This is a genomic window from Pseudomonas sp. Pseusp9, from assembly GCF_059491265.1.
In genome coordinates this window covers 5,711,708-5,937,087 of the sequence record NZ_CP168500.1, presented here as the reverse complement: position 1 = coordinate 5,937,087, position 225,380 = coordinate 5,711,708, and the positions used below count along the sequence as shown (strand labels likewise).

214 protein-coding genes, 7 tRNA genes, 3 rRNA genes and 1 pseudogene (2 of these 225 running past the window's edge) are annotated in these 225,380 nt (G+C 59.0%); 133 read left to right on the top strand and 92 right to left on the bottom strand.

Features of this window, described 5'->3' with window-relative positions:
- Together ACEN8E_RS27135 and ACEN8E_RS27130 are read left to right on the top strand one after the other, a co-directional pair.
- Positions 1–632, top strand: partial view of an acyl-CoA dehydrogenase C-terminal domain-containing protein gene (locus ACEN8E_RS27135; protein WP_495590519.1) — the end only. Its footprint begins 1,165 nt before the window's first position; 632 of the gene's 1,797 nt are visible here — the last part of the coding sequence; the start codon falls outside the window, past its left edge; it ends in the stop codon at positions 630–632.
- Positions 633–878: 246 nt separating this feature from the next.
- Positions 879–2,657, top strand: a complete 1,779-nt coding sequence (locus ACEN8E_RS27130; protein WP_495590518.1) for an acyl-CoA dehydrogenase C-terminal domain-containing protein — start codon at positions 879–881, stop codon at positions 2,655–2,657.
- Between the two features lie 227 nt (positions 2,658–2,884).
- Here ACEN8E_RS27130 and ACEN8E_RS27125 read toward each other — a convergent pair whose 3' ends face one another.
- On the bottom strand, positions 2,885–3,814 hold the full coding sequence (locus ACEN8E_RS27125) for a LysR family transcriptional regulator (RefSeq protein ID WP_495590517.1): 930 nt from the start codon (positions 3,812–3,814) through the stop codon (positions 2,885–2,887).
- Positions 3,815–3,983: 169 nt separating this feature from the next.
- Here ACEN8E_RS27125 and ACEN8E_RS27120 point away from each other — a divergent pair, with 169 nt between their 5' ends.
- Positions 3,984–5,267: an aspartate aminotransferase family protein gene (locus ACEN8E_RS27120; protein ID WP_495590516.1), complete on the top strand. Its 1,284-nt coding sequence runs from the start codon at positions 3,984–3,986 to the stop codon at positions 5,265–5,267.
- A 156-nt stretch (positions 5,268–5,423) separates the two neighbouring features.
- Here ACEN8E_RS27120 and ACEN8E_RS27115 read toward each other — a convergent pair whose 3' ends face one another.
- From ACEN8E_RS27115 to ACEN8E_RS27070, 10 genes are all read right to left on the bottom strand, one after another.
- Complete coding sequence (locus ACEN8E_RS27115) at positions 5,424–7,250, bottom strand: S9 family peptidase (protein ID WP_495590515.1); 1,827 nt, start codon at positions 7,248–7,250, stop codon at positions 5,424–5,426.
- Positions 7,216–8,388 carry a pyrroloquinoline quinone biosynthesis protein PqqE gene (pqqE, locus tag ACEN8E_RS27110; RefSeq protein ID WP_495590514.1) on the bottom strand — a complete coding sequence of 391 codons (1,173 nt, stop codon included), beginning with the start codon at positions 8,386–8,388 and terminating at the stop codon, positions 7,216–7,218. Before pqqE ends, ACEN8E_RS27115 begins: the two co-directional genes overlap by 35 nt.
- The gene (gene pqqD / locus ACEN8E_RS27105) at positions 8,360–8,635 is read right to left on the bottom strand and encodes a pyrroloquinoline quinone biosynthesis peptide chaperone PqqD (protein ID WP_495590513.1); all 276 of its coding nucleotides are present in this window, start codon (positions 8,633–8,635) and stop codon (positions 8,360–8,362) included. The genes pqqE and pqqD overlap by 29 nt, the downstream gene beginning before the upstream one ends.
- Positions 8,632–9,384, bottom strand: coding sequence for a pyrroloquinoline-quinone synthase PqqC (pqqC, locus tag ACEN8E_RS27100; protein WP_495589223.1), 753 nt, complete (start codon positions 9,382–9,384; stop codon positions 8,632–8,634). The genes pqqD and pqqC overlap by 4 nt, the downstream gene beginning before the upstream one ends.
- A gap of 126 nt (positions 9,385–9,510) precedes the next feature.
- The gene (pqqB, locus tag ACEN8E_RS27095; RefSeq protein ID WP_495590512.1) at positions 9,511–10,422 is read right to left on the bottom strand and encodes a pyrroloquinoline quinone biosynthesis protein PqqB; all 912 of its coding nucleotides are present in this window, start codon (positions 10,420–10,422) and stop codon (positions 9,511–9,513) included.
- 81 nt (positions 10,423–10,503) lie between these two features.
- Positions 10,504–10,578, bottom strand: coding sequence for a pyrroloquinoline quinone precursor peptide PqqA (pqqA, locus tag ACEN8E_RS27090; RefSeq protein ID WP_003444522.1), 75 nt, complete (start codon positions 10,576–10,578; stop codon positions 10,504–10,506).
- A 157-nt stretch (positions 10,579–10,735) separates the two neighbouring features.
- A complete protein-coding gene (gene pqqF, locus ACEN8E_RS27085) occupies positions 10,736–13,165 on the bottom strand; it encodes a pyrroloquinoline quinone biosynthesis protein PqqF (protein ID WP_495590511.1) in 2,430 nt (809 codons plus the stop codon).
- 48 nt (positions 13,166–13,213) lie between these two features.
- Positions 13,214–14,008 (bottom strand): carbon-nitrogen hydrolase family protein, encoded by a 795-nt coding sequence (locus ACEN8E_RS27080; protein ID WP_495590510.1) that lies wholly within the window; start codon positions 14,006–14,008, stop codon positions 13,214–13,216.
- Between the two features lie 12 nt (positions 14,009–14,020).
- Positions 14,021–15,703: a flavin monoamine oxidase family protein gene (locus tag ACEN8E_RS27075; protein ID WP_495590509.1), complete on the bottom strand. Its 1,683-nt coding sequence runs from the start codon at positions 15,701–15,703 to the stop codon at positions 14,021–14,023.
- A 221-nt stretch (positions 15,704–15,924) separates the two neighbouring features.
- Positions 15,925–16,386 carry an Lrp/AsnC family transcriptional regulator gene (locus ACEN8E_RS27070; protein WP_495590508.1) on the bottom strand — a complete coding sequence of 154 codons (462 nt, stop codon included), beginning with the start codon at positions 16,384–16,386 and terminating at the stop codon, positions 15,925–15,927.
- 186 nt (positions 16,387–16,572) lie between these two features.
- Between ACEN8E_RS27070 and ACEN8E_RS27065 the strand changes: the two genes are divergently transcribed.
- Positions 16,573–18,927: a glucose/quinate/shikimate family membrane-bound PQQ-dependent dehydrogenase gene (locus ACEN8E_RS27065; protein WP_495590507.1), complete on the top strand. Its 2,355-nt coding sequence runs from the start codon at positions 16,573–16,575 to the stop codon at positions 18,925–18,927.
- Positions 18,928–19,137: 210 nt separating this feature from the next.
- On the top strand, positions 19,138–19,755 hold the full coding sequence (locus tag ACEN8E_RS27060; protein WP_495590506.1) for a zinc metalloprotease: 618 nt from the start codon (positions 19,138–19,140) through the stop codon (positions 19,753–19,755).
- 149 nt (positions 19,756–19,904) lie between these two features.
- Here the strand turns inward: ACEN8E_RS27060 and ACEN8E_RS27055 are convergent, their stop codons facing one another.
- Entirely contained in the window at positions 19,905–20,195 is a 291-nt protein-coding gene (locus ACEN8E_RS27055) for a DUF3077 domain-containing protein (RefSeq protein WP_495590505.1), read from the bottom strand.
- A 632-nt stretch (positions 20,196–20,827) separates the two neighbouring features.
- On the opposite strand from ACEN8E_RS27055, the gene ACEN8E_RS27050 reads away from it, so the two are divergent.
- Together ACEN8E_RS27050 and ACEN8E_RS27045 are read left to right on the top strand one after the other, a co-directional pair.
- Positions 20,828–21,142 carry a type II toxin-antitoxin system RelE/ParE family toxin gene (locus ACEN8E_RS27050; RefSeq protein WP_495593401.1) on the top strand — a complete coding sequence of 105 codons (315 nt, stop codon included), beginning with the start codon at positions 20,828–20,830 and terminating at the stop codon, positions 21,140–21,142.
- Positions 21,135–21,440, top strand: a complete 306-nt coding sequence (locus ACEN8E_RS27045; protein WP_495590504.1) for an XRE family transcriptional regulator — start codon at positions 21,135–21,137, stop codon at positions 21,438–21,440. The genes ACEN8E_RS27050 and ACEN8E_RS27045 overlap by 8 nt, the downstream gene beginning before the upstream one ends.
- 404 nt (positions 21,441–21,844) lie before the next feature.
- On the opposite strand, the gene ACEN8E_RS27040 is transcribed toward ACEN8E_RS27045, so the two are convergent.
- The 4 genes from ACEN8E_RS27040 to ACEN8E_RS27025 all read right to left on the bottom strand — a co-directional run bounded on the left by ACEN8E_RS27040 (position 21,845) and on the right by ACEN8E_RS27025 (position 24,958).
- Positions 21,845–22,690 carry an SIR2 family protein gene (locus tag ACEN8E_RS27040; RefSeq protein ID WP_495590503.1) on the bottom strand — a complete coding sequence of 282 codons (846 nt, stop codon included), beginning with the start codon at positions 22,688–22,690 and terminating at the stop codon, positions 21,845–21,847.
- Positions 22,687–23,712 (bottom strand): ParA family protein, encoded by a 1,026-nt coding sequence (locus ACEN8E_RS27035; protein WP_495590502.1) that lies wholly within the window; start codon positions 23,710–23,712, stop codon positions 22,687–22,689. Before ACEN8E_RS27035 ends, ACEN8E_RS27040 begins: the two co-directional genes overlap by 4 nt.
- Before the next feature lie 87 nt (positions 23,713–23,799).
- Positions 23,800–24,717 carry a PDDEXK family nuclease gene (locus ACEN8E_RS27030; protein WP_495590501.1) on the bottom strand — a complete coding sequence of 306 codons (918 nt, stop codon included), beginning with the start codon at positions 24,715–24,717 and terminating at the stop codon, positions 23,800–23,802.
- Entirely contained in the window at positions 24,707–24,958 is a 252-nt protein-coding gene (locus ACEN8E_RS27025) for a helix-turn-helix domain-containing protein (protein ID WP_158683893.1), read from the bottom strand. Before ACEN8E_RS27025 ends, ACEN8E_RS27030 begins: the two co-directional genes overlap by 11 nt.
- A 155-nt stretch (positions 24,959–25,113) precedes the next feature.
- Here ACEN8E_RS27025 and ACEN8E_RS27020 point away from each other — a divergent pair, with 155 nt between their 5' ends.
- The gene (locus ACEN8E_RS27020) at positions 25,114–26,307 is read left to right on the top strand and encodes a DNA-methyltransferase (RefSeq protein ID WP_495590500.1); all 1,194 of its coding nucleotides are present in this window, start codon (positions 25,114–25,116) and stop codon (positions 26,305–26,307) included.
- Positions 26,308–27,569: 1,262 nt separating this feature from the next.
- On the opposite strand, the gene traJ is transcribed toward ACEN8E_RS27020, so the two are convergent.
- From traJ to rpsU, 10 genes are all read right to left on the bottom strand, one after another.
- On the bottom strand, positions 27,570–27,944 hold the full coding sequence (gene traJ / locus ACEN8E_RS27015; protein ID WP_495590499.1) for a conjugal transfer transcriptional regulator TraJ: 375 nt from the start codon (positions 27,942–27,944) through the stop codon (positions 27,570–27,572).
- Positions 27,945–28,288: 344 nt separating this feature from the next.
- Complete coding sequence (locus ACEN8E_RS27010) at positions 28,289–28,516, bottom strand: TraK family protein (RefSeq protein ID WP_495590498.1); 228 nt, start codon at positions 28,514–28,516, stop codon at positions 28,289–28,291.
- A gap of 18 nt (positions 28,517–28,534) precedes the next feature.
- Positions 28,535–29,431 (bottom strand): helix-turn-helix domain-containing protein, encoded by an 897-nt coding sequence (locus ACEN8E_RS27005; protein WP_495590497.1) that lies wholly within the window; start codon positions 29,429–29,431, stop codon positions 28,535–28,537.
- A gap of 4 nt (positions 29,432–29,435) precedes the next feature.
- On the bottom strand, positions 29,436–29,654 hold the full coding sequence (locus ACEN8E_RS27000; protein ID WP_495590496.1) for a DNA-binding protein: 219 nt from the start codon (positions 29,652–29,654) through the stop codon (positions 29,436–29,438).
- A gap of 237 nt (positions 29,655–29,891) precedes the next feature.
- Positions 29,892–30,968 (bottom strand): site-specific integrase, encoded by a 1,077-nt coding sequence (locus ACEN8E_RS26995; protein WP_495590495.1) that lies wholly within the window; start codon positions 30,966–30,968, stop codon positions 29,892–29,894.
- Between the two features lie 126 nt (positions 30,969–31,094).
- Positions 31,095–31,171 (bottom strand) — tRNA-Ile (locus ACEN8E_RS26990).
- Between the two features lie 15 nt (positions 31,172–31,186).
- Positions 31,187–34,933 carry a bifunctional diguanylate cyclase/phosphodiesterase gene (locus tag ACEN8E_RS26985; RefSeq protein WP_495590494.1) on the bottom strand — a complete coding sequence of 1,249 codons (3,747 nt, stop codon included), beginning with the start codon at positions 34,931–34,933 and terminating at the stop codon, positions 31,187–31,189.
- Between the two features lie 127 nt (positions 34,934–35,060).
- Positions 35,061–36,908 carry an RNA polymerase sigma factor RpoD gene (rpoD, locus tag ACEN8E_RS26980; RefSeq protein ID WP_495590493.1) on the bottom strand — a complete coding sequence of 616 codons (1,848 nt, stop codon included), beginning with the start codon at positions 36,906–36,908 and terminating at the stop codon, positions 35,061–35,063.
- A gap of 67 nt (positions 36,909–36,975) precedes the next feature.
- The gene (gene dnaG / locus ACEN8E_RS26975) at positions 36,976–38,943 is read right to left on the bottom strand and encodes a DNA primase (protein ID WP_160388409.1); all 1,968 of its coding nucleotides are present in this window, start codon (positions 38,941–38,943) and stop codon (positions 36,976–36,978) included.
- Positions 38,944–39,424: 481 nt separating this feature from the next.
- Positions 39,425–39,640: a 30S ribosomal protein S21 gene (gene rpsU, locus ACEN8E_RS26970; protein ID WP_002551877.1), complete on the bottom strand. Its 216-nt coding sequence runs from the start codon at positions 39,638–39,640 to the stop codon at positions 39,425–39,427.
- A 199-nt stretch (positions 39,641–39,839) separates the two neighbouring features.
- Here rpsU and tsaD point away from each other — a divergent pair, with 199 nt between their 5' ends.
- Complete coding sequence (gene tsaD / locus ACEN8E_RS26965; RefSeq protein WP_495590492.1) at positions 39,840–40,865, top strand: tRNA (adenosine(37)-N6)-threonylcarbamoyltransferase complex transferase subunit TsaD; 1,026 nt, start codon at positions 39,840–39,842, stop codon at positions 40,863–40,865.
- A 23-nt stretch (positions 40,866–40,888) separates the two neighbouring features.
- Here the strand turns inward: tsaD and plsY are convergent, their stop codons facing one another.
- Positions 40,889–41,458, bottom strand: a complete 570-nt coding sequence (gene plsY, locus ACEN8E_RS26960) for a glycerol-3-phosphate 1-O-acyltransferase PlsY (protein ID WP_007993197.1) — start codon at positions 41,456–41,458, stop codon at positions 40,889–40,891.
- A 74-nt stretch (positions 41,459–41,532) separates the two neighbouring features.
- Here plsY and folB point away from each other — a divergent pair, with 74 nt between their 5' ends.
- Together folB and folK are read left to right on the top strand one after the other, a co-directional pair.
- Positions 41,533–41,889 (top strand): dihydroneopterin aldolase, encoded by a 357-nt coding sequence (folB, locus tag ACEN8E_RS26955; protein WP_495590491.1) that lies wholly within the window; start codon positions 41,533–41,535, stop codon positions 41,887–41,889.
- The gene (gene folK, locus ACEN8E_RS26950) at positions 41,880–42,404 is read left to right on the top strand and encodes a 2-amino-4-hydroxy-6-hydroxymethyldihydropteridine diphosphokinase (protein WP_495590490.1); all 525 of its coding nucleotides are present in this window, start codon (positions 41,880–41,882) and stop codon (positions 42,402–42,404) included. Before folB ends, folK begins: the two co-directional genes overlap by 10 nt.
- Before the next feature lie 77 nt (positions 42,405–42,481).
- On the opposite strand, the gene ACEN8E_RS26945 is transcribed toward folK, so the two are convergent.
- The 11 genes from ACEN8E_RS26945 to ACEN8E_RS26895 form a co-directional block, all read right to left on the bottom strand.
- Positions 42,482–43,711, bottom strand: coding sequence for a multifunctional CCA addition/repair protein (locus ACEN8E_RS26945; protein ID WP_495590489.1), 1,230 nt, complete (start codon positions 43,709–43,711; stop codon positions 42,482–42,484).
- 63 nt (positions 43,712–43,774) lie between these two features.
- The gene (locus ACEN8E_RS26940; protein ID WP_495590488.1) at positions 43,775–45,337 is read right to left on the bottom strand and encodes a SpoVR family protein; all 1,563 of its coding nucleotides are present in this window, start codon (positions 45,335–45,337) and stop codon (positions 43,775–43,777) included.
- Entirely contained in the window at positions 45,334–46,605 is a 1,272-nt protein-coding gene (locus ACEN8E_RS26935) for a YeaH/YhbH family protein (protein ID WP_413424160.1), read from the bottom strand. The genes ACEN8E_RS26940 and ACEN8E_RS26935 overlap by 4 nt, the downstream gene beginning before the upstream one ends.
- Before the next feature lie 205 nt (positions 46,606–46,810).
- Entirely contained in the window at positions 46,811–48,733 is a 1,923-nt protein-coding gene (locus tag ACEN8E_RS26930) for a PrkA family serine protein kinase (protein ID WP_008051612.1), read from the bottom strand.
- A 297-nt stretch (positions 48,734–49,030) separates the two neighbouring features.
- Positions 49,031–49,360, bottom strand: a complete 330-nt coding sequence (gene glpE / locus ACEN8E_RS26925) for a thiosulfate sulfurtransferase GlpE (RefSeq protein WP_495590487.1) — start codon at positions 49,358–49,360, stop codon at positions 49,031–49,033.
- 33 nt (positions 49,361–49,393) lie between these two features.
- Positions 49,394–50,275, bottom strand: a complete 882-nt coding sequence (locus ACEN8E_RS26920; protein WP_495590486.1) for a symmetrical bis(5'-nucleosyl)-tetraphosphatase — start codon at positions 50,273–50,275, stop codon at positions 49,394–49,396.
- Positions 50,275–50,655, bottom strand: coding sequence for a Co2+/Mg2+ efflux facilitator ApaG/CorD (gene apaG, locus ACEN8E_RS26915; protein ID WP_322615073.1), 381 nt, complete (start codon positions 50,653–50,655; stop codon positions 50,275–50,277). The genes ACEN8E_RS26920 and apaG overlap by 1 nt, the downstream gene beginning before the upstream one ends.
- A 115-nt stretch (positions 50,656–50,770) precedes the next feature.
- Positions 50,771–51,589 carry a 16S rRNA (adenine(1518)-N(6)/adenine(1519)-N(6))-dimethyltransferase RsmA gene (gene rsmA, locus ACEN8E_RS26910; protein WP_310056440.1) on the bottom strand — a complete coding sequence of 273 codons (819 nt, stop codon included), beginning with the start codon at positions 51,587–51,589 and terminating at the stop codon, positions 50,771–50,773.
- Complete coding sequence (gene pdxA, locus ACEN8E_RS26905; protein WP_495590485.1) at positions 51,586–52,575, bottom strand: 4-hydroxythreonine-4-phosphate dehydrogenase PdxA; 990 nt, start codon at positions 52,573–52,575, stop codon at positions 51,586–51,588. The genes rsmA and pdxA overlap by 4 nt, the downstream gene beginning before the upstream one ends.
- On the bottom strand, positions 52,572–53,888 hold the full coding sequence (surA, locus tag ACEN8E_RS26900) for a peptidylprolyl isomerase SurA (RefSeq protein ID WP_495590484.1): 1,317 nt from the start codon (positions 53,886–53,888) through the stop codon (positions 52,572–52,574). The genes pdxA and surA overlap by 4 nt, the downstream gene beginning before the upstream one ends.
- Positions 53,869–56,667, bottom strand: a complete 2,799-nt coding sequence (locus ACEN8E_RS26895; protein WP_495590483.1) for an LPS-assembly protein LptD — start codon at positions 56,665–56,667, stop codon at positions 53,869–53,871. The genes surA and ACEN8E_RS26895 overlap by 20 nt, the downstream gene beginning before the upstream one ends.
- 130 nt (positions 56,668–56,797) lie before the next feature.
- Here ACEN8E_RS26895 and ACEN8E_RS26890 point away from each other — a divergent pair, with 130 nt between their 5' ends.
- Genes ACEN8E_RS26890 through ACEN8E_RS26880 form a run of 3 tightly spaced genes read left to right on the top strand, consistent with a single transcriptional unit; the run spans position 56,798 to position 59,254 of the window.
- Complete coding sequence (locus ACEN8E_RS26890; protein WP_495590482.1) at positions 56,798–57,817, top strand: aminoglycoside phosphotransferase family protein; 1,020 nt, start codon at positions 56,798–56,800, stop codon at positions 57,815–57,817.
- Positions 57,814–58,485: an N-acetylmuramate alpha-1-phosphate uridylyltransferase MurU gene (gene murU / locus ACEN8E_RS26885; protein WP_495590481.1), complete on the top strand. Its 672-nt coding sequence runs from the start codon at positions 57,814–57,816 to the stop codon at positions 58,483–58,485. The genes ACEN8E_RS26890 and murU overlap by 4 nt, the downstream gene beginning before the upstream one ends.
- A 1-nt stretch (position 58,486) precedes the next feature.
- On the top strand, positions 58,487–59,254 hold the full coding sequence (locus ACEN8E_RS26880) for a TerB family tellurite resistance protein (protein ID WP_495590480.1): 768 nt from the start codon (positions 58,487–58,489) through the stop codon (positions 59,252–59,254).
- Positions 59,255–59,378: 124 nt separating this feature from the next.
- Here the strand turns inward: ACEN8E_RS26880 and ACEN8E_RS26875 are convergent, their stop codons facing one another.
- The gene (locus ACEN8E_RS26875) at positions 59,379–60,368 is read right to left on the bottom strand and encodes an alpha/beta hydrolase family protein (RefSeq protein ID WP_495590479.1); all 990 of its coding nucleotides are present in this window, start codon (positions 60,366–60,368) and stop codon (positions 59,379–59,381) included.
- A 73-nt stretch (positions 60,369–60,441) separates the two neighbouring features.
- Here ACEN8E_RS26875 and ACEN8E_RS26870 point away from each other — a divergent pair, with 73 nt between their 5' ends.
- The 10 genes from ACEN8E_RS26870 to trpE all read left to right on the top strand — a co-directional run bounded on the left by ACEN8E_RS26870 (position 60,442) and on the right by trpE (position 72,932).
- A complete protein-coding gene (locus ACEN8E_RS26870) occupies positions 60,442–62,838 on the top strand; it encodes a PAS domain-containing sensor histidine kinase (protein ID WP_495590478.1) in 2,397 nt (798 codons plus the stop codon).
- 111 nt (positions 62,839–62,949) lie between these two features.
- The gene (locus ACEN8E_RS26865; RefSeq protein ID WP_495590477.1) at positions 62,950–63,579 is read left to right on the top strand and encodes a response regulator; all 630 of its coding nucleotides are present in this window, start codon (positions 62,950–62,952) and stop codon (positions 63,577–63,579) included.
- Positions 63,580–63,923: 344 nt separating this feature from the next.
- Positions 63,924–65,048, top strand: a complete 1,125-nt coding sequence (locus ACEN8E_RS26860) for an ABC transporter ATP-binding protein (protein ID WP_429366730.1) — start codon at positions 63,924–63,926, stop codon at positions 65,046–65,048.
- 47 nt (positions 65,049–65,095) lie between these two features.
- Entirely contained in the window at positions 65,096–66,139 is a 1,044-nt protein-coding gene (locus ACEN8E_RS26855; RefSeq protein WP_495590476.1) for an ABC transporter substrate-binding protein, read from the top strand.
- Between the two features lie 184 nt (positions 66,140–66,323).
- The gene (locus tag ACEN8E_RS26850) at positions 66,324–67,571 is read left to right on the top strand and encodes an ABC transporter permease (RefSeq protein WP_429366728.1); all 1,248 of its coding nucleotides are present in this window, start codon (positions 66,324–66,326) and stop codon (positions 67,569–67,571) included.
- A 12-nt stretch (positions 67,572–67,583) separates the two neighbouring features.
- Positions 67,584–68,408: an ABC transporter permease gene (locus tag ACEN8E_RS26845; RefSeq protein WP_322615063.1), complete on the top strand. Its 825-nt coding sequence runs from the start codon at positions 67,584–67,586 to the stop codon at positions 68,406–68,408.
- A 219-nt stretch (positions 68,409–68,627) separates the two neighbouring features.
- A complete protein-coding gene (locus ACEN8E_RS26840) occupies positions 68,628–69,776 on the top strand; it encodes an iron-containing alcohol dehydrogenase (RefSeq protein ID WP_495590475.1) in 1,149 nt (382 codons plus the stop codon).
- 115 nt (positions 69,777–69,891) lie between these two features.
- Entirely contained in the window at positions 69,892–70,566 is a 675-nt protein-coding gene (gene rpe / locus ACEN8E_RS26835) for a ribulose-phosphate 3-epimerase (RefSeq protein WP_008061583.1), read from the top strand.
- Positions 70,563–71,381, top strand: coding sequence for a phosphoglycolate phosphatase (locus ACEN8E_RS26830; RefSeq protein ID WP_495590474.1), 819 nt, complete (start codon positions 70,563–70,565; stop codon positions 71,379–71,381). The genes rpe and ACEN8E_RS26830 overlap by 4 nt, the downstream gene beginning before the upstream one ends.
- Positions 71,382–71,450: 69 nt before the next feature.
- Positions 71,451–72,932 (top strand): anthranilate synthase component I, encoded by a 1,482-nt coding sequence (gene trpE / locus ACEN8E_RS26825; protein WP_495590473.1) that lies wholly within the window; start codon positions 71,451–71,453, stop codon positions 72,930–72,932.
- Positions 72,933–73,015: 83 nt separating this feature from the next.
- On the opposite strand, the gene estP is transcribed toward trpE, so the two are convergent.
- A complete protein-coding gene (gene estP / locus ACEN8E_RS26820; RefSeq protein ID WP_495590472.1) occupies positions 73,016–74,926 on the bottom strand; it encodes an esterase EstP in 1,911 nt (636 codons plus the stop codon).
- Positions 74,927–75,334: 408 nt separating this feature from the next.
- On the opposite strand from estP, the gene ACEN8E_RS26815 reads away from it, so the two are divergent.
- The 4 genes from ACEN8E_RS26815 (at position 75,335) to ACEN8E_RS26800 (ending at position 78,656) form a co-directional block, all read left to right on the top strand.
- Positions 75,335–75,928 carry an aminodeoxychorismate/anthranilate synthase component II gene (locus tag ACEN8E_RS26815; protein WP_007980194.1) on the top strand — a complete coding sequence of 198 codons (594 nt, stop codon included), beginning with the start codon at positions 75,335–75,337 and terminating at the stop codon, positions 75,926–75,928.
- 9 nt (positions 75,929–75,937) lie between these two features.
- On the top strand, positions 75,938–76,987 hold the full coding sequence (gene trpD / locus ACEN8E_RS26810) for an anthranilate phosphoribosyltransferase (RefSeq protein ID WP_495590471.1): 1,050 nt from the start codon (positions 75,938–75,940) through the stop codon (positions 76,985–76,987).
- The gene (gene trpC / locus ACEN8E_RS26805; protein WP_495590470.1) at positions 76,984–77,820 is read left to right on the top strand and encodes an indole-3-glycerol phosphate synthase TrpC; all 837 of its coding nucleotides are present in this window, start codon (positions 76,984–76,986) and stop codon (positions 77,818–77,820) included. The genes trpD and trpC overlap by 4 nt, the downstream gene beginning before the upstream one ends.
- 134 nt (positions 77,821–77,954) lie before the next feature.
- Entirely contained in the window at positions 77,955–78,656 is a 702-nt protein-coding gene (locus ACEN8E_RS26800; protein WP_495590469.1) for a lipoate--protein ligase family protein, read from the top strand.
- A gap of 10 nt (positions 78,657–78,666) precedes the next feature.
- On the opposite strand, the gene crp is transcribed toward ACEN8E_RS26800, so the two are convergent.
- Entirely contained in the window at positions 78,667–79,311 is a 645-nt protein-coding gene (gene crp, locus ACEN8E_RS26795) for a cAMP-activated global transcriptional regulator CRP (RefSeq protein ID WP_495590468.1), read from the bottom strand.
- Between the two features lie 229 nt (positions 79,312–79,540).
- On the opposite strand from crp, the gene ACEN8E_RS26790 reads away from it, so the two are divergent.
- Together ACEN8E_RS26790 and speD are read left to right on the top strand one after the other, a co-directional pair.
- Entirely contained in the window at positions 79,541–79,963 is a 423-nt protein-coding gene (locus tag ACEN8E_RS26790) for an OsmC family protein (RefSeq protein ID WP_007941657.1), read from the top strand.
- A gap of 239 nt (positions 79,964–80,202) precedes the next feature.
- Positions 80,203–80,994, top strand: coding sequence for an adenosylmethionine decarboxylase (speD, locus tag ACEN8E_RS26785; RefSeq protein ID WP_007986012.1), 792 nt, complete (start codon positions 80,203–80,205; stop codon positions 80,992–80,994).
- A gap of 178 nt (positions 80,995–81,172) precedes the next feature.
- Here speD and coq7 read toward each other — a convergent pair whose 3' ends face one another.
- From coq7 to hemJ, 6 genes are all read right to left on the bottom strand, one after another.
- On the bottom strand, positions 81,173–81,820 hold the full coding sequence (coq7, locus tag ACEN8E_RS26780; protein ID WP_495590467.1) for a 2-polyprenyl-3-methyl-6-methoxy-1,4-benzoquinone monooxygenase: 648 nt from the start codon (positions 81,818–81,820) through the stop codon (positions 81,173–81,175).
- 148 nt (positions 81,821–81,968) lie between these two features.
- On the bottom strand, positions 81,969–82,307 hold the full coding sequence (locus ACEN8E_RS26775; RefSeq protein ID WP_007906873.1) for a histidine triad nucleotide-binding protein: 339 nt from the start codon (positions 82,305–82,307) through the stop codon (positions 81,969–81,971).
- Positions 82,308–82,387: 80 nt separating this feature from the next.
- A complete protein-coding gene (locus ACEN8E_RS26770; RefSeq protein ID WP_495590466.1) occupies positions 82,388–83,176 on the bottom strand; it encodes an SDR family NAD(P)-dependent oxidoreductase in 789 nt (262 codons plus the stop codon).
- 61 nt (positions 83,177–83,237) lie between these two features.
- Complete coding sequence (locus tag ACEN8E_RS26765; RefSeq protein ID WP_495590465.1) at positions 83,238–84,203, bottom strand: DUF805 domain-containing protein; 966 nt, start codon at positions 84,201–84,203, stop codon at positions 83,238–83,240.
- A 93-nt stretch (positions 84,204–84,296) separates the two neighbouring features.
- Positions 84,297–85,265: an NAD(P)H-dependent flavin oxidoreductase gene (locus ACEN8E_RS26760; RefSeq protein ID WP_495590464.1), complete on the bottom strand. Its 969-nt coding sequence runs from the start codon at positions 85,263–85,265 to the stop codon at positions 84,297–84,299.
- Between the two features lie 33 nt (positions 85,266–85,298).
- Positions 85,299–85,730: a protoporphyrinogen oxidase HemJ gene (gene hemJ, locus ACEN8E_RS26755; protein WP_429366715.1), complete on the bottom strand. Its 432-nt coding sequence runs from the start codon at positions 85,728–85,730 to the stop codon at positions 85,299–85,301.
- Positions 85,731–85,865: 135 nt separating this feature from the next.
- Here hemJ and argC point away from each other — a divergent pair, with 135 nt between their 5' ends.
- Both argC and erpA read left to right on the top strand, forming a co-directional pair.
- On the top strand, positions 85,866–86,900 hold the full coding sequence (gene argC / locus ACEN8E_RS26750; RefSeq protein WP_085716545.1) for an N-acetyl-gamma-glutamyl-phosphate reductase: 1,035 nt from the start codon (positions 85,866–85,868) through the stop codon (positions 86,898–86,900).
- Between the two features lie 166 nt (positions 86,901–87,066).
- Positions 87,067–87,417: an iron-sulfur cluster insertion protein ErpA gene (erpA, locus tag ACEN8E_RS26745; protein ID WP_007906865.1), complete on the top strand. Its 351-nt coding sequence runs from the start codon at positions 87,067–87,069 to the stop codon at positions 87,415–87,417.
- Positions 87,418–87,485: 68 nt separating this feature from the next.
- Here erpA and ACEN8E_RS26740 read toward each other — a convergent pair whose 3' ends face one another.
- The gene (locus tag ACEN8E_RS26740) at positions 87,486–88,577 is read right to left on the bottom strand and encodes an anhydro-N-acetylmuramic acid kinase (RefSeq protein ID WP_495590463.1); all 1,092 of its coding nucleotides are present in this window, start codon (positions 88,575–88,577) and stop codon (positions 87,486–87,488) included.
- Positions 88,578–88,580: 3 nt separating this feature from the next.
- Positions 88,581–89,999 (bottom strand): peptidoglycan DD-metalloendopeptidase family protein, encoded by a 1,419-nt coding sequence (locus ACEN8E_RS26735; protein ID WP_495590462.1) that lies wholly within the window; start codon positions 89,997–89,999, stop codon positions 88,581–88,583.
- A 211-nt stretch (positions 90,000–90,210) separates the two neighbouring features.
- Here ACEN8E_RS26735 and tyrS point away from each other — a divergent pair, with 211 nt between their 5' ends.
- From tyrS to bfr, 55 genes are all read left to right on the top strand, one after another.
- Complete coding sequence (gene tyrS / locus ACEN8E_RS26730; RefSeq protein ID WP_495593400.1) at positions 90,211–91,410, top strand: tyrosine--tRNA ligase; 1,200 nt, start codon at positions 90,211–90,213, stop codon at positions 91,408–91,410.
- Between the two features lie 494 nt (positions 91,411–91,904).
- Positions 91,905–93,441, top strand: a 16S ribosomal RNA gene (locus tag ACEN8E_RS26725).
- 81 nt (positions 93,442–93,522) lie between these two features.
- Positions 93,523–93,599: transfer RNA gene (locus ACEN8E_RS26720), tRNA-Ile, on the top strand.
- Positions 93,600–93,629: 30 nt separating this feature from the next.
- Positions 93,630–93,705, top strand: a tRNA-Ala gene (locus ACEN8E_RS26715).
- A 245-nt stretch (positions 93,706–93,950) separates the two neighbouring features.
- Positions 93,951–96,842, top strand: a 23S ribosomal RNA gene (locus ACEN8E_RS26710).
- Positions 96,843–97,000: 158 nt separating this feature from the next.
- Positions 97,001–97,116, top strand: a 5S ribosomal RNA gene (gene rrf, locus ACEN8E_RS26705).
- The 16S, 23S and 5S rRNA genes sit together here with 2 tRNA genes alongside, the layout of an rRNA operon.
- A 137-nt stretch (positions 97,117–97,253) precedes the next feature.
- Positions 97,254–98,213, top strand: a complete 960-nt coding sequence (birA, locus tag ACEN8E_RS26700) for a bifunctional biotin--[acetyl-CoA-carboxylase] ligase/biotin operon repressor BirA (RefSeq protein WP_495590461.1) — start codon at positions 97,254–97,256, stop codon at positions 98,211–98,213.
- Complete coding sequence (locus tag ACEN8E_RS26695) at positions 98,203–98,952, top strand: pantothenate kinase (protein WP_495590460.1); 750 nt, start codon at positions 98,203–98,205, stop codon at positions 98,950–98,952. Before birA ends, ACEN8E_RS26695 begins: the two co-directional genes overlap by 11 nt.
- Positions 98,953–98,959: 7 nt before the next feature.
- Positions 98,960–99,400: a hypothetical protein gene (locus ACEN8E_RS26690; RefSeq protein WP_495590459.1), complete on the top strand. Its 441-nt coding sequence runs from the start codon at positions 98,960–98,962 to the stop codon at positions 99,398–99,400.
- Positions 99,401–99,543: 143 nt separating this feature from the next.
- Positions 99,544–99,628 (top strand) — tRNA-Tyr (locus ACEN8E_RS26685).
- Between the two features lie 24 nt (positions 99,629–99,652).
- A tRNA-Gly gene (locus tag ACEN8E_RS26680) sits at positions 99,653–99,726 on the top strand.
- A 26-nt stretch (positions 99,727–99,752) separates the two neighbouring features.
- Positions 99,753–99,828: transfer RNA gene (locus ACEN8E_RS26675), tRNA-Thr, on the top strand.
- A gap of 175 nt (positions 99,829–100,003) precedes the next feature.
- Positions 100,004–100,079, top strand: a tRNA-Trp gene (locus ACEN8E_RS26670).
- Between the two features lie 45 nt (positions 100,080–100,124).
- Positions 100,125–100,493 carry a preprotein translocase subunit SecE gene (gene secE, locus ACEN8E_RS26665; protein ID WP_008018201.1) on the top strand — a complete coding sequence of 123 codons (369 nt, stop codon included), beginning with the start codon at positions 100,125–100,127 and terminating at the stop codon, positions 100,491–100,493.
- Between the two features lie 9 nt (positions 100,494–100,502).
- Positions 100,503–101,036, top strand: a complete 534-nt coding sequence (gene nusG / locus ACEN8E_RS26660) for a transcription termination/antitermination protein NusG (protein WP_007984405.1) — start codon at positions 100,503–100,505, stop codon at positions 101,034–101,036.
- 117 nt (positions 101,037–101,153) lie between these two features.
- A complete protein-coding gene (gene rplK / locus ACEN8E_RS26655) occupies positions 101,154–101,585 on the top strand; it encodes a 50S ribosomal protein L11 (protein ID WP_007933726.1) in 432 nt (143 codons plus the stop codon).
- Entirely contained in the window at positions 101,585–102,280 is a 696-nt protein-coding gene (rplA, locus tag ACEN8E_RS26650) for a 50S ribosomal protein L1 (RefSeq protein ID WP_003186095.1), read from the top strand. Before rplK ends, rplA begins: the two co-directional genes overlap by 1 nt.
- Before the next feature lie 198 nt (positions 102,281–102,478).
- Positions 102,479–102,979 carry a 50S ribosomal protein L10 gene (rplJ, locus tag ACEN8E_RS26645; RefSeq protein ID WP_007970413.1) on the top strand — a complete coding sequence of 167 codons (501 nt, stop codon included), beginning with the start codon at positions 102,479–102,481 and terminating at the stop codon, positions 102,977–102,979.
- Between the two features lie 75 nt (positions 102,980–103,054).
- The gene (gene rplL / locus ACEN8E_RS26640) at positions 103,055–103,420 is read left to right on the top strand and encodes a 50S ribosomal protein L7/L12 (protein ID WP_007970414.1); all 366 of its coding nucleotides are present in this window, start codon (positions 103,055–103,057) and stop codon (positions 103,418–103,420) included.
- A 220-nt stretch (positions 103,421–103,640) separates the two neighbouring features.
- Positions 103,641–107,714: a DNA-directed RNA polymerase subunit beta gene (gene rpoB, locus ACEN8E_RS26635; RefSeq protein ID WP_007984407.1), complete on the top strand. Its 4,074-nt coding sequence runs from the start codon at positions 103,641–103,643 to the stop codon at positions 107,712–107,714.
- A gap of 64 nt (positions 107,715–107,778) precedes the next feature.
- Entirely contained in the window at positions 107,779–111,978 is a 4,200-nt protein-coding gene (gene rpoC, locus ACEN8E_RS26630) for a DNA-directed RNA polymerase subunit beta' (RefSeq protein WP_007984408.1), read from the top strand.
- A gap of 216 nt (positions 111,979–112,194) precedes the next feature.
- On the top strand, positions 112,195–112,566 hold the full coding sequence (gene rpsL, locus ACEN8E_RS26625; RefSeq protein WP_003186084.1) for a 30S ribosomal protein S12: 372 nt from the start codon (positions 112,195–112,197) through the stop codon (positions 112,564–112,566).
- 108 nt (positions 112,567–112,674) lie between these two features.
- Entirely contained in the window at positions 112,675–113,148 is a 474-nt protein-coding gene (gene rpsG / locus ACEN8E_RS26620) for a 30S ribosomal protein S7 (protein ID WP_007970418.1), read from the top strand.
- A 30-nt stretch (positions 113,149–113,178) separates the two neighbouring features.
- Positions 113,179–115,284 carry an elongation factor G gene (fusA, locus tag ACEN8E_RS26615; protein WP_057400627.1) on the top strand — a complete coding sequence of 702 codons (2,106 nt, stop codon included), beginning with the start codon at positions 113,179–113,181 and terminating at the stop codon, positions 115,282–115,284.
- A 30-nt stretch (positions 115,285–115,314) separates the two neighbouring features.
- Positions 115,315–116,508 (top strand): elongation factor Tu, encoded by a 1,194-nt coding sequence (gene tuf, locus ACEN8E_RS26610; protein ID WP_008053875.1) that lies wholly within the window; start codon positions 115,315–115,317, stop codon positions 116,506–116,508.
- 157 nt (positions 116,509–116,665) lie between these two features.
- Positions 116,666–116,977: a 30S ribosomal protein S10 gene (rpsJ, locus tag ACEN8E_RS26605; protein ID WP_003186070.1), complete on the top strand. Its 312-nt coding sequence runs from the start codon at positions 116,666–116,668 to the stop codon at positions 116,975–116,977.
- 80 nt (positions 116,978–117,057) lie between these two features.
- Positions 117,058–117,693 (top strand): 50S ribosomal protein L3, encoded by a 636-nt coding sequence (gene rplC, locus ACEN8E_RS26600; RefSeq protein ID WP_007955641.1) that lies wholly within the window; start codon positions 117,058–117,060, stop codon positions 117,691–117,693.
- A gap of 12 nt (positions 117,694–117,705) precedes the next feature.
- Positions 117,706–118,308: a 50S ribosomal protein L4 gene (rplD, locus tag ACEN8E_RS26595; RefSeq protein ID WP_003228735.1), complete on the top strand. Its 603-nt coding sequence runs from the start codon at positions 117,706–117,708 to the stop codon at positions 118,306–118,308.
- On the top strand, positions 118,305–118,604 hold the full coding sequence (gene rplW / locus ACEN8E_RS26590) for a 50S ribosomal protein L23 (protein WP_002555488.1): 300 nt from the start codon (positions 118,305–118,307) through the stop codon (positions 118,602–118,604). Before rplD ends, rplW begins: the two co-directional genes overlap by 4 nt.
- Positions 118,605–118,618: 14 nt before the next feature.
- Positions 118,619–119,443 carry a 50S ribosomal protein L2 gene (gene rplB, locus ACEN8E_RS26585; RefSeq protein WP_008018194.1) on the top strand — a complete coding sequence of 275 codons (825 nt, stop codon included), beginning with the start codon at positions 118,619–118,621 and terminating at the stop codon, positions 119,441–119,443.
- 16 nt (positions 119,444–119,459) lie between these two features.
- Positions 119,460–119,735 carry a 30S ribosomal protein S19 gene (rpsS, locus tag ACEN8E_RS26580; protein ID WP_002555486.1) on the top strand — a complete coding sequence of 92 codons (276 nt, stop codon included), beginning with the start codon at positions 119,460–119,462 and terminating at the stop codon, positions 119,733–119,735.
- An 11-nt stretch (positions 119,736–119,746) separates the two neighbouring features.
- Positions 119,747–120,079, top strand: a complete 333-nt coding sequence (rplV, locus tag ACEN8E_RS26575; protein ID WP_003103908.1) for a 50S ribosomal protein L22 — start codon at positions 119,747–119,749, stop codon at positions 120,077–120,079.
- Positions 120,080–120,092: 13 nt separating this feature from the next.
- Positions 120,093–120,779 carry a 30S ribosomal protein S3 gene (gene rpsC, locus ACEN8E_RS26570; protein WP_007970424.1) on the top strand — a complete coding sequence of 229 codons (687 nt, stop codon included), beginning with the start codon at positions 120,093–120,095 and terminating at the stop codon, positions 120,777–120,779.
- 12 nt (positions 120,780–120,791) lie between these two features.
- On the top strand, positions 120,792–121,205 hold the full coding sequence (gene rplP, locus ACEN8E_RS26565) for a 50S ribosomal protein L16 (RefSeq protein ID WP_003228729.1): 414 nt from the start codon (positions 120,792–120,794) through the stop codon (positions 121,203–121,205).
- Positions 121,205–121,396, top strand: coding sequence for a 50S ribosomal protein L29 (gene rpmC, locus ACEN8E_RS26560; protein WP_002555481.1), 192 nt, complete (start codon positions 121,205–121,207; stop codon positions 121,394–121,396). Before rplP ends, rpmC begins: the two co-directional genes overlap by 1 nt.
- A gap of 2 nt (positions 121,397–121,398) precedes the next feature.
- A complete protein-coding gene (gene rpsQ / locus ACEN8E_RS26555) occupies positions 121,399–121,665 on the top strand; it encodes a 30S ribosomal protein S17 (protein ID WP_003444370.1) in 267 nt (88 codons plus the stop codon).
- Between the two features lie 23 nt (positions 121,666–121,688).
- A complete protein-coding gene (rplN, locus tag ACEN8E_RS26550) occupies positions 121,689–122,057 on the top strand; it encodes a 50S ribosomal protein L14 (RefSeq protein ID WP_002555479.1) in 369 nt (122 codons plus the stop codon).
- An 11-nt stretch (positions 122,058–122,068) separates the two neighbouring features.
- Entirely contained in the window at positions 122,069–122,383 is a 315-nt protein-coding gene (gene rplX, locus ACEN8E_RS26545) for a 50S ribosomal protein L24 (RefSeq protein WP_003176416.1), read from the top strand.
- Positions 122,384–122,405: 22 nt separating this feature from the next.
- Entirely contained in the window at positions 122,406–122,945 is a 540-nt protein-coding gene (gene rplE / locus ACEN8E_RS26540; RefSeq protein ID WP_003210069.1) for a 50S ribosomal protein L5, read from the top strand.
- 13 nt (positions 122,946–122,958) lie between these two features.
- Positions 122,959–123,264, top strand: coding sequence for a 30S ribosomal protein S14 (gene rpsN, locus ACEN8E_RS26535; RefSeq protein WP_003176414.1), 306 nt, complete (start codon positions 122,959–122,961; stop codon positions 123,262–123,264).
- A gap of 209 nt (positions 123,265–123,473) precedes the next feature.
- The gene (gene rpsH, locus ACEN8E_RS26530) at positions 123,474–123,866 is read left to right on the top strand and encodes a 30S ribosomal protein S8 (RefSeq protein ID WP_003186040.1); all 393 of its coding nucleotides are present in this window, start codon (positions 123,474–123,476) and stop codon (positions 123,864–123,866) included.
- A 12-nt stretch (positions 123,867–123,878) separates the two neighbouring features.
- Positions 123,879–124,412 carry a 50S ribosomal protein L6 gene (rplF, locus tag ACEN8E_RS26525; protein ID WP_003176412.1) on the top strand — a complete coding sequence of 178 codons (534 nt, stop codon included), beginning with the start codon at positions 123,879–123,881 and terminating at the stop codon, positions 124,410–124,412.
- Between the two features lie 10 nt (positions 124,413–124,422).
- The gene (gene rplR / locus ACEN8E_RS26520) at positions 124,423–124,773 is read left to right on the top strand and encodes a 50S ribosomal protein L18 (RefSeq protein ID WP_003186037.1); all 351 of its coding nucleotides are present in this window, start codon (positions 124,423–124,425) and stop codon (positions 124,771–124,773) included.
- A gap of 3 nt (positions 124,774–124,776) precedes the next feature.
- Positions 124,777–125,277, top strand: a complete 501-nt coding sequence (gene rpsE / locus ACEN8E_RS26515) for a 30S ribosomal protein S5 (protein WP_003186035.1) — start codon at positions 124,777–124,779, stop codon at positions 125,275–125,277.
- Positions 125,278–125,279: 2 nt separating this feature from the next.
- Positions 125,280–125,456, top strand: coding sequence for a 50S ribosomal protein L30 (rpmD, locus tag ACEN8E_RS26510; protein ID WP_003176408.1), 177 nt, complete (start codon positions 125,280–125,282; stop codon positions 125,454–125,456).
- 3 nt (positions 125,457–125,459) lie between these two features.
- A complete protein-coding gene (gene rplO / locus ACEN8E_RS26505) occupies positions 125,460–125,897 on the top strand; it encodes a 50S ribosomal protein L15 (RefSeq protein WP_003228720.1) in 438 nt (145 codons plus the stop codon).
- Positions 125,898–127,226: a preprotein translocase subunit SecY gene (secY, locus tag ACEN8E_RS26500; RefSeq protein ID WP_003228718.1), complete on the top strand. Its 1,329-nt coding sequence runs from the start codon at positions 125,898–125,900 to the stop codon at positions 127,224–127,226.
- A gap of 24 nt (positions 127,227–127,250) precedes the next feature.
- Positions 127,251–127,367 carry a 50S ribosomal protein L36 gene (gene rpmJ / locus ACEN8E_RS26495; protein WP_002555468.1) on the top strand — a complete coding sequence of 39 codons (117 nt, stop codon included), beginning with the start codon at positions 127,251–127,253 and terminating at the stop codon, positions 127,365–127,367.
- Between the two features lie 130 nt (positions 127,368–127,497).
- The gene (gene rpsM / locus ACEN8E_RS26490) at positions 127,498–127,854 is read left to right on the top strand and encodes a 30S ribosomal protein S13 (protein WP_009045849.1); all 357 of its coding nucleotides are present in this window, start codon (positions 127,498–127,500) and stop codon (positions 127,852–127,854) included.
- A 30-nt stretch (positions 127,855–127,884) separates the two neighbouring features.
- On the top strand, positions 127,885–128,274 hold the full coding sequence (gene rpsK, locus ACEN8E_RS26485; RefSeq protein WP_002555466.1) for a 30S ribosomal protein S11: 390 nt from the start codon (positions 127,885–127,887) through the stop codon (positions 128,272–128,274).
- 18 nt (positions 128,275–128,292) lie between these two features.
- Positions 128,293–128,913 carry a 30S ribosomal protein S4 gene (gene rpsD / locus ACEN8E_RS26480; RefSeq protein WP_003176404.1) on the top strand — a complete coding sequence of 207 codons (621 nt, stop codon included), beginning with the start codon at positions 128,293–128,295 and terminating at the stop codon, positions 128,911–128,913.
- Positions 128,914–128,935: 22 nt separating this feature from the next.
- Complete coding sequence (locus ACEN8E_RS26475) at positions 128,936–129,937, top strand: DNA-directed RNA polymerase subunit alpha (protein WP_007970428.1); 1,002 nt, start codon at positions 128,936–128,938, stop codon at positions 129,935–129,937.
- Between the two features lie 42 nt (positions 129,938–129,979).
- Positions 129,980–130,366 carry a 50S ribosomal protein L17 gene (rplQ, locus tag ACEN8E_RS26470; RefSeq protein ID WP_007970429.1) on the top strand — a complete coding sequence of 129 codons (387 nt, stop codon included), beginning with the start codon at positions 129,980–129,982 and terminating at the stop codon, positions 130,364–130,366.
- Positions 130,367–130,604: 238 nt separating this feature from the next.
- Positions 130,605–132,059: a catalase gene (locus tag ACEN8E_RS26465; protein WP_495590458.1), complete on the top strand. Its 1,455-nt coding sequence runs from the start codon at positions 130,605–130,607 to the stop codon at positions 132,057–132,059.
- Between the two features lie 148 nt (positions 132,060–132,207).
- A complete protein-coding gene (bfr, locus tag ACEN8E_RS26460) occupies positions 132,208–132,672 on the top strand; it encodes a bacterioferritin (RefSeq protein ID WP_085727994.1) in 465 nt (154 codons plus the stop codon).
- A gap of 64 nt (positions 132,673–132,736) precedes the next feature.
- Here the strand turns inward: bfr and uvrA are convergent, their stop codons facing one another.
- A complete protein-coding gene (uvrA, locus tag ACEN8E_RS26455) occupies positions 132,737–135,571 on the bottom strand; it encodes an excinuclease ABC subunit UvrA (protein WP_495590457.1) in 2,835 nt (944 codons plus the stop codon).
- A gap of 191 nt (positions 135,572–135,762) precedes the next feature.
- On the opposite strand from uvrA, the gene ACEN8E_RS26450 reads away from it, so the two are divergent.
- Positions 135,763–137,160, top strand: coding sequence for an MFS transporter (locus ACEN8E_RS26450; protein ID WP_495590456.1), 1,398 nt, complete (start codon positions 135,763–135,765; stop codon positions 137,158–137,160).
- Positions 137,161–137,169: 9 nt separating this feature from the next.
- The gene (locus ACEN8E_RS26445; RefSeq protein ID WP_413426437.1) at positions 137,170–137,688 is read left to right on the top strand and encodes a single-stranded DNA-binding protein; all 519 of its coding nucleotides are present in this window, start codon (positions 137,170–137,172) and stop codon (positions 137,686–137,688) included.
- Between the two features lie 98 nt (positions 137,689–137,786).
- On the opposite strand, the gene ACEN8E_RS26440 is transcribed toward ACEN8E_RS26445, so the two are convergent.
- Complete coding sequence (locus tag ACEN8E_RS26440; RefSeq protein WP_495590455.1) at positions 137,787–138,335, bottom strand: cysteine hydrolase family protein; 549 nt, start codon at positions 138,333–138,335, stop codon at positions 137,787–137,789.
- A gap of 102 nt (positions 138,336–138,437) precedes the next feature.
- Between ACEN8E_RS26440 and ACEN8E_RS26435 the strand changes: the two genes are divergently transcribed.
- The 3 genes from ACEN8E_RS26435 to ACEN8E_RS26425 all read left to right on the top strand — a co-directional run bounded on the left by ACEN8E_RS26435 (position 138,438) and on the right by ACEN8E_RS26425 (position 141,502).
- A complete protein-coding gene (locus ACEN8E_RS26435) occupies positions 138,438–139,430 on the top strand; it encodes a GlxA family transcriptional regulator (protein WP_495590454.1) in 993 nt (330 codons plus the stop codon).
- A 214-nt stretch (positions 139,431–139,644) separates the two neighbouring features.
- Positions 139,645–140,754 carry a DUF3182 family protein gene (locus ACEN8E_RS26430; RefSeq protein WP_495590453.1) on the top strand — a complete coding sequence of 370 codons (1,110 nt, stop codon included), beginning with the start codon at positions 139,645–139,647 and terminating at the stop codon, positions 140,752–140,754.
- On the top strand, positions 140,744–141,502 hold the full coding sequence (locus ACEN8E_RS26425; RefSeq protein WP_495590452.1) for an alpha/beta hydrolase family protein: 759 nt from the start codon (positions 140,744–140,746) through the stop codon (positions 141,500–141,502). Before ACEN8E_RS26430 ends, ACEN8E_RS26425 begins: the two co-directional genes overlap by 11 nt.
- A 139-nt stretch (positions 141,503–141,641) precedes the next feature.
- Here the strand turns inward: ACEN8E_RS26425 and ACEN8E_RS26420 are convergent, their stop codons facing one another.
- The 4 genes from ACEN8E_RS26420 to ACEN8E_RS26405 all read right to left on the bottom strand — a co-directional run bounded on the left by ACEN8E_RS26420 (position 141,642) and on the right by ACEN8E_RS26405 (position 146,131).
- A complete protein-coding gene (locus ACEN8E_RS26420; RefSeq protein ID WP_495590451.1) occupies positions 141,642–142,628 on the bottom strand; it encodes a lysylphosphatidylglycerol synthase domain-containing protein in 987 nt (328 codons plus the stop codon).
- Positions 142,615–143,907 (bottom strand): cardiolipin synthase ClsB, encoded by a 1,293-nt coding sequence (clsB, locus tag ACEN8E_RS26415; protein ID WP_495590450.1) that lies wholly within the window; start codon positions 143,905–143,907, stop codon positions 142,615–142,617. Before clsB ends, ACEN8E_RS26420 begins: the two co-directional genes overlap by 14 nt.
- The gene (locus tag ACEN8E_RS26410; RefSeq protein WP_495593399.1) at positions 143,904–144,668 is read right to left on the bottom strand and encodes an endonuclease/exonuclease/phosphatase family protein; all 765 of its coding nucleotides are present in this window, start codon (positions 144,666–144,668) and stop codon (positions 143,904–143,906) included. The genes clsB and ACEN8E_RS26410 overlap by 4 nt, the downstream gene beginning before the upstream one ends.
- A 251-nt stretch (positions 144,669–144,919) precedes the next feature.
- Complete coding sequence (locus ACEN8E_RS26405; RefSeq protein ID WP_495590449.1) at positions 144,920–146,131, bottom strand: MFS transporter; 1,212 nt, start codon at positions 146,129–146,131, stop codon at positions 144,920–144,922.
- A gap of 230 nt (positions 146,132–146,361) precedes the next feature.
- Between ACEN8E_RS26405 and ACEN8E_RS26400 the strand changes: the two genes are divergently transcribed.
- Entirely contained in the window at positions 146,362–148,491 is a 2,130-nt protein-coding gene (locus tag ACEN8E_RS26400; protein WP_495590448.1) for a mechanosensitive ion channel family protein, read from the top strand.
- Between the two features lie 136 nt (positions 148,492–148,627).
- On the opposite strand, the gene ACEN8E_RS26395 is transcribed toward ACEN8E_RS26400, so the two are convergent.
- Positions 148,628–152,944, bottom strand: a complete 4,317-nt coding sequence (locus ACEN8E_RS26395; protein ID WP_495590447.1) for a DNA glycosylase AlkZ-like family protein — start codon at positions 152,942–152,944, stop codon at positions 148,628–148,630.
- Between the two features lie 305 nt (positions 152,945–153,249).
- Between ACEN8E_RS26395 and ACEN8E_RS26390 the strand changes: the two genes are divergently transcribed.
- Both ACEN8E_RS26390 and ACEN8E_RS26385 read left to right on the top strand, forming a co-directional pair.
- Complete coding sequence (locus ACEN8E_RS26390) at positions 153,250–154,134, top strand: sugar nucleotide-binding protein (RefSeq protein WP_495590446.1); 885 nt, start codon at positions 153,250–153,252, stop codon at positions 154,132–154,134.
- Positions 154,127–155,056 (top strand): NAD-dependent epimerase/dehydratase family protein, encoded by a 930-nt coding sequence (locus ACEN8E_RS26385; RefSeq protein WP_495590445.1) that lies wholly within the window; start codon positions 154,127–154,129, stop codon positions 155,054–155,056. Before ACEN8E_RS26390 ends, ACEN8E_RS26385 begins: the two co-directional genes overlap by 8 nt.
- Positions 155,057–155,241: 185 nt before the next feature.
- On the opposite strand, the gene ACEN8E_RS26380 is transcribed toward ACEN8E_RS26385, so the two are convergent.
- A complete protein-coding gene (locus tag ACEN8E_RS26380) occupies positions 155,242–155,940 on the bottom strand; it encodes an OmpW/AlkL family protein (RefSeq protein WP_495590444.1) in 699 nt (232 codons plus the stop codon).
- 342 nt (positions 155,941–156,282) lie between these two features.
- On the opposite strand from ACEN8E_RS26380, the gene ACEN8E_RS26375 reads away from it, so the two are divergent.
- Positions 156,283–157,245 carry an IS110 family transposase gene (locus ACEN8E_RS26375; protein ID WP_495589505.1) on the top strand — a complete coding sequence of 321 codons (963 nt, stop codon included), beginning with the start codon at positions 156,283–156,285 and terminating at the stop codon, positions 157,243–157,245.
- 87 nt (positions 157,246–157,332) lie between these two features.
- Here ACEN8E_RS26375 and ACEN8E_RS26370 read toward each other — a convergent pair whose 3' ends face one another.
- The 4 genes from ACEN8E_RS26370 to ACEN8E_RS26355 all read right to left on the bottom strand — a co-directional run bounded on the left by ACEN8E_RS26370 (position 157,333) and on the right by ACEN8E_RS26355 (position 160,577).
- On the bottom strand, positions 157,333–157,851 hold the full coding sequence (locus ACEN8E_RS26370) for a DUF3299 domain-containing protein (protein WP_493726692.1): 519 nt from the start codon (positions 157,849–157,851) through the stop codon (positions 157,333–157,335).
- An 11-nt stretch (positions 157,852–157,862) separates the two neighbouring features.
- Entirely contained in the window at positions 157,863–159,128 is a 1,266-nt protein-coding gene (locus ACEN8E_RS26365) for an ABC transporter permease (RefSeq protein ID WP_495590443.1), read from the bottom strand.
- 1 nt (position 159,129) lies between these two features.
- Positions 159,130–159,840: an ABC transporter ATP-binding protein gene (locus ACEN8E_RS26360; protein WP_008018167.1), complete on the bottom strand. Its 711-nt coding sequence runs from the start codon at positions 159,838–159,840 to the stop codon at positions 159,130–159,132.
- 146 nt (positions 159,841–159,986) lie between these two features.
- The gene (locus ACEN8E_RS26355; protein WP_495590442.1) at positions 159,987–160,577 is read right to left on the bottom strand and encodes a DUF2796 domain-containing protein; all 591 of its coding nucleotides are present in this window, start codon (positions 160,575–160,577) and stop codon (positions 159,987–159,989) included.
- A gap of 135 nt (positions 160,578–160,712) precedes the next feature.
- Between ACEN8E_RS26355 and ACEN8E_RS26350 the strand changes: the two genes are divergently transcribed.
- Positions 160,713–161,054, top strand: coding sequence for a hypothetical protein (locus tag ACEN8E_RS26350; protein ID WP_495590441.1), 342 nt, complete (start codon positions 160,713–160,715; stop codon positions 161,052–161,054).
- Between the two features lie 103 nt (positions 161,055–161,157).
- Here the strand turns inward: ACEN8E_RS26350 and trxA are convergent, their stop codons facing one another.
- The 3 genes from trxA to ACEN8E_RS26335 are packed head-to-tail and all read right to left on the bottom strand — an operon-like array spanning position 161,158 to position 163,187.
- Complete coding sequence (gene trxA / locus ACEN8E_RS26345; protein WP_495590440.1) at positions 161,158–162,030, bottom strand: thioredoxin; 873 nt, start codon at positions 162,028–162,030, stop codon at positions 161,158–161,160.
- A 39-nt stretch (positions 162,031–162,069) separates the two neighbouring features.
- Positions 162,070–162,726 (bottom strand): class I SAM-dependent methyltransferase, encoded by a 657-nt coding sequence (locus ACEN8E_RS26340; protein ID WP_495590439.1) that lies wholly within the window; start codon positions 162,724–162,726, stop codon positions 162,070–162,072.
- Complete coding sequence (locus ACEN8E_RS26335) at positions 162,723–163,187, bottom strand: hypothetical protein (RefSeq protein ID WP_495590438.1); 465 nt, start codon at positions 163,185–163,187, stop codon at positions 162,723–162,725. Before ACEN8E_RS26335 ends, ACEN8E_RS26340 begins: the two co-directional genes overlap by 4 nt.
- A gap of 127 nt (positions 163,188–163,314) precedes the next feature.
- Here ACEN8E_RS26335 and nrdR point away from each other — a divergent pair, with 127 nt between their 5' ends.
- The 12 genes from nrdR to ACEN8E_RS26275 all read left to right on the top strand — a co-directional run bounded on the left by nrdR (position 163,315) and on the right by ACEN8E_RS26275 (position 172,156).
- Positions 163,315–163,779 carry a transcriptional regulator NrdR gene (gene nrdR, locus ACEN8E_RS26330; RefSeq protein WP_003228656.1) on the top strand — a complete coding sequence of 155 codons (465 nt, stop codon included), beginning with the start codon at positions 163,315–163,317 and terminating at the stop codon, positions 163,777–163,779.
- Positions 163,776–164,909 carry a bifunctional diaminohydroxyphosphoribosylaminopyrimidine deaminase/5-amino-6-(5-phosphoribosylamino)uracil reductase RibD gene (ribD, locus tag ACEN8E_RS26325; RefSeq protein ID WP_495590437.1) on the top strand — a complete coding sequence of 378 codons (1,134 nt, stop codon included), beginning with the start codon at positions 163,776–163,778 and terminating at the stop codon, positions 164,907–164,909. Before nrdR ends, ribD begins: the two co-directional genes overlap by 4 nt.
- A gap of 47 nt (positions 164,910–164,956) precedes the next feature.
- A complete protein-coding gene (locus tag ACEN8E_RS26320) occupies positions 164,957–165,622 on the top strand; it encodes a riboflavin synthase (RefSeq protein WP_046815884.1) in 666 nt (221 codons plus the stop codon).
- Between the two features lie 16 nt (positions 165,623–165,638).
- On the top strand, positions 165,639–166,730 hold the full coding sequence (gene ribBA, locus ACEN8E_RS26315; protein WP_085718199.1) for a bifunctional 3,4-dihydroxy-2-butanone-4-phosphate synthase/GTP cyclohydrolase II: 1,092 nt from the start codon (positions 165,639–165,641) through the stop codon (positions 166,728–166,730).
- 91 nt (positions 166,731–166,821) lie between these two features.
- Positions 166,822–167,298, top strand: a complete 477-nt coding sequence (gene ribH, locus ACEN8E_RS26310) for a 6,7-dimethyl-8-ribityllumazine synthase (RefSeq protein ID WP_003228649.1) — start codon at positions 166,822–166,824, stop codon at positions 167,296–167,298.
- Positions 167,295–167,795, top strand: coding sequence for a transcription antitermination factor NusB (gene nusB, locus ACEN8E_RS26305; RefSeq protein WP_007970164.1), 501 nt, complete (start codon positions 167,295–167,297; stop codon positions 167,793–167,795). The genes ribH and nusB overlap by 4 nt, the downstream gene beginning before the upstream one ends.
- A 28-nt stretch (positions 167,796–167,823) precedes the next feature.
- Positions 167,824–168,789, top strand: a complete 966-nt coding sequence (gene thiL / locus ACEN8E_RS26300) for a thiamine-phosphate kinase (RefSeq protein WP_495590436.1) — start codon at positions 167,824–167,826, stop codon at positions 168,787–168,789.
- Positions 168,786–169,289, top strand: coding sequence for a phosphatidylglycerophosphatase A family protein (locus ACEN8E_RS26295; protein ID WP_495590435.1), 504 nt, complete (start codon positions 168,786–168,788; stop codon positions 169,287–169,289). Before thiL ends, ACEN8E_RS26295 begins: the two co-directional genes overlap by 4 nt.
- Before the next feature lie 52 nt (positions 169,290–169,341).
- Positions 169,342–170,082 (top strand): substrate-binding periplasmic protein, encoded by a 741-nt coding sequence (locus ACEN8E_RS26290; protein WP_495590434.1) that lies wholly within the window; start codon positions 169,342–169,344, stop codon positions 170,080–170,082.
- Between the two features lie 240 nt (positions 170,083–170,322).
- Positions 170,323–170,940, top strand: coding sequence for a GTP cyclohydrolase II (gene ribA, locus ACEN8E_RS26285; RefSeq protein WP_008018152.1), 618 nt, complete (start codon positions 170,323–170,325; stop codon positions 170,938–170,940).
- Positions 170,937–171,356: an MFS transporter gene (locus tag ACEN8E_RS26280; protein ID WP_495590433.1), complete on the top strand. Its 420-nt coding sequence runs from the start codon at positions 170,937–170,939 to the stop codon at positions 171,354–171,356. The genes ribA and ACEN8E_RS26280 overlap by 4 nt, the downstream gene beginning before the upstream one ends.
- Positions 171,356–172,156, top strand: a complete 801-nt coding sequence (locus ACEN8E_RS26275; RefSeq protein ID WP_495590432.1) for a cobalamin-binding protein — start codon at positions 171,356–171,358, stop codon at positions 172,154–172,156. Before ACEN8E_RS26280 ends, ACEN8E_RS26275 begins: the two co-directional genes overlap by 1 nt.
- A 109-nt stretch (positions 172,157–172,265) precedes the next feature.
- Here the strand turns inward: ACEN8E_RS26275 and ACEN8E_RS26270 are convergent, their stop codons facing one another.
- The 4 genes from ACEN8E_RS26270 to ACEN8E_RS26255 all read right to left on the bottom strand — a co-directional run bounded on the left by ACEN8E_RS26270 (position 172,266) and on the right by ACEN8E_RS26255 (position 177,399).
- Positions 172,266–174,125, bottom strand: a complete 1,860-nt coding sequence (locus ACEN8E_RS26270; protein WP_495590431.1) for a TonB-dependent receptor domain-containing protein — start codon at positions 174,123–174,125, stop codon at positions 172,266–172,268.
- A 157-nt stretch (positions 174,126–174,282) separates the two neighbouring features.
- A complete protein-coding gene (gene dxs / locus ACEN8E_RS26265; protein ID WP_495590430.1) occupies positions 174,283–176,181 on the bottom strand; it encodes a 1-deoxy-D-xylulose-5-phosphate synthase in 1,899 nt (632 codons plus the stop codon).
- A gap of 91 nt (positions 176,182–176,272) precedes the next feature.
- Positions 176,273–177,160 carry a polyprenyl synthetase family protein gene (locus tag ACEN8E_RS26260; RefSeq protein ID WP_495590429.1) on the bottom strand — a complete coding sequence of 296 codons (888 nt, stop codon included), beginning with the start codon at positions 177,158–177,160 and terminating at the stop codon, positions 176,273–176,275.
- Positions 177,157–177,399, bottom strand: a complete 243-nt coding sequence (locus tag ACEN8E_RS26255) for an exodeoxyribonuclease VII small subunit (RefSeq protein WP_007970180.1) — start codon at positions 177,397–177,399, stop codon at positions 177,157–177,159. Before ACEN8E_RS26255 ends, ACEN8E_RS26260 begins: the two co-directional genes overlap by 4 nt.
- Positions 177,400–177,592: 193 nt before the next feature.
- Between ACEN8E_RS26255 and ACEN8E_RS26250 the strand changes: the two are divergent.
- Positions 177,593–178,016: pseudogene (locus tag ACEN8E_RS26250) on the top strand (DUF2135 domain-containing protein); the annotation flags it as partial.
- A gap of 271 nt (positions 178,017–178,287) precedes the next feature.
- On the opposite strand, the gene ACEN8E_RS26245 reads toward ACEN8E_RS26250, so the two are convergent.
- The 9 genes from ACEN8E_RS26245 to exaC all read right to left on the bottom strand — a co-directional run bounded on the left by ACEN8E_RS26245 (position 178,288) and on the right by exaC (position 187,762).
- Positions 178,288–179,034 (bottom strand): LexA family transcriptional regulator, encoded by a 747-nt coding sequence (locus ACEN8E_RS26245; RefSeq protein WP_495590428.1) that lies wholly within the window; start codon positions 179,032–179,034, stop codon positions 178,288–178,290.
- Positions 179,035–179,263: 229 nt separating this feature from the next.
- A complete protein-coding gene (gene ppa / locus ACEN8E_RS26240) occupies positions 179,264–179,791 on the bottom strand; it encodes an inorganic diphosphatase (protein WP_007933577.1) in 528 nt (175 codons plus the stop codon).
- Between the two features lie 113 nt (positions 179,792–179,904).
- Positions 179,905–180,717: a M90 family metallopeptidase gene (locus ACEN8E_RS26235; RefSeq protein WP_495590427.1), complete on the bottom strand. Its 813-nt coding sequence runs from the start codon at positions 180,715–180,717 to the stop codon at positions 179,905–179,907.
- A 4-nt stretch (positions 180,718–180,721) separates the two neighbouring features.
- The gene (locus ACEN8E_RS26230) at positions 180,722–181,378 is read right to left on the bottom strand and encodes a DedA family protein (RefSeq protein WP_429371508.1); all 657 of its coding nucleotides are present in this window, start codon (positions 181,376–181,378) and stop codon (positions 180,722–180,724) included.
- Positions 181,379–181,604: 226 nt separating this feature from the next.
- On the bottom strand, positions 181,605–182,066 hold the full coding sequence (locus ACEN8E_RS26225) for a GNAT family N-acetyltransferase (protein WP_495590426.1): 462 nt from the start codon (positions 182,064–182,066) through the stop codon (positions 181,605–181,607).
- A 113-nt stretch (positions 182,067–182,179) separates the two neighbouring features.
- Positions 182,180–183,004, bottom strand: a complete 825-nt coding sequence (eutC, locus tag ACEN8E_RS26220; protein WP_495590425.1) for an ethanolamine ammonia-lyase subunit EutC — start codon at positions 183,002–183,004, stop codon at positions 182,180–182,182.
- Positions 183,005–183,012: 8 nt separating this feature from the next.
- On the bottom strand, positions 183,013–184,407 hold the full coding sequence (locus tag ACEN8E_RS26215) for an ethanolamine ammonia-lyase subunit EutB (protein WP_495590424.1): 1,395 nt from the start codon (positions 184,405–184,407) through the stop codon (positions 183,013–183,015).
- 188 nt (positions 184,408–184,595) lie between these two features.
- Positions 184,596–185,969, bottom strand: coding sequence for an ethanolamine permease (gene eat / locus ACEN8E_RS26210; RefSeq protein ID WP_429371516.1), 1,374 nt, complete (start codon positions 185,967–185,969; stop codon positions 184,596–184,598).
- Between the two features lie 272 nt (positions 185,970–186,241).
- On the bottom strand, positions 186,242–187,762 hold the full coding sequence (gene exaC / locus ACEN8E_RS26205; RefSeq protein ID WP_007994183.1) for an acetaldehyde dehydrogenase ExaC: 1,521 nt from the start codon (positions 187,760–187,762) through the stop codon (positions 186,242–186,244).
- A gap of 301 nt (positions 187,763–188,063) precedes the next feature.
- Between exaC and ACEN8E_RS26200 the strand changes: the two genes are divergently transcribed.
- From ACEN8E_RS26200 to ACEN8E_RS26185, 4 genes are all read left to right on the top strand, one after another.
- Complete coding sequence (locus ACEN8E_RS26200; protein WP_495590423.1) at positions 188,064–189,980, top strand: sigma-54-dependent Fis family transcriptional regulator; 1,917 nt, start codon at positions 188,064–188,066, stop codon at positions 189,978–189,980.
- A gap of 158 nt (positions 189,981–190,138) precedes the next feature.
- Positions 190,139–191,488 carry a UDP-N-acetylmuramate:L-alanyl-gamma-D-glutamyl-meso-diaminopimelate ligase gene (gene mpl, locus ACEN8E_RS26195; RefSeq protein ID WP_413423603.1) on the top strand — a complete coding sequence of 450 codons (1,350 nt, stop codon included), beginning with the start codon at positions 190,139–190,141 and terminating at the stop codon, positions 191,486–191,488.
- Positions 191,485–192,117: a flavin prenyltransferase UbiX gene (ubiX, locus tag ACEN8E_RS26190; protein ID WP_495590422.1), complete on the top strand. Its 633-nt coding sequence runs from the start codon at positions 191,485–191,487 to the stop codon at positions 192,115–192,117. The genes mpl and ubiX overlap by 4 nt, the downstream gene beginning before the upstream one ends.
- Complete coding sequence (locus ACEN8E_RS26185; RefSeq protein ID WP_495590421.1) at positions 192,110–192,394, top strand: YceK/YidQ family lipoprotein; 285 nt, start codon at positions 192,110–192,112, stop codon at positions 192,392–192,394. The genes ubiX and ACEN8E_RS26185 overlap by 8 nt, the downstream gene beginning before the upstream one ends.
- Before the next feature lie 122 nt (positions 192,395–192,516).
- Here the strand turns inward: ACEN8E_RS26185 and ACEN8E_RS26180 are convergent, their stop codons facing one another.
- The 3 genes from ACEN8E_RS26180 to ACEN8E_RS26170 all read right to left on the bottom strand — a co-directional run bounded on the left by ACEN8E_RS26180 (position 192,517) and on the right by ACEN8E_RS26170 (position 195,474).
- On the bottom strand, positions 192,517–193,158 hold the full coding sequence (locus tag ACEN8E_RS26180; protein ID WP_495590420.1) for an oxidoreductase: 642 nt from the start codon (positions 193,156–193,158) through the stop codon (positions 192,517–192,519).
- Positions 193,159–193,185: 27 nt separating this feature from the next.
- Complete coding sequence (locus tag ACEN8E_RS26175; protein WP_495590419.1) at positions 193,186–194,904, bottom strand: C13 family peptidase; 1,719 nt, start codon at positions 194,902–194,904, stop codon at positions 193,186–193,188.
- Positions 194,905–195,018: 114 nt separating this feature from the next.
- Complete coding sequence (locus tag ACEN8E_RS26170) at positions 195,019–195,474, bottom strand: MaoC family dehydratase (protein WP_008022907.1); 456 nt, start codon at positions 195,472–195,474, stop codon at positions 195,019–195,021.
- Between the two features lie 193 nt (positions 195,475–195,667).
- Here ACEN8E_RS26170 and ACEN8E_RS26165 point away from each other — a divergent pair, with 193 nt between their 5' ends.
- From ACEN8E_RS26165 to ACEN8E_RS26150, 4 genes are all read left to right on the top strand, one after another.
- Positions 195,668–196,030 (top strand): CidA/LrgA family protein, encoded by a 363-nt coding sequence (locus tag ACEN8E_RS26165; protein WP_495590418.1) that lies wholly within the window; start codon positions 195,668–195,670, stop codon positions 196,028–196,030.
- Complete coding sequence (locus ACEN8E_RS26160; RefSeq protein ID WP_413423613.1) at positions 196,027–196,743, top strand: LrgB family protein; 717 nt, start codon at positions 196,027–196,029, stop codon at positions 196,741–196,743. The genes ACEN8E_RS26165 and ACEN8E_RS26160 overlap by 4 nt, the downstream gene beginning before the upstream one ends.
- Before the next feature lie 10 nt (positions 196,744–196,753).
- On the top strand, positions 196,754–197,344 hold the full coding sequence (locus tag ACEN8E_RS26155) for an LON peptidase substrate-binding domain-containing protein (RefSeq protein WP_008022910.1): 591 nt from the start codon (positions 196,754–196,756) through the stop codon (positions 197,342–197,344).
- Positions 197,345–197,460: 116 nt separating this feature from the next.
- Positions 197,461–197,628, top strand: coding sequence for a hypothetical protein (locus ACEN8E_RS26150; protein WP_495590417.1), 168 nt, complete (start codon positions 197,461–197,463; stop codon positions 197,626–197,628).
- Positions 197,629–197,684: 56 nt separating this feature from the next.
- Here the strand turns inward: ACEN8E_RS26150 and ACEN8E_RS26145 are convergent, their stop codons facing one another.
- Together ACEN8E_RS26145 and ACEN8E_RS26140 are read right to left on the bottom strand one after the other, a co-directional pair.
- A complete protein-coding gene (locus tag ACEN8E_RS26145) occupies positions 197,685–199,001 on the bottom strand; it encodes a bifunctional DedA family/phosphatase PAP2 family protein (protein WP_495590416.1) in 1,317 nt (438 codons plus the stop codon).
- Positions 199,002–199,179: 178 nt separating this feature from the next.
- Complete coding sequence (locus ACEN8E_RS26140) at positions 199,180–199,878, bottom strand: DNA-3-methyladenine glycosylase (RefSeq protein WP_495590415.1); 699 nt, start codon at positions 199,876–199,878, stop codon at positions 199,180–199,182.
- Positions 199,879–200,067: 189 nt separating this feature from the next.
- Here ACEN8E_RS26140 and ACEN8E_RS26135 point away from each other — a divergent pair, with 189 nt between their 5' ends.
- The 13 genes from ACEN8E_RS26135 to ACEN8E_RS26075 all read left to right on the top strand — a co-directional run bounded on the left by ACEN8E_RS26135 (position 200,068) and on the right by ACEN8E_RS26075 (position 212,653).
- Complete coding sequence (locus ACEN8E_RS26135) at positions 200,068–201,339, top strand: glutamate-5-semialdehyde dehydrogenase (protein ID WP_495590414.1); 1,272 nt, start codon at positions 200,068–200,070, stop codon at positions 201,337–201,339.
- 1 nt (position 201,340) lies between these two features.
- Positions 201,341–202,030, top strand: a complete 690-nt coding sequence (gene nadD, locus ACEN8E_RS26130; RefSeq protein ID WP_008052375.1) for a nicotinate-nucleotide adenylyltransferase — start codon at positions 201,341–201,343, stop codon at positions 202,028–202,030.
- Positions 202,031–202,104: 74 nt separating this feature from the next.
- Complete coding sequence (rsfS, locus tag ACEN8E_RS26125; protein ID WP_008022922.1) at positions 202,105–202,599, top strand: ribosome silencing factor; 495 nt, start codon at positions 202,105–202,107, stop codon at positions 202,597–202,599.
- A 9-nt stretch (positions 202,600–202,608) separates the two neighbouring features.
- Entirely contained in the window at positions 202,609–203,076 is a 468-nt protein-coding gene (gene rlmH, locus ACEN8E_RS26120) for a 23S rRNA (pseudouridine(1915)-N(3))-methyltransferase RlmH (RefSeq protein WP_003185785.1), read from the top strand.
- A gap of 10 nt (positions 203,077–203,086) precedes the next feature.
- Positions 203,087–204,982: a penicillin-binding protein 2 gene (mrdA, locus tag ACEN8E_RS26115; protein WP_495590413.1), complete on the top strand. Its 1,896-nt coding sequence runs from the start codon at positions 203,087–203,089 to the stop codon at positions 204,980–204,982.
- A gap of 31 nt (positions 204,983–205,013) precedes the next feature.
- Positions 205,014–206,117 (top strand): rod shape-determining protein RodA, encoded by a 1,104-nt coding sequence (rodA, locus tag ACEN8E_RS26110; protein ID WP_429371688.1) that lies wholly within the window; start codon positions 205,014–205,016, stop codon positions 206,115–206,117.
- 17 nt (positions 206,118–206,134) lie between these two features.
- Positions 206,135–207,145, top strand: coding sequence for a lytic murein transglycosylase B (gene mltB / locus ACEN8E_RS26105; protein WP_495590412.1), 1,011 nt, complete (start codon positions 206,135–206,137; stop codon positions 207,143–207,145).
- Positions 207,145–208,152 carry a septal ring lytic transglycosylase RlpA family protein gene (locus ACEN8E_RS26100; protein WP_495590411.1) on the top strand — a complete coding sequence of 336 codons (1,008 nt, stop codon included), beginning with the start codon at positions 207,145–207,147 and terminating at the stop codon, positions 208,150–208,152. Before mltB ends, ACEN8E_RS26100 begins: the two co-directional genes overlap by 1 nt.
- Before the next feature lie 187 nt (positions 208,153–208,339).
- Positions 208,340–209,497: a D-alanyl-D-alanine carboxypeptidase family protein gene (locus tag ACEN8E_RS26095; RefSeq protein ID WP_085718162.1), complete on the top strand. Its 1,158-nt coding sequence runs from the start codon at positions 208,340–208,342 to the stop codon at positions 209,495–209,497.
- A gap of 84 nt (positions 209,498–209,581) precedes the next feature.
- Positions 209,582–209,857: a DUF493 domain-containing protein gene (locus ACEN8E_RS26090; protein ID WP_429371657.1), complete on the top strand. Its 276-nt coding sequence runs from the start codon at positions 209,582–209,584 to the stop codon at positions 209,855–209,857.
- Positions 209,857–210,504, top strand: coding sequence for a lipoyl(octanoyl) transferase LipB (gene lipB / locus ACEN8E_RS26085; RefSeq protein WP_008022935.1), 648 nt, complete (start codon positions 209,857–209,859; stop codon positions 210,502–210,504). The genes ACEN8E_RS26090 and lipB overlap by 1 nt, the downstream gene beginning before the upstream one ends.
- Positions 210,505–210,529: 25 nt before the next feature.
- Positions 210,530–211,528, top strand: a complete 999-nt coding sequence (lipA, locus tag ACEN8E_RS26080) for a lipoyl synthase (RefSeq protein ID WP_162130451.1) — start codon at positions 210,530–210,532, stop codon at positions 211,526–211,528.
- A gap of 174 nt (positions 211,529–211,702) precedes the next feature.
- On the top strand, positions 211,703–212,653 hold the full coding sequence (locus ACEN8E_RS26075; RefSeq protein ID WP_495590410.1) for a S66 peptidase family protein: 951 nt from the start codon (positions 211,703–211,705) through the stop codon (positions 212,651–212,653).
- Positions 212,654–212,785: 132 nt separating this feature from the next.
- Here the strand turns inward: ACEN8E_RS26075 and ACEN8E_RS26070 are convergent, their stop codons facing one another.
- The 5 genes from ACEN8E_RS26070 to leuS form a co-directional block, all read right to left on the bottom strand.
- Positions 212,786–214,108 (bottom strand): lytic murein transglycosylase, encoded by a 1,323-nt coding sequence (locus tag ACEN8E_RS26070; protein ID WP_495590409.1) that lies wholly within the window; start codon positions 214,106–214,108, stop codon positions 212,786–212,788.
- 62 nt (positions 214,109–214,170) lie between these two features.
- A complete protein-coding gene (gene arfA, locus ACEN8E_RS26065; protein ID WP_007990624.1) occupies positions 214,171–214,335 on the bottom strand; it encodes an alternative ribosome rescue factor ArfA in 165 nt (54 codons plus the stop codon).
- 89 nt (positions 214,336–214,424) lie between these two features.
- Complete coding sequence (gene holA, locus ACEN8E_RS26060) at positions 214,425–215,462, bottom strand: DNA polymerase III subunit delta (RefSeq protein ID WP_495590408.1); 1,038 nt, start codon at positions 215,460–215,462, stop codon at positions 214,425–214,427.
- Positions 215,463–215,501: 39 nt separating this feature from the next.
- A complete protein-coding gene (locus ACEN8E_RS26055; RefSeq protein WP_495590407.1) occupies positions 215,502–216,107 on the bottom strand; it encodes an LPS-assembly lipoprotein LptE in 606 nt (201 codons plus the stop codon).
- Positions 216,108–216,194: 87 nt separating this feature from the next.
- Positions 216,195–218,801, bottom strand: a complete 2,607-nt coding sequence (leuS, locus tag ACEN8E_RS26050) for a leucine--tRNA ligase (RefSeq protein ID WP_495590406.1) — start codon at positions 218,799–218,801, stop codon at positions 216,195–216,197.
- Between the two features lie 281 nt (positions 218,802–219,082).
- Here leuS and ACEN8E_RS26045 point away from each other — a divergent pair, with 281 nt between their 5' ends.
- Both ACEN8E_RS26045 and ACEN8E_RS26040 read left to right on the top strand, forming a co-directional pair.
- A complete protein-coding gene (locus tag ACEN8E_RS26045) occupies positions 219,083–219,403 on the top strand; it encodes a hypothetical protein (RefSeq protein WP_008022948.1) in 321 nt (106 codons plus the stop codon).
- A gap of 104 nt (positions 219,404–219,507) precedes the next feature.
- Entirely contained in the window at positions 219,508–220,269 is a 762-nt protein-coding gene (locus tag ACEN8E_RS26040) for a YdcF family protein (RefSeq protein ID WP_495590405.1), read from the top strand.
- Positions 220,270–220,317: 48 nt separating this feature from the next.
- Here the strand turns inward: ACEN8E_RS26040 and lnt are convergent, their stop codons facing one another.
- From lnt to miaB, 5 genes are all read right to left on the bottom strand, one after another.
- Positions 220,318–221,841: an apolipoprotein N-acyltransferase gene (lnt, locus tag ACEN8E_RS26035; RefSeq protein ID WP_495590404.1), complete on the bottom strand. Its 1,524-nt coding sequence runs from the start codon at positions 221,839–221,841 to the stop codon at positions 220,318–220,320.
- An 8-nt stretch (positions 221,842–221,849) separates the two neighbouring features.
- Complete coding sequence (locus ACEN8E_RS26030) at positions 221,850–222,689, bottom strand: CorC family transporter (protein ID WP_150715958.1); 840 nt, start codon at positions 222,687–222,689, stop codon at positions 221,850–221,852.
- 5 nt (positions 222,690–222,694) lie between these two features.
- A complete protein-coding gene (gene ybeY / locus ACEN8E_RS26025; RefSeq protein ID WP_495590403.1) occupies positions 222,695–223,189 on the bottom strand; it encodes an rRNA maturation RNase YbeY in 495 nt (164 codons plus the stop codon).
- Positions 223,182–224,189, bottom strand: coding sequence for a PhoH family protein (locus tag ACEN8E_RS26020; protein WP_495590402.1), 1,008 nt, complete (start codon positions 224,187–224,189; stop codon positions 223,182–223,184). The genes ybeY and ACEN8E_RS26020 overlap by 8 nt, the downstream gene beginning before the upstream one ends.
- A 207-nt stretch (positions 224,190–224,396) precedes the next feature.
- On the bottom strand, positions 224,397–225,380 hold the 3' portion of the coding sequence (miaB, locus tag ACEN8E_RS26015; protein WP_249483848.1) for a tRNA (N6-isopentenyl adenosine(37)-C2)-methylthiotransferase MiaB. 345 nt of this gene lie beyond the right edge of the window; 984 of the gene's 1,329 nt are visible here — the last part of the coding sequence; its start codon lies beyond the right edge, outside the window; the stop codon is at positions 224,397–224,399.

Below are 225,380 nucleotides of genomic sequence, written 5' to 3'. Positions count from 1 at the left end.
TGGCGTTCCTTACGCCGATCTGCAAAGCGTTCATGACCGACACCGGGCTGGAGGTGACCAACCACGGTATGCAGGTGTTTGGCGGCCACGGCTTCATTCGCGAATGGGGTATGGAGCAGTTGGTCCGCGACTGCCGGATCGCGCCGATCTATGAGGGTACCAACGGCATTCAGGCGTTGGACTTGCTCGGGCGCAAGGTACTCGGCAGCCAGGGCAAGCTGCTGCGCGGCTTCACCAAAATCGTCCATAAGTTCTGTGTGGCGAATGCCGGGCATCCACAACTGGCCGGGTATGTGGCGCAGCTTGATCAACTGAACCAGCAGTGGGGCGAGTTGACGACCAGGGTCGGCATGGCGGCGATGAAAAACCCTGACGAAGTCGGTGCCGCGTCGGTGGATTACCTGATGTACAGCGGTTACATCATCCTCGGCTACCTGTGGTTGCGCATGGCGCTGGTGGCTCAGGCGCAGCTCGATGCTGGCAGCGGCGACGGCGACTTCTGCCGGGGCAAACTGGCGACCAGCGAGTTTTACTTCAAGCGTCTGTTGCCACGCACAGCCGCTCATCGGGCGGCCATCGAAGCGGGTAGCGATTGCCTGATGCAACTGCCAGCGGAGCTGTTTGCGCTCTGACATCCCCCCTGTAGGAGCGAGCTCTGCTCGCGATGGTCGCCAACGAAAACGCGTAAAACCAGATGCCCGCGGCGTCTTCGGGTTTTTCGCGAGCAAGCTCGCTCCTACACTGCAAAATCCGATGACTAAAAATAACAAATCGGTCATGTGCTGACCCTATGTGTCGCAAAAGTTGATGAGTTACACTCGGACACATCCAAAGCACCATTCCTGTGAATCACCTGTATAGATCTTGCGAGGTTTGCCATGGCTGACTACAAAGCGCCCCTGCGCGATATGCGCTTCGTCCTCAATGAAGTTTTCGAGGTCGCCAAACTCTGGGCCGAGCTGCCTGCACTGGCCGAGACCGTCGATGCAGAAACGGTCGAAGCCATCCTGGAAGAAGCCGGCAAAGTCACCAGCAAAAGCATCGCACCGCTGAGCCGTGCCGCTGACGAAGAAGGTTGCCATTGGGCGGACGGTGCCGTCACCACGCCGGCAGGTTTCCCGCAGGCCTATCAGACCTACGCCGAAGGCGGCTGGGTCGGCGTCGGTGGCGATCCGGCCTACGGCGGCATGGGCATGCCCAAGGCCGTTTCGGCCCAGGTCGAAGAAATGGTCAACTCCGCCAGCCTGTCGTTCGGTCTGTACCCGATGCTGACCGCCGGCGCGTGCCTGTCGATCAACGCCCACGCCAGCGAAGAGCTGAAAGCCGCGTACCTGCCGAACATGTATGCCGGCATCTGGGCCGGATCCATGTGCCTGACCGAGCCACACGCCGGTACAGACCTGGGGATCATTCGCACCAAGGCCGAACCTCAGGCCGACGGTTCCTACAAAGTCAGCGGCACCAAGATCTTCATCACCGGTGGCGAGCACGACCTGACCGAAAACATTATCCACCTGGTGCTGGCCAAACTGCCGGATGCACCGGCGGGTCCGAAAGGCATTTCGCTGTTCCTGGTGCCCAAGTTCATGGTCAATGCCGATGGCAGCCTGGGCGCGCGCAACCCGGCGAACTGCGGTTCAATCGAACACAAGATGGGCATCCAGGCGTCCGCCACCTGCGTGATGAACTTCGATGAGGCCGTGGGTTACCTGGTTGGCGAGCCGAACAAAGGCCTGGCCGCGATGTTCACCATGATGAACTACGAGCGACTGGGCGTGGGTATCCAGGGCCTGGCCACTGGCGAGCGCTCGTACCAGAACGCCGTGGAATACGCGCGTGATCGCCTGCAAAGTCGTGCACCAACCGGCGCACAGAACAAGGACAAAGTGGCTGACCCGATCATCGTCCACCCGGACGTGCGTCGCATGCTACTGACCATGAAAGCCTCGAACGAAGGTGGTCGTGCGTTCTCCACCTACGTGGCGATGCAACTGGACACCGCCAAGTTCAGCGAAGATGCCGCCACCCGCAAGCGTGCGGAAGACCTGGTGGCGTTGCTGACCCCGGTAGCCAAGGCGTTCCTGACCGACCTCGGCCTGGAAACCACGGTACACGGCCAACAGATCTTCGGCGGCCACGGTTACATCCGTGAATGGGGCCAGGAGCAACTGGTGCGCGACGTGCGCATCACCCAGATCTACGAAGGCACCAACGGCATCCAGGCACTGGACCTGGTCGGGCGCAAGATCGTTGGCAGCGGCGGGGCGTTCTACAACCTGTTCGCCGACGAGATTCGCCACTTCACGGCGACCGCCAGCGCAGACCTCGTCGAATTTACCAAGCCGCTGAACGACGCTGTGACCACTCTCGATGAACTGACCGCCTGGTTGCTGGATCGGGCCAAAACCAACCCGAACGAAATCGGCGCGGCGTCGGTCGAGTATCTGCAGGTGTTCGGTTACGTGGCCTACGCCTACATGTGGGCCCTGATGGCCAAGGCAGCTCTCGGCAAGGAGGCGCAAGACGATTTCTACGCCAGCAAACTGGGCACCGCGCGGTTCTATTTTGCCCGCCTGTTGCCGCGCATTCATTCGTTGAGCGCGTCGGTGAAGGCCGGTAGCGAATCGTTGTTCCTGCTGGATGCAGGACAATTCTGATGAAGTAACGTTATGTAAGCATTCTCTTACATGACGTGCTGCTGTTCTCCCATAGAAGCAAATTGGATCCACAGCTAATCTACTTCACATGGACGTAGCGCAGGAAGCGCAAAGCAACAACAGGGACACGTAGGATTCTGCCAGGATGGCGGAGTGAAATGGATGTCAGGGAAACAGTCTGCAAAGCCCCGCTTCGGCGGGGTTTTCTTTTGCCCAGAGAAAAGTTTCTAGCTCAGCCCATCCAGGGCCTGCGCGCTGTTCATGCGCACATCCGGGCCATTTATCACCTCTTCCAGCAATGTCCTCAGCAATGCCAGCGAGGTCTGCTGCCGCTGCACATCCCGACACACCAAACCGACTTTCAGTGGCACTCGCGGTTCGCTCAGGGGTTTCCACAGCAGTTCGTGGTTGCCATGGGTCTTTTGCGAGCGCCCGGGCAGTACCGTCGCCAGGCGCGTGTGCGGCAGGCTGTCGAGGATGCCGGCCATGTTGTTCAGTTCGGCTTGCACCTGAGGGCGACGTCCGAGGCTTGCCAGTTGTGCCTGCCAGATCTGCCTTATCTGAAACTCCTCACCCAGCAGCAACATCGGCAGTTCGGCGGCCTGACTCATGGACACTTTCTTGAATTCACGCAGCGGATGCTCTGCCGGGATGACCAGGGTCAGTTCATCTTCGTACAGCATTACGCCATGCAAACCCGGTTGGCGGGGCGGCAGGTAGCTGATGCCGATGTCCAGGGAACCGTTGAGCAGCCGCCGCTCGATCTCCAGGCCGGTGAGTTCATAGATCTGCACCACCAGATGCGGCTGCGCCTTGCGCACTCGTTCGAGCATCTGCGGAACGAGGCTGGTGTGCACGGTCTGCAATACACCGATGGCCAAGGTGCGCAGCGCCTGACCCTTGAAGTTACCGAGCGCTTCCCGCGCCCGTTGCAGGCCATCGAGCAAAGGCAGGGCGTGGTTGTATAGCGTGTGGGCCGCGAGCGTCGGCAACAGGCGTTTGCTGCTGCGCTCGAACAGGCTCACATCGAGGTTTTGTTCCAGCTGGCGGATTTGCTGGGACAGTGCCGGCTGGGAGATCGACAGGCGCTCGGCGGCCCGGCCTACGTGGCCTTCTTCATAGACCGCGACGAAATAACGCAGTTGTTTGAAATCCATAAGTATTACTTATTGAAAATGCTGAGAAATCGAAATGGCTGAACACCTCGTCTGAGCCTAGTCTAACCGCATTTACGGGGCTTACAGGGCCACAGAACACGATGAATACCGTTTGCTTCGATGGTGTTTACATAGGTAAGGCAAAAAACCTCAAAAGAGGTTTTTTCAGATGAATCTGTTCAGTCTGCGTCGCAGTCCTCCCAGTCTTGATGATCTGGTCCTGGACGCCTCCCTGCCATCCCAAGGCGATAACCTTTCCAGCGAGTACTTGATGCCCAGTGTCGAGCGGCCGAAACAGGTGTTTGTGCGTGGTCAGGGTTCATGGTTGTGGGACAGCGATGACCGTGCGTATCTGGATTTTTCCCAAGGTGGCGGGGCCAACAGCCTTGGCCACAGCCCTTCGGTACTGGTCAACGCAATCACTGCCCAGGCTCAATCGCTGATCAATCCGGGCTTCGGCCTGCATAACCGCGGCATGCTCAGCCTCGCCGAACATCTGTGTGCCAGCACCGGCAGTGATCAGGCTTATCTGCTCAATACCGGTAGCGAGGCCTGTGAGGCGGCGATCAAACTGGCGCGTAAATGGGGCCAACTGCATCGCGGCGGTGCTTCGCGAATCATTGTGGCCAACAATGGTTGCCATGGCCGGAGCCTGGCGACGATTTCGGCGTCGGACAGTTCGACATTGATCAACCGATTCGAGCCGCAACTGCCGGGTTTCAGCCATGTCCCGTTCAATGACCTTCCAGCATTGCATGCAGCCGTGGATGAGCGGACCGTAGCGATCATGCTCGAGCCGATCCAGAGCGAAGCCGGCGTGATCCCGGCCAGCGCGCATTACCTCAAGGGTGTCGAACGCCTGTGCCGTGAACTTGGCATTCTGCTGATATTCGACGAGGTGCAAACCGGCATCGGCCGTTGCGGCACCTTGCTCGCTGAGCAGTCCTGCGGCGTAACGGCGGATATCGTCGTGCTCGGCAAAGGGTTGGGCGGCGGCGTGCCCTTGGCCGCGTTGCTGGCGCGGGGCAAGGCTTGCTGTTTCGACATTGGCGAAGTGACGGGTACTCATCACGGTAATGCATTGATGACCGCCGCGGGGCTTTCGGTACTCGCTACGGTGCAGGACAAGGCTTTTCTCAAGCACGTCACGCAAACCGGTCAATATCTGCGTGAAGGTTTGGGGCGTCTGGCCCACCGTTATGGTCATGGCGAGTTGCGCGGACAGGGGCTGCTTTGGGGGCTGACGCTGTCGGACGATTGCGCCGGAGCGGTGGTCAAGGCCGCGCTATACGAAGGCTTGCTGCTCAATGCCCCGCAACCCGACTGCCTGCGCTTTACCCCGGCGTTGAATGTCAGCAACGCCAACATCGATGAAATGCTCCTGCGCCTGGCGCGCGCCTTCTCTCGCGTGCGCACTGCGCAATTGCAGTGCCGCAAAGGGATTGCCGTCTGATCAGGCGCACCCAATCAATTTCCAGAACCGTCTCGCGGTAAAACGCACGCCTCACGCCTGACTCTTTTGGCGTGGGGCGTTTTTTTGTCTGCGAAATTCAATGAAGTGAGCCTGCTCGCGAAGGGCGCGCCACAACTCCTGTATGTGGCGCCAATGTCAGTTCGTCAACTCCATCACCCTTCGATAAAACAGCCACTCCTGTTCCAGCGCATGGGCCTGGTTCCCGGCCTTGCGAAAGCCATGGCGTTCGTCCGCGTAGTAATGCGCTTCGACCAGGACGCCGTTGTCCTGCAGCGCCGTGACCATGTCGCGGGTCTGTTGCGGGACGACCACGGCATCCAGTTCTCCCTGAAAGAAGATCATTGGCACGCGGATGTTGCTCGCATGCAGCAGCGGTGTGCGGGCCGCGTAGCGTTCGGCATCCAGCTGCGGATCGCCGATCAGCCAGTCCAGGTAGTCACTTTCGAATTTGTGGGTCGCGCGCCCCAGCGCCACCGGATCGCTGACCCCATACAGACTGGCGCCGGCGCGGAACACGTTGTGAAAGGCCAAGGCGCAAAGGGTGGTGTAGCCACCGGCGCTGCCGCCGCGGATGAAAGACTTGTCGGCGTCGATCAGGCCGTGTTGGTTGAGGTAACCGACCACGGCGCAGGCGTCCTGCACATCCACATCGCCCCAACTCAAGTGCAGCGCCTGGCGATAGGCTCGGCCGTAACCGCTACTGCCGCGATAGTTGAGGTCAGCCACGGCGAAGCCCCGCTGGGCCCAGTACTGGATGCGCGGATCGAGCATCGGGTAGCACGCCGACGTCGGGCCGCCATGGATGAACACCACCAGTGGCGGTTTCGCCTCGCCGGTCATCGCCGGGTAGAAGAAGCCGTGCGCTTCGCCTGAGCCACTTGGGTAGCGCAAGGTTTGCGGGCGGCTGATCTGTTCGGGAGGAAGTGGTGCGATGCCGCCGGCCAATACATTCACTTGCCGGTTCCGGCGGTCGATGGCGATGACAGCGGTTGAACTGATGGGGGACGCCGCGATGCAATAGATGAACTGCTCATCCACGGCGAGATGGCGAAAGCGGCTGTAGTCGCCGGTGAAGTCGGCGCTGGAGTCGCCGCCTATGCCCAATCGACCAAACCCACCTTCGGTCCAGCTGGCCAGATAGCTTTCTTCGCGCAGCGGCAACCAGGTGCAGCCGCCGAGTTGCCAGGGCGCGGGGCCATGATCGGCGGCGGTACTTGGCAATGGGCTCAGGCCTTTTTCGGACTCCCTCCATGGCTGCCAGTAACCCGCGCGGTCCGTCAGGCAATACAGGCGACCGCCGGCATCAAACCGTGGTTGTTGCACAGATTCTTGGGCGCCGTCGCCCGCCACGCAACGCGCCTCGGCAAACCCGCCATTGGCGTGGCGCTCGGCAACCATCAAGCGGGTCGCAGTCCACGGCTGATCCGGGCGGTTCCATTCGATCCAGGCCAGACGCCGGGCATTCGGGCTCAACGTCGGCGCGGCGTAGAAGTCAGCACCTTCGGCCAGCAGGTGACGTGCGCCATCGTGCAGATCGATTGCCACCAGCCGGTGTTGATCGCGTCGCTCTTCGACCGCCAGCACCTGCCCTTGCGCAAATTGCAGATCGCCGTAACGGCACACGCCAGACGTCAGCCTTTCGGGCGCTTCGCCTTGCAGTGTTTGCCGATACAACTGCTGGTCGGCCTCGTTGACGAAAACGATACCGTCGTCCGTCAGACAAAACGCTCCACCGCCATATTCGTACACACGACTGCGCACGCTGAAGCCCGATGGCGTCAGGCATTTCGCTGTGCCGTCATGCCAATGCCAGATCCGGCACGCCGCGTCTTCGGGGCGGTACTCGTTCCAGAACAGGCCCTGTCGACCGACCTGCAATTCGGCAAAGTCGATACCGGCCGCGACGGCTTTGGCAGCGCTGAGAGGTTCAGCTTTTGGCGATGAGGCGTGAATTTCGTTCATTGCGAAAGGCCAGTTGGTCGATGGTCTGGGTCGCGTGTTCGGCTTCTTCGCGAGCCTTGAGGATCACGCCGTGTTGGGGCGACTTGCTGCACACCGGGTCGGCGTTGCTGGCATCGCCGGTGAGCATGAACGCCTGGCAGCGGCAGCCGCCGAAGTCTTGTTCTTTCTCGTCACAGGAGCGGCACGGTTCGGGCATCCAGGCATAACCGCGGAAGCGGTTGAAGCCGAACGAGTCGTACCAGATGTGTTGCATGCTGTGGTCACGCACGTTGGGAAACTGCACCGGCAGCTGTCGGGCCCCGTGACAGGGCAGGGCGGTGCCGTCGGGCGTGACCGTCAGAAAAATACTGCCCCAGCCATTCATGCAGGCTTTCGGGCGTTCTTCGTAATAGTCCGGGGTGACGAAAATCAGCTTGCACGGATGCCCTTCGGCTTGCAGTCTGGCGCGGTATTCATTGGTGATGCGCTCGGCGCGCACCAGCTGTGCCTGGGTCGGCAACAGCCCGACGCGATTGAGCTGCGCCCAGCCGTAGAACTGGCAGGTGGCGAGCTCGACAAAGTCCGCTTCCAGGGCAAGGCACAGCTCGATGATGCGGTCGATCTGGTCGATGTTGTGCCGATGGGTGACAAAGTTCAGCACCATCGGATAACCGTGGGCCTTCACCGCCCGGGCCATTGCCAGTTTCTGCGCAAAGGCCTTTTTCGATCCGGCCAGCAGGTTGTTCACCTGCTCGTCGCTGGCCTGGAAACTGATCTGGATGTGATCGAGACCGGCCTGCTTGAAGTCGCTGATTTTCTGCTCGGTCAGGCCGATGCCGGAGGTGATCAGGTTGGTGTAGAAACCCAGCTGGCGGGCTTCGGCAATCAGTTCGGCGAGGTCCTGGCGCACCAGCGGTTCGCCACCGGAAAAGCCCAGTTGCGCCGCGCCCATTTCCCGCGCTTCGCGGAACACCTTGATCCATTGTGCGGTGCTCAGCTCCTGGCCTTGCTCGGCGAAGTCCAGCGGATTGGAACAATAGGGGCATTGCAGCGGACAACGATAGGTCAGCTCGGCCAGCAGCCACAGCGGCAGGCCGACTTCCGGTGTGGGCGGCACCTGCACCGATGCCTCAGGCAAGTTCGATCCAGTGCTGCGCACGGGCCACCTCCATGAATTGCTCGATGTCGTCACCCAGTTCGGGCACGCCAGGGAACTGCTGGTCGAGTTCGGCGATGATCGCCGCGACATCCCGTTGTCCGTCAATCAAGCCACCGATCAGCGCGGCACTTGCGTTGAGCTTGATCATGCCTTCCGGGTACAGCAGCACGTGGCCTTGTTGCGCCGGCTCGTACTGGAAGCGGTAGCCGGGGCGCCAGGTCGGGGTCTTGCTGCGATCGAAACTCATACGGTGATTCCTTTGTGCCAGACCCGTTCCCCGGTCACGCTGTGATACGGCGGGCGTTTCAGTTCGTAGGCCATGCTCATGGCATCGAGCATGCTCCAAAGAATGTCCAGTTTGAACTGGAGAATGTCCAGCATGCGCTCCTGGCCTTCGCGGGTCGTGTAGTGCTGCAGGGTGATCGCCAGACCGTGCTCGACATCCCGCCGTGCCTGGCCCAGGCGCGTGCGGAAATATTCGTAGCCGGCCGGATCGATCCACGGGTAATGCTGTGGCCAACTGTCCAGGCGCGACTGGTGGATCTGCGGGGCGAACAGTTCGGTCAGCGAGCTGCTGGCGGCCTCCTGCCAACGGGCGCGGCGCGCGAAGTTGACGTAGGCGTCCACGGCGAAGCGCACGCCAGGCAGCACCAGCTCCTGGGAGCGCAACTGGTCCGGGTCGAGGCCCACGGCCTGGCCCAGGTGCAGCCAGGCTTCGATGCCGCCGTCTTCACCGGGCGCACCGTCGTGGTCGAGCAGGCGCTGAATCCACTCGCGGCGAATCTCGCGGTCCGGGCAATTGGCCAGAATGGCCGCGTCCTTCAGGGGGATGTTCACCTGGTAGTAGAAACGGTTGGCGACCCAGCCCTGAATCTGTTCACGGCTCGCCCGGCCTTGGTACATCGCCACGTGATAGGGGTGATGGATGTGGTAATAGGCGCCCTTGGCGCGCAGGGCCGCTTCGAATTCGGCGGGGGACAGCGGGGTGTCGGTCATTGCTTTTCTCCGGGTGCAACCGGTGGAATCCTGGGTGTCTGGGTGGACGCCTTCGCGAGCAGGCTCGCTCCCACAGAGTTACGCGGTCAACTGTGGGAGCGAGCCTGCTCGCGAAGGGGGTATCCGCTACAGCACAATACTCATGCCGTCATACGCCACTTCAACCTGGCGCCGCTCCAGCTCCGCGCGCTGCGGCGAATCCTCATCGAGAATCGGGTTGGTGTTGTTGATGTGGATAAGCACCTTGCGCTGTTCCGGCAGTTGCTCGAGCACTTCGAGCATGCCGCCGGGGCCGTTTTGCGCCAGATGGCCCATCTCCCGGCCGGTGCGGGTGCCGACGCCACGCCGCTGCATTTCATCGTCATCCCACAAGGTGCCGTCGACCAACAGGCAATCGCTGCCGGCCATGATCTCCAGCAGCGGTGCATCGACCTTGCCCAGCCCCGGCGCATAGAACAGCTTGCCGCCGGTGCCCCGGTCTTCGACGATCAGGCCGATGTTGTCGCCCGGATGCGGGTCGAAGCGGTGCGGCGAGTACGGTGGCGCGGCGCTGCGCAGAGGCAGCGGGGTGAAGCGCAGGTTCGGGCAGACGGGGACGGTGAAGCTTTGATCGAGTTCGATGCGGTTCCAGTTCAGCCCGCCGTTCCAGTGCGTCAGCATGGTGAACAGTGGAAAACCGCTGCTCAGGTCTTCGTGGACCATGTCGGTGCACCAGACCTGGTGCGGGCACCCCTCACGCAGCATGAGCAGGCCGGTGGTGTGGTCGATCTGGCTGTCCATCAGGATGATCGCGCCGATCCCGGTATCGCGCAGGGCCCGGCCCGGCTGCATCGGGGCGAAGCCCTGGAGTTGGGCGCGGATGTCCGGGGAGGTGTTGCACAGCACCCAGTTCACGCCGTCATCGGAAATCGCGATGGACGATTGCGTCCGCGCCTGGGCCCGCAGGCTGCCGTCGCGAAAGCCTGCGCAGTTCACGCAGTTGCAGTTCCACTGGGGGAAACCGCCGCCGGCGGCGGAACCTAGAATCTGGACAAACATGGGTGCTCCATCATTTCAACGCTGAAAATAAAACGCCTCGGATAACCGAGGCGTTGTGCTGCATCTCTGCCAAAGCTGAGATTAGCGGCTTGCGAAGTACATGGTGACTTCAAAGCCGATACGCAGGTCGGTGTAAGCAGGTTTGGTCCAGGCCATAAATCGAACTCCTTCAGGTAGGTGGGGCAGCGCTATCTATAGGTTTAGTCCACCTCAGTTCAGAGATGTTCCAGATAGTTAGGTTGCTATGTTACTCAAAATTTCAAAGAAATTGCCCGTGAAACTTTGAGAAAGCTCCTTGCAGCCCCGGTAATGATCATTTTGCCGCTTGCCATGGATCACCCGGGCTGGTCGCGCTGGCCAGGCAGTGCCAGCCGCCCTCGGCCTGATTCAGGCGTCGAATTGCAGCCAGAAGAGCGGCCCGGTCAACTTGCACAATGGCCTGGCGTAATTGCGTCAGATATTCCGACGGGCGGCCGGCCAGCTTGCCCTGCCAGAGCAATTCGCTCGCTTGAGCGGTGGTCAGTGCGGCGCTGGAAAATTGATCCGCCAGCGCCTGGCGTTGAGCGCTCAAGGTGCTGTCGTCGAGCGCCTGGGTCAGGTCCGGCAATCGATTCAGGAATTGCTCGATGTGTTGCAGCAACTCCATCGGCGCAACGCCTGGCGATTGCACACCGAACAGCAGCCCGGTTTGCCCGTGAATCTGCCGCAGGGCGCTGAACACTGCATAACCCAGTTGCAACTCCACCCGCAGGCGCTGGTAGAACGGCGTCTGGAACAGGTGAGCGAGCAATCGCCACGCGGCTTCGTCGGCTATCGCCTGGGTGGCTGTCGGACAAAACAGCAGCAGCGCGTGCTCGCTGGAGGCGGTATCGATATGACTCCACAGACGTTGTGAATGGATCGAAGAGGGTGGCGTCAGTTGATTGTCCGGCGTGCCGGGTACGCGGCTCAAGGCCAGGCCCATGGCCGCTTGAGTCTGAGCCGATAAGCCGATGGCCAGCCCATCCCATCGTGCACTCGACCAGAGCTGTTGCAGGTCATCCGAGTTTGCGGTGTGCTCAATGCAGAGATCGGGCAATACCTTGAGCAGTTGCCGAATCGGTATGAGCGCCGCGCTCGTCGATTCGGCCTGTGGGACAGCGGCATCTGGCTGTGTCAGTACTTTCAGCGCATGCTCCAGGACGCTGGGCATTGGCTCTTGAAGCCCGTTCAGTTGCAGCAGCCATTCGTTGCCCGACGCGCTGAAGGCAAAATCCACACCGGCCTGACGCGCATCTTCGCGCAACGGTTGCAGGTGGTTTTCCAGCCGTGATTGAAGCTGGCTGCCGGGAGTCGAGTCCAGACGCCAGCGCAAATAAATCGCACCTTCAACAGTGTTGTCCGGAAGTGCCTGGCTGAATTGCATCGGCGAACGTTCACGGCGGCTGCGCGAACGGTCCTGGGCAAAGGTGCGCAGGCCGCGGTGGGCGCTGGTCTGGCCGCGAATCAAGCCGGCGTTGGGTGCCGGTGCTTCGCAGCGCAAGAAAGGGTTGGGAGTCGGCAATTGCCATGGGCCGCTGAAGTTATCCACAGCGCCAATCTGCTTGAGGATCCGCTGGAGAGCTGTAACACCCTGTTCGGATAACCCGACTTCACGTTGTTCGCTGTCCAGCCGGGCCAGTTGCAACGCGCTGCTGACTTGCTGCTGGCGCTGAAGCAGGGTGGGGTACTCTTCGCGCAATGGGCGCCAGTCTTGTTCGGCAAAGAAGCCTAGCCAGTCCATCAGGCGTTCGCGGATGCCTGTTGCCGGGGACGCGGCGGGCAAGGTGAATTCGATATGCAGCAAGGCCTGACCGGCGAACTGGTACAGCGGCTGGGCCTTCAGTTGATCGGCCAGCCCGTGTTCGCGCAGATCTGCCAGCAAGCCGCCGGGTTTTGCCATGTTCAGCCAGTGGCACAGGAACGCCAGCGCTTCGGCAGAAAATTCGGGCAGGGCTTCAAGGGCAAACAGCAGATCCAGGCGCCGCTCGCCAGCCTGTTGATAACTGTTGGCCGAGGTATCCATCAGTGGCGCCGGGGACTGTTGAGTGATTGTTTCGCCTTTGGCAATGACGCTACCAAAGGCTTCAGCCATCGCCTTCAACTCATCGAAGCTCTGTGGCCCGACCAGGCTCAAGGTCATTTGCCCGGTCTGGTAAAACCGCTGATAAACGTCCTGCAATGCCTGCTGAAACTCAGGTTGCTGCAGCGGCAGGCTGTCACGATTGCCGGCATGAAAACCCCGCAATGGATGAGCCTGGTCGAGTCCGCTGAACAAAGCAGACTGTTGCTGCGCTGCGGCATCCTGCGACCAGGCGACAAATTCCGCCTGCAACACTTCCCGTTCCCGCATCTGATCGTCCGGATTCATACGCGGATGGGCGAGCATGTCTGACAGGCGCTCCAGCCCACCGGCAAACGCTTGGGGCGGCAGTTCGAAAAAGTAGTCCGTGGTGCGTTCGCTGGTGCGCGCATTCACTTGCCCGCCATGACGCTGGACGTAAGCCATCAACCCTTGCCCTGCGGGAAAACGCTCAGTCCCCAGGAACAGCAGGTGCTCAAGAAAATGCGCAAGGCCAGGCCACGCCAGTGGCACATCATGGCTGCCCGCAGCGACGCGCAATGCTGCTGCGCAGCGCTTCAGGTTCGGGGCATGACGCAGCGTCACCCGCAGGCCGTTGGCCAGGGTTTCAGTGTGGGGGCGAAGGGGGGTCAGCGCGGGCATGGGCACTTCCAGAACAGTGAAGTGCCAATGCTAGCGGATTAGAGTGGCTCAGCGCTTGCTCAAGTCGCCGTAAAGCTCGGGGCGGCGATCGAGGAGGTAACGATTGGCGGCACGGGAGTCGAGCATCAACTGCCGATCCAGCTCACCGACAATCAATGCTTCATCAAGGCCTGCCTGAGCGATGCGGCTGCCATCCGGTGCGGCGATGCTGCTTTGACCGCAATAGTGGATGTCGCCTTCATGGCCGCAGTAGTTGGCGTAAGCCACATAGCATTGGTTTTCGAAGGCGCGGGAGCGCACGGTGACATCGGCGACGAAATCGAACGGAATCATGTTCGCGGTCGGCACCAGGATCAGCTCGGCACCGGCCAGGGCCAGGCGTCGGGCGTTTTCCGGAAATTCCAGGTCGTAGCAGATCAGGAAACCGAGCTTCCAGCCGTTGAGTTCAACGATAGGAAACTCGTCCAAGCCGGCGCTGAACATCGAGTGATCGAGATCGCCGTACAAGTGCGTCTTGCGGTAGTTGCAAACGCGCTCGCCATTGGCGTCGATCAACTGCACGGCGTTGTAGATCTGCCCGTCGGCGGTGCGCTCCGGGTAGCCATACAAGATGGCGATCCCGGCCGCCTTGGCAATGCGCGCGATCTGCTGCGCCGACTCACCGTTGTACACCTCCGCGAGCACGCTGACGGCATCGACGCCGATGTTGTAGCCGCTCAGGAACATCTCCGGCAGCACCAACAGGTCCGCACCTTTGGCTTCCAGCGCAAGCTGCTGCAAGCGTTGCAGGTTGCCGGCGACGTCCAGGGGCAGCGGCGGACATTGGTAAAGGGCTACGCGCATTTCGGATTCCTCTTACTCGGGCAGGGCGATCGGACCGATCTCGTTGAATACATCTCCAGGACCCGGATTCTCGGCGTGAGTTGCCCCGCCGAAGTGCTTCATGATGCCCCACACTGCGTTGAGCGAGGTCTGCACTGCGCCCTCAACCCAGGCCGGCGTCCACGAAACGTCGTCGCCGGCAATGAAGATCCCGCGCTGCTCGGGCGGCATGTCGTCCTGCATGAAGTGCGCGTACATGCGCTGGTTGTAGCGGTAGTGGCCGGGCAGGGCGCCTTTGAACGCGCCGAGGAAATGTGGGTCGGCTTCCCAGGACACGGTAATCGGATCGCCGATGATCCGCGCGGCGATGTCGACTTTCGGGTAGATCTTTTTCAGTGCGTCCAGCGCCAGTTTCACGCGTTTTTCCACAGGGTGCGGGAGCATTTTCAGCGCGTCGCTCATCCACGAGTACGACAGGCAGATCACCCCCGGCTTGTCGTCGCCGTTGTCGAACAGGTAGGTGCCGCGGGTCAGGCGATCGGTGAGGGTCATGCTCATCAGGTCGCGGCCGGTTTCCGGGTCCTTGTCCTTCCAGAACGGGCGGTCGACCATCACGAAGGTTTTCGACGACTGCATGTAGCGGGTGCGGTCCAGGGCCATCCACATCTTTTGCGAGAACAGGGTTTCGTCGCATTCGATCTGGGTGGTCAGCAGCCAGCTTTGGCAGGTGGTCAGCACTGCGGCGTATTCGCGGGTGTCACCGTTGTTGTCGGTGACTGCAAAGCGGCCATCCGGTGCGTGGGCGATTTTCTTCACCCCGGAGCGTGGAGCGCCATTGTGCAACGACTTGAGACTGGTGCCTTGCGGCCAATGCACGCAGCGTTCCGGTACATGGCGCCAGATGCCTTGCGGGACTTGTTCCACGCCACCGACCACCAAATGCTGGTGATCGTCACAGTTGGTCATCACCACGCGGAAGATTTCTAGCATCGAGTTCGGGAAATCGGAGTCCCAGCCGCCTGTGCCGAAGCCGACCTGACCGAACACTTCGCGGTGATGGAACGACAACTTCGCGAAGGCTTTGGAGGTGGCGACGAAATCGTAGAAGGTGCGGTCGTCCCACAGCGGAACGAGGGTGTTCCACAACTCCTTGAGGCGCGGCACGTCGCGGTCGCGGATTGCTTGCTGGATATCAGAGAATTGTGAACCGGCCTCCAGGGCGTCGGCCCAGGCATCAGCCACTTCCTGAAAGAGTGCAGGAAGATCCGCCAGTTTCTGTGCGTAATGGGTTTTGCCTTCCAGATCGATGACGGTGCTGCCGGAAGCAGGTGTCAGCGGGTTGGGGAAGGGTTTGGTCTCGAGACCCAGCTTGTCGACGTAGTGATAGAACGCGGTGGACGACACCGGAAAACGCATGCCACCCAACTCCGCGACAATGCCATCGGTGCCGTTGAACGCCTGGGAACGTAGGCGGCCGCCCAGCTTCGAGGCCTCATAGACCACCGGTTTCAGGCCAAGCTTCATCAGTTCGTATGCGGCCACCAGCCCTGCGATACCGGCGCCGACAATCGCCACCTCGGCGCCGTGATTGTGCTCGGGAATGCTACCCAGGCCCGCCGGGTGCTCGATCCAGTCGTCGAAGGCGAAGGGAAAGTCCGGGCCGAAAATGGTGACTGGTTTTTTACCGTCTGCAGGATGGCGATTGTTCTTGTTCATGGCTGACCTTGCTGGCGACCCGACGCGGAATGCGCATCTGAGTATAGGAAAAGATGCCAGCCATTCTAGAGAGCACAGAACACGTTAATAAGACGCAAAGTGTCGTCGTTTTGCCATTTTATTGGTCAATATGACGATATATCGATGCATACTGTCCACTGTGGGAGCGGGCTTGCCCGCGATGAGGCCAGCCCAGCCACCGAAGAACTACCGGCAGAAACTCAAACCGGCTGCCCCCGATCAATCTTGCTGCTCAAGATGATCGACGTCGTGGTCTTCTCCACCCCATCCACACTGCCAATCTGATCCAGCAACTGATCCAGCTGCTCCGGCGAGTCGGTGCGCAACCACGCCACATAATCAAATTCGCCACTTACCGCACACAACTGCTGCACCTGCGCCATTGCACTCAGACGTCGCAACACCTCCTTGCCGGAACGCGGTTGCACAGTGATCCCGACATACGCCTGCAGCCCTCCATCCACCACCCGCTGCCCGAGACGCACGCCGTAACCGGTAATCACTTTGGCCTTTTCCAGCCGGGTCAGGCGCGAGGTGACCGTGGTGCGAGCGATACCCAGTTGCCGGGCAAGCATGGCCACACTCTCGCGGGCGTTGATCTGCAGGGCGGCAATCAACTGGCGGTCGATTTCGTCGAGAACGGGGGGGCGAATGTCAGGCAAAGGGGCTGTCTCCAACGGTACGGATCAATGGCCAAGCATGTTACAGGCACATCCGGCGCAGCGCTCGCGGCGGATATTTGATCCAGCCTCAGTACCGTTCATGCCATTTCTGCCTGCGACAAATTGCCATAAGTAACTGGTTAGTACATTATTCGCGCCTTGTCACAAATGGGGAAAATTTCCGACATGAACAATTCTGGGGCTGCCGCCGGCAGCAAATGGCTGCTGGCGGGGCTGGGTGTGCTGATTGCACTGATCGGGCTCGGCCTGGCCGGTGGCGGTGGTTATCTGATCACGCTCGGCGGCAGCTGGTATTTCCTGCTGATGGGCCTGGCGATGCTGGTGTCCGGGTTGATGATTGCCCGGCGCAAGCCGCTCGGCGCATGGCTGTATGCTGTGGCGCTGGTCCTCACGGCGATTTGGGCGGTATGGGATGCCGGTCTCGAATACTGGCCGCTGGTCTCGCGGGTACTGACCTTCGCCGTGATCGGCCTGGTGGTGGCGCTGATCTATCCGACCCTGGTTCGCGCTTCGGGCGCGACCGGCGGGCGCGGTGCTTACGGCCTGGCCGGCATTCTGGGCGTGGGCGTCGTTGCGACGATGGCCTACATGTTCGTCCCGACCCACGTGGTCAAGGCCGCCGTTGAGCCTGCGGTAACCCCGGTCGCGCCGGGCACCGGGCAGAAAGACTGGGCCCATTGGGGCAACACCACCGCCGGCAATCGCTTTGCCGCGCTGGACCAGATCAACAAAGGCAACATCGACAAGTTGCAGGTCGCCTGGACCTTCCGCACCGGCGACATCCCGCAAAGCACCGGCGCCGGTGCCGAAGACCAGAACACCCCGCTGCAAATCGGTGACACGGTCTACACCTGCACCGCCTATGGCAAAGTCTTCGCCCTGGATGCCGACACCGGCGCCCAGCGCTGGAAGTTCGACCCGCAAGGCACCGCGCCCAACTGGCAGCGTTGCCGTGGCCTGGGCTACTCCGAAACCCCGGCTTCTTCGGACAACCAGCCAACAGCTTGTGCGAAACGTCTGTTTCTGCCGACCGGCGATGCGCGCCTGATCGCCATCAATGCCGAAACCGGCAAGCCCTGTGAAGAGTTCGGCAACCACGGTACTGTCGACCTGACCACCGACATGGGCGAAGTGAAGCCCGGTTACTACCAGCAGACCTCGACCCCGTTGGTCGCAGGGGACGTAGTAATCGTCGGTGGCCGCGTGGCCGACAACTACTCCACTGGCGAGCCGCCGGGCGTGGTTCGCGCCTACGACGTGCGCAGCGGTGAGCTGGTATGGGCGTGGGATCCGGGCAATCCGAACACCACCAAACGTCCACCTGCTGGTGAGACCTACACCCGTGGTACGCCAAACGTCTGGTCGGCCATGTCCTACGACGCCAGGCTCGGTCTGGTGTACCTGCCGACCGGCAACGCGACGCCGGACTTCTTCGGCGGCCAACGTACCGAATTCGACGACAAGTGGAACTCGTCCATCGTCGCCATCGACGTAAAAACCGGCCAGGTACGCTGGCACTTCCAGACTACCCACCACGATCTGTGGGACTTCGACTTGCCGGCGCAACCGCTGCTGTACGACGTGCCGGACGACAAGGGCGGCACCCAGCCAGCTCTGGCGCAAGTCACCAAGCAGGGCGAGATCTTCCTGCTCAACCGCGAGACCGGCGTGCCGATTGCCCGCGTCGAGGAGCGCCCGGTGCCGCAAGGCAAGGTTCCCGGCGAACGCTATTCGCCCACCCAGCCGTTCTCGGTCGACATGCCGTCCATCGGTAACAAGACCCTGACCGAATCCGACATGTGGGGCGCCACGCCGTTCGACCAGTTGATGTGCCGCATCCAGTTCAAGGGCATGCGCCACGAAGGCGTCTACACCCCGCCGGGCATGGACCGTGCGCTGCAATTCCCGGGCTCGCTGGGCGGAATGAACTGGGGCAGCGTCTCGGTCGATCCGAACACGAACTACATGTTCGTCAACGACATGCGCCTGGGCCTGGCCAACTACATGATCCCGCGCGACAAGATCGGCGCCGGGGCCAGCGGCATCGAGATGGGCGTGGTACCGCAGGAAGGCACACCGTTCGGTGCCATGCGCGAACGGTTCCTCTCGGCAGTCGGCATTCCGTGCCAGAAACCACCGTTCGGCACCATGTCCGCCATCGACCTCAAGACCCACAAACTGATGTGGCAAGTGCCAGTCGGCACCGTGCAGGACACCGGCCCGCTGGGTATCCGCATGCACCTGCCGATCCCGATCGGCATGCCGACCCTCGGCGCATCGCTCGCCACCCAGTCTGGCCTGCTGTTCTTCGCCGGCACCCAGGACTTCTACCTGCGAGCCTTCGACACCGGCAACGGCAACGAAATCTGGAAGTCGCGCTTGCCGGTGGGCAGCCAGTCCGGGCCGATGACTTACGTTTCGCCGAAAACCGGCAAGCAGTACATCCTGCTGACGGTAGGCGGTGCACGTCAGTCGACTGATCGTGGGGATTATGTGATTGCTTACGCTTTGCCTGATTAAGACTCTGCGACTGCTGTAGGAGCGAGCTTGCTCGCGATGGACGTTAACGATAATGCGTACTTGCTGAATAAACGCGTCGTACTTGAGTTCATCGCGAGCGAGCTCCTACAGAGGCTGCCTGATACCTTGACTGATCAGCCTTACGCCGGTGCGCGGCTTTTTGTAAGGCATCGGCTAGGATTGAGGCAGTCGAGGTGCGAGGTGAAAGACATGGTCACAAAACTACCTGCCGCTGTACGGGACCGCGCCCTGCAGATCGCCCATCACGAAATGGGCCACTACGTCGTGGCCCGCGCCCTGGGTTTTGCCACGGGCGGGGTGACCCTGACGGTGACCATGGATTTGCGGCACCAGGGTGGAGCCTGCATTACGCTGGTGCGCCCGATTTTATCGATAGAAGCCATGAAAGAGCATCTGGAAGCCCGGATGATGGTGCTCCTGGCTGGCGCAATGGCGCAGACGCTGCCTTCGAAGCCCTCAGCCGGAAAACGCGTCGACAAGCCGAAAGCCACAGGCATCCTCAAAGGCGAGCAGGGGGCGGAACAGGACTACGCAAAAATCAGGGAGCTTCAGCATCTGCTGCGCAACATCGCCTACCCGGATACGGATCCCGCGTCGTCGGGCAGCATCACGGCCGAGATGAAAGCGGTCAATGATCGCCTGTGGATGCGGACGCAGGAAATCGTCGAGGCGCTATCCGAGACTATTACTGAACTGGGAGAGACGCTGGTAGACCGCATGGTCCTCGTGGAGCAGTGGGGCCGACCGGCGGACACCTATGAGGTCGTATTGACGCGTGAAATGCTTGAACGGTTGACCCCCTTGTAGGAGCGAGCTCGCGAAGGTCGTGAACGATCACGCGTAAAGCCAGATGCGCAGCGGCGTCCTTGGGTTTTTCGCGAGCAAGCTCGCTCCTTCAGGTTCCTTCATTGGCAATGCTGCTGTGATTACGCGTTGATCGGCTGGGTTGCTTCCTATTACGTTCCAGCTGACCGTCGCGTCAGCACCTTCACCACATCATCAATCACCGCTTTGCTCATCGTCGTCAGGTAATGCGCGGCCCAGGCGTGGCGGTCTGAGTTTTGAGCGTAGGAGGCATCGACGGTCAGGGACTTGGCGAGGAACAGCAGGTCGGAGGCTTGGGACAGGGCGTCGGCGATGGGGACGTCGCGGCAAACGTGGAACAGCGGTTGATTCGAGAGATACAGGAAGGGGGTGAAACCGATGGTTTTGAGTTCTGATGGTGAGGGCGAGTCTGTTTTACTCATGGGATTACTCCTGGTTATTCAAGGAGCCGCCACTTTCGTTTCCAAGCGAATGGGTGGCAGCTGAGCGCAGGTTGGAAAACCGGGAACCAGAGAAACCGGCACGCCCGAAGGCGTCCCACGCACAGCTGCCATGACACAGGATTGCAGTCGTAACAACGTCAGCAGTATTGATTGGGCGCTATTGCGTAGCGGTTCGACGGGTTTCCAAGCCCGATCACTGAATGCTCAGCGATGTCCGGAGACTATCCCGTCAAAGAAAAGCGCAACAAGGTGGCAAAGTGCCCAAAAGCAAGATTCGGAGTTTGCCTACAAGGTTTACGGACGTCATCCGATATTACGACACCCTCAGTAAACGAAGGCTGGCGCGACGAGCGATTTTCCGGGCCGGTGCATCCTCTAAGTAGTCGAGCTAAATGCCTGGCTCCTGAGTAGTCATGAGGGCACTGAAGTAATTGGCGAAACGGCAAATCCTCTGTCAGTAACCAGCGTTAACAATTGACAGAGGAATCAGGGTGGCCAGGCACTTCTGAAGCTCATACATTTATTCCTTTGAGGTTATATTCCTTTGGTGGCATATTTGTATGAAGTAGGACGTCGAATACACGGATGAGTTTGAGGCCTGGTGGGATCACCTGAACGACGCAGAACAGGACTCGGTCCAGGCCACGGTGATGTTGCTGGGCGAGGATGGTCCACACTTGGGTTTTCCACATACCAGCGATATCAAGGGTTCACGGCATGGCAACCTTCGTGAGTTAAGGGTGCAGCACGCTGGCAGGCCGTACCGTGTGCTGTATGCGTTTGATCCACGGCGCAGCGCGATTCTGCTGATTGGCGGTGATAAAACCGGTCAGGAGCGTTGGTATACGGAGCACGTTCCACTGGCCGAACGTCTCTACGACGAGCACTTGGAAACATTGAAGAAAGAGGGCTATGACAATGGCTAAAAAATTTGCTGATCTGGTGGCACGTCGTTCTCCAGAGTCTCAAGCGCGTGTCGAGGTCTTGCATCAGAAGCTACGAGCACAAATGCCGTTGCACGAGTTGCGCCAGGCGCAAGCGTTGAGTCAGGACACACTGGCCAGGACACTGCATGTCAACCAGGCTGCGATCTCCAAGATGGAGCGGCGAACGGACATGTACATCAGTACTTTACGCAACTACATCCGCGCCATGGGTGGCGAGTTGGAAATCATCGCCACTTTCCCCGAGGGCCAGGTAAAGATCGAAAACTTTGCCAACTGAACGATTAAAAAATGGCTCTACTGTTTCGGCCTATTCAGACACGCGAAAGCCGCGCATTGCGCGGCTTTCTTGTTTGGTGGGCCCACACGGACTTGAACCGTGGACCAAAGGATTATGAGTTGTTGGGCGACATGCTATGCCTAGATAAATCGTTCGTAGGTGAACGTAGGTTGGCATAGCTGGAGGCCTCGTAGCATATGGTGTTGAGCGTAACAGTCAGTAATTTGGTAAAGCTAGGTATTGTACCGTGGTTGTACCTTGTCACCACCGCGACGCCTAATTCAGTTTGTATTTCTTGGCTCCGTTCGGCTGGTTGCAGTCACAAGGATCCAGAGGCCTGAAAATGCGCCAGGGTAGACTCTCTCGTTGACAGAATCGCCACCGCTGATCCGAAGCTCTGTGGATCAACTAATCGCGCGCTTACTCTCAACTAGCTCGAGTAGTGCTTCAAGATCACCGATCAGATCGCTATGGTCGGGCCCGTACTCTAATGCTTTTATATTGTAAGCAGATGCAAGATCGCTTTTAACAAAGCCTGAGTGTGAACCCTCTTTTAATAGTGCGTAGTGAGGGCGTTGTGGATTTGCTGTTATTCGAACCTCTTCTAATAGAAGAAGCACATCAGGGTCGTCCATTCCACATCCAATAAAAATGCAAGTGTTGGTCAATAACAGAGCTTTTAATATTGAATAAAATGACGAATAATGCTCCTTGGCAGCGTGATACTCTGCTTTCGTGAATACCATTTGTTTAATATCATCAATGGTGCCATGCGCCTTTATGATCAAGCGCGTGTCAGATCTTATCTCATCTCCTAGTGAGGAGCTGTAGTAAGGAATTACCTTGAATCCTTCTGTAGAAGCCGTTAGGCAGTGCTTTTCATAAATTTTATCGAAGTTTGTGGTTATGACTAGTCTGGAGTCAAGGTTGAATATCGTTTTGTGGAGATCGCTTGGGATAAATGCTGCATTGTTGAAACATTTATCTAAGAGCGCTCGGTAATCCCCAGCGTCTGCCTGATCACGTATTGCCTGAAGAGCCAGTAATAGCTTATTGTTATTTATAAGAGCTTCGATTTCCGGTCTATGTACTATTGGCGCAAGGTTAGCAGCTTCCGTCAAGAATGCTTTCCAAGCAAGAGGACTTGCACCTTCTTCGGTTTTAGCTGACGAAGCTACTCCAGCGCCAAGAAACAAAATGCAGCGTCTCTGAGCTACTTCAGTCACCAGCGTATTGGGCCAAGTTATCATGCTTGCTCCAAATTTTTAAGCAGTTTATCGCTGATGTTAGACATGAGTAAGTTAAAATCTTTGACCTGGCCATACTGGTTGCCTACTACACCGTCTCCATACTCTAGCGAATGCATAGGCGCCTTAGCCGCCTGAGCCATGGGCACTAGGCTGTAAAGGTAAGGGATATGACCTAACTCCATGTCTTCCCCTTTTAGCCCCTCGGCAGTTAGATCTGCCATGGCATCTTTAACGGTGTCAGGAATTTTGCGCATTATTTCATCGTAAGACTTTACTGGGCGTGGCCCCGTCTTAAACTGTCGACTTACATATTGTTGAACTGAATATCCTAAGAAGCGATGTTTTTTTGAGGTGTCTTTAATTAACGTGTATTGTTCGAACGCAGCGGGACTTTCTAACATTCCATCCCTTACCGAACTCATGTATTGAGCATCCCATTTTTTTATCCAGTCCGAAATATTTTTGATTCCGAGAAGGCTGAATATATCGCATCCAAACGGTGTTACTATGTAATCACAGGACAGGATAATTGATCTGTTTAAAGCACCTAGGGAAGGGCCGACGTCAAAGACGATAATGTCATATTTGTCACTTAAGCTTTCCAGGAGCTGGTGGCACCAGTTTGTAATACGATACCCGCCGATCTCACGCCCTCGTACAGATGACCATGCGTCACTTAGCTTGTCTTCAATTATGGACATGCTTGGATGTCCAGGAATTAGATCAGTGCCATACCTATTTTTCGTGCCCAGTATGGGCTCCGCAGGCAGTTCAATCTGTGGTTCACCCATTTCAAAGGGTGAGAGATACGAGTAAAGAGTTTTCGTGGAAGAGCTACCTGTGAGGTAGATCTCTTCACATTGCGCGTCTGAAAGTAGAGCCTGAGTTGCGTTACATTGTGGGTCTGCATCCACAAGCAATACACGCTTTCCTTTGTGGATATTGATGTAGGAAACTAGGTTACATGCTAGAGTGGTTTTCCCCACCCCGCCTTTGTTGTTAAAAAAAGCTATTGATTTCACTTGATATCCCTTCTGTGATGAGTTTTGCCGTAAGGGCAAGCCTATGAATTTTTGGCCGTCGCCCGTCGGATTTTAATATGGATTTTTTTAGGGCGTTAATGAAACACTATTGGGAAGCGTAACCCCTGTCGGTCGCAATATTTCTTCACCGTCCTCACCAACATAAATGTCAAAAGGGGGGGACTGTCTTCCAGTGTTCTGTATGTTATATAACGAACCCGTTCTACCCAAAAAGGGTGCGTTGCTATCAAACCCGTCAGGAGCAAATCCTATGCAAATGAGGGGCAAGGATATTTGCTTCATAAAGTTTCTCTGGCGTAGTTCCTGAAATGATCCATTTCGGTTTGAAACTGGCCAAATTCGCGTGGCTGAGCTGGCCTTATCGGTGCTGGTGACAAATATTCCAGCGTCGATGTGGCCGGCTTGAAACAGAATAAAAAGCTTGTTTATAGCGCGGAAAGAGCTAGCAACGTTCCCGGTCTCGAATTCGACGCCGAGCCTGAAAGTTTTATCTACCGCAATTTTATCAAATAGTTTTTGATCTTCCAGCGAGAGATGGGCGATGTCATAAATGTCACTCTGCACATACATGCCGTAAAACATGGGAAATAGAGTAAAAACTGAGTCGGGTGGTAGATCTCTTGACTTTATGTAATTGTGTAAAACTTCTAGAAGTTTGTTTTTGTCACGAATTTTATAACCTGCCCCTGAATACCGGCATGTTATAATTCCGTCGATGTCTTGCTCAATTATTTTGGTCTCGCCGCGACAACCTTCAATTTTCCCTAGGTTTGACTGAAAACGCCTGGAAATAAAATTTGCCGAGTTCATTACGCACGGCGTGACCTTATTATTTCTTTGTCTTCTAAAATGTATGGTATCATTTACGATGAAGCCGCTGTCGCATGTAACTATCTCCTGAAGGCAACTTGAGATGATCTCCATGGACGTCTGCAATACCACCGGTGGGATGAACTCACCGTCGTGCTCCAACTTAATTTTCATAGTTATACGCCTCAGAGAGTCGCGTAACCACTTGCCCAGGATCTATGCCAAAGACTTGGCAGACCTCGATAAGTCGCAGCACTGAAATTTTGCTTTGACCGCTTTCGATTCTGCCGTAATGCCGACGATCAACATTGAGTGATGCGGCAACATCATCTTGGGTTAACCCAGCGCTATTTCTAGCCTGCCGTAGAAGCGCTCCGAGAATGTCATACACTTTCTTTGCTTTCTTCGTGTCCATCGGTAGCCCCTGGTGGCAAAACAATGGATGGAAAGCTATCATTCATGGGTCAAACCTCGAGGGACCCCTGGGTCCCATAATGCTCGACCATAGAAAAGTTCGATTCAGGCATGGTAAAATGATGAAGAGTTTTCATAATTATTAATGGAGTTTTAATGACGTACTCCAATCAATTCTTTAAGGCGTTGGGTGTTGACCATCGCGTGAAGTCTGAGATTAAAGCTGTAGCCGCAAAGACTGGAATTCCACTGTCAAGGCTGAATTTTTACAATCATAAAAATGTGGTTCCGTCTGGATTTGACTTGACGAAAATCACGCAAATTTTTGGTGTTTCTGAAGTCCAACTTCGTTTGAATATGGGTCGGCTGGATCGTGCTTTAATTGAGCTGATCCAGAACAGTTCTGACCAGGTTCTTCGAGCGATCAGTCCATCTGCTACTGAGGAAAAACCAACCTCGAATGTCAAAGAGGTATTCGCAACTGAGCTAGGAAAGCTTTATGAGGCGGACTGTCTAGAAGTTCTACGATCTATAGAAAGCGATTCTGTCGATCTAGTTTTTGCTGATCCGCCTTTTAATCTTGACAAGCTCTATCCTTCCAATATGGATGACAATATAAGGGAGGAGGAATATCTCAAGTGGATGGAAGAGTGGCTTAAGGAATGCGTTAGGGTGCTAAAGCACGGCGGGGCTTTGTTCACTTGGAATCTTCCAGTGTGGAATAGCAATATTGCTGCCTTCCTACATGGGTCTTTAACGTTCAAGCATTGGGTTGGCGTGGATATAAAGTACAGTTTACCTATCCAAGGTAGATTGTATCCTTCTCATTACTCTCTTTTGTACTTTGTGAAAGGTGAAAAAGCTAATAAGTTGGTGGCGGACCGCCTTCCTACGCCTACATGTCCTAGTTGCTTTGGGGATATTAAAGATTATGGCGGATATAAGCATAAAATGAATCCGCTAGGTATTAGTCTGACTGATATGTGGACTGATATTCCGCCTGTACGCCATGCGAAATACAAGAAGAGGGTTGGATCAAATGAGCTCTCCATTAAACTGCTTGATAGAATTATTGAAATGTCAACCAATGAGGGTGATTTGGTGTTTGACCCATTCGGTGGGTCGGGAACAACATTTGTTGTGTCCGAATTAAAAGGAAGACGTTGGATAGGCTGTGAAGTAGGTCCTTGTGAAGATATAATTCAGCGATTTGATAATATAAGTGAAGATCGGGAGCACCTAGAACGCATCCGCGCGAAGCTGAATCATCTCTTTGTTCCAGCAATTGCACTGGAACGAGAGCGACGGGGCTTGTGGACCGCCCAATCTGTTAGCAAGAAACGTGAATGAGCTAGTCGGTATCTAGATCTGGTCCGGCAATCATGCCGTCGATTTGTCCGGGGGGTTATGGCGGTCTAGCACGCTGGCTGAGAGACGTCCTCGCGCCTCCGCTGCGCTAAGCGGCACAACGAGTTGACCTTCACCATTCACGCCGTAGATTCCCAGGCGGCAGACGCTCAGCGTGTATCGCGAACAGTGAAATGGCAGTCCGGGCATATGCGGGTGATAGCTACTCAGTCTTTGATATCTCAGACGAGATCAAAGGACTGTGAGATGAGCTAACAGAGCGGGCTTCTAGTTCCGAGAGTGTGTTTACCCCTTTACCCTGCAGAATAGACCGAAGCGTCGTTCGCGTGACGAAGGTTGGCGGTGCGTCAATGACGCTGATCTGCTCATCAATGAATTGCGGTTCTGTTGGAGTGATGGGCTGCTTCATACTGCTGCTCCTGGGCGGTGGTAAGAAAGTCTGGCACAGTTCACTGCGACGGTATCGGTCGAGCGCCGCCTTGGCTTGGATTATTGATTACGAAGTCCGAATTTTCATCGGCGCGCCTGCTCAAATTATTGCCCTAGAACACAGGTTTGTTGCCAGCATGCGATCTCTTGCTGCTCTCATCAATCGCTGTCGCTTACCATGCTCCTACCGTGCTTGCTATCGCGGTACTGGTTTGGTTGCTCATTCTCTAACTCACATGATCCGTTATAAGCGACCTTACGTTAGCGGCTAGCCTCCCTGCAGTCGCCACTTGCATAGCCTGAACCCTGTCCGCTGCCTTGGCCTATAGCTTGCGCTAAAGCCAAGTTACCTTGGCCGCCGGAAATTTGCTGGTATGAATCGCCGCTTAAGTTATCGGTGTTGTTCGAGATGCCTTCCATATTGGCCTGAGCTGCTTTGAATAGAGCACTGACTGCCGAAGGCTGCCATTGTGGCTGCTCCTATCGCGGCTCCTGCGCCGAGGCTCCCGATCATCGAAGATTTCCCTCCTGGGTTGGCAATTTCGGCCTGCATGCGCGGTAGCTTGTTTACCGGAGTGAGCTATATCACGGACGCTACGAGCGGCACGCAGGGGCTGTTCAAATCGTGCGTCCTTCCACGACGTTTTGAAGAGCGCTGCTCGTCGCTTGATTGGAATTGGCGTCGTCGATCCTGGAACGCCGCAAGTGCGACATGGAAGGGCAGGGCGATGATCAGCCAGCTCCGTCCATCGTATGGTTCGTGGCATGCTCACGTGGACTCCAAAAGGAAAAATGAGGTATGGAGTTTTTGGTCGCTAAAATTTCAGTGCCTGGACCAACCGTAGCATCTCGTCTTGGTTGGCCTCGATTCGCTTCAACAGAGCCCGCACGACACTGGGTGTCCAAGTACTGCCGCAGGTCGCCAGTTTGGGGTCATCGGTTAGCCACAGCTTCAGCAATCCACCAAGTCTGCCCTGGTCTGCGTTAACCTTTACGAGTTGCAAAACATATGCGGAGTCGAGCGTACTTTTGATTACGTAACCTAGGCTCAGCCGCCGTAGGTATTCCGCAACTGTCAAATTCACGTTTGCTGCATTCTTTTTAATTATCTGCTCCTCGCTAGGTAAGACCGGCACTCGAAGATGCTTTCCGTGTTTTCGGGTTTGTTCCTGCCGTTTGTTGGAACTCATTAGTGAACCTCCTTCTGGTGTCCATAACGTCGCGGTAGCGACCTGCCTCGCAGAGCAAGAGAGCATTGAGTGCCGCAGGCACGAATTCGCGATAGTGAAATTGGCTAACCGACTTGTCGGTTGGCTAACTTCACCTGTCTTGCCCTGCAACTAACCGTTGTTTTAGCGAACAGTGTTGATAGTCTGGGCCGAGGCAAGGCGTTGTTTTACCGATCAATAACAGGTTGATCGCGAGAACAACGCAATTGTTCGGCAAAAGAATGCCGATAGCTGTATTGATCGCTATAACAACGCTTAAAGTTCGGGTGGTGATTCCCTGATTGATCTGCTTAGAAATCGGCGCTTTATGTGGCAATGAGGGTGTGAGCATATCGGCGAAACGCTTGATAACCGAAATTGACTACACCTTCTTCATTCAGAGTTTTCCAAATGCTCAGCAGTGAGCATCCTCGTTGAACTGCATCTTGTATTTCTGATCGATGGATGACCATGACCGCGCGGTGAGCCAATGGACTTGTTGGGTCGGCGCGTTGAATCACATGCTCTGCAATTCTGAGGCTCAGTGGTTTCATAGCGTGCTCCTTATCGACCTATTCGTCATGACCTAAGGATGGCCCCTCATTTGTTAAGTCGTAGCGTGACGACGATTTTGAGCCTCGCTTAGTTTTCTTTAACTTACTTAGATATTCAAACCCTACGTTGGATCGCTCGGTAGACTTAACACTTGGGGGGCAATTACGTGCTTGCACTTGCGGCGTCCCGGGCAGAGTCTGTGGGCCCCCCTCCAGACACGGTCGTGGCGGTGCAGGCCTGAAGTTGAAGGTGCCCTCCCGGTATCGCTTGAGCACACCATGGAACCAGCGGATCGGTGTCGTCTTGATCGTTCCTGATTTGATCGCCGCAGATAGCTCGTCGAGCATGCGTTGTCGATCAGCAGGAGCTACTTGCTCGAGTGCTTTGAAAACTTGGTCGCTGGTTTCCGCTAGCATCGGAGCCGTTAGCCGCAGCTCCTGCGCGCCTAGCCCCGGGGCGGGTTGCTGGGATGTAGTAGTATTTTGATTTTTTAGTTTTTTTGTTTTGTAAGTATTTATAGGTTTCTGATTCTCCGAAGGTGGGCGATCCGAATGCGGGTTTTCCGTATACGGGGATTCGTGAATGATTTCCGGTGCCTCGGTACGTTTTGGATGATCGCTTAGCCGCCATTCGTATCCTGCATAATGACCGCGTGCGTCGTATTTTTGCGCTATCTCCAAGTACCCGGCTTCCTGTAACTCTTTTATCCCAGACCTAATCGCAGTAGTACCTGTCTTGTGTTTGTCGGCCAGCCGCTCGACGTTGAGGTATTCATAGTCGGGTGGCAAGGACAGTAATGCCGAGATTAGCCCCTTTGCCTTCAGGCTTAGGTTTTCGTCATTGATTATATGATTGGGTATCATTGTGAAGCCTCTTGATTGGCTCTGTCTTTCCACAATAAAAGTTATATACATACCGCTAGTCCTGATCTATAGCTTTGGCGACATCGGCAGTGCGGAAGTAAATCCTTCTTCCAATCTTTACCTTGCAGGGTGAAAATTTTCGAGAAACTTCATTGTCACCACTCAAGCTGATCCGTAGACCATCCTTACTTCTGTGAAGTAGCTCAGCTAGCTGGTCAATAGACAAGAGCGGAGCCCCAGAAAAAAGCGCGCGTATTGATTCTTCGGTTGTCATAGTTCGGTCTCATCCGGTTAATTTCGGATATCCTATGACACACTTAAGTAACTTTGGAAGCTCTTTGTGGAAAATTATATTGACATTTATAACTTTAGCTAAACTTCGCTTGAAAGTTGTAGCTAAAGCATGTGGCAGTGGACACGATTTTAGCCGCTAAAATTCTAGGTTTTTTATAGTTGAGAGTTTTGGCTTGTTATTTGTTAATGCGCTTTAGCTAAATTTTCTTTTTTTTGTTTAGCTAAAGTATTTTGTTTTTTTGTTGGAGATACTGTCCAACTTTGCCACCAGGTCTTCTGACCGTAGGTGCGTGTATCGCTTCAGCATCTGCATTGATTTGTGGCCGCTGATGCTGGATACCTCTTGGTCAGAAAGGCCGCCTTCCACGAGGCGGCTCACCGCCTCGTGTCTTAGGTCGTGGAATCTGAAATCCGGCAACTCTAGCTTTTTAACGAGCAATCCCCACACTTTGGTAAAGGAATAAGGTCGACGCTTTGCATCCTTGCCAGGCTCACCGAAGAACACCAGGCTGCAGTCACTCGGCCGAGCTGGATTTTCCATAGCCGACTGGAAAAGCGCTGTTGCCCGTTTGCTCAAAGGCACAGTACGTTGTGCATCGTTCTTGGTATCCACAAGCTTCACGATGCGACGCTCTAGATCGACCTGGCGCCGGTGTAGTGAGCTGATCTCTGTCGACCGCATACCCGTCTCCAGAGCGATACCAACGATCCAGCCAAGCATGGGGTTGCTGTGCTTGTTCACGGCGGCCAGTAAACGGCGCTCCTCGTCAGGTGATAACCGACGATTGCGGCCTTCCCCTGGGCTAGGTTTGCGGATGTTTAGGACTGGGTTGAATGTGAGGCCCAGCCCCCATTCTTGAATTGCGACCGTGAATAGGTGGCTCAGCAGAGCGAGCTCTAGGCGTACGGTGTTATTGCTGGTAGTGCCGGCACGCCCTTTTTCGTTTAGGCGTTTGTCGCGGTAGCTCGCGATAGTTTCAGCGGAAAGGGCCGCGAGTGAATATTTGCCCAGGTGTTCTGTGAGCTTCTTCGCTTTCGACGTTTCGCCGCGCTGGGTGGTGGGCTTCTTGGTGGGGGTAATGTCGCTCAAGTAGCGCTTGAGGGCTGCTTCCAGCGTCATGCGCTCGGACCCGCTGCGCTGGATGTAAACACCCCTGACCATTTCGTCTTCTGTACGTCGTGACCAGTCCTCGGCATCACGCTTGGTGCGGAAGGTTTTCGCTACTGTTGGCCATCCGGTTTTACGGATTAACGCCTTCCAGGTGCCAGAAGGGGTTTTAACGAGTGTTGCCATCTGAAGGACTCCAAAGGTGTACTGGCGCACCAGCACTGTACCGATTTTGTACCTTTGGACCATAGGACTGCATTTGATGTGGTCCCGCCAGAAACGCGAAAGCCGCGCAATGCGCGGCTTTGAGTATGGTGGGCCCACACGGACTTGAACCGTGGACCAAAGGATTATGAGTCCTCTGCTCTAACCAACTGAGCTATAGGCCCTCAGTAGGCCGCGGATTATAACGACGGTTTCGCGACTGTGCCATCCGAAAAAGTCATTACGGTTGTACGAAGAAACGTCGCGGCATATTCGTCCGGGGGGAGTGGCGGGCTGACGATATAGCCCTGGATTTGCTCGCAACCCTCGGCGGCGAGGAATTGCTGTTGCGCCTGGGTCTCGACGCCTTCGGCAATCACGGTGAACTGCATGTTGCGTCCGAGCGCGATGATGGCGCTTACGATCGCCGCATCGTGGGGATCGTCCGGCAGGCCGCGGACGAAGGATTGGTCGATCTTGAGGATGTCCAGAGGCAGTCGCTTGAGGTAACTCAGGGAGGAGTAACCGGTGCCGAAGTCATCGATGGCCAGTTGCACTCCCAGATGTTTGAGTTGATGCAGCACCGCCAGCGCTTCTTCGGCCTGGCTCATGATGAAGTTTTCGGTGATTTCCAGTTGCAGGAAACCCGGGTTGAGCTGGTTGTCCTTGAGCAACTGTTCGATACGACCCAGCAGGTTGGGTTGGCGCAATTGGGCGCCGGCAAGGTTGACCGAGAGTGGGCCGGGATTTTCGTACAATCGGTGCCATTCGGCCATCTGCCGGCAGGCGGTTTCCAAGACCCAGTCGCCGATTTGCAGGATCATGCCGTTCTCTTCAGCCAGCGGGATGAAGTGTTCCGGCGGTACATCGCCAAAGGTCGGGTGGCGCCAGCGGATCAGGGCTTCGGCGCCGACCAGGCTGTAGTCATTGAGGCTGATTTTCGGCTGGTAGCACAGGTGCAACTCGTTGCGCTCGATGGCGCGGCGCAGTTCGTGTTCCAGCGCCACGCGTTCGCTGGCCTGGGCGGTGAGGTCGCGGGTGTAGCTTTCGACACGGTTGCGGCCCTTGGCCTTGGAGCTGTACATCGCGGCGTCGGCGTTCTTGATCAATGTGGCAACGTCGCAGCCATCCTTCGGATAGAGACTGGTGCCGATGCTGGCGCTGATGAAAAACTCGTGTTCGCCGGCCTGGAACGGCGCGGCGAAACAATTGAGCAATTTGGTGGCGATGTTGTCGGCATCACTGGGTTGTTGCAGGCCCGGCAGCAGGATAATGAACTCGTCACCGCCCAGGCGCGCCACGGTGTCGATGTCACGCAGCTGCTCCTTGAGACGTACGGCAATGCCCTTGAGCAACAGGTCGCCGACCGGGTGGCCCAGACTGTCATTGATGTGCTTGAAGCGGTCGAGGTCAAGGAACAACACGGCACCCTGGCCACCATTTTCCTTTTGGCTATTGAGCGCGGTGAGCAAGCGGCTTTCAAACAAAGTGCGGTTGGGCAGGCCGGTCAGCGGATCGTGATGCGCTTGATAGTCGAGTTTGGCCTGGGCGTGTTTGAGGCTGGAAATATCGGCGAACACCGCAACAAAGTGGGTGATGAATTTTTCGCGGTTGCGGACGGCGCTGATGGTCAGCCAGCTCGGGTAAAGCTCGCCGTTCTTGCGTCGGTTGGATATCTCGCCTTGCCAGTGACCCTCGGCAGTCAATTGATGCCACATGGCCGCGTAAAACGCGCTGTCGTGCAGGCCGGAGGCGAGCAGGCGTGGCGTATGGCCCAGGGCTTCGCTCTCGCTGTAGCCGGTGATTTCAGTGAACGCACGGTTGACCGCACTGATGTGTTGCTGGGTATCGGTGATCAATACGCCTTCGGCGGTGCTCTCGAACACGGTGGCAGCCTGTTGCAGTTTTTCCTGCATCAGGTGTCGTTCGGTGATGTCTCGGGCGATGGTCAGCATGCAGTCGTCATCGCCAATCGGCAGGGGGCGGCTGGACACTTCGCAGAGGCGGATCTGCCCGTCACTGCGGCGGATATGGCAGCTGAAGTCGCGAACGAAACCGTCCCGGTGCAGCAGATCGAGCATCTGTTTGCGTTCGTTCAGGTTGACCCAGATACCGAGTTCCAGCGCCGAGCGATCCACCGACATCGCGCTGTTGAACCCGGTAATGCGGCTGAAGCCTTCGTTGACCTCCAGCAGCAAGCCATCGCTTTGCCGCGACAGCAGCAAGCCGTCGGGGGAGGCGTGGAAGGCTTTGGCGAATTTTTCTTCGGAGGTTTGCAGTTGCTGCTGGGTTTCCTTGAGCTGGGTGATGTCCCGCACCACGACCACCAGCGCCGATGTCATGTCGAGGTTGAACGGTTCAGCTGAGATCAGGCCGGTAAACACGTGGCCATTGCTGCGACGAAAGGGCATTTCCAGGTTGCGGATGCTGCCGGCCTGCAAGCGTTGCAACAGGCCCGGCCCAACGCCGGGTATGCCCCAGATGTTCAGGTCGGTGGCGGTGCGGCCAATGACGTCATCGGCCTTGAGGCCGATCTGTTCTTCGAACGCTTCGTTGACTTCCAGCAGGCAACCGTCGCTCAGGCGCGCGATCACCAGAATGTCCGGGCATTGCTGGAACACCGAAGCGAATTTCTGTTCTGACAGGCGCAGCGCTTCTTCGGTGCGCTTGGCGTCGGTGATGTCGATCATCAGCCCGCGCAACACCGGCTCATGTCCGTGCTCGATCAGGCTGACGATATCGCGCACCCAAAGACAGCGACCGTCGGCGGTGATCACCCGGTAATCGAGGCGGTGATCGCGACCGGCCAGTATTTCGTGGTCGCAGAAGTTCTGGGCGCGGGTGAGGTCGGCGGGGTGAATGATGTTGCGCCAGAAGCCCGGAATGAGCCATTGGGACAGGGGATAGCCAAGAAGGTCTTCGGCGTGGGGCGATACATAGCTGTAGGTGTAGTCGGTGACCTTTGCTTCCCAGGCGATGGCCGACAGGCTCTCCACCAGGCCTCGGTAGTGGTATTCGCTGCTGCGCAGTTCCTGTTCAAGATCGACCCGGCGGGCGATTTCCGAACTCAGGCGGCGGTTGATGCGGATAACCGACGCCAGCACGATGGTCAGCAGCAGCAATCCAGGCAGGCCATACACCAACAGGTCATTCCAGATGGTTCGATGATCGAGGACGTTGCCGACCCAATGCTCCTGAATGGCACTGATTTCGGCGGGGCTCATGTCCGCCAGGACTTTGTCAAGAATACTGACAAGCATCGTGTTGTTGCGAGGCACCGCCATAGCCAGTTGATAGCGATAGGGTGTTTCACCGCTGACATACAACCCATCGAGCCTGAGCTGGCGCAAGCTCCAGACGCTGGACGCCAGATCGCCCACCACGGCGTCCACTGCGTCGGTGGCCAGTGCCTGCAACGCTGAGCTGACGTTGGGCATCGCCACCAGGTTCAGGTCGGGGTGGTGGGTGCGCAGCAGCTCATGGGGGGCGTAGTTTTCCACCACGGCGATTTTCAGGCCGTACAGGTCTTGCAGGTTGTGTGGCTGGGGCCCCCCGACATGGGCCAGGATAACAATCGGAAAGTCCAGATAGGGGCGAGTGAACGACAGGTATTTCTGGCGTTCAGGGGTCGACATGATGCCCGGCAGCAGGTCAAGTTTGCCCTTTTTGGCTTGTTCCAGGACCGCAGTCCAGCTCACTGGCTCGATGGGCGTGAGCCGGGTTGCCAGCCTTTTGCGAATGGCCTCGATGTAATCCGCGGCAAGACCCTGGTAGCGGCCCTCATCGTCGCGAAACTCGAACGGTGGCCACGACGCATCGACACCCAGACGCAAGTCCGGGTGAGCCGCCAGCCAGCTACGTTCATCGTCGGTTAGAGTCAGCGCGCCAGCCGTTGCGGTCCAGGTCATCAGCGACAGCAAAAAAAGCACGGTCGGCAATCTGGGCATAACGGTCTCGTTATGGCTCTGGGGAATGTTTCGAGTGTAGACGGGCTACGGGGTAGAGGGAGTGGAGGTGCTGAGATATTAATCTGCCATAAAACAAAACCCCCGGCCTGGGCCGGGGGTTCTGGTATCACTCGTCGAGGAAGGAGCGCAGATGCTCGCTTCTCGTCGGGTGGCGCAGCTTGCGCAGCGCCTTGGCTTCGATCTGACGAATCCGCTCACGGGTTACGTCGAACTGCTTACCAACCTCCTCGAGGGTGTGGTCGGTATTCATGTCGATACCGAAACGCATGCGCAGTACCTTGGCTTCACGGGCAGTGAGGCCGGACAACACTTCGCGAGTCGCTTCTTTAAGGCTCTCAACGGTTGCAACATCGATTGGCGACTGCATGGTCGAGTCTTCGATGAAGTCACCCAGATGGGAGTCTTCGTCATCACCGATCGGGGTTTCCATGGAGATCGGCTCTTTAGCGATCTTCAATACCTTGCGGATCTTGTCCTCAGGCATTTCCATGCGTTCGCCCAGCTCTTCCGGGGTCGGTTCGCGACCCATTTCCTGCAGCATCTGGCGGGAAATGCGGTTGAGCTTGTTGATCGTCTCGATCATGTGCACCGGGATACGGATGGTGCGGGCCTGGTCGGCGATCGAGCGAGTGATCGCCTGACGGATCCACCAGGTGGCATAAGTCGAGAATTTGTAGCCGCGACGGTATTCGAACTTGTCTACCGCTTTCATCAAGCCAATGTTGCCTTCCTGGATCAGATCGAGGAATTGCAGGCCACGGTTGGTGTACTTCTTGGCGATCGAAATCACCAGACGCAAGTTGGCTTCAACCATTTCTTTCTTCGCGCGGCGGGCCTTGGCCTCACCGATCGACATGCGACGGTTGATGTCCTTGATTTCGGCGATGGTCAAACCGGTTTCGGTTTCCAGCGCGGTCAGCTTCTGCTGGCAACGGATGATATCCGGCTGCAGGCGGCCAATGGCTTCGGCGTATTTGCCTTTGCCTTTGGCCAGGGCATCGCTCCAGCTTTCGTCGACTTCGTTGCCCGGGAACTGGCGCAGGAAGTCTGCACGCGGCATGCGCGCATCACGAACGCAGAGCTGCATGATTGCGCGCTCTTGCTGACGCAGGCGATCCAGGGCGCTGCGAACACGCTCGACCAGGGCTTCGAATTGCTTCGGCACCAGTTTGATCGGCATGAACAGATCGGCCAGGGCCAGCAACTCGGCAACCGCTGCCTTGTTGTGACGACCGTGCTTTTTCAGCGCCTTGCGGGTGATTTCCATCTGATCGGCCACAGCGCCAAAACGCTGGGCGGCGATGATCGGATCCGGACCGCTTTCGGCTTCTTCCTCGTCATCCGAGGCTTCACCGTCTTCGTCGTCGGAATCGTCATCCGCCTTGACGGCTTTCGCGTCAATCGGCGGTGGCACTTCTGCCGCAGGCGGCGCAATGCCATCGTCCGGGTCGATATAACCGCTCAGGACGTCGGACAGGCGACCACCTTCGGTGGTGACGCGGGTGTACTCGGAGAGAATATGATCAACCGTGCCAGGGAAGTGCGCGATTGCGCTCATCACTTCACGGATGCCCTCTTCAATACGCTTGGCGATTTCGATTTCGCCTTCACGCGTGAGGAGTTCCACCGTACCCATTTCGCGCATGTACATGCGCACCGGGTCGGTAGTGCGACCAATGTCGGTCTCGACCGCAGCCAACGCTGCAGCGGCCTCTTCGGCTGCGGCTTCGTCGGTATCGGCGTCGGCCAGCATAAGGGAATCCTTATCTGGCGCAACCTCGAATACGTTGATCCCCATGTCATTGATCATGCGGATGATGTCTTCCACCTGTTCCGGATCTGAAATATCCTCCGGCAGGTGGTCGTTGACCTCCGCGTAAGTCAGGTAGCCCTGCTCACGACCAAGTGTGATCAACTCTTTGATACGAGACTGCTGTTGCGCTTTTCCGGACATAACACCCTATCCACTGAAGGTCTTGGCGGGCAAAAAACAAGCCGAGGATTATACCTGAGCTATGACCTCACGCGCCAGTTGAGGTCGGGTTTGATGCGGAAACATTGCGACTCAAGAGGTCGCGCAGTTGGTTTTTCTCTTCGCTGGTCAATTCGCTTTGACGTGCTTTTCTAAGAAGTTGTTCCAGGTTTCGCTCGCGTTGGCGGGCTGACAAGCTAGTAATGGTGTCGAAAAACTGTTGTTCAAGGTTGTCTCCATCAATCAGCCACTCCTTTTCCGCCAGGGCCTTGAGCAAACGGCCTTGTTCTGTGCCGTGCCAGCGCGCAATCAGCTGAATTGAGTTTAGCTTGGGATTCTTCTGCACGGCTTCGAGTAGCGCCACCAGCAATTGTGTGTTGGTGTGATCCTCGGCGGCGAAGTGCCCGGCATCCTCGACTTTTTCGGCCAGTTGCGGGTGATGCAGCAGGGTGCGCAAGGCGGCGAGGGTCGGCGGTTCTACGGCGGCGGGCACGCGTGGCGCGCGGGGTTGATCGCGATCACCGCCCCGTTTGCCGTTCTTGTCCCACGGTTTCTTGTCCCATTTCTTGCCTCCTGCACCGGGTTTCTTCGGCGTCCATTCCTGCTGCGGCACATACATTTCCTGCGCCTGCGGCTGATGATAGTCGCTGTAATCGGGCATTGCGTCGTAATCGATGCCCGGGTCGTAGGCCGGCGGTGCTTCTTGCGGGGCGCTTTGTGCCAGCTGGCTTACCGCTTCGCCGCTCAGGCCGGTGATTTCACTCAGACGCTGACGCATCAAGGTGCGCAGGTTGGCGCCCGGGACTTTGTCGATCAACGGCGCGGCGAGGGTAGCCATGTGGGCCTTGCCTTCAAGCGAGCGCGGGTCGGCTTCTTCTGTCAGTTGCTGGAAGAAGTAATCGGCCAGAGGCTGTGCGTGCTGGTTGATGCGTGCGCGGAAGGCGTCGGTGCCTTCGGAGCGGACCAGGGTGTCCGGGTCTTCGCCTTCGGGCAGGAACAGGAAGCGTGCGCGACGACCGTCCTGCAAGCTCGAAAGTGTCGCCTCCAGTGCCCGCCATGCGGCATTGCGACCGGCCTGATCGCCGTCGAAGCAGAACAGCACGTTAGGCACGACGCGAAACAGCCGCTTGAGGTGCTCCTCGCTGGTGGCGGTGCCCAGGGTCGCGACGGCATTGCGCAGGCCTTGCTGGGCCAAGGCAATGACGTCCATGTAACCTTCGACGACGATGATCTCGTCGAGGTTGCGGTTGGTCTTGCGCGCTTCGTACAGGCCGTAGAGCTCCTGGCCTTTGTGGAAGACCGGGGTCTCCGGGGAGTTCAGGTACTTCGGCTTGTCGTCGCCCAATACCCGGCCGCCAAAGGCGATGACACGCCCGCGACTGTCGCGGATCGGAAACATTACACGGTCGCGGAAACGGTCGTAGCGTTTACCGCTTTCGGCGTTTTCGATCAGCAGGCCGGCATCGATCATGGCTTTTTGTTGCAGGGTATCGCTGCTCAAGTGCTTGAACAGGTTATCCCAGCCTGGCGGAGCAAAGCCGAGACCGAAGTCCCGGGCGATTTCGCCGGTCAGCCCGCGACCTTTCAGGTAGTCCACGGCGGCCTTGCGCGATGGGTGGCTTTTCAGGGCCTGGCGATAAAAGTCGGCGGCGGCACTGAGTAGCGGATACAGGGGCGAATCGGTCGGCTGTCGCGGCTTGTGCGGTCGGCCGCTTTCTTCGCGGGGGATTTCCATGCCGGCGGCCTTGGCCAGTTCTTCGACGGCCTGGACGAAATCCAGGTTGTCGTGGTCCATGATAAAGCCGAGGGCGTTGCCGCCAGCGCCGCAGCCGAAGCAGTAATAGAACTGCTTGTCGGGGCTGACGCTGAACGACGGAGTCTTCTCTTTGTGGAACGGACAGCAGGCGGTGTGGTTCTTGCCGGCTTTTTTCAGTTGCAGGCGCGAGCTGACCACGTCGACGATGTCGGTGCGGTTCAGAAGGTCGTCAATGAAGCTCTGGGGAATTAGCCCGGCCATGGCGTTCTCGTCATCTGCGCTGAAAAGGAACCCGATACGTACGGCGACCGAACGCGGTCATTGTTTGAGGCACGCAAAGTGTGCGGCTCGACCAGTGTCGTCTGCGTAATCGCTGTCGGGAAGTGTATCTGCCGAAAATCCACTGACGTTAATGCCAATCAGTATTCGACGGTTTGAATGTGTTGCGCTGAATCCGCTGCGGCCAATCATCGGCCTCGGATAGCTCATCATCTGGCACGCAAGCAGGTGCCTTGGGCTGATCGTCGTGAGAGGAATCAGTGGGTGTGCTCGTCAGTAGCCTTGAAAGGCTCGTCAGAAAAGACGTGCACCGCTGGCAAAAGAGCCAGGTCTGACGCGGTGAAGCAGGTTTGTCTCGGTCGCGTCTGCGGCTTTGACAGTGAAGCATCAAGCGTTTTCCGCAAATGCCATAAGCCCGGCTGAGGGCCGGGCTTGGCAGAAGCTTGCTACGATCGTCTGTGTATTAGTACAGACGAACGGCGCGGCGCTGTTCGCGCTGAACTTTCTTGGCGTGACGCTTGACAGCGGCTGCTGCCTTGCGCTTACGCTCAGAAGTTGGCTTCTCGTAAAATTCGCGGCTACGAACTTCAGCCAGTACACCGGCTTTTTCGCAGGAGCGCTTGAAACGACGCAGAGCTACGTCGAAGGGTTCGTTCTCTTTTACTTTGACGGCTGGCATCCAGAGCTACCTTCATTCATTACCGGGGTCAACATCCTCGCGGCAAAAGAGCACTTGAAGACGTCGGTTTTTAAGGGTTGCGGATGTTAACCCCTCAACGCTCGGAATGCAAAGCCTCTGATCGAAAACCGCTGGTCGGGGCATCACGCGACGACTATTATGCGCGCCTTCGAATTCAGCCTAAACAAGGCGCAAACCCATGCTAGTACTGGGATTAGAAACCTCCTGCGACGAAACTGGTGTCGCATTATATGACAGTGAGCGCGGCCTGCTGGCCGACGCGTTGTTCAGTCAGATCGACCTGCACCGCGCCTATGGCGGTGTGGTGCCGGAGCTGGCTTCACGCGATCACGTCAAACGCATGCTGCCCTTGATCCGTCAGGTGTTGGCCGAGGCCGACTGCGTGCCGACGGAGATCGATGCGATCGCCTACACCGCGGGTCCTGGCCTGGTTGGCGCGTTGCTGGTAGGGGCTTCCTGTGCCCAGGCGCTGGCCTTTGCCTGGGGCATTCCGGCCCTTGGCGTGCATCACATGGAAGGCCACTTGCTGGCCCCGATGCTGGAGTCGCAACCGCCGGAATTTCCGTTCGTCGCTTTGTTGGTGTCGGGTGGCCATACGCAACTGGTTCAGGTCGACGGAATCGGTCGGTACACACTCTTGGGCGAGACCCTGGACGACGCTGCCGGCGAAGCCTTCGACAAGACGGCCAAGATGATGGGCCTCAATTATCCGGGCGGACCGGAGATTGCTCGCCTTGCGGAGCAGGGCGTTGCAGGACGATTCGTCTTCCCGCGTCCGATGTGCGACCGCCCGGGCCTGGATTTCAGCTTCAGTGGCCTGAAAACCTTTGCGTTGAACACCTGGCAGCAGTGCGTCAGCGCCGGGGACGACGGCGAGCAAGCCCGTTGCGACATCGCGCTGGCGTTCCAGCAGGCCGTGGTGGAGACTTTGACCATCAAGTGCAAGCGTGCCCTGAAAGCCGCCGGCATGAAGCGCCTGGTGATCGCAGGAGGCGTCAGTGCCAACAAGGCGTTGCGCACTTCTCTGGAGAAAATGCTCGGCGACATGAAGGGCGATGTGTTCTATGCCCGTCCGCAGTTCTGCACCGATAATGGCGCGATGATCGCCTTTGCCGGCTGCCAGCGCTTGCAGGTCGGTCAGCAGGAAAGCCTGGCGATCAGCGTGCAGGCACGTTGGCCGATGGAGCAATTGTCGGCGTTGTGATGAGCGGCGCTCATTCCCGGCAACTAAAAATGCCGTTCGCGCCCGGCAAACAGGTCGCGTAGATTGCCGCGATGACGCCAGACGATCAGCCCGGTGAGTGTGCTCATGGGCAGCAGGGCGGCCGGTTCTTGCCAGGCCAGCAAAGGCAGGGTCAGTGGCGTGGCGATCAGGGCGGCCAGGGAGCTGGTGCGGGTCAGGTAGAACGTCAAGAGCCAGGCGCAGACCGCCAGAAGGGCTGCGGGCGGATACAGTCCCAGCAGCATGCCGGCAGCGGTGGCGACACCCTTGCCGCCGCGAAAGCGAAAATACAGCGGAAACAGATGGCCGATGACGGCATAAACGCCGATCCAGGCTTGTTCCTGCTGCGAAAGACCTGCAAGACGCGCAATCAGTACCGGCAGCAAGCCTTTGCAAAGGTCGCCGAGCAGGGTCAGGATGGCGAGTTTCTTGCCGGCCAGGCGCAACATGTTGGTGGCGCCGGCATTGCCCGAGCCACTCATTCGCGGATCGGGGTTACCGGTCAGGCGGCTGAGCAAAATGGCGAAGGACAGAGAGCCGAGCAGGTAGGCGAGGATCGCCAATAACCAAAACATGCTAACTATTCCGGGCGAGGAAGCCCTGATTCTAACGGCGCATTGCGCCCTTGTCGTGTAGCGGAGAGAAGTGCTTGGACAGAGTGTTTATCGAGGGCCTGGAAGTCGATACGGTGATTGGTGCCTACGACTGGGAGCGAGGCATCCGACAGTGCTTGCGTCTTGATCTGAGCTTCGCCTGGGATAATCGCCCGGCTGCGGCCGGTGATGACCTGACCCTGGCGCTCGACTATGCCAGTGTTTCCTCGCGCATCCAGGCATTTTCCGAGCAGGCGCAATTCCAGCTGGTCGAGACCTTTGCCGAGCGGCTTGTTGAAGCGTTGATGAGCGAATTCAAGATCACCTGGATGCGCCTGAAACTGACCAAGCCCGGCGCCATCCCGGCTGCCACCGGCGGTGTGGGCGTGGAGATCGAGCGCGGATGTCGCTGACTCAGGTATATCTCGGGCTCGGTAGCAATATCGAGCGTGAAACCCATTTGCGGGCGGGGCTCGATGCATTGGCGGCGTTCCTGGTCGATATCCGCTGTTCGGCGGTGTTCGAAAGCCAGCCGGTGGGTATCAAGAGCGGGCCGTTCTTCAATTTCGTGGTGTCGGCGTACACCGATCTGCCGCTCATGGAACTGGATCGCCGGTTGAAGTTCATTGAGGCCGATAACGGCCGATATGCACCGGATCGCCGAGGTTTGCCGCTGGATATCGACGTATTGTTGTTCGGTGATCTGGCGGGGAGCTTCGATGGCTTGATCCTGCCGCGGGCAGAAATTCTGAAAAATGCTTTTGTTCTGTGGCCGTTGTCGTTGATTGCTCCGGATCGCGTGCACCCGGGCGTAGGCAAAAGTTTTGCCACGTTGTGGGCAGAATCGCAGATCGATCAGGTGCTGGCACCGGTGGCTTTCGAGTGGCGCGGTGAGCAACTGACGCCTTCAAATTTGTTAAGACAGTGACGACGCCTTCGCGAGCAGGCTCGCTCCCACAAGTGTTGTGTTGAACCCTGTGGGAGCGAGCCTGCTCGCGAAGCTTTTCAGGGCAGCGCCGCTTCCTTGTAGGCCTTCAGCGCCTTCAGTCGCTCGCGCTTGATCGCCTCTCCCAGCTCCGGCCCCTTGAAGCCTTTCTCCAGCAGCGGCTGAGCCGCTACGCTGCGAGCGGCGGTTGCCGCGCCGCGCAAATAATCCGCCTGTGGATAACTTCTTTCTTCCAGCCCTTTGCGTCCACGCGCATCCATCTCGCATGCCGCGATGAACTCCTCGAACCGTTGTGGCCGACGGTAAACGTCGAAACTTTGCAGCAATTCCAGCAATGTCGATGGCTTCAGCTCAAGGGCGCGATGCCCGTGGGTGTGGTACTCGCCCACCAGCAGGGCCAGTTCCTGACAGTCTCTGGGTGCCTTGAAGCGTTCATTGACCGCTTTGATCAGTTTTAGGCCCTTGTACTCGTGTGCAATGTGTTGCGGCCATTCTTCCTCCGGCGTCAGGCCCTTGCCCAAGTCGTGCAGCAGGCAGGCCCAGCGCACGGTCAGTGGCTGCTTATGTATGGCGGCCTGCTGCAAAACGCTCAGGGTGTGTGTGCCTGTATCGATTTCCGGGTGGTGGGCTGGTGGTTGCGGTACGCCGAACAGCGCGTCGACCTCCGGCATCAGTACCTTGAGGGCGTCGCATGCACGCAAAACCTCAACAAACACCTGTGGCTGATCTTCCATCAGGGCGCGGGAAACTTCCTTCCAGCTGCGCTCCGGGGTCAGCGCCTCAAGCTCGCCTGACGCGCTGAGTTGACGCATCAGTTCCAGGGTTTCCGGGGCGACGGTAAAGCCCAGCGCGGCATACCGCGCCGCAAAGCGGGCAACGCGCAGGACCCTGAGCGGATCTTCGGCAAATGCCGGGGAAACATGGCGAAGCAGGCGCGCTTCGAGATCGCGCTGGCCGTGGTACGGGTCAGTCAGGTTCTGCTGATCGTCTTCGGCCATGGCGTTAATGGTCAGGTCGCGACGGATCAGGTCTTCTTCGAGGGTGACTTCAGGGCTGGCGTGAAAAGTGAACCCGCCGTAGCCGCGTCCGCTTTTGCGCTCGGTGCGGGCGAGGGCGTATTCCTCGCCGCTTTTGGGATGAAGAAACACCGGGAAATCCGCACCTACCGGGCGAAATCCCTTGGCGAGCATTTCTTCGGTAGTGGCGCCGACCACGACCCAGTCGGTATCGGTGACCGGTTTGCCCAGCAAGCGATCACGTACCGCGCCGCCGACTTTATAGATCCGCATAAAAAACCTCCGTTAGCTCGACAGGATAACCGTTGCGTCGGGCTTTCGGAGGCCGAAACAGTATCAAAGATGAATGACAGCCAGGTCCAGGCGGCCGTAATCGCCTTCGCTGTGCTCGCTTCTGGGTGGGACGTGATGGGTTTTCATCACCTGGTCTCCTTGCAGGGTCTCCAGATGAATGTCGAAGCCCCACAGACGGTGCAGATGCTTGAGCACTTCCTCGGTGGACTCCCCCAGCGGTTTGCGGTCGTGCTGCTGGTGACGAAGGGTCAGGGAGCGGTCACCACGCCGGTCGATGCTGTAGATCTGCACGTTGGGTTCGCGATTGCCCAGGTTGTACTGCGCCGCAAGGGTTTCCCGGATGATGCGGTAGCCACCTTCATCGTGAATGGCGGGCACCAGCAGGTCGTCCTTCTGGTCGTCATCGAGAATGCTGAACAGCTTCAGGTCGCGGATTACCTTGGGTGACAGGTACTGCAGGATGAAGCTCTCATCCTTGAAGCTGCTCATGGCGAACTTGATGGTCGACAGCCAGTCGGAGCCGGCTATTTCAGGGAACCAGCGGCGATCCTCTTCCGTAGGGTTCTCGCACATGCGACGGATGTCGCGGTACATGGCAAAACCCAGGGCGTAGGGATTGATGCCGCTGTAGTAGGGGCTATCGAATCCTGGCTGGAACACCACGCTGGTGTGGGACGTCAGGAACTCCATCATGAAGCCGTCGGTGACCAGGCCCTCGTCGTAAAGATCGTTCATCAGGGTGTAGTGCCAGAACGTGGCCCAGCCCTCGTTCATCACCTGGGTTTGACGCTGTGGATAAAAATACTGGGCGATCTTGCGCACGATACGGACGATTTCCCGCTGCCATGGCTCCAGCAGCGGCGCATGTTTTTCGATGAAGTACAGGATGTTTTCCTGGGGTTCGGCGGGGAAGCGTGCGCTGTCCTTGTCGCTGAACTTGTCCGCGCCCTTTGGAATGGTCCGCCACAGATCGTTGATCTGTTTCTGCAAATGCTCTTCCCGGTCCTTTTGCCGGCGGCGCTCTTCTTCCGCGGAGATCGGATAGGGCCGTTTGTAGCGGTCGACACCATAGTTCATCAGTGCATGGCAGGAGTCGAGCAAGTCCTCGACCGCGTCGATACCGTGGCGCTCTTCGCATTGCATGATGTACTGCTTGGCAAACACCAGGTAATCGATGATAGAGCTGGCGTCGGTCCAGGTGCGGAACAGGTAATTGCCTTTGAAAAAACTGTTGTGCCCGTAGCAGGCATGGGCCACCACCAACGCCTGCATGCAGATGGTGTTTTCTTCCATCAGGTAGGCGATGCATGGGTCGGAGTTGATCACGATCTCGTACGCCAGGCCCATCTGGCCGCGGGTGTATGATTTTTCCGTACTGAGGAAATGTTTGCCATAGGACCAATGGTGATAACCCAGTGGCATCCCGACGGAGGCGTAGGCGTCCATCATCTGTTCGGCGGTGATCACTTCAATCTGGTTAGGGTATGTATCGAGGGCGTAACCGGCCGCAATACGACTGATTTCGCGGTCATACGCCTGGATCAGCTCGAACGTCCATTCGGAGCCGGTGGAAATGGGTTGGCGCTTCTGCTCTTTGGCGGTCATGTCACTAACCTGCGCTGGAAGAGTTCACGGAAGACCGGATAGATATCACCGGCCGAGACCAGTTGCTGCTGGGCAAACGTATCGGAAAAGGCTTCGGCGATGCGCTCGTATTCGAACCACAGGGCCTGGTGTTCGCGAGGGGTGATCTCAACGTAAGTGTAGTACTGCACGAATGGCATGATCTGGTTGATCAGGATGTCGCGGCAGATCGGAGAGTCGTCGTTCCAGTTGTCGCCGTCGGAGGCCTGGGCGGCGTAGATGTTCCACTCGTTGCTCGGATAACGCTCGGCCATGATCTCCTGCATCAGTTTCAAGGCGCTGGAGACGATGGTGCCGCCGGTTTCCCGGGAGTAGAAAAACTCTTCTTCATCCACTTCACGGGCGCTGGTGTGATGGCGGATGAACACGACGTCGATCTTTTCGTAGTTACGCTTGAGGAACAGGTACAGCAGGATAAAGAAGCGCTTGGCGATGTCCTTGGTCGCCTGGGTCATCGAGCCGGACACGTCCATCAGGCAGAACATCACGGCCTTGGAGCTGGGGTTCGGTTGCTTGATGAGCAAGTTGTACTTGAGGTCGAATGTGTCAAGAAACGGTACGCGGTGAATGCGTGCGCTGAGCTTTTCGATTTCAGCTTCTATTTCCTGAATATCGCCGAAGTTGTCGGGTTCTTCCTGCTTGAGTCGCAGAAGTTCTTCCTTGGCTTCGCGCAGTTTTGCCCGGCTGCTGCCGGACAGGGCGATACGCCGGGCGTGGGCTGAACGCAGGGTGCGAATGATGTTGATCCGCGACGGGTTGCCCTCGTTGCTGATCCCGGCACGTACGGTCTTGAAGGTATCGGTGCCGGTCAGGTTGCGCTTGACCAGGTTTGGCAGTTCGAGGTCCTCGAACATGAACTCGAGGAACTCTTCCTGGGTGATCTGGAAGACAAATTCGTCCATCCCTTCACCGGAATTGCCCGCCTTGCCAGGGCCTCGACCGCCACCGCCTCCCGGTGGGCGCGCGATATGTTCGCCGCTGGTGAATTCCTTGTTGCCCGGGTGCACGATGGTCTGCTTGCCACCGCGACCATGGTGAAGGACCGGTTCGTCGATGTCGCGGCCGGGAATACTGATTTGTTCGCCGTGTTCCATATCGGTAATGGAGCGCCGGCTGACCGCCTCTTCGACAGCCTTTTTAATGTGATCACGGTAGCGCCGCAGAAACCGCTGGCGGTTCACCGTGCTCTTGTTCTTGCCATTGAGACGTCGGTCGATCACATAGCTCATGACTGCTCCTTAGAAGCTGTCCTGAAAGGGGCGAGCGGTGATACAGCATCGAATCGAGAACCGAGGGATAACTGAACGCTCCCCCAAGCGCCTTGGATGCTGCCTGAACTCGCTACCGACTTTCGAACACCTTCCAGAGGCCTGTGTAACAGAAAATGCGTACACAGGTCTCTGGCTGACGACAACCGGTCTGACCGGCAGCGGGTTATTGTGATTTTCTGACCCGCAGGTACCACTCGGACAGCAGTCGTACCTGTTTGTCGGTGTAGCCCCGCTCGACCATTCGTGTGACGAAGTCGTTGTGTTTTTGTTGATCCTCCTTGCTGGCCTTGGCATTGAAGCTGATGACCGGTAGCAGGTCCTCGGTGTTGGAGAACATTTTCTTCTCGATGACCACCCGCAGTTTTTCGTAGCTGAGCCAGGTCGGGTTCTTGCCATTGTTGTTGGCCCGGGCACGCAGGACGAAGTTGACGATTTCGTTGCGGAAATCCTTCGGATTGCTGATGCCGGCCGGTTTTTCGATTTTCTCCAGCTCTTCGTTCAGGGCTACGCGGTTGAGGATTTCGCCGGTTTCCGGGTCACGGTATTCCTGGTCCTGGATCCAGAAGTCGGCGTACAGCACATAACGATCGAAGATGTTTTGGCCGTACTCGCTGTAGGACTCGAGGTAGGCGGTCTGGATCTCCTTGCCGATGAATTCGATATAACGCGGTGCCAGGTACTCCTTGAGGAAGCGCAGGTAGCGTTCGCGGGTTTCCGCCTGGAACTGTTCCTGTTCGATCTGTTGTTCCAGTACGTAGAGCAGATGCACCGGGTTGGCGGCGATTTCGTGCGGATCGAAGTTGAAGACCTTCGACAGGATCTTGAACGCGAAACGGGTCGATAGACCGTTCATGCCTTCGTCGACTCCGGCATTGTCGCGGTATTCCTGGATCGACTTGGCTTTCGGATCGGTGTCCTTGAGGTTCTCGCCGTCATACACGCGCATCTTCGAGTAGATGTTGGAGTTTTCCGGCTCCTTGAGACGCGAGAGCACGGTGAACTGGGCCAGCATCTTCAGGGTGTCGGGCGCGCAATGGGCCTTGGCCAGCGAGCTGTTGAACAAGAGCTTGTCGTAGATTTTCACTTCGTCGCTGACCCGCAGGCAGTAAGGCACTTTGACGATGTAGATCCGGTCGATGAAGGCTTCGTTGTTCTTGTTGTTGCGGAAGGTATGCCATTCCGATTCGTTGGAGTGGGCCAGCAGGATCCCGGTAAACGGAATCGCCCCCAAGCCTTCGGTACTGTTGTAGTTGCCCTCCTGAGTGGCCGTCAGCAATGGGTGCAGCACCTTGATCGGCGCCTTGAACATTTCGACGAATTCCATCAGGCCCTGGTTGGACCGGCACAGTGCGCCCGAATAGCTGTAGGCGTCGGCGTCGTTTTGCGGGAACTCTTCCAGTTTGCGGATATCGACCTTGCCCACCAGCGCCGAGATGTCCTGGTTGTTTTCGTCGCCAGGTTCGGTCTTGGCCACGGCGATCTGGTTGAGGATCGACGGGTAGAGCTTCACCACGCGGAACTGACTGATGTCGCCACCGAACTCGGCCAGGCGCTTGGTCGCCCATGGCGACATGATGGTGTTGAGGTAGCGCCGTGGAATGCCGAAGTCTTCCTCGAGGATCGCTCCATCTTCAGTGGAGTTGAACAGACCCAGGGGCGACTCGAAAACCGGCGAACCCTTGATTGCATAGAAGGGCACTTTTTCCATCAGTTGCTTGAGCTTTTCGGCCAGGGACGACTTACCGCCACCGACAGGGCCGAGCAGGTACAGGATCTGTTTCTTCTCTTCCAGGCCCTGAGCGGCATGGCGGAAATACGACACGATCTGGTCGATGCATTCTTCCATCCCGTGGAAGTCTTCAAAGGCCGGATAACGGCGGATCACCTTGTTGGAGAAGATGCGTGACAGTCTCGAGTTGGTCGAGGTGTCGAGCAGTTCCGGCTCGCCGATGGCCAGCAGAAGACGCTCGGCGGCGGAAACGTAGGCGCTGCGGTCTTTTTTGCACAGCTCAAGATACTCCTGCAGAGAGAGTTCTTCCTGGCGTGTGGACTCGAAGCGTTGTTGGAAGTGGCTAAAGATACTCATGACGTCACCTCGCTCGATACGTGGAGCCGACGCCGGATCACTCAGTCGATGCTGGCAGCAACCGAACAGGCGATTGCTGTTTACCCCCCAGAACTCTCCCGGAGCAGACTACTCCGAAAGCTACTCCCGATGACCCGTGCGCCGGTGTACCGGCTCTCCCCTGTTTTGGATGGCCTGGGCTTAAGGATAGTTGGGAATTCGGGAGGTAAAGGTGAGATACGTAATTAGTTGTGGCAGACCGTTCGTCTGCCACCGCGCTAGCCCGCGGCAGCCGGGGCCTGCAAGGTTACAAAAAAATTATTCGGAGGAACCTTGCGCCGTTTCCGCAGGGTAGGTCGTACGCCACAACTCGAATCCGCCATCCATGCTGTAGACGTCGGAGAAGCCCTGGCTGATCAGGTAGGCGGCCGCACCCTGGCTGGAGTTGCCGTGGTAGCAGACCACTACGGTCGGTGCATCGAGGTCGGCACCCTGGATGAAAGCGTGCAGGGAATGATTGTCCAGATGCTTCGAGCCTGCGATGTGCAGGGCGGCAAATGTGGCCGGGTCGCGGACGTCGACCACCACTGCGCCTTGTTCGCGCAGGGCCTGGGCCTGTTCCGGGGGGATACGTTTGAATTCGCTCATGGCGGGCTCCTGTGGCACGGCAGAATGGGCAGTCTAGCGCGGAGCGCTGGCTGGCGATGTTTGGGGAATGGATGAGGCGACTGGCGGCATGGCATGGCCGTGTTCGTCGCATTTGCAGGACAGGCGCTCAAGGCTGTCGACGTTCATCAGGGTCAGGGCGCCGCCCCAGACGCAACCGGTGTCGAGGGCCGAGATACCCGGTTCGTCGCACTTGCCTTCCAGTGCTGCCCAGTGACCGAAGAGGATTTTCACATCCTTGGTCTTGCGTTCCTTGTGCTGGAACCAGGGCTTGTAGCCTGGTGGTGCGGTATCGAGGCCTTCCTTGCTCTTGAGGTCAAGCTTGCCTTCGGCGGTGCAAAAACGCATGCGGGTGAAATAGTTGGTGATCACCCGCAGGCGCGTGACGCCTTTGAGGTCGTTGTCCCATTTCGCCGGATCGTTGCCGTACATGCCATCGAGGTAGGGCGGCAACAGGTTGTCGTCGCGCAAGGCCGTCTCGACTTCGGCGGCGCACTTCAAGGCCTTGCGCAGCGACCACTGGGGTGGAATGCCGGCATGGACCAGTGCAACGTTGCGTTGTTCGTCGTAGTGCATGAGCTTTTGCTGGCGCAGCCATTCAAGCAGTTCGGCGCTATCCGGCGCTTCGATGATCTCGCGCAGGGTATCGGCCTTCTTCAGGCGTTCGATGTTGCGTCCGGCCGCCAGCAGGTGCAAGTCGTGGTTACCAAGCACGCAAACCAGCGATTCGCGGATGCTATAGAGAAAGCGCAGGGTTTCCAGAGACTGCGGGCCGCGGTTGACCAGGTCGCCCACCAGCCACAGACGGTCCCGTTGTGGATCGAACGCCACTTGTTTGAGCAGGCATTGCAGGGCTTCAAGACAGCCTTGCAGGTCACCGACCGCGTACGTTGCCATCAGTGCAGGGCTCCGGGCACCGCCAGGCGGAAGGGCGCGATGATGGCATCGAAATGTTTGCCGTCGTCGGAAAGCATCTGATAGGTGCCTTGCATGGTGCCGACCTTGGTGGTCATGACCGTGCCGCTGCTGTAGGTGTGGCTCTTGCCGGGGTCGATCAGCGGCTGCTGGCCTACCACGCCTGCGCCGCGCACTTCTTCGACATGCCCGTCACCATCGGTGATGACCCAGTGCCGTGAAAGCAGTTTGGCCGGTATCAGGCCATTGTTCTGCACGGTGATGGTGTAGGCGAAGGCAAAGCGGTCGTGCTCGGGTTGCGATTGTTCTGCCAGATAGCGGGTGACGACGCTGACGTCGACCTGATAACGAGGATCGGACATGCAAAGGGCCTTAAAAACGAAGCGGAACGCGGGGCGTAGCTGATGGAGTTCAGTCTAGGCCAAGTATCGGGTAGTAGACCAGAGTGGCGTCCTACCCGATAGCGCTCATCGCTTGTCAGTCAGCGGCGGGCTTTTGTGCTGCCTGCTCGCTGAGCTTGTCGGCCAGGCGCACGAAGGCGGCCAGGTCGAGTTGCTCGGGACGTAGGCTGCCATCAACGCCGGCGGCTTCGATTTCGGCGTTGCTCAGCAGCAGCTTGAGGGTGTTGCGCAGGGTTTTGCGGCGCTGGTTGAACGCTTCGCGCACGACGCGCTCCAGCAGGCGGTGATCCTTGGCCGGGTGCGGCAGTACCGCGTGAGGCACCAGGCGCACGATGGCCGAGTCGACTTTCGGCGGCGGGTTGAACGCGCCCGGGCCGACGTTGAACAGGTGCTCGACCCGGCAGTGGTACTGAACCATGATCGACAGGCGGCCCCAGTCACCACCACCCGGACCGGCAGCCAGGCGCTCGACCACTTCCTTTTGCAGCATGAAATGCATGTCGCGGATCAGGTGCGAGTTGTGCAAGAGGTGAAAAATCAGTGGCGTGGAGATGTTGTATGGCAGGTTGCCGACCACTCGCAGGCTGCCTGGCGCTGCATTCAGGCTGTTGAAGTCGAACTTCAGTGCATCGCCCTGATGCAGGTTGAAGTTGCTCTTGCCGGCAAACTGCTGGTTGAGGATCGGGATCAGGTCCTTGTCCAGTTCCACAACGTCGAGTTGTGCACCGCTGCTGAGCAGGCCTTGGGTCAGTGCGCCCTGGCCCGGGCCGATTTCCAGCAGGCGGTCTTCTGCCTTGGCATGAATGGAGCGCAGGATGCGGTCGATAACGCCGGCATCGTGCAGGAAGTTCTGGCCAAAGCGTTTGCGCGCCTTGTGCTGGTATTGCTCGGTCATAAACGGGTCTCGGCCATCTGGTAGGCGGTTTCCAGGGCGACTTGCAGGCTGCCGGTGTCGATCTTGCCACTGCCGGCCAGGTCCAGGGCAGTGCCGTGGTCGACCGAAGTGCGGATGATCGGCAAGCCGAGGGTCACGTTGACTGCCGCGCCGAAGCCTTTGTACTTCAGCACGGGCAGGCCCTGGTCGTGGTACATCGCCAGCACCGCATCGCAGTGCTCCAGATATTTGGGGGTAAACAGAGTGTCGGCGGGCAGGGGGCCTCGAAGGTCCATGCCCTCGCCGCGCAAGCGCTCTAATGTAGGTTCGATGATATCGATTTCTTCATGGCCCAGGTGTCCGCCTTCGCCGGCGTGGGGGTTGAGCCCACAGACCAGGATGCGTGGCCGGGCGATGCCGAATTTGTTTTGCAGGTCGGCGTGCAGGATTCGCGTGACGCGCTCCAGGCGCTCCGGAGTGATTGCATCGGCAATCTCGCGAAGGGGCAGGTGGGTGGTCACCAGTGCTACGCGCAAACCGCGCGTGGCCAGCATCATCACCACTTGGGCGGTGTGGGTCAGGTCGGCGAGGAATTCCGTGTGCCCGGAGAAGGCGATACCCGATTCGTTGATCACGCCTTTGTGCACCGGCGCGGTGATCATGCCGGCAAAGTCCCCGCTCAGGCAGCCCTGGCCAGCCCGGGTCAGGGTTTCCAGAACGAAGGCAGCGTTGGCCTTGTCCAGTTGTCCGGCGACGACCTTGGCATTGAGTGGTGTATCCCAGACATACAGGCTGTTGGCTGGCGCGGGTGCATCCGGCCAGTTGTCCGGCGTGACCGGCAGCAAGTCGACAGCCACGCCCAGTTGCACGGCCCGCTCAATGAGCAGGTCGCGGCTGGTAATGGCAATCAGGGGGTGGGGCTGGGCTTGCGAGGCGAGCAGCAGGCACAGGTCGGGACCTATGCCGGCTGGTTCACCGGGTGTCAGCGCAAAACGTTGCGGTTTCACTGCGCTGCCTGGTCGGCGCCAGGGAGTTTGATTTCCACGTACGCTTCGTCACGGATCTGACGCAGCCAGGTTTGCAGCTCTTCGTCGTATTTGCGGTTACGCAAAACGGTCATTGCTTGCTGCTCGCGAGCCTGTGTGGTGCTGTCAGTGGCGCGACGACCCAGGACTTCCAGGACGTGCCAGCCGTATTGAGTCTGGAACGGCCTGGACAGTTGACCTTGCGGGGTCTTGGCCATCACTGCGCGGAACTCGGGCACCAGCGCGTTCGGGTCGATCCAGTTCAGGTCGCCGCCGTTGAGGGCAGAACCCGGGTCTTCCGAGTAGCTTTTCGCCAGCTCGCCGAAGTCTTCGCCAGCCTCGATACGGCTGTAGAGCGACTGGGCCAGAGCCTTGGTTTTCGCTTCGTCGCGGATCGGGCTTGGTTTGACCAGGATGTGGCGCACATGCACTTCATCGCGCATCTGGGTTTCGCCGCCACGCTTGTCGAGGATCTTCAGGATGATGAAGCCACCCGGTGTGCGCATTGGCTGGGTGACATCACCCACCGGCATGGTGCTCAGCAGGCGATCGAACGGAGGCGGCAATTGAGCGGCTTTACGCCAGCCCATGTCACCACCTTCCAGAGCGGTTTCGCTGGCGGACTTGGCGATTGCCAGCTGACCGAAGTCAGCACCTTGCTTGAGCTGCTGGTAAACCGCATCGGCCTGTTTGGCTGCATTCTGAATCGCGTCGGAGTTGGCGCTTTCCGGCGTAGGAATCAGGATGTTGGCCAGGTGGAATTCTTCGGACAGCTGCATTTTGCCCAGGTCGGAGGCCAGGAAGTTCTTCACTTCCTGCTCGGAGACCTGAATGCGCTCGGCAACCCGACGCTGGCGTACACGGCTGATGACCATTTCGCGGCGAATCTGCTCACGTGCGTCGTCATAAGACAGGCCGTCGCGAGTCAGGGCGGCACGGAACTGCTCGACCGACATGTTGTTGCGCTGGGCAATGGTGCCAACCGCCTGGTTCAACTCTTCGTCGGTAATGCGGATGCCGGAACGATCGCCGATCTGCAATTGCAGGTTTTCGACGATCAGGCGCTCAAGTACCTGCTGCTCCAGCACGCTGGCCGGCGGTACGGCAGAACCACGTTTGGCAATGGTTTGCTGAACTTCACGAACGCGATGGTCCAGTTGGCTCTGCATGACCACGTCGTTGTCGACAATGGCCACCACTTTATCGATGGACTGCACGGCGGCACCGGCCGCCGTACTCAGGAACAGCGCGCCCAGCATCAGCGGGCGCAGATAATCAGAAAGCTTGGTCTTCACGTTCACGATAACCTTGAATGCCTTTGTCGAGGAAGCTCTCTGCCTTGGAGCCGGTGAGGCCGCCGAGTCCCTTCAGAACAATTTGGAGGAAGACGCCATGGTCGCCTTTTTCGTTTTGCGCAACGTCTTGACTGAATTCGTCATAGTTAACCCAGTAACGGTTGATCAGGCGCAGTTTCCAGCAGCAACTGTCGTACTCGAAGCCACCGAAGGCTTCCAGGGTGCGGCTGCGGTTGTAGTCATACTGCCAGCGGCTGATGGCGCTCCATTGCGGCACGATCGGCCAGATCACCGAGAAGTCGTGCTGTTTGATCTTGTAGTAGTCCTTCACGAAGCCAGGCTGGCCTTCAACACCCAAGTCTCCGCCACCCACGGTCCATTGACCAGTGTTCTGGTCGTAACGAACCTGGTCATTACGATAGCGATAGCCGGCGTTGATGACCTTGTTCGGATTGTCTTCAGGTTGGTAGTGGAACATCGCGCTGCCCGAGCGAGGGCTGCGGCTGTCCGGGTCCCAGTTATAGTCGGCCGTGGTGCGCCAATCGCGGTTCCAGCGATATTCGTACTCCAGCGCGTAGGGCGAAACGTTGGCCTGGGCATCTTTGCGGGTCTTGGCATCGATACCCGGCAGTTGAACTTCGCGGTCCTTGAAGTACAAGGCCTGGCCGACACTGATGCGTTGACGCTCGAAACCGCTGTCTTCGATCCAGCGGCTGGTCACGCCCAGCGACAGTTTGTTCTCGTCGCCGACACGGTCGGAGCCGGAGAAACGGTTGTCACGGAACAGCGACGCATAGTTGAAGGTGTATTCGCTGGTATCGAATACCGGGATATCTTCCTGGTCGACTTCAGGCACGTACAGGTAGAACAGGCGCGGCTCGAGGGTCTGGCGGTAGTTCTTGCCGAAATACTGGGTATTGCGATCGAAATACAGGCCGCTGTCGATGCTGGCGATCGGTACGCCGCGGTTCTGGTTGCTGTCGAACGTTCCGAGGAGTCTGTCCTGTTCGGCAGTCTGATTGTTGACAAAGGTCTTGCCGGTGCTATCCAGGTCCAGTTGGTACTGGGTGTACTGGTACTTGAGCGTTGGTGTCAGGTAACCGTAGGACGTGCTCATTGGCAGGCTCATGGCCGGCGCAAGGTTCAGACGGTCGCCAGTGGCGCGCGCCAGACCGACAACGTTGTTATCAAGACGTGGAGATATATTGCCGTCTTCGTCAGAGTAGTTGCCGTTTTTCAGGTCCCGGTCAAATCGAACGAGCTCTGTGCTGTACGTGAAATTCAAACCTTCCGGATGATAAGGCAGCATACCATCTAGGGTGAGCTGCGGCAGGCGATCGTACGGCGTGATGCTCGAGACGGTCGCCAGCTGGAAGGCCTGGGCATTGATGCGTGCGCTGTAGCTGTCGCCACGATAGGTGACGGAGCCTTGCTGGTTCACGAAGTCGTTGCTTTTCACGCCAATCTGGTCGGTCTGCAGATCCTGGAAGTAATAGGGATCGCTGATCTTGGTGTAGTCGACTTGCGTGAGTACACGTGAGTCGAGACCACCCTTGTGTTGCCAGTTGTACATGTAGCGGGTTTTTTCGGCGTCGGACTGCTTGTCGCGATCGTTGCTCTCGTCGTTGAGGTACGCCCCACCGAACTGGCCTTCGCTGGACTTGGTCAGGTAGCGGAATTCGCCTTCCATCAACAAGCCATGCTTTTCCATGTAGCGTGGGTACAACGTGGCGTCGTAGTTCGGCGCCAGGTTGAAGTAGTACGGGGTGACCAGCATGAAGCCGGTATCGCTGCCGGTGCCGATGCTCGGCGGCAGGAAGCCGGACTGGCGACGGTCATCGATCGGGAAATAGATGTACGGCGTGTACAGGACCGGAATGTCCCTGACCCGCAGCGTCACGTTGGTCGCCGTACCGAAGCCGGTGGCCGGGTTCAGGGTGATGTTGTTGCCCTTGAGCTGCCAGGCGTTGCTGTTCGGTTCGCACGTGGTGTACGTGCCATCCTTGAGGCGGATGATCGCGTTCTCGGCACGCTTGGCGTACAGCGCATTACCGCGGATGCGCGATTTGTGCATCACGTATTCGGCGTTGTCGACCTTGGCCTCGCCAGTGTCGAGCTGCACGTCGGCGTGGTCGCCGACGATCAGGGCGCCGTTGTCGCGGATGCGCACGTTGCCATTCAGGTCGCCACGGCTCTCGGCCTGGTACAGGTTGGCTTCGTCGGCTTCGACCTGCATGCTGCCCTGGCGCATGACAACGTCGCCGGCCAGGGTCGCAACCTGCTCATCCTGCTTATAGCGGGAGGCTTTTGCGCCGATAAAGGTAGGAGCGTCACTTTTATTCGTCTTGTCATTCATGCCAGGACGAATCGGTTCGACATAGGAACCAGAGCAATAAGGACCGGTTTCGGCCAATTGTGCGGCGGTGAGCTGATCGCGGGGAACCCAGTCGAGGTGGCTGTAGTCTGCGCTACGCGACTTCAGACCACGGCCTTCGGATTCGGTAACCAGCACCGGCTTGGCGCCGGTGTCTTCGCTGGAACCGTTCTCGGCCGGGGCTTCGCCAGTGGCGGAGACTGCGTTGCCCTCATGGACGGGACGCGGTGGCAATGCAGCCGCCGGCGTCTTTGGCGCGCAGTCCCAGGAACCCGAAGCAGAGACTGAGCAGTCAAACTGTTCCGCAGCGACCACGTAGGAAGTGGCAAGGGGTTGCAGTGCCAGCAAACTGCCGGTAACCAACAACGGAAATTTTTTACGAAACGCGGGGGATTTCAATGCCATCTTATTAGTCCGGGCTTCCTGCGTGCCATCTGCCCGCGGTGTGGGCCGCACGCCTCTCGATGGTCTGAAAAAGATGCTGGATAATAAAGCATGACCCGCTTGACGGCTAGCGCCGTCGGAGACCCTTGCAATGCCTGATCAAGATGTACGCTTGCAACACCTGAAAGTTTGGCTCGATGAACAATTGACGACGCTTTTTGCTGAGCAGGGTTGGGGCAACGTCCCCCCGGCCACGTTGACTGCGGCCAGTAGCGACGCGAGTTTCCGTCGGTATTTTCGCTGGGAAGGCGATGGCAAAAGTTTCATCGTGATGGACGCGCCGCCCCCCCAGGAAAACTGCAAACCCTTCGTGGATATTGCCTTTTTGCTGGCGAAATCCGGAATAAACGTGCCGAAAATTTATGCTGAAGACCTCGAGCGTGGTTTTCTTTTGCTCAATGACCTGGGCAACAAGACCTATCTGGACGTCATCGACAGCGAAAACGCCGACGATTTGTTCGAAGATGCCCTGCAAGCGTTGCTGGCTTTCCAGCAGTTGCCGATGGTTGCGCCGCTGCCGAGCTATGACGTGGCGTTGCTGCGTCGCGAACTGGAACTGTTCCCCGAGTGGTATGTGAAGCGCGAATTGGGCATCGAGTTCGACGCGGCCCAGCAAGTACTCTGGCAACAGGTCAGCGAACTGTTGATCGACAGCGCCCTGGCACAACCCAAAGTCCTGGTGCATCGCGACTACATGCCGCGCAACCTGATGCTCAGCGAGCCCAATCCCGGCGTGCTGGACTTCCAGGATGCGGTGTATGGCCCAGTGACCTACGACGTGACCTGCCTGTTCAAGGACGCCTTCCTCAGCTGGCCCGAGGAGCGTGTGCATGGCTGGCTTGAAGGCTACTGGCAGCGGGCGGGCGCCCTCGGTATTGCGGTTCAGCCAGAGTTCGAGGACTTCCTGCGTGCCAGCGACTTGATGGGTGTGCAGCGTCACCTGAAAGTCATCGGTATTTTCGCGCGCATCTGCCATCGCGACGGCAAGCCGCGTTATCTGGGCGATGTGCCGCGTTTCTTTGCCTATATAGATGCCGTGATCGCTCGCCGTCCCGAGCTGGCCGAGCTGGATGTGCTGCTGGCCAGTCTGCGCGCCGGAGTGACAGCATGAAGGCAATGATTCTGGCCGCGGGCAAAGGCGAGCGCATGCGCCCGCTGACCCTGACTACGCCCAAACCGCTGGTTCGTGCCGGCGGGGTACCGCTGATCGAGTATCACCTGCGAGCGCTGGCTGCCGCCGGGTTCACCGACATTGTGATCAATCACGCCTGGCTCGGTCAGCAGATCGAAGACTATCTGGGCGATGGTTCGCGCTATGGCGTGAGCATCCGGTACTCGGCGGAAGGTGAGCCCCTGGAAACCGGTGGTGGGATCTTCCGTGCGTTGCCATTGTTGGGGGATGAAGCATTTCTCGTGGTCAACGGCGATATCTGGACCGATTACGACTTCAGCGTGCTGCATCAACCCATCAACGGCCTGGCGCACCTGGTGCTGGCCAGCAACCCGCCACATCACCCGGCCGGGGACTTCTGCCTGGTCGAAACCCTGGTGCGCGACGGTCAACCGGAGGCCTCCACCCTGACCTATAGCGGCATCGCCGTGTTGCATCCGCAGCTTTTCGACGGTTGCACCGCGGGTGCCTTCAAGCTCGCGCCGCTGTTGCGCAAAGCCATGGCTGACGGTCAAGTGACCGGCGAGCGACTGAAAGGGCACTGGGTTGATGTCGGCACCCACGAGCGTCTGGCCGAAGTTGAATCATTGATAGAAGCGAGCCGCTGACATGCTGTGGCCAGGGACTCTGATTGGAGCCGGAGCAGGCTATGCCATAGCCAGCATTCCGGGGGCCTTGCTCGGCGCGTTGTTGGGGCAGGCGCTGGACCGGCGCTTGCACCTGCAAAGCTGGGGGCACTTGCGGGAAAAGCTGGGCGGTCGCCCGGTATTGCGTAACGATGAACTGCTGTTTGTCCTGTTGGGGCGGCTGGCCAAATGCGATGGCCAGGTGACGGCCGGGCACATCGATCAGGCACGAGCGGAAATGCGCGCGCTGGACATGTCCGAGCCGGCCCAACGTCGTGCGATTGCCGCGTTCAATCGCGGCAAGTCGGGCCGCGACCGGCTACGCGGTTATCTGCGTCGCCTGAGTGCCCAGCCCCATGCGGCGGAAGGTGTGTTGCGCGCCTGCTGGCGAATGGTGTGGGCCGATGGTCGTGCCGGCAGCAGTGAGCGTGAATTGATCGGCCAATGGGGCAAGTGGCTGGGCTGGATGCCTCATCAGGTGCAAGCGCTGGCTCACGACTATGAGCCGCAGAAGCGGCCATTGGCCAAGAGCGTGCCAAGTTATCAGGATGCGTTAAGACTTTTGGGGGTGTCGGCTACCACTGAGCCGGCGCAGATCAAGCGTGCTTACCGGCGCCTGCTCAGTCGCCATCATCCAGACAAGATTGCCGGCAGTGGCGCGACGGCGACGCAGGTTCGTGAGGCCACCGAGCGAACGCGTGAACTGCACAACGCGTATACGCTGATTCGGGAGCGGCGGGATTTTCGCTAGCAGCAAAGATTTGTGCCGTCTGTGATGTCCCCTTCGCGAGCAGGCTCGCTCCCGCATGGGATCTTCCAGCGCTGGAGATCTGATGTGGGAGCGAGCCTGCTCGCGAAGGGGGTGACGCGGTCTTTCAGTCTGTCGCAGCCTGCGGATTCAACCAGCCCCGCACCCGACGGAACAGTTGCTCCTGTTCAGCCTTGTTGTCGGGCAATGCCTTGAGCGCGACCTGGCTGAATGCCGATGACTTCAAGCGCTTGCTGCCTTGCAACCGTTCCAGTGCAGCGTCGCGGTCCGGCGCTTTGTCTTTGTAGTAAATATCGGCGGTCGGCAGTTTCAGGGTCGGGGTCAGTTCCGCCAGCTCCGGCTTCGCTGTCACCGGTGTCCGGGCTGCAACCATCACCAGTTTTTCGACTTGCGATGGCTGTTTCTCGCTCAGGTAGCGTGCGGCCCAATAAGCGCCGGTACCATGCCCCAACACCACGATGCTGCGGGCGCTCTGCTGTTCGGCGAAGGCGAGCGCGGCGTCGATCCGGGCGAAGATACGCTCGGCATCTGCCCTGGATTGTTCTTCGGTGGTTTCGGCGACGGCCTTGTCGGCCACGTCGGCCTCGCCACCGGCCACCTGTTCGATGGGGGCTGCGGTGGTCGAGTCTTTACTGCCGGTTTCGGGAGCCTTTGGAGCCGGCGCTGCTTCCACGACTCGTGGCGCAATGGCATCGCTTTGCAGGTCCGGCAAGGTGATACTCAGGCTGCTCCATTCGGCGTCCGGCAATTTGCGCCGCAAAGGACCGACCGCTTGCGGCCAGTCAACGCTTTCTCCGGCACCGGGGATGATAATCACCGCGCCTTTGGGGTCGGCGGTATTGGCCGGTTTCCACAAGGCCAGAAAGGTGTCGGTGCCCGCTTGCAGTTGTTGCTGTTCCTGAGCCGGGACTTTTCGCTCGAGTGCAGCAGCTTCTTCCTGACTACGCTCAGGCAGCGGCTGACGTTCGAGTGGCTTTTCTTCGATGGTTTTTTCTGCTGCGCCAGGCGCCGGGTCGGCTGCCTCGACGGAAAAAGCGCAAGGCAGGATCAGCGACAGGCACAATGCTGGCAGTGCCAGGCGGTAGACAGGGGGCATTGGATATTCCAGGCCAGAAGTTGTTCCGGCAGCCTAATGGGTTGGTCAGTATTTGTCAGTGTGTGAGAGTTCAATGATGCGTTTTCGCTGCCTGTGGGTTATCGGCTGTTTGTGGTTTCCCTTGATGGGTTGGGCGGCGGCTCTGCCCGCGGCGCATGTTGCCCAGCTGACCCCGAAACAGCAGCACTGGCTGGCGCAGCAGAGCGAGTTGCGGGTCGGCCTGGTGTTGCAGGCACCCTATGCGCAGTACGATCGCCGCTTGCAGCGCCTGTCCGGGGTAAATGTCGACTTGATGAAGTGGCTGGCAAAGACCCTCAATGTCGAACTGAGCTGGCGCAACTTTCCCGACCTTGAACAATTGGAAGCCGCTGCCCGCGAGGGCGAAATCGACATTGCCCCGGGGCTGACCCAAACCCCTGGCGGGTTGCGCTTCTGGCAGTTTTCCGACCCCTACATGCGGGTGCCGCAACTGGTGGTCAGCGACCAGAAAAGCGCCGGCGCGGTCGAGCTGGAAAAGCTCGACAACCAGACCCGCGTCGCGGTGCGCATGCCCAGCGCCATCGCCGATTACCTGCACAGCAACTATCCGCACCTGAACCTGCAAGGCGTACCGATGGAGCGCCAGGCCTTGCAATTGCTGACGGGCCAGCAGGCGGCTTATGCGGTGGTCGATGAGGCGCAATTGGGGCGTCTGTCCGTCGAGCCGGAGTTCGCCGGGTTGGTGGTGGTCGGGGATGTGGGACTGCCGCAGCTGCTGCGGGTGGCCACGCGCCGCGACAAGCCGGAACTGGCGGGCATCGTCGAAAGCGCATTGCGGGCGATCCCGGCCAAGGATCTGGAACAACTGCACAATCAATGGCTGCAACCCAAGTATCCGCGGCTCACCGAATCCCCGGGGTTCTGGCAAAACCTCTGCCTGTTACTGGTCGTGCTGGCGTTGAGTTGCATGGCTATCGTGTTCTGGCAGCGCCGTCAGCAGCACAACCTGGAGCAACGGCTGATGGCCGCGCAGGAAGACATTGCCTTGCGTGCCGCCAGCGAAGAGGCGTTGCGGCTCACCCAGTTTTCCATCGATCAAAGCACCGTCGGCATCCTCTGGGTCAACTGGGACAGCCACGTGCGCTACGCCAACCGTGCAGCGGAAAGCATGCTTGGCTATCCAGCCGGCGGGATCATCGATCGGCCCTTGATCGATTTCGAACCCGACCTGCACATGGACCGCTGGCTCAATCTGTGGAAGCGCGCCCGGGCCAGTGAAGAGGGGCCGCTAAGCTTCGAAACCAATTGCGTGCGCGCCGACGGTAGCATTCTGCCGGCCGATGTCTCATTGAGTTTTCTGCGCTTTCGCGATGGCGAATACCTGGTGGTCTACCTCAACGATGTCACCGAGCGGCGCCGTGCCCTGGCCGCCTTGCAGGAAAGCGAGGCGCGGCTGCAAGGCATCGCCGCCAACGTTCCGGGCCTGGTGTTCCGGCTGGAGCGGGCGCCGGTGACCGGTCAGATCGATTTTGCCTATATCAGCGAAGGCAGCGAAAGCCTGGTGGGCTACTCGCCGGCCACGCTGGCGCATCGCGATAAAGGTCTGCGCAGCCTGGTGCATCCGGATGACAAGGCCAGCTATCACCAAACCCAGGATCATGCGCTAGATACCGACAGTGACTGGTCGTGGCAAGGGCGGATCCTCACCCGTCAGGGCGAACAGCGCTGGGCGGAAATCAAGGCCATCACGCGTCAGCTGGAAGACGGCGCCTATGTCTGGGACGGAATTGTCTGGGACATCAGCGAGAGCAAGCGCATCGAACTTGAACTGGCCAGCTCCCGGGAACAACTGCGTGAGTTGTCCGCGCACCTGGAAAGCGTGCGCGAAGAAGAAAAGGCGCGCATCGCCAGGGAAGTTCACGATGAACTGGGTCAGATGCTGACGGTGCTCAAGCTGGAAACCTCCATGTGCGAACTGGCTTACGCGCAACTCGATCCGGGCCTTAACGAGCGCCTGGGCAGCATGAAGCGCCTGATCGCTCAACTCTTCCAGTTGGTTCGCGACGTGGCGACCGCATTGCGTCCGCCGATTCTCGATGCCGGCATTGCCTCGGCCATCGAATGGCAGGCCCGACGATTTGAAGCGCGTACACATATTCCGTGTCTGGTGCAGGTGCCGGACAATCTGCCGGTACTCAGCGATGCCAAGGCCATCGGCCTGTTCCGGATACTTCAGGAAGCGCTGACCAATGTCATGCGCCATGCCCAGGCGCATACTGTTGAACTGACACTGGCGCTGGAAGGCGACGAGTTGTGTCTGACGGTTAGCGATGATGGCGTAGGATTTGTCGCTGCGCCTGGCAGGCCAACGTCCTTTGGGATTGTCGGAATGCGCGAGCGGGTGTTGATCATGGGCGGTGAGTTATCCCTTGAAAGTGAGCCGGGTGAAGGCACGACCCTGAATGTACGCGTCCCGCTGGATGCAGCCTGATGTTTATCTATTGATTGTTCTGACGTCATCGCGAGCAGGCTCGCTCCCACATTGGCTTTGAGTCGTTCATAGATCCCCTGCTCGCGAATGATCTTGAATCTGGAGAAAAACGTGATCCGTGTACTGGTAGCCGAAGACCACACCATCGTCCGTGAAGGCATCAAGCAGCTGATTGGCCTGGCCAAGGACTTGCTGGTGGTGGGGGAGGCGAGTAATGGCGAGCAGTTGCTCGACGCCTTGCGTCATGTGCCCTGCGAAGTGGTGTTGCTGGATATCTCCATGCCGGGCGTCAATGGCCTGGAAGCCATTCCGCGGATTCGCGCCCTGAACAATCCGCCGGCGATCCTGGTGTTGTCGATGCACGACGAAGCGCAGATGGCCGCCCGGGCGCTGAAGGTCGGGGCCGCCGGTTATGCAACCAAGGACAGCGATCCGGCACTGTTGCTGACGGCCATTCGCAAAGTGGCGTCAGGCGGGCGTTATATCGACCCGGAACTGGCCGACCGCATGGTCTTCGAGGTTGGCCTGACCGACTCGCGTCCATTGCATTCGTTGCTCTCCGAGCGCGAGTTCTCCGTGTTCGAGCGCCTGGCCCAAGGCGCCAATGTCAACGACATTGCCCAGCAACTGGCGCTGAGCAGCAAGACCATCAGCACCCACAAGGCGCGGCTGATGCAGAAGCTCAACATCACCTCGTTGGCGGAGCTGGTGAAGTACGCGATGGAACACAAACTTCTCTAGATGACACCAAAATCCAGTGTGGGAGCGGGCTTGCTCGCGAAAGCAGTATGTCAGTCGACATATCCGGGTCTGACACACCGCTTTCGCGAGCAAGCCCGCTCCCACAGGTTCTGTGGTGACATATCCATTTACGACATCCTGCAAATCCGCTTTTGCCCTTGCTTGCGGCTTGTAGCTGGCCGCTCGCCACTGCACTTGCCAAACCGCGCCATCCTTGTAGGGCAATCCCTACCCCCGGCTTTCCATCCGGCTGAGGCGAATCTCTCTTGCGCCCCGATTTGCGTGGTCCCCAACGTCCACTAGGCTTAATCCCCACAGCAGTCATCAATAACAAAGGTGTGGGTATGAGCCAGGTCGATTCAAGCGCAGGGGCCAATGATGTTCTGGTCAGCTTTCGTGGAGTGCAGAAGAGCTACGATGGCGAGAACCTGATCGTCAAGGACCTCAACCTGGACATTCGCAAAGGCGAATTCCTCACCTTGCTCGGGCCGTCCGGCTCCGGCAAGACCACCAGCCTGATGATGCTCGCCGGCTTCGAAACGCCGACCGCGGGCGAAATCCTGCTGGCGGGGCGCGCCATCAACAACGTGCCGCCACACAAGCGCGATATCGGCATGGTGTTCCAGAACTACGCATTGTTCCCCCACATGACGGTGGCCGAGAACCTGGCGTTCCCGCTGACCGTACGCGGCATGAACAAGAGCGACGTCAGCGCCCGGGTCAAGCGCGTGCTGAGCATGGTCCAGCTCGATACCTTCGCCCAGCGTTACCCGGCACAGCTTTCCGGCGGTCAGCAACAGCGGGTGGCATTGGCCCGCGCGCTGGTGTTCGAACCGCAACTGGTGCTGATGGACGAACCCCTGGGCGCCCTCGACAAACAACTGCGTGAACACATGCAGATGGAGATCAAGCACCTGCACCAGCGCCTGGGCGTAACCGTGGTCTACGTGACCCACGATCAGGGCGAAGCCTTGACCATGTCCGACCGCGTGGCGGTGTTCCATCAGGGCGAAATCCAGCAGATCGCGCCGCCGCGCACCCTCTACGAAGAGCCGAAAAACACCTTCGTCGCCAACTTCATCGGCGAAAACAACCGTCTCAATGGCCGCCTGCACAGTCAGACCGGCGACCGCTGCGTAGTCGAACTGGGGCGTGGTGAAAAAGTTGAAGCACTGGCGGTGAATGTCGGCAAGACCGGCGAGCCGGTGACCCTGTCCATCCGTCCGGAGCGCGTGAGCCTCAATGGCTCCAGCGACCAATGCGTCAATCGCTTCTCCGGGCGAGTCGAGGAATTCATCTATCTGGGCGACCACGTCCGGGTTCGCATGGAAGTCTGTGGCAAGACCGACTTCTTCGTGAAACAGCCGATTGCCGAGCTTGATCCCTCGCTCGCCGTCGGTGACGTGGTACCGCTTGGCTGGCAGGTCGAACACGTTCGCGCGCTCGATCCCCTTCTAGAGGCGAGCTGATCGCCCCGTAATACCAACACTAATCCCGCACGTGGAGAGAACAATAAATGTTGAGATCCCTGAAATTCACCGCTCTGGCACTGGGCATGATGGGCGCGGCACACGCAATGGCTGCTGGCCCGGACCTGACCGTGGTGTCCTTTGGCGGGGCGAACAAGGCGGCTCAGGTCAAAGCCTTCTACGCACCGTGGGAAGCGGCAGGTAACGGCAAGATCGTGGCCGGTGAATACAACGGCGAAATGGCCAAGGTCAAGGCCATGGTCGACACCAAGAGCGTGTCCTGGGATCTGGTAGAGGTTGAATCGCCGGAACTGTCCCGCGGTTGCGACGAAGACATGTTCGAGCAACTGGACCCAGCGCTGTTCGGCAAGAAAGAAGATTACGTCAAGGGCGCGATCCAGCCATGCGGCGTGGGCTTCTTCGTGTGGTCGACCGTAATGGCCTACAACGCCGACAAGCTTAAAACCGCACCGACCAGCTGGGCGGACTTCTGGGACACCAAGCAGTTCCCGGGCAAGCGTGGCCTGCGTAAAGGCGCCAAGTACACCCTGGAATTCGCACTGATGGCCGACGGCGTTGCGCCGAAAGACGTCTACAAAGTGCTGGCCGGCAAAGATGGTCAGGACCGCGCATTCAAGAAGCTCGATGAGCTCAAGCCGAGCATCCAGTGGTGGGAAGCCGGTGCACAACCGCCGCAATACCTCGCTTCCGGCGACGTGGTCATGAGCTCGGCCTACAACGGCCGTATCGCTGCCGTGCAGAAAGAAAGCAACCTGAAAGTGGTGTGGAACGGCGGTATCTACGACTTCGACGCATGGGCCATCCCGAAAGGTCTGGACGCCAAGCGCGCGGAAGCTGCGAAGAAATTCATCGCCTACTCGGTACAGCCACAGCAGCAGAAGACCTACTCGGAAAACATCGCTTACGGCCCGGCCAACACCCAGGCCGTACCACTGCTGGCCAAGGATGTCCTGAAAGACATGCCGACCACCCCGGAAAACATCGCCAACCAGGTGCAGATCGACGTCAGCTTCTGGGCTGACAACGGCGAGCAACTGGAACAGCGCTTCAACGCCTGGGCTGCCAAGTAAGACCGCACCGCGGGCTTACGCTGTAGGAGCGAGCTCGCTCGCGAAGACGTCAGTACATTCAACATCGTTGTCGACTGACACTTCGCCTTCGCGAGCAAGCCCGCTCCCACATTTGAACAGAGTGTTTTAAACGATCGAGGTGGTTTCCCGCCTCTGCATTGATCAAAGATTTCCGGAGTACGCCATGGCTATCGCCATTCCCGTGAACGCGGGCACTGACCCCACCCTGAAGCAGCGGCTCAAGCACGCCGAGCGGGTCAACCGCTGGAAGGCCCAGGCGTTGATTGCGCCGCTGGTGCTGTTTCTGTTGCTGGTGTTTCTGGTGCCGATCGTGGCGCTGCTCTACAAAAGCGTTGGCAACCCGGAAGTGGTCGGCGGCATGCCGCGCACCGTGACAGCCATCGCCAGCTGGGACGGCCGCGGCCTGCCCGCTGAACCGGTTTATAAAGCGGCGGCTGAAGACCTCGCCGACGCTCGCAAGAATCAGACCCTGGGTGATCTGTCCAAGCGCTTGAACATGGAGCTGGCAGGTTATCGCAGCCTGCTGACCAAAACCGCCCGCGCCTTGCCGCTCGCCACTGAGCCGGCTTCTTATAAAGAAGCGCTGGAAGGCCTCGATGAGCGTTGGGGTGACCCGGCCTACTGGCAAGCGGTGCGCCGCAACACCAGCAGCATCACCCCGTATTACCTGCTGGCCGCAGTCGATCATCGCATCGATGACCTCGGTGAAATCGCCCCGGCCACCCCGGATCAGGCGATCTACCTCGACATCTTCGCCCGCACCTTCTGGATGGGCCTGATCATCACGGTGATCTGCCTGGTGCTGGCGTATCCCCTGGCTTACCTGTTGGCGAACCTGCCGTCGCGGCAGAGCAACCTGCTGATGATTCTGGTGCTGTTGCCGTTCTGGACTTCGATCCTGGTACGGGTCGCGGCGTGGATCGTGTTGCTGCAATCGGGCGGCCTGATCAACAGCGGCCTGATGGCGATGGGCATCATCGATAAGCCGATCGAACTGGTGTTCAACCGTGTCGGTGTCTACATCTCCATGGTGCACATCCTGCTGCCGTTCATGATCCTGCCGATCTACAGCGTGATGAAAGGCATCTCGCCAACCTACATGCGTGCCGCGATTTCCCTCGGCTGCCATCCGTTCGCCAGCTTCTGGCGGGTGTACTTCCCGCAGACCTATGCCGGTGTCGGCGCCGGTTGCCTGTTGGTGTTCATCCTCGCCATCGGCTACTACATCACCCCGGCATTGCTGGGCAGCCCGAACGATCAGATGGTCAGCTATTTCGTCGCCTTCTACACCAACACCAGCATCAACTGGGGCATGGCGACCGCACTCGGTGGGTTGCTGCTGTTGGCAACCGTGGTGCTTTATCTGATTTACAGCTGGCTGGTGGGCGCCAGTCGCCTGCGCCTGAGCTAAGGGGAGAACGAAATGCTGAGTCCTTATATGTCGCCCATCGAACGGGTGTGGTTCTATGGCTTGCGGATTCTCTGCGGCTTGATTCTGTTGTTCCTGATTCTGCCGGTGCTGGTGATCATTCCACTGTCGTTCAACTCCGGGAGTTTTCTGGTTTATCCGCTGCAAGGCTTCTCGCTGCACTGGTACCAGGATTTCTTTGCCTCGGCGGAATGGATGCGTTCGTTGAAAAACAGCATGATCGTGGCCCCGGCCGCGACCGTGTTGGCGATGATTTTCGGTACGCTGGCGGCGATCGGCCTGACTCGGGGCGACTTCCCGGGCAAGGCGCTGGTGATGGCGCTGGTGATTTCGCCGATGGTGGTGCCGGTGGTGATCATCGGCGTGGCCAGTTACCTGACCTTCGCTCCACTGGGATTCGGTAACAGCTATACCTCGCTGATCGTGGTGCACGCCGTACTGGGCGTGCCGTTCGTGATCATTACGGTGTCGGCGACCTTGCAGGGGTTCAACCACAACCTGGTGCGGGCCGCTGCGAGCCTGGGCGCTTCGCCGCTGACCACGTTCCGCCGGGTGACCTTGCCGCTGATCGCACCGGGCGTGATTTCGGGGGCGTTGTTTGCCTTCGCGACTTCGTTCGATGAGGTGGTGGTGACGCTGTTCCTCGCAGGTCCCGAGCAAGCGACCCTGCCACGGCAGATGTTCAGCGGCATCCGCGAAAACCTCAGCCCGACCATCGCCGCCGCCGCGACGCTGCTGATTGCCTTCTCGGTGATCCTGTTGCTGACCCTGGAATGGCTGCGTGGGCGTAGCGAGAAACTGCGTACCGCCCAAGTCTAAAACCATACACAGACCTTCTGTAGGAGCGAGCCTGCTCGCGATGAACCTGAGATCGACGCGGGCATCCAGAATGCCCGTGTCATCGTTGACGTCCATCGCGAGCAAGCTCGCTCCTACAGGTTTCGGGACTCTCCGGTCATTCATGGTCTGAATACCAGCCAACCTTAAATCCCCAGCTACTCTTGTGCCCAGCTCCCCTACCTATAAGAGGCTGCGCACATGAGTCTTTCCTCTTTCAAGATCGCTCACAAATTGATCACTGGCGCAGGTGCCATCGAGCAGCTGTCCGCCGAGCTGGCACGCCTGGACATCGACAACCCGCTGATCGTCACCGATGCCGCCCTGGTCAAGTCCGGCACGGTGGAGCTGGCACTGGCGCAGCTGGGCGAGCGCAGCTACGAGATTTTCGACCGGGTACTGCCGGATCCGGAAATCGCCATCGTCGAAGACTGCATGGAGGTTTATCGCGAGGGTGGGCATGACGGACTGATCGGCCTGGGCGGCGGCAGTGCCATCGACATTGCCAAGAGCGTGGCGGCCTATGCCGGCTACCACGGCGCGCTGGAGGATCTGTTCGGTATCGATCAGGTCCCGCGCAAAGGCCCACCGCTGATCGCCATCCCGACCACGGCGGGTACCGGCTCGGAGGTGACCAACGTCGCCATCCTTTCCGACAAGGTTGCGCGGCTGAAAAAGGGCATTGTCAGCGACTACCTGCTGCCAGACGTGGCGCTGGTCAGCCCTCAAATGACCCTGACCTGCCCGCGCAGTGTCACCGCCGCCAGTGGCGTAGATGCACTGGTGCATGCCATCGAGTCCTATCTGTCAGTCAATGCATCGCCGATTACTGATGCGCTGGCTATCGGCGCGATCAAGTTGATCGCCAGGGCTTTGCCCAAGGCCTATGCCAATCCGTCGAACCTGCAGGCCCGTGAAGACATGGCCACCGCCAGCCTCATGGCCGGCATGGCATTCGGTAATGCCGGGGTTGGTGCAGTGCATGCGCTGGCATATCCGCTGGGCGGGCGTTTCAACATTGCCCATGGCGTCAGTAATGCCTTGCTACTGCCCCATGTCATGACCTGGAACAAGATGGCCTGCATCGAACGCATGCAGGATATAGCCGAGGCCATGGGCGTGAAGACCGCGCATTTGAGTGCCAATGAAGCGGCCGACAAAGGCGTGCAAGCCATGACCGAACTGTGTGCCGCCGTGGAAATTCCCCTGGGCCTGCGCAGTTTCGGTATACCCGAGGACGCCATCCCGTCAATGGCCGCGGAAGCGGCGGGGATCGAGCGTCTGATGCGCAATAATCCGCGCAAATTGACTGCCGTCGATATCGAAAAGATCTATCGTGCGGCGTACTAGAGCCTTTGCCGTTGATGGGTGATGGCAGGTTCCAATCATCGCACTCACGGTGCGCGCGTCAAAGCATGAGGTATACAATGCGCGCCATCGTGATTCTGCTCAGATAAGGTGCGTCATGCAGCCCTTCGTAATTGCTCCGTCGATTCTCTCCGCCGACTTCGCCCGCCTGGGTGAGGAAGTGGACAACGTCCTGGCCGCTGGCGCCGACTTCGTGCACTTCGATGTCATGGACAACCACTATGTGCCGAACCTGACCATCGGCCCGATGGTCTGCTCGGCACTGCGCAAGTACGGCGTGACCGCGCCGATCGACGCACACCTGATGGTCAGCCCGGTGGACCGTATTGTGGGCGACTTCATCGAAGCCGGCGCGACCTACATCACCTTTCACCCGGAAGCCACCCAGCACGTCGACCGCTCCCTGCAACTGATCCGCGAGGGCGGCTGCAAGTCGGGCCTGGTGTTCAACCCGGCGACCCCGCTGGACGTGCTCAAGTACGTGATGGACAAGGTCGACATGATCCTGCTGATGAGCGTCAACCCGGGTTTTGGCGGGCAGAAGTTCATCCCCGGCACCCTCGACAAGCTGCGTGAGGCGCGGGCGTTGATCGATGCTTCGGGCCGTGACATTCGCCTGGAAATCGACGGCGGTGTGAACGTGAACAACATTCGCGAAATCGCTGCGGCCGGTGCCGACACCTTCGTCGCCGGCTCGGCCATCTTCAATGCGCCGAACTATCAGGAGGTCATCGAGAAGATGCGTTCCGAACTGGCGCTGGCTCGCCCATGAGTGGCTTTGAGCAGCTGTTTTCGGGGCAACTGCCGCGGCTGGTAATGTTCGATCTGGACGGTACATTGGTCGACTCGGTCCCGGACCTGGCAGTGGCTGTGGACAAGATGCTGCTCAAGCTCGGTCGTCAACCTGCCGGTCTGGAAGCGGTGCGCGAATGGGTCGGCAATGGTGCGCCGGTGCTGGTGCGTCGTGCGCTGGCTGGCGGTATTGATCATTCTGCAGTCGATAACGCCGAGGCTGAACGGGCGCTGGAGTACTTCATGCAGGCTTATGGCGAAAGCCATGAGTTGACCGTGGTTTACCCCGGTGTGCGCGACACCCTCAAATGGCTGCAAAAGCAGGGCGTCGAGATGGCACTGATCACCAACAAGCCGGAGCGTTTCGTCGCGCCGCTGCTGGATCAGATGAAGATCGGCCGTTATTTCCGCTGGATCATCGGCGGCGACACCCTGCCACAGAAAAAGCCCGACCCGGCCGCGCTGTTTTTCGTGATGAAAATGGCCAACATCCCGGCTTCGCAGTCGTTGTTCGTCGGCGATTCGCGCAGCGATGTGCTGGCGGCGAAAGCGGCGGGGGTCAAGTGTGTGGCCCTGAGCTACGGCTATAACCACGGCCGGCCGATTGCCGAGGAGTCGCCGGCACTGGTGATCGACGACCTGCGCAAGCTAATTCCCGGTTGCCTGGATCCGGCCGCTGAGATAACGTTGGCCGACGCTGTCAAACCCCCTTCTGGAAACGCCATCGTGGTGGTCACTCGCAAACTCTGGATGAAAGTCATCAAGGCCCTGGCCCGCTGGCGTTGGCGCGCCTGACTTGATCCTGGCCGGTTTCCGGCGCGTTTGCATACCTGACTGTTCGACCCTCAAGCCACGAGGCACCTCATGATCCGCGAAGAATTCCTGCGTTTGGCCGCTGCCGGCTACAACCGCATCCCGCTTGCCTGCGAAACCCTGGCCGACTTCGACACGCCGCTGTCGATCTACCTGAAACTGGCCGACGAGCCCAACTCCTACTTGCTGGAGTCTGTTCAGGGCGGCGAGAAGTGGGGGCGTTACTCGATCATCGGCTTGCCGTGCCGCACCGTATTGCGGGTTCACGACCACCATGTCAGCGTGACCATCGATGGTGTCGAGACCGAAAGCCACGACGTGGAAGACCCGCTGGCCTTCGTCGAGGCTTTCAAGGCTCGCTACAACGTGCCGACCATTGCCGGCCTGCCACGTTTCAACGGCGGCCTGGTGGGCTACTTCGGTTATGACTGCGTGCGTTACGTGGAAAAGCGTCTGGGCAAGTGCCCGAACCCGGATCCGCTGGGCGTGCCGGACATTCTGCTGATGGTCTCCGACGCTGTCGTGGTGTTCGATAACCTCGCCGGCAAGATGCACGCCATCGTCCTGGCCGACCCGGCTCAGGAAGATGCTTTCGAGCAAGGTCGCGCTCGCCTAGAAGAACTGCTGGAAAAACTGCGCCAGCCGATCACCCCGCGCCGTGGCCTGGACTTCAGCAAGCAGCAAGCGGCTGACCCGGTGTTTCGCTCCAGCTTCACCCAGGACGATTACGAAAGAGCCGTCGACACCATCAAGGAATACATCCTGGCCGGTGACTGCATGCAAGTCGTGCCGTCCCAGCGCATGTCGATCGACTTCAAGGCGGCACCGATCGATCTGTACCGCGCGCTGCGCTGCTTCAACCCGACGCCTTACATGTACTTCTTCAACTTCGGCGACTTCCACGTCGTCGGCAGTTCGCCGGAAGTGCTGGTGCGGGTCGAAGACAACCTGATCACCGTGCGCCCGATTGCCGGCACTCGCCCGCGTGGGGCCAACGAAGAAGCTGACCTGGAGTTGGAAAAAGATCTGCTGTCGGACGACAAGGAAATCGCCGAGCACCTGATGCTGATCGACCTCGGTCGTAACGACACCGGTCGCGTATCGGAAATCGGTTCGGTGAAACTCACCGAGAAGATGGTGATCGAGCGTTATTCCAACGTGATGCACATCGTGTCGAACGTCACCGGGCAGTTGAAAGCCGGGCTGACGGCAATGGACGCACTGCGAGCGATTCTGCCGGCGGGCACCTTGTCCGGCGCGCCGAAGATTCGCGCGATGGAAATCATCGACGAACTGGAGCCGGTCAAGCGTGGCGTCTATGGCGGTGCGGTCGGGTACTTCGCCTGGAACGGCAACATGGACACTGCCATTGCGATTCGCACGGCGGTGATCAAGAACGGCGAACTGCATGTGCAGGCTGGTGGCGGCATCGTCGCCGACTCTGTGCCGGCGCTGGAATGGGAAGAAACCCTGAACAAGCGCCGCGCGATGTTCCGTGCCGTTGCCCTGGCTGAACAGACCCCGAATACCTGATCCACGCAAAACCTACAGGGGATTTGCGGACACCAAAAAAACGCGGCGCCTGTGAGGGCGCCGCGTTTTTTATTGCCTGCACATCAGAAGTCCAGCGCAACACCTACGTTGATGCCTTGTTGGGTGAAGTCATCGTCCTTGCGAATGTTGTAACTGGCGCGCAGTGCCAGGTCCCGGGTGAGGTTGTGGCTCACGCCCAGGTTCAGGCGGCTCAGGTGGGATTGCGGGGTATAGCCTTGCAGCGTGAACTGATTGTTCGGCAGGCTGTTGAGGTTGATGCCAACGTTCTGGGTGTCGTCGTTGTACTCGCGCTCGACAGCCACTTCACCGAAGACCTGGGTTTGCGGGGTGAACTGGTATTTGCCCTGCAGGCCGGCGCCGAGGCGGCGGGAGATACGGTCCTGATCGGCAAAGGTCAGCGCCGTGGAGTCGTTGCCGTCTTCCGAGTAACCGTCGACTTGCACCTTGGCGAAATCGGCGCTGACAAACGGCGACAGGTGCCAGGGGCTGCTGGCCTGTTGTGCAATGTCGTAACCCACGCGAGCGCTGAAGGCTTCGACGTAGCCGCTGGTATCGCCTTTTTCGCCACGTTCATTGACGCCCAACTGGAATTTACGCTTGAGGCTGTCGTAATCCAGATGCCCGGCCGTCAACGCCGCGTCGGCCCACACACGGTTTTGCTGGTATTGGGCGAATACCGTGCCCAGGTAAGTGTTGAGCTTGTAGTCGGAATCGTTGCTGCCGGCTTCGAGTTTCTGGTTATAGAAACCGGCCGCCAGACCGACGCGCCAGGCATCATCGAGACGGTAGCTGCCACCGATGTTCAGGTTGGCTCCGTTGCCGTCGGCGCTTGCCACGCTGTCTTGACCGTCAAAGTCCTGATGCTGTCCGCCGCCGGCAACAATGGCTCGCCATTGGCCGACGCCTTGCCAGTTTTCCCAATCGGCCAGCCACTGATTGCGCAATTCATCCTGATGCGAGCGCACGGTGCCATGAGCCATTTCAGGCAGCAAGGTCAGCTCCCACGGCGCGGCCAACAGGGAATACGCGTAATCGGCAATCAGGCGTTGCCCGGCTTCGGTGGGGTGCACAGAGTCGTTGAAGATCAGCTTGGTCGGGTCCGGTGTGGCACTGTTGATGCCATACCGGGCATTCTCGGTGCAACCGCTGCCGCTGAAGCAAGTGGCGATGAGGTTCTGGTCGCTGGCCAGGCCAAACTGTGCCGGGTTGGCGAACGTCTCTTTGAGCAGTACCGGAATGTTGAGCGGGATGACTGAGGCATTGATGTTTTGCAGTCGGCTTACCAGTTCAGTGTTGAACTGGGAGCTGAGCTGGGACGTGAATGCTTGCAACGGGGTACCGTTGAACGCCGGGGTAAAGCCGATATCGGGCAGCAACCAGACCATGACGTATTTGGCACCAGCGGTTTGCAGCGCCTGCACGCTGTCGGCCAGTCTGTCAGCTGCGGCGCTGGCCTGGGGCAGGCTGGTGACGCGCCCCTGGAGGAAGTCGTTGCCGCCGCCCGACAGGTAATACAGTGCATTCGGGTCGGCACGGAAGTTGTTCGACGGCAGGTATCCGGCTCGGGTGCGATCTCCGGTGGCGGAAGTGCTGGTGATCGAATCCAGAATCTGATCCGTACGGTAGCCGCCAACGGCCCAGTTGTTACCATCGGGCTGGCCGTTGCTGGCACGCACCGCCGAAGACGAGGACGCGGTCTGGTCCGCCGAGAACCCCAGTTTCCCACCCAGTATCTGCGTGGAGTTGAGCGAGCGGACTTCGCCGCTGCCATCCAGATACACCGGCCCCGTGCGGTTGGTAAAGCGTTGTGTCGCCCCGGCAGGCCCGCCCGTGTCGGCAAAGGTCCCGGCGTCGTTGAGGCTGTCCCCGAAGACAATGTAGTTCGTATAAGGATTGGGTGCGGCGTTCGCCTGGGCGCATGCCATCGCGAGCAAGCATCCTGCGAGCGGTACAAACAACGACTGTTTGATCATGAGCAAGTCCGTTTATTTATTGTTTTAGTGAACGAAACGACAGTACCAAAAACTTTCGGCCTTTTGCCATCTGTCGCGAAGCCTTTAAGAGTTTCGCGGGCAGTACCCCCGGCGATATTGCACGCTCTGCCCAGCTAAGTTACTGTGCCGGGACGTACGAACGAGACCTTCCCCGTGTTGATCATCAGTAAACTCCTGGATCAAGTCATCAAGGCACACGCCCGCTGGCGTTGGCGCGCCTGAATTCTTTTGCCGGCCTGGCCGGACCTGTACCGCTTTGCCTTCTTTACCTGTTTGAAATGCCGCTTTGCTGGCGCTACTCCGGCACCTGACAAAGTGCAGCGCTCTGCGGGTCAATCATTCGAAGGCCATCTTTAAAGTCAGTGAATTCAAGAGGTTCTTAACGCCATGTTGCTGATGATCGATAACTACGACTCCTTTACCTACAACGTTGTGCAGTACCTGGGCGAGCTCGGCTCCCAGGTCAAAGTCGTGCGCAACGATGAACTGACCATCGCTGAAATCGAAGCCCTCAATCCTGAGCGTATCGTTGTGTCCCCCGGTCCCTGCACTCCGACCGAAGCCGGCATCTCGATTGAAGCGATCAAGCATTTCGCCGGCAAACTGCCGATTCTTGGCGTCTGCCTTGGCCACCAATCCATCGGCCAGGCCTTTGGCGGTGACGTGGTGCGCGCCCGCCAAGTGATGCACGGTAAGACTAGCCCGGTATTTCACGAGGACAAGGGCGTATTCGCAGGCCTGAATCGTCCACTGACAGTGACCCGCTATCATTCATTGATCGTCAAGCGCGAAACCCTGCCCGATTGCCTGGAGCTGACGGCCTGGACCCAGCTCGAAGACGGCTCGGTCGACGAGATCATGGGCCTGCGTCACAAGACCCTGAACATCGAGGGCGTGCAGTTTCACCCGGAATCGATCCTCACCGAGCAGGGCCACGAACTGTTCGCCAACTTCCTCAAACAAACCGGCGGCACGCGCTAAGGACTTTTCATGAACATCAAGACAGCCCTGAGCCGCATCGTCGATCACCTCGACCTCACTACCGATGAAATGCGCGATGTCATGCGCGAAATCATGACCGGACAATGCAGCGACGCGCAGATCGGCGCGTTCATGATGGCCATGCGCATGAAGAGCGAAAGCATCGACGAAATCGTCGGTGCCGTGTCGGTGATGCGCGAGTTGGCGGACAAGGTCGAACTCAAGACCCTCGACGGTGTGGTCGATGTGGTCGGCACCGGCGGTGACGGTGCGAACATCTTCAACGTGTCCACGGCCTCTTCCTTTGTCGTCGCGGCGGCCGGTTGCACTGTGGCCAAGCACGGCAACCGTGCGGTATCGGGCAAGAGCGGCAGCGCCGATCTGCTGGAAGCCGCCGGTATCTATCTGAACCTGACCCCGGTGCAAGTGGCGCGCTGCATCGACAACGTCGGCATCGGGTTCATGTTTGCCCAGACCCACCACAAGGCCATGAAGTACGCAGCCGGTCCGCGCCGCGACCTTGGCCTGCGCACGCTGTTCAACATGCTCGGCCCGCTTACGAATCCGGCCGGTGTGAAACATCAGGTGGTGGGCGTGTTCACTCCGGCGCTGTGCCGGCCATTGGCCGAAGTGTTGCAGCGTCTGGGTAGCAAACATGTACTGGTAGTGCATTCCAAGGATGGTCTGGACGAGTTCAGTCTCGCCGCGCCGACTTTTGTTGCCGAGCTGAAAAACAACGAAATCACCGAATATTGGGTCGAGCCGGAAGATCTGGGCATGAAGAGCCAGAGCCTGCACGGTCTGTCGGTCGATGGCCCGGAAGCTTCGCTGGCGCTGATCCGCGACGCCTTGGGTAAACGCAAAACCGAGAACGGCCAGAAAGCCGCCGAAATGATTGTGCTCAATGCCGGTGCGGCGCTGTACGCCGCAGACCTGGCCAGTAGCTTGAAACAGGGCGTGGAGCTTGCGCACGACGCTTTGCACACAGGTCTCGCTCGGGAGAAACTCGAGGAGCTGGGTGCCTTTACCGCGGTATTCAAAGTGGAGAATGAGGGATGAGTGTACCGACGGTTCTGGAAAACATTCTGGCCCGCAAGGTTCAGGAAGTCGCCGAGCGTAGTGCCCGTGTGAGCCTGAGCGAGCTGGAAGGTCTGGCCAAGACGGCCGATACACCCCGTGGTTTTGCCAAGGCCTTGCTGGCCCAGGCCAGGCTGAAACAGCCGGCAGTCATTGCCGAAATCAAGAAAGCCTCGCCGAGCAAAGGCGTGATCCGTGAGAACTTCATTCCCGCCGATATCGCCAGAAGCTACGAGAAGGGTGGCGCGACCTGCCTGTCGGTACTCACCGACATCGACTACTTCCAGGGCGCCGATGCCTATCTGCAGCAGGCCCGTGCCGCGTGCAACCTGCCGGTGATCCGCAAGGACTTCATGATCGATCCGTACCAGATCGTCGAAGCCCGTGCGCTGGGCGCCGATTGCGTGCTGTTGATCGTCTCCGCACTGGACGACGTGAAAATGGCCGAACTGGCTTCGGTGGCCAAAGGCGTGGGGCTCGATGTGCTGGTTGAAGTGCACGATGGCGATGAGCTGGAGCGCGCGTTGAAAATCCTCGACACGCCACTGGTCGGGGTCAACAACCGTAACCTGCACACCTTCGACGTCAGCCTGGAAACCACCCTCGACCTGCTGCCGCGTATCCCGCGTGATCGTCTGGTGATCACCGAGAGTGGCATTCTCAACCGCGCCGATGTCGAGCTGATGGAAATCAGCGACGTCTATGCGTTCCTGGTGGGTGAAGCCTTCATGCGCGCCGAAAGCCCGGGTACCGAGTTGCAGCGCCTGTTCTTCCCTGAGCGCGGTGTGCCTGTCAGCGGTTCGACCCTCGACTGATTGTTCGCAGAACGAGTCGACCCCTTCGCGAGCAGGCTCGCTCCCACATTGGGTCGCGATCAAATGTGGGAGCGAGCCTGCTCGCGAAGACGGCATAAGATGCGCCACAGACTTCAAGTCCTACGGAAAACCTTATGACCTCACCTGTCTCCCTGACCATCGAAGCCGGCCTGCAAGCCGAGCAGGATCTGCTGGCCTCGGTCTGCACCGGCGACGCCGAGTTCGGCTTGCTGTTCTGGCAGCCGAGCGATTGGGCGCTGGTCATGCCGCGCCGTTTGAATCGCTTGCCCGGTTTCGAGGCTGCGTGCGAAGTGTCGGCGGCGGCAGGTTGGCCGGTGCTGTTGCGTGAAACCGGCGGCGAGCCGGTGCCGCAATCGGCCTCGACCATCAACATCGCTCTGGTTTACGCGCCGCCGCGCAGCGAAGGGGACTTGAACCGTATCGAGACCGGCTACCGGCGCTTGTGTGATCCGATCTGTCAGTTGCTCGATGAGTTGGGTGGCACTTCATCTCTGGGTGAAATCGAAGGCGCTTTCTGTGACGGTCGCTTCAACGTCAACCTCGATGGACGCAAAATGGTCGGTACCGCCCAGCGCTGGCGCCAGAGTCAAGGCGGGCAGCGTCCGGTGGGACTGGTACACGGGGCGATGCTGCTGGATAACGAGCGAGAGTCGATGGTCGCCGCGGTCAATCGCTTTAACGAGGCCTGCGATCTGGAGCAACGAGTCCGTGCCGAAAGCCACATTGCGCTGCATGAGAAGTTCAAGGCGCGCGATGCGCTGGCTCGCCTCGATGAGCTCTACCGGTTGATGCTGGCGCAGATGTTCAGCGGCTAGGTTTTCGAACTTATCGCGTACCGAAGACCACCATGGTCTTGCCTTTGACGTCCACCAGGTTGCGTTCTTCCAGATCCTTGAGCACGCGACCGACCATCTCCCGGGAGCAACCGACAATCCTCCCGATTTCCTGACGGGTCACCTTGATTTGCATACCATCGGGGTGAGTCATGGCGTCAGGCTGCTTGCACAGCTCCAGCAGACAGCGGGCAACGCGGCCGGTCACGTCAAAAAATGCCAGGTCACCGACCTTGCGCGTGGTGTTGCGCAGACGCTGTGCGATTTGTCCGCTGAGGACGTAAAGAATCTCCGGATCCTGCAGCGATAACTCGCGGAATTTTGCATAGCTGATTTCCGCAACTTCGCATTCAACCTTGGCCCGCACCCAGGCACTGCGCTCCTGCTCCAGGCCGGCTTGCTCAAACAGGCCCAGCTCGCCGAAAAAGTCCCCGGCGTTCAGGTAGGAAATGATCATTTCCCGGCCTTCGTCATCTTCGATCAGGATAGTGACTGAGCCTTTGAGGATGAAGAACAGCGTTTCCGAGCGGTCGCCGGCACAAATGATGTTGCTCTTGACCTGATAACGGCGGCGCTGGCAATGCATCAACAGCTTGTCGAGGTTCTTGATCTTGGGGTTGGGGGCAATAGCAACCATGGTTGAATCCCGAAAAGACTGCACGGTGTGTTTGGTTTTTATGAATAGTGAACGCTGGAGTCAAGCTGGCCATGCGCCATTGAATTGGCGTCAGCTTAACAGACACTTCCTGGAATATTCGAGCATTTACCTACGGGGGCGGTGGGATATGTCCTAGGACGCCGGGCACTGTCAATCACGGGGCCTGTGCTAAGCTGGCGACCCTTTTTTATACAGTGGAGTCTTGGCGATGAAGGCACGCATCCAATGGGCTGGCGAAGCCATGTTCCTCGGCGAATCCGGTAGCGGTCATGTCGTGGTCATGGACGGTCCGCCCGATGCCGGTGGACGCAATCTGGGTGTTCGGCCGATGGAAATGTTGCTGCTGGGTGTCGGCGGTTGCAGCAATTTCGATGTGGTCAGCATCCTCAAGAAGTCCCGCCAGGCGGTCGAAAGCTGTGAAGCTTTCCTTGAAGCCGAGCGTGCGACCGAAGATCCGAAGGTTTTCACCAAAATCCATATGCACTTCGTGGTCAAGGGCCGCGGCCTGAAAGAAGCCCAGGTCAAACGCGCCATCGAATTGTCTGCCGAGAAGTATTGCTCGGCCTCGATCATGCTCGGCGCGGCAGGCGTGGCAATCACCCACGACTACGAGATCATCGAGCTCGGTTGAATCGACATTCAACTATCATAAAAGCAGTGCAGACTCTGGCGAACACAAGCTGACGTCTGCATAATGCGCCACTTTTTTCAGGGTAGTGGCCCGTCACCCGACAGGCCTCGTACCCGAACAGACAACCAAAATCGCCATCGCGAAGAGGTGTTAACCGTCCTACGCAGGTGCGTTGTTCGCATCTGACGGGCATGCTTGATCACGCGGCCGGGCCGCAAGCACATAGAGAGTTTTTAACGGTGAAAAGCAAACTCAAGCTCCACGGGTTCAATAACCTGACAAAGACCTTGAGCTTCAACATCTATGACATCTGCTACGCGGAAACCCCGCAAGACCAGCAGGCTTACGTCGAGTACATCAATAAAGAGTACAACGCGAAACGCCTGACGCAGATTCTCACGGAAGTTGTCGATATCATTGGTGCCAACATCCTGAACATTGCCAGTCAGGACTATGAGCCGCAGGGCGCCAGCGTCACGATCCTGATCTCCGAGGAGCCGGTAACCCCGACCGACAGTCAGATCGAAGAATCCCCGGGCCCGCTGCCCGAAATCATTCTGGCCCACCTCGACAAGAGCCACATCACGGTGCACACCTACCCGGAAATCCATCCGGTCAGTGGTATTGCAACTTTCCGTGTGGACATCGACGTGTCGACTTGCGGGGTCATTTCACCGCTTAAAGCGCTCAACTTCCTGATTCACCAGTTCGATTCGGACATCGTGACCGTGGACTACCGTGTGCGCGGCTTCACTCGTGACGTTGAAGGCAAAAAGCACTTCATCGACCATGAGATCAATTCGATCCAGAACTACCTCTCCGATGACACTTACGACGCGTACCAGATGACCGACGTGAACGTGTACCAGGAAAACCTGTTCCACACCAAGATGCTGCTGAAGAACTTCGAACTGGATAACTACCTGTTCGGCGACGCCACCAGCAACCTGTCCTCTGAGCAACGCGCCCAGGTGACCGAGCGGGTGAAACACGAAATGCTCGAAATCTTCTACGCACGCAACATGGCGTAAGATTTTCAGGCGTAAAAAAGGCGACTCCCTCACGGCAGTCGCCTTTTTCATGTCTGTCGCAAAACCCTTGTAGGAGCGAGCCTGCTCGCGATGGACCTGAGGGCCGCACGTTTATCCAGATACACCCGTTACTGTTGATGTCCTTCGCGAGCAAGCTCGCCCCTACAAAAAAACGGAGTCAGATCCGATAGGTACTCTTGGTCATCACCTTGGCCATCAGGCTCATCCCGAATTTTATCGGCGCTGGAAAGCGGAACCCGCCAGCATCCAGTGCACTTTCGGCATGCTGTTCTTCATCGATACGCATCTGCTCGAGGATTGCCCGGGATTTTTCATCCTCGGCCGGCAATTGTTGCAGATGTTCGTTCAGGTGTTTGCACACCTGGTCTTCCGTTGCCGCAACGAACCCCAGGCTGACTTTGTCGCTGATCAGGCCGGCCACTGCGCCAATCCCGAAAGACATGCCATAAAACAGGGGATTGAGGATGCTGGTGTGGCTACCCAGTTGATGGATGCGTTGTTCGCACCATACCAGGTGATCGATTTCTTCTTCGGCGGCATGCTCCATGGCTGCACGCACTTGCGGCAGTTTGGCGGTCAGCGCCTGCCCCTGATACAGCGCCTGGGCACAGACTTCGCCGGTATGGTTGATGCGCATCAGGCCGGCCACGTGGCGCGTGTCTTCGTCGCTCAATTTTGCATCCGGCTGCACGATGGCAGGCGACGGACGGTACGGCTGGCCGCTGAAGGGCAGCAGGGTACGCATCGCGGCATCGGCTTGCAGCAGAAGGCGGTCAATGGGCGAGTAGTGACGTTGGGTAGTCATGCTGACCTCCGGGGGAATTTCGGTGGCCAGTTTAACCCAAACGGCCGGGGAAGGATTGCGTTGGGTCATTGTGATGCAGTGGCTGTGACAGTGCTGTGATGCCTTTTGTGAAAGCGGCAGTGCGCCGCCTCCACAGGGATTGCCGCAATCAGCCCGGCGGCCAGTGCATCTGGCGCTGACCCAGCACGTGCATATGAATGTGGTAGACGGTTTGTCCGCCCAATTCATTGCAGTTCATGACGACGCGGAAACCTTCTTCACAGCCCAGCTCCAGGGCCAGACGCTGCGCGGTGAACAGGATATGCCCGGCCAGCGCCTTGTCGTCCTCGGTGAGGTCGTTAAGGGTGCGCACCGGTTTCTTCGGGACCACCAGGAAATGTACCGGTGCCTGTGGGGCGATGTCGTGGAAGGCCAGTACCTGGTCGTCCTCGTAAATGATCTTCGCCGGGATTTCCCGGTTGATGATCTTGGTGAACAGAGTATCCACAGCTGTTTTCTCCGTTGTTTGGGCTGGCCTGAGTGTACTCATGGCTTATGCCAGCGCCCAGCCTTTTACCTTGAACTGGATCAGCGCGGGCAGTAAGCCTTGTTGATCATGCCGGCGATTGTGCGGCTCAGCCAGCGCGAGCCGAGCCTTGGCAGGAAGGCAAGCCAGCGGTTGCGCCGCCCCGGAATAATGATCGCGCGATTTTTTTCCAGTGCGCGCACGGTGTAGAGCGCCACTTCCTCGGGGCTCATCAACAGCTTGCTGTTGATCAGTTTGTCGGTGTTGAGTTGCGCGGTGCGGAAAAACGCCGTGCGGGTCGGTCCGGGGCAGAGCACGGAAACCTTGACCGCGCACTTTTTCAGCTCAACGCGCAATCCTTCGGAAAAGTGCAGCACATAGGCCTTGCTGGCGTAATAAGTGCTCATCCACGGTCCCGGTTGAAACGCCGCCACCGAGGCCACATTCAGAATCTGCCCGCCGCCCTGCAGGGCCATGCTGTTGCCGATGGCGTGACACAGGCGGGTGAGGGCGAGGATGTTGACTTCGATCAGGTCTTGCTCGGTCATCCAGTCCTGGGCCAGAAACGGGCCGCATGTGCCGATACCGGCGCAGTTGACCAGCAGGTCGATCTGCCGGTCGCCTTCCTCCAGTTCCAACAGGAATCCGGACAGGCGCAACGGTTCGCCCAGGTCGCAGGCACGGAACAACACTTCCACACCGAACCTTTGGGTCAGTTCAATCGCAATGCTTTCCAGCTGATCACGCTGTCGGGCCACCAGAATCAGGCTGCGGCCGCGCCGGGCCAACGCTTCGGCCATTGCCAGGCCGATGCCGCTGGAGGCGCCAGTGATCAGAGCGTAACGGGTCATGCAGTTCTCCATCGCAACAGCTCCGCGCCGCGACGCAGGTGTCACGGGCCAGGAGCGCTGTTCATTCTTTCGCAGAGTCTACAGGGGGCCGGGCCTCTTCGGCTGCATCGTTGGCGGAATTTGGCAGCGGTTTGACCTCGACGTCGATTTCATCGGTGGTGACCGAACTGCTTTCGTAGCTGCTCTGTGCGGCGCTCTCGTATTCATCCTGTATCGCCGTGAGACCTCCGGCCAGGGTGCCGACCAGGATCAGCGCGATAAATACCAGCCACAGCGAAGACAATACTTTGACCGCGGTGCTGTTCGGCGGGGGTGGCGGACCGTAGCGGTTGGCCAGCTCGTTACCCGGTACGACCATGATCACAATCGGAAAGAAACTGCCTACAAACGGCACCAGGTTCAGCAGCCACAGCCAGCCGGACCAACCGGCATCATGTAAGCGCTGAACGGTGATCTGGATGCTGACGAAGGCAAATCCGACAAACAGGATCAGCGCCAGCAAGCCGCCCAATATCAGGCCGGCGGTCGAATCCGCGCCAATGAGGGCCAGCGCGGCCAACGCAAACACCCCGCAAACAGCCAGGAGCACAAGTGTCAGCACCAGCGTCCAGGCGAGGTAGCGCAAGCGGCCGATACGGCCATCGAAACTGAATGGCTTGAGTGTGGCGAATTCCGCCACGGCCTCGCCGACGAGCGCGCGAGGTGGAGCGTAAGGAGACAGCGGATCTGCCAAATCCGCCTGGCTGCTGGCCGGACTATGGTCATGCACGTCGGCAAGGTTCAACTCGATCGGTGTTTCGGCTTCGACGCGGGCGTCGATCCCGGTTTTGTTCAGCGCCTGGAGATAGGTCTGGGCATCGGCCTGCGACAGGTTGCGTTTGAGCGCTACCGGGCGCCCGCTGAACAGGCGCTCGATAGCCGCGACATCACTTTTGAACAAGTCGGCGAGGTTGAGCTTTGCAGTGGTGATGTCGACACCGGGCAGCAAGCCACCGTCGAAGACGATCTTGAAACGGTTTTCGTCCATATTCGAGGCATCCTTGTCACGAGAGGTTGAAAGAAGAATGGTGTGTCCGGGCGAGTGTAAGGCCAGCCGGGTGAGGCTGGCCAAGTTTTACGGTCAGCGCGGCCAGCGTTTTGGCAACCGGGCCGCATGCTCCAGGGCCTGGCGGTACTCCGCGTCGAGTCGTGCAATCAACTGCTCGACACTCGGCAAGTCCTCGATTTCTCCCACACCCTGGCCTGCGGACCAGACGGTCTTCCAGGCTTTGGCCTCATCGCTCACGGGTTTGAGCTTGGAACCGAAATTGATCTCGCCCTTGCCTTGCAAGGCGGCCATGTCGAAACCGGCGGCCTCCAGGCTCTGGCGCATGAAACTCGCAGGGACACCTGACACGGCTGGAGTATGGATGATGTCTGCCGCTTTGGATGTCAGCAGCATTTCTTTGTAGGCGTCAGGTGCATGACTTTCGGTCGTGCCGATAAATCGCGTGCCGAAGTAGGCCAGATCCGCGCCGAGCAATTGAGCGGCCAGAATTTCGTGGCCGTGGTTCAAGCAACCGGCCAGCAACAGGGTCTTGTCGAAGAACTGGCGGATTTCGGCTATCAGCGAGAACGGGCTCCAGGTCCCGGCGTGCCCGCCGGCACCGGCCGCCACGGCGATCAAGCCATCCACGCCTGCTTCGGCCGCTTTCTCGGCATGACGACGGGTTGTCACATCGTGGAACACCAGGCCGCCGTAGCCATGGACTGCGTCGACCAGTTCTTTCACGGCGCCGAGGCTGGTGATCACGATCGGCACTTTGTGTTCGACGCAGATCTGCAGATCTGCCTGTAAGCGTGGATTACTCTTGTGGACGATCAGGTTCACGGCATAAGGCGCGGGGTTTTCCAGTGTCGCAAGCCCCGCTTCGATTTCTTCCAGCCAGGCCTTGAAGCCGCTGCTTTCACGCTGATTCAGCGCCGGGAAGCTGCCGACCACGCCCTGGCGGCAACAGGCGAGTACCAATTGCGGATTGGAAATCAGGAACATCGGCGCTGCCACCACGGGCAGATGCAATCGTTGTTCGAGCAGAGCGGGCAGCGACATTGGAAGTACCCCGGTGAGTTGTGCCTATTGGATTTAGAACGGCCGAACGACGACCAGTATTACGATTGCCAGCAATATCAGAACCGGAACCTCATTGAACCAGCGATAAAAGACATGGCTGCGGGTGTTTTCGCCACGGGCAAAGCGTTTTACCTGCGCGCCGCACATGTGGTGGTAGCCGATCAGAATCACCACCAGCGTCAGCTTGGCATGCATCCAGCCACCCTGAGTGAAATACGCACTCGGATTGAGGCTGATCAGCCAGCCGCCAAAGATCAGCGTCGCGATCATCGCCGGCCCCATGATGCCCCGGTATAGCTTGCGCTCCATGATACTGAAGCGCTCTTTGCTGACGGCGTCTTCGCTCTGCGCGTGATAGACGAACAGGCGCGGCAGGTAGAACAGGCCGGCAAACCAGCAAACGACGCTGACGATGTGAAGCGCTTTGAGCCACAGATAGAGCATTTTTGGTTATTCCAGGATTCACGGTAGCCGGAATAGTAGTGGCTTGAGGCTCCGCACGTCACCTTGACGGTTGTCGCAGGGGCGCGCGGCCCCTATTATCGACGGCTTTCCAGTGGGTTCGTTGAGGGCAGGTTTATGGTCAAGGTCGGTATCGTCGGCGGCACGGGTTACACCGGTGTCGAACTGCTGCGTCTGTTGGCGCAACATCCGCAAGCTGAAGTGGTTGTCATCACTTCCCGATCCGAGGCCGGCCTGGCCGTGGCCGACATGTACCCGAACCTGCGAGGCCATTACGACGGCCTGGCGTTCAGCGTTCCGGACATCAAGACCCTGGGTGCCTGCGATGTGGTGTTCTTCGCCACGCCGCACGGTGTTGCCCATGCCTTGGCGGGTGAACTGCTGGCGGCCGGGACCAAGGTCATCGACCTGTCGGCCGACTTCCGTCTGCAAGACGCCGATGAATGGGCCAAGTGGTACGGCCAGCCGCACGGCGCACCGGAGTTGCTGGACGAGGCGGTTTATGGCCTGCCGGAAGTCAATCGCGAGCAGATCCGGAAAGCGCGCCTGATTGCCGTACCGGGCTGCTACCCGACTGCAACGCAATTGGGTTTCCTGCCATTGCTCGAAGCCGGCCTGGCCGATGCTTCACATCTGATTGCCGACTGCAAATCCGGCGTCAGTGGTGCCGGTCGTGGTGCTTCCGTAGGCTCGCTGTACTCCGAGACTTCGGAAAGCATGAAGGCCTATGCCGTCAAAGGTCACCGTCACCTGCCGGAAATCCGCCAGGGGCTGCGTCGTGCAGCGGGCAAGGACGTCGGCCTGACCTTCGTTCCGCACCTGACACCGATGATTCGCGGCATCCACTCGACGCTCTACGCCACTGTTGTCGATCGTTCGGTGGATCTGCAGGCGCTGTTTGAAAAGCGCTATGCCAACGAACCGTTCGTCGATGTGATGCCTGCCGGCAGCCATCCGGAGACTCGTAGCGTTAGAGGTGCCAACGTCTGCCGTATTGCCGTGCATCGCCCTCAGGATGGTGATCTGGTGGTGGTGCTGTCGGTGATCGACAACCTGGTCAAAGGGGCGTCGGGGCAGGCGGTGCAGAACCTGAACATTCTGTTCGGATTGGACGAGCGTCTGGGCCTGTCTCACGCAGGCATGCTGCCGTAAGATTTATCGAGTACAGCAAAAGGCCCGTCTGACGGGCCTTTTTGCATTCCAGGCCGGTGACGGGATTGGTTGATATACCATAACAATAGTTGACCGCTTTTCTAGGAGAAGCGGATAATGCGCGTCATCACGCAATATGACGGCGTAACGCCGGGAGATAGTCAGCATGAGCGTCGAATCCTTCACCCCCACGGCTTTGCAATTCACCCACGGTGCCGCGCATAAGGTGAAGAGCCTGGTCGATGAAGAGGGGAATGATCGCTTGAAGCTGCGCGTATTCGTTACGGGCGGCGGTTGTTCAGGTTTTCAGTACGGCTTCACTTTCGATGAAGAAGTGGCCGATGACGACACCATCGTCGAGCGCGAAGGTGTGAGTCTGGTGGTCGATCCGATGAGCTTCCAGTACCTGGCGGGTGCTGAAGTGGACTACCAGGAAGGTCTGGAAGGTTCGCGTTTCGTCATCAAGAACCCGAATGCGACCACTACGTGTGGCTGCGGTTCTTCGTTCTCGATCTGATCAACGCACCTGATCTACAAAACGCCGCACGGCCTCAGGGTCTTGCGGCGTTTTGCTGTGTGGAGGATTCAGGCGGGGTAGATGGCGCCGAGTACGCGCAAACCACGGGCACCGGTAACGCTCGGGCGGTTGGCTGCGATGCCTTCGAGACAGCAATGAGCCAGCCACGCGAAGGCCATGGCTTCGACCCAGTCGGGGTCTACACCGTACGTAGCGGTGCTGCTGACACTTGCGTTAGGCAACAGGTTGGCCAGGCGACTCATCAGCGCGGCGTTGTGGGCGCCGCCGCCGCAGACCAGCAGCTCCTGTGTGTCTGCCTGGGCGCTTTGCAGTGACTCGATGATGGTCAACGCGGTCAGCTCAAGCAGCGTCGCCTGAACATCTTCGGCGGTGAAGGCTGGCAGTTGTGTCAGATGCTGTGTCAGCCATCGCAGGTTGAACACTTCCCGGCCAGTACTTTTCGGGCCCGTGGTCACAAAGAACGGATCGCTGAGCAGCGCATTCAACAGCACGGGTTGAACGTTGCCACTGGCTGCCCATTGGCCGTCACGGTCAAAGTGATCGCCGCGTTGCTGATGAATCCAGGCGTCCAGCAGCACATTGCCCGGGCCGCAGTCGAAACCGGCAACCGGCTTGCCGGGTTCGATCAGGCTGAGATTGCTGAAACCGCCTACGTTCAGCACCGCGCGGTTGCCGGCCCGTTTTTCAAACAAGGCTTCATGAAAGGCGGGAACCAGCGGTGCACCTTGCCCGCCGGCCGCGACGTCGCGGCTGCGGAAGTCGCTGACCACGGTGATGCCGGTCAGCTCCGTCAGCAGGGCCGGATTGCCGATCTGCACGGTAAAGCCGCGTGCCGGTTCATGGCGTATGGTCTGGCCATGGCTACCGATTGCACGAATGTCGTCTGGCTTGAGTTGCTGTTGAGCGAGAAGGGCTTGAATCCCTTGGGCTGCCAGTTTCACCCAGTTCTGCTGGGCAATGGCGGAGCGGGCAATTTCGTCCGGGCCACTGGCGCACAAGCCCAGTAGCTCGGCGCGCAGGGAGTCGGGCATTGGAATGTAGTGGGAGGCAATCAGCCTGATCGCCGGGGCTTGCTCGATCAGCGCGATGTCCAGGCCATCAAGGCTGGTCCCGGACATCACACCTATATAGCGCGCCATGACTTAACGCTTGCTCGAAGCCAGCAGAGTGGCTTTTTCCTGCTCCATGCGCGCCATCAGCGGCTGGCTTTGGGCGAGGAAACGTGCGCGTTCGGCCTTGGCAATCGGATCGGCCATTGGCAGTTTCTGGCCCAGCGGATCGACGTGCACGCCATTGACCTGGAACTCGTAGTGCAGGTGCGGCCCAGTGGAGAGGCCGGTAGTGCCGATGTAGCCAATCACCTGGCCCTGTTTCACCGTGCCGCCAGTCTTCACGCCTTTGGCGAAGCCTTGCATGTGGCCGTAGAGCGTGGTGTAGGTATTGCCATGCTGGAGGACCACGGTATTGCCGTAGCCACCACGGCGGCCGGCCAGCAACACTTTGCCATCACCGGCAGCCTTGATCGGCGTGCCGCGCGGCGCAGCATAGTCGACGCCTTTATGGGCGCGGATCTTGTTCAGGATCGGGTGTTTGCGACCCATGGAAAATTTCGAGCTGATGCGGGCAAAGTCCACTGGTGTGCGGATGAACGCCTTGCGCATGCTGTTACCGTCAGCGGTGTAGTAGCTGCTGTTGCCTTGTTTGTTGGTGTAGCGAACAGCGGTGTAGGTCTTGCCGCGGTTGGTGAAGCGTGCCGACAGGATCGGACCGTTACCGACGGCTTTGCCGTTGACTACCTTTTGCTCGTAGATCACGTCGAATTCGTCGCCCTGGCGAATATCCTGGGCAAAGTCCACGTCGTAGCCAAACACACTGGCCATGTCCATGGTCAGGCTGTGGGACAGGCCTGCACGGGCCGCGGACTGCGACAGCGAGCTGTTGATCACGCCGTGAACGTAAGCGGAGCGCACGGTCGGTTTTGCAGTAGTGCGGTTGAACGTGTAGCCCTTGTCATTCTTGGTCAGGCTGATGCTTTCGACGTCGTTGAGCTTGCTGTGCAAGTTGTTCAATTGGCCGTCAGGGCTCAGCTCGAATTCGAGTTTTTGCCCATGCTTGAGCTGGCTGAACTGCTTGGCCTGCTTGTCGCTGGCCAGTATTTCATGCACCGAGGTGGTGGGGAGGCCGACTTTCGCGAACAGCGTAGAGAGGGTGTCGCCCTTGGCAACGATCACTTCCCTGTGGCTTGCCGGCTTCTTTTCTTCGACGACCGGCGCGGGCTCGGCCAGAGCTGTTTCCTGAGTGTCCTCGGCGCTGTTGTCGATCTGCGCGAAGGGAGATGTTGCTGGCTCATTTGTGGCTTGAACGGCTTCAGCAGCGTCTTGATCTTGTGTCAGTTGTTCAGCAGGACTTTCCAGTTCAAGACTAAGGGTCGTCTTTTTGGCTTCAACATCGCTGGAAGGGAATACCAGGAGCGCCAGGCTGAGAAGGGCGGCGATGCCACTTGCGGCGAGCAAGTGGGTTTTCGGGTAAAGCGGCGGCGCTTTAGACGATTCTGTGGTCATAAGTGGTTTTGACTTTGAAAAAGATGAATTGGAAAAGATGAATGACATGATGAAGATGAAATAACTGTATAAAATATAACCAAATCATCTCTGAAGCAAGTCCGCAGGCACCCTGTCTGTGGATTGGCGTCCGTGCGCCGGGCAAACCTTGTATTTGACGCGCGATCTTGTATGGTTGGTTCCCTTTGAATCTGAGCCTTGCGGGTCTGTTATGAAGTCGGTTGAAGAGCAGCTAGCGCTGATCAAACGTGGTGCGGAAGAACTGTTGGTCGAGTCCGAGCTGATTGAAAAGCTCAAGCGTGGCCAGCCGCTACGTATTAAGGCGGGCTTCGATCCAACGGCTCCGGATCTGCACTTGGGTCACACCGTGCTTATTAATAAGCTGCGTCAGTTCCAGGAGCTGGGGCATCAGGTGATCTTCCTGATTGGTGATTTCACCGGGATGATCGGTGATCCGAGCGGCAAGAGTGCTACGCGCCCGCCGCTCACTCGCGAGCAGGTTCTCGAGAATGCCGAGACCTACAAGACGCAGGTCTTCAAGATTCTGGATCCGGCAAAAACCGAGGTGGCGTTCAACTCCACCTGGATGGATCAGATGGGGCCGGCTGACTTCATTCGCCTGACTTCGCAGTACACCGTGGCTCGCATGCTCGAGCGCGATGACTTCGACAAGCGCTACACGACCAATCAGCCGATCGCCATTCACGAGTTCCTTTATCCGCTGGTACAGGGTTACGACTCGGTAGCGCTGCGTGCAGACGTCGAGCTCGGCGGCACCGATCAGAAGTTCAACTTGCTGATGGGGCGTGAGCTGCAGCGTGGTTATGGTCAGGAAGCCCAGTGCATTTTGACCATGCCGCTGCTTGAAGGCCTGGATGGCGTGAAGAAGATGTCCAAGTCCCTGGGCAACTACGTCGGTATCCAGGAAGCGCCGGGTGTGATGTACAGCAAGCTGGTCTCCATTCCGGATGTGCTGATGTGGCGTTACTTCGAATTGCTCAGCTTCCGTTCCATGGATGAGATCAATGCGTTGCGCGCTGATGTGGAGGCGGGTGCCAATCCGCGCGATATCAAGATCAAGCTGGCCGAAGAGATCGTTGCGCGCTTCCATGGTGAGGAGGCTGCGGCCAATGCTCACCGTGCGGCGGGTAACCGTATGAAGGAAGGCGAGCTGCCGGATGATCTGCCAGAGATCGAGTTGACGGCTGCCGAAGATATGCCGATCGCTGCAGTCCTTAATAAGGCTGGCCTGGTGAAGAACTCGGCGATGGCGCGAGATCTTCTCGGTTCGGGTGGTGTGCGTATAGATGGTGAGGTGGTAGATCGCACCTTTATATACACGTTGGGTGCGACCCATGTTTGCCAGGCCGGCAAGAAGGCATTTGCGCGTATTACGCTCAAAGCTGAATAAAGTTGAAATAAGGTGTTGACGGCGAATTTTAGAAGCCTATAATTCGCCCCACTTCCGGCGCAGTCGAAACGGAAAACTCCTTGTAAAACAATGAGTTATGCAGGTTTCGACAGCAAGTTGCTTCAGGTCATCGAAGCCAAAAGGAAGTTGAAAAAGAGGTGTTGACAGCAGCGTGTAACGCTGTAGAATTCGCCTCCCGCTGACGAGAGATCTGAAGCGCAAGTGGTTGAAGTTGTTAAGGATTCCTTGAAAACTTCTGAAAATAATCACTTGACAGCAAATGAGGCTGCTGTAGAATGCGCGCCTCGGTTGAGACGAAAGCTCTTAACCAACCGCTCTTTAACAACTGAATCAAGCAATTCGTGTGGGTGCTTGTGGAGTCAGACTGCTAGTCAACAGATTATCAGCATCACAAGTTACTCCGCGAGAAATCAAAGATGTAACCAACGATTGCTGAGCCAAGTTTAGGGTTTTCTCAAAACCCAAAGATGTTTGAACTGAAGAGTTTGATCATGGCTCAGATTGAACGCTGGCGGCAGGCCTAACACATGCAAGTCGAGCGGATGACGGGAGCTTGCTCCCTGATTCAGCGGCGGACGGGTGAGTAATGCCTAGGAATCTGCCTGGTAGTGGGGGACAACGTCTCGAAAGGGACGCTAATACCGCATACGTCCTACGGGAGAAAGCAGGGGACCTTCGGGCCTTGCGCTATCAGATGAGCCTAGGTCGGATTAGCTAGTTGGTGAGGTAATGGCTCACCAAGGCGACGATCCGTAACTGGTCTGAGAGGATGATCAGTCACACTGGAACTGAGACACGGTCCAGACTCCTACGGGAGGCAGCAGTGGGGAATATTGGACAATGGGCGAAAGCCTGATCCAGCCATGCCGCGTGTGTGAAGAAGGTCTTCGGATTGTAAAGCACTTTAAGTTGGGAGGAAGGGCATTAACCTAATACGTTAGTGTTTTGACGTTACCGACAGAATAAGCACCGGCTAACTCTGTGCCAGCAGCCGCGGTAATACAGAGGGTGCAAGCGTTAATCGGAATTACTGGGCGTAAAGCGCGCGTAGGTGGTTTGTTAAGTTGGATGTGAAAGCCCCGGGCTCAACCTGGGAACTGCATTCAAAACTGACAAGCTAGAGTATGGTAGAGGGTGGTGGAATTTCCTGTGTAGCGGTGAAATGCGTAGATATAGGAAGGAACACCAGTGGCGAAGGCGACCACCTGGACTGATACTGACACTGAGGTGCGAAAGCGTGGGGAGCAAACAGGATTAGATACCCTGGTAGTCCACGCCGTAAACGATGTCAACTAGCCGTTGGGAGCCTTGAGCTCTTAGTGGCGCAGCTAACGCATTAAGTTGACCGCCTGGGGAGTACGGCCGCAAGGTTAAAACTCAAATGAATTGACGGGGGCCCGCACAAGCGGTGGAGCATGTGGTTTAATTCGAAGCAACGCGAAGAACCTTACCAGGCCTTGACATCCAATGAACTTTCCAGAGATGGATCGGTGCCTTCGGGAACATTGAGACAGGTGCTGCATGGCTGTCGTCAGCTCGTGTCGTGAGATGTTGGGTTAAGTCCCGTAACGAGCGCAACCCTTGTCCTTAGTTACCAGCACGTCATGGTGGGCACTCTAAGGAGACTGCCGGTGACAAACCGGAGGAAGGTGGGGATGACGTCAAGTCATCATGGCCCTTACGGCCTGGGCTACACACGTGCTACAATGGTCGGTACAGAGGGTTGCCAAGCCGCGAGGTGGAGCTAATCCCACAAAACCGATCGTAGTCCGGATCGCAGTCTGCAACTCGACTGCGTGAAGTCGGAATCGCTAGTAATCGCGAATCAGAATGTCGCGGTGAATACGTTCCCGGGCCTTGTACACACCGCCCGTCACACCATGGGAGTGGGTTGCACCAGAAGTAGCTAGTCTAACCTTCGGGGGGACGGTTACCACGGTGTGATTCATGACTGGGGTGAAGTCGTAACAAGGTAGCCGTAGGGGAACCTGCGGCTGGATCACCTCCTTAATCGACGACTCAGCTGCTCCATAAGTTCCCACACGAATTGCTTGATTCATTGAAGAAGACGATAAGAAGCAGCCCGAAATTGGGTCTGTAGCTCAGTTGGTTAGAGCGCACCCCTGATAAGGGTGAGGTCGGCAGTTCGAATCTGCCCAGACCCACCAATTTTGTGTGGGAAACGCCTGTAGAAATACGGGGCCATAGCTCAGCTGGGAGAGCGCCTGCCTTGCACGCAGGAGGTCAACGGTTCGATCCCGTTTGGCTCCACCACTACTGCTTCTGATTGTGTAAAGCTTAGAAATGAGCATTCCATCGATGATGGTGAATGTTGATTTCTAGTCTTTGACTAGTTCGTTCTTTAAAAATTTGGGTATGTGATAGAAAGATAGACTGAACGTTACTTTCACTGGTAACGGATCAGGCTAAGGTAAAATTTGTGAGTTCTCTTAATTGAGAAATTCGAATTTTCGGCGAATGTCGTCTTCATAGTATAACCAGATTGCTTGGGGTTATATGGTCAAGTGAAGAAGCGCATACGGTGGATGCCTTGGCAGTCAGAGGCGATGAAAGACGTGGTAGCCTGCGAAAAGCTTCGGGGAGTCGGCAAACAGACTTTGATCCGGAGATGTCTGAATGGGGGAACCCAGCCATCATAAGATGGTTATCTTGTACTGAATACATAGGTGCAAGAGGCGAACCAGGGGAACTGAAACATCTAAGTACCCTGAGGAAAAGAAATCAACCGAGATTCCCTTAGTAGTGGCGAGCGAACGGGGACTAGCCCTTAAGTGGCTTTGAGATTAGCGGAACGCTCTGGAAAGTGCGGCCATAGTGGGTGATAGCCCTGTACGCGAAAATCTCTTAGTCATGAAATCGAGTAGGACGGAGCACGAGAAACTTTGTCTGAATATGGGGGGACCATCCTCCAAGGCTAAATACTACTGACTGACCGATAGTGAACTAGTACCGTGAGGGAAAGGCGAAAAGAACCCCGGAGAGGGGAGTGAAATAGATCCTGAAACCGTATGCGTACAAGCAGTGGGAGCCCACTTTGTTGGGTGACTGCGTACCTTTTGTATAATGGGTCAGCGACTTATTTTCAGTGGCGAGCTTAACCGAATAGGGGAGGCGTAGCGAAAGCGAGTCTTAATAGGGCGTCTAGTCGCTGGGAATAGACCCGAAACCGGGCGATCTATCCATGGGCAGGTTGAAGGTTAGGTAACACTGACTGGAGGACCGAACCGACTACCGTTGAAAAGTTAGCGGATGACCTGTGGATCGGAGTGAAAGGCTAATCAAGCTCGGAGATAGCTGGTTCTCCTCGAAAGCTATTTAGGTAGCGCCTCATGTATCACTGTAGGGGGTAGAGCACTGTTTCGGCTAGGGGGTCATCCCGACTTACCAAACCGATGCAAACTCCGAATACCTACAAGTGCCGAGCATGGGAGACACACGGCGGGTGCTAACGTCCGTCGTGAAAAGGGAAACAACCCAGACCGTCAGCTAAGGTCCCAAAGTTATGGTTAAGTGGGAAACGATGTGGGAAGGCTTAGACAGCTAGGAGGTTGGCTTAGAAGCAGCCACCCTTTAAAGAAAGCGTAATAGCTCACTAGTCGAGTCGGCCTGCGCGGAAGATGTAACGGGGCTCAAACCATACACCGAAGCTACGGGTATCACGCAAGTGATGCGGTAGAGGAGCGTTCTGTAAGCCTGTGAAGGTGAGTTGAGAAGCTTGCTGGAGGTATCAGAAGTGCGAATGCTGACATGAGTAACGACAATGGGTGTGAAAAACACCCACGCCGAAAGACCAAGGTTTCCTGCGCAACGTTAATCGACGCAGGGTTAGTCGGTCCCTAAGGCGAGGCTGAAAAGCGTAGTCGATGGAAAACAGGTTAATATTCCTGTACTTCTGGTTATTGCGATGGAGGGACGGAGAAGGCTAGGCCAGCTTGGCGTTGGTTGTCCAAGTTTAAGGTGGTAGGCTGAGATCTTAGGTAAATCCGGGATCTTAAGGCCGAGAGCTGATGACGAGTTACCCTTTGGGTGACGAAGTGGTTGATGCCATGCTTCCAAGAAAAGCTTCTAAGCTTCAGGTAACCAGGAACCGTACCCCAAACCGACACAGGTGGTTGGGTAGAGAATACCAAGGCGCTTGAGAGAACTCGGGTGAAGGAACTAGGCAAAATGGCACCGTAACTTCGGGAGAAGGTGCGCCGGTGAGGGTGAAGCATTTACTGCGTAAGCCCACGCCGGTCGAAGATACCAGGCCGCTGCGACTGTTTATTAAAAACACAGCACTCTGCAAACACGAAAGTGGACGTATAGGGTGTGACGCCTGCCCGGTGCCGGAAGGTTAATTGATGGGGTTAGCTAACGCGAAGCTCTTGATCGAAGCCCCGGTAAACGGCGGCCGTAACTATAACGGTCCTAAGGTAGCGAAATTCCTTGTCGGGTAAGTTCCGACCTGCACGAATGGCGTAACGATGGCGGCGCTGTCTCCACCCGAGACTCAGTGAAATTGAAATCGCTGTGAAGATGCAGTGTATCCGCGGCTAGACGGAAAGACCCCGTGAACCTTTACTATAGCTTTGCACTGGACTTTGAATTTGCTTGTGTAGGATAGGTGGGAGGCTTTGAAGCGTGGACGCCAGTTCGCGTGGAGCCATCCTTGAAATACCACCCTGGCAACTTTGAGGTTCTAACTCAGGTCCGTTATCCGGATCGAGGACAGTGTATGGTGGGTAGTTTGACTGGGGCGGTCTCCTCCTAAAGAGTAACGGAGGAGTACGAAGGTGCGCTCAGACCGGTCGGAAATCGGTCGTAGAGTATAAAGGCAAAAGCGCGCTTGACTGCGAGACAGACACGTCGAGCAGGTACGAAAGTAGGTCTTAGTGATCCGGTGGTTCTGTATGGAAGGGCCATCGCTCAACGGATAAAAGGTACTCCGGGGATAACAGGCTGATACCGCCCAAGAGTTCATATCGACGGCGGTGTTTGGCACCTCGATGTCGGCTCATCACATCCTGGGGCTGAAGCCGGTCCCAAGGGTATGGCTGTTCGCCATTTAAAGTGGTACGCGAGCTGGGTTTAGAACGTCGTGAGACAGTTCGGTCCCTATCTGCCGTGGACGTTTGAGATTTGAGAGGGGCTGCTCCTAGTACGAGAGGACCGGAGTGGACGAACCTCTGGTGTTCCGGTTGTCACGCCAGTGGCATTGCCGGGTAGCTATGTTCGGAAAAGATAACCGCTGAAAGCATCTAAGCGGGAAACTTGCCTCAAGATGAGATCTCACTGGGACCTTGAGTCCCCTGAAGGGCCGTCGAAGACTACGACGTTGATAGGTTGGGTGTGTAAGCGCTGTGAGGCGTTGAGCTAACCAATACTAATTGCCCGTGAGGCTTGACCATATAACACCCAAGCAATTTGACTACTTCGAAAGAAGCATCAGATTGCGGTGTGTGAAGACGCAAGAACCGAAAGTTCGACGCTCACAAAACACCGATTTCCATCACATACCCAATTTGCTGAAGCGCGGCCAGCCGGCCACGACTCGGTACCCGAATTTCTTGACGACCATAGAGCGTTGGAACCACCTGATCCCATCCCGAACTCAGCAGTGAAACGATGCATCGCCGATGGTAGTGTGGGGTTTCCCCATGTGAGAGTAGGTCATCGTCAAGATTAAATTCCGAAACCCCTATCTGCGTATGCAGGTAGGGGTTTTGTTTTTGTCCGCAGGAAAGCCGCGACTGCTGGATTTCTATGCAATAGCTCGGCGCGTGGCTATCATGCGGGCCTCATTGTGAGGCGAGACCTGCATGCTGACGTTGTTAAAGCTTCTTAAAGATGGCCGATTCCATTCGGGTCAAGCGCTGGGTGCTGCCCTGGGCGTCAGTCGTAGTGCCGTGTGGAAGCAGCTTCAGCATTTGGAGGCTGAGCTGGGTTTGTCTATTCATAAAGTTCGTGGGCGCGGCTATCAATTGTCAGCGCCATTAGCGCTGCTCGATCCTGCCGAGATAAGTGCGCAGGCGCTTTCCTGCGACTGGCCAGTCCAGGTCTACGACTCGATCGACTCCACAAACGCCGAGGCACTGCGCGCCATTGAGCGGGGTCAGGCGGCACCCTTTCTTGTGCTTGCGGAGCGGCAGACAGCCGGGCGCGGGCGACGTGGTCGCAAGTGGGTCAGTCCATTTGCAGAAAACGTCTATTACAGCCTGGTACTACGCATTGATGGCGGGATGCGTCAGTTGGAGGGGCTGAGCCTTGTCGTTGGGCTCGCTGTTTTGCAGACGCTGCGTGAGCTCGGCATTGCTGCCGCTGGATTGAAGTGGCCAAACGATGTCCTTGTGGGTCAGAAAAAGATCGCGGGAATATTGCTCGAGTTGGTTGGTGATCCCGCTGATGTGTGCCACGTGGTTCTCGGTGTGGGGGTCAATGTGAACATGCAGTCCGCTGACGAGGTAGATCAGCAATGGACATCCATGCGGCTCGAGTCTGGCAAATTGTTTGATCGCAACCAATTGGTCGCCAGGTTGGGGGAAATGCTGCAGCGATACCTGGCACTTCATCAGGCGGGCGGTTTTTTAGCCATCCAGTCCGAGTGGGAGCAAAATCACCTGTGGCAGGGGCGCAGTGTGTCGTTGATTGCCGGGGTCAATCAAATTGATGGTGAGGTGCTTGGTATTGATGGCCAGGGCGCCTTGCGCCTGAAGGTGGATGGTGTGGAGAAAGTCTTCAGTGGTGGTGAGTTGAGCCTGAGGTTACGTGATGATTCTTGAGCTCGATTGTGGGAATAGTTTCATCAAGTGGCGCGTGCTGGCCGCAAATGCCGGGCAGGTGCTTGGTGAGGGGGTTGTCGATTCCAACCTCGCATTGCTTGAGGGGTTGGGGTCGATTGAAGGGCTTGCTCTCACGTTTTGCCGGCTGGTGAGCGTGAGGACGGCGGAGGAGACCGGTGCACTGACGTCTTTGCTAAGGGAAACCTTTGATGTGCCGGTTGTGTGTGCAACGCCTGCGCGCGAAATGTCAGGCGTGCGCAATGGGTACGAGGAGTTTGAGCGGCTGGGTCTGGATCGATGGCTTGCAATGCTTGGGGGCTTTCATCTGGCTTCAGGTGCGTGCCTGGTGCTCGACTTCGGTACGGCCGTCACTGCTGACTTTATCGCGGCGGATGGAGAGCACCTGGGTGGTTTCATCTGTCCGGGGATGCCGTTGATGCGCAACCAATTGCGCACCCACACTCGCAAGATTCGTTATGGGGACCTGGCGGCTGAGCAGGCTCTGGAAAGTCTTGTTCCGGGGCGCGCGACTGTTGAGGCTGTAGAGCGTGGTTGTCTGTTGATGTTGCGCGGATTCGTACTGACTCAGCTCGAGTTGGCGCGCAGTTACTGGGGCGAGGGCTTTGTCGTATTCCTCACAGGGGGGGATGCAAACCTGGTTTCTGAGGTCGTGCCTCAGGCCAGGGTGGTTCCGGATCTGGTGTTTGTCGGCTTGGCTATGGCGTGCCCTTTGTCCTGAGGTCTTTATGCGTTGGTTGTTTCTGCTGCTGCTTGTTCTCAATGTGTTTTATTACGTCTGGCATCAACAGGAGGCTCCGCTGCGCGCGAAGGATGTAACGCCCTTGAGTCTGTATCGCGGGTCTCAGCAGGATATCCGTCTGTTGAGCGAGGCGGGGGAGGTGGCCAAGGACAAGGGCAAGGCAGTCCAGCCGGATTCCGGCTGTCTTTATCTGGGCGGTTTTACCCGTCAGGACGTGGCTCAGGGGCTTGAGCGCAGATTGACTGGTATGGAAGTCAAGTTTCAGACGTTGCCCAAGGGTGGCTCTGAAACTGCCGGTTATTGGCTGCGTGTGGCCCCGGAAAGCCGACGCTGGCTGGACGATCTGCAGCTGATAAACCTTTCTAAAGAATTCAATGAGTTAAAACATAAAATAATGCCGTGCGAGGGGGTTGCACCCATCGAATAGTTTGCATAGAATGGCGCCCGCTCCACAGCGAACACCGGAAACGGTTAACGATGTGAGGCGAGGTCAACGCAGCTAAGCTCAGGTTTTTAATGAGAAAAATGCTTGACAGAAGGCTGGCATGATGTAGAATGCCGGCTCGCTTAGGAGGGGTTCCCGAGCGGCCAAAGGGATCAGACTGTAAATCTGACGTCTACGACTTCGAAGGTTCGAATCCTTCCCCCTCCACCATTTTTAGCGAGAGCTGTAAGCCTCGCGGGTATAGTTTAGTGGTAGAACCTCAGCCTTCCAAGCTGATGATGCGGGTTCGATTCCCGCTACCCGCTCCAAGTTTACAGGTTTTGCACAGTGTTACGCTCTTGTAGCTCAGTTGGTAGAGCACACCCTTGGTAAGGGTGAGGTCAGCGGTTCAAATCCGCTCAAGAGCTCCATATAACAAGGCAGATATGAAAATATCTGCCTTTGTTTTAAGTGGTTCAGGTTGCCTTTGGTTGTTCGCGGTGATGATGGTTGTGTCGTCGGTGCGGATGTCGTAACCAGGGCTCCAGAGTAAATTGTTGTAAAGTCTCCTTCAGGCCGGCATAATGGTCGGCCTGATTTTGTTTTAGGTCAGTAGCTCAATTGGCAGAGCGACGGTCTCCAAAACCGTAGGTTGGGGGTTCGATTCCCTCCTGACCTGCCAGATTCACTCGGTGTGTCTGGCTTTCTTTTCACAGGATCTTCATAGATGACTCCTAAAGCTGAAGCTCAAGGCTCTCGCTTCGATCTCCTCAAGTGGCTGGTAGTAGTCGCTCTGGTGATTGTTGGCGTTGTTGGAAATCAGTATTTCTCTGCTTCGCCGATCCTGTACCGAGTACTCGCATTGCTCGCCATTGCTGCTGTAGCTGCCTTTGTAGGCCTGCAGACTGCGAAGGGCAAGTCTTTCTTTGTACTGGTTAAGGAAGCTCGCACCGAGATTCGTAAAGTCGTTTGGCCAACTCGCCAAGAAACCACGCAGACCACCCTGATTGTGGTGGCTGTTGTTCTGGTTATGGCGTTGCTGTTGTGGGGGCTAGATTCCCTGCTCGGCTGGCTTGTTTCCTTGATCGTCGGCTAAGGGTGTCCCGTGGCTAAGCGTTGGTATGTTGTGCATGCTTACTCCGGTTACGAGAAGCATGTAATGCGCTCGCTGATCGAGCGCGTAAAGCTGGCCGGTATGGAAGACGGCTTCGGCGAGATTCTGGTTCCCACTGAAGAAGTGGTTGAAATGCGTAATGGCCAGAAGCGCAAAAGCGAACGCAAGTTCTTCCCTGGCTACGTGCTGGTGCAGATGGATATGAATGAGGGTACCTGGCACTTGGTCAAGGATACTCCTCGGGTGATGGGTTTTATCGGCGGTACCGCCGACAAGCCCGCGCCGATCACCGATAAAGAAGCAGAAGCGATTCTGCGCCGCGTTGCTGATGGTAGCGACAAGCCGAAGCCGAAGACGTTGTTCGAGCCAGGCGAGTCGGTACGCGTCAATGACGGCCCGTTCGCGGACTTTACCGGTGTTGTTGAAGAAGTTAACTACGAAAAGAGCCGGATCCAGGTCGCAGTGCTCATTTTCGGTCGCTCTACTCCGGTGGAGCTCGAGTTCAGCCAGGTCGAAAAGGTCTAGTTGAACAAAAATCCCAACCCCGCAGCCGTAGGCTGTGGGGTTTTGTCGTCACTGGGATAAACGCGCAAGTAACCGGGGAGCCTCTCGAGGCGTTCGAACCCGTAATTGGAGTGCCTCATGGCCAAGAAGATTACCGCTTACATCAAGCTGCAAGTGAAGGCCGCTCAGGCTAACCCAAGCCCACCTGTTGGTCCTGCTCTGGGTCAGCACGGCGTGAACATCATGGAATTCTGCAAGGCTTTCAACGCCCGTACTCAGGGTCTTGAGCCAGGTCTGCCGACTCCAGTGATCATCACTGTCTACAGCGACCGTAGCTTCACTTTCGAAACCAAATCCACCCCTGCTTCGGTTCTGCTGAAGAAGGCGGCCGGTCTGACCAGCGGTTCCGCTCGTCCGAACACCGTTAAGGTTGGCACCGTGACTCGTGCTCAGCTGGAAGAAATCGCGAAAACCAAAAACGCGGATCTGACTGCAGCTGATATGGAAGCAGCCGTGCGTACTATCGCCGGTTCTGCTCGTAGCATGGGCCTTAACGTGGAGGGTGTGTAATGGCTAAGCTGACCAAGCGTCAAAAGGCTATCGCCGGCAAAATCGAAGCAGGCAAGGCCTACAACTTTGTAGACGCCGCTGCTCTGCTGGCCGAGCTGTCGACTGTCAAGTTCAGCGAGTCGTTCGACGTAGCTGTAAACCTGGGTGTTGACCCGCGTAAATCCGACCAGGTCGTTCGTAGCGCTACTGTGCTGCCACACGGCACTGGCAAGACTGTTCGCGTTGCTGTGTTCACCCAGGGTCCAGCTGCTGAAGCCGCTCTGGCTGCCGGCGCTGACCGCGTAGGCATGGATGACCTGGCTGCCGAAATGAAAGGCGGCGACCTGAACTATGACGTAGTGATTGCATCCCCGGATGCCATGCGCGTTGTAGGTCAGTTGGGTCAGATCCTCGGTCCACGTGGCCTGATGCCTAACCCTAAAGTCGGCACCGTAACCCCAGACGTAGCTACCGCGGTTAAAAACGCCAAGGCTGGTCAGGTTCGTTATCGCACCGACAAAAACGGCATCATCCACACTTCCGTTGGCAAGATCGGCTTCGACGCCGTCAAGCTGAAGGAAAACGTTGAAGCCCTGATCGCTGATCTGAAGCGTATCAAACCAGCTTCCTCGAAAGGCATTTACGTCAAGCGCGTTACCCTGAGCACCACTATGGGCCCAGGTCTGGTCATCGACCAAAGCTCGCTCGACGCGTAAGACACAAATTGGCGCAAGCGATTGCGCCAATTGAAAAATTGGGGTCCCTGCCTGGCGGGGGCTATCCAAGACCGTAGGCGGCGCAAGTCTTAAACCACAAGCCTACGCAGATGGTGCTCCCGGTTCCTTACCGAATCAGACACCAAAACGACATCCGGTTTCGACCAGATGAAACGGTAACAAGCAGGAGTTAAACCCGTGGCAATTAAACTCGAAGACAAGAAGGCCATCGTCGCTGAAGTCAACGAGGCTGCCAAAGTCGCTCTGTCCGCTGTCGTGGCTGATGCCCGTGGCGTAACAGTAGGCGCGATGACCGGACTCCGTAAAGAGGCTCGTGAAGCTGGCGTTTACGTACGTGTCGTACGTAACACCCTGCTCAAGCGCGCTGTTGCTGACACTGAATTCAGTGTTCTCAACGACGTGTTCACCGGCCCTACCCTGATTGCGTTCTCCAAGGAACATCCAGGCGCTGCTGCCCGGATCTTCAAGGAATTCGCAAAGGGTCAGGACAAGTTCGAGATCAAGGCAGCTGCGTTCGAGGGCAAGTTCCTCGCAGCTAACCAAATCGACGTACTGGCAACTCTGCCGACCCGTGACGAAGCAATTTCTCAGCTGATGAGCGTGATTCAAGGCGCTACCAGCAAATTGGCTCGTACTCTGGCGGCAATTCGCGACCAGAAAGAAGCTGCTGCAGCCTAAGGCTCGTCAACTTCTCGCGTTTTTTGTTTTTTTCGATGGTCGCGTAGGCCGTCCCCAATATCAGGAATTAGATTCATGTCTATCTCTCAGAACGATATCCTTGAAGCAGTTGGCAACATGTCCGTAATGGAAGTTGTTGAGCTGATCAAAGCTTTCGAAGAAAAATTCGGTGTTACCGCTGCTGCTGCATCGGCTGGTCCAGCTGTTGCTGCTGCCGTTGCTGAAGAGCAAACCGAATTCAACGTCATGCTGACCGAAGCTGGCGAGAAGAAAGTTAACGTGATCAAGGCTGTACGTGAACTGACCGGTCTGGGCTTGAAAGAAGCCAAGGCTGTAGTTGACGGCGCACCTGCCATGGTTCTGGAAGCTGTTGCCAAAGACGCAGCTGACAAAGCCAAAGCAGCTCTGGAAGAAGCAGGCGCTAAAGTCGAGCTGAAGTAAGCATCGACTTTGCTCCTCCAGCCCGAGCGTTAAGCGACAGGCTGATGGCTGGTGGCTCTTGCCACCGGCCTTTTTCCGTTATTGGCAGCCGACTGGGTCGGTGCCGATAACGTGCTGTAACCACCCGATGCGGTGGCGCAAACCATGGGGTTTGCACGATTTTCTGGCTGCTCCCGTCGGGAGGGGCCAAACAAGCAGGTGACCAAGCTGGGGAACGCTGATGGCTTACTCATATACTGAGAAAAAACGTATCCGCAAGGACTTTAGCAAGTTGCCGGACGTCATGGATGTGCCGTACCTCCTGGCCATCCAGCTGGATTCGTATCGTGAATTCTTGCAAGCGGGAGCGACTAAAGATCAGTTCCGCGACGTGGGCCTGCATGCGGCCTTCAAATCCGTTTTCCCGATCATCAGCTACTCCGGCAATGCTGCGCTGGAGTACGTCGGATATCGTCTGGGCGAACCGGCATTTGATGTCAAAGAATGCGTATTGCGCGGTGTAACTTACGCCGTACCTTTGCGGGTAAAAGTGCGCCTGATCATTTTCGACAAAGAATCGTCGAACAAAGCGATCAAGGACATCAAAGAGCAAGAAGTCTACATGGGTGAAATCCCCCTGATGACTGAAAACGGTACCTTCGTAATCAACGGTACCGAGCGTGTAATCGTTTCCCAGCTGCACCGTTCCCCGGGCGTGTTCTTCGACCACGACCGTGGCAAGACGCACAGCTCCGGCAAACTGCTGTACTCCGCGCGCATCATTCCTTACCGCGGTTCGTGGCTGGACTTCGAGTTCGACCCGAAAGACTGCGTATTCGTGCGTATCGACCGTCGTCGCAAGCTGCCTGCCTCGGTACTGCTGCGCGCGCTGGGCTATACCACTGAAGAAGTGCTGGACGCGTTCTATACCACCAACGTATTCCACGTGAAGGGCGAGACCCTGAGCCTGGAGCTGGTGCCTCAGCGCCTGCGCGGTGAAATCGCTGTCCTCGATATTCAGGATGACAAAGGCAAGGTTATTGTCGAGCAAGGTCGTCGTATCACCGCTCGCCACATCAACCAGCTGGAAAAAGCCGGGATCAAAGAGCTGGATGTGCCTCTGGACTACGTCCTGGGTCGCACAACCGCCAAGGTCATCGTGCACCCGGCAACCGGCGAAATCCTGGCAGAGTGCAACACCGAGCTGAACACCGAGATCCTGGCCAAAATCGCCAAGGCTCAGGTTGTTCGCATCGAAACTCTGTACACCAACGATATCGACTGCGGTCCGTTCGTCTCCGACACCCTGAAGATCGACTCCACCAGCAACCAACTGGAAGCGCTGGTCGAGATCTATCGCATGATGCGTCCTGGCGAGCCGCCAACCAAAGACGCTGCCGAGACCCTGTTCAACAACCTGTTCTTCAGCCCTGAGCGCTATGACCTGTCTGCGGTCGGCCGGATGAAGTTCAACCGTCGTATCGGTCGTACCGAGATCGAAGGTTCGGGCGTGCTGTGCAAGGAAGACATCGTCGCGGTACTGAAGACCCTGGTCGACATCCGTAACGGTAAAGGCATCGTCGATGACATCGACCACCTGGGTAACCGTCGTGTTCGCTGCGTAGGCGAAATGGCCGAGAACCAGTTCCGCGTTGGCCTGGTACGTGTTGAGCGTGCGGTCAAAGAGCGTCTGTCGATGGCTGAAAGCGAAGGCCTGATGCCGCAAGACCTGATCAACGCCAAGCCAGTGGCTGCGGCGGTGAAAGAGTTCTTCGGTTCCAGCCAGCTGTCCCAGTTCATGGACCAGAACAACCCGCTGTCCGAGATCACCCACAAGCGTCGTGTCTCTGCACTCGGCCCAGGCGGTCTGACTCGTGAGCGCGCCGGCTTTGAAGTTCGTGACGTACACCCGACTCACTACGGTCGTGTATGCCCGATTGAAACGCCGGAAGGTCCGAACATCGGTCTGATCAACTCCCTGGCCGCCTATGCGCGCACCAACCAGTACGGCTTCCTCGAGAGCCCGTACCGCGTGGTGAAAGACGCTCTGGTCACCGACGAGATCGTGTTCCTGTCCGCCATCGAAGAAGCTGATCACGTGATCGCTCAGGCTTCGGCCACGATGAACGACAAGAAAGTCCTGATCGACGAGCTGGTAGCTGTTCGTCACCTGAACGAATTCACCGTCAAGGCGCCGGAAGACGTCACATTGATGGACGTTTCGCCGAAGCAGGTAGTTTCGGTTGCAGCGTCGCTGATTCCGTTCCTCGAGCACGACGACGCCAACCGTGCGTTGATGGGTTCGAACATGCAGCGTCAAGCTGTACCAACCCTGCGTGCCGACAAGCCGCTGGTAGGTACCGGCATGGAGCGTAACGTAGCCCGTGACTCCGGCGTTTGCGTCGTGGCTCGTCGTGGTGGCGTGATCGACTCCGTCGACGCCAGCCGTATCGTGGTTCGTGTTGCCGATGACGAAGTTGAAACCGGTGAAGCCGGTGTCGACATCTACAACCTGACCAAATACACCCGCTCCAACCAGAACACCTGCATCAACCAGCGTCCGCTGGTGCGTAAGGGTGATCGGGTTCAGCGTAGCGACATCATGGCCGACGGCCCGTCCACCGACATGGGTGAACTGGCACTGGGTCAGAACATGCGCATCGCGTTCATGGCATGGAACGGCTTCAACTTCGAAGACTCCATCTGCCTGTCCGAGCGTGTGGTTCAGGAAGACCGTTTCACCACGATCCACATCCAGGAACTGACCTGTGTGGCCCGTGACACCAAGCTTGGCCCAGAGGAAATCACTGCCGACATCCCGAACGTGGGTGAAGCGGCACTGAACAAGCTGGACGAAGCCGGTATCGTTTACGTAGGTGCTGAAGTTGGCGCAGGCGACATCCTGGTCGGTAAGGTCACTCCGAAAGGCGAGACCCAACTGACTCCGGAAGAAAAACTGCTGCGTGCGATCTTCGGTGAAAAAGCCAGCGACGTTAAAGACACCTCCCTGCGTGTACCTACCGGTACCAAAGGTACTGTCATTGACGTACAGGTCTTCACCCGCGACGGCGTTGAGCGTGATGCTCGTGCCCTGTCGATCGAGAAGTCCCAGCTGGACGAGATCCGCAAGGACCTGAACGAAGAGTTCCGTATCGTTGAAGGTGCTACTTTCGAACGTCTGCGTTCCGCTCTGGTCGGCCACAAAGCCGAAGGCGGCGCCGGTCTGAAGAAAGGTCAGGACATCACCGACGAAGTTCTCGACGGTCTCGAGCACGGCCAGTGGTTCAAACTGCGCATGGCTGAAGATGCTCTGAACGAGCAGCTCGAGAAGGCCCAGGCCTACATCGTTGATCGTCGCCGTCTGCTGGACGACAAGTTCGAAGACAAGAAGCGCAAACTGCAGCAGGGCGATGACCTGGCTCCGGGCGTGCTGAAAATCGTCAAGGTTTACCTGGCAATCCGTCGTCGCATCCAGCCGGGCGACAAGATGGCCGGTCGTCACGGTAACAAGGGTGTGGTCTCCGTGATCATGCCGGTTGAAGACATGCCGCACGATGCCAATGGCACCCCGGTCGACGTTGTCCTCAACCCGTTGGGCGTACCTTCGCGTATGAACGTCGGTCAGATCCTTGAAACCCACCTGGGCCTAGCGGCCAAAGGTCTGGGCGAGAAGATCAACCGCATGGTTGAAGAGCAGCGCAAAGTAGCCGAGCTGCGTAAGTTCCTGCACGAGATCTACAACGAGATCGGAGGTCGTCAGGAAAGCCTCGATGACTTCTCGGACCAGGAAATCCTGGATCTGGCTCAAAACCTGCGTGGTGGCGTTCCAATGGCCACTCCAGTGTTCGACGGTGCCAAGGAAAGCGAAATCAAGGCCATGCTGAAACTGGCGGACCTGCCAGAAAGCGGCCAGATGCAGCTGACCGACGGCCGTACCGGCAACAAGTTCGAGCGCCCGGTTACCGTTGGCTACATGTACATGCTGAAGCTGAACCACTTGGTAGACGACAAGATGCACGCGCGTTCTACCGGTTCGTACAGCCTGGTTACCCAGCAGCCGCTGGGTGGTAAGGCGCAGTTCGGTGGTCAGCGTTTCGGGGAGATGGAGGTCTGGGCACTGGAAGCATACGGTGCCGCTTACACTCTGCAAGAAATGCTCACAGTGAAGTCGGACGATGTGAACGGCCGTACCAAGATGTACAAGAACATCGTGGATGGCGATCACCGTATGGAGCCGGGCATGCCCGAGTCCTTCAACGTGTTGATCAAGGAAATTCGTTCCCTCGGCATCGATATCGATCTGGAAACCGAATAACACGTGACGCGAATCGAGAGCGGGGCAGGATTGCCCGCTCTCTGCTCCGCCAGGAGGAAAGGCCTTGAAAGACCTACTGAATTTGCTGAAAAACCAGGGTCAAGTCGAAGAGTTCGACGCCATCCGTATCGGATTGGCATCGCCTGAGATGATCCGTTCGTGGTCGTTCGGTGAAGTTAAAAAGCCGGAAACCATCAACTACCGTACGTTCAAACCAGAGCGTGACGGCCTGTTCTGCGCCAAGATCTTTGGCCCGGTAAAGGATTACGAGTGCCTGTGCGGTAAGTACAAGCGCTTGAAGCACCGTGGCGTAATCTGCGAGAAGTGCGGCGTTGAAGTCGCGCTGGCAAAAGTTCGTCGTGAGCGCATGGCGCACATCGAACTGGCCTCGCCAGTTGCTCACATCTGGTTCCTGAAATCGCTGCCGTCCCGTATCGGCTTGCTGATGGACATGACCCTGCGTGATATCGAACGCGTTCTCTACTTCGAGAGCTACGTCGTTATCGATCCGGGCATGACCACCCTTGAAAAAGGTCAGCTGCTGAACGATGAGCAGTACTTCGAAGCGCTGGAAGAGTTTGGCGACGATTTCGATGCCCGCATGGGTGCCGAAGCTGTCCGTGAACTGCTGCACGCTATCGACCTGGAGCACGAGATTGGCCGTCTGCGTGAAGAGATTCCGCAAACCAACTCCGAAACCAAGATCAAGAAGCTGTCCAAGCGTCTGAAGTTGATGGAAGCCTTCCAGGGTTCCGGCAACCTGCCAGAGTGGATGGTGCTGACCGTTCTGCCGGTTCTGCCGCCAGATCTGCGTCCACTGGTCCCGCTGGATGGCGGTCGCTTCGCGACTTCCGACCTCAACGATCTGTATCGTCGAGTGATCAACCGTAACAACCGTTTGAAGCGCCTGCTGGATCTGTCCGCTCCGGACATCATCGTGCGCAACGAAAAGCGTATGTTGCAGGAAGCCGTCGACGCACTGCTCGACAACGGTCGTCGTGGCCGCGCTATCACCGGTTCCAACAAGCGTCCTCTGAAATCCCTGGCTGACATGATCAAGGGTAAGCAGGGTCGTTTCCGTCAGAACTTGCTCGGTAAGCGTGTTGACTACTCCGGCCGTTCGGTAATTACCGTAGGTCCGACCCTGCGTCTGCACCAGTGCGGTCTGCCGAAGAAGATGGCTCTCGAGCTGTTCAAGCCGTTCATTTTCGGCAAGCTGGAAATGCGTGGTCTCGCGACCACCATCAAAGCTGCCAAGAAGATGGTCGAGCGCGAGCTGCCGGAAGTCTGGGACGTTCTCGCTGAAGTGATTCGCGAACACCCGGTTCTTCTCAACCGTGCACCGACCCTTCACCGTCTGGGCATCCAGGCGTTTGAACCGGTACTGATCGAAGGCAAGGCTATTCAGCTGCACCCTCTGGTCTGCGCCGCGTACAACGCCGACTTCGACGGCGACCAAATGGCCGTGCACGTACCGCTGACGCTGGAAGCCCAGCTGGAAGCGCGTGCGTTGATGATGTCGACCAACAACATTCTGTCGCCAGCCAACGGTGAGCCAATCATCGTTCCGTCGCAGGACGTTGTATTGGGTCTGTACTACATGACGCGTGAAGCGATCAACGCCAAGGGCGAAGGTCGTGTGTTCGCGGATCTGCAGGAAGTTGACCGTGTGTTCCGTGCCGGCGAAGCCGCACTGCACGCCAAGGTCAAAGTCCGGATCAACGAAACCGTCAACGACCGTGATGGCGGCAGCGTGACCAACACCCGTATCGTCGACACCACTGTCGGCCGTGCGCTGTTGTTCCAGGTTGTGCCAAAAGGTCTGTCGTACGACGTCGTCAACCTGCCGATGAAGAAAAAGGCGATCTCCAAGCTGATCAACCAGTGCTACCGCGTGGTTGGTCTGAAAGAGACCGTGATCTTCGCTGACCAGTTGATGTACACCGGTTTTGCCTATTCGACCATTTCCGGCGTTTCCATCGGTGTTAACGACTTCGTTATCCCGGATGAAAAAGCCCGCATCATCGGTGCTGCCACCGACGAAGTGAAAGAGATCGAAAGTCAGTACGCCTCCGGCCTGGTAACCCAGGGCGAGAAGTACAACAAAGTGATCGACCTTTGGTCCAAGGCGAACGACGAAGTTTCCAAGGCGATGATGGCCAACCTCTCGAAAGAGAAAGTCATCGACCGTCATGGCGTCGAAGTCGACCAGGAGTCTTTCAACTCGATGTACATGATGGCCGACTCGGGTGCGCGGGGTTCCGCAGCACAGATTCGTCAGCTGGCCGGTATGCGTGGCCTGATGGCCAAGCCGGACGGTTCCATCATTGAAACGCCGATTACTGCGAACTTCCGTGAAGGTCTGAGCGTACTCCAGTACTTCATCTCGACTCACGGTGCTCGTAAAGGTCTGGCGGATACCGCGTTGAAAACCGCTAACTCCGGTTACCTGACTCGTCGTCTGGTAGACGTGGCGCAGGATCTGGTTGTAACCGAGATCGATTGCGGCACCGAACACGGTCTGCTGATGACTCCGCACATTGAAGGCGGTGACGTTGTAGAGCCGTTGGGTGAGCGCGTATTGGGTCGTGTTATCGCCCGTGACGTATTCAAGCCAGGTACCGAGGACGTCATCGTTCCTGCCGGCACCCTGGTAGACGAGAAGTGGGTCGAGTTCATCGAGCTGAACAGCATCGACGAAGTGATCGTGCGTTCGCCGATCAGCTGCGAAACCCGCTACGGCATTTGTGCCAAGTGCTACGGCCGTGACCTGGCTCGTGGTCACCAGGTGAACATCGGTGAAGCGGTCGGCGTTATCGCTGCCCAGTCCATCGGTGAGCCGGGTACCCAGCTGACGATGCGTACGTTCCACATCGGTGGTGCGGCAAGCCGGACCTCCGCTGCGGACAGCGTTCAGGTGAAGAATGGCGGTACCGTCCGTCTGCACAACCTGAAACACGTTGAGCGAGTGGATGGCCACCTGGTTGCTGTGTCCCGTTCCGGTGAGCTGGCCATCGCTGATGACTTCGGTCGTGAGCGTGAGCGTTACAAGCTGCCGTACGGTGCCGTGATTTCGGTTAAAGAAGGTGACAAGGTCGACGCTGGCGCAATCGTGGCCAAGTGGGATCCGCACACTCACCCAATCGTTACCGAAATGAAAGGTACCGTGACCTACGTGGGCATGGAAGAAGGCATCACGATCAAGCGTCAGACTGACGAATTGACCGGTATGACCAACATTGAAGTACTTGACGCCAAAGATCGTCCAGCTGCCGGCAAGGACATTCGTCCTGCCGTGAAGATGGTCGACGACAACGGCAAGGATCTGTTGCTGCCAGGCACTGACGTTATCGCTCAGTACTTCCTGCCAGCCAACGCCCTGGTCGGTGTAGCGGACGGTGCGAAGATCGCGATCGGTGATGTTATCGCTCGTATCCCGCAAGAAACTTCGAAGACCCGTGACATCACCGGTGGTCTGCCGCGTGTTGCCGACTTGTTCGAAGCTCGTCGTCCGAAAGAAGCGTCGATTCTGGCTGAAGTCAGCGGCACCATCGCGTTCGGTAAAGAGACCAAGGGCAAGCGCCGTCTGGTCATTACCCCGAACGACGGTAGCGATCCGTACGAAGAGCTGATTCCGAAGTGGCGTCACCTGAACGTGTTCGAAGGCGAACAGGTAAACCGCGGCGAAGTTATCTCCGACGGTCCGAGCGATCCACACGACATCCTGCGTCTGCTGGGTGTGAGTGCGCTGGCCAAGTACATTGTTAACGAGATCCAGGACGTTTACCGTCTGCAAGGCGTGAAGATCAACGACAAGCACATCGAGACCATCCTGCGTCAGATGCTGCGTAAAGTTGAAATCGCTGAATCCGGCGATTCCAGTTTCATCAAGGGCGACCAGATGGAATTGACTCACGTTCTGGTAGAGAACGAACGTTTGAGCGGCGAAGACAAATTTGTCTCCAAGTTCACTCGCGTTCTGCTGGGTATCACCAAGGCGTCGTTGTCCACCGAATCGTTCATCTCGGCGGCTTCCTTCCAGGAAACCACTCGCGTACTGACCGAAGCGGCGGTAACCGGCAAGCGCGATTACCTGCGCGGCCTGAAAGAAAACGTGGTCGTGGGTCGTCTGATCCCGGCTGGTACCGGCCTGGCATATCACAGCGAGCGTAAGCGCCGCCGTGATGCAGACAAGCCGTTGCGCGTAAGCGCCAGTGAAGTGGAAGCTGCACTGACCGAAGCGCTGAACTCGAGCGGTAACTGAGTTCTGCGGTAAATGAGTGTGAGGCCCTGGTCGCTCCGTTCATCGAATCGAGACAAATTGTCGAGATTGGATGAGCGGGGAGGGCGGGGCCTTGCCTTGACTGGGGACAAGATCCTCTTTAGACTCTTGTACCCCTAAATTTGGCGGGAACTCGTTCCTGCCATTTTGCTTTTCTTGCAAGACAATAGCGTCGCAAGACAACAGTGGAGCTAGTAGATGGCAACTATCAACCAGCTGGTACGTCAGCCGCGTAAGCGTATCGTCGAGAAATCCGACGTGCCTGCGCTGCAGAACTGCCCGCAACGCCGTGGCGTGTGCACCCGTGTGTACACCACCACGCCGAAAAAACCTAACTCGGCACTGCGTAAAGTATGCCGTGTGCGTCTGACCAACGGTTTCGAGGTTTCCTCGTACATCGGTGGTGAAGGCCACAACCTGCAAGAGCACAGCGTGGTACTGATCCGCGGCGGTCGTGTAAAAGACTTGCCAGGTGTTCGTTACCACACCGTTCGCGGTTCGTTGGATACTTCCGGTGTTAAAGGTCGTAACCAGGGTCGTTCGAAGTACGGTACCAAGCGTCCGAAGTAATCGGCCGTTTTGCAGTTTTTAATTTTATTGAGTCGATAAGAGTAAGGTCGGGCACGTATCCACAGGATCTGTCCCGGGCTAACCTGAAGACCGTTTGAGGGCTTATCAATGCCAAGACGTCGCGTAGCAGCCAAGCGTGAGATTCTGGACGATCCGAAATACGGAAGCCAAATCCTCGCCAAATTCATGAACCACGTAATGGAAAGCGGCAAGAAAGCCGTTGCCGAGCGTATCGTTTATGGTGCCCTGGATACCGTGAAGGCTCGTAAGGCCGGCACCGATCCCCTGGAACTCTTCGAAAAAGCACTCGACGCCATCGCTCCGCTGGTCGAAGTGAAGTCGCGCCGCGTTGGTGGTGCTACTTACCAGGTTCCGGTCGAGGTTCGTCCTTCCCGTCGTAACGCTCTGGCAATGCGCTGGCTGGTAGACTTCGCCCGCAAGCGCGGCGAGAAGTCCATGGCTCTGCGTTTGGCTGGCGAACTGTTGGACGCCGCCGAAGGTAAAGGTGCTGCAGTTAAGAAGCGTGAAGACGTGCACCGTATGGCTGAAGCCAACAAGGCTTTCTCGCACTACCGCTTCTAATTCTAGCGTCACTCATTTTGCGAGGGCTTTATGGCTCGTACTACACCGATTAATCGCTACCGTAACATCGGTATCGTTGCTCACGTGGATGCTGGTAAAACCACCACCACCGAGCGCGTCCTTTTTTACACTGGCAAAAGCCACAAGATGGGCGAAGTGCATGACGGCGCTGCGACCACTGACTGGATGGTGCAGGAGCAGGAGCGTGGTATTACCATTACTTCTGCTGCCATTACCGCCTTCTGGCAGGGTTCGGCCAAGCAGCACAAGGACCAGTACCGCTTCAACGTCATCGATACCCCGGGTCACGTAGACTTCACTATTGAAGTTGAACGTTCCCTGCGTGTACTCGACGGCGCGGTCGTTGTGTTCTGCGGCACTTCCGGCGTTGAGCCTCAGTCCGAAACCGTATGGCGTCAAGCCAACAAGTACGGCGTTCCACGTATCGTTTACGTGAACAAGATGGACCGTGCCGGTGCGAACTTCCTGCGTGTGATCGCTCAGATCAAGCAGCGTCTGGGTCACACTCCGGTGCCGATCCAGTTGGCTATCGGTTCCGAAGACAACTTCCAGGGTCAGATCGATCTGATGACCATGGAAGCGGTTTACTGGAACGATGCTGACAAGGGCATGACTCCACGTCGCGAAGCTATCCCTGCTGAACTGCAGGAACTGGCTGAAGAGTGGCGCAACAACATGGTAGAGGCTGCGGCTGAAGCCAGCGAAGAGCTGATGAACAAGTACCTCGAAGGCGAAGAGCTCTCCATCGAGGAAATCAAGGGCGCTCTGCGTCAGCGTACTATCGCTGGTGAGATCGTTCTGGCTGTTTGCGGTTCTTCCTTCAAGAACAAGGGTGTTCCCCTGGTTCTCGACGCCGTTATCGACTATCTGCCGGCTCCGACCGACATTCCTGCCATCAAGGGTACTGACCCGGATGACGAGGAAAAGCAAATGGAGCGTCATGCAGACGACAACGAGCCGTTCTCGGCTCTGGCGTTCAAGATCGCTACCGACCCATTCGTGGGTACCTTGACCTTCGTCCGCGTTTACTCGGGCGTGTTGGCCTCCGGCGACGGCGTGATCAACTCGGTTAAAGGCAAGAAAGAGCGCGTGGGTCGTATGGTGCAAATGCACGCAAACGCCCGTGAAGAGATCAAGGAAGTACGCGCTGGTGACATCGCGGCCCTGATCGGCATGAAGGACGTCACCACCGGTGAAACCTTGTGCAACGCTGACAAGCCAATCATCCTGGTTCGCATGGACTTCCCGGAGCCGGTTATCTCGGTTGCCGTAGAGCCTAAGACCAAGGATGACCAGGAAAAAATGGGTATCGCTCTGGGCAAACTTGCTCAGGAAGACCCGTCTTTCCGCGTCAAGACTGATGAAGAGACTGGTCAAACGATCATCTCCGGCATGGGCGAGCTGCACCTGGACATCCTGGTTGATCGGATGCGCCGTGAGTTCAACGTCGAAGCCAACATCGGTAAGCCTCAGGTTTCGTATCGTGAGCGCATCACGAAGAATTGCGAAATCGAAGGCAAGTTCGTTCGTCAGTCCGGCGGTCGTGGCCAGTTCGGCCATTGCTGGATCCGTTTTGCTCCTGCTGACGAAGGTCAGGAAGGTCTGCAATTCGTGAACGAAGTAGTGGGTGGTGTGGTTCCTAAGGAATACATCCCGGCTATCCAGAAGGGTATCGAAGAGCAGATGAAGAACGGCGTAGTTGCCGGCTATCCGCTGATCGGCCTGAAGGCTACCGTGTTTGATGGTTCTTACCACGACGTCGACTCGAACGAGATGGCGTTTAAGGTGGCTGCTTCCATGGCGACCAAGCAACTGGCCCAGAAGGGCGGTGGTGAGTTGCTCGAGCCGATCATGGCGGTAGAGGTTGTTACGCCTGAAGACTATATGGGTGACGTGATGGGCGACCTTAACCGTCGTCGCGGCATGATTCTGGGTATGGAAGACACGGTCTCCGGTAAGGTGATCCGTGCTGAAGTTCCGTTGGGCGAGATGTTCGGTTATGCGACCGACGTTCGTTCGATGTCCCAGGGTCGCGCAAGCTACTCTATGGAATTCAAAAAATACAATACAGCTCCGTCGCACATCGTCGAAACTGTAACCAAAAAACAAGGCTGATTCAGTCCTTTAGGCAAGGAGTTAATTGTCGTGGCTAAAGAAAAATTTGATCGTTCCCTACCGCACGTCAACGTTGGCACCATCGGTCACGTTGACCACGGTAAAACCACTCTGACCGCAGCTCTGACTCGCGTTTGCTCCGAAGTTTTCGGTTCCGCAATCGTTGATTTCGATAAAATCGACAGCGCGCCAGAAGAAAAAGCTCGTGGTATCACCATCAACACCGCGCACGTCGAGTACAACTCGAAGATCCGTCACTACGCTCACGTTGACTGCCCAGGTCACGCTGACTATGTGAAGAACATGATCACCGGTGCTGCCCAGATGGACGGCGCGATCCTGGTTTGCTCGGCCGCTGATGGTCCGATGCCACAAACCCGTGAACACATCCTGCTGTCCCGTCAGGTAGGCGTTCCGTACATCGTGGTTTTCCTGAACAAGGCTGACCTGGTAGACGACGCTGAGCTGCTGGAACTGGTCGAGATGGAAGTTCGCGACCTGCTGTCCACCTACGACTTCCCGGGCGATGACACTCCAATCATCATCGGTTCGGCTCGTATGGCGCTGGAAGGCAAAGACGACAACGAAATGGGCACCACTGCCGTTCGTAAACTGGTTGAAACTCTGGACAGCTACATCCCAGAACCAGAGCGCGCTATCGACAAGCCATTCCTGATGCCAATCGAAGACGTATTCTCGATCTCGGGTCGTGGTACTGTTGTGACTGGTCGTATCGAGCGCGGTATCGTTCGCGTTCAAGATGCACTGGAAATCGTTGGTCTGCGTGACACCACCACCACCACCTGCACCGGTGTTGAAATGTTCCGCAAGCTGCTCGACGAAGGTCGTGCTGGCGAGAACTGCGGCGTTCTGCTGCGTGGTACCAAGCGTGACGACGTTGAGCGTGGCCAGGTTCTGGTTAAGCCAGGTTCGGTTAAGCCGCACACCAAGTTCACCGCAGAAGTTTACGTTCTGAGCAAGGAAGAAGGCGGTCGTCACACTCCGTTCTTCAAAGGCTACCGTCCACAGTTCTACTTCCGTACTACTGACGTGACTGGTAACTGCCAGCTGCCAGAAGGCGTTGAAATGGTAATGCCAGGTGATAACATCCAGATGGAAGTTACCCTGATCAAGACCATCGCAATGGAAGACGGCCTGCGTTTCGCTATCCGTGAAGGCGGTCGTACCGTCGGCGCTGGCGTCGTAGCCAAAATCATCGAGTAAGCATCTCTTTTGAGATAGCTTCGATGCTTTGAAAGGCCCCCGCTCAGCGGGGGCTTTTTTATTGGGTTGACACCCATCTGGGGCGTCTATAGAATTGCGCCTCCTTTTAACGGGCGTATTGCGCCCGGTGGGAATAGCAGCCGGAGTCTGAAATCCAATGCAAAATCAGCAAATCCGTATCAGGTTGAAGGCTTTCGACCATCGCCTGATCGACCAATCCACCCAGGAAATCGTGGAAACCGCGAAACGTACTGGTGCTCAAGTGCGTGGTCCAATTCCACTGCCTACCCGTAAAGAGCGGTTCACCGTTCTGGTCTCCCCGCACGTCAACAAAGACGCGCGTGACCAGTACGAGATCCGTACTCATAAGCGCGTTCTGGACATCGTCCAGCCAACGGATAAAACCGTTGATGCTCTTATGAAGCTTGATCTTGCGGCCGGTGTGGAAGTGCAGATCAGCCTCGGCTAAGACTCGGTCTTAGTCGTGTAACGCTCTGAAATGGGCGGCCATAGCGGGTGAAAGCCCCGTACACTCATGAGGTTTACAACATGACTATTGGTGTAGTCGGTCGTAAAGCGGGTATGACCCGTATTTTCACCGAAGAAGGTGTCTCCATTCCGGTCACGGTCATTGAGATCGAGCCGAATCGCGTCACCCAGTTCAAAACTGAAGAAACCGATGGCTATCGTGCAGTGCAAGTCACTGTCGGCGAGCGTCGTGCTTCGCGTGTAACAGCAGCTCAGGCTGGCCACTTCGCTAAAGCGAACGTTGCCGCTGGTCGTACCGTAATGGAATTCCGCCTTGAAGAAGGCGAGTACCAGGCCGGCGATCTGATCAACGCTGAAATCTTCGCCGCTGGTCAACTGGTTGATGTAACCGGTCAGTCCAAGGGTAAAGGCTTCCAGGGTACGATCAAGCGTTGGAATTTCCGCGGGCAAGATAACACCCACGGTAACTCCGTATCCCACCGCGTTCCAGGCTCTATCGGCCAGTGCCAGACTCCTGGTCGTGTATTCAAGGGCAAAAAAATGTCCGGTCATATGGGCGCTGAGCGCGTGACCGTGCAGTCCCTCGAAGTAGTGCGCGTGGACGCTGAACGCAATCTGTTGTTGGTCAAGGGCGCTGTTCCTGGCGCTACTGGCGGCAACTTGGTTGTACGTCCAGCAGCCAAGGCTCGCGGTTAAGGGGAAGCTGACATGCAATTAAATGTAAATGACGCTCAAGCGATCGAAGTTTCCGAACTGACATTTGGCGGCGAGTTCAACGAGACGCTGGTTCACCAAGCAGTCGTGGCCTACATGGCTGGCGGCCGTCAGGGTTCCAAGCAGCAAAAGACCCGTTCCGACGTTCGTGGTGGCGGTAAGCGCCCATGGCGTCAGAAAGGTACTGGCCGTGCTCGTGCCGGTACTATCCGTAGCCCAATCTGGCGTGGCGGTGGTACCACTTTCGCAGCTCGTCCACAGGATCACTCCCAGAAGCTGAACAAGAAGATGTACCGCGCAGCAATGCGTTCCATCCTTGCTGAGCTGGTGCGTACTGATCGTCTGGTCGTGGTTCAGGATTTCGCCGTTGAAACGCCGAAAACCAAAGACCTGCTGGGCAAACTGAACAACATGAGCCTGACCGACGTTCTGATCGTGTCGGACGCTGTTGATCAGAACCTGTACCTGGCTGCTCGTAACCTGCCACACGTAGATGTACGTGACGTGCAAGGTTCCGATCCAGTTAGTCTGATCGCATACGACAAGGTGTTGATCACCGTGTCGGCCGTGAAGAAATTCGAGGAGCTGCTGGGATGAACCAGGAACGCGTATTTAAAGTTCTGCTTGGCCCGCACGTTTCCGAGAAGGCTACGGTTCTGGCAGACAAGAAAGGCCAGTTCGTTTTCAAGGTTGCTACTGACGCAACCAAGCTGGAAATCAAGAAGGCCGTCGAAAGCCTGTTCAGCGTGAAAGTAGAGCGTGTTACTACCCTGAACGTTCTGGGTAAGAGCAAGCGCACTGCTCGCGGTCTGGGCAAGCGTAATGACTGGAAGAAGGCAGTTATCTCCCTTCAGCCAGGCCAAGATCTCGATTTCAGCAGCAGTGCTGAGTAAGGAAGGGGTGCATCATGGCAATCGTTAAATGCAAACCGACTTCCCCTGGCCGCCGTTTTGTGGTCAAGGTGGTCAACCAGGAGCTGCATAAAGGCGCTCCTCACGCACCGCTGCTCGAGAAGAAATCGAAGACTGGTGGTCGTAACAACAATGGCCGTATTACCACTCGTCACATCGGTGGTGGTCATAAGCAGCATTACCGTATGGTCGATTTCCGTCGCAACGACAAAGATGGCATCGTCGCCACTGTCGAGCGTATCGAATACGATCCAAACCGTACTGCTCACATCGCACTGCTCTGCTACGCAGACGGCGAGCGCCGCTACATCATCGCCCCTAAAGGCGTGAGTGCTGGCGACACGCTGATCGCAGGTGCCCTGGCTCCAATCAAGCCAGGCAACGCTCTGCAACTGCGCAACATTCCAGTCGGTTCTACCGTACACGGCATCGAACTGAAGCCAGGTAAAGGCGCACAGATCGCTCGTTCCGCTGGTGCTTCGGCTCAGCTGATCGCTCGTGAAGGCGTGTACGTTACCCTGCGTCTGCGTTCCGGTGAAATGCGTAAAGTCCTAGCTGAATGCCGTGCGACCCTGGGCGAAGTCTCGAACTCCGAGCACAGCCTGCGTTCGCTGGGTAAAGCTGGTGCCAAGCGCTGGCGTGGCGTTCGCCCAACCGTTCGTGGTGTTGCCATGAACCCGGTTGACCACCCACATGGTGGTGGTGAAGGTCGTACCTCTGGTGGTCGTCATCCGGTATCGCCATGGGGCTTCCCGACTAAGGGCGCGAAGACTCGTGGTAATAAGCGTACCGACAAAATGATCGTCCGTCGTCGCAAGTAAATAGAGGGATACGACAGTGCCACGTTCTCTGAAAAAAGGTCCTTTTATCGATCTTCACCTACTGAAGAAGATCGAAGTGGCGGCGGAAAAGAACGATCGCAAACCGGTGAAAACCTGGTCGCGTCGTTCGATGATCCTGCCACAAATGGTCGGTCTGACCATCGCAGTACACAACGGTCGTCAGCACGTCCCAGTTCTCGTGAACGAAGACATGGTCGGCCACAAACTGGGCGAGTTCGCCGGTACCCGCACTTATCGCGGGCACGTGGCAGACAAGAAAGCCAAGCGTTAAGGGGTTAGGAAATGGAAGTAGCCGCTAAGTTGTCGGGCGCTCGAATCTCCGCCCAGAAAGCCCGCTTGGTCGCCGACCAGATCCGCGGGAAGAAGGTGGGCGAAGCGCTCAACCTGTTGGCTTTCAGCAGTAAGAAAGCCGCCGAGATCATGAAGAAAGTGCTGGAGTCGGCCGTAGCCAACGCCGAGCATAACGAAGGCGCAGACGTTGATGACCTGAAGGTCAGCACTGTTTTCGTCAACGAAGGGCGTTCGCTGAAGCGCATCATGCCACGTGCCAAAGGCCGTGCTGATCGCATCGTCAAGCGGTCTTGCCATATCACTGTCAAGGTTGCTGACAAGTAACGGAGTCGAAGAGATGGGTCAGAAAGTACATCCCATTGGCATTCGCCTGGGAATCGTCAAGGAGCACACCTCCGTCTGGTACGCAGACGGTCGGACTTATGCGGACTATTTGCTCGCAGATCTGAATGTGCGTGAGTACCTCCAAGACAAACTAAAAAGCGCGTCCGTAAGCCGTATCGATATCCATCGTCCGGCCCAAACTGCACGCATCACCATCCACACCGCTCGTCCAGGTATCGTTATCGGGAAGAAAGGTGAAGATGTTGAGAAACTGCGTCAGGACCTGACCAAGCAAATGGGTGTGCCTGTGCACATCAATATCGAAGAGATCCGCAAGCCGGAACTCGACGGTATGCTGGTTGCGCAGAGCGTAGCTCAGCAGCTGGAGCGTCGCGTAATGTTCCGTCGCGCTATGAAGCGCGCTGTACAGAACGCCATGCGCATTGGTGCCAAAGGCATCAAAATCCAAGTGAGCGGTCGTCTCGGCGGTGCTGAAATCGCACGTACTGAATGGTATCGCGAAGGTCGTGTGCCATTGCACACCCTGCGTGCCGACATCGACTATGCCAACTACGAAGCTCACACCACTTACGGTGTGATCGGTGTAAAGGTTTGGATCTTCAAAGGCGAAGTAATTGGTGGTCGCCAAGAAGAACTGAAACCACAAGCACCAGCGCCTCGTAAAAAAGCTGCTAAGTAAGGGGTACGCCAAATGTTGCAACCAAAGCGTACGAAGTTCCGCAAGCAAATGACCGGTCACAACCGTGGCCTGGCATTGCGCGGTAGCAAAGTCAGCTTCGGCGAGTTCGCGCTGAAGTCTGTTGCTCGTGGTCGTCTCACCGCTCGTCAGATCGAGTCAGCGCGTCGTGCTCTGACCCGTCACGTAAAACGTGGCGGCAAGATCTGGATCCGTGTATTCCCGGACAAGCCGATCTCCAAGAAGCCTCTCGAAGTGCGGATGGGTAAAGGTAAGGGTAACGTGGAATACTGGGTTGCCCAGATTCAGCCAGGCAAAGTCCTGTATGAAATCGAGGGTGTTTCTGAAGAGCTGGCGCGTGAGGCTTTCGCCCTGGCTGCTGCAAAGCTGCCGCTCGCCACCTCCTTTGTTAAACGGACGGTGATGTGATGAAAGCGAATGAACTTCGTGAAAAATCCGCACAGCAGCTGAACGAGCAACTGCTCGGCTTGCTGCGCGACCAGTTCAATCTGCGCATGCAGAAAGCAACTGGCCAGTTGGGGCAGTCTCATCTGCTCTCGCAAGTTAAGCGTGACATCGCTCGCGTGAAGACTGTGCTCAACCAGCAGGCAGGTAAGTGATCATGGCTGAAGCCGAAAAAACTGTCCGTACGCTGACTGGCCGTGTTGTCAGCGACAAGATGGACAAAACCATCACCGTTCTGATCGAGCGTCGCGTTAAGCACCCGATCTACGGTAAATATGTTAAGCGTTCGACTAAGCTGCACGCGCACGACGAAACCAATCAGTGCCACATCGGCGACAAAGTCACTATTCGTGAAACTCGTCCTTTGGCCAAGACCAAGTCTTGGGCGCTGGTTGATATTCTCGAACGCGCTGTGGAAGTCTAAGGACTAGGGGTCGGAGAAATTATATGATTCAGACTCAATCCATGCTCGATGTGGCCGATAACAGCGGCGCTCGCCGTGTTATGTGCATCAAGGTGCTGGGTGGCTCCCATCGTCGTTACGCTGGTATCGGTGACATCATCAAAGTTACCGTGAAGGAAGCAATTCCTCGCGGTAAAGTGAAAAAAGGCCAAGTGATGACTGCTGTTGTAGTCCGCACTCGTCACGGCGTACGTCGTGCTGATGGCTCCATTATCCGCTTTGATGGCAACGCTGCTGTTCTGTTGAACAACAAGCAAGAGCCGATCGGCACCCGTATCTTTGGGCCAGTGACCCGTGAACTTCGTACTGAGAAGTTCATGAAGATCGTCTCGCTCGCCCCAGAAGTGCTGTAAGGAGATCCGACATGCAAAAGATTCGTCGTGACGACGAGATCATCGTGATCGCCGGCAAAGACAAAGGTAAGCGCGGTAAGGTGCTTAAGGTTCTCGCTAACAACCGTCTGGTTATTGGTGGTCTGAACCTGGTCAAGCGTCATACCAAGCCTAACCCGATGTCGGGCGTGCAGGGCGGTATCGTCGAAAAAGAAGCTCCACTGGATGCTTCTAACGTCGCCATTTTCAACGGCGAAACCAACAAGGCTGACCGCGTTGGTTTCAAAGTAGAAGACGGCAAGAAAATTCGTGTCTTCAAGTCGACCCAAAAAGCGGTTGATGCTTGAACACTGCTAGGTAGATGAGACCATGGCACGACTAAAAGAGATTTACCGGAAGGAAATTGCTCCGAAACTTAAGGAAGAACTTAAGCTTTCGAACGTGATGGAAGTTCCGCGCGTTACCAAAATCACCCTGAACATGGGTCTGGGCGAAGCGATCGGCGACAAAAAAGTCATCGAGCACGCTGTTGCCGACCTGGAAAAGATCACCGGCCAGAAAGTCGTTGTGACCTACGCTCGCAAATCCATCGCTGGCTTTAAAGTCCGTGAAGGTTGGCCGATCGGCGTCAAAGTGACCCTGCGCCGTGAGCGTATGTACGAGTTCCTGGATCGTCTGCTGTCGATCTCCCTGCCTCGGGTTCGCGACTTCCGCGGCCTGAATGCCAAGTCCTTCGATGGTCGTGGCAACTACAGCATGGGCGTGAAAGAGCAGATCATCTTCCCGGAAATCGACTACGACAAGATCGATGCTCTCCGCGGTCTGGACATCACCCTGACCACCACTGCCAAGAACGATGATGAAGGCCGCGCTCTGCTGCGTGCATTCAAATTCCCGTTCCGCAACTGATTGGAGTAGGACCATGGCCAAGATGAGCATGAAAAACCGCGAGCTGAAGCGTCAGCTCACGGTTGCCAAGTACGCCAAGAAGCGTGCAGCACTGAAAGCTATCATCGTTGATCTGAACGCAAGTCCAGAAGCGCGTTGGGAAGCTACAGTTGCTCTGCAGAAGCAGCCACGTGACGCAAGCGCTTCGCGCATGCGTAACCGCTGCCGCCTGACCGGTCGTCCACACGGCGTTTACCGCAAGTTCGGCCTCGGCCGTAACAAACTGCGTGAAGCGGCAATGCGTGGTGACGTACCAGGTCTGGTTAAAGCCAGCTGGTAAGTACTGTCAAAGTCTCGGTGTCCAGGATTGCAAGATCCTGACCACCGGTGGCCTTGAATCTGGATCAAGCCCCTTTTGGGGCTTGATTCATTTCCGGGGTGTGTCTAGAATACCCGGCTCGCCTGAGCCCGTGTTTTTCATGCTCGGAGATTCTCGGCGACACGTAATAGCCGCAAGGCTAATTTTTTTGTATTAGGAGCGTCTAGCCCATGAGTATGCAGGACCCGTTAGCGGACATGCTAACTCGTATCCGTAATGCCCAGATGGCTGAAAAGTCCGTCGTAAGCATGCCATCTTCCACGTTGAAGGTAGCTGTTGCCAAAGTCCTGAAGGACGAAGGTTACATTGCGGGTTATCAGATCAGCAGCGAAATCAAACCTCTGCTGTCCATCGAGCTGAAGTACTTCGAAGGCCGTCCGGTTATCGAAGAAGTGAAGCGCGTTAGCCGTCCAGGCCTGCGTCAGTACAAGTCCGTCGATGATCTGCCAAAAGTTCGTGGCGGTCTCGGTGTGTCTATCGTCTCCACCAACAAGGGTGTGATGACTGATCGTGCTGCGCGCGCTGCCGGTGTCGGCGGCGAAGTTCTTTGCACTGTGTTCTAAGGGGGGATAAGCATGTCTCGCGTCGCTAAGAACCCCGTTAAGCTGCCAGCCGGTGTCGAAGTAAAATTCGCAGGCCAACAGCTTTCGGTGAAGGGTGCCAAGGGCACTCTCGAACTGAACATCCACTCGTCCGTTGAGATCGTTGAAGAAGCTGGTGAGCTGCGTTTCGCTGCTCGCAATGGCGATCAACAGACTCGCGCGATGGCTGGTACCACTCGTGCGTTGGTAAACAACATGGTCCAAGGCGTAAGCCAAGGCTTCGAGCGCAAGCTCCAGCTGGTCGGTGTTGGTTACAAAGCGCAAGCAAAAGGCACAGTGCTGAACCTGGCTCTTGGCTTCTCGCACCCAGTGGATTACGAACTGCCGGAAGGCATCACCGCTGAGACTCCTAGCCAGACCGATATCCTGATCAAGGGCATCGACAAGCAGCTGGTAGGTCAAGTGGCCGCCGAGATCCGCGACTTCCGTCCACCAGAGCCGTACAAAGGCAAAGGTGTGCGCTACGCGGACGAAGTCGTCCGTCGTAAAGAAGCCAAGAAGAAGTAGGGCATAGCAAATGACCGACAAAAAAGTTACTCGACTGCGTCGCGCTCGCAAAGCACGCCTGAAAATGCACGAACTCGAAGTCGTGCGTCTCTGCGTGTTCCGCTCTTCGCAGCACATCTACGCCCAGGTCATTTCGGCCGACGGCAACAAAGTCCTGGCAAGCGCCTCGACTTTGGATAAAGAACTGCGTGATGGTGCCACCGGCAACATCGACGCGGCCACTAAGGTTGGCCAGCTGGTCGCTACGCGTGCTAAAGCCGCTGGCGTCTCGCAGGTGGCTTTCGACCGCTCTGGCTTCAAGTACCACGGCCGCGTCAAGGCGCTGGCTGATGCTGCTCGTGAAGCTGGGCTGGAGTTCTAAGTTATGTCAAATAACGACCAAAAGCGCGACGAAGGCTACATCGAGAAGCTGGTTCAAGTTAACCGCGTAGCCAAAACCGTTAAAGGCGGCCGTATCTTCACTTTCACCGCGTTGACCGTGGTTGGTGATGGTAAAGGCCGTGTTGGCTTCGGCCGTGGCAAGTCGCGTGAAGTGCCTGCTGCGATCCAGAAGGCAATGGAAGCTGCTCGCCGCAACATGATCCAGGTTGATCTGAACGGCACCACTCTGCAGTACGCAATGAAGTCCGCTCACGGCGCTTCGAAGGTGTACATGCAGCCTGCTTCTGAAGGTACCGGTATCATCGCTGGCGGCGCTATGCGTGCTGTCCTCGAAGTTGCTGGCGTTCAGAACGTTCTGGCTAAGTGCTACGGCTCGACTAACCCGGTAAACGTGGTTCACGCCACTTTCAAGGGTTTGAAAGCAATGCAGTCTCCTGAATCCATTGCCGCCAAGCGTGGCAAAAGCGTCAAGGAGATCTTCTGATCATGGCTACCGTAAAAGTTACGCTGATCAAAAGCATGACCGGCCGCATCCCTAACCACAAACTGTGCGTTAAGGGTCTGGGTCTGCGTCGCATCGGTCACACTGTAGAAGTCCAGGATACTCCCGAGAATCGCGGGATGATCAACAAGGCTTACTACATGCTGCGTGTCGAGGGTTAATCGATGAAACTCAATGATCTGAGTCCAGCGCCGGGTTCCCGTCGCGAAAAGCATCGTCCGGGCCGTGGTATCGGTAGCGGTTTGGGTAAGACTGGTGGCCGTGGTCACAAAGGTCAGACCTCCCGCTCTGGTGGCACCATTGCTCCAGGCTTTGAAGGCGGTCAACAGCCGCTGCATCGTCGCCTGCCGAAGTTCGGTTTCGTTTCCCTGAAAGCCATGGACCGCGCAGAAGTGCGTCTGTCCGAGCTGGCCAAAGTGGAAGGCGACATCGTCACCGTGCAGTCCCTGAAAGATGCCAACGTGATCAACGTCAACGTACAGCGTGTGAAAATCATGCTGTCCGGTGAAGTGACTCGCGCTGTCACTATCGGCAAGGGAATCGGCGCCACCAAAGGTGCGCGTGCGGCTATCGAAGCAGCTGGCGGCAAGTTCGAGGAATAAATGGCTAAGCAAGGTGCTCTCTCTGCGCTCGGCAAAGGCGGTATGTCTGAACTCTGGGCTCGTCTGCGTTTTCTGTTCCTGGCGATTATCGTCTACCGAATAGGCGCACACATCCCGGTTCCAGGTATCAACCCGGACCGACTCGCGGACCTGTTTCGACAGAATGAGGGGACCATTCTTAGCTTGTTCAACATGTTTTCCGGCGGCGCGCTGGAACGGATGAGCATCTTTGCACTGGGGATCATGCCGTACATCTCGGCATCGATCATCATGCAACTGATGACCGCCGTCAGCCCGCAGCTGGAGCAGTTGAAGAAGGAAGGTGAAGCTGGCCGTCGCAAGATCAGCCAGTACACCCGCTACGGCACTGTCGTCCTCGCTCTCGTCCAGGCCATTGGCATGTCCATTGGTCTGGCGGGGCAGGGCGTTGCGTTCACTGGTGACTTTGGCTTCCATTTCGTCGCGGTATCCACATTTGTGGCTGGTGCGATGTTCATGATGTGGCTGGGTGAGCAGATTACTGAGCGTGGTGTTGGCAACGGTATCTCGATGTTGATTTTTTCGGGTATCGTCGCCGGTCTTCCGAGAGCGATCGGGCAGTCTTTCGAGTCTGCGCGTCAGGGCGATATCAACATCTTTGCCCTGGTTGCCATCGGTTTGCTGGCAGTAGCGATTATCGGTTTCGTGGTGTTCATTGAGCGTGGTCAGCGTCGTATCGCTGTTCACTACGCCAAGCGTCAGCAGGGCCGCAAGGTCTTTGCCGCGCAGACTAGCCACTTGCCGCTGAAGGTGAACATGGCCGGTGTTATTCCGGCTATTTTCGCGAGCAGCATTTTGCTGTTCCCGGCTTCGTTGGGTGCCTGGTTCGGCCAGTCTGAAGGTATGGGCTGGTTGCAGGACATCTCGCAGTCGATCGCTCCTGGTCAGCCGTTGAATATTCTGCTGTTTAGTGCAGGGATTATTTTCTTCTGCTTCTTCTATACGGCGTTGATGTTCAATCCGAAAGACGTAGCGGAAAACCTGAAGAAGTCCGGTGCCTTTATTCCGGGCATCCGTCCAGGTGAGCAGTCTGCGCGCTACATTGATGGCGTTCTGACTCGCTTGACCATGTTCGGTGCTCTTTACATGACGGCCGTCTGCCTGTTGCCCCAGTTCCTGGTGGTTGCAGCCAACGTACCGTTCTACCTTGGCGGGACCTCGTTGCTGATCGTGGTCGTGGTTGTGATGGACTTCATGTCCCAAGTACAATCGCACCTCGTTTCGCACCAGTACGAATCCCTGATGAAGAAAGCCAACCTGAAGGGTTACGGCAGCGGCATGCTGCGCTGACCCATAAGGTTCGAGGAGTTGGTGATGAAAGTTCGTGCATCGGTGAAAAAGCTGTGCCGTAACTGCAAGATTATTCGCCGCGAAGGTGTTGTTCGAGTAATTTGCAGCGCGGAACCGCGTCACAAACAGCGCCAAGGCTGAGTGTGATTGTGCTTCAAGCCCGGCAGCTAGTGCGCTGCCGGGTTGATTATTTGTTATTACAGCGATATTATCTCGCGCCCTATTTCTTGGCTTCCGGGGCGTAGGTAGCTGTCAATTGGAGTCCCACTGAATGGCCCGTATTGCAGGCGTTAACATTCCAGATAACAAGCATACTGTTATCTCGCTGACCTACATCTATGGTGTTGGTCGCACTACTGCACAGAAAATTTGTGCAGAGACTGGGGTAAACCCAGCCGCAAAGATCAAGGATCTGAGCGACGAGCAAATTGAACAGCTGCGTGGCGAAGTGGCGAAGTTCACCACTGAAGGTGACCTGCGTCGCGAAATCAACATGAAAATCAAGCGCTTGATGGACCTCGGTTGCTATCGCGGTCTGCGTCATCGTCGTGGTCTGCCAGTACGCGGTCAGCGTACCAAGACCAACGCGCGTACCCGTAAAGGTCCGCGTAAGCCGATCCGCAAGTAATCGCCCCAGCGAATCGACAGGAATTTAATCATGGCAAAACCTGCTGCTCGTCCTCGTAAAAAAGTTAAAAAGACAGTGGTTGATGGCATCGCCCACATCCATGCATCTTTTAACAACACCATCGTGACCATCACCGACCGTCAAGGTAACGCTCTTTCCTGGGCTACCTCCGGTGGTTCGGGTTTCCGCGGTTCCCGCAAGTCCACCCCGTTTGCTGCTCAAGTAGCTGCTGAACGTGCTGGTCAAGCTGCGCTGGAATACGGCCTGAAAAACCTCGACGTCAACGTCAAAGGTCCAGGTCCGGGTCGTGAATCCGCAGTCCGCGCTTTGAACGGCTGTGGCTACAAGATCGCCAGCATCACCGACGTGACGCCAATCCCGCACAACGGGTGCCGTCCGCCGAAGAAGCGCCGCGTGTAATCCAGGAGATTGTAAAGAATGGCTCGTTACATTGGTCCAAAATGCAAACTCGCTCGTCGCGAAGGCACCGATCTCTTCCTGAAGAGCGGCGTGCGCGCGATCGAATCGAAGTGCAACATTGAAGCAGCACCTGGTATCCACGGCCAACGCCGCGGTCGCCAGTCCGACTACGGCACCCAACTGCGTGAAAAGCAGAAGGTCCGTCGTATCTACGGCGTTCTCGAGCGTCAATTCAGCGGCTACTACAAAGAAGCTGCTGGCAAGAAAGGTGCAACCGGTGAGAACCTGCTGCAGCTGCTCGAATGCCGTCTGGACAACGTTGTATACCGTATGGGCTTTGGTTCGACTCGTGCCGAATCCCGTCAGCTGGTATCGCACAAGTCGATCAGCGTAAACGGTCAGACCGTTAACGTTCCGTCCTACCAGGTTCGTGCTGGTGACGTGGTTGCTGTTCGCGAGAAAGCAAAAAACCAACTTCGCATTGTCCAAGCTCTCGATCTGTGTGCCCAACGTGGCCGCGTAGAATGGGTAGAAGTAGACACTGAGAAGAAGTCGGGCGTTTTCAAGAACGTTCCAGCTCGCAGTGATCTGTCCGCCGACATCAACGAAAGCCTGATTGTCGAGCTCTACTCCAAGTAAGGGCTAGAAAATAGGTGCATCCATGCAGATTTCGGTAAATGAGTTCCTGACACCCCGCCACATTGATGTGCAGGTTGTCAGTCCAACCCGCGCCAAGATCACTCTCGAGCCTCTCGAGCGTGGCTTTGGCCACACCCTGGGCAACGCGCTGCGCCGCATCCTGTTGTCCTCAATGCCCGGCTGTGCAGTAGTCGAGGCCGAGATTGACGGTGTGCTCCACGAGTACAGCGCCATCGAAGGTGTACAGGAAGACGTAATTGAAATCCTGTTGAACCTTAAAGGTCTGGCTATCAAGCTGCACGGCCGTGACGAAGTTACGCTGACCTTGTCGAAGAAGGGTTCGGGGGTGGTTACCGCTGCCGATATTCAGCTGGATCATGATGTCGAGATCGTTAACCCCGATCACGTAATCGCTAACCTGGCGTCTAACGGCGCCCTGAACATGAAGCTCGTAGTAGCTCGTGGTCGTGGTTATGAACCGGCAGACTCGCGTCAGAGCGATGAAGACGAAAGCCGCAGCATCGGTCGCTTGCAGCTTGACTCTTCGTTCAGCCCGGTTCGCCGTATCGCATACGTGGTGGAAAACGCCCGTGTCGAGCAGCGTACTAACCTGGACAAGCTGGTTATTGATCTGGAAACCAACGGTACTCTGGATCCTGAAGAGGCAATTCGCCGCGCTGCAACCATCCTGCAACAGCAGTTGGCTGCGTTCGTCGACCTCAAGGGTGACAGTGAGCCAGTGGTTGTCGAGCAGGAAGACGAGATCGATCCGATCCTGCTTCGCCCGGTTGACGATCTGGAACTGACTGTACGTTCGGCTAACTGCCTTAAGGCGGAAAACATTTACTACATCGGTGACCTGATTCAGCGTACCGAAGTGGAACTGTTGAAGACTCCGAACCTGGGCAAGAAATCCTTGACTGAAATCAAGGACGTTCTCGCCTCCCGCGGTCTGTCCCTCGGCATGCGCCTCGACAACTGGCCGCCTGCAAGTCTTAAGAAGGACGACAAGGCGACTGCCTGATCGTCGTAATCACCGAACGTAGTGTTTGGTAAGGAATGAACCATGCGTCATCGTAAAAGTGGTCGTCACCTGAGCCGCACCAGCTCGCACCGCAAGGCCATGTTCCAAAACATGGCGGTGTCGCTGTTCGAGCACGAGCTGATCAAAACTACTCTGCCAAAAGCCAAAGAACTGCGCCGCGTTGCCGAGCCGCTGATCACTCTGGCCAAGACAGACAGCGTTGCTAACCGTCGTCTGGCTTTCGACCGTACTCGTTCGAAAGCTATCGTTGGTAAGCTCTTCAACGACCTGGGCAAGCGTTACGCTACCCGTGAGGGTGGCTACCTGCGCATCCTCAAGTGCGGTTTCCGCGCTGGCGACAACGCGCCTATGGCGTACGTCGAGTTGGTTGATCGTGCTACTGCTGGCGAAGCTGTATCTGCCGAGTAAGACGTCAGTCTGAAACAAGGAACCGGGCCTAGTGCCCGGTTTTTTGTGCCTGTAAGAAACGCGGCGTTCGTACAAGCGTTTCCTTCTTCTGTGTTGTCATGATGGGACGGGGTTGGTCGTTAGATTTTTTCTATCGATGTCTACAAGTTAATGAATTTGTAGCTGTCATATTGATGATCAATACTCCTTCTCAGCCGATTAGCCGGCAGTTCAAGACCGACAGAGGAAGGAAGATCGCATGAGTCAGAACACAACGCTTACCACCGCCAGTGGCGCTCCTGTTGCCGATAACCAGAATTCCCGTTCCGCCGGCCCTCGCGGCCCGCTGCTGCTCGACGACTTTCACCTGATCGAGAAGCTTGCCCACTTCAACCGTGAAAACATCCCTGAGCGCCGTGTGCATGCCAAAGGCTCGGGTGCTTACGGTACGTTCACCGTAACGCGCGATATCACTCAATACACCAGTGCCAGGCTGTTTGATTCAGTCGGCAAGCAAACCCCCACGTTCCTGCGGTTTTCCACCGTGGGTGGTGAGCGCGGTTCGGCCGATACCGAGCGTGATCCGCGTGGGTTTGCCTTGAAGTTTTACACCGAGGAAGGCAACTGGGACATCGTCGGCAACAACACCCCCGTGTTCTTCATTCGCGATCCACTGAAGTTTCCCGACTTTATCCACACCCAGAAGCGTTTGCCGCAAAGCAACCTGAAGAGTGCCCAGGCGATGTGGGACTTCTGGTCGCATTCGCCCGAGGCGCTGCACCAGGTCACCATCCTGTTCTCCGACCGGGGTATTCCTGACGGGTACCGCCACATGCACGGCTTTGGCAGCCACACTTACAGCCTTATCAACGCTCAAGGCGAGCGTTACTGGGTGAAGTGGCACTACAAGACCCAGCAAGGGATCAAGAACCTGGCGCCTGCCGAGGCTGCACGTCTGGCGGGTACTGATCCGGATTACGCCCAGCGTGACCTGTTCAATGCCATCGAGCAGGGTGATTTCCCGAAATGGCGCGTGTGCATTCAGGTCATGAGCGAGGCTCAGGCGGAGGCGCACTACGAGAACCCGTTTGATGTAACCAAGACCTGGTCGCAGAAAGAATTTCCGCTGATTGAAGTCGGAGAGCTGGAGCTCAATCGCAATCCGCAGAACTACTTCGCGGAAGTCGAGCAAGCGGCGTTCGGCCCTAGCAATATGGTTCCGGGGGTTGGTCTCTCGCCGGATCGCATGCTGCAAGGTCGGGTGTTCGCCTACGCGGATGCTCACCGCTACCGTGTCGGCACCAACCATCAGCAACTGCCGGTGAACGCGCCTCGTAGCCCGGTCAACACCTATCAACGCGACGGTTCGATGGCTTTTGGCAGCAATGGTGGTGCAACGCCCAACTACGAGCCAAACAGCTACGTCGAGTCGCCGAAGCAGGCGCCTCGTTACGCAGAGCCCGCGTTGGCCCTCAGCGGTACCGCCGATCGTTACGACCATCGTGAAGATACTGATTACTACAGTCACGCCGGCGCGTTGTTCCGCTTGATGTCTGAAGAGCAGAAATCACTACTGGTCAGTAACATCGCCGGTGCGATGGCGGGTGTGTCGAGTGACGTGGTTGACCGCCAGTTGCAGCATTTCTACAAGGCCGATCCGGCGTATGGAGAAGCAATCGCAAAGCTGCTCAACGTACAGCTTAACGAAGTCTAAATGAGAAGCAGAACCGCCCTTGTTTGGGCGGTTTTTGCGTTATTTCAGCTGCTTTTCTCAGAATATCTTCGCTTTTATTGCGGCTTTCGAGTGACGATACGGGGATGTTGGTTCAAACTACAACTTTCAAGCAGGGAGATGTAGGGCGATGCTAGGCCACCCGGATGTTATCGATTACCTCAACACGTTGCTGACCGGCGAACTGGCCGCGCGTGATCAATATTTCGTCCACTCGCGGATGTATGAGGACTGGGGTTTCACCAAGCTCTACGAACGAATCAACCACGAGATGGAAGAAGAGGCAGGGCACGCCGATGCCCTGATGCGCCGGATTCTGATGCTCGAAGGCACGCCGCGCATGCGTCCGGACGATCTCGATGTCGGCACCACGGTGACCGAGATGCTCGAAGCGGATTTGCGCCTGGAATACAAGGTCCGGGCCGCGCTGTGCAAAGGCATCAAGCTCTGCGAGCAGCACAAGGACTATGTCAGCCGCGAAATGCTGCGGGTTCAATTGCACGACACCGAAGAAGATCACACCTACTGGCTCGAGAAGCAGTTGGGTCTGATCAAGTTGATCGGGCTTGAGAACTACCTGCAGTCCCACGCCTGATTCAACGGATACAAAAAAGCCCCTGGCACTGACGAAGTGACAGGGGCTTTTTCATGGCGTCTGGTTACGCCCGGTCACGCTCCAGCAGCGGCTTGAGGTAATAACCGGTATGGGATTGCGTCATCTCTGACACTTCCTCCGGCGTACCCACGGCAATGATCTGCCCGCCCTTGGAACCGCCCTCCGGCCCCAGGTCTACCAGCCAGTCGGCGGTCTTGATCACGTCCAGGTTGTGTTCGATCACCACCACGGTGTTGCCGTGGTCGCGCAGGCGATGCAGCACGTCCAGCAGTTGCTGGATATCCGCAAAGTGCAGCCCGGTGGTCGGTTCATCGAGGATGTACAGAGTCTTGCCGGTATCGCGCTTGGACAGTTCGCGGGAGAGTTTCACCCGCTGGGCTTCACCACCGGAGAGCGTGGTCGCCGATTGCCCCAGCTTGATGTACGACAGGCCGACATCCATCAGCGTTTGCAGCTTGCGCGCCAGGGCCGGTACGGCATCGAAGAACTCCCGTGCTTCCTCGATGGTCATCTCGAGGGTTTCGTGGATGCTCTTGCCTTTGTACTTGATTTCCAGGGTTTCGCGGTTGTAGCGCTTGCTCTTGCACACGTCGCACGGCACGTAGATGTCCGGCAGGAAGTGCATCTCCACCTTGATCAGGCCGTCGCCTTGGCAGGCTTCGCAACGCCCGCCCTTGACGTTGAAGGAGAAACGCCCCGGGCCGTAGCCGCGGGAGCGAGATTCCGGCACGCCAGCGAACAATTCGCGGATCGGTGTAAACAACCCGGTGTAGGTCGCCGGGTTGGAGCGCGGTGTGCGACCGATCGGGCTCTGGTCGATGTCGACGACCTTGTCCAGGTGCTCAAGGCCCTTGATGCTGTCGTGGGCGGCGGCTTCAAGGGTGGTGGCACCATTCAGCGCTGTAGCGCTCAAGGGGAACAGCGTGTTGTTGATCAGTGTCGACTTGCCTGAGCCGGATACGCCGGTCACACAGGTCAGCAGGCCAATCGGAATCTCCAGGTCTACATTGCGCAGGTTGTTGCCGCGCGCGCCCTTGAGCGACAGCGCAAGCTTCTTGTTGCGCGGCGTGCGTTTGGCCGGGACTTCGATCTTCACCCGGCCCGACAGGTATTTGCCTGTCAGCGAGTCCGGGTGCGCCATGACCTCGGCCGGTGTGCCTTCGGCGACGATATGCCCGCCGTGTACGCCAGCGCCCGGGCCGATGTCCACCACGTAGTCGGCCAGGCGAATCGCGTCTTCGTCGTGCTCGACCACGATCACCGTGTTGCCGATATCGCGCAGGTGCTTGAGGGTGCCCAGCAGCCGGTCGTTATCGCGCTGATGCAGGCCGATGGAGGGTTCGTCGAGGATGTACAGAACGCCCACCAGGCCGGCACCAATCTGGCTGGCCAGACGGATACGCTGGGCTTCGCCACCGGACAAGGTGTCCGCACTGCGATCCAGCGACAGATAATCGAGACCGACATTGACCAGGAACTGCAGGCGCTCGCGGATTTCCTTGAGGATCTTGTCGGCAATTTCGCCGCGGCGGCCGGTGAGCTTGAGACCGCCGAAATAATCCGACGCATCACCGATCGGCAGGTTGGTCACTGCCGGCAGGGTTTTCTCGCCGACCCATACGTGTCGCGCCTCACGCCGCAGGCGGGTACCGCGGCAGTCCGGGCAGGACTGGGTGCTGAGGAACTTGGCCAGCTCTTCACGTACCGACGCCGATTCGGTCTCGCGGTAGCGTCGCTCCAGGTTCGGCACGATGCCTTCGAACGGGTGCGAGCGCTTGACGATATCCCCACGGTCGTTCAGGTATTTGAAATCGATGTTTTGCGAACCGCTGCCATGCAGGATGAATTTCTGCTGATCGGCAGGCAGTTCGTTGAACGGAACTTCCAGGCTGAATTTGTAGTGGGAAGCCAGTGAGCCGAGCATCTGGAAGTAATAGACGTTACGCCGATCCCAGCCACGAATCGCCCCTTCGGCCAGGGTCAGTTCGCCATTGACCAGGCGCTTGATGTCGAAGAATTGCTTGACCCCCAGGCCATCGCAGGTCGGGCAAGCGCCGGCCGGGTTGTTGAAGGAGAACAGCTTGGGTTCCAGTTCGCTGATCGCGTGGCCGCAGATCGGGCAGGCGAAGCGTGCGGAGAAGATCATCTCTTCACCCGGTTCGTCGTCCATCGGTGCCACCAGGGCGATGCCATCCGCGAGTTTCAACGCGGTCTCGAAGGATTCGGCCAGGCGTTGTTGCAGGTCGGCCCGAACCTTGAAGCGGTCGACCACGACATCGATGGAATGTTTTTTCTGCTTGTCGAGCTTGGGTGCTTCGTCCAGCTCGTACAGCTTGCCGTTGATCCGGGCACGGACGAACCCCTGGGCGCGCAGTTCTTCGAAAACCGACAGGTGCTCGCCCTTGCGCTCGCGGATTACCGGGGCCAGCAGCATCAGCTTGCTGCCCTCCGGTTCGGCGAGGACCAGGTCGACCATTTGGCTGACGGTCTGCGCTTCCAGCGGGATGTCGTGATCCGGGCAACGCGGAATGCCCACGCGTGCATACAGCAGGCGCAGGTAGTCGTAGATTTCGGTGATTGTGCCGACCGTCGAACGCGGGTTGTGCGAGGTCGACTTCTGTTCAATGGAGATTGCCGGCGACAGGCCTTCGATGGTGTCAACGTCGGGCTTTTCCATCATAGACAGGAACTGCCGGGCATAGGCCGACAGCGATTCGACGTAGCGGCGCTGACCTTCGGCGTACAGGGTGTCGAAAGCCAGGGACGACTTGCCGGAGCCGGACAGGCCGGTGATGACAATCAGCTTGTCCCGTGGCAGGGTCAGGTCGATGTTCTTCAGGTTGTGGGTTCGAGCCCCACGAATCAGGATCTTGTCCAAGGTGGCCTCGCTCGGCGGGCGTCGAAAACGTAGGAGTATACGGCCAAATACTGGATGGATGCACACTATCAAACGAGAGGGTTACTGTCTTACATGAAGACTGTGTCAGCAATGCGCGTCAAAGCGTCGCGATATACCCTGCCAATCGATGGGACTGGTAGAATCGCCGCCGGTTCACATGAGGTTTTTCCATGCACGATCCCCACAGCGAGCGCATGAGTGGCGGCGAGACCCGCGCAGCGAGCGGTCTGGCCCTGGTGTTCGCCTTCCGTATGCTTGGCATGTTCATGGTGTTGCCGGTACTGGCGACCTATGGGATGGATCTGGCCGGGGCAACGCCGGCCCTGATCGGCCTGGCGATTGGCGCTTATGGCCTGACCCAGGCCATATTCCAGATTCCGTTCGGTTTCATTTCCGACCGCATCGGTCGACGCCCGGTGATTTACCTGGGGCTGATCGTCTTTGCCCTCGGTAGCCTGCTGGCGGCCAATGCCGATTCGATCTGGGGTGTGATCGCCGGGCGAGTCCTGCAGGGCGCCGGGGCGATTTCCGCGGCGGTCATGGCCTTGTTGTCCGACCTGACCCGCGAGCAGCACCGGACCAAGGCCATGGCCATGATCGGCATGACTATCGGCCTGTCGTTTGCGGTGGCCATGGTGGTCGGCCCGCTGCTGACCCGCGCCTTCGGCCTGTCCGGGCTGTTCCTGGCTACCGGTGGCATGGCGCTGTTCGGCATTGTGATCGTGATGTTCATGGTGCCGCGCTCCACTGGGCCGTTGCAGCATCGAGAGTCCGGTGTCGCACGCCAGGCGCTGATCCCGACGCTCAAGCATCCGGACCTGTTGCGTCTGGACCTGGGCATTTTCGTGTTGCACGCGATGTTGATGTCCAGCTTCGTCGCCTTGCCGCTGGCGCTGGTCGAGAAGGCCGGGCTGCCCAAGGAGCAGCACTGGTGGGTGTACCTGACCGCGTTGCTGATTTCTTTCTTCGCCATGATCCCGTTCATTATCTACGGCGAGAAGAAACGCAAAATGAAACGAGTTTTACTGGGCGCAGTGCTGACGCTGATGCTCACTGAGCTATTCTTCTGGCAGTTCGGCGACAGCTTGCGGGCTCTGGTGATTGGGACAGTGGTGTTCTTTACCGCGTTCAATCTGCTGGAAGCTTCATTGCCGTCGCTGATCAGCAAGGTTTCACCGGCAGGTGGAAAGGGCACGGCGATGGGGGTTTATTCCACCAGCCAGTTCCTCGGATCGGCACTGGGGGGAATACTCGGTGGCTGGCTGTTCCAGCACGGCGGTCTGTCGGTTGTGTTCCTCGGATGCGCCGGTCTCGCTGCCCTCTGGCTGGCCTTTGCTGTTACCATGCGTGAACCACCCTACGTGACAAGCCTGCGCTTGCCGTTGTCGCCCGAGGCGATCCGCGAAGCGGGTCTGGTCGAGCGCCTGAAGGCTGTCGTAGGGGTAACAGATGCAGTGATAGTCGCTGATGAGGCGGCCATTTACATCAAATTGGACACCGAACTATTGGATCGCACCACCCTTGAGCGCCTGGTGAACAACCCGGCCGAGGCAGCGTGCGTAGCCTAGGAGAACGTTATGGCCCGTGGGGTTAACAAAGTCATATTGGTCGGCACTTGCGGCCAGGATCCCGAAGTTCGCTACTTGCCTAACGGTAATGCCGTGACCAACCTGAGTCTGGCGACCAGCGAACAGTGGACCGACAAGCAAACCGGTCAGAAAGTCGAAAAAACCGAATGGCACCGTGTGTCGATGTTCGGCAAGGTTGCGGAAATCGCCGGCGAATACCTGCGTAAAGGTTCGCAGGTGTACATCGAAGGCAAGCTGCAGACCCGCGAGTGGGAAAAAGACGGTATCAAGCGTTACACCACCGAAATCGTGGTCGACATGCAAGGCACCATGCAACTGCTGGGCGGCCGTCCACAGGGCGACCAGCAGGCTCAGGGCGGCGGTAACAACTACCAGCAATCCGCTCCGCGCCAGCAGGCTCCGCGTCCACAGCAGTCGGCGCCGCAACAATCGCGCCCGGCTCCACAGCAGGCTGCTCCTCAGCCGGCTCCGGATTTCGACAGCTTTGATGACGATATTCCGTTCTAAGCAGCTGTAAGTCCCGAGCTACAAGCGGCAAGCTGAATAAAAAACCCGCACTTCGGTCTGAAGTGCGGGTTTTTTGTTTGTGGTGAAACGCCGTTGCTTCAGGCCGCGAGGTAGTCGTTGGTCGACACCACGCTGGCATACGCAAACGCCAGGGCCGCCATGAACGCCGCATGAACCTGGGCCGCCGGAACCGTCACACCATTGAATTCCAGGTCGAGGGTGGCGCAGGCGTCGTGGATTACGGTCACCTTATAACCAAAGTCCGCCGCCGCACGGGTGATGCCGTCCACGCACATGTGGCTCATGCTGCCCACGACCACCAGTTCCTTGATGTCTTGCTCGTCGAGGATCGACTTCAAGTCGGTTTCGCGGAACGAGTTGACGAAGTGCTTGAGTACCACCGGTTCATCGGCGCGGTTGAGTACTTTCGGGTGCAACTTCGCGCCTTCGGAATTCGGGGTGAAAAACGGTGCCTCTTCGGAGGTGAATTCGTGGCGGATATGCACCACCGGATCAGCGGCGTCGCGGAAGGCCTTGATCAGGCGGGCGGCGTTGTCTGCGGCGGCGTCGGCACCGACCAGCGGCCACTTGCCTTGGGGGAAGTAGTCGTTCTGGATATCGACTACGATGAGCGCTTGCTTGGCCATGACTGTTTCCTCGAAGTATGTGTAGGGTGTGGAATGCAGTATTGGCGCTGGCAGGCGGTCCGGGGATTGGCCGCACCGACAATAAAAGGGGGAAAACTGACAATGGACGCAGAAAGGGCAATCGCCGAACTCGGTGTGCTGATCTATCCCGGCGCGCAGATGGCGGCGGTGCATGGCTTGACGGACTTGTTCGGGGTGGCCAACCGGATCGCCGCCGAGCATCAGACTGCGCAGTTGCCGCTGCTGCGGGTCAGCCATTGGCAGGTCGCGGGCGATCAGCCACCGGTGCGGGTCTTCGATAGTCATCCCGGCCCGGAGCGCGCCTTGGTGGCCGTGCTGATTCCGCCGTCGATCGGCGGTTTTTCCGAGGGTCAGGCACCACAGGGATTGATCCGCTGGTTGCGCGAGCAACATGCCCGCGGAGCGACACTGGGCGGGGTTTGCGTGGGCTCGATTCTGTTGGCTGAAAGCGGTCTGCTCGACGGTCGCAGCGCCACCACTCACTGGACCTCGGCCAAAGCCTTCGCCGAACGTTATCCGGCGATCAGGCTCAAGGCCGATACGCCGATTGTCGATGACGGCGACCTGATTACCACTGCCGGGCTGATGGCCTGGTCCGAACTGGGTTTGCGTCTGGTCAACCGGTTGCTGGGACCGAGCATTGCCACCCATACCGCGCGTTTTCTGGTGGTGGAACACAGCGACAGTGCCAGTGAGTGCGGCAGTAATTTTGCGCCGATCCTCAGTCATGGCGATGCGGCGATCCTCAAGGTGCAACACTGGCTGCAAAGCACCGGGGCGACCGATGTATCGCTGGCGGCGATGGCCGAAAAGTCAGGCCTGGAGGAACGTACCTTTCTGCGCCGATTCCGTGCGGCCACCGGGCTCAAGCCCACTGAGTACTGCCAGCATCTGCGAGTCGGCAAGGCCCGGGAAATGCTCGAATTCACCAACGGCACCATCGACCATATTGCCTGGACCGTGGGTTATCAGGACCCTGGGGCGTTTCGTGCGACATTCAAGAAAGTCACCGGCCTGGCGCCGAGTGATTATCGGACGCGGTTCGGGGTGACGCCGGGCGTCTCGGCACGATAGGCCCATTACAACAAATCCCACATTGGTTCTGTGCCAGTCTTGAGTCGTGCAAAATGCCGGAATATCAAAGGGCGTCGTGCAGAATAAAACAGGCCCCATGCCATCACCTCCTGTGCAACGGGCTGATTTGAAATACGTTTCCCCTCAAGACGCCTTGGCCTGATCCCTGCACCCCTTCAGCTACATTCATCAAGCGTCGATTGAAGGGGGATGCATGACCCCGACAAACCGCAAGAAACTGGTGCTCGCCCATTCGGTGAACGCCGATGCGCCACTGCACGAAGTCGAGACCAACCGTGTGCTGGCCCGCTGGCTGGCGCAGATACTGGGGCTCAAGTACGGCGGCAGTTACGACCCGCAACGGCATGGCGGGCGCGACCTCTACCTGTTGCCGACCCAGACCCTGGTGGGCGCTGCGGCTGCCCGGCAACTGGGGGTCAAGGGGCCGGAGGATTTGTGGGGCGGTTATGTCGATCACGACTTCATCTGCACCAAGGCCATCAGTCACGGATTGCTCAACCACCATGCCCATGCGCCAAAAGGCTGGGCACCCTTGTTTTCCGAGCGGGTGCGCAGCGTGGTGCTCGACGGTCTCAGCGTGTTCTCCCCGGCGGATGCGCACCCGGCGGCTAAGCATTTGTTGCACTCCGGGCCGGTTCGCCTGAAACCGATTAATGCCTGTGCCGGACGCGGTCAGGAAGTGTTCAAAAGCCTCGATGAGTTCGATGAAGTGCTTGCCAGGCCAGAGGCTGAGGTCCTGTTCACTAAAGGTGTGGTGCTCGAGCAGGATCTGGAACAGGTGATCACCCACAGCGTTGGCCAGAGTTTTATCGGCAACAGGGTGCTCAGTTACTGCGGTGAGCAGTACCTGACCGAAGACGCGCAGGGCGACGCGGTGTATGGCGGTTCCGATCTGCTGGTGGTGCCTGGTGACTACGACCAGTTGCTGAAACTGGATCTGCCGCAAGACGTGCGCCTGGCGATCCGTCAGGCACAGGTTTTCGACACCGCGGCGGATGAAGCCTATCCCGGCTTTTATGCCTCGCGGCGCAATTACGACATCGCCCAGGGCCTGGACAGCAACGGCCAGCGGCGCAGTGGCGTGCTGGAACAGTCCTGGCGCATGGGTGGTGCCAGCAGCGCTGAAGTCGCGGCCTTGCAGAGCTTCGTCAACGATCCGGGGATGGGGGCGGTTCGTGTGTCCTCGGTGGAAACCTACATCGATCGGCCGCTGCCGGCCGACGCCATCGAGGTGTTCCGTGGGCCGGCGCAGACCAGCGACTTTCTCCTCAAGTACGTGACGGTTAAATCCTATGACGGCTAGAAGCGAATCCATCCAGATCGACATCGACAACGAACAGATGAGCGGGACGTTTCTGAGCCCAAAATCGAAAGTCCCCGGTGTGCTCTTCGTGCACGGTTGGGGCGGCAGTCAGGAACGGGACCTGGAGCGCGCCAAAGGCATCGCCGGGTTGGGTTGTGTCTGCCTGACCTTTGACCTGCGTGGACACACAGGCGGCACCGGCATTCCATTGTCCCGGGTGACTCGCGAAGATAACCTGCGAGACCTGCTGGCAGCCTATGACCGCTTGCTCGCGCACCCGGCCCTCGATACATCGGCGATTGCCGTGGTCGGTACCAGTTACGGAGGGTATCTGGCCTCGATCCTGACCTCGCTCAGGCCGGTGCGCTGGCTGGCGCTGCGGGTGCCGGCGCTGTATCGCGACGAGCAATGGCACACGCCGAAACGCGATCTGGACAAGCTGGATCTGCATGATTACCGAAGCACCCTGGTATGTGCCGACAGCAACCGCGCCTTGCATGCCTGTTCGCAATTCTCGGGGGACGTCTTGCTGGTGCAATCGGAGACCGACGAATACGTGCCCCACGCGACGATCATGAGCTACCGGGCGGCTTGCCAGCAGACGCACTCACTGACCCACCGCATCATCGACGGCGCCGATCATGCTTTGAGCGATCCGGTTTCCCAGCAGGCGTACACCTCGATCCTCGTCGGCTGGATTACCGAGATGGTGGTGGGGGAGCGGTTGAGCATTATTCAATCATCCTGATATTGGGGTGTTCTTGCGGGCCCCTTCGCGGGCAAGCCCGCTCCCACAAGGATCGAGGGTGTACATAGAATCTGCATCCACCAACAGACCCTGTGGGAGCGGGCTTGCCCGCGAAGGCGTCCTCACAACCAGCACAAAATCACTTGGGTTTTTTCTCTATCCGCAACGCCTTGGCCTTGGCCTCCACCAGCAGGTACATCACCAGGGCAATCAATAGCGGCACAATGAAATAAATCGCCCGATAGGCCAGCAGTCCCGCCACCAGGCTACCCCGCGAAACCTCGTGTTGCAGCAGCGCCACGAACACCGCCTCGAGCACGCCGAGCCCGGCCGGGATGTGCGTGATGACCCCGGCGATGGCACTGATCAACAGCACGCCCAGTACCAGTGGATAGTCCAGTTTGCTCGGCAGCAACGCGAAAATCACCGCCGCCATCAGCGACCAGTTGAGAGCGCCAAGGGCCAGTTGCAGCACCGCCATGGGCAGAGACGGCAAGTCAATCTCCACGCCGCGAATCGCCCACTCCCGACGTTTGGCAAATCGGCACGCCGCCAGGTACCCGGCGCTCAGCAGCAGTAACAAGACCCCCACGCCTTGCAGCGCGCCACTGCTGAGTCTCCAGCCCGGTGGCATGCGTACCAACCCGCTGCTGAACACGGCGCCGGCAATGACCATGTAGCCGAACCAGTTGGTCGCCAGGCTCAGGCCAAGGATTTTCGCGATGTTGCTCTTGCTGACCCCGAGCCGCGAATACAACCGGTAACGCATGGCGATGCCGCCGACCCAGGCGCTCAGGTTCAGGTTGAAGGCGTAGCTGATGATCCCCACGGGCAGGATCTGCTTCCAGGTCAGATTCTGGCGGATGTAGGTGCGGCCGATCAGGTCGAAGCAGGCGTACACCAGAAAACTCACCAGGGTCAGCCCCGAGGCGATGATCAGCGTGCGCACCTTGAAATCGTCCAGGTTGTCGAACACTTCGTTCCATTCGATACGCTGGGCGAGCATCGTGAACAGCACGATCAGCATCAGGAAAAACAGCATCGTCAGCGGTCGTTTCCAGCGTCTCCAGTGCGACTTGCCAGCGCTTGTGGCGTGAGTTGCCGTGTGGGTTTCAGCGCGGTTCATGGCCAGCGCTCCCGGTCGGAGGGGGGACAGGTTTCAGGTGGGGTTTATGCGCCGGCAACCAACCGGCCCACGCCGGGAAATGCCGCAGGAAGTGAAACACCAGAAAACCGATGGTCATGTGCCAGACACGTCCGCGTGGCGCAATGTCGGGAGACATGACCTTGCAGTGGTGATCGCTGAGGTCTTCCAGGCGATCGAACAGATGCCGATTGAAGGCTCGGTCGCGGATCAGCACGTTGGCCTCCAGATTCATCGACAGGCTCAACGGGTCGAGGTTGCTGGAACCGACGGTGCTCCAGTCTTCGTCCACCAACGCGACCTTGCCGTGCAGCGGACGATCGCAATATTCGTAGATCTTCACCCCGGACCTGAGCAGGTAGTCATAGGTCATGCGCGCGGCGAGCCTGGCCACCAGCATGTCTGGCTGCCCTTGCAGGATCAGCCGCACATCCACGCCACGACGTGCCGCGTTGCGGATCTCGCGCAACAGGCGGAAACCGGGAAAGAAGTAGGCGTTGGCGATCACCACCCGCCGTTGTGCCTGGCGCAACACCTGGCGGTAAACCTCTTCGATGTCGGACGGGTGTTCGCCGTTATCGCGGTATACCAGCCGCACCTGGCCATCGTGATCGCTCAAGGCCAGTTCCGAACGCCGCATCCGGCGCCGTTGCCACCAGTATCTGGCCCGCACCGGGCGACCGCATTGCAGCAGGGCGAAGTGATGGATGTCGGCCACCACCGGGCCTTGCACTTCCACGGAATAGTCCTGCTTGGCCTCGGGGCCGAAGTCGGCCAGATGATCGGCAGAAAAATTGATCCCGCCGACGAAGGCGATGCTGCCGTCTACGACCACTATCTTGCGGTGCAGCCGCCGGAACCAGTTGGTGCGGATGCCCAGGCGCTTCGGTGCCGGGTCGAACATTTGCAGGTGCACGCCGGCCGCGGTCAGGGCAGTGAGGAACCCGGTGCTCAGTTCGCCGCAGCCAAACCCGTCGAGGCTGACGGTAGTGCGCACGCCGCGCTGAGCGGCTTCGATCAGAATCTGTTGCAGCTCATTGCCAACCTTGTCCTCGAACACAATGAACGTTTCCAGCAGGATTTCATTTTGCGCCCGGCGCAGGGCTTCAAATACCCGGGGAAAAAACCCTTCGCCGTTTTCCAGCAACTCGACGCGATTGCTGCCTTGCCACCCATATTCGACATCGACCGCTGTCGGCTCGCGGATCGGCGGGGCGGGGATGTCTTGCAACGTGGTTTTTTCCATCGACTGGCTGCTCATAGCTCGATCTCCACCGACAGCGGGGCGTGGTCGGAAAGGTGCGACCAGGGTCGGGTGCTCAGCACCTGCGGCTGGCTGGCCTTGAGGTTGCGCACGTAGATGCGGTCCAGGCGCAAGGTCGGCAGGCGCGCGGGGAAGCTGCGTGCCGGTTTGCCATGGTGCGCGGCGAAGACTTCATGCAAGCCGCTTGGCTTGAGCAAGGCATCGGCGCGCTGGCGCCAGTCGTTGAAATCCCCGGCGACGATCACCGGGGCATCGCCGGGCAGGGTGTCCAGACGCTGGGCAAGCAATTTCAGTTGCGCCATACGGTGGCTTTCGCGCAACCCCAGGTGCACGCAAATGGCATGCACTTCCCGGTCGTCGTCCGGCAGACGTAACACACAATGCAGGAGCCCGCGGTTCTCGTGGCCGCCGATGGACACGTCGAGGTTGTCGTGGCGGATGATCTGGAATTTCGACAACAGCGCATTGCCGTGATCGCCCGCCGGATACACCGCATTGCGTCCATAGGCGAACTGCGGCCACAGGGTGTCGGCGAGGAACTCGTATTGCGGCATCGCCGGCCAGTTGGTGTAGCGCTTGGGGTGCTGTTCGTGAGTGCCGTGGACTTCCTGCAAAAACACCACATCGGCAGACACACTACGCACCGCTTCGCGCAGTTCCGGCAGGATGAAACGGCGGTTGAGCGCGGTGAAACCTTTATGGGTATTGACCGTCAGCACCTTGAAACGACACGTGAAGGACTTACCCTGTACCCGCATGTCGATTGCGCTTGAGTGTGCGGGAATATCGGTGTGGTTCGCTGTCATGTCGCCTCCCGCCTGACGGCCCCTGTCTTTGGATGACTCCGGGGCGGCGGCGAAAGTTTCGATGGGGCTACGGACGGTACACCGACAACGCATCACTACAGATTCAATGTGGGAGCGAGCCTGCTCGCGAAAGCGGTGTGTCATTCACCTCATTGCCGAGGGTGCTGGCGCCTTCGCGAGCAGGCTCGCTCCCACAGGGTGTATTAGTGGCCCGTGATAATGCGGGCAGAGCCGTCAGCCGGTTCGGCGAACTCCGGGCCGCGGCGATCAAGACGTCCGCTCCACGCGGTCAATGCCAGCGCCAGCAACACCACCAGACCGCCGATCCACGCGGTGTGGATCAAGCCCATGTGGGCGACGATCAGGCCACCGCCCCACGCACCGCCGGCAATGCCGAGGTTGAACGCCGCGATGTTCAGGCCGGATGCCACGTCCACAGCCTGCGGGGTGTGATGTTCGGCCTGGCGCACCACGTACACCTGCAATCCCGGCACGTTGCCGAAGGCCACGGCGCCCCAGACCAGCACGGTGGCCAGTGCGAGCCACGGATTGCCGGCGGTGAAGGTCAGCACGAACAACACGGCGGCGAGCAGGGCAAAAATGATTTTCAGGGCGCTGATCGGGCCGCGTTTGTCCGCCAGCTTGCCACCCCAGATGTTGCCGACGGCCACGGAGATGCCGTAGACCAGCAATACCAGGCTGACGGTGCTGGCGCTGAAACCGGAGAGGTCCTGAAGAATCGGGGCGAGGAAGGTAAACGCGATGAACGAGCCGCCGTAGCCGACGGCCGTCATGGCATACACCAGCAACAGGCGCGGTTGCTTGAGCACCTGCAATTGCTGCAACAACGACGCGGGTTTGCTGTGGGCGATGTTGTTCGGCACGTAGATCAGGCTGCCAACGAAGGCGATGACACCCAATGCCGAAACAGCGAGGAAGGTTTCACGCCAGCCGAAATGCTGGCCGATGAATGTCCCCAGCGGCACGCCGGTGACCAGCGCCACGGTCAGGCCGGTGAACATGATGGCTATCGCGCTGGCGGCTTTTTCCTTCGGCACTAGACTGGTGGCGATGGTCGAGCCGATCGAGAAAAACACCCCGTGGGCCAGGCCGGTGACGATCCGTGCGAGGATCAGCGACTCGTAGCTCGGTGCTTGCCACGCCAGCAGATTGCCGAGGGTGAACAGCACCATCAGCGATAACAGCAGCAACTTGCGCGGAACCTTGCCGGTGAGGGCGGTCAGCACCGGGGCGCCGACGGCAACGCCAAGGGCATACAGGCTGACCAGCAGACCGGCGGATGGCAGGCTGACGCCGAGGTCGGCACCAATGGTGGGTAACAGGCCAACGATGACGAACTCGGTCGTCCCGATGGCAAAGGCGCTGAGGGTCAGCGCGAGCAAAGCAATGGGCATGTCTGCAACTCCGGAGATTGATTCGATGGAGCGCAGTGTCGGGGTTGGGGTTGTGCGGAAAAATACAGGGACGGACATTTGATATTTGCCTTGGGCGCAAAGATCGCGAACGCGAGTGCTAGTCTGTGCCACAGGAAGGCATTGTCATCCTGCTATCTGCGGGCAATAGCCGAACTTGCACGGTATTTCTCGATCAGTTCCTTACAGACACAGGCAAAGGAGCGGGTGTTTTGATCAGGCTCAAGACCGCGATACTGCTGGGGGCATTAGTGTTTCTGGGCAGCGAACAACTGGAAGCCGCCGCGATACCGGGGCTGCCGGCCACCGCGACCGCCGCGACGCCACCGGCGCACCCCGAGCCGCTGGTGCAAGGCGGTTTACTGGGGGCCATCAGTTCAAGCATCGACGAGGTTCAGTCCAGGTTTGATCTCAACCAGAATCTGGTCGACGTCTGGCGACTGCGTGCCGACCGCGCGGCCGATGAAGTGGATCAGTTGGTCAATCAGCCTTCGGCCCGTTCGGCCTGGAGCGTCGCCGGCGATTTCCTGCTGTTGACCTGCGTGTGGGCGGCCGTGTTTGCCTGTCTTTGGCTGTTTGGGCGGTGGTTGGCCAAACGCCTTTGCGCGCATCGCCTGCTGCTCAGTCGCGAGCGTGGTCAGGCCCTGCTCGGCTATGTATTGCCCTATTCCATTCCGGCGGTGGTCAGCCTGCCGCTGACGATTTATGCCAGCGAGTTTTTGCCATTCTCGGCCGGTCGGGCGCTGGCGTTGTGTTTTGCCTACGCCACCAGTGCCGGGATCTTTGCCGCGTCATTGGTGCTGTCGCTGGTTGTGGTATTCAATGCCGGGCACAAGCGGCGGGCGGTGCAGATCATTCGACAACACAGCCCACGACCGCTGTTCGGCATCGGCTTTCTGGTGGCTTTGAGCGATGCCTTGACCAGCCCGCAGATCGCCCATCAACTGGGCAACAATCTCACCAGCAGCATCGCCGTGTTCACCGGGTTGGCAGCGTCGGTTTCCTTCGGCTTGCTGGTGATCCGCATGCGTCGCCCGGTGGCCCATGTGATCCGCATCCTACCGCTGGCCCAGCGTCTCGGTCAGCCGGCATTGCGTGAAACCCTGCGGATATTTTCCGGGCTTTGGTATTGGCCGATTCTGTTGATGGTACTGGTTTCGATCGTCAACCTGATCGGCGCCGGGGCGGACAACCAGAGAGTGCTGCGCAGCGCCTTGTTCACCACGGTGTTGCTGATTGCCACGGTATTTCTCAGCACCACGCTGCACTATCTGTTCAAGGCGCGCAGTGCAGCGGACCTGCGCCGCAGCGGCGCCTACAAGGAGCGTTTTCTCAACTTGTCCCATGCGTTGTTGCGCATCGGCATGGCCATCGTGTTCATCGATATCCTCGGGCGGATCTGGGGCGTGTCGCTGTTCGAGTTCGCGGTGAGCAATGCCGTGGGCCGGGCCATCAGTGATTCCCTGAGCCACATCGGCCTGATCCTGCTGGTGACCTGGATGGTCTGGGTGGTGCTCGACACGGCGATTCAGGAAGCCCTGAAACCGCCGGCCAACAAGCGCTCGGCACGCCAGCCCAGTACGCGGGTGAAAACCATCCTGCCGCTGCTGCGCAACGCGATCAAAATCATCCTTGTGGTGATTTGCGCGATCACCACCATGGCCAACCTGGGGATCAACGTCGCGCCGTTCCTGGCCGGTGCCGGGGTCATCGGCCTGGCAATCGGTTTCGGCTCCCAGCAACTGGTGCAGGACGTGATTACCGGGCTGTTCATCATCATCGAAGACACTCTGTCCATCGGCGACTGGGTGGTGCTTGATTCCGGGCATGCCGGCACGGTCGAAGGCCTGACCATCCGCACCTTGCGCCTGCGCGACGGCAAGGGCTTCGTGCACTCGGTGCCGTTCGGGCAGATCAAGGCCGTGACCAACCAATCGCGGCAATTCGCCTATGCGTTTTTCTCGGTGCAATTCACCTATGACACCGATGTCGACAAGGCCATCGAGTTGATCCGCGAGGCCGGGCATTCCATCAGCAGCGACGCGTTCCTGCGCTACAACCTGCAAGGGCCGCTGGATGTGTTTGGCGTCGATAAAATGGACCTCAACGGCGTGGTGCTGACCGCGCAATTCCGCACGGTGTCCGGTGGTCAATATGCCGTGAGCCGGGCCTTCAACCAGCGCCTGAAAAAACTTGTGGATAACTGCCCGTGGGTGCATTTCGCGCAGACTTATCCACAGCAGGCGCTGGTGCCGAGGCATCCGGTCGAGCCACCACCGGAGGCGGTGCATGAGCCGGATCATTCGGCGGTACTGATGCCGGATCGGTCGCGGTCGCAGTAGCCAGTTTTGTCCTGAGGTTCTTTATTGGCTGTGATGGCCTCTTCGCGAGCAGGCTCGCTCCCACAGTTGATTTTTGTCGTTCATGAATCCCCCTGTGGGAGCGAGCCTGCTCGCGAAGGGGGCAGACCAGACAACCTCAATGCCGGATCAGCTTGCTGCGCACCTCGGCCCCCGCCTGCTGATCCAGTTCCACCCAGATCTGCTGCTTGCCGGCAATCTCGGCAGCGACCGGCAACCCGTCGCGATACACCAGCCGATTGCTCGCCAGTGCCGGCACCTTCGCACCCGGCAACAACGTGCCGGCGAGGTTCAGCGGATCGACCCCGCACACCGCGACCAGACTGCCGTCGTGAGGCCGACGCCGCACCTCCCGCAACAATGGAATCGCCTCGGGCAAGGCGAATTGCTCACCCGCCAGGCCGCTGACAAACCGTCCGCCACGAATCTCGCCGCGAGCCTCCAGACGATGGAACGTACGCAGCAATTCGCGCCAGCTCGGCAGCCAGTCCGCCTCTCGCTCCAGCAAGCGCCAGAACACCACGCCGTAGCGGCGCAGCAAGGTCATGGCGATGTGTTCCAGCGTTTCGGCCGGTGTGGGTGCGGGACGCTGGTTTTCCGCCACCGGCGCGGCAGGCACGCGTCGCAGCAAAGCCCAGCGCCCGGCGTCGTCCATGCCACCGATGAATGCTCCGCGCCCACGCCGACTGTTGCGCGGCTGGCGCTTGCTGGCCGGGGTGATCAGTGCGCGCAACCCGGCGAAGCTGTCGGCGTTCACCAACCCGGCGCCCACCAGTTCCTGCAGGGCGATTTCCAGTTCCGAACGCAGCAGATGAGCCTCGTGGATCAGCTCATCGAAAAACAACGCGCCGTGCTGGCTGAGGGCGACATGGACCTTTTGCGTCTTCGCCGACAGTTCGCTGACCGGCGTCTGTTCGGCCAAGCCACTCCAGAGGCCGACCCGATTGCGCGGCAGCAAGACAATCGGCGTGCTGCGCAGTGCGGTGCCGGCGCCTTTGTTGTGCGCAGTCAGGCGCGTCCACACCAGTCTGCCGCTGCGGCATAACTCATCCAGCCAGGACGACGAGTAATCCTTGATTCGCGCCGGCAGGATGTCGCTGTCCCAGCCTGAAGCGGCGGCGGGGTAGCCTTCGAATTGCGCGACGACGGCCGGCAATACCGCCGCGCCCTGGCCCTGATTTGCAGTCGAGACATGCTGCCAATCAAAGAGGAACCGCATGAAATCCTGCAAGGCCACCGGTTCGATTTCCCGACGCAGGCGTTTGACCGTGTAGCGATGGATCCGCGCCAGCAAATGTCGCTCGCACCATTCTTCCCAAGCGGTGCCCGGGGTGAAGCGGCCACGCAGCACGTAGCCTTCGCGTTCCAGTTGCGCCAGGGCTTGATTGACCTGCGCGGCGGGCAAGCCGAGTGGTTCGGCAATGGAATTGAGCGGGAGCGGCCCGAAGGCGCTGAGCCGTGCACGGATCAGTTCGAGTGCGGCTTCCTCGGCTGTCCAGGTTTCATCGAAGTCCGGCAGCGCCTGCAGCGGGGGCGTCATTTCAGCCTGTGGATAAATCGCCCGTAGGCAGCTCAGGCGCTCCAGCGCCAGCCACAGCGATTGCCCGGTGCTGATCTGCATACGGCTGGCGCGTCCGCTATTGGCCAGGGTATCGAGCCAGTCGAGCCATTGCGGATTGGCGCTGGCCTCGGCATCGCAGATGCACGCCAGGCTCATCAAGGCCTCGTGCATTTCATCGACACCGGTGGGCGCCGGCCAGGCTTCGTCGCGCACGGCGGCAATCGCTTCGGCGTCCAGCGCGCCGAGGTCGTCGGTGGATTGCGGGTCGCTCCAGCGGCGATTGAGCACCGCCTGGGTACGGCGCTCCTCCAGCGGCGCATCGTCGAGAAAGGTATAGGGCCGGGCGCTGAGAATCTCCGCCGCCAGCGGCGAGGGCGCCGGCAAGTCGCGGCTGATCAGGCGAATGTCGCCGCGTTCCATGCGTCGCAACAAGGCCAGCCAGCCTTCACTGTCCATGGCATCGTGCAGGCAGTCGTCGAGGGTTTGCTCTACCAGCGGATGGTCGGGAATCTCTCGTTCTCCAGCGAGGTTTTCCACACAGGCGATCTGGTCGGGGAAGACACTGGCGATCAGGTCTTCGCTTTTCATCCGCTGGATCTGCGGCGGGACTTTGCGCCCGCCGCTGTAGCGCGGCAGCGCCAGGGCCACCCCGGCATTCCAGCGCCAGCGCACGCCGAACAGCGGCGCGTCGAGCACGGCTTGAATCAGCAGGTGTTCGGCGCTGTTGCTGTGCAGGTAGCGCCAGACATCGTCCAGTTCAAAACTGTGGCTGGTGGACAGCGATAGCACGATGGCGTCTTCGCTGGCGGCGGCCTGCAGTTCGAAATTGAAGGTGCGACAGAAACGCTTGCGCAGGGCCAGGCCCCAGGCGCGGTTGATGCGACTGCCGAACGGCGTGTGAATGACCAGTTGGGTGCCGCCGGACTCGTCGAAAAAACGCTCCATCAACAGCGTGTCTTGTGAGGGCAGGGCGCCCAGCGTTTGCCGCGCACGGGCCAGGTAGTCCACCAGTTGTTCGGCGCTGGCGAGGTTCAGGTCCAGGGTGTCGGTCAGCCAGTCGAGTGCTGGTTGCAGGCTGCCAGGCGCGCGCCCCAGCAGGTCGTCGAGCTGTGCCTGCAAGCGTGCCACCGCCGAGGACAACTCGGCACTGCGCCCCGGCGCTTCTCCGAGCCAGAACGGAATGGTCGGCGGCTGGCCCTGAGCATCCTCGACCCGCACCTTGCCGGTTTCCACGCGCAGGATCCGATAGGACGTATTGCCCAACTGGAAGACATCCCCGGCGATGCTTTCCACGGCGAAGTCTTCGTTGATAGTACCGATGTTCAGCCCTTGAGGCTCCAGCAGCACGCTGTAGTCGGCGTTGTCCGGAATGGTCCCGCCACTGGTCACCGCCGTCAGTTTTGCGCCCCGGCGACCGCGCAGGGTGCGGCTCACGGCGTCGCGGTGCAGGTAGGCGCTGCGCATACCCTGACGCCCGTTGTAGCCCTCGGTGAGCATGTGCAGCAGCGCCTGGTAGTGTTTGTCGTCGAGTCCGGCGTAGGGCGCGGCGCGGCGCAGCATCTCCAGCAGTGCCTGTTCCGGCCACTCCTGGCAACTGACCTCGGCAATGATCTGTTGTGCCAGCACGTCCAGCGGCGCTTGCGGGATCAGCAAGGTATCGAGTTCGCCCCGGCGCACGCAGTCGAGCAGCGCTGCGCATTCGATCAGATCGTCGCGGGTGGTGGCGAACAAACGGCCCTTGGGCGTACCGCCGACCTGGTGCCCGGAGCGGCCGACCCGCTGCAGAAACCCGGCAATCGAACGCGGCGAGGCGATCTGGCACACCAGGTCGACGTCGCCGATATCGATCCCCAGTTCCAGCGACGCCGTGGCGATCAGCACTTGCAGGTCGCCGCGCTTGAGTCGCTGCTCGGCGTCCAGGCGAAACTCTTTGGCCAGGCTGCCGTGGTGGGCGGCCACGGCGTCCTTGCCCAGGCGCTCGCTCAGGTGTCGGCTCAGGCGCTCGGCCAGGCGCCGGGTGTTGACGAAAACCAGCGTGGTCCGGTGTTCCCGGGCGAGGGCCGCGAGGCGGTCGTAGACCAGTTCCCAGACATCGTTGGCCATCACTGCCGACAGCGGCACGGGCGGTACTTCGATGTCCAGGTCGCGTGGGCGGGCGTGGCCGATGTCGATGATCTCGCACGGACGGTCGCGACCGACGAGGAAGCGCGAGACGGCTTCGATCGGGTTTTGCGTAGCGGACAGACCGATGCGCAGAAGTGGTTGCGCGCACAACGCCTGCAGGCGTTCAAGGCTCAGTGTCAGATGGCTGCCGCGTTTGTTGGCGGCCATGGCGTGGATTTCGTCGATGATTACTGTTTGTGTCGTGCCGAGCATCTGCCGACCGGAATCGGAACCGAGCAACACGTACAAGGATTCCGGCGTGGTCACCAGAATGTGCGGCGCCGTCTTGCGCATCGCCGAACGATCTTTTTGTGGTGTGTCACCGGTGCGCACGGCCGTGGTGATCTGCAATTCGGGCAGGCCCATCAGGCGCAATTGCTCGGTAATGCCGGCCAGCGGGTTTTGCAGGTTGATCTGGATGTCGTTGGACAGTGCCTTGAGCGGCGAGACGTAGACCACCAGCGTTGCGTCTGGCAGGCCGTCGGCGGACTCCAGGCCGCGATGCACCAGGTCGTCGATGACGGCGAGAAAGGCGGTGAGGGTCTTGCCGGAGCCGGTGGGCGCGGCGATCAGGGTCGAGCGCTGCTGGCGGATCAACGGCCACGCCCGGGCCTGGGCGGCGGTGACCGCTGCGAAGGTGTGGCTGAACCAGGCGCTGACGGCGGGGTGAAAGCCGCTCAGGGCACTGTCTGCGGGGATGGGCAGGTTCATGCAGCAAGTTAGGCGGGTGGGGGCGAAAGATGCAAGTACCACTCAAGACCTTTGGTGGCCTTAAGGGCCTCTTCGCGAGCAGGCTCGCTCCCACAATGGAATTGTGTACACCGGACCAATGTGGGAGCGAGCCTGCTCGCGAAGAGGGAAGTGGCCACACCATAAATCCCGGACATCTACACTTTACGGATGACGGTTGCGCACTAAACCCGCAAAATGCAACGATTCCGGCAATTACCAACGACATCGCCTGGGCGCGGTGTCGATAAAGCCATTGTTTCAATCAGACTGGGCCTGCTGACTCTATGCGAATGCGCCTAATGTTACTGGGCGGCGGAAATGCCCTTGGGCAGGCGCTGATTCGCCTCGGTGCGGAGGAAGACATCGGCTTCCTCGCCCCCCGCCCGCCGCAAGACGGCTGGGATGCCGCGAGCCTGACACAACTGCTCGACGACACCCGTCCCGATGCATTGATCAACCTTGCCTACTACTTCGACTGGTTTCAGGCGGAGGCGGTGAGCGAACAGCGCCTGGCTGGCCAGGAGCGTGCGATCGAGCGTCTGGCAGAGCTGTGCCAGCACCACAACATCGTACTGCTGCAACCTTCCAGCTATCGCGTGTTCGACGGTTCCCGCGCCACCGCCTACAGCGAAAAAGACGAACCCGTACCACTGGGTCTGCGCGGTCAGGCGTTGTGGCGGATCGAACAAAGCGTTCGCGCCACCTGCCCGCAACACGTACTGCTGCGTTTCGGCTGGCTGCTGGACGACAGTCCGGACGGCACCCTTGGCCGCTTCCTCGCCCGTGCCGAACAACCCGAAGAACTGCTGATGGCCGACGACCGGCGCGGCAATCCGACACCGGTCGACGATGCCGCCCGCGTGATCATTTCAGTGCTCAAGCAACTCGATTGCGCTGCGCCGCTGTGGGGCACCTACCACTACGCCGGGCATGAGGCGACCACGCCGCTGGCGCTGGGGCAGGCGATTCTGACCGAAGCCCGCAGCCTGCATCCGCTGGCCATCGAAGCCCCGACCGCCCAGGCTCACGCCGCGCGTCCGGATGCTGCCGAAGAACCGCAACACGCGGTATTGGCCTGCAAGAAAATTCTGCACACCTTCGGGATCAAGCCGCGCGCCTGGCGTGCGGCGCTTCCCGGTCTACTGGACAGGTTCTATCGCCATGGCTGACGGCCCCGTTTTGATCACCGGTGGTGCCGGTTTCATTGGTTCGCACCTGACCGACGCCCTGCTTGCCAAGGGCCATTCGGTGCGGATTCTCGATGACCTGTCCACCGGCAAGCGCAGCAATCTGCCGCTGAACAATCCCAAGGTCGAACTGATCGTCGGCGACGTGGCCGATGCGGCGTTGGTTGCCCAAGCGATGGCCGGTTGCGGCGCCGTGGCACATCTGGCGGCCGTGGCTTCGGTGCAGGCCTCGGTGGACGATCCGGTGAAAACCCACCAGAGCAACTTCATCGGTACGCTGAACGTCTGCGAAGCCATGCGTCAGGCCGGGGTCAAACGCGTGCTGTTTGCCTCCAGCGCGGCGGTGTACGGCAACAATGGCGAGGGCGAGTCGATCGACGAAGACACGCCCAAATCGCCGTTGACGCCCTATGCGGCGGACAAACTGGCCAGCGAGCATTACTTCGACTTCTACCGCCGCCAACATGCGCTGGAACCGGTGATTTTCCGCTTCTTCAACATCTTCGGCCCGCGCCAGGATCCGTCCTCGCCGTACTCCGGGGTGATCAGCATTTTCAGCGAGCGCGCGCAAAAGGGCCTGCCGATCACCGTGTTTGGCGATGGCGAGCAGACCCGGGATTTTGTCTACGTCGAAGACCTGGTCGACTTGCTGGTGCAGGCCATCGAGCAGCCTCGGGTCGAAGTCGGTGCGGTCAACGTTGGCTGGAACCAGGCGACGACCCTCAAGCAAATGCTCGAAGCACTCGAAGCGGTGGTTGGCACACTGCCACCGGTGAGCTACGGTCCGGCGCGCTCCGGTGACATTCGTCATTCACGGGCGAACAACCGGCGTCTGTTGGAGCGCTTCACTACCACAGAGCAGACCCCGATGCGTGTGGGGCTGGCGCGGTTGCTGGGGCAGTAGATCGCTTCCATGCGGACATGAAAAAGGCGCCTTTTTACAGGCGCCTTTTTCACGGCCGGAATTTACCTTGATGCCGATAGATTCCCAGTGGCGAGGGGGGCTTCCCCCGTTCGACTGCATAACAGTCGCCGTCAGTTTCAAGTCTGCTCGCCACCCAGCCTCATTCACCACCACGTGAAGGTTCTTTAGAACTTGTAGCCCAGGCCAACCATGTACACAAACGGATCGACGTCGACGTTGACCTTGGCGCGAGTGCCCGGTGCAATCGAGTTGTTTTCGACGGTGGCACGGGTATCGATGTCGATGTAGCGCACCTGGGCGTTGAGCATGACATGGTCGGTCAGCATGTAGTCGGCACCCACCTGCCAGGCCAGACCCCAGGTGTTCTCTGCCTTGAAGTTGCTGAAGCCGGCGGACTTGGCTTCACTGCTCAGGCTTTCGTCGTAAATCCAGGTGTAGTTGATGCCGGCGCCGACGTACGGCTGGAAGGCCGACTTCGAATCCAGCGGGTAGTAGACCACGCTCAGGGTTGGCGGCAGGTGCTTGAGGGAGCCGAGTTTGCCGTTGGCGGCAGGCAGGGCAGTGCCCTTGAGTTGCACGTCATGCTCGAACGGGGTGGCCGCGAGCAGTTCGATCCCCCAGTTGTTGGTGATCATGTAAGCGAAGTTCAGGCCCAGTTGCGTGTCGCTGTCCATGGTCGCCTTGCCGCCCAGGTCGGCGCCGGCCAGAGGCCCCTGATCGACCTTCACGCTGGAGCTGTCGGCCTTAGGGTTGACGGTGATGGCGCCCGCACGAAGGATGATGTCGCCGGCCTCGTGGGCGTGGGCGAGCGGGGCCGCGAGCGCGAGGGCAAGCAGCGAAGCGCTGAGCGTGGACTTGTTCATGGGAGCTCCAGAGGACGTTAAAAAGTTTGATGTCCAATGGTAAGCCGGCTAACTATTTGGTCTTTTGATGCAGCTCAAGGAAAGCGGTAAGTAATGGATTTTTTAGCGATCCCGATGACCCCTTCGCGAGCAGGCTCGCTTGTATGTTTAGACTTGAAGGGGTGGGCGGGACTAAAAGCTCGATTCCGACTCTAGCCAGTACGGACCGTGGGAGACTTCTCGTTCCGCCCTTTCTACCTAAAGCGCCGATAAGGAATTCATCGGTTAATACCGACGATAGAGGCAAGCCAGCGCTACGGTAGACCCCGACAAGCACTTAAACCCTAGCTCCGAGGATTCGTCATGACAATCCTTACCTCGCCAACGGTGGTTGGTGTCGATGTGGCCAAGGCAGAAATCGTCGTTTACCGCGAAGATCTGAAAATCACTCAGTTCATCAACAACGATCGCACAGCTATTGGGCGCTGGCTCAAATCCCTGCCGGCGCAAAGCTCGATTGCCTTGGAAGCCACCAGTCTCTACCACCTGGATACCGCTGAACTGGCCCATGGCATGGGGCACCGAGTTTATGTTGTGGACCCTTATCGGGTGAGCCACTACCGCGAAAGCATTGGCCAGCGAGCAAAAACCGACCCCTGTGATGCGCGTTTGCTGGCACGTTACCTGACCAGTGAGCAGGATCGGCTTCGCATCTGGAATCCACCTCCGAAGCTCTACACCGTGTTGAAAAGCCTCCTCAACAAACGTGCAGAACTGATGAAAGCCCGGGTTAGCATCATGCTGAGTTGGTCGAGTGAGCCCCTTCTCAAAGACCTTCTGGCCCAAGAGCTGGAGCACTTCAAACAGACTGATCAGGCTATTCAGAAATTGCTGCGCAAAGCCAGCCAAGAGGCCGGGATCACCGAAAACATCAGGCGTTGTCAAGCGATTGAAGGGATTGGCGAACTCACGGCCACCGGTCTGGCAGCCACTTTTATGCGTGGTCAATTCGCCAGTGCCGATGCGTTTATTGCCTTTTTGGGAATGGACCTGAGGCCGAAGGACTCAGGAAAGAAGCACAGTCCGCGCCACTTGAGCAAAAAAGGCGATGGGGAGCTGCGGCGTCTTGCGCACAATGCAGCAATGGCGGCTTGCCGGTCTCCCGTCTGGAAACCGCTCTATGAGTCTTACTTGGCAAGAGGCCTGGCCAGAACTCAGGCTCTGGTCATCCTCGCCCGCAAGCTCTGTCGGGTGGCATTCGCCCTCATGAAAAATCAGAGCGAATACCAGCCAAATTTAAGGCTGCAGGGTTCCCCTGCAACATAGAATCTCCCACATTGGAATGCACTCCCCCCCTGTGGGAGCGAGCCTGCTCGCGAAGGCAGCATTTCTGACAGCACAAAACCACCGGCTTCACTCCGGCAGCTCATACAGGTAAATCTTGTCCGCCTCCATCTGATACCCGGCATCCGCCAGCTCACTGGTGGATGCCTTGACCTGCAACGCGCCTTCGATCCAGTACGGCTGATACAGCTCGTCGAGCTTCACGCCGACCTCGCTCTTGACGTGCACGATCTGGTTCGACGGTGGTGGCGGTACGTGGATGCAGGCGCCGAAGTACGGCACCAGCAGGAATTCCGTGGTGCGTCCTTCCTCGCTCACTTCCAGCGGCACGATGTAGCCCGGCAGGCGAATGTTCTGGCCATCGAGGGTCTTGACCACCGGAGCGTTGGGCAGATCCTGCCTGGCGGCCGGTGCCGACTCGGCCGACAGGGCATTGCTCATCTGCGACAAGTCGTGCAGCGGCGTCATGTTTGGCACTTCTTTCGGCGCATCCGGCGGAATCATCTCCGACCAGGTCAGGTCTCGCGGCTGGGCGGCCCACAAGGGCAGGGCGACCAGCATCAACAGCGCAAGTACAGCGCGGGGCATTTTCAACGTCCTCATAAACGGATCGACAGGCCATCGGCCAGGGATTGGCGATAGGCGCGCCAGGCCGGCACGCTGCCCATCAGCAACGCGGCGACGAGGATGCCACCGAGCAGCGTCCATTCATACTCGCTTGGCCAGGACAGCGGCAGGTACAGGCCGTAGTTGGCTTGCACATAACCCTGGGCTGACGCGATGCACACATACAGCAACGCCACACCGGCGATCACGCCTGACAGCGCCAGGGCAAAGGCTTCGAGCACCAACAGTGTCGCGATATGCCACGGTCGCGCACCCACCGAACGCAGAATCGCCATTTCCCGACGGCGTTCGTTGAGGCTGGTGAGAATGGCCGTCAGCATGCCGATCAATCCGGTCAGCACCACAAACAGCGAGACCACGAACAAGGCCTTTTCCGCCGTGCCCATCAGGCTCCACAGTTCTTGCAACGCCACGCCCGGCAGGATCGCCAGCATCGGTTCCCCGCGGAACTCGTTGATTTCCCGTTGCAGGGCAAAGGTCGAAATCTTGTTGTTCAGACCGAGCATGAACGCGGTGATCGCTTGCGGCGTGAGGTCCATGTTGCGTGCCTGATCGGCCGTGATACGACCCTCGCCCCGGGCCGGTACGCCGTTATGCCAGTCGATGTGAATCGCTTCCATGCCGCCAAGGCTGATGTGCAGCGTGCGGTCCACCGGGGTGCCGGTGCGCTTGAGAATGCCGACCACGCTGAACGGCTTGTCGTCGTGCTTGACCAGGCTGATCGCCGCCACGCCGTGGGCCAGCACCAGTTTGTCGCCAAGTTTGTAATGCAGTGCCTCGGCCACTTCGGCACCGAGCACCACTTCGAACGGGTCAGTGGCAAAGGCCCGGCCATCGGCCAGCTCCAGGTGTTGCTGGCGTCCGTACTGGTAATGCTCGAAGTAGGCTTCGGTGGTACCCATCACCCGGTAGCCGCGATGGGAGTCGCCGAGGGACATCGGGATGGCCCATTTCACTTTCGGGTTGCTGGCGAAGTGCTCGAAGCTATCCCAACGGATGTTGTTGGTGGCGTTGCCAATGCGGAACACCGAGTACAACAACAGGTTCACCGAGCCGGAGCGGGCGCCGACGATCAGGTCGGTGCCGCTGATGGTACTGGCAAAACTGGCCTTGGCTTCGGTGCGCACGCGCTCCACCGCCAGCAGCAGGCACACCGACAGGGCGATGGCGAACGCCGTGAGGATCGCGGTGAAGCGGCGGTTAGCCAGGCTGGCCATGGCTAGACGAAACAAATACATCTCAGACCTCGGACGGGGTGGCGGCGCGATTGAGTTCGGCCAGCGACAGGTTGTGATCGAACAACGGCGCAAGGCTCTGGTCGTGGCTGACGAACAACAGGCTCGCCCCGGCTTCGCGACACTCGGCGAACAGCAGGCGAATGAAGTTCTCGCGGGCGTCGTAATCGAGGGCCGAGGTCGGCTCGTCGGCGATCACCAGCTCCGGTTGACCGATCAGCGCGCGGGCGGCGGCGACCCGTTGCTGCTGGCCGATCGACAACGAATCGGCGCGGCGGCCGAGGATGTTTTCATCCTTCAAACCCAGGTGGGCGAGCAGCGTCGCGGCCGCTTTGTCGACGCTGCCATGGCGTTGTTTTGCCCGTTCGGCACGCAGCTTCGAGAAGTGGCAGGGCAGTTCGACGTTTTCACGCACCGACAGAAACGGCAGCAGGTTGAACTGCTGAAAGATGTAGCCGGTGTGATCGACGCGGAAGTGGTCGCGGGCACCGGCCGAGAGTTGCGTCAGCTCCTGGCCGAGCAGGCGGATGCTGCCTCGATCAGGCTTTTGCACGCCGCCGAGCAAGCCGAGCAGGGTGGTCTTGCCGCTGCCGCTGGGGCCCTTGAGGAACAGGGTTTCTCCGCGCTCCAGGCGAAACGCCGGGATATCCAGCAGTGGCGGGTGACCGGGCCAACTGAAGCCCAGGTCGGACAGTTCGATGAGTGCTTGGGTCATGTGAAACCGGTGTGGTTGGTGGTGAGCCCTTGTAGGAGCGAGCTTGCTCGCGAAAAACCTGAGATCACCGAGGTGAGTCAGGTTTCCCGCGTTATCGTTGATGTCCATCGCGAGCGAGCTCGCTCCTACAAGGGGAACGAGGTGATTCAGAATTTCAGCGCAGCAGCCTTGTCCGTCACTTCAACGCCTTGCTGCCCGCTCGGGCCGATCAGTTGTACCTGAATTTTCCGGGTGGCCGGGAAGCGGGTGAAAATATTCGCCAGGTCCAGCGACTTCAGTGCCGCCGGTGTGGTGCAGGTGAACTGATAGCGAGCGTGGATTTCGCTGTGATCATGGTGATGTTCGTGGCCGTCCTCGTCCTTGGCGTCTTCATCGTGATCCTCGTCGGCATCGGGTTTGTCACCGAACAACGGGCTTTCCAGTTCCTGGTTTTCCACTACGCAGCCAGCGGCTTTTGGCAGGTTGAACAGGGCCAGCGGTTGCTCCAGTCGGGCGCGGGTGGCGGCGACTTTGGCTTTGTCTGCGTCGCTGCTGGCAACGTGCTCGAAACCCACCAGGTTCATGGCCGGGCTATCCAGCTCCAGCTCCAGGGTCTGGCCGTCCAGCGCCGCGTTCAGGCGTCCCACGCCATGTTCGTGGGCGCCCAGGCTGCCATGCTCATGATCGTGTTCGTCGGCGGCATGGGCGACAACCAACGGCAGCATGGCAAACGGCAGGGCAAGAAGCAGACGACGCATGACGAGTCTCCGAAAAGTAAAATGAAGAATATGTTATGTAATCTTATAACGTTAGCGCGGAGAGTTTGACTGCCTGCTTGGCGTTGCACAAGTCCCATGGGAGCATGCACGCAAGAAATGTGCGGGAGCAGACCTATGTTGCGAATTCGCGGAAGCATCGGCGACTGGCCGGTGGACTTGACCCTGGAGATGGACGACGCGGACTGGGTGCGACTGGGGGCCCAGTTGCAGGTGGAAAAATCCGCAGTCAGCGCGCCAGCGGCGAAACCGCTGAATCAGGATGATGCGCTGTGGCAGATCGCCCGGGATTTGTTGCGCAAGGCCGGGCAGCTCAGCGGACCGGATCTGCTCGATCAACTCGAAGGCCTGACCGGCAGCGCGGCGGCGGGCAAGCGCCTGTTGGTGCGGTTGCGCCGCAGCCCGGACGTGAAGGTGGAAAACGGCACCGATACGCCGATTTACCGCTGGCTGTTGTAGGAGCGAGCTGGCTCGCGATGGGCGTCAACGATAACGCGGGAAACCTGATTCACCTCGGTGCTCTCAGGTTTTTCGCGAGCAGGCTCGCTCCTACAGGGGCGGTTTAGTACAGCGCGGCAAACAACTTGCGGCGGTATGTGCTGACCAGCGGGTGGTCATTGCCCAGCAATTCGAATACCTGCAGCAAGGTCTTGTGCGGCAAGCCTTCGCTGTAGCTGCGGTTGCGGGTGAACAGCTTGAGTAACGCATCCAGCGCAGCGTCGTACTGCTGACGGGCCAGTTGCTGGATGGCCAGTTGATAGACCGCTTCATCGTCCTGGGGATCCTTCGCCAGCCGGGCCTTCAGGTCGGCGGCATCCGGCAAGTCCCTGGCCAGGCCGAGAAACTTGATCTGCGCCTTGGCACCGGCCAGCGCAGCCTTGTGCTCGTCGCTCTTGACGGCATCCAGCACGGCTTGCGCTTCGCCCAGTTCACCGCGCTCGGTCAGGCAGCGGGCGTACAGGATCAACGCCTTGGCGTTGGTGTTGTCTTCACCCAGCAGCACTTTGAGCAGGGCTTCGGCATCGGCAAAGCGGCTGTCGTCGAACAGCGCCTGGGCCTGCTCGAACGGATCGGCGGCGGCCGGTGGCGGCATCTGCACATGGGGTTCGAGCAGGGCGCGCACGGCGGATTCCGGCTGGGCACCGGCAAAGCCGTCGACAGGCTGGCCGTCCTTGAACAGCACCACGGTCGGCAGGCTGCGGATGCCGAAGCGGGCGACGATGTCTTGCTCGATGTCACAGTTGACCTTGGCCAGCAGCAACTCACCCTGATAGCTCTCGGCAATGCTCTGCAACATTGGCATCAGCACTTTGCAGGGCGCGCACCATTCGGCCCAGAAATCCACCAGCACCGGCTTGTGGAAGGAGTTCTCGATCACCGACTGGTCGAAATCGGCAGTCGTGGCGTCGAAGATGTACGGCGTTTCCTGACTCATGGGCAATCTCGTAAAAGCGTGAATGGGGCAACTATACGGTCAGGCGCGGGCAGCGTGATAGAGGCTCACATGCCGAAACTCGTGGGGCTCGGCCAGGTCCGGCAGGGTCATGGCTTCGAGCATTTCGATGCGCCGGTACAACGGATGGCGGAAATCCCGTACTCGGGAGTCCGCCACCAGCGCCTCCCGGCCGCGACTGAGGAACTGGTCGAGCAGCGGCAGGTTCGCCCGGTCGTACAGCACGTCCGCCACCAGGATCAGGTCGAAGCGATCAGCCTCGGCGAAAAAGTCCGTCGAGTAATTGAGCTGTACGTCATTGAGCTCGGCATTGGCCCGGCACGCGGCAATCGCCAGCGGGTCGAGGTCGCAGGCCAGCACTTCCAGTGCGCCGGCCTTGGCGGCGGCAATCCCCGCCACTCCGGAACCGGCCCCGAAATCCAGCACCCGCTTGCCTTCGACCCAATGCGGGTTGTCCGCCAGATAGCGGGCCACGGCCAGACCGCTGGCCCAGCAGAAACTCCAGTACGGTGGCTCATGCAGGATGCGCCGGGTTTCTTCCGGGCTGAAGGCGCGGTCCATGTTGTCGCCGTCGATCAGCCACAGTTGCAAATCGGTTTCCGGCAACGGACAGGCCACCAGTTGTGCGTCGCCGAGCAGTTCAGCCAAGGCCCGTTGCAGGTCAAACGGCGCACTCATGGGGCTTTGACGAATTGCAGTTGGCCCAGGGCCTGGGTGGTCGGCTGGGTAATCAACTGCGACGGCAGGTGCAGGATCAACTGGCCGGACTGACTGGCGCGGCCTCGCAGTTCCACACGGGCACCGACCGGAAAGGCATCCGGGTTGAAACGCAGGTGAAACGGCAACACCTGGTTGTTGCCGATCAGGCTGGAGCTGGCGAGCAATTGTTGCGGGCGGTTTCTTTCGTCGATCACCAGCAATGCCAGTTCGACTTCGGCACCTGCCGGCACGCCTTGCAGGGTGCCGCTCAGTTCACGTTGATAGGCGGGCAGGGGGCCGAGCTCAGCGGCCTCCCTGGCCTTCTTCTGCGCCTGTTGCGGCGCCGGGCCTGGCGTTGGCGGCTGGGGTTTGGGCGCGTCGCTGCCGCAAGCCACCAGCAGGCTGAAAACACTGAGCAAAACGAGCGGACGTAACGACATCGGTGGCTCCATAAAGCTGAATTCCATGGATCTAGTGATCATTGCGTCTGTATACCGCAAACCCTATGGCTTGTCTTGCCACCGGGATGCGCTACCATGGCCCTCCCTTTTTTTGTTGCCTGCCACCATGCACTGTCCCTTCTGCGGTGCCAACGACACCAAGGTCATCGACTCGCGTCTGGTCGCCGAGGGCGAACAGGTGCGCCGCCGGCGTGAATGCCTGGCCTGCGGCGAGCGTTTCACGACGTTCGAGACGGCTGAACTGGTGTTGCCGCGCCTGATTAAAACCGACGGCAGTCGCCAGCCGTTCGACGAAGAAAAACTCCGCGCCGGCATGCAGCGTGCGCTGGAAAAGCGCCCGGTGAGCGTCGAGCGCCTCGAATCGTCGCTGGTGCACATCAAACACAAACTGCGTGCCACCGGCGAACGCGAGGTCAAATCCCTCGTGGTCGGTGAACTGGTGATGGCCGAGCTGCAGAAGCTCGACGAAGTCGCCTACATCCGCTTCGCTTCGGTGTATCGACGCTTCCAGGACCTCAACGAGTTCCGCGAAGAGATCGACCGCCTGGCCCGTGAACCGGTGAAAGAATGACCACACCCGCAGAACTTGCCATCCTCGATGCTCATTTCATGGCCCGTGCCCTGGAACTGGCGCGCAAAGGGCACTACACGACGCACCCCAATCCGCGGGTTGGTTGCGTGATCGTGCAGGGTGGGCAGATTGTCGGCGAAGGCTGGCATGTTCGCGCCGGCGAGCCTCACGCTGAAGTCCACGCCTTGCGCGCGGCCGGTGAGCAGGCTCGTGGCGCTACCGCCTATGTGACGCTTGAGCCGTGCAGCCACCACGGTCGCACGCCGCCCTGTGCCGATGCGCTGGTGAATGCCGGCGTGGCCCGTGTGGTCGCAGCGATGCAGGACCCGAACCCGGAAGTCGCCGGTCGCGGTCTGCAGCGTTTGGCCCAGGCCGGCATCGCCACTGAAAGCGGCGTGCTCGAAGGCGAGGCACGCCAGCTCAATCAGGGTTTCCTCAAGCGCATGGAACACGGCCTGCCCTTCGTGCGGGTCAAGTTGGCCATGAGCCTGGACGGTCGCACGGCGATGGAAAGTGGAGAAAGCCAGTGGATCACAGGTACAGCCGCACGTTCGGCGGTGCAACGCCTGCGCGCCCAGGCCAGTGTAGTGCTGACCGGTGCCGACACGGTGCTGGCGGACAACGCGCGGTTGACCGTGCGCGCCGATGAGTTGGGACTGGATGCCGAGCAAACGGCCCTGGCCATGAGCCGCCCGCCGCTGCGCGTGCTGGTTGACGGCCGCCTGCGGGTACCGCTGGATGCACCATTCTTCAAGGCCGGCCCGGCCTTGGTCGCCACTTGTGTTGCGGTGGAAGAACAGTATGCCAATGGTCCGGAATGCCTGATCGTGCCCGGCTATGACGGCCAGGTCGATTTGCGTCAGCTGCTGGTCGAGCTCTCCGCCCGTGGTGTCAACGAGGTGTTGGTCGAGGCCGGTCCGCGTCTGGCGGGTGCTTTTGCCCAGCTCGGGCTGGTGGATGAGTTCCAGATTTTCATCGCCGGCAAGTTCTTGGGATCTTCGGCGCGTCCGCTGCTGGACTGGCCGCTTGCGCAAATGAAGGATGCGCCCGAGCTTAAAATTACCGAAATTCGCGCGGTGGGCGATGACTGGCGAGTCACTGCCATTCCTTCGCCAGCTGCGAGCGTATAATTTTCAGCCATCGCGCAAGCTTTGGCTTTGTTCTCGAGGAGAACCTCATGTTTACCGGCATCATCGAATCCATCGGCAGTATTCGTGCATTGACCCCAAAGGGCGGTGATGTGCGGGTACACGTCGAAACCGGCAAGCTCGACCTGAGCGACGTCAAACTGGGCGACAGCATCGCAGTCAACGGCGTGTGCCTGACTGCTGTCGAGTTGCCCGGCAACGGCTTTGCAGCGGATGTCAGTCGCGAAACCCTCGACTGCACCGCCATGAACGATCTGAAAAGCGGCAGCCCGGTCAATCTGGAAAAAGCCCTGACCCCGACCACTCGCCTCGGCGGGCACTTGGTCAGCGGTCACGTCGATGGTGTGGGCGAGGTGGTCGCCCGTACCGAAAACGCACGGGCTGTGGAATTCCGCATTCGCGCGCCGAAGGACCTGGCCAAGTACATCGCCCATAAAGGCTCGATCACCGTCGACGGCACCAGTCTCACCGTGAACGCAGTCGATGGCGCCGAGTTCCTGCTGACCATCATTCCGCACACCCTGAGCGAAACCATCATGGCGTCGTACCAGCCAGGCCGTCGGGTGAACCTGGAAGTGGACTTGCTGGCCCGTTATCTGGAGCGCCTGTTGCTGGGCGACAAGGCAGCAGAACCGACAGCCGGCAGCACCATTACCGAAAGCTTTCTGGCCCAAAACGGCTACCTCAAATCCTGACTGAAGGGGGTGCCTTGTGGCGCTCAATAGCATCGAAGAACTGGTTGAAGACATCCGCCAAGGCAAGATGGTCATCCTCATGGATGACGAAGACCGCGAGAACGAAGGCGACCTGATCATGGCCGCCGAGTGCTGCAAGCCCGAGCACATCAACTTCATGGCCAAGCACGCCCGTGGCCTGATCTGCATGCCGATGAGCCGCGAGCGTTGCGAACTGCTCAAGCTGCCGTTGATGGCACCGCGCAACGGTTCCGGTTTCGGTACCAAGTTCACCGTCTCCATCGAAGCGGCCACCGGTGTGACCACCGGCATCTCCGCCGCCGACCGCGCACGCACTGTACAAGCGGCTGCCGCCCGTGATGCCAAGGCTGAAGACATTGTCAGCCCGGGCCACATCTTCCCGCTGATGGCCCAGGCCGGCGGCACCCTGGCTCGCGCCGGCCACACCGAAGCGGCGTGCGACCTGGCACGCATGGCCGGTTTCGAGCCGAGCGGCGTGATCTGCGAAGTGATGAACGATGATGGCACCATGTCCCGTCGCGCCGAGCTGGAAGCTTTTGCCGCCGAACACGACATCAAGATCGGCACCATCGCCGACCTGATTCACTACCGGATGATCCACGAACGTACCGTTCAGCGGATTGCCGAGCAGCCACTGGACAGCGAACTGGGCCAATTCAACCTGGTGACCTATCGTGATTCGGTGGAAGGCGACGTGCACATGGCACTGACCCTGGGCAACGTGTGTGCCGAAGAACCGACCCTGGTTCGCGTGCACAACATGGACCCGCTGCGTGACCTTTTGATGGTCAAGCAACCAGGCCGCTGGAGCCTGCGCGCCGCCATGGCCACGGTTGCCGAGGCTGGCAGCGGCGTGGTGCTGTTGCTCGGTCACCCGCTCGATGGCGACGTGTTGCTGGCGCACATCCGCGAAACCGCCGACCACCTGGCGGTGAAAAAGCCGACCACCTACAGCACCGTGGGCGCCGGTTCGCAGATTCTGCGCGACCTTGGTGTACGCAAAATGCGCCTGATGTCGGCACCGATGAAATTTAATGCGATATCCGGTTTCGATCTGGAAGTTGTAGAATACGTGCCCTCCGAATAATGACCGGCAGTTTCCGGCCCTGAATTCGCGGTTCAAATATCACTGAGGGGCACGTACGAGACGTGTCCCGGCTCTTTAAGAGATCTAACGAATGACCCTGAAGACCATCGAAGGTACCTTCATCGCCCCTAAAGGCCGCTACGCTCTGGTAGTGGGCCGTTTCAACAGCTTCGTCGTTGAAAGCCTGGTCAGCGGTGCAGTTGATGCCCTGGTTCGCCACGGCGTAAGCGAAAGCGACATCACCATCATCCGCGCACCTGGCGCCTTCGAAATCCCGCTGGTTGCGCAGAAAGTCGCTCAAAAGGGCGAGTTCGCGGCAATCATCGCCCTGGGCGCAGTCATTCGTGGCGGCACCCCGCACTTCGAATACGTGGCTGGCGAATGCACCAAGGGCCTGGCCCAGGTGTCCATGGAGTTCGGCGTACCGGTTGCATTCGGCGTGCTGACCGTTGATTCCATCGAGCAAGCCATCGAGCGTTCCGGCACCAAGGCCGGCAACAAAGGTGCTGAAGCTGCCCTGTCCGCTCTGGAAATGGTCAGCCTGCTGGCGCAGTTGGAGGCCAAGTGATTAGCGACGATAGCGATCGTTTCAACCCGCGCGATCCAAAGCCTGCGGATGCCGGCAAGCCATCGAAAAGCGCCAAGCGCCGCGAAGCCCGTCAGCTCGCGACTCAGGCGCTGTACCAATGGCACATGGCCAAGCAATCGCTGAACGAGATCGAAGCGCAGTTCCGGGTCGATAACGATTTCAGCGATGTCGACGGCGCGTACTTCCGCGAAATCCTGCACGGGGTTCCGCAGTTCAAGACCGAAATCGACACCGCACTCAAGCCTTGCCTGGACTTGACCATCGAAGAGCTCGACCCGGTTGAACTGGCGGTTCTGCGCCTGTCCACCTGGGAGCTGCTCAAGCGCGTCGACGTGCCATACCGCGTTGTGATCAACGAAGGTATCGAACTGGCCAAGGTCTTCGGTTCCACCGACGGCCACAAGTTCGTCAACGGTGTGCTCGACAAGCTGGCCCCGCGTCTGCGTGAAGCTGAAGTGAAGGCGTTCAAGCGCTGATCGGCGCTTGTAACGTCGGCACGAAGCCATGGGCGAGTTTGAGCTGATCCGCAATTTCTTTGCCGCCGCGCCTTGTGCGCAAGGCGGCGAAGGCGTTGCCCTCGGGATTGGCGATGACTGCGCCTTGCTGGCTGTTCCTCCCGGGGAGCAGTTGGCGATTTCTACCGACACCCTCGTGGCCGGCGTGCATTTCGCCGACCCCTGCGATCCGTTTCTGCTCGGTCAGCGCTCGCTGGCTGTGGCCGTCAGCGACCTGGCTGCCATGGGCGCCACTCCCGTTGCCTTTACCCTCGCCCTGACATTGCCGACGGTGACTGCCGATTGGCTGCAAGCCTATGCCCGTGGTTTGAACCAGAAGGCACAAAGCTGTGGCGTGGCGCTGGTGGGTGGCGACACGACCCGCGGACCATTGAGCCTGACCATGACCGTGTTCGGGCGCGTGCCAGCCGGTCTGGCGCTGACCCGCAGCGGTGCGCAACCGGGCGATCTGTTGTGTGTCGGCGGTGACCTGGGCAATGCCGCCGGTGCTTTGCCATTGGTGCTCGGCCAGCGCACGGCCGAAGCGAACATTGCCGAACCGTTGCTGGCGCATTACTGGTCGCCGCAACCGCAGCTTGGCTTGGGTCAGGCATTGCGTGGCAAGGCCACCTCGGCCATGGATATCTCCGATGGCCTGCTCGCTGATTGCGGGCATATCGCGCTGGCCTCGAAGGTCGGAATCGAAGTCGAACGGGATCGTTTGCCGTTGTCGCAGAGTCTGGTCGATTTTCTCGGTCAGTCGGACGCACAGGTTGCGGCCCTGAGCGGCGGCGACGATTACGTCCTCGCCTTCACCTTGCCGTCCGTCGAGTTACCGCTGTTGCTGGCCGACGGCTGGCCGATACATGTGATCGGCCAGGTGACGACGGGGCAGGGCGTGAAACTGCTGGACGCCGATGGCAAAGACATCACCCCGCACACCCGGGGTTATCAACATTTTCGGGAGTCACCGTGACAGATCACCCCAAACAGGTCCCGGCGGAAAACGTTCCGCCGTCGGTCTGGCGTAATCCGTGGCATTTCCTGGCGTTCGGCTTCGGCTCGGGCACCTTGCCAAAGGCGCCCGGCACTTGGGGCTCGTTGGTTGCGCTGCCCTTTATCCCGTTGTGGCAGATGCTGCCCGACTGGGGTTACTGGCTGATGCTGGGCATCACCATGTTGTTCGGCTTCTGGCTGTGCGGCAAAGTGGCCGACGATTTGCGGGTGCACGACCACGAAGGCATCGTCTGGGACGAAATGGTCGGGATGTGGATCACCCTGTGGCTGGTGCCGGAAGGTTGGCAGTGGTTGCTGGCGGGTTTCCTGATGTTCCGCTTCTTCGATATCCTCAAGCCGTGGCCAATTCGCTGGATTGACCGGCATGTCCATGGCGGCGTTGGCATCATGCTCGATGATGTCCTGGCCGGCGTGTTCGCCTGGTTGGCGATGCAGGGACTGGTGCGGTTTTTCGCCTGATCGGGGATTTTCAGGCGTTAATCAGGAGAGCGGTTAATCGGGAGTAGCAGGGATGGCTTTACGCGGTTTGATGGTGATGGCGTTCGCGATGTTTTGCTCTTTTGCCCAGGCGGGAGGGGGAGGCGCTACGCCGCCGTCAGTGATTCACCTGGCCAGCGAAGACTGGGAGGACTATACCGCTGCTGACGGGCATGGACTGGGTTGGGACGTGCTACGGCAAGTCTTCGAGCCGGCGGGCGTCAAGGTCGACATCCGCACTGAGCCCTACCTGCGTTCGCTGGGCCTGGCCGAACGTGGCGAAGTCGATGCCTGTGTAGGCTCCTATCGTGACGAGTCCGAGGGTGTGGACTATCCCCATTGGAGCTTCGACACCGATCACATCTATGCCTTGGGCCTGGCAGACGGTCCGGTACCCACTGCGCAAACCCTGGGCAATTATCGACTGGCTTGGGTGCGCGGTTACGATTTCCAGCATTATTTGCCCAATGTGCGTCACTTCGACGAAGTGTTGCGGCGTACCGGCATCGTTTCGATGCTGACCCACAACCGCGCTGACTTTTATATCGATGCCCTGACCGAAGTCGATTACGTTATCAACCACGCCAAGGATCCATCCCGGTTGCGGCGTACCCATATCGCCGAGTTGCCGCTGTATCTGTGTTTTGCCAGGACCCCGAAGGCCCGCGCGTTAATGGCCCTGTTCGACCAGCGCATGGAGCAACTGATGAAAAGCGGCGAACTGAAACCGATCTTCGAGCACTGGAAACAACCTTATCCGTTTGATTCCAATTGAAGAGCCGACATAGCCTTCTGTGGGAGCGAGCCTGCTCGCGATGGCGGCATATCAGTCAACATTTTCCTCGACTGGAAGTCCGCTTTCGCGAGCAGGCTCGCTCCCATAGAGGATATTGTCAGCCCTGATATCAAACTTTTTGATAGTTATCGCCGATAATTCAGCCTAAGCGTCGTTTGGAACCTGCTGTTACAATGCCGGCTCTGCGAATCTTCAGACTTTTAGATCAGGAGCACACCGGTGCCTGTCGTTTTTGTCGCCGCTTCCAAGCTGCCAACGCCTTTTGCGCAATTCACCATGCACGGCTTTCTCGATGAAGCCTCCGGCCGCGAGCACGTTGTGCTGAGCCTGGGTGATTTCGCCGACGGTGCCCCGGTACTCGGCCGGTTGCACTCCGAATGCCTGACGGGCGATGCCCTGTTCAGCCAGCGTTGCGACTGCGGCTCGCAACTGGAGGCTGCCTTGCAGGCGATTGCCCGTGAAGGTCGTGGCGTGTTGCTGTACTTGCGCCAGGAAGGCCGTGGCATTGGCCTGCTGAACAAGATCCGTGCCTATGAACTGCAGGACGGTGGCGCCGACACCGTTGAAGCCAACGAGCGTCTGGGCTTTGCCGCCGACCAGCGTGACTACGCCATGTGCCTGCCGATGCTGGAGCACCTGGGCGTGAAGTCCCTGCGCCTGATGACCAACAACCCGCGCAAGGTCAAAGCCTTGACCGACATGGGTATCGTGGTCGCCGAGCGCGTGCCGCTGCACACCGGCCACAACCCGCATAACCGGCTCTACCTGGCGACCAAGGCCAGCAAGCTCGACCACATGATGGGCAACGAGCATCAGGGCGAGGTAGACCGGGCGTGACCCGCGGTCAGGTTCGGCGGCGACTGTCCGTCAGCTGGTGGCAGTACCTGGCACTGGCCTTGTTGCCGCTGTTTGTGATCAACGCGTTGTTCGGCCAGAGCGAAGCCATCCTGCCGGTGCTGGCGATGCCGTTGTTCATCGCCGGAGTCGCCTCGATGTTTGTCAGCCTGAAGTTTTTCGGCGCCTACAAACACGCGTTGATCGCCACTCAGAAAGCCCTCGATACCCCTGAAGAGCCTGGCGCCTGGATCAACCTGGCGGCCAAGCGGCGCACGGCATTCCTCGCCGCCGGCCTGCCGGCCTGGATTGGTGCCCTGGCGGTGTTCGTCGGTCTTGAGGCGGTGCCGCTGATGCTGCTGGCGCTGTCGACCGCGGTGCTGTTCTACCTCTACCGTATTCCGCGTCAACTCGGTTGATGCGTGCAGTCTGGCTGGCGGTTTTGCTGCTGGCCGCCAGCCGCTCGGCCATTGCGGCCGAGCGGGTTGTCAGCCTTGCACCGTCGCTCTCTGAAATCGTCGTTGAACTAGGCTCTGCCGACCTCCTGGTCGGTGTGCTGGACGCCGGTGAGCGTCCGGCCGAACTCAAGAGCCTGCCCTCCGTTGGCCGCTATGGCCAGTTGGACGTGGAACGCTTGCTCAGCCTGAACCCCGATCTTTTGCTGCTATGGCCCGGTAGCGTCGGCCCGGCCCAGCGCGACCAGCTCAAGCGCCTGAATATTCCCACCTATGTCGCCGAGCCCCACAGTCTGGATCAGCTCACCCTGCAGATCGAAGCCATTGCCGCTCAGCTCGGCCGGCCTGAGCGGGGAGCTTCTTTAGCCAGCGATTTGCGCCGACGACTGGGAGAGCTGCGCCAGCGCTATCGCCGGGAGAAGCCGTTGCGCGTGTTCTATCAGGTTTGGGATCGGCCGCTGTATACGGTTGGCGGTGAGCAGATCATCAGCGATGCGCTGGAGGTGTGTGGTGCCCAGAACGTGTTTGCCGACCTGAATTTGCCGGCACCGCAAGTCAGCGTGGAAGCCGTGTTGCAGCGTAATCCAGAGGTGATTCTGGCCGGTGAGCAAGCGCAGCTTGATGCGTGGAAAGCCTGGCCACAGGTGGCGGCGGTGGCACAAAGGCAATTGCGCCTGGTGGTGGACAAGGGGTTGGAGCGGCCGAGTGGGCAGATGATCGAGGCCACTGCCAGGCTGTGCCAGTTGATCGCACCTGATCGCTAAGGTCGCTGCGTCTGCATTCGCGGGCAAGCCCGCTCCCACAGGATCACGCTAAACCTGTGGGAGCGGGCTTGCCCGCGAAGAGGCCGATCCAGGCAACACAAATTTCGGATCAGAGCTCCGGCGTCCACGTCACCCCGAACAGCCACGCCCGACCTTCCTCGCGATACCCGTACTGGTTACCCTGGTAGCTGTACAACGCCCGGCTGTAACCCTTGTCCAGCAGGTTGTCGACCTTCAGCTCCAGTCTGATTTCACGATTGAGTTCCCAACTGCTGCGCAGGCCCAACAAGGCATAGCCGCCAAGCGGCTGTTGATTGTTCAGGTCGTCATAGCTGCTGCTGACCGCTTGCCAACTGGCGCCGAGGCCCAGGCGGTCGAACTGCCGGTCCAGATCCCAGCTCAAAGTACGCCGCGCGCGACGGGCCAGGGTGTGGCCCGTGTCGCGGTCGCGCGGGTCGATGATCGCCACGCCGAGATTGCTCTGCCAGTCGAACAGTTCCTGCTTCAGCGCTGCTTCGAAGCCGTTGATTCGTGCCGAGGCCACGTTCTCGGGGCGCGAGTTGCTGCCGAAGATGATCGCGTCTTGAAGGTCGGTGCGATACAGCGACGTCTCCAGGCGACTGCTCTCGGTCAATTGGCTGCGCCACTGCAGCTCATAGCTTTTCGAGGTTTCAGGCTTCAGGTCCGGGTTGCTGAAGTCGGGGTAGTACAGATCGTTGAACGTCGGCGCGCGGAAGCCTTCGCTGTAGGTCAGCAGCACTTCGTTGTCCGGGTTCAGCGGCAGGGTGAAGGTGCCGCTCCAGGTATTCTGGCTGCCGAACTGCTGGTTATCGTCGTGACGCAGGCCCAGCTCCGTGGAGAAACTGTCCGCCTGAAAACGATGCTGGATAAACACGGCTCGGTTCCAGCGGCTGTCTTCGTCGAACGCTGTGGTGCTGTTGACCCGGTCTTCATACCAGTCGCCGCCGAGCATCAGGCTGTTGCGCTCGTTGAGCGCCAGGTCGTTCTGCCAGGTCACCGAGTCGCGATAGGTGTTGAACACGCTGCGTTCGTCACTGAGCTTGTCGAGGTCTTTCTCGCGGTTTTCACTGTGGCCGAATTCGATACGGGTTTTCCATACTTCATTGATGCGCGCGTCGATGTAACTGCTGACACTGCTCACCTCGAATTCGTTGTAGGGCTGCTGTTGAACTGACCCGAACGGACTGTCGAACTCGCTCTTGCCACGGTTATCCAGTGCGTTGGCGCCGATCTCGATGTCATCGCTGAGCGCGTGGCTCAAGCTCAGGCTGAGCGACTTGTTGCGGTATTCGTCGTGATCGCCATCGCTGGGGAACGACTCGTGGGTGCGATTGATCCCGGCGGTTTCGTCGAGGCTGGCGCCGAGGTTGAAGCGGGTTCGCTGATCACCGCCGGACAGGCCAAGGCTGCGCTCCCATGTCTGGTTGCTGCCAAAACCCGTGTGCAGTCGAGGTTGCAGGCCCTGTTCGCCGCCACGGCGGGTGAAGATCTGGATTACCCCGCCAATCGCATCGCTGCCATAAATCACTGAGCGGGAGCCGCGCAGCACTTCCACGCGCTCGACCTGCTCGATGTTGATGTGTTGCAGGTTGCTGTCGCCGGAGGTCGAACTGCCGATGCGCTGACCATCCACCAACACCAGGCTCTGGGCCGACTGGGTGCCGCGGATGAAGACCCCCGGAAGACTGCCGCGCCCACCGGTCTGCGAGACCTGCACGCCAGGCACCCGGCGCAACAGATCCGTGACGCTATCGGGTTGCAGGCGATCAATGTCGTCGCGGGTGAATACGGTGTTGGCGGCACTGCTGTCGTTGCGTGCTTCGACCTGGCGATTGGCGCTGATCAGCACGTCGGGCAGCTTCAGGGCCTGGTCGCGTTCGAAGGTGTCGGCAAGGGCGTTGACGGTGGGCAGCAGAAACAGAGGCAGGGCGAGGCGGGAAAACTTCATGGGTAGTCCGATGGTGCTTTGAGGCAAAGGCAATTTTGAGGGGCCCGTAAAACACTGTGGGAGCGGGCTTGCCCGCGAAGGCATCGGCACAGCCAACATTGATGTTGGATATACCGGCCTCTTCGCGGGCAAGCCCGCTCCCACAGGGAGAGTGTGTTTAGCGGTTGATCAGTTGCAGACGTTCGCGGATCGAAGCCTCGATCCCGGCTTCATCCAGCCCGCACTCGGCCAGCATTTGCGCAGGCTTGGCGTGTTCGACGTAAATGTCCGGCAAGCCCAGGTGCAGCACCGACTTGAGGATGTTTTCTCGGGCGAGGAATTCACTGACCGCGCCACCGGCGCCGCCCATGATCGCGTTTTCCTCGACAGTGACCAGTAGCTCATGACTGTCGGCGATTTCGCGAACCAGCGCTTCATCCAGCGGTTTGACGAAACGCATGTCGACCACGGTGGCATCCAGCGTCTCGGCGACTTTCAGCGCCTCGGCCAGTTGCACGCCGAACACCAGCAGGGCGACTTTGCTGCCCTGGCGGCGGACTACGCCCTTGCCGATCTCGATCGGTTCGAGGTCTTTCTCGATGGTCGCGTTCGGGCCACTACCGCGTGGATAACGCACGGCCGCCGGGCCTTCATACAGGTGACCGGTGGTGAGCATTTTGCGCAGCTCGTTTTCATCGCTCGGGGTCATCACCAGCATGCCGGGGATGCAGCGCAGGTACGAAAGATCGAAACTGCCGGCGTGGGTCGGACCGTCTTCGCCCACCAGGCCTGCGCGGTCGATGGCGAACAGTACGTCGAGGTTTTGCACGGCGACGTCATGTACCAACTGGTCGTAGCCGCGCTGCAGGAAAGTCGAATAAATCGCTACCACGGGTTTGGCGCCTTCGCAGGCCATGCCGGCCGCGAGGGTGACGGCGTGCTGCTCGGCAATGGCCACGTCGAAGTAACGCAGCGGGAAGCGTTCGCTGAACGCGACCAGGTCCGAGCCTTCCTTCATCGCCGGGGTAATCCCGACCAGACGCGGATCGGCCGCGGCCATGTCGCACAACCATTCGCCGAACACGCCGGAGTATTTCGGCCCACTGGCTTTTTTCGGCGCAGCAGCCGGGGCGTCCAGCGGTTCGAGTTTGGTGATGGCGTGATAACCGATCGGGTCGACTTCCGCCGGGGCGAAACCCTTGCCTTTCTTGGTGACGATGTGCAGGAACTGCGGACCTTTCAGATCGCGCATGTTGCGCAGGGTGGCGATCAGGGTCGGCAGGTCGTGGCCATCGATCGGGCCGATGTAGTTCCAGCCCAGCTCTTCGAACAGGGTGCCGGGAACCAGCATGCCCTTGGCATATTCCTCGGTGCGCCGGGCGATTTCCCAGGCACCGGGCAGGCGCGACAGCACTTTCTTGCTGCCTTCGCGCATGCTCGCGTAGGTGCGGCTGGAAAGGATCTTCGCCAGATAGTTCGACAGGCCACCGACGTTGCGCGAGATCGACATGTCGTTGTCGTTGAGGATCACCAGCATGTTGGCGTCCACTTCCGGCGCATGGTTCAGCGCCTCGAACGCCATGCCTGCGGTCAATGCACCGTCGCCGATCACCGCGATGGCCTTGCGATCACTGTTTTGCAGGCGGGCGGCAATCGCCATGCCCAGCGCGGCACTGATCGACGTGCTGGAGTGGCCGACGCCAAAGGTGTCGTACTCGCTCTCGGAGCGGCGCGGGAACGCCGCGACGCCATCCTTCTGGCGCAGGGTGGCCATGCGCTCACGGCGACCGGTAAGGATCTTGTGCGGATAAGCCTGATGACCCACGTCCCACACCAGCCGGTCGTCCGGGGTGTCGAAGACGTAATGCAGCGCGATGGTCAGCTCGATGACGCCCAGGCCTGCACCGAAATGCCCACCGGTCTGACCGACCGTGTAGAGCAATTCCAGGCGCAACTCATCGGCCAGGGTTTCCAGCTCGGCTTCGCCTAACCGGCGCAGGCCGTCCGGCGTGTTCGCGCGGTCGAGCAGGGGCGTGGTCGGGCGCTTGCGGGGAATCTCATGAAACGTCGTGGGCATCAGGCGAATCGTTATAGGTATAAAAGATGCGGCAGTTTACCTGATGCATCGTCCCCTGCCCACGCGTTGGTTTTTTTTGGCGAATTCGCCGTCAGCTGCGGCGATCGACGATATACCGGGCCAGATCACGCAACGGCTCGGCCGCTGCGTCAAACGGTCGCAGCGCGTGCAGGGCCTGGTCGCGCAGCTCCAGGGCATAGGCCTTGGCGGCGTCGAGGCCGAGCAGGGCCGGGTAGGTCGGTTTGTCCCGGGCAATGTCGGCGCCCTGGCGCTTGCCGAGGGTTTCGGTATCGCTTTCGACGTCGAGAATGTCGTCCTGCACCTGGAAGGCCAGACCGATGGCCTGTGCATAAGCCTGCAGGGACTTGAGTTCGTCTTTCTCGGCACGACCGCTGGCCAGGGCGCCGAGTTTGACGCTGACCTCGATCAACGCGCCGGTCTTGTGCCGGTGCATGTACTCGAGGGCCTTCTGATCAAGCTTCAGACCGACCGAGCCGAGGTCGATGGCCTGACCGCCGACCATGCCCGCCGGGCCTGCCGCCAGAGCCAGGGCGCTGACCATTTGCAGGCGGATTTCGGCATCCGACGTGCTCAGGCATGGGTCGAGCAGGGCGCTGAAGGCCAGGCTCTGCAAGCCGTCGCCGGCGAGGATCGCGCAGGCTTCATCGAATTTCTTGTGGGTGGTTGGCTGACCGCGGCGCAGATCGTCATCGTCCATCGCCGGCAAATCGTCATGCACCAGCGAATAAGCGTGGATCAGTTCCACTGCACAGGCCGCACCGTTGGCTTGCTCGGCCTTGCCGCCCAACGCTTCGCACGCGGCGTAGGCCAGCAGTGGCCGCACGCGTTTGCCGCCATTCATCACGCTGTAGCGCATGGCTTCGTACAGCCGCGCCAGCTCGGGGCCGGGTGCGGTGAACAGGGTTTCCAGCGCTGCGTTGACGCGGGCCTGGCTGGTGGCCGAGTACGCTGCAATCATTCTGGTTGATCCGCGTCGAAGGGTTCCTCGGCCAACTCGCCATCACGCTCGAGCAGCACCTGAACCTTTTGCTCGGCCTGGGCCAGCGCCGCCTGGCAATCGCGGGTCAGGCCAATGCCTTGCTCGAAAGCGGCCAGCGAGTCCTCCAGCGACAATTCGCCATTCTCCAGACGCTCTACCAGCGTTTGCAGGTCGGCGAGGGACTGTTCGAAATCCAGTGCAGCTTTTTTGCGGGCCATGGCGGCGATTTCCGGTTGACGTTAAACCGGCGCGACACTAGCAGATAGGGGGTTTATGGGCAAATGAGCGGGCCTGGCGCCTAGGATTATTCGGCTCACCATCCAGCCCTATACGACCCGGTAGTCACGGGTCTTTCAGACGAAACGCAGCGTCCACATCTGTGATGCGCCGAGGATTGGGCGCAAGGCCATTGGCAAGCCGCTGAATCATTATACCGACGAGCAAGGGCGTTTTGCCCGGCCCTGCGCGTTTGGTGCCGGCTCCAGCAGTATTGAAGTCCGCAGCTCCGAAGGCCGAACTCGACCTGCACATTGTCACGCCCGATGGCCCGGGTCCGGAAATGTTCACCATGACCGCGCCGATCAAGGGGCAGTATCTGCTGTATGTGAATTACTTCGGTGACGGATGCAGCCGTGATGAGAAGGGGCAGGAAGACGCAACGCAAGCACTGACCACCCCGCAGGTAAAGGTGATTAGCGAGGAAGGAACGCCAAGCGAGAAGATGGAAACGTTCCTGATGTCGATGCGCGCGGTGCTGGCACTATTCGTTTTATTTGTCGCGGCAGTGCTGCGACAAATACAACTGCTGAGCAGTTCACTTTCTTGGAGGCATTAAAAAGCCGGCTTGTGGCCGGCTTCTCGGGGACTGGCTTGGATCATTTTTGGTAAACCGCGCCAGCCTTCAAAACGTACACCCGGATCTTGCGTCCGGCTGTGGGACCTGGTGAGAAAGTCATCTGCCAGGTCAGTGCATCTGAGCCACAAGGTGGGTCGATGCGCAAATGTGGGGCGCAGCATACGCAGGTTTGAGATAAATTCCCAGCGGGAAGTGCGAGGCAGAGCCGCTCGGCCACTCGGGTGGGTGGCCGATGAGCGCTCTGGAGTGCTTAAAGAAACGGTACCGCCGGCCGCCGTTTGTTCAGGGTCGACCACCAGAATACCCAACCCAGCACCCTGATGTTCTGCTCTTCGATTTGTGCGGCCCTGAAGATTTCATCCGGGTATTCGGCGCGGTTGTGGCTGCGCAGTCGCAGGGAGTTGCCCGGTAATCGGTGCAGGTACTTGATGCGTAGCATGCCGTCATGCTCGATGGCGTAGATCTCGCCATCGATGATCTGGGTCAGGCCACGGTCGATCGCCAGGGTCGAACCGTCTTCAATTTTCTCGCCCATGCTGTTACCGCTCATGACGGCGCAGATGGCGTCGGCGTGGTTGATCTCCAGGGAATCAAGGTGGCTGCGGGGCAGGCGGATCGATTGCTTGGGGTTTTCTATGACGTGGGTTTTGTTGGAGCCCGGGGCGGTAAAAGCTTCTGTATAGAACGGCAGTTCGACGTCGTCAGGCTCGATGACCGTGTAGACACCGCGGATGGTCTGGGCATCGAAGGTGTTGCCGGATTCGTCGAGCAGGCGCAGGTGTTGGGCGTCTTTCAAGCCTTCGCCGGTTTTCAGCCAGTCGCTGCTGACGGAGAGTTTTCGGGCGACTTCTTCCATGCAGTGGGCGGGCACGCCACGGGTGTACCAGTTATGTACATTTTGCGGAGCCGTATCCAGAAAATCGGCAAATCCGGTGGTCGTGATGTTCGCTGCTTCGAGGAGCGCTTTAAAGCGTGGGCCGCTAGTGTTCTTTTTCATAAACACGAGTCTACTGGCGGCTGGTAAGGGTTTGAATAAACGCCTCGTTCAAATTTCGCGGGAAATTTACGACCGGATGTAAGACGCTCTTGGGGAATTTTAAACATGCAAAAACCGAGAGCTGCCCCGGTTAAACGGACCGTTTGACATGCCTGTCAATCGCCCACAAAAAACCCCGGATCACCCGGGGTTTTTCTTGAAGCCTGGAGCTTGAAGCTCGCGGCTGCTCTTAGCCTTTATAGGCAGCAACCGACTTGGTGATCGCGGCGCGGGCGGCGTCTGCACCGTCCCAGCCTTCGATTTTCACCCATTTGCCTTTTTCGAGATCTTTGTAGTTCGCGAAGAAGTGCTCGATCTGCTGGATCAGCAGCGCTGGCAGGTCGGTGTATTCCTTGACGTCGACGTACAGCTGGGACAGCTTGTCGTGTGGGACTGCGATGACTTTGGCATCGCCGCCGCCGTCGTCGGTCATGTTCAGGATGCCGACCGGACGAGCGCGGATCACCGAACCTGGAGCAACCGGGTAAGGGGTTACAACCAGCACGTCGAGGGGGTCACCGTCGTCAGCCAGGGTGTTCGGGATGTAACCGTAGTTGGCCGGATAGAACATTGGGGTGGCCATGAAACGGTCAACGAACAGGCAATCGCTGTCTTTGTCGATTTCGTATTTGATCGGCGCGTGGTTGGCCGGAATCTCGATCGCGACGTAGATGTCGTTCGGCAGGTCTTTGCCAGCCGGAATCTTGCTGTAGCTCATTGGGCGTTGCCCCCGTTAGTTGACCAGAAATACTTGGCCGGATTGGCCAAAAAGTGGCGGCGATTATAGGCATATTCCTGGATCGACGCCATGTACCAGAAGTCGTATGGCGCTTACTGGTGTGCCTGATAGACAGGGTCATGCGCCTTTAGTTGCTTCAACCTCGCCAGCGGGTCCTGGCGATAGAACAGCTTCAGTTGCTGGTACACCTGTGGATAAACCTCGTGCAGCAAGTCCGGGGCGCTGAAGAAGTATTCGCTGGTGACGGCGAAGAACTCGGCGGGGTTTTCGGCGGCATACGGGTCGATGGCCGTTTCGGCATCGGGATTGCGTTCCAGTTGCTGGTCTAGGTCGTCGTAGGCCTCTTGCATGACGTTGGCCCAGTCACTGACCCGCATGTCGGGATGCAACGGCGGCAGGCCGTTGGCGACGCCGTTAAGCATGTCGAGTTTGTGCGCCAGTTCGTGGATCACCAGGTTGTAGCCTTCCCAGCCGCCACTGGCCATCACGCCCGGCCAGGCGAGGATGATCGGGCCTTGCTGCCAGGCTTCACCGCTGTGCTCAGCGTCCCATTCGTGCTCGACGCCGCTGGCATCGCGATGGCGCTGCGGGCTGAGGAAGTCGTCGGGGTAGAGAATGATTTCGTGGAAGCCCTGATACCAGTTCAGGTCGCCGAGGTGCAGCAATGGCAATTGCGCCTGGGCTGCGAGCAGCAAGCGTTGCTCCTGATGCAGTTCGACGCCGGGCAGGGCGGTGAGGTGCTTGTCTTCGAGGAACAGCACGCAGGCTTCGCGCAGCCATTGGTCTTCGGCGACGCTGATGCCATCGAGAAAGCTCAGGTGCTGGCGCACCCGATGCCACATGTCATCGGCAATCGGGTGCTTTGCCAGGGTGCGCCGGCGACGCCAGGCGCTCAATGACCACATGGTGTCAGCGCGATTCGGCCTTGGAACTCGAACCTGCAAGGCGGTTGCGCACCACGCCAATGATCATTGGTACCAGCGAGAGCAGGATGATGCCGACTACCAGCAGCGACAGGTTCTTCTTGATGAACGGCACATTGCCGAAGAAGTAACCGAGCGTTACCAGGCCGCCGACCCACAGGACAGTGCCAAAGACGCTGAAGGCGAAGAAACGCGGATAGGGCATTTTCCCCACGCCGGCGACGAACGGTGCAAAGGTACGGATGATGGGCAGGAAGCGCGCCAAGGTCACGGTCTTGCCGCCATGCTTGTCATAGAAGTCGTGGGTTTGTTGCAGATAGTCGCGGCGGAAGATCTTCGAATTCGGATTACTGAACAGTTTTTCACCCGCCGTTCGTCCGATGATGTAGTTGGTGCTGTCGCCCAGGATCGCCGCCAGCATCAGCAGGCCGCCGAGCAGTACCGGGTCCATGCCGCCACCGGCCGCCACGGCACCAGCGATGAACAGCAGGGAGTCACCCGGCAGGAAAGGCATGACCACCAGGCCGGTTTCACAGAAGATCACCATGAACAGGATGGCGTAGATCCATGCCCCGTAGTTGGTTACGAGCATGTCGAGGTAGACGTCGAGATGCAGGACAATATCGATCGGGTTGAAATCCATGTAAAGCACCTGTGGTAACGGCCCGACTCAGCAGGCCTGTGCGGATGACTTCGCGTAAGACTACGTATAAGGGTAGTTTTTCTTACAAGCCGGGAAGATCGGGATTATACGAGGCAAGAGGTGAAAATCGCGTCGAGATTGTAGCGGGGAATGTCATGGCAAGACCGATGGCTTGATACCAGGCGTTGTGGGAGCGAGCCTGCTCGCTCCCACAGGTGCAGATGATTCAGAGTTCGTCGCTGATCGGCAGCACATAGTTCTTGAATTCGGTGTCTTCCTTGAATCCGATGGATTCGTAGGTTTTACGCGCGACTTCGTTGTTGCTGCTGGTGGAAACACGCATGCGCACGGCATTGGTTTCCTTGGCCATTTTTTTTGCGGTGCGGATCAGGTTGTCGGCCACCAACTGGCGGCGGGCGTCCTCGGTGACATATATATCGTTGAGGATCCACACACGTTTGAGCGAAAGCGAGGAGAAACTCGGGTACAGCTGACAGAAACCCATCAGTTTGTTGCTGTCGTCATCGGACAGCGCCAGGTAGATCACCGATTCCTTGCGACGCAGGCGTTTTTCGAGGAACGCCCGGGACGAGTCCGGATACGGCAGGGAGCCATAAAACTCGCGATATTTGACGAACAACGGGGTCAGCAGGTCCAGGTGTTCGAGGGTCGCTTGAATAATCCGCATGGTAGGTCTCGTCTTCAAGTGGCTGTCTTGCGTCTCTGACGGCGATGGGAAACCCTTGGCGGCCGCGTCACGATCCTGCCTGAAACTGGTACGAATGTGCAATGCAGATGCGGTCAGGCATTCGGCGGGCCAAGCAGGAAATTCCCTTTCATGTCGGCTCCCGCGTCCGACTCCAGTGTCTGAACCTGTGCTTCGTCCTTCAGATTGACCCCTGACAACTGCCGCCGGCAGGCTTCGCGCATCAAATACAGCAAACGGTGTGCCGCCATGCCGTAGCTCAGGCCTTCGAGCCGCACATTGGAGATGCAATTACGGTAGGCATCGGTAAGGCCGACCTTGGGATTGTAGGTGAAATATAAACCCAGGCTGTCCGGGGAGCTGAGGCCAGGGCGTTCGCCAATGAGGATCACGGTCATTTTTGCGCCGAGCAACTCACCGATTTCGTCAGCGACTGCCACGCGCCCCTGTTCCACCAATATCACCGGCGCTACAGTCCAGCCTTCAGCTGCAATCTGTTCTTCGAGGCGTGCCAGGAAGGGCAGGGTATGACGATGAACGGCCAAAGCGGACAAACCATCGGCGACCACGATGACCAGATCGACCCCTCCCGGGTTCGCTGAGGCGTAATTGCGTAACATCTGCACCGACTCGGCACTCAACTGTCGGCCCAGATCGGGGCGTTGCAGGTAACTGTTGCGATCGATGGCCGCGCTATGCAGTAAAACGCTTTCATGCCCGCGTTCGGCCAATTGCGAGCGCAGTCCCCCATGGTCAAATGGTAAATGCACCGCATCCCGCGCCTGGGCGTGGGCGTATTGGAAGTCCAGCTGGGCGCGGGTGGGAATGCTGGTGCCGGTTCGGCCCAGGGCAATTCGCGCCGGCGTCAGGCGCCGCAGTTCCAGCCATGGGTTGTGGGGATCGAAGGGTAGTTTGTCCATGTCATTACTCATCCCAGTTGCGCCAGGGCCTGGCGGAAGGCTGGCGGCAGGCTGCTGCCAAACAGAACCCGGCCGTCCGCCTGGGTGAAGATGCCCATTTTCGCCAGCCATTGCTCAAACTCCGGCGCAGGCTTGAGCCCCAGGGTCTGCCGGGCATAGAGCGCGTCGTGAAACGAGGTGGTCTGGTAGTTGAGCATGATGTCGTCGGAGCCAGGAATCCCCATGATGAAGTTGATCCCGGCGACGCCCAGCAGGGTCAGCAGGGTGTCCATGTCGTCCTGGTCAGCTTCGGCATGGTTGGTGTAGCAGATGTCGCAACCCATGGGCACACCAAGCAATTTGCCGCAGAAGTGGTCTTCCAGGCCGGCGCGGATGATCTGTTTGCCGTTGTACAGGTATTCCGGGCCGATGAAGCCGACGACCGTGTTGACCAGAAACGGCTTGAAATGGCGAGCTACGGCGTAGGCGCGGGTTTCGCAGGTTTGTTGATCGACGCCATGGTGGGCGTTGGCCGACAAGGCGCTGCCCTGGCCGGTTTCGAAGTACATCAGGTTCTGGCCCAGCGTGCCGCGATTCAGGCTTAAACCGGCGTCATAGCCCTCCTTCAATACACTCAGGTTAATACCGAAACTGGCGTTGGCCGCTTCGGTGCCGGCGATCGACTGGAACACCAGGTCCAACGGGACACCGCGATTGACCGCTTCGATCGACGTGGTGACATGGGTCAGTACGCAAGCCTGGGTCGGAATCTCATAGCGCTGGATGATCGCGTCGAGCATCTCCAGCATGGCGCAAATCGAGGCGATGCTGTCGGTGGCGGGGTTGATGCCGATCATTGCATCGCCATTGCCGTGCAGCAGGCCGTCGAGAATGCTTGCGGCGATGCCGGCTGGTTCGTCGGTGGGGTGGTTCGGTTGCAGGCGTGTGGACAGTCGACCGCGCAGGCCCAGGGTGCCGCGAAACTGCGTGACCACACGGATTTTTTGCGCCACCAGCACCAGATCCTGCACACGCATGATCTTCGATACCGCGGCGACCATTTCCGGCGTCAGGCCGGGGGCGAGGGCGCGCAGGACCTGTTCGTCGGCGGCATCACTGAGCAGCCAGTCGCGAAAGCCGCCGACGGTGAGGTGACTGACGACGGCGAAGGCTTGTTTGTCGTGGGTGTCGATGATCAGGCGGGTGACTTCATCGGATTCGTAAGGGATCAGCGCTTCCTGCAGGAAGTGGCTTAGCGGGGTGTCGGCCAGCGTCATCTGTGCCGCGACACGCTCGCCATCATTAAGGGCTGCGACGCCGGCCAGGAAATCTCCGGAGCGTGCCGGGCTGGCCTTGGCCATCACCTCTTTGAGGCTGTCGAAGCGGTAAGTCTGGGCGCCGACGGTATGGGCGAATGCGGCCATGGGGCGGAGTTCTCCAGTAATTATTGCAATTTGCTTTTCCTGTGGGGGCGAGCCTGCTCGCGAAAGCGGTGTGTCTTACGCACATGAGTCGCCTGACACTCCGTCATCGCGAGCAGGCTCGCTCCTACAGGGGAATTGTGTGCACCTTGATAAGGCAGGCACCGGCAAAAATCCCGGTGCCGGTGCATTCAGATACCCTCGAGCATAGCGTCTGCCGGTGCCTCGGAGCGTTGCTTGGCGGTCAGCTGGAAGTACAGGTAGCCGGCAGCCATGAAGCCAAGGAAAATCAGACCGATCAAGGTGTTGAACCACGCCATCGCCACCAGGCACACCACCGCCAGAAACAGCGCGATCCCTGGCACGATCGGATAACCCGGGGCGCGGAAGGTGCGTTCCAGGTTCGGTTCGGTTTTACGCAGCTTGAACAGGCTCAGCATACTGATGATGTACATCACGATGGCACCGAATACCGACATGGTGATCATCGCCGCCGTCAGGGTCATGCCTTGCAGATTGACCAGGCCATCGCTGTAGATCGCCGCAATGCCGATCACGCCGCCAGCCAGGATCGCCCGGTGCGGTGTCTGGAAGCGCGACAGTTTTGCCAGGCCGGCAGGCAGATAACCGGCACGGGCCAAGGCGAAAAACTGCCGCGAGTAGCCGAGGATGATCCCGTGGAAACTCGCCACCAGGCCGAACAGGCCGATCCACACCAGCATGTGCATCCAGCTCGAATTGTTGCCGACCACGGCTTTCATCGCCTGGGGCAGCGGATCGTTGATGTTCGACAGTTGGCGCCAGTCGCCGACACCGCCTGCCATCACCATTACGCCGATGGCCAGGAACACCAGCGTCAGAATGCCGCTGACGTAGGCCTTGGGGATTGTGCGTTTCGGGTCCTTGGCTTCTTCGGCAGCCATGGCTGCCCCTTCGATAGCGAGAAAGAACCAGATTGCGAAGGGGATGGCAGCGAAAATGCCAGGAATCGAGCCCATCGTGAACTCGTTGGCACCGGACCAGCCATTGAGCACAAAGTTGCTGAAACTGAAGCCCGGCGCGACCACGCCCATGAACACCAGCAGCTCGGCGACGGCCAGCACGGTGACCACCAGTTCGAAGGTGGCCGCGATGCTGACGCCGAGGATGTTCAGGCCCATGAACACGAAATAGGCGCCAACGGCGGCGACCTTCGGGTCCAGTTCCGGGTATTGCACGTTGAGGTAGGCGCCGATGGCCATGGCGATGGCCGGTGGTGCAAAGACGAATTCAATCAGGGTGGCGATGCCGGCGATCAACCCGCCTTTCTCACCAAAGGCCCGGCGACTATAGGCAAATGGTCCGCCAGCATGGGGAATCGCCGTCGTCAGCTCGGTGAAGCTGAAGATAAAACAGGTGTACATCGTCGCCACCATCAACGCGGTGACGAGAAAACCCAGCGTGCCTGCGGTGCCCCAGCCGTAACTCCAGCCGAAGTACTCGCCGGAAATCACCAGGCCGACGGCAATGCCCCATAAATGCAGGGTGCCGAGTGTGGGTTTGAGCTGTGTGGAAGAAGTAGTCATAAGTCCTCTCTATTTTTTTTGTTCGATCTTTTGGACTTTCGGGTGTGACGGTTTGGGTTAAACGCGGAATGACGGGTACGCAAGGCCCGTGCCAGAGCGGCCAGGTCTTGGGTGTCGTGTCATTGAGGGTGCCATCGCGAGCAGGCTCGCTCCCACAGGGATCTCTTGTGGGCTAAACATCGGGAACTGACCAGGATCCACTGTGGGAGCGAGCCTGCTCGCGATGGCGGCTTGAAGGGCGACACAGGAATACCTGCATCGCCCCCGGTTTTTTAGAAGAAGCCCAGCGGATTGATGTCGTAGCTCACCAGCAGGTTTTTGGTCTGCTGATAGTGGTCGAGCATCATCTTGTGGGTTTCACGGCCGACGCCGGACTTCTTGTAGCCGCCGAACGCGGCGTGCGCCGGGTACAGGTGGTAGCAGTTGGTCCACACACGGCCGGCCTTGATGGCGCGGCCCATGCGGTAGGCGCGGTTGATGTCGCGGGTCCAGAGGCCGGCACCCAGGCCGAACTCGGTGTCGTTGGCGATGGCCAGGGCTTCGGCTTCGTCCTTGAAGGTGGTGATGCTCACCACCGGGCCGAAGATTTCTTCCTGGAACACGCGCATCTTGTTGGTGCCCTTGAGCAGCGTCGGCTGGATGTAGTACCCGCTTGCCAGGTTGCCCTCGAGTTTTTCCACCTTGCCGCCGGTCAGCAGTTCGGCACCTTCGCCCTTGGCGATTTCCAGGTACGAAAGGATCTTGTCGAATTGCTGCTCGGACGCCTGGGCGCCGACCATGGTGTCGGTATCCAGCGGGTCGCCACGTTTGATTTGCAGGACCTTTTTCATCACTACCTGCATGAATTCGTCGTAGATCGACTCTTGCACCAGTGCACGGGAAGGACAGGTGCAGACTTCGCCCTGGTTGAAGAATGCCAGCACCAGGCCTTCGGCGGCTTTCTCGATGAAGGACGGCTCGGCCTTCATGATGTCTTCGAAGAAGATGTTCGGCGACTTGCCGCCCAGTTCCACGGTCGATGGAATGATGTTTTCGGCGGCGCATTTCATGATGTGCGAGCCGACCGGCGTCGAGCCGGTGAAGGCAATCTTGGCGATGCGTTTGCTGGTGGCCAGGGCTTCGCCGGCTTCTTTGCCGAAACCTTGCACGATGTTCAGCACGCCCGGTGGCAGCAGGTCGCCGATCAGCTCGACCAGCACGGTAATGCCCAGCGGGGTCTGTTCGGCAGGCTTGAGTACCACGCAGTTACCGGCAGCGAGCGCCGGGGCGAGTTTCCAGGCGGCCATCAGGATCGGGAAGTTCCACGGGATGATCTGCCCGACCACGCCCAGCGGTTCATGGATGTGATAGGCCACGGTGTTGCCGTCGATTTCGGCAGCGCTGCCTTCCTGGGCGCGCAGGCAACCGGCGAAGTAGCGGAAGTGGTCGGCGGCCAGCGGGATGTCGGCGTTGAGGGTTTCGCGCACGGCTTTGCCGTTGTCCCAGGATTCGGTGATCGCCAGGGTTTCCAGATTCTGTTCGATGCGGTCGGCGATTTTCAGCAGCACCAGCGAGCGCGCCTGGGCGGAGGTGGCGCCCCAGGCATCGGCGGCGGCGTGGGCAGCATCCAGGGCCTTGTCGATGTCTTCGGCCGTGGAACGCGGGAATTCGGCAATCGGTTGGCCATTCACGGGCGAGGTATTGGTGAAGTACTGACCTTTGACAGGCGCGACGAACTCGCCGCCGATGTAGTTGCCGTATTTGGCTTTGAACGAAACGATAGCGCCTTCAGTACCGGGGTGAGCGTAACGCATGATGGTTTCTCCTTGGTTCTTGTGCTTATAAGGAAGACGCGCATGTGCGCTTGCTTTAAGCGTAGAGCAAGGGCCGGGCCAGTGCGCTGCATCTCAGGTAAATCAAGACCTTGCGCGATTTTTGTCGGACGGACGGAGCGCGCCTGTGACGCTTTCGGTACAGCCTGCGTGACACTTTGTACCGCTTCTGGCACAGCCTGTGACCGGGTCGTCTTGCAGGCATTGCAATGCAGGCCCGGCTGGAGGATGCTCGGCATCACCTCATGCACGGGACGCCGAGCCCCGGGGAGAATAATAAGAAATGCACGACAACCACTTGAGTCGCCATGCCCAGCAAGTATTGACCGTGACCCAGGGCAAGGCCCATCTGCACGGCCCCGGCAGCGATCCTTCCATCGCCCGTTCCTGGCTGCGCTGCCTCGAGGACTATCATCTCGATCCGGCGCTGAGCATCGCGCCCACGGTGCTGGAACATGGCCGTGTCCTGGAAAGCCGCGAGCGCTTGCAGCAGGTGCTGCACATCGCTGGCAATGAAATGACCAGCCTGCACCAGCAACTTTCCGGTGCCGGTCATGCAGTACTGCTGACCGACGCCCGCGGCGTGATCCTCAATTGTGTCACTGCGCCCGCCGAACGACAGATTTTCGAGCGTGCCGGACTCTGGCTCGGTGCCGACTGGAGTGAGGCCTGTGAAGGCACCAACGGCATTGGCACGTGCCTGGTGGAGCGTCAGTCGCTGACCATTCATCAGGACGAACACTTTCGTGGCCGCCACACCGGCCTGACCTGCTCGGCGAGTCCGGTCTTCGATCCTCATGGCGAATTGCTGGCAGTGCTCGACGTGTCGTCGGCGCGGCGCGACGTGTCGCGGCAAAGTCAGTTCCACACCATGGCTCTGGTCAATCTGTCGGCGAAGATGATCGAGAGCTGTTACTTCCTGCGCTGCTTTGACAATCAATGGTTGCTGCGTTTTCATTTGCAGGCCGAGTCCGTCGGTTTGTTCAGCGAAGGGTTGTTGGCGTTCGATGGAGAAGGGCGCATTTGCGCGGTCAACCAGAGTGCGCTGAACCTGCTTGGACACATTCGCGGCGGTTTGCTGGGCAAACCGGTGGAGGCGTTTTTCGATTGCTCGCTCGATGAGTTGCTGGGCAGGGCGAGTATCAATGCCGCGGCCAGTTGGCCATTGCGTACCCGTGATGGCCGCAAGCTGTTCGCGGTATTGCGTGGTGAGGTGCGGCGGCCGCTGCCGACTCCGATGGTGCCCGCTGCCACGGTTGCACAAGTACCGCGCCTGGCGGGCATTTGCCTGGGTGATGCGACGTTGCAGGCGGACTTCCGCAAGGCCTTGCGCGTCTACGAGCGCGACGTACCGCTGCTGATCAACGGCGAAACCGGGTCCGGCAAGGAGGCCTTTGCCAAAGCGGTGCACCACGCCAGCCAGCGGGCGGAAAAAGCCTTTGTCGCCCTCAATTGCGCGGCCATTCCCGAAAGCCTGATCGAAAGCGAGCTGTTCGGTTACCGCGGCGGCAGCTTCACCGGCGCCCGCAAGGAAGGCATGCGCGGCAAGTTGCAACAGGCCGACGGCGGGACGTTGTTCCTCGACGAAATCGGTGACATGCCGCTGGCTTTGCAAACACGCTTGCTGCGGGTGCTGGAAGACCGGCAAGTGGTGCCGATTGGTGGCGAACCGGAAGCGGTTAACGTGCGGATCATCAGCGCCACCCACCGCAATTTGCTGGATCGCGTGCAGGACGGCAGCTTTCGCGAGGATTTGTATTACCGCCTCAACGGGCTGGAGGTGGCGCTGCCAGCATTGCGCGATCGCAGTGACAAGTCGCAGCTGCTCGACTTTTTGCTGTCCGAAGAGGCCGGCACGGAAACCGTGTTGATCGATGGCCCGGCACGAGAGGCCTTGTTGGGGTTCGCCTGGCCGGGCAACGTGCGGCAGTTGCGCAATGTGCTGCGTACGTTGGCGGCGTTATGCGATGGCGGACGGATTGGTCTGGAAGATTTGCCGGTCATGATTCGCCAGGCGCGGCCGGTGGTAGTGCAGGCCGTTGAAGAGCCGTCGGAGCATCCGCTGGAAGATGCCGAACGGCTTGCGTTACTCGGTGCGCTGGAACAGACGCGCTGGCATATGACGCATACAGCGGAGCAACTGGGCGTCAGTCGAAATACCCTTTATCGCAAGCTGCGCAAGCACGGGATCTCACGGTAAACCGCGTCGCGCCCAATCGCGGGCAAGCCCGCTCCCACAGGGATTGCATCGTACCTGTGGGAGCGGGCTTGCCCGCGATGGCGTCGGTGAGGGCGAAACACAAGGTGCGAATTTCCCCTCCCTAAGCTAACCTGCGGCCATGTTTTACGAGGTCGACTATGCACATTCATATTCTTGGTATCTGCGGCACTTTCATGGGGTCAATGGCGGTTCTGGCCAAAGAGCTGGGCCATCACGTGACCGGCTCCGATGCCAACGTCTATCCGCCGATGAGTACTCAACTGCAAGCCCAGGGCATTGAGTTGACCCAAGGCTACGACCCGGCGCAACTCGATCCGGCACCTGATCTGGTGGTGATCGGCAACGCCATGTCCCGGGGCAATCCGGCGGTGGAGTATGTGCTGAACAAAGGCCTGCCTTACGTCTCCGGCCCGCAATGGCTGGCGGATCACGTGCTGCAAGGTCGCTGGGTGCTGGCCGTTGCCGGTACGCACGGCAAGACCACCACCAGCAGCATGCTGGCGTGGGTGTTGGAACACGCAGGCATGGCCCCCGGCTTCCTGATCGGTGGCGTGCCGCAAAACTTCTCGGTGTCGGCACGTCTGGGTGACACACCGTTCTTCGTCATCGAAGCCGACGAGTACGACAGTGCGTTCTTCGACAAGCGCTCCAAGTTCGTACATTACCGTCCGCGCACGGCCATCCTGAACAACCTCGAATTCGATCACGCGGACATCTTCCCGGACCTGCCGGCCATTGAGCGGCAGTTCCATCACTTGGTGCGGACCATCCCGAGTGAAGGCCTGGTGATTCATCCGACCACCGAGCCGGCGTTACAGCGCGTTATTGAAATGGGTTGCTGGACCCCGGTGCAAACCACGGGAGCCGGCGGTCAGTGGCAGGTCAAGCTGCTCAGTGAAGACGGCTCGAAGTTCGAAGTGATGTTCGAAGGCGTCGCCCAGGGTGTGGTCGAGTGGGACATGACTGGCCAGCACAACGTCGCCAACGCCCTCGCGACCCTGGCTGCCGCACGCCACGTCGGCGTCGTGCCGTCCATGGGCATTGCCGCGTTGAGCGCCTTCAAAAGCGTTAAGCGCCGGATGGAAAAAGTCGCGGAAGTCCGTGGCATCACCATTTATGACGACTTCGCTCACCACCCGACCGCCATCGCCACTACGCTGGATGGGTTACGCAAACGCATCGGCGATGCACCGTTGATTGCGATCATCGAACCCCGTTCCAACTCCATGAAGCTCGGTGCGCACCGTGACGGATTGCCGGAAAGCGTGGTCGATGCCGATCAGGTGATCTGGTACGCACCCGCCAACCTCGGCTGGGATCTGGCAGGCACTGCGGCGCTGTGCACTGTGCCGTCGATTGTCAGCGATTCCCTTGAAGGCATCATCGAGCGCGTGAAGAGCCAGGCCCAACCCGGCACTCACGTGGTGATCATGAGCAACGGCGGCTTCGGCGGCCTGCACGGCAAACTGGCCGAGGCGCTGAAATGAGCAACGGCCCGGACCGCATCACCCTGGCAATGACCGGCGCTTCAGGTGCCCAGTACGGTTTGCGCCTGCTCGACTGCCTGGTGCGGGACGATCGTGAAGTGCACTTCCTGATTTCCAAGGCCGCGCAGTTGGTGATGGCCACCGAAACTGATGTCACGCTGCCGTCCAAGCCGCAGATGATGCAGGCGTTCCTCACCGAATACACCGGCGCGGCCGCCGGGCAGATTCGGGTGTACGGCAAGGAAGACTGGATGTCGCCGGTGGCCTCGGGTTCCGGTGCGCCAGCGGCGATGGTGGTGGTGCCGTGTTCGACGGGTACTTTGTCGGCCATCGCTACAGGTGCCTGCAACAACCTGATCGAGCGTGCCGCCGACGTGACGCTGAAAGAGCGTCGGCAGCTGATTCTTGTACCTCGCGAGGCGCCGTATTCGAGCATTCACCTGGAGCACATGCTCAAGTTGTCGAACATGGGCGTGACAATCCTGCCGGCATCACCGGGCTTCTATCATCAGCCGCAAACCATCGACGACCTGATCGATTTCGTCGTGGCACGGATCCTCAACCTGCTGAATATTCCTCAGGACATGTTGCCGCGTTGGGGCGAGCATCATCTGACCAGCGATGAATAAGCTGCTGGTGATGGTGCTGGCGCTGCAACTGGCCGGGTGCGCCACGGCGCGCACGCTCGATGCGGCCAAGCCGGGGGCACCGGTGGTGTATTCGGGCACTCGCCTGGATGTGTACGCGATGAACGGCGGATGCTGCGCCAAGGACCGCTTCGGTGCCGAAGCGCCGAGCTATCCCGGTGTCGACCTGCCAGCGAGTGCGTTGCTCGACACGCTGCTGTTGCCGCTGTCGTTGTTGACGGTGATTGGCGTGAGTTTTCAGGCGACGGGTGGATTGTAGTAAAGCGATTCGCGAGCAAGCTCGCTCCCACAGGTTTTTCAGCGATTACAAAATTTGTGTACGACACAAAATCCTGTGGGAGCGGGCTTGCCCGCGAGGAGGTCCGCTCAGGCACCCTAAAATTACTTGCCCAACTTCCTCAGCTCATCCGACTCGACAATCCTGACCCCGTCCTGCTCTTCCAGCGCCAGACGCCACATCGCGCGAGCCAGTTGGCAGGCCTCGATACCATGGTATTTGCCAGGGATCAGCCGAGACAGCGGGCCGGCGACTTTCTCGCCCAGTCGCGGTTCGGTGCGTTCGCCCAGCAACAGCGAAGGGCGGCAAATAGTCAGCTGCGGCCAGTCCTGCGCACGCAATGCGTGCTCCATCTCGCCTTTGACCCGGTTGTAGAAAACCGAGGACCTCCGGTCGGCTCCCAAAGCACTGACCACGATCAAATGCCGTGCGCCCATTTCCCGGGCACGTTTGGCGAATGCCACCACCATGTCCAGGTCCACTGCACGAAATGCCTGTTCCGAACCGGCCTGCTTGATCGTGGTGCCCAGGCAGCAATAGGCGATATCGACCCGCCCGTTCAGTTGTGGCAGGAACGCCGCAGGGTCGCCGACCGGATTTTCCAGGTGCGGATGCTTGGCCAGTGGCCGGCGTGAGGGGGCCAATACCCGGGTGATCGTTGGCTCGTTAAGCAGGCGATCAAGCAGATGTTCACCCGTCAAACCGGTGGCTCCGGCGAGCAGCACATGCTGAGGCGTCAAGTACATAGTGTTTCTCCCTTGATACTGTTCAGCTTAGTTGCTGTTTGCATCCTTGCTTTCCATTGATGCACTTTGCAGGGCTTTTCGCGCCTGCTGTTTACGCAGCAGTTGCCAATGCGAGAGGACGGTTTTCGGTGCCCAGATCTGCGGTTCGGATGCTTCGAAGCCGTCTGCCAGCTCACGCTCGGCGACAGTGGTCCTGGCCAGTTTGAAGGCTTGTTCCAGATCATCCGTCTGGTTCAGGGCCTGGGCGAAGAGTGCATCGCCGAAGTAGGTGAAATTGGCTTCCTCCGAGCAGCCGAAGGACACCCGGTCGGCTCGTGAAGCCGTCATGATCAGGGTCCGTTCATCCTTGAGGGCGGGGATGAAACCGCCGGAGTAGCAGGACGAAATCACGATGATCTTGTCGCGGTTTTTCAACGGGGCGAGAACAGCAGCCAATTCGTCGGCTGGCAGGTCGGCCAGCTCCATGCGCGGCTGGTCCAGCACGAGTTCGTGTTCGCTGGTGCCATGGCTGGTCAGGTAGATGAAAATCAGGTCTTCCGGACCACTGCGTTCGGCCAGCGTCAGGGCGGCGCGGCGCAGGTTTTCCCGGGTAGCCATCGGGCGGTCGGCGAGGTGGTCACGATGGTTCACCAGGCGGATCTGGCCAAAGGCACCGAAACGGGTGGTGAGCATATTGGCGACGTAGTCGGATTCGCGCAGAAAAACGCTTTGCTTGCCATCACCGCCCAGGGTCAACGAATACAGCTCCACCGCCGGGGTCGAGGGCGGAATGTTGGTCAGCGCCGAGTCGAGCAAGCGCCCCTGCGCCAACAGGCCGAGCTCCAGAGTGTCGGGCAGCAATTTGCCCTCGGCGTCGCGCACGCGCTGGCCGTTGATCCAGGTGCCGCTGAGCACGGTGCCGTCGGTCAGCACCAATGTGCCGCGCCCCTGGTAACTGTCGTTGTCGAACTGGCCGGTGTAGAAGCTGCCGTCGGACAGGTTCAGTCGGCCCTGGCCGGAAAAGCGCCAGTCGTTGAACTGGCCGATGTAGTGGCTGCCGTCAGCGCCGATCAACTCGCCCTTGCCGTTCAGTGAACCTTCCTTGAACTGGCCCAGCCAGACATCGCCGTCGGCGTTTTCGTAGCGGCCTTTGCCGTGCAGTTGATTGTTCTTGAAGCTGCCGACATAGATGTCGCCATCGGCGCTGTTGAACGTCCCGTTGCCTTCAAGTTGGCCGTCGACGAAGTGCCCGGTGAACTGATTGCCGTTGCCGTCGCCACGCTGGCCTTCGCCATTGGGTTTGCCATGGGCGAACTGGCCCTGGTAGGAGCTGCCGTCCTCGAGTTCGAGGCGACCCAGGCCGGAGTATTGATCGGCCTTGAACTCTCCGCGATAGCTCATGCCGTTTTCTTTGAGTGTGCCTTCGCCGTCACGCCGGCCTGCCTTGAAACCGCCGGTGTAACTGTTGCCGTTGGTGGTCAGTGCCCCCTGACCTTCGAACAGCCCCTGATTGAAATGCCCGCGATAGACTTCGCCATTGCTGCCATGCCATTCGCCCTGGCCCTGCCACTGGCCTTTGTCGAATTCGCCCGCGTACCAGCTGCCGTTCGGGTAGTCGATACGCCCCTTGCCTTGCAGCAAGCCATTGACCAGGTCGCCGCGATAGCGTCCGCCGTCCGGCAGGCGGGCGTCGGGGGGCAATGGCGATTCGCCGTCGCCGCAAGCGGTGAGCATCAGGGTCAAGGCAAGGAGTGCAAGTGGGCGCATAGCGGATTCCGGGCAATTAGGCGAGGGAGTATGCCGCAGCTATGTGTCCTTATATAGGGTGAGGTACCGCTTGAGGGCGCGAAACAGCGTGAGCTGCTTCGCATCCGGGAAGGTTTATACGAAGCACAGGGACAGGGGTTCGGCGATATACGCCGGTTTGTCCGAACCTTCGATTTCCAGGGTAGTGGTGGCCTTGAGCAGCCACTGGCCGGGTTTTTTCTCGATGACTTCGGTCAGGTCGACCTTGAGCCGCACTTTCGAGTTGACCTTGACCGGCTGAATGAAACGCACGCTGTCGAGGCCGTAGTTGACCACCATCTTCAAGCCTTCGGGCATGACGAGGATGTCTTCCATCAGTTTCGGGATCAGCGACAACGACAGGAAACCGTGAGCGATGGTGCTGCCAAATGGCGTTTGCGCGGCCTTGACCGGATCGACGTGGATGAACTGATAGTCCCCCGTGGCTTCGGCGAACAGGTTGATGCGTTCCTGATCGATGGTGAGCCATTCGGAACGTCCGAGTTCCTTGCCGACATAATCTTTGAGCTCTGCAACTGGAACATAGGGCATTGAGACTCTCCTTGGGTTCATCGGTTTTATAGTTTTGACTTGCGGGGATTTCACTTCCCGGCTTACTACTTTAGATCAACATGGCCAAACGCTCAGGTCAACTGACCATGCTTTTGGCGAATGCCGGCCCATAGCGCGGGCATGCTTATAATGCCGGGCCAATGCGGGTGATGGATTTTGCGGGAGATCTTTGATGTTGTTACGGGGCCTGACATGGCTGGTGCTGTTCCAATTGCTCGGCACTGCGATCAATCATTTGTTTTTGCCGGTGCTGCCGGGGCCGATTGTGGGGTTGCTACTGTTGCTGGTGTACCTCATCTGTCGCGGACAGGTCGGCGAGCCATTGAACCTGGCGGCCAGCAGCCTGTTGCGCTACCTGCCGCTGTTGCTGGTGCCGCCAGCCGTGGGCGTGATGGTCTATGCCGCTGACATCGCGGCGGACTTCTGGGCCATCGTCGGTGCGCTGGTGTTGTCGCTGCTACTTTCCATGGCGTTCGCCGGAGTGCTGATGCAGCGCATGGTCAAGCGTCACGCCATCTCCGAGGACAGCCAATGATCTTCGACTGGCACGGCGCCTGGACGTCGGTGATTCACCATCCGTTGTTCGGCATAGGTATTACCCTCGGCGCCTATCAGCTTGTACTGGGCGTGTTCGAGAAAACCCGCTGGATCTTTTTGCAGCCGGTGCTGGTCTCCATGTTGTTGGTGATCGGCGTGCTGGTGGGTTGCGGCCTGACCTACGCCGAATACCGCAAGAGCACAGAGATACTGAGCATCCTGCTCGGTCCGGCCACTGTCGCGCTGGCGGTGCCGCTTTATCTCAACCTGCGACGGATTCGGCAGTTGTTCTGGCCGATATTTACTACGCTGGTGATAGGCGGGGTGGTGGCCACGGGGATGGGCGTGTTGCTGGGCTGGTCGTTTGGTGCCGAGCACATGATCCTGATGACCATGGCGCCGAAATCGGTGACTTCGCCAATTGCCATGTTGGTGGCTGAGCAGATTGGTGGGGTCGCGGCGCTGGCAGCGGTGTTCGTCTTGATTACGGGTGTGATCGGGGCGATTTTCGGTCCGGCCCTGTTGACCCGGCTGGGCGTGCACAGCCCGGAAGCCAGGGGCATGGCATTGGGCATGACGGCGCACGCGGTCGGCACGGCAGTGGCGATGCAGGAAAGTGAAGAGTGTGGTGCCTTCGCGGCGCTGGCGATGAGTTTGATGGGCGTGGCCACGGCGGTGTTGCTGCCGCTGGCGGTGTCGATGGTGGTGTAAGGAAATGTCTATGAGTCTGCCGCTTTTTCCGTTGAACACAGTGCTGTTCCCAGGTTGCATCCTCGACTTGCAGATCTTCGAAGCGCGCTATCTGGACATGATCGGCCGCTGCATGAAGCAGGGCGGTGGTTTCGGCGTGGTGTGCATCCTCGAGGGTGAAGAAGTCGGGATCGCCCCGGCCGGCTACGCGCTGGTGGGTTGCGAAGCGCTGATCACCGATTTCAAACAACAGGACAACGGCCTGCTGGGGATTCGGGTTCAGGGCGGGCGACGTTTCCATGTATTGAAAGCGGAGGTCCAGCGCGATCAGTTGACCGTTGCCGAGGTCGAGTGGCTGGAAGACGAACCGGAACAACCACTGCAGGATGAGGACGCCGACCTGGTGGCATTGCTCAAGGCCTTGGCGGAACACCCGATGGTCGAAGCCTTGAACATGGGAACTGAAGCGACCGGGCAACAGTCACTGGCCAATCAGTTGGCGTACCTGTTGCCTTTTGCCGAGTTGGACAAGATCGACTTGCTGCAACTTGACGATCCGCAGCAGCGACTGGATGCGATTCAGGCGCTGCTGGATGAGTTGCAGGGTGAGTTGTTTGCCTGAGCAGTATTTGGCAATCATTGAGTGAAGTTGCCAGCATTGCTGAGTACCTGGACGACGATTAGTTTGTGGCCACCCACATGAGGTGGGGCATTTCAATGTCTAAAGGGATTAATGCCATGGCTATCTATAAACATGAATGGTCTGTCTGGGACACTGCGGCAGCAGAGTTCATGCTTAAACTTGTCGATAACGGCCAGACCTTTGCAGCCAACGCTCAATTAGCCGGCGAGTTTGCCGATGCGCTGATTATGGAAAAGCGTAAGCGTCAGTGGAGTCCTAACTGAGCTTGAGTAACAGGAACCCCAACCGTTGAGTTGGGGTTTTTTTGAGGGAAATATTTCTAATAGGCATACCGTAACATCGTATGCGGCAAATGCCGCAGCACGAAGAAGCCGAACAATGCCGCCAGCGCCGGCAACACCAGCCACCAGGCCTTGGAGGGCAAGGCGTTCAGCGGTTCTTTGAGCTGGATCAGCCACAGGCTGGCCGCACAGACACATGCCGCCAACATCGCGCCGGCCATGACATCGGTTGGCCAGTGCGCCCCGAGGTACACCCGGGAAAGGGCAATCGCCATGGCCGGCAAGCTGGCCACCAGCAACCAGGTCAGGCGCATGCGCGGTGGTTGCCCGCGACCGGCCAGTACGGCGAGGGTCAGAAACAGGGCGAACGCGCCTGAGGCGTGGCCGCTGGGCATGCTGTAGCTGGTCAATGGGTCGCTCAATACTTCCGGGCGGGCGCGGGCGAAAAACTGTTTGGTTACCGTGTTGGCCAATGCCGTGCAGAGGAGGGTGCTGCAAGCGAAAGCTGCCTGTCGCCATTGCCGGGTAATCAGCAGCAGTGCCACCAACAATGCACTGAACAGCAGCATGTTGCGGAATTCGCCAATGAGGGTGAATACCACCGCCACCTCATCGAGCATCGGGCTGCGATGCTCCTGCACCAGGGCCATCAATCCTTGATCGAGAGCGCTCAGATACGGGTAACCGATGAACAGCCCTGACAGAATCAGAAAGCTCATGCCGGCGATTATCGCTGTAGCCCGGCGATGCTGGCGCAGGCTGCTGGTGGCGCTCAACCCCACCATGACCGCAATGCTGCCGACAACGATCCCGGCCTGAGTCCAGAAACCTTCAGGCAGCGGCAAGCGAATCGCCGCGCCGGTGGCCCAGCCTGGCAGCAGATAAGCCACCGACCAACCCGCGCCGGCCAGCAGACTGACGGCGAAGAAACGTGGGAAGGGCATGTCGCACATGCCGGCGACCATGGGCAGCATTGGCCGCAGCGGTCCGATAAAACGCCCGACCAGCAGGCTGGCGATGCCGTAGCGCTGGAAGTAGGCCTCGGCCCCGGCGATCCATTCCGGGTGATGGCGCAAGCCGGGCAGGCGCCGGATATTCTGGTGGAAATGACGCCCCAGGAAGTACGAGACCACATCGCCAAGCACGCCGGCCAGGAAGCCCAGCAGCAGTGTTTCACTCAGCGTCAGCGCACCACTGCCGGCCAGCACCGCAACGGTGAACAGTAAAACCGTGCCGGGGACGATCAGCCCGGCTATCGCCAGGCATTCCACAAAAGCCACCAGAAATATTGCCGCCGCCAGCCATTGCGGGTTGACCGTCAACCAACCGGTCAGGCTATCGAGCCATTGGCCCATAAAAACCACTCCATTGAATGTTCAATTGGTCCCTGGGGACAACCACAAAATCTTCAACACACCACCGATCAATGTGGGAGCGAGCCTGCTCGCGATGGCAGCGTGTCAGGCGTAATCAATCTCGCCAGTCATGACCCCTTCGCGAGCAGGCTCGCTCCCACAATGGATCAATTCATTTTCAAGTCAGCACAAAATAATCGCGACCTTCAATCTGCCCCCGTCGCAGCGGGTTCCGCGTGCAGTACGGCGCGTAAGCCGCATCGACGAAGCGGTACATCAGGTGCTCATCACGCCCGTGGGGGATGCCCAGGCGTGTAGTCTGGATGATGTGGGCGGGCGTCTGGCCGACGTGCTCCACCAGCAGCACGTCATGATCGAAGCGTTTGGCGTCCCATACTGGCACTTTCAGGCCCAGCGCCTTGCACAGCAGGGTTTGCCCGGCACAGAGTTTTTGTGACGGGCGAGGGTGGCCCTTGGCATCGGGATTGTTCAACAGCATCTGCGCCAGGCTGGCCGGCCCGCTCAATTGATCGACCCACGGGTAGGCGGACTTGATCAGTACCGCGTTTCCCGGGCCCTGTGCACTGAAGTTCAGGGAATCGCCGCCCCGGGCGTAATACATATAGATGTGGCCGCCATCCAGAAACAAAGCCTTACGCTTTTCTGTGTAGCCGAGGGACGCGTGGCTGCCCTTCTCCGCGCAGTAATAGGCTTCGGTCTCGATAATCCGGGCGCTGAGCCACAGATCACCAACTCGATGGCGAATGACCTTGCCCAGTAACTCCCGGGCCAGAATCTGGGCGTCACGGTCGAAAAACGCGTCCGGGAGGCCTGCAGGCAGGCTCATGGCGGGCGCTCGAACAGTCAGATTGGACATGATGACCGGTGTTTGTCAGGGCTGAATGAGTCGTGATGATAACAATTTGCAGCTTAATCCCGGCTGAACATCGGCAAATGCCCCTCCATTTCGACCATCCGCCCGTCACCGCTGTTAGTCCCGGGACGCGACAGCTATAATCTGCCGCTTTACTCTTTACCAAGACCTAATCAAAGACCACGCCAGACCATGACTGAGTCCGTTCTTGACTACATGACCCGCCTGGGTCGCGCTGCCCGCGAAGCTTCCCGCGTGATCGGCCGTGCCAGCACCGCGCAGAAAAACCGCGCCCTGCAGGCCGCCGCCAATGCGCTGGACGCAGCCCGCGCCGAGCTGACGGCGGCCAATGAGCTGGATTTGGCCGCCGGTCGCGCCAATGGTCTGGAGCCGGCCCTGCTTGAGCGCCTGGCGCTGACCCCGGCACGTATCGACGGCATGATCGTCGGCCTGCGTCAGGTGGCAGCCCTGCCGGACCCTGTCGGCGCGATCCGTGACATGAGCTTCCGCCCGTCCGGAATTCAGGTCGGCAAGATGCGCGTGCCGCTGGGCGTGATCGGAATCATCTACGAGTCGCGGCCGAACGTAACCATCGATGCGGCCAGTCTGTGCCTGAAGTCCGGCAACGCAACCATCCTGCGTGGCGGTTCCGAGGCCATTCATTCCAATCGAGCCATCGCCGTCTGCATTCAGCGTGGCCTGGCCGAGGCCGATCTGCCGGCTGCGGTGGTGCAAGTGGTCGAAACCACGGATCGCGCTGCCGTTGGCGCGCTGATCACCATGCCCGAGTACGTCGACGTCATAGTGCCGCGCGGCGGCCGTGGCCTGATCGAACGCGTCAGCCGTGATGCCCGCGTACCGGTGATCAAGCACCTGGACGGCATCTGCCACGTTTATGTGAGTGAACACGCCGATCTGGCCAAGGCTCAGCGCATCGCGTTCAACGCCAAGACTTACCGTTATGGCATCTGTGGTGCCATGGAAACGCTGCTGGTCGATCAAGTCGTTGCCAGGGAATTCCTGCCGGCGATGGCGGCACAGTTCCGCGAAAAAGGCGTCGAACTGCGCGGTTGCGAGCGCACCCTGGCAATCATCGATGCCGTGACCGCGACTGAAGAAGACTGGAGTACCGAATACCTGGCGCCGATTCTGTCGATCCGTGTAGTCGACGGACTGAGCCAGGCCATCGAGCACATCAACCATTACGGGTCCCATCACACCGATTCGATTGTCAGCGAACACCAGGGCGACACCCGGCGTTTCGTGGCTGAAGTCGACTCCTCGTCGGTGATGATCAATACCCCGACATGCTTCGCCGATGGCTTCGAATACGGATTGGGTGCCGAGATCGGCATTTCTACTGATAAGCTGCACGCCCGCGGCCCGGTGGGCCTCGAAGGATTGACCTGCGAGAAGTACATCGTGGTCGGCGACGGGCAGTTGCGTGGACAGGAGCCGGTCTGACTTGGGCGACTTCGACCCGTCAGCCCCGGTCACCGCCAGCGAGCCAGCCCCTCGCCGCATTGGTGTGCTGGGCGGAACGTTCGACCCGGTGCACATCGGCCATTTGCGCGGTGCGCTGGAAGTCGCCGAAACCCTGGCGCTCGATGAACTGCGTCTGACACCCAGTGCCAGGCCGCCCCATCGGGACAAGCCGCAGGTGTCGGCGAAAGACCGTCTGGCGATGGTCGAGTGCGCGGTGGCCGGTGTGGCGCCGTTGGTGGTGGACGCCCGCGAATTGCAGCGGGACAAACCGTCCTACACCATTGATACCCTGGAACTGATGCGTGCCGAACTGGCCGTATCCGACCAGGTTTTTCTGCTTTTGGGCTGGGACGCTTTTTGCGGCCTGCCCACTTGGCACCGCTGGGAAGAGTTGCTCCAGCATTGCCATATCCTGGTGTTGCAACGCCCGGATGCCGACAGCGAACCGCCGGATGCCTTGCGCAACCTGCTGGCAGCGCGCTCGGTGAGCGACCCGCTGGCCCTCAAAGGGCCGAGCGGACAGATTGCATTCGTCTGGCAGACACCGCTCGCGGTATCCGCCACCCAGATCCGTCAACTGCTGGCCAGCGGTAAGTCGGTACGTTTCCTGGTGCCCGACGCGGTCCTGGCCTACATCGATGCGCACGGACTCTACCGTGCGTCGAACTGAATAGGAGTGCCTCAAGGCACGTGGCAACAACGTGTATTGAAGCGCCCCGAACATACGAGCAAAACGAGTTTTATATGACGAACAACGACGTAAACAAAGTTAAGCGCAAAGGCACGTTCAAGAGTGCCCCGCTGCCTGAGAAGGTCCTCGCTGCCGAGCCACCTAAAGGCGACGAGCTGGTCAAGATCGCCGTAGCCGCCCTGGAAGACGTCAAGGCCCAGGACGTGCTGGTCATCGATGTTCGCGACAAGCAGAGCATCACTGACTACATGATCATCGCCACCGGTACTTCCAACCGCCAGATCGGCGCGATGCTGGACAAGGTCCGCGAGGCCGTCAAAGCCTTGGGTATCAAGCCGCTGGGTGAAGAAGGCAAGGGCGACAGCGACTGGGTGCTGCTGGACATGGACGACGTGATCGTCCACATGATGACTTCCAACGCCCGTCAGTTCTACGACCTGGAGCGCCTGTGGAAAGGTGCCGAGCAGAGCCGTGCGGCCGATGGCAAGCACCACAGCCCTGAAGTTGGTCACGAGCACTTCAACAAGCTCAACAAAGACCAGGAATAAGGGACCGCTGTGCGACTGCGACTGATCGCCGTCGGTTCACGCATGCCCAAGTGGGTGGAAGAAGGCTGGCATGAATATGCCAAGCGTCTTCCGTCCGAGCTGGCGCTGGAACTGGTGGAAATACCGCTCAATACCCGTGGCAAGAACGCCGACGTGGCCCGTTTCATCCGCCAGGAAGGCGAAGCCATGCTGGCAAAGGTCGGGCCGAACGAGCGGATTGTCACACTCGAAGTCCATGGCAAGCCCTGGAGCACCGAGCAACTGGCGGTCGAGCTCGATCGCTGGCGGCTGGACTCGCGCACCGTCAACTTCATGGTCGGCGGTCCCGAAGGGCTGGCGCCGGAAGTCTGTGCCCGGGCTGACCAGCGCTGGTCGTTGTCGCCGCTGACCTTGCCGCACCCGCTGGTGCGGATTCTGATCGGCGAACAGTTGTACCGTGCCTGGACCGTGCTGTCCGGTCACCCTTACCACAAGTAATTCTGCCCTCATGTCCCAGCCGATCCGCATCAAGGACCACGAAAAAGACGCCCGTCTGGTGCGTGGCCGCGTCGTGTTCGGTGCCATTGCAGTCGTGACGCTGATCGGCGTGCTGATAGCGCGTCTGTATTTCCTGCAGGTGATCCAGTACGAGTACCACTCGACCCTGTCGGAAAACAACCGCGTCCATGTGCAGCCGATTCCACCGCCCCGTGGTTTGATTTACGACCGCAACGGTGTAGTGATTGCCGACAACCGGCCCAGCTTCAGTCTGAGCATGACCCGCGAGCGCTCTGGCGATTGGCAGCAGGTGCTCGATGTGATCGTTCAGGTGCTGGAGCTCACGCCCGAGGACCGGGTGATTTTCGAGAAGCGCATGCGTCAGGGACGTCGGCCGTTCGAGCCGGTGCCGATCATGTTCGAATTGACCGAAGAGCAGATCGCAAGGGTCGCCGTGAACCAGTTCCGCCTGCCTGGGGTGGAAGTGGTCGCGCAGCTGGTCCGCCACTATCCGCAGGGCGCGCATTTTGCGCATTCGGTGGGCTACATGGGGCGGATCAACGAGAAAGAGCTGAAGTCTCTGGACCCGGTGAGCTACAGCGGCACCCATCAAATTGGCAAAACCGGCATCGAGCGCTTCTACGAGCCTGAATTGCACGGCCAGGTGGGTTACGAGGAAGTCGAGACCAACGCCCGGGGCCGCGTATTGCGCGTACTCAAGCGTACCGATCCGATTCCCGGCAAGGACATCGTCCTGAGCCTGGACATCAAATTGCAGGAAGCCGCCGAAGCTGCGCTCGGTGGTCGTCGTGGCGCGGTAGTGGCGCTGGACCCGAAAACCGGCGAAGTGCTGGCGATGGTCAGCCAGCCGAGCTTCGATCCCAACCTGTTCGTCACCGGCATCAGCTTCAAGGCCTATTCCGAGCTGCGCGACTCCATCGACCGGCCGCTGTTCAACCGCGTGCTGCGTGGTCTGTACCCGCCAGGTTCGACCATCAAGCCGGCGGTGGCGATCGCCGGCCTGGATTCCGGCGTAGTGACGGCGTCGACCCGGGTGTTCGACCCCGGTTACTACATGTTGCCCAACTACGATCACAAATACCGTAACTGGAACCGTACCGGCGACGGCTTTGTCGACCTCGATACGGCGATCATGCGTTCCAACGACACCTACTTCTATGACCTGGCCCACAAGCTGGGGATCGATCGGCTGTCGGCATACCTGAGCAAGTTCGGTATCGGCCAGAAAGTCTCCCTGGACATGTTCGAAGAATCGCCTGGGTTGATGCCGACCCGGGAATGGAAGCGTGCGACGCGTCGTCAGGCGTGGTTCCCGGGGGAGACACTGATTCTTGGTATCGGTCAGGGCTACATGCAGTCGACGCCGTTGCAGCTGGCCCAGGCCACTGCATTGGTGGCCAACAAGGGTGTCTGGAACCGTCCACACCTGGCCAAGACCATCGAAGGCGAGAAGCCGGTGGATCCTAACCCGATGCCGAACATCATCCTGCGCGATCCGGCGGACTGGACCCGGGTGAACCACGGAATGCAACAGGTGATGCACGGCGCCCGCGGTACGGCGCGCAAGGCCTCGATCGGTGCGCAATACCGGATCGCCGGCAAGAGCGGTACGGCCCAGGTGGTCGCGATCAAGCAGGGCGAGAAGTACGACCGCTCCAAGGTGCAGGAACGCCATCGCGACCACGCCTTGTTCGTTGGTTTCGCACCGGCCGACGATCCGAAAATCGTGGTCTCGGTGATGGTCGAGAACGGTGAGTCGGGCTCGGGTGTGGCCGCGCCGGTTGTGCGCCAGGTCATGGACGCCTGGCTCCTGGATCAGGACGGTCGGTTGAAGCCCGAATACGCCAGCCCTATCAGTGCAGAGGCAACAGCCCGTGATGAATAATTTTGATCGCATGCTCTCCAGCGAGGATGTGATGCGTCGCCGTGCAACACTGTTGCAACGAATGCACATCGACGGCGTGTTGCTGATCCTGCTGCTGACGCTTGCCGCCGGCAGCCTGTTCGTCCTGTATTCCGCCAGTGGAAAAAGCTGGGACCTGCTGGCCAAACAGGCCACTTCGTTCGGCATCGGCCTGGTGTCGATGATCGTCATCGCCCAGTTCGAACCACGCTTCATGGCGCGTTGGGTGCCGGTCGGCTATGTGATCGGTGTGTTGTTGCTGGTGGTGGTGGACGTCATGGGTCACAACGCGATGGGGGCCACGCGCTGGATCAACATCCCCGGTGTCATCCGCTTCCAGCCCTCGGAGTTCATGAAGATTCTGATGCCGGCAACCATTGCCTGGTACCTGTCCAAGCGCACCTTGCCGCCACAGCTCAAGCACGTCGGCATCAGCCTGATGCTGATCGGCATTCCGTTCATTCTGATCGTGCGGCAGCCGGACCTCGGCACTTCGCTGCTGATTCTGGCCGGCGGCGCTTTCGTGCTGTTCATGGGTGGCTTGCGTTGGCGCTGGATCCTCAGCGTACTGGCCGCCGCCGTGCCCGTGGCGGTTGCCATGTGGTTCTTCATCATGCACGACTACCAGAAGCAGCGAATCCTGACGTTCCTCGACCCGGAGAGCGATCCGCTCGGCACGGGCTGGAACATCATCCAGTCCAAGGCCGCCATCGGCTCCGGTGGTGTGTTCGGCAAGGGCTGGTTGCTGGGCACCCAGTCGCACCTGGACTTCCTGCCGGAAAGTCATACCGACTTCATCATTGCCGTAATGGGCGAAGAGTTCGGTCTGGTGGGAATCTGTGCGCTGTTGCTGATCTACCTGCTGTTGATCGGCCGCGGCCTGGTGATTACTGCCCAGGCGCAGACATTGTTCGGCAAGTTGCTCGCGGGCAGCCTGACCATGACGTTTTTTGTTTATGTTTTCGTCAACATCGGTATGGTCAGTGGCCTGTTGCCGGTGGTGGGGGTGCCGTTGCCGTTCATTAGCTACGGAGGAACTTCGCTGGTGACGCTGCTGTCAGCGTTTGGGGTTTTGATGTCGATCCATACCCATCGCAAGTGGATCGCGCAAGTTTGAATAAGGTGAAATTTTCAATGCAAGTAATGCGTGGCTGGGCGACTCGATATGCGCCATGGGTCGGCCTGGTAAGCATCCTTGGCACCGTGCAGGAAGCGTTGGCCGGCGACTATGAAGGCTCACCCCAGGTGGCCGAATTCGTCGGTGAAATGACCCGCGATTACGGTTTCGCCGGTGAACAGTTGATGGGCGTGTTCCGCGAAGCCGAGCGCAAGCAGTCGATTCTGGACGCCATCTCGAAACCCGCCGAACGGGTCAAGCAGTGGAGCGAATATCGCCCGATGTTCATCACCGATGCACGCATTGCCCGGGGTGTGGACTTCTGGCGTCAGCACGAAGCGGTGCTGGCCCGTGCCGAGCAGGAATACGGCGTGCCGGCCCAGGTCATTGTCTCGATCATCGGCGTTGAAACCTTTTTCGGTCGTAATACCGGAAATTTCCGGGTGATCGATGCCTTGTCGACCCTGGGTTTCGACTATCCTCCCCGTGCCGAGTTTTTCCGCAAGGAATTGCGTGAGTTCCTGCTGCTGGCCCGCGAAGAGCAGGTCGATCCGTTGACGCTCAAGGGTTCCTATGCCGGCGCAATGGGATTGCCACAATTCATGCCGAGCAGTTTCCGCGCCTATGCGGTGGATTTCGACGGTGATGGCCATATCAACATCTGGACCAACCCGGACGATGCCATTGGCAGTGTCGCCAGTTACTTCAAGCGTCATGGCTGGGTCGCCGGCGAACCGGTAGTGAGCCGCGCCGATGTCCGTGGCGATCAGGTCGACGAAGGTTTGACCGCAGGAATCGAACCGACGAAAACCGTCGGGGAGTTGCGAGCCCTGGGGTGGTCAAGTCATGATGCGCTGCGCGATGATATGCCGGTTACCGCTTTCCGCCTGGAAGGCGACAATGGCCCCGAATACTGGATGGGCCTGAAGAATTTTTACGCGATCACGCGTTATAACCGCAGCGTGATGTACGCCATGGCCGTACATCAACTGTCTGAACAGCTGGTCCAAGCACGGGGCGTCAAGTAATGCGGGCATTGCCTATCAATAAACCCCTGAAGTTGATGGCATTTGCCGCGTTGACAGTGCTGGTCGCCAGTTGTTCGACCAGCCGTGCGCCGACCCAGAAGTCCTCCACCGCCGTGCGTTCGACGCCGGGGCTGGACATCAACCGCGCCCACAAGGATGGCGCGCCATGGTGGGATGTCGATGTTTCGCGCATCCCGGACGCCACGCCGACCCTGCACTCCGGCCCATACAAGGCCAGCCCGTACTCGGTATTGGGTAAAACCTATTTCCCGCTGCAAGAATCCAAGACCTACGTGGCTTCGGGCACGGCGTCCTGGTATGGCACCAAGTTCCACGGCCAGAACACCGCCAACGGCGAAGTGTATGACCTGTACGGCATGAGTGCTGCGCACAAGACATTGCCATTGCCAAGTTATGTCCGGGTGACCAACCTGGACAACAACAAGAGCGTGATCCTGCGAGTCAACGACCGTGGGCCGTTCTACTCGGACCGCATCATCGACCTGTCCTACGCCGCCGCCAAGAAGCTCGGTTATGCCGAGATCGGCACCGCGCGGGTCAAGGTCGAGGGCATCGATCCACAGGCGTATTGGGCGGCCAAAGGCCGTCCGGCGCCTTTGATGCTCAACGAGCCGCAAGTCGCGCAGAATAGCGCCCCGGTGATCACGGCTTCGGCCGGCACCGTCGAGCAATGGACACCGCCGCCGCAGCAACACGCCGCCGCGGTGGTGCCGGTGCAGCTTGATGCAAAAAAAAACGCTTCTGTACCAGCCTCTGGCCAGTATCTGCAGGTGGGCGCGTTCGCCAACCCGGACGCTGCAGAACTCCTGAGATCGAAGCTCAGCGGGATGGTGAGCGCTCCGGTGTTCATCAGCTCGATCGTGCGCAATCAGCAGACCCTGCATCGGGTTCGCCTGGGCCCGATCGGATCGCCGGGTGAAATCCAGCAGGTGCAGAACAGCGTGCGCCTGGCCAATCTCGGTTCGCCGAGCGTGGTCACGGAGTAATACGTAGAACTTGATTGACGGTTCATCTGCGGTTTTGGGGGATGAACCAGGTCGTTGGCTCGTTGAAGAACAAAAGCCCGGCACAGGGTGACTGGAGTGAACGACTGAACACGCGATAACCCGTTAGAAGGTTATTTGATTAGTTTTTGCCCTCGGGCAAGTTTCCATTAGCGATTTCGAGAGACGGATGAACATCACCACCTTTGCCAAACGCCTGTTCCTGCTAGTCCCGCTGCTCCTCTCACCTGCCGCGTTCGCGGTCGAGATGATGCCGTCGCCACCACAACTGGCCGCCAAGGCCTACGTGCTCATGGATGCCAGCAGCGGCAACGTGCTGGTCGAGAACAATGGTGACCAGCGTCTGCCACCGGCCAGCCTGACCAAGCTGATGACCGCGTACATCGCGACCCTGGAAATCCGTCGTGGCCAGATCGGCGAAAACGATCCGGTGACCGTCAGCGAAAACGCCTGGCGTACCGGCGGTTCGCGGATGTTCATCAAGGTCGGCTCGCAGGTCACTGTCAGCGACCTGCTGCACGGCATCATCATCCAGTCGGGCAACGACGCCAGCGTCGCGCTCTCCGAGCACATCGCCGGCAGCGAAGACGCATTCGCCGACCTGATGAACAAGACCGTCGCCGACCTGGGCATGACCAACACCCACTTCATGAACCCGACCGGCCTGCCGAATCCTGAGCACTATTCGTCGGCTCACGACATGGCTGTCCTGGCCCGCGCGATCATCCACGAAGACCCTGCTCACTACGCGATCTACTCGCAGAAAGAGTTCTTCTGGAACGGCATCAAGCAACCGAACCGCAACCTGCTGCTGTGGCGCGACAAGACCGTCGACGGCCTGAAAACCGGCCACACCGACGAAGCCGGCTACTGCATGGTGTCTTCCGCCGTACGTGATGGCATGCGCCTGATCGCCGTGGTGTTCGGCACCAACAGCGAAGTGGCCCGTGCCGCCGAAACCCAGAAGCTGCTGACCTACGGTTTCCGCTTCTTCGAAACCCAGACCTTCTATCAGAAGGGCGCCGAACTGGCCCAGGCGCCTGTCTGGAAAGGCTCCACCAATCAAGTCAAGGCCGGCCTGGCTGAAGACCTGACCATGACCCTGCCAAAAGGCCAGCTGAAAAAGCTCGCTGCCAGCATGACCATGAACCCGCAACTGGTTGCGCCAATCGCCAAGGGCGACGTGATCGGTAAAGTCGAAGTCAAACTGGACGACAAGGTGGTGCACAGCGCCGACCTGATCGCTCTGGATGGCGTCGAAGAGGGTGGTATCTTCCGTCGCATGTGGGATAGCATCCGTCTATTCTTCTACGGCTTGTTCAACTGATAGTGTGCACCTGCATGGCCCCGCGCTGATCCGGCACGGGGCCATGCCCGTCGCCACGGCTTACGCTTACGAGGCCGTTACGCCATGACCGATACCGAAGTAAAGGCGCCTAAGATCGAATTTCCCCAGACTGATTATCCGGTTAAGGTGATTTGCGATACGGGCGCAGGCAACAAGGACAGGATCATCGAAATCGTCAAGCAGTACGCGACGATCAACGATGAACGTGTCGATGAGCGTCAAAGCAGCAACGGCAAATACACCACCATTCAGTTGCACATCGTCGCGACCGACCAGGACCAGCTGTACAACATCAACAGCTTTCTGCGGGCGACCGGTTTCGTGCACATGGTGCTGTGATGTCCGGCACGCTGGGCTTTCGCGAGCTCGGCCAGATGGCTTACGAGCCGGTCTGGCATGCCATGCAACGCTTCACCAACGAACGCGGCACCGACGTTGCCGACGAGATCTGGCTGGTGGAACACCCTGCGGTGTTCACCCAGGGCCAGGCCGGCAAGGCCGAGCATCTGCTGCTTCCCGGTGATATTCCGGTGGTGCAGGTCGACCGGGGTGGTCAGGTGACCTACCACGGCCCCGGCCAACTGGTGGCTTATCTGCTGCTGGATGTGCGCAGGCTGGGGTTTGGCGTGCGCGATCTGGTCAGCCGGATGGAGCAATGCCTGATCGAGCTGCTGGCCAGTTACGGCGTAACCGCCGTGGCCAAGCCCGATGCACCGGGTGTCTACGTCGACGGGGCGAAAATCGCTTCGCTGGGTCTGCGGATTCGCCATGGCTGTTCCTTTCATGGCCTGGCCTTGAACGTGGACATGAACCTGGAACCGTTTCGACGGATTAATCCCTGCGGCTACGCCGGGCTGGCAATGACCCAGCTGAGCGATCACGCAGGATCGATTGAATTTGCCGAGGTAAGTGCCCGGCTGCGCGCGCAGCTCGTCAAACACCTCGACTATGCTGAGCAGACGACCCTGACGGGCGGAATCGACTGATATGACTACTGATGCAGTGCAAACCATGATCCCGACGCTCGATGTCTCCGAGCGCCCGGCCCCGCGTCCCAAGGTTGAAGCCGGCGTCAAGCTGCGCGGCGCCGAAAAGGTTGCACGCATCCCGGTGAAGATCATTCCGACCACCGAACTGCCGAAGAAGCCGGACTGGATTCGTGTCCGCATCCCGGTTTCGCCGGAAGTCGACCGCATCAAGGCTCTGTTGCGCAAACACAAGTTGCACAGCGTGTGCGAAGAAGCTTCCTGCCCGAACCTGGGCGAGTGCTTCTCCGGCGGCACCGCGACCTTCATGATCATGGGTGACATCTGCACCCGTCGTTGCCCGTTCTGCGACGTCGGCCACGGCCGTCCGAAACCACTCGACGTCAACGAACCGGAAAGCCTGGCTATCGCCATCGCTGACTTGCGTCTGAAGTACGTGGTGATCACTTCGGTGGACCGCGACGACTTGCGTGACGGTGGTGCCCAGCACTTTGCCGACTGCATCCGCGAAATCCGCAAGCTGTCGCCGAACGTGCAGCTGGAGACCCTGGTCCCGGACTACCGTGGCCGCATGGACATTGCCCTGGAAATCACCGCCGCCGAGCCACCGGATGTGTTCAACCACAACCTGGAAACCGTGCCACGCCTGTACAAGGCCGCACGTCCGGGTTCGGACTACCAGTGGTCGCTGACCCTGCTGCAACGCTTCAAGCAGATGATGCCGCACATCCCGACCAAATCCGGTTTGATGCTGGGTCTGGGTGAAACGGACGAAGAAGTCATCGAAGTCATGAAGCGCATGCGCGAGCACGACATCGACATGCTGACCCTGGGCCAGTACCTGCAACCTTCGCGTAGCCACTTGCCAGTGCAGCGCTTCGTGCACCCGGATACCTTTGCCTGGTTCGCCGAGGAAGGTTACAAAATGGGCTTCAAGAATGTCGCGTCTGGTCCGCTGGTTCGTTCCTCGTACCATGCCGACGAGCAAGCGAAGCTGGTCAAGGCCGAGCTGATGTCGTCCTGACCGGCTGACAGTAATGAAAAGGGCCCGCACGGCTTTTAGTCTTGCGGGCGTTTTTTTGCCTTGCCTACGGCAACAGCAGCCGTTTCCTGCAACTTGCGGGGTAACGAACCCACTTCTGTTTCTCCACGTTCCTGACTACTGTGTGGTGAAGTTTTCACCCAGGGAGATTCAAGGATGACCGTTCGACCGTCTCACACTCTTTGCCCTCACGCCCCGGTTCCGGCTTTGCCGTCGCAAGGGCTGATCGGCGTAATAGCGCCTGCCGGTCCCGCGCCGCTGGACACCGATAAAGCCGTGCAATGGATGCGCGCCCGCGGCTATTCGCTGAAGATCTTTCCCGGCGTATACGAGAAAGAAGGTTACCTTGCGGGCAGTGACGAGGTGCGGCTCAATGACCTGCACGCAGCGTTCGCCGACCACGAGGTCGATGCCATCATTTGCCTGCGCGGTGGTTATGGCACACCGAGGCTGCTTGATCGAATCGATTTCGAACTGCTGCGCGACAACGCCAAGCCGTTCATTGGCTACAGCGACATTACCGCATTGCATCTGGCAATCAGCCGATATGCAGGTTTCGTAACCTTCCATGGCCCGTTGCTCAACGCTGATCTGCTGGGCGACAAGCAAAAGCCCACCGAGCCGTCGTTTTTCAACATGCTGCGCGGGCAGGTGAAGGCCGGCAGTGTGTTGGCGCATCCCGTGGCCTATCCGTTGTCGACGATCGAGCCAGGCATCGCACACGGCCGTTTATTGGGGGGCAATCTGTCGATGATCGCCGCGACCATGGGTACGCCTTACGAGTTCGATGCGGAGGGTGTCATCCTGTTTATCGAGGACATCAACGAGCCGCTGTATCGCATCGATCGATTGCTGACCCAGCTGCGGTTGGCAGGCACTTTGAGCAAGTTGCGTGGGGTGCTGGTGGGGGATGTGGCGGGGGTGGAGGTGCCTGCGCTGGAGCGGTTGCTCAAGCAGACGTTCGAGCCGTTGCGGATACCGGTGTTGTCCGGGTGGCGTAGCGGGCATTGCGATCCGAACCTGACATTGCCCATGGGCGCGCTGGTCAGGCTGGATGCGGGGAACAAGGAATTGGTGTTGGAGCAGGATGTGGTGGTCAGGCGCTAGATTTTTATCGCCTGTTACTCAGTCTTCGTCAGAACGCCGCCCGGAGCAAGCCCGCTCCCACAAAGTTTGAGGTGTACACAAATGTTGTGATCGCCTGTGAACCTGTGGGAGCGGGCTTGCCCGCGAAGCTTTTTAGCGGTTACGCAGGCCTTCCAGCAACTTGTGCGTCGGATACCCATCCGCCGGCCAGCCAAACGACTGCTGCGCGCTACGGATCGCCTTGCGGGTATTGGCACCGATAATCCCGTCCGCATTACCCGCGTCGTAATTCCGGGCACTCAGCAGGTTCTGCAACTCGATCCGCTCGGTACGGCTCAGCGGTAAATCATCTTTTGGCCACGTGCCGCTGATCAGGCCCGCGCCATTGAAGCGTTCGGACAACAAGCTCACCCCCAAGGCGTAGGACGACGAGTTGTTGTACTTGAGGATCGCCCGGAAGTTGTCGAATACCAGGAACGCCGGGCCACGGTAACCGGCCGGCAGCAACAGGGCCGCGGACAATTGTTCGGAACCGGCCGGGACCTGGCCACCGTTGGGCAGCGTGATCCCCAGTTGCCGCCACTCCGCGACGCTCTTGCGAATCGTGCCGTCGGCCAGCACGTAGTTGAACCCGCCTGGCAACTGCACCTCGAAACCCCACGGCTGGCCTTTCTGCCAGCCTGAGCTTTGCAGATAATGCGCAGTCGAGGCCAGGGCATCGGCCGAGCTCCCCCAGATATCGCGGCGCCCATCGCCATCGAAGTCCACGGCATGGGTGTTGTAGGTCGTCGGGATGAACTGGGTCTGGCCCATGGCGCCAGCCCAGGAACCAAGCATTTTCTCCGGTTCGATATCACCCTGTTGCAGAATTTGCAGTGCGGCAATCAATTGCGCGTGGGCGAATCCGGGGCGACGCCCTTCGTAGGCCAGGGTCGCCAGCGAGTTGATCACCGACTTGTTGCCCTGGAACTGGCCAAAGTTGCTTTCCATGCCCCACACGGCCACCAGCGCCTGACGATCAACGCCGTAACGCTGCTCGATGCTTTGCAGGATGTCGGCGTACTGGTTGATCAGTGACTGGCCTTTGCGTACCCGCAGCGGCGACAAGGCACCGTCGAGGTATTCCCACACCGGTTTTGCGAACTCCGGTTGGCTGCGATCGGCACGAATCACACTGGGGTCGAAGCTGACATTGGCAAAAGCGCGATCAAACAGATCAGCGCGGATACCGGCGGCCAGGGCATCCTTGCGGAAACCCGCTTGCCATTCGGCGAAGGTCTGGGTTGGCTGGATATCGAGGTTATCGCCGCTCGGAACAACAGGCGCAATGACTGCGGGTGCGGTGGCGACAGGGAGCGTCTGAAGTGGCTGTGCGTCGGCAGCGGTTGGTTTTTCCGCGCAGGCGACTAGCAAAACAAGGCTGGAGGCAGCAATCAATTGGCGCAGATGCCAACGACGGGAAATACAAAGGGGCATGCACAAGTCCAGGGAAAACGTATCAGTTGCAGACCTTAACATGTTGAGCGGTTGCTTGCCTTTCAGGCCGCCAGAAAGTAAGAAGCCTCCCAGCTGTCAGACTGGAAGGCTTCGCGGCGGTAGCTGCCTTTGCCCTTGGCTGGGCGTTCCTGGCGGCTGCGGAACAATGGCTGGGCGATGATGGATTTGGCCTTGTTGGGGCCATGCTTCGATGGCTTTTTGCTCATGATGATTTCTCGCAAATGAGTGGATTTTGCGAGGCGAATCATCTGCTCAAGTGAGGGTGCTGTCTAGTCCCTACATTGCGTAGGACTTTTCACTCCGCCGGTAACGACAAGCGTTGCCCGGCCATCAACAACGTCAACCGACTCAGGCTCATCCACGGCGAACCCGCTGCCTGGCCCTTGATCTGCGCGTCGATGCGTTGTGCTTCCAGCAGCAGTTGCGCCCAGCGCTGTGCCGAGTAGCGTTGCAGCGCTTTGCTCATCAACGGTTTACGTTTGTCCCAGATCGGCGGCTTGGCCTGGCTGAAGGCCTTGTCCAGCGGCGTACCCTGGCTGTATTGCAGAGAAATATTGGCCAGCAGGCGCAACTCCCGGGCCAGGGCCCAGAGAATCACCGGCGGCTCGACGCCTTCACCGCGTAACCCTTCGAGCATGCGTAACGCGTGGGCTGCTTCACCATTGAGTACCGCATCGGTCAGGCCAAAGACGTCGAAGCGCGCACTGTCGGCCACCGCAGCCTGTACGGTTTCAACGGTGATCTGACCCCCTTCGGCCATCAGCTTGAGCTTTTCGATTTCCTGGGCGGCGGCCAGCAAGTTGCCCTCGACCCTTGCTGCGATCAACTCAACGGCGTCCTGGCTGGCGGAAAGCCCGGCCTGGGACAAGCGTTGACGGATCCAGCTTGGCAACTGGGCGACATCGACCGGCCAGATCTGCACGAACTGGGTCTGCTGTCCTTCGACCAGCGCTTTGCCCCATTTGGTTTTCTGTGCGCTGCCATCGAGTTTCGGCAGGCTGATCAGCAGTACGGTGTCGTCGGCCGGGCGTGAGCAGTACTCGATCAGCGCGGCAGCACCCTTGTCGCCGGGCTTGCCGGAAGGCAGGCGCAGTTCCAGCAGGCGCTTTTCGGCGAACAGCGACATGCTGGCACCGGCTTGCAGCAACGTGCCCCAGTCGAAACTGGCGTCGGCGGCAAACACCTGGCGTTCATCGAATCCCTGCTGGCGGGCGGCAGCGCGAACAGCGTCGGCCGCCTCCTGGCACAACAACGGGTCATCGCCGCTGATGATATAGACCGGCGCAAGGGCGCCTTGCAGGTGTTTGGCGAGTTGGGCGGGGGCGAGCTTCATAAGAGAGGGCGAACGGGGCGCCTGAGCGCCCCGTAAGTCTTACTGCTGCGGCAGTTCGATTGGCGACTGGCGCGGGGTGTCCGCCTCAGCCTTCTTTGCCGCTTCCAGTGCCGCGGCTTCAGCCTTGGCCCTGGCTTCGGCAGTCTGCTGCAACTGATCCAGTTGGCCCGGGGTCAGTTGTTGCAGGCGCAGCATCATGCGCTGGACCAGCTCCCGGCGACCTTCTGCCCTGGCGGTTGCAGCTTCCTGGTCGGAGCCCACCAGGTTGTTGCCGTCGTGCATGTAGATTTTCTGCACTTCAAGCTTGTCGCTCAACAGTGCCAGATCGCCGCGACCACGGATGTCGTAGTTCAGCACGGTGGTCACCTGGTACTCGCCTGCACGACCGGCGCCGGCGTAACTGAGGATGCGCTGGTTTTCCTGTTCATTGGTCAGCACCAGTTTGTACGGGGCACCGCTATAGACCTTGACGCCGCTGCCCTGCAGTACCTGACGCAATTGAGTCACGGTTTCGCCATAGGCGTTACGGGCGCTCAGGTCGAGTTCCTTGATCGCCAGTTCGTCGGTACCGGTTCCGCGCAGCTGGAAACCGCAGGCACTCAGCAGAACCGCGAGGCCCATCACCAGCAGATTGCGTTTGATCATCTTGTTGCTCCCCTTGAAACCATGTGGGCCGATCAAGCGGCCCGAAAGGTTTTACTCGGCGCCAGGCTCACCTGGCGCCTGATCCAATTAGCTGGCGACGATATTGACCAGTTTCCCGGGCACTACGATCACTTTACGAATGGTCAGACCGTCGACGAAGCGCAGGACGTTCTCGTTGGCACGGGCGGCTGCTTCCACTTCTTCGCGGCTGGCACTGGCTGGCATTTCGATGTGACCACGCAGTTTGCCGTTGACCTGAATCACCAGTTGCAGGCTGTCCTGCACCAGTGCGCTTTCGTCCAGCGTCGGCCAGCTGGCATCAATCACCGGATCGGCGTGACCCAGGCGATGCCACAGCTCGTGGCTGATGTGCGGGGTGATCGGGGCCAGCAGCAACGTCACGCTTTCCAGGCCTTCCTGAATCAGTGCGCGATCCTGTTCGGTGCCTTGCGCGGCTTTTTCCAGCACGTTCATCAGCGTCATCACCTGGGCGATGGCGGTGTTGAACTTGTGGTTCTGGCCAACGTCGTGGCTGGCCTGCTTGATAGCCTGGTGGATCGAGCGGCGAATGGCTTTCTGCTCGTCGTTCAGACCGGTAACGTCCAGTTTGCCCGGCAGGCCTTGGGTGACGTGGGCTTGAGCCAGGCGCCAGACGCGTTTGAGGAAACGGTGCGAACCTTCGACGCCGGAGTCGGACCATTCCGCGCTCATGTCAGGTGGCGAGGCGAACATCATGAACAGGCGGCAGGTGTCTGCGCCGAACTGGTCGATCATCGACTGTGGGTCAACGCCGTTGTTCTTCGACTTGGCCATCTTCTCGGTGCCACCGATTTCCACCGGCAGGCCGTCGGCTTTCAACTTGGCGCTGATGACCTTGGCCTTGCTGTCGCGTTCGAGTTCAACGTCCGCCGGGTTGAACCAGGTGTAAGCGCCGTTGGCTTCGCGACGATAGTAAGTCTCGGCGATCACCATGCCCTGGGTCAGCAGGTTCTTGAACGGCTCGTTGGAGCTCACCAGGCCTTCGTCGCGCATCAACTTGTGGAAGAAGCGCGCGTAGAGCAGGTGCAGGATCGCGTGTTCGATGCCGCCGATGTATTGATCCACCGGCAACCAGTGATCGGCTGCGGATTTTTCGACCAGGCCACCTTGATAGTGCGGCGAGGCGTAACGGGCGTAATACCACGAGGACTCGACGAAGGTGTCCATGGTGTCGGTTTCACGCTTGGCCGGTGCGCCGCATTTAGGGCAGCTGCACTCGTAGAACTCGGGCATGCGCGCCAGTGGCGAGCCGGCGCCGTCGGGTACGACGTCTTCCGGCAGCACGACGGGCAGCTGATCTTCCGGCACCGGCACGTCACCGCAAGTGTTGCAGTGGATGATCGGGATCGGGCAACCCCAGTAACGCTGGCGGCTGATGCCCCAGTCGCGCAGGCGGAACTGGGTACGCGAGGCGCCCAGTTCTTTCTTGATCAGCGCGACTTCGATGGCGTCGAAGGCGCCCGCGAAATCGAGGCCATCGAACTCGCCGGAGTTGATCAGCGTACCGTGCTCGCCGTAGGCGTCTTGCCACGGTGTCGGGTTGCTATCGCCAGAGCTGGTGCGCACTACCGATTTGACCGGCAGGTTGTACTTGTGGGCGAATTCGAAATCGCGCTCGTCGTGGGCTGGAACCGCCATTACCGCGCCGTCGCCGTAGTGCATCAGCACGTAGTTGGCGACCCATACTGGCAGTTTTTCGCCGGTCAGCGGGTGCTCGACGAACAGGCCGGTCGGCAGGCCTTTTTTCTCCTGGGTGGCGACGTCGGCTTCGGCCACGCTGCCGCCCTTGCATTCAGCGATGAACGCCTGCAGCTCGGGATTGTTGCGGGCGGCCAGGGTGGCCAGGTGGTGCTCGGCGGCCACGGCGACGTAAGTCGCTCCCATCAAAGTGTCCGGGCGGGTGGTGAAGACTTTCAGGGTGCCGCTTTCGCCGATGGAATCGACGTTGTACGGGAACTGCACTTCCATGCCGCGGGACTTGCCGATCCAGTTGCGCTGCATGGTCTTGACCTGTTCAGGCCAGCCAGTCAGTTCGTCGAGGCTCTCCAGCAGCTCATCCGCGTAGGCGGTGATCTTGAAGTAGTACATCGGGATTTCGCGCTTTTCGATCAGCGCGCCGGAACGCCAGCCGCGACCGTCGATCACTTGCTCGTTGGCCAGGACGGTCTGGTCGACCGGATCCCAGTTCACGGTGCCGCTTTTCTTGTAGATCACGCCTTTTTCGAACAGGCGGGTGAACAGCCATTGTTCCCAGCGGTAGTAGTCCGGCTTGCAGGTGGTCACTTCGCGCGACCAGTCCACCGCCAGGCCAAGGCTGCGCAGCTGGGATTTCATGTAGGCAATGTTTTCGTAGGTCCACTTGGCGGGCGCTACGTTGTTCTTCATCGCGGCGTTTTCCGCCGGCATGCCGAAGGCGTCCCAACCCATGGGTTGCAGAACGTTCTTGCCTTGCATGCGCTGGTAGCGGGAGATCACGTCGCCGATGGTGTAGTTGCGCACGTGCCCCATGTGTAGCTTGCCGCTGGGGTAAGGGAACATCGACAGGCAGTAGTAAGTCTCCTTGCCTGGCTGTTCACTGACTTCAAAGGACTTTTGCTCGTCCCAGAACGACTGGGCGGCGGCTTCGATTTCACGGGGCTGATATTGTTCGTGCATGGCTACTTTTGAACTGAATAGGGGTGGCCTAATCCTCTTCAATGCAATGCTGGACGGTGATCACGCCAAATTGGCGTTTTCGATGCCCAGCCGAGCTGGAAGTGGAGTTACAGGAAGCGTCGTAGCATACATGACGGCGCTCTGCCGAGGGAAACCCTGATTGCTGTCGCACGACCGGCAAAAACCGCTGTGAGGGCCGTTGGTCGCGGCGTTCAGCCGGTTTGTTCATGGAAGCTAAGCTCTAACTGGGGAGTAGGTCTTATCTTCCAATGAGGTGAGGGATGGTTGAGTCACAGCAAAAAGCTACAAAACCGGAGCTGTACGAAAGGCTGATCGATCGTTTGGCCTTGGCCCTGGAGGCGGCAAGGACCGCTAGCCGGTTGCGCGACGAACGCCCTCTGGAACTTGAACTGCGCGGCCTGAGCCCCGCAGAGTTTGCACTGGTCAAAGCGTATCTGGATCGCAGTGAGCGTGAGACGCACGGATGCTTGTCAGAGGCGGTAAAACAACTCGATGCACCACGTTCGGCCAAGATCATCTGGCTCAAGGACAAGGTTCGCGGCAGAGACGCGGTAAAGGTCCGGTCTTTGCAGTTCAAATAGGGTACAGAGCCATGCTCCAGGCTTTTTTGAAGCATAGTCCTTACGTATTGATTGTCGCATTGCGTCAACCCACCTAGGCTTCGGGCATCTCCGGGAGATGCTCGATGCCATTTCGCTATTTCGTAAAACAACTTCTTTTGCCACCCGGCATTCTATTGCTACTGCTTTTGCTTGCCTGGTGGTTGCGCCGCTCAAGGCCGAAGCTTGCCAGTGCGTGCTTTGCACTGGGTCTGGGGGGGTTCTGGTTGATGAGCCTGCCGGTGGTGGTGCAGTGGAGTGCCGGCCTGCTCGAGCGGGAGCCACCGCTGGCCCGCGACGAATGGGCAAGCCTGGGGCAACGCGCGGATGCGATCGTGATCCTCGGCTCGGGGCGCGAGCGCGGTGACGTGGCCTGGGGCGCCGACCAGCCCACGGGCGTCGGCCTGGAGCGCCAGCGTTTTGCCGCGCGGCTGGCCAAGGCTTCCGGCCTGCCGGTACTGACCAGCGGTGGCCTGCACTACGGCACGCCGCCCAGCGAGGCGCAGATGATGGCTGACTCCTTGCGTGACGATTTTGGCGTGAGCGTGCGCTGGCAGGAAGGGCGCAGCCGCACGACCTGGGAGAATGCGCAGTTCAGCGCCGAGGTATTGCTGCCTCAGGGCATCAAGCGTGTGGTGGTCGTGACTCAGGCCTGGCACATGCCACGAGCGGTCTGGAGTTTCCGCAAGGTCGGGTTTGAGGTGGTGCCGGCGCCGGTAGGGTTTCTGGGCGGCGACAATGCGCGGCCACTGGGTGGCTGGATGCCGGAGTTCAAGGCGATCTGGCAGAATGGGCAATTGATGAACGAGGCGGTGGGGCAGATCGGTTATTCGCTCTTCTATCGCTGAGCGCTAAACCCTGTGGCAAGGGAGCAAGCTCCCTCGCCGCAAATGATTTCAGACGGTCTTGGCCATCCGGCTGGCGATCAGTGCCCAGCCGAACAACAGCACGCAGACAATGATCAGCGGCCACGAACGCCATTCCAGGTACGGCGTCAGGTTGTGCATCGGCACCACTTCACCGTACAGGATGCCGCGTTCGAACTGCGGGATCTGATCGGTAATCTGACCGAACGGGTTGATCAGGCCGGACACGCCGTTGTTGGTGGCGCGGATCATCCAGCGGCCGGCTTCCAGCGCACGCATCTGCGCCATCTGCAGGTGTTGCAGGGGGCCGATAGAGGTGCCGAACCAGGTGTCGTTGCTGATCGTCAGCAGCAGGTCGCTGCGGGCGGCAAGGCTGGCGGCGAACTCCGGATACACCACTTCATAGCAGATGAACGGCGCGATCTGATAACCCTTGGCTTGCAACAGCGGCTGGTCAGCCGGGCCACGAGCGAAGTCCGACATTGGCAAGTCGAAGAAGGCGATCAGTCCGCGCAGCATGTCCTCCAAGGGCACGTATTCACCAAAGGGCACCAGTTTTTGCTTCAGGTAAGTGCCGTCGCCTTCACCGGTAGCGGTGATGCCATTGAAGAAGCGCTTTTCGTGGCGTACCTCCATGCGGACCGGGACACCGGTAATGAACGCCGATTTACGTTCGGCCGCGAAGTTGCCCATCATGTTCAGGTAGCCCTCGGCGGACTCCTTGAGCACCGGGACCGCCGTTTCCGGCCAGATGAGTAGATCGACGCGTTTGGAGCTGAAACTCATGTCGCGGTACAGCGCCAGTTGCGCATTGAGCTGCGCCGGATCCCACTTCATGCTTTGTTCGATGTTGCCCTGAATGGCGGCGACGCTCAGTGGCGGGCCCGACGGGCTGGTCCAGGCGTGATGCTTGAGTGCCATGCCGGCCAGCCACGGACCGACCAGCAGCAATACACCGGCAGCGATGAAGCCTTTGCGCCCCGTGCGAACCAGGCGCATGCCGTTGTAGATCAACGCAGCAGTCAGGGCCAGGGTAAAGGAAATCAGCCACATCCCGCCGATGGGGGCGAGCCCGGTCAGCGGGCCATCAAGCTGGCTGTAACCGGAGTACAGCCACGGGAAACCTGTCAGGAACCAGCCGCGGAAGGCTTCCTGGCCGACCCACAGGGCCGCGAACGCCAGGGCGTCGGCCAGCGGCGCCTCATTGCGGCGCAGCCAGCGCGCCCAAATCCAGGCGGGCAAGGCAAAGAACCAGGCAATCGCCGCCGTGAAAAGCAGCATCAGGAAGCCGGCCAGCAATACCGAAGCGCCACCGAAGTGGTGGATGCTGTAGTAGATCCAGCTGGTGCCGGCACCGAACAGGCCGAAACCGAAGCACCAGCCGCGACCCAATGCCTGACGTGGGTTCAGTTCGCGAAGACCGGCATAGAACAGGCCGACGGCGAGCAGTGCCAGTGGCCAGATATCGAACGGCGCCAGGGCCAGTGTGGTGATTGCACCGGCCGCCACGGCCAGCAGGTTACCGGGCCAGCCGGGGCGGGTTGTCCAGCGCATTTCAATCCTTAGCGAGCAATGGGCGTCAGGCGAAGCAAGTGAATCCGACGGCTGTCGGCGTTCAGGATGCGGAAGCGGTACGGGCCGATTTCAGTGATTTCGTTACGTTTTGGCAAATGCCCGAACGCGCTCATCACCAGGCCGCCAACCGTGTCGAATTCATCGTCGGAGAACTCGCTGTCGAAAAACTCGTTGAAGTTCTCGATCGGTGTCAGGGCCTTGATCAGGAAGTCACCGCTGGGCAGCGGCTTGATGTAGCTGTCTTCTTCGACATCGTGTTCGTCTTCGATGTCGCCGACGATTTGTTCCAGCACGTCTTCGATGGTGACCAGGCCTGCCACGCCGCCGTACTCGTCGATGACGATGGCCATGTGGTTGTGGTTGGCGCGAAACTCGCGCAGCAGCACGTTAAGGCGCTTGGATTCCGGCACGAAAGTGGCCGGGCGCAGCAGGTCCTTGATGTTGAAGCTGTCGCCGTTCTCCTTGAGGATCAGCGGCAGCAAATCCTTGGCCAGCAACACGCCCATCACGTCATCGTGGCTTTCGCCGATGACCGGATAGCGGGAGTGGGCCGAGTCGACTACGGCAGGCAGGAACTCGCGGGGTGTCTGGTTCGCCTTGATGCTGATCATTTGCGAGCGCGGGACCATGATGTCCCGGACCTGCAAGTCAGCGACCTGGATGGCGCCTTCGACAATGGCCAGCGCTTCGCTGTCCAGTAGTTTGTTCTGGTGTGCGTCGCGCAGCAGCTCCAGCAGCTCCTGGCGGTTTTTCGGCTCGTGGGCAAAAGCCTGGGTGAGCTTACCCAGCCATGACTTCTGCCCGTTGCTCGATCGATCTTCGCTCATAGCGATTACTCTGAATCCTTTGTTGTTTTGGTAGGGGATAAATCGGTTTCGTCGTCCGCGTACGGATCGGGAAAACCCAGCTCTGCAAGCAACGTTCGTTCCAGTGCTTCCATTTCTTCGGCTTCGTCGTCATCAATATGGTCGTAACCAAGCAGATGCAAGCAGCCGTGAATCACCAGGTGTGCCCAATGGGCGTTCAGAGCCTTGCCTTGTTCGGCGGCTTCGCGCTCGACCACGGCGACGCAGATCACCAGGTCGCCCAGCAGCGGGATGTCGAGGAACTCATCCGGCACATCGGCCGGGAATGACAAGACGTTAGTTGCGTAATCCTTTTGCCGCCAGGTGTGGTTCAGCTCGCGTCCTTCGGCTTCGTCGACCAGACGAATGGTCATCTCCGAGTCGGCGGTGCGCTGGCGCAAAGCCAGTTCGCACCACTGGCGGAACTCGGCTTCGCTGGGGGCGGGGGCTTCGGTGGCGATTTGCAGGTCAAGCTCAAGCATCGCGGCGGCTATCCTTGGCGGCTGCATCATCGGCCGCTTTGGTTTCGAAGCGCTCGTAGGCTTCGACAATTCGTTGCACCAGTGGATGGCGCACGACGTCCTTGGGCAGGAAGTGGGTGAAACTGATCCCTGGCACGTCCTTGAGCACCTCGATCACATGATGCAGGCCGGACTTGGTGCCGCGTGGCAGGTCGACCTGGGTGATGTCTCCGGTGATGACGGCCGTGGAGCCGAAGCCGATCCGGGTCAGGAACATCTTCATTTGCTCGACCGTGGTGTTCTGGCTTTCGTCGAGAATGATGAAGCTGTTGTTCAGCGTACGGCCGCGCATGTAGGCCAGCGGCGCGACTTCGATCACCTGGCGCTCGATCAGCTTGGCGACGTATTCGAAGCCGAGCATTTCGTAGAGCGCGTCGTAGAGCGGGCGCAGATACGGGTCGATTTTTTGCGACAGGTCGCCGGGCAGGAAGCCGAGTTTTTCACCCGCTTCAACCGCCGGGCGAACCAGCAGGATGCGGCGGATTTGCTCGCGCTCCAGCGCATCCACCGCGCAGGCGACGGCCAGATAGGTCTTGCCGGTACCGGCCGGGCCGATGCCGAAGTTGATGTCGTTGCCGAGGATTTCCTTCACGTAGCGCACCTGATTCAAGCCGCGAGGGCGAATCATGCCTTTCTTGGTGCGCAGGGCGACGGAAGGTTCCGCAGGGGAGTGATTGTCCAGCTGTTCGACGGCTGATTCCTGCAGGAACAGGTGCACCATGTCCGGCGACAACTCGGTACCCTTGGTTTCCCGGTACAGGCGGCGCAGGAGGTTTTCCGCGGAGGTGGTGTGTTTGGGTTCGCCGATCAGTTCGAACTGGTTTCCGCGATTGCGGATCTCGATGGTCAGGCGCTGCTCGATCAAGCGCAAATGCTCGTCGAATTGCCCGCACAGATTGGCGAAGCGGCGAGCTTCAAAAGGCTCGAGGATGAAACGATGTGGTTCTATGGGTGCGTTCAAGGTCGTATTTAGCCGCCCTGGGGCAATTGAGATGAAATCAAGGATAACGCCAGTGGCGTGGGTGCGAAAGCTCTTAAATAATCCAGCGCCAAACACCATCCCCTGTAGGAGCGAGCCTGCTCGCGATGGCGGCGTGACAGTCGACACTTGTACTGAATGTCAGATCGCAATCGCGAGCAGGCTCGCTCCTACAGTGGGGGCACGGTGTTATTGGATCAGCGAACCCCGCAGCGAGTGCGGCTGCGCAGCATCGATATGTACATCCGCGAACTGGCCGATCAGGGTCGGATTGTCGCAGCGGAAGTTGACGATACGGTTATTCTCGGTCCGGCCTTGCAGCTCGCCCGGGTCTTTTTTCGAGTAATCGGTCACCAGGATCCGCTGGGTCGAACCGACCATTTGTCGGCTGATCTCGAAACCTTGCTGGTTCAACCGATGCTGCAGGGCATTCAGGCGCTCTTTTTTCAGCTCTTCCGGTGTGTCATCGGCCAGGTCGGCGGCCGGCGTACCCGGGCGCTGGCTGTAGACGAACGAATAGGAAAAGTCGAAACCGACGTCGGCAATCAGCTTCATGGTTTGCTCGAAGTCTTTCTCGGTCTCGCCCGGGAAGCCGACGATGAAGTCCGAGCTGATGCAGATTCCCGGCACGGCGGCGCGCAGCTTGCGCAGTTTGGATTTGTATTCCAGTGCGGTGTGGTTGCGCTTCATCGCGGCGAGGATGCGGTCCGAGCCCGACTGCACCGGCAGGTGCAGGTGCTTGACCAGTTCCGGCACGTCGGCGTGGGCCTGGATCAGGCTGTCGGAGAACTCCAGCGGATGTGACGTGGTGTAGCGGATGCGGTCGATGCCATCGACCGCAGCGACCACGCGGATCAGCTCGGCCAGATCCGCCAGGCGCCCGTCGTGAGTGGTGCCGCGATAGCCATTGACGTTCTGGCCCAGCAAAGTCACTTCACGCACGCCGTTTTCGGCCAGGTGAATGATTTCGGCAATCACGTCGTCGAACGGTCGGCTGACCTCTTCGCCACGGGTGTAGGGCACCACGCAGAACGTGCAGTACTTGCTGCAACCTTCCATCACCGACACGTAGGCGCTCGGACCATCGATGCGCGGCTCGGGCAAATGGTCGAATTTTTCGATTTCCGGGAACGAGACGTCGACCTGCGGCAGCTTGCTGATGCGTGCGGCGTC

What these genes read in the sequence shown, in the direction of transcription:
- ACEN8E_RS27130 (WP_495590518.1), top strand. Translation starts at nt 879, where the DNA reads ATGGCTGACTACAAAGCGCCCCTGCGCGATATGCGCTTCGTCCTCAAT.
- ACEN8E_RS27125 (WP_495590517.1), bottom strand. Translation starts at nt 3,814, where the DNA reads ATGGATTTCAAACAACTGCGTTATTTCGTCGCGGTCTATGAAGAAGGC.
- ACEN8E_RS27120 (WP_495590516.1), top strand. Translation starts at nt 3,984, where the DNA reads ATGAATCTGTTCAGTCTGCGTCGCAGTCCTCCCAGTCTTGATGATCTG.
- ACEN8E_RS27115 (WP_495590515.1), bottom strand. Translation starts at nt 7,250, where the DNA reads ATGAACGAAATTCACGCCTCATCGCCAAAAGCTGAACCTCTCAGCGCT.
- pqqD (WP_495590513.1), bottom strand. Translation starts at nt 8,635, where the DNA reads ATGAGTTTCGATCGCAGCAAGACCCCGACCTGGCGCCCCGGCTACCGC.
- pqqC (WP_495589223.1), bottom strand. Translation starts at nt 9,384, where the DNA reads ATGACCGACACCCCGCTGTCCCCCGCCGAATTCGAAGCGGCCCTGCGC.
- pqqB (WP_495590512.1), bottom strand. Translation starts at nt 10,422, where the DNA reads ATGTTTGTCCAGATTCTAGGTTCCGCCGCCGGCGGCGGTTTCCCCCAG.
- pqqF (WP_495590511.1), bottom strand. Translation starts at nt 13,165, where the DNA reads ATGCCCGCGCTGACCCCCCTTCGCCCCCACACTGAAACCCTGGCCAAC.
- ACEN8E_RS27080 (WP_495590510.1), bottom strand. Translation starts at nt 14,008, where the DNA reads ATGCGCGTAGCCCTTTACCAATGTCCGCCGCTGCCCCTGGACGTCGCC.
- ACEN8E_RS27075 (WP_495590509.1), bottom strand. Translation starts at nt 15,703, where the DNA reads ATGAACAAGAACAATCGCCATCCTGCAGACGGTAAAAAACCAGTCACC.
- ACEN8E_RS27065 (WP_495590507.1), top strand. Translation starts at nt 16,573, where the DNA reads ATGAACAATTCTGGGGCTGCCGCCGGCAGCAAATGGCTGCTGGCGGGG.
- ACEN8E_RS27060 (WP_495590506.1), top strand. Translation starts at nt 19,138, where the DNA reads ATGGTCACAAAACTACCTGCCGCTGTACGGGACCGCGCCCTGCAGATC.
- ACEN8E_RS27055 (WP_495590505.1), bottom strand. Translation starts at nt 20,195, where the DNA reads ATGAGTAAAACAGACTCGCCCTCACCATCAGAACTCAAAACCATCGGT.
- ACEN8E_RS27045 (WP_495590504.1), top strand. Translation starts at nt 21,135, where the DNA reads ATGGCTAAAAAATTTGCTGATCTGGTGGCACGTCGTTCTCCAGAGTCT.
- ACEN8E_RS27040 (WP_495590503.1), bottom strand. Translation starts at nt 22,690, where the DNA reads ATGATAACTTGGCCCAATACGCTGGTGACTGAAGTAGCTCAGAGACGC.
- ACEN8E_RS27030 (WP_495590501.1), bottom strand. Translation starts at nt 24,717, where the DNA reads ATGAAAATTAAGTTGGAGCACGACGGTGAGTTCATCCCACCGGTGGTA.
- ACEN8E_RS27025 (WP_158683893.1), bottom strand. Translation starts at nt 24,958, where the DNA reads ATGGACACGAAGAAAGCAAAGAAAGTGTATGACATTCTCGGAGCGCTT.
- ACEN8E_RS27020 (WP_495590500.1), top strand. Translation starts at nt 25,114, where the DNA reads ATGACGTACTCCAATCAATTCTTTAAGGCGTTGGGTGTTGACCATCGC.
- traJ (WP_495590499.1), bottom strand. Translation starts at nt 27,944, where the DNA reads ATGAGTTCCAACAAACGGCAGGAACAAACCCGAAAACACGGAAAGCAT.
- ACEN8E_RS27010 (WP_495590498.1), bottom strand. Translation starts at nt 28,516, where the DNA reads ATGAAACCACTGAGCCTCAGAATTGCAGAGCATGTGATTCAACGCGCC.
- ACEN8E_RS27005 (WP_495590497.1), bottom strand. Translation starts at nt 29,431, where the DNA reads ATGTATATAACTTTTATTGTGGAAAGACAGAGCCAATCAAGAGGCTTC.
- ACEN8E_RS27000 (WP_495590496.1), bottom strand. Translation starts at nt 29,654, where the DNA reads ATGACAACCGAAGAATCAATACGCGCGCTTTTTTCTGGGGCTCCGCTC.
- ACEN8E_RS26995 (WP_495590495.1), bottom strand. Translation starts at nt 30,968, where the DNA reads ATGGCAACACTCGTTAAAACCCCTTCTGGCACCTGGAAGGCGTTAATC.
- ACEN8E_RS26985 (WP_495590494.1), bottom strand. Translation starts at nt 34,933, where the DNA reads ATGCCCAGATTGCCGACCGTGCTTTTTTTGCTGTCGCTGATGACCTGG.
- rpoD (WP_495590493.1), bottom strand. Translation starts at nt 36,908, where the DNA reads ATGTCCGGAAAAGCGCAACAGCAGTCTCGTATCAAAGAGTTGATCACA.
- dnaG (WP_160388409.1), bottom strand. Translation starts at nt 38,943, where the DNA reads ATGGCCGGGCTAATTCCCCAGAGCTTCATTGACGACCTTCTGAACCGC.
- rpsU (WP_002551877.1), bottom strand. Translation starts at nt 39,640, where the DNA reads ATGCCAGCCGTCAAAGTAAAAGAGAACGAACCCTTCGACGTAGCTCTG.
- tsaD (WP_495590492.1), top strand. Translation starts at nt 39,840, where the DNA reads ATGCTAGTACTGGGATTAGAAACCTCCTGCGACGAAACTGGTGTCGCA.
- plsY (WP_007993197.1), bottom strand. Translation starts at nt 41,458, where the DNA reads ATGTTTTGGTTATTGGCGATCCTCGCCTACCTGCTCGGCTCTCTGTCC.
- folK (WP_495590490.1), top strand. Translation starts at nt 41,880, where the DNA reads ATGTCGCTGACTCAGGTATATCTCGGGCTCGGTAGCAATATCGAGCGT.
- ACEN8E_RS26945 (WP_495590489.1), bottom strand. Translation starts at nt 43,711, where the DNA reads ATGCGGATCTATAAAGTCGGCGGCGCGGTACGTGATCGCTTGCTGGGC.
- ACEN8E_RS26940 (WP_495590488.1), bottom strand. Translation starts at nt 45,337, where the DNA reads ATGACCGCCAAAGAGCAGAAGCGCCAACCCATTTCCACCGGCTCCGAA.
- ACEN8E_RS26935 (WP_413424160.1), bottom strand. Translation starts at nt 46,605, where the DNA reads ATGAGCTATGTGATCGACCGACGTCTCAATGGCAAGAACAAGAGCACG.
- ACEN8E_RS26930 (WP_008051612.1), bottom strand. Translation starts at nt 48,733, where the DNA reads ATGAGTATCTTTAGCCACTTCCAACAACGCTTCGAGTCCACACGCCAG.
- glpE (WP_495590487.1), bottom strand. Translation starts at nt 49,360, where the DNA reads ATGAGCGAATTCAAACGTATCCCCCCGGAACAGGCCCAGGCCCTGCGC.
- ACEN8E_RS26920 (WP_495590486.1), bottom strand. Translation starts at nt 50,275, where the DNA reads ATGGCAACGTACGCGGTCGGTGACCTGCAAGGCTGTCTTGAAGCCCTG.
- apaG (WP_322615073.1), bottom strand. Translation starts at nt 50,655, where the DNA reads ATGTCCGATCCTCGTTATCAGGTCGACGTCAGCGTCGTCACCCGCTAT.
- rsmA (WP_310056440.1), bottom strand. Translation starts at nt 51,589, where the DNA reads ATGACCGAGCAATACCAGCACAAGGCGCGCAAACGCTTTGGCCAGAAC.
- ACEN8E_RS26895 (WP_495590483.1), bottom strand. Translation starts at nt 56,667, where the DNA reads ATGGCATTGAAATCCCCCGCGTTTCGTAAAAAATTTCCGTTGTTGGTT.
- ACEN8E_RS26890 (WP_495590482.1), top strand. Translation starts at nt 56,798, where the DNA reads ATGCCTGATCAAGATGTACGCTTGCAACACCTGAAAGTTTGGCTCGAT.
- murU (WP_495590481.1), top strand. Translation starts at nt 57,814, where the DNA reads ATGAAGGCAATGATTCTGGCCGCGGGCAAAGGCGAGCGCATGCGCCCG.
- ACEN8E_RS26880 (WP_495590480.1), top strand. Translation starts at nt 58,487, where the DNA reads ATGCTGTGGCCAGGGACTCTGATTGGAGCCGGAGCAGGCTATGCCATA.
- ACEN8E_RS26875 (WP_495590479.1), bottom strand. Translation starts at nt 60,368, where the DNA reads ATGCCCCCTGTCTACCGCCTGGCACTGCCAGCATTGTGCCTGTCGCTG.
- ACEN8E_RS26870 (WP_495590478.1), top strand. Translation starts at nt 60,442, where the DNA reads ATGATGCGTTTTCGCTGCCTGTGGGTTATCGGCTGTTTGTGGTTTCCC.
- ACEN8E_RS26860 (WP_429366730.1), top strand. Translation starts at nt 63,924, where the DNA reads ATGAGCCAGGTCGATTCAAGCGCAGGGGCCAATGATGTTCTGGTCAGC.
- ACEN8E_RS26855 (WP_495590476.1), top strand. Translation starts at nt 65,096, where the DNA reads ATGTTGAGATCCCTGAAATTCACCGCTCTGGCACTGGGCATGATGGGC.
- ACEN8E_RS26850 (WP_429366728.1), top strand. Translation starts at nt 66,324, where the DNA reads ATGGCTATCGCCATTCCCGTGAACGCGGGCACTGACCCCACCCTGAAG.
- ACEN8E_RS26845 (WP_322615063.1), top strand. Translation starts at nt 67,584, where the DNA reads ATGCTGAGTCCTTATATGTCGCCCATCGAACGGGTGTGGTTCTATGGC.
- ACEN8E_RS26840 (WP_495590475.1), top strand. Translation starts at nt 68,628, where the DNA reads ATGAGTCTTTCCTCTTTCAAGATCGCTCACAAATTGATCACTGGCGCA.
- rpe (WP_008061583.1), top strand. Translation starts at nt 69,892, where the DNA reads ATGCAGCCCTTCGTAATTGCTCCGTCGATTCTCTCCGCCGACTTCGCC.
- ACEN8E_RS26830 (WP_495590474.1), top strand. Translation starts at nt 70,563, where the DNA reads ATGAGTGGCTTTGAGCAGCTGTTTTCGGGGCAACTGCCGCGGCTGGTA.
- trpE (WP_495590473.1), top strand. Translation starts at nt 71,451, where the DNA reads ATGATCCGCGAAGAATTCCTGCGTTTGGCCGCTGCCGGCTACAACCGC.
- estP (WP_495590472.1), bottom strand. Translation starts at nt 74,926, where the DNA reads ATGATCAAACAGTCGTTGTTTGTACCGCTCGCAGGATGCTTGCTCGCG.
- ACEN8E_RS26815 (WP_007980194.1), top strand. Translation starts at nt 75,335, where the DNA reads ATGTTGCTGATGATCGATAACTACGACTCCTTTACCTACAACGTTGTG.
- trpD (WP_495590471.1), top strand. Translation starts at nt 75,938, where the DNA reads ATGAACATCAAGACAGCCCTGAGCCGCATCGTCGATCACCTCGACCTC.
- trpC (WP_495590470.1), top strand. Translation starts at nt 76,984, where the DNA reads ATGAGTGTACCGACGGTTCTGGAAAACATTCTGGCCCGCAAGGTTCAG.
- ACEN8E_RS26800 (WP_495590469.1), top strand. Translation starts at nt 77,955, where the DNA reads ATGACCTCACCTGTCTCCCTGACCATCGAAGCCGGCCTGCAAGCCGAG.
- crp (WP_495590468.1), bottom strand. Translation starts at nt 79,311, where the DNA reads ATGGTTGCTATTGCCCCCAACCCCAAGATCAAGAACCTCGACAAGCTG.
- ACEN8E_RS26790 (WP_007941657.1), top strand. Translation starts at nt 79,541, where the DNA reads ATGAAGGCACGCATCCAATGGGCTGGCGAAGCCATGTTCCTCGGCGAA.
- coq7 (WP_495590467.1), bottom strand. Translation starts at nt 81,820, where the DNA reads ATGACTACCCAACGTCACTACTCGCCCATTGACCGCCTTCTGCTGCAA.
- ACEN8E_RS26770 (WP_495590466.1), bottom strand. Translation starts at nt 83,176, where the DNA reads ATGACCCGTTACGCTCTGATCACTGGCGCCTCCAGCGGCATCGGCCTG.
- ACEN8E_RS26765 (WP_495590465.1), bottom strand. Translation starts at nt 84,203, where the DNA reads ATGGACGAAAACCGTTTCAAGATCGTCTTCGACGGTGGCTTGCTGCCC.
- ACEN8E_RS26760 (WP_495590464.1), bottom strand. Translation starts at nt 85,265, where the DNA reads ATGTCGCTGCCCGCTCTGCTCGAACAACGATTGCATCTGCCCGTGGTG.
- hemJ (WP_429366715.1), bottom strand. Translation starts at nt 85,730, where the DNA reads ATGCTCTATCTGTGGCTCAAAGCGCTTCACATCGTCAGCGTCGTTTGC.
- argC (WP_085716545.1), top strand. Translation starts at nt 85,866, where the DNA reads ATGGTCAAGGTCGGTATCGTCGGCGGCACGGGTTACACCGGTGTCGAA.
- erpA (WP_007906865.1), top strand. Translation starts at nt 87,067, where the DNA reads ATGAGCGTCGAATCCTTCACCCCCACGGCTTTGCAATTCACCCACGGT.
- ACEN8E_RS26740 (WP_495590463.1), bottom strand. Translation starts at nt 88,577, where the DNA reads ATGGCGCGCTATATAGGTGTGATGTCCGGGACCAGCCTTGATGGCCTG.
- ACEN8E_RS26735 (WP_495590462.1), bottom strand. Translation starts at nt 89,999, where the DNA reads ATGACCACAGAATCGTCTAAAGCGCCGCCGCTTTACCCGAAAACCCAC.
- tyrS (WP_495593400.1), top strand. Translation starts at nt 90,211, where the DNA reads ATGAAGTCGGTTGAAGAGCAGCTAGCGCTGATCAAACGTGGTGCGGAA.
- birA (WP_495590461.1), top strand. Translation starts at nt 97,254, where the DNA reads ATGCTGACGTTGTTAAAGCTTCTTAAAGATGGCCGATTCCATTCGGGT.
- ACEN8E_RS26695 (WP_495590460.1), top strand. Translation starts at nt 98,203, where the DNA reads ATGATTCTTGAGCTCGATTGTGGGAATAGTTTCATCAAGTGGCGCGTG.
- ACEN8E_RS26690 (WP_495590459.1), top strand. Translation starts at nt 98,960, where the DNA reads ATGCGTTGGTTGTTTCTGCTGCTGCTTGTTCTCAATGTGTTTTATTAC.
- secE (WP_008018201.1), top strand. Translation starts at nt 100,125, where the DNA reads ATGACTCCTAAAGCTGAAGCTCAAGGCTCTCGCTTCGATCTCCTCAAG.
- rplK (WP_007933726.1), top strand. Translation starts at nt 101,154, where the DNA reads ATGGCCAAGAAGATTACCGCTTACATCAAGCTGCAAGTGAAGGCCGCT.
- rplA (WP_003186095.1), top strand. Translation starts at nt 101,585, where the DNA reads ATGGCTAAGCTGACCAAGCGTCAAAAGGCTATCGCCGGCAAAATCGAA.
- rplL (WP_007970414.1), top strand. Translation starts at nt 103,055, where the DNA reads ATGTCTATCTCTCAGAACGATATCCTTGAAGCAGTTGGCAACATGTCC.
- rpoB (WP_007984407.1), top strand. Translation starts at nt 103,641, where the DNA reads ATGGCTTACTCATATACTGAGAAAAAACGTATCCGCAAGGACTTTAGC.
- rpsL (WP_003186084.1), top strand. Translation starts at nt 112,195, where the DNA reads ATGGCAACTATCAACCAGCTGGTACGTCAGCCGCGTAAGCGTATCGTC.
- rpsG (WP_007970418.1), top strand. Translation starts at nt 112,675, where the DNA reads ATGCCAAGACGTCGCGTAGCAGCCAAGCGTGAGATTCTGGACGATCCG.
- fusA (WP_057400627.1), top strand. Translation starts at nt 113,179, where the DNA reads ATGGCTCGTACTACACCGATTAATCGCTACCGTAACATCGGTATCGTT.
- rpsJ (WP_003186070.1), top strand. Translation starts at nt 116,666, where the DNA reads ATGCAAAATCAGCAAATCCGTATCAGGTTGAAGGCTTTCGACCATCGC.
- rplC (WP_007955641.1), top strand. Translation starts at nt 117,058, where the DNA reads ATGACTATTGGTGTAGTCGGTCGTAAAGCGGGTATGACCCGTATTTTC.
- rplD (WP_003228735.1), top strand. Translation starts at nt 117,706, where the DNA reads ATGCAATTAAATGTAAATGACGCTCAAGCGATCGAAGTTTCCGAACTG.
- rplW (WP_002555488.1), top strand. Translation starts at nt 118,305, where the DNA reads ATGAACCAGGAACGCGTATTTAAAGTTCTGCTTGGCCCGCACGTTTCC.
- rplB (WP_008018194.1), top strand. Translation starts at nt 118,619, where the DNA reads ATGGCAATCGTTAAATGCAAACCGACTTCCCCTGGCCGCCGTTTTGTG.
- rplV (WP_003103908.1), top strand. Translation starts at nt 119,747, where the DNA reads ATGGAAGTAGCCGCTAAGTTGTCGGGCGCTCGAATCTCCGCCCAGAAA.
- rpsC (WP_007970424.1), top strand. Translation starts at nt 120,093, where the DNA reads ATGGGTCAGAAAGTACATCCCATTGGCATTCGCCTGGGAATCGTCAAG.
- rplP (WP_003228729.1), top strand. Translation starts at nt 120,792, where the DNA reads ATGTTGCAACCAAAGCGTACGAAGTTCCGCAAGCAAATGACCGGTCAC.
- rpmC (WP_002555481.1), top strand. Translation starts at nt 121,205, where the DNA reads ATGAAAGCGAATGAACTTCGTGAAAAATCCGCACAGCAGCTGAACGAG.
- rpsQ (WP_003444370.1), top strand. Translation starts at nt 121,399, where the DNA reads ATGGCTGAAGCCGAAAAAACTGTCCGTACGCTGACTGGCCGTGTTGTC.
- rplN (WP_002555479.1), top strand. Translation starts at nt 121,689, where the DNA reads ATGATTCAGACTCAATCCATGCTCGATGTGGCCGATAACAGCGGCGCT.
- rplX (WP_003176416.1), top strand. Translation starts at nt 122,069, where the DNA reads ATGCAAAAGATTCGTCGTGACGACGAGATCATCGTGATCGCCGGCAAA.
- rplE (WP_003210069.1), top strand. Translation starts at nt 122,406, where the DNA reads ATGGCACGACTAAAAGAGATTTACCGGAAGGAAATTGCTCCGAAACTT.
- rpsN (WP_003176414.1), top strand. Translation starts at nt 122,959, where the DNA reads ATGGCCAAGATGAGCATGAAAAACCGCGAGCTGAAGCGTCAGCTCACG.
- rpsH (WP_003186040.1), top strand. Translation starts at nt 123,474, where the DNA reads ATGAGTATGCAGGACCCGTTAGCGGACATGCTAACTCGTATCCGTAAT.
- rplF (WP_003176412.1), top strand. Translation starts at nt 123,879, where the DNA reads ATGTCTCGCGTCGCTAAGAACCCCGTTAAGCTGCCAGCCGGTGTCGAA.
- rplR (WP_003186037.1), top strand. Translation starts at nt 124,423, where the DNA reads ATGACCGACAAAAAAGTTACTCGACTGCGTCGCGCTCGCAAAGCACGC.
- rpsE (WP_003186035.1), top strand. Translation starts at nt 124,777, where the DNA reads ATGTCAAATAACGACCAAAAGCGCGACGAAGGCTACATCGAGAAGCTG.
- rpmD (WP_003176408.1), top strand. Translation starts at nt 125,280, where the DNA reads ATGGCTACCGTAAAAGTTACGCTGATCAAAAGCATGACCGGCCGCATC.
- rplO (WP_003228720.1), top strand. Translation starts at nt 125,460, where the DNA reads ATGAAACTCAATGATCTGAGTCCAGCGCCGGGTTCCCGTCGCGAAAAG.
- secY (WP_003228718.1), top strand. Translation starts at nt 125,898, where the DNA reads ATGGCTAAGCAAGGTGCTCTCTCTGCGCTCGGCAAAGGCGGTATGTCT.
- rpmJ (WP_002555468.1), top strand. Translation starts at nt 127,251, where the DNA reads ATGAAAGTTCGTGCATCGGTGAAAAAGCTGTGCCGTAACTGCAAGATT.
- rpsM (WP_009045849.1), top strand. Translation starts at nt 127,498, where the DNA reads ATGGCCCGTATTGCAGGCGTTAACATTCCAGATAACAAGCATACTGTT.
- rpsK (WP_002555466.1), top strand. Translation starts at nt 127,885, where the DNA reads ATGGCAAAACCTGCTGCTCGTCCTCGTAAAAAAGTTAAAAAGACAGTG.
- rpsD (WP_003176404.1), top strand. Translation starts at nt 128,293, where the DNA reads ATGGCTCGTTACATTGGTCCAAAATGCAAACTCGCTCGTCGCGAAGGC.
- ACEN8E_RS26475 (WP_007970428.1), top strand. Translation starts at nt 128,936, where the DNA reads ATGCAGATTTCGGTAAATGAGTTCCTGACACCCCGCCACATTGATGTG.
- rplQ (WP_007970429.1), top strand. Translation starts at nt 129,980, where the DNA reads ATGCGTCATCGTAAAAGTGGTCGTCACCTGAGCCGCACCAGCTCGCAC.
- ACEN8E_RS26465 (WP_495590458.1), top strand. Translation starts at nt 130,605, where the DNA reads ATGAGTCAGAACACAACGCTTACCACCGCCAGTGGCGCTCCTGTTGCC.
- bfr (WP_085727994.1), top strand. Translation starts at nt 132,208, where the DNA reads ATGCTAGGCCACCCGGATGTTATCGATTACCTCAACACGTTGCTGACC.
- ACEN8E_RS26450 (WP_495590456.1), top strand. Translation starts at nt 135,763, where the DNA reads ATGCACGATCCCCACAGCGAGCGCATGAGTGGCGGCGAGACCCGCGCA.
- ACEN8E_RS26445 (WP_413426437.1), top strand. Translation starts at nt 137,170, where the DNA reads ATGGCCCGTGGGGTTAACAAAGTCATATTGGTCGGCACTTGCGGCCAG.
- ACEN8E_RS26440 (WP_495590455.1), bottom strand. Translation starts at nt 138,335, where the DNA reads ATGGCCAAGCAAGCGCTCATCGTAGTCGATATCCAGAACGACTACTTC.
- ACEN8E_RS26435 (WP_495590454.1), top strand. Translation starts at nt 138,438, where the DNA reads ATGGACGCAGAAAGGGCAATCGCCGAACTCGGTGTGCTGATCTATCCC.
- ACEN8E_RS26430 (WP_495590453.1), top strand. Translation starts at nt 139,645, where the DNA reads ATGACCCCGACAAACCGCAAGAAACTGGTGCTCGCCCATTCGGTGAAC.
- ACEN8E_RS26425 (WP_495590452.1), top strand. Translation starts at nt 140,744, where the DNA reads ATGACGGCTAGAAGCGAATCCATCCAGATCGACATCGACAACGAACAG.
- ACEN8E_RS26420 (WP_495590451.1), bottom strand. Translation starts at nt 142,628, where the DNA reads ATGAACCGCGCTGAAACCCACACGGCAACTCACGCCACAAGCGCTGGC.
- clsB (WP_495590450.1), bottom strand. Translation starts at nt 143,907, where the DNA reads ATGAGCAGCCAGTCGATGGAAAAAACCACGTTGCAAGACATCCCCGCC.
- ACEN8E_RS26410 (WP_495593399.1), bottom strand. Translation starts at nt 144,668, where the DNA reads ATGCGGGTACAGGGTAAGTCCTTCACGTGTCGTTTCAAGGTGCTGACG.
- ACEN8E_RS26405 (WP_495590449.1), bottom strand. Translation starts at nt 146,131, where the DNA reads ATGCCCATTGCTTTGCTCGCGCTGACCCTCAGCGCCTTTGCCATCGGG.
- ACEN8E_RS26395 (WP_495590447.1), bottom strand. Translation starts at nt 152,944, where the DNA reads ATGAACCTGCCCATCCCCGCAGACAGTGCCCTGAGCGGCTTTCACCCC.
- ACEN8E_RS26390 (WP_495590446.1), top strand. Translation starts at nt 153,250, where the DNA reads ATGCGAATGCGCCTAATGTTACTGGGCGGCGGAAATGCCCTTGGGCAG.
- ACEN8E_RS26385 (WP_495590445.1), top strand. Translation starts at nt 154,127, where the DNA reads ATGGCTGACGGCCCCGTTTTGATCACCGGTGGTGCCGGTTTCATTGGT.
- ACEN8E_RS26380 (WP_495590444.1), bottom strand. Translation starts at nt 155,940, where the DNA reads ATGAACAAGTCCACGCTCAGCGCTTCGCTGCTTGCCCTCGCGCTCGCG.
- ACEN8E_RS26375 (WP_495589505.1), top strand. Translation starts at nt 156,283, where the DNA reads ATGACAATCCTTACCTCGCCAACGGTGGTTGGTGTCGATGTGGCCAAG.
- ACEN8E_RS26370 (WP_493726692.1), bottom strand. Translation starts at nt 157,851, where the DNA reads ATGCCCCGCGCTGTACTTGCGCTGTTGATGCTGGTCGCCCTGCCCTTG.
- ACEN8E_RS26365 (WP_495590443.1), bottom strand. Translation starts at nt 159,128, where the DNA reads ATGTATTTGTTTCGTCTAGCCATGGCCAGCCTGGCTAACCGCCGCTTC.
- ACEN8E_RS26360 (WP_008018167.1), bottom strand. Translation starts at nt 159,840, where the DNA reads ATGACCCAAGCACTCATCGAACTGTCCGACCTGGGCTTCAGTTGGCCC.
- ACEN8E_RS26355 (WP_495590442.1), bottom strand. Translation starts at nt 160,577, where the DNA reads ATGCGTCGTCTGCTTCTTGCCCTGCCGTTTGCCATGCTGCCGTTGGTT.
- ACEN8E_RS26350 (WP_495590441.1), top strand. Translation starts at nt 160,713, where the DNA reads ATGTTGCGAATTCGCGGAAGCATCGGCGACTGGCCGGTGGACTTGACC.
- trxA (WP_495590440.1), bottom strand. Translation starts at nt 162,030, where the DNA reads ATGAGTCAGGAAACGCCGTACATCTTCGACGCCACGACTGCCGATTTC.
- ACEN8E_RS26340 (WP_495590439.1), bottom strand. Translation starts at nt 162,726, where the DNA reads ATGAGTGCGCCGTTTGACCTGCAACGGGCCTTGGCTGAACTGCTCGGC.
- ACEN8E_RS26335 (WP_495590438.1), bottom strand. Translation starts at nt 163,187, where the DNA reads ATGTCGTTACGTCCGCTCGTTTTGCTCAGTGTTTTCAGCCTGCTGGTG.
- nrdR (WP_003228656.1), top strand. Translation starts at nt 163,315, where the DNA reads ATGCACTGTCCCTTCTGCGGTGCCAACGACACCAAGGTCATCGACTCG.
- ribD (WP_495590437.1), top strand. Translation starts at nt 163,776, where the DNA reads ATGACCACACCCGCAGAACTTGCCATCCTCGATGCTCATTTCATGGCC.
- ACEN8E_RS26320 (WP_046815884.1), top strand. Translation starts at nt 164,957, where the DNA reads ATGTTTACCGGCATCATCGAATCCATCGGCAGTATTCGTGCATTGACC.
- ribH (WP_003228649.1), top strand. Translation starts at nt 166,822, where the DNA reads ATGACCCTGAAGACCATCGAAGGTACCTTCATCGCCCCTAAAGGCCGC.
- thiL (WP_495590436.1), top strand. Translation starts at nt 167,824, where the DNA reads ATGGGCGAGTTTGAGCTGATCCGCAATTTCTTTGCCGCCGCGCCTTGT.
- ACEN8E_RS26290 (WP_495590434.1), top strand. Translation starts at nt 169,342, where the DNA reads ATGGCTTTACGCGGTTTGATGGTGATGGCGTTCGCGATGTTTTGCTCT.
- ACEN8E_RS26275 (WP_495590432.1), top strand. Translation starts at nt 171,356, where the DNA reads ATGCGTGCAGTCTGGCTGGCGGTTTTGCTGCTGGCCGCCAGCCGCTCG.
- ACEN8E_RS26270 (WP_495590431.1), bottom strand. Translation starts at nt 174,125, where the DNA reads ATGAAGTTTTCCCGCCTCGCCCTGCCTCTGTTTCTGCTGCCCACCGTC.
- dxs (WP_495590430.1), bottom strand. Translation starts at nt 176,181, where the DNA reads ATGCCCACGACGTTTCATGAGATTCCCCGCAAGCGCCCGACCACGCCC.
- ACEN8E_RS26260 (WP_495590429.1), bottom strand. Translation starts at nt 177,160, where the DNA reads ATGATTGCAGCGTACTCGGCCACCAGCCAGGCCCGCGTCAACGCAGCG.
- ACEN8E_RS26255 (WP_007970180.1), bottom strand. Translation starts at nt 177,399, where the DNA reads ATGGCCCGCAAAAAAGCTGCACTGGATTTCGAACAGTCCCTCGCCGAC.
- ACEN8E_RS26245 (WP_495590428.1), bottom strand. Translation starts at nt 179,034, where the DNA reads ATGAAAAAGAACACTAGCGGCCCACGCTTTAAAGCGCTCCTCGAAGCA.
- ppa (WP_007933577.1), bottom strand. Translation starts at nt 179,791, where the DNA reads ATGAGCTACAGCAAGATTCCGGCTGGCAAAGACCTGCCGAACGACATC.
- ACEN8E_RS26235 (WP_495590427.1), bottom strand. Translation starts at nt 180,717, where the DNA reads ATGTGGTCATTGAGCGCCTGGCGTCGCCGGCGCACCCTGGCAAAGCAC.
- ACEN8E_RS26230 (WP_429371508.1), bottom strand. Translation starts at nt 181,378, where the DNA reads ATGGATTTCAACCCGATCGATATTGTCCTGCATCTCGACGTCTACCTC.
- ACEN8E_RS26225 (WP_495590426.1), bottom strand. Translation starts at nt 182,066, where the DNA reads ATGCGGATTATTCAAGCGACCCTCGAACACCTGGACCTGCTGACCCCG.
- eutC (WP_495590425.1), bottom strand. Translation starts at nt 183,004, where the DNA reads ATGGACAAACTACCCTTCGATCCCCACAACCCATGGCTGGAACTGCGG.
- ACEN8E_RS26215 (WP_495590424.1), bottom strand. Translation starts at nt 184,407, where the DNA reads ATGGCCGCATTCGCCCATACCGTCGGCGCCCAGACTTACCGCTTCGAC.
- eat (WP_429371516.1), bottom strand. Translation starts at nt 185,969, where the DNA reads ATGACTACTTCTTCCACACAGCTCAAACCCACACTCGGCACCCTGCAT.
- exaC (WP_007994183.1), bottom strand. Translation starts at nt 187,762, where the DNA reads ATGCGTTACGCTCACCCCGGTACTGAAGGCGCTATCGTTTCGTTCAAA.
- ACEN8E_RS26200 (WP_495590423.1), top strand. Translation starts at nt 188,064, where the DNA reads ATGCACGACAACCACTTGAGTCGCCATGCCCAGCAAGTATTGACCGTG.
- mpl (WP_413423603.1), top strand. Translation starts at nt 190,139, where the DNA reads ATGCACATTCATATTCTTGGTATCTGCGGCACTTTCATGGGGTCAATG.
- ubiX (WP_495590422.1), top strand. Translation starts at nt 191,485, where the DNA reads ATGAGCAACGGCCCGGACCGCATCACCCTGGCAATGACCGGCGCTTCA.
- ACEN8E_RS26185 (WP_495590421.1), top strand. Translation starts at nt 192,110, where the DNA reads ATGAATAAGCTGCTGGTGATGGTGCTGGCGCTGCAACTGGCCGGGTGC.
- ACEN8E_RS26180 (WP_495590420.1), bottom strand. Translation starts at nt 193,158, where the DNA reads ATGTACTTGACGCCTCAGCATGTGCTGCTCGCCGGAGCCACCGGTTTG.
- ACEN8E_RS26175 (WP_495590419.1), bottom strand. Translation starts at nt 194,904, where the DNA reads ATGCGCCCACTTGCACTCCTTGCCTTGACCCTGATGCTCACCGCTTGC.
- ACEN8E_RS26170 (WP_008022907.1), bottom strand. Translation starts at nt 195,474, where the DNA reads ATGCCCTATGTTCCAGTTGCAGAGCTCAAAGATTATGTCGGCAAGGAA.
- ACEN8E_RS26165 (WP_495590418.1), top strand. Translation starts at nt 195,668, where the DNA reads ATGTTGTTACGGGGCCTGACATGGCTGGTGCTGTTCCAATTGCTCGGC.
- ACEN8E_RS26160 (WP_413423613.1), top strand. Translation starts at nt 196,027, where the DNA reads ATGATCTTCGACTGGCACGGCGCCTGGACGTCGGTGATTCACCATCCG.
- ACEN8E_RS26155 (WP_008022910.1), top strand. Translation starts at nt 196,754, where the DNA reads ATGAGTCTGCCGCTTTTTCCGTTGAACACAGTGCTGTTCCCAGGTTGC.
- ACEN8E_RS26150 (WP_495590417.1), top strand. Translation starts at nt 197,461, where the DNA reads ATGGCTATCTATAAACATGAATGGTCTGTCTGGGACACTGCGGCAGCA.
- ACEN8E_RS26145 (WP_495590416.1), bottom strand. Translation starts at nt 199,001, where the DNA reads ATGGGCCAATGGCTCGATAGCCTGACCGGTTGGTTGACGGTCAACCCG.
- ACEN8E_RS26140 (WP_495590415.1), bottom strand. Translation starts at nt 199,878, where the DNA reads ATGTCCAATCTGACTGTTCGAGCGCCCGCCATGAGCCTGCCTGCAGGC.
- ACEN8E_RS26135 (WP_495590414.1), top strand. Translation starts at nt 200,068, where the DNA reads ATGACTGAGTCCGTTCTTGACTACATGACCCGCCTGGGTCGCGCTGCC.
- rsfS (WP_008022922.1), top strand. Translation starts at nt 202,105, where the DNA reads ATGACGAACAACGACGTAAACAAAGTTAAGCGCAAAGGCACGTTCAAG.
- mrdA (WP_495590413.1), top strand. Translation starts at nt 203,087, where the DNA reads ATGTCCCAGCCGATCCGCATCAAGGACCACGAAAAAGACGCCCGTCTG.
- rodA (WP_429371688.1), top strand. Translation starts at nt 205,014, where the DNA reads ATGCGTCGCCGTGCAACACTGTTGCAACGAATGCACATCGACGGCGTG.
- mltB (WP_495590412.1), top strand. Translation starts at nt 206,135, where the DNA reads ATGCAAGTAATGCGTGGCTGGGCGACTCGATATGCGCCATGGGTCGGC.
- ACEN8E_RS26100 (WP_495590411.1), top strand. Translation starts at nt 207,145, where the DNA reads ATGCGGGCATTGCCTATCAATAAACCCCTGAAGTTGATGGCATTTGCC.
- ACEN8E_RS26095 (WP_085718162.1), top strand. Translation starts at nt 208,340, where the DNA reads ATGAACATCACCACCTTTGCCAAACGCCTGTTCCTGCTAGTCCCGCTG.
- ACEN8E_RS26090 (WP_429371657.1), top strand. Translation starts at nt 209,582, where the DNA reads ATGACCGATACCGAAGTAAAGGCGCCTAAGATCGAATTTCCCCAGACT.
- lipB (WP_008022935.1), top strand. Translation starts at nt 209,857, where the DNA reads ATGTCCGGCACGCTGGGCTTTCGCGAGCTCGGCCAGATGGCTTACGAG.
- lipA (WP_162130451.1), top strand. Translation starts at nt 210,530, where the DNA reads ATGATCCCGACGCTCGATGTCTCCGAGCGCCCGGCCCCGCGTCCCAAG.
- ACEN8E_RS26075 (WP_495590410.1), top strand. Translation starts at nt 211,703, where the DNA reads ATGACCGTTCGACCGTCTCACACTCTTTGCCCTCACGCCCCGGTTCCG.
- ACEN8E_RS26070 (WP_495590409.1), bottom strand. Translation starts at nt 214,108, where the DNA reads ATGCCCCTTTGTATTTCCCGTCGTTGGCATCTGCGCCAATTGATTGCT.
- arfA (WP_007990624.1), bottom strand. Translation starts at nt 214,335, where the DNA reads ATGAGCAAAAAGCCATCGAAGCATGGCCCCAACAAGGCCAAATCCATC.
- holA (WP_495590408.1), bottom strand. Translation starts at nt 215,462, where the DNA reads ATGAAGCTCGCCCCCGCCCAACTCGCCAAACACCTGCAAGGCGCCCTT.
- ACEN8E_RS26055 (WP_495590407.1), bottom strand. Translation starts at nt 216,107, where the DNA reads ATGATCAAACGCAATCTGCTGGTGATGGGCCTCGCGGTTCTGCTGAGT.
- leuS (WP_495590406.1), bottom strand. Translation starts at nt 218,801, where the DNA reads ATGCACGAACAATATCAGCCCCGTGAAATCGAAGCCGCCGCCCAGTCG.
- ACEN8E_RS26045 (WP_008022948.1), top strand. Translation starts at nt 219,083, where the DNA reads ATGGTTGAGTCACAGCAAAAAGCTACAAAACCGGAGCTGTACGAAAGG.
- ACEN8E_RS26040 (WP_495590405.1), top strand. Translation starts at nt 219,508, where the DNA reads ATGCCATTTCGCTATTTCGTAAAACAACTTCTTTTGCCACCCGGCATT.
- lnt (WP_495590404.1), bottom strand. Translation starts at nt 221,841, where the DNA reads ATGCGCTGGACAACCCGCCCCGGCTGGCCCGGTAACCTGCTGGCCGTG.
- ACEN8E_RS26030 (WP_150715958.1), bottom strand. Translation starts at nt 222,689, where the DNA reads ATGAGCGAAGATCGATCGAGCAACGGGCAGAAGTCATGGCTGGGTAAG.
- ybeY (WP_495590403.1), bottom strand. Translation starts at nt 223,189, where the DNA reads ATGCTTGAGCTTGACCTGCAAATCGCCACCGAAGCCCCCGCCCCCAGC.